The following is a 230,686-nucleotide window of genomic DNA, read 5'->3' on the forward strand; positions in this document are numbered from 1 at the left end:
CTTCGAGTTTGCCGAGCGGCTCGTGCTCCACGTTGTACGCGATGTAGCCAAGGTTGAAGCCGGGCTGGTTTGGCACCTTGACGTTGGGGTCGTCCTGCAGCGCCTTCAGGTCGGCGGGGCGAGGATTCAGTGTGACCTGGCATTCGCCAGCGCGGAGCTTCTGCGCGCGGACCGAGGCATCGGTGGTGATGGCGAAGATCAGGTTGTCGATCTTCACATCGTCCGGGATCCAGTACTCCTTGTTGCCCTTGAAGCGCACCTGCGCGTCTTTCTGGTAGCGGCTGAAGACGAACGGCCCAGTACCGATCGGCTTGCGGTTGATCTGCTCGGCGTTGCCGGCCTTGAGCAGTTGATCGGCATATTCAGCCGAGTGGATCGAGGCGAAGTGCATCGCCATGTTCTGGATAAAGGCCGCGTCCACCTTGTCGAGTGTGAAACGCACCGTCATGTCGTCGACTTTTTCGACTTTGGTGATGTTCTTGTCCATTCCCATGTCGGTGAAGTAGGGAAACTCACTGGGATAGGCTTTTCGGAACGGGTGGTTCTTGTCCAGCATGCGCTGGAAGGTAAAGACTACGTCGTCTGCGTTGAATTCGCGGCTGGGCTTGAAGTAGTCGGTGGTGTGAAATTTAACCCCGGGGCGCAGATGAAAGGTGTAGGTCCGGCCGTCGTCGCTGATGTCCCAGCTGGTCGCCAGGCCGGGCTTGGCGAGGGTGCCGCCGCGCTCGAATTGCGCGAGACGGTTGAATACGGTTTCAGCGGAGGCGTCAAAGTCGGTGCCGGTGGTGTACTGGCCCGGGTCGAAGCCGGCTGGGCTGCCTTCGGAGCAATACACCAGGTTGCTGGCAGCGAAGCTCATGGATGAGCCGAGGAGTAGTCCCGCGGCGAGCAACGCTCGGATGGAAAGATCGTTTCGCATGCAAACCTCATTCTTTTTTATGTTCATCGAGGGTTGGTCTTGTGGACCGAACAGTGGCTCACTGCACGCCGGTGTCGCCGTTGGGGTTCGCCCGCTCGGCGCAGAACACTGTTGGAGACCGAGTCCAGAAGACTACAGCCTAGCCTGTCTCGAAATTAAGTCATGCTGAAAACACGGTCAACCGAAATTAAGTACGGCTAAATATCGTCGACGTGGTTTCAGGCTCGAGCTCAAGCAATAGCGATGCCAGTTAACGAGTGGCCAGGTCGTCGAACAGGCCCATGGTGGTGACGGTGAGCACTTCGGCAACCTGATCGCCGATGTTGGCCAGGTGATGGGGTTTGCCCGCATCGAAGTGAATGGAGTCGCCGCAAGCCAGCGGATAGTCGCGACCGTCGACTGTGTAGACGATTCGCCCGGACAGTACATAGGCGAATTCGGCGCCTTCATGAGCGATTAGTTCGGACTGGTAACCCACCGGCATACTGACCTTGACGGCGTTGAGCAGATTGCCCGGAAAGTTCGTCGACAGCCGTTCGTAGGTCAACGGCTGGCCCTCGATGGTGTAGCGCACGCGCTCGCCCTGATGCGAGTCCGGTTGTGCCTGGCTGGGCTGGTCGAACAGTGAGTTGAGCGGAACGCCGAGTGACTTGGCGATGTTTGCCAACGACGATATCGAGATGCCCGTGAGGTTGCGCTCGGCCTGGGAGAGGAAGCTCGCCGTCAGCCCGGACTCCTGGGCAACCTGGTTCAGGGTCTTGTTCGCGGCTCGTCTGTGCCGGCGTAAACGCTCACCGATGCGATCGACTGTCATGGGGTCCCGCCTTGTGAAAGTGGCCAGTATACGGCCAGCCCGATGCGCTCGCGCCAGCCCTGGTTCCGGCAAAATAGCAGGCGCAATGAAAAAACCTTTGCTTGGAAATTTAAGCTGTACTTAAATTCTGCCGTCATTTACTCGAATGGGGAACAGGCATGACCATCGGTGTCGGCGGCAGTACGCAAGAGGAGGCGCTCGGGCGCTTGCGCCATATGCTCGAAGGCGTCGAGCCGATCGCTGCGGCCGAGTACCAGGCGCGTATCGACAAGGCGCAGGAACGCATGCGGCATCTCGGCCTGGATGCGATCTTTCTCAGCGCCGGGGCCAACCTCGAATATTTCACCGGGGTGCGATGGTCTCCGAGCGAGCGCATGGTTGGTGCGTTGCTGCCCGCTAACGGTGCGCTGCAGTACCTTGCACCCGCATTCGAACAAGGCACGATTCGCGATTTCATGGTCGTCGAGGGCGCGATCAACGGCTGGCAGGAGCACGAAAGTCCCTATCGGCTGTTGCTCGACTGCTTGCAGCGCATGGGGATCGTCCCGAACACCAGCCTGCGCCCACGGATAGGTCTCTGCCCGTCGTTGCCGTTCTTCATGTTCGATGGCCTGCGCCTGCTCGATCCCGGTTACGCGTTCACCGATGCAAGCGTGGTGACCGCCTATTGCCGGCAACGAAAATCAGCCGCCGAGCTGGCGTTGATGCAGCGGGCCAAGGACATGACGCTGGCCGTGCACGAGGCCGCCGCGAGCATTCTTCATGAGGGAATCAGCACCACCGAAGTGGTCCGCTTTATCGAGCATGCACACCGAGCGGTGGGCGCGTCGGGTTCGACCTTCTGCATCGTGCTGTTCGGCGAGGCGAGTGCCTTTCCCCACGGCGTGAAATATCCGCAGACGCTCAAGCGAGGCGATATGGTGCTGATCGACACCGGTTGTTACGTGCACAGCTACCAGTCGGATATCACGCGCAGTTACGTATTCGGCGAGCCGGACGAGCGTCAGCGGGCGCTCTGGGCATTCGAAAAAGACGCCCAGCTGGCAGCTTTCGCCGCAGCGCGACTCGGCGCTCGCTGTGAAGAGGTCGACGCGGCGGCTCGCCATAGCCTGGAAGCTTCCGGCCTGGGGCCTGGCTATCAACTGCCGGGGCTGCCCCACCGAACCGGCCACGGAATTGGCCTCGAGATCCACGAGAGTCCCTATCTGGTGCAGGGCGACCAGACACCTATCGAGGTGGGCATGTGCTTCAGTAATGAGCCGATGATCTGTGTACCCGGCGAGTTCGGTATTCGCCTGGAGGATCATTTCTACATGAGTGAAGAGGGGCCGCGCTGGTTCACCGAGCCGAGTCATAGCATCGACGATCCCTTCGGGCTGGACCGCTGACCAGCCGGGGCGCTGCGCTGAACTGCACCGGCAAACAAAACGTTGACTGTGCTTGTTCAAGGCTGATCGGGCCTGCCTAGAATCGAGGGTCCAGCCACCCACCCACCCGGACCTCATCTCATGTCTTCGCGCCGCTTCCCGCTGCTGCTCGTGGGCGCTTTCCTCGCGCTCTACCTGATCTGGGGCTCCACCTACTTCGTGATCAAACTGGGAGTCCAGGCCTGGCCGCCGATGCTGCTGGCCGGGCTGCGCTTCGTCATCGCCGGAACCCTGATGTTCGGCTGGCTGCGCTGGCGTGGAGTGCCGATGCCAACGGCGAAGGAGTGGCGTGCTTGTGCGATCGTAGGCTTCTTGCTGCTCAGCTGCGGTAACGGCGGGGTGACCATTGCCGAGCACCTTGGCGTGGCGTCGGCCGTGGCGGCGTTGGCCATCGCCACCGTGCCGCTGTTCGCGCTACTGTTCGGCTTGATCTGGAGCCAGCGCACCACCGGGCTGGAATGGGGTGGTATCGTGCTCGGCCTGGTGGGGATCGGCCTGCTCAATCTCGGCCACAACCTGCAGGCAAGCCCGCTTGGGGCCGTGCTGGTCTTGCTGGCGGCGGCAAGCTGGGCGTTCGGTTCGATGTGGAGCCGCCATCTCAGCCTGCCGAGCGGAGCCATGGCCAGCGCGGCGCAAATGCTCATCGGCGGAGCCGTCTTGCTGGCGGGCAGCCTTGCCAGCGGCGAGCGCCTTGAACAAGCACCCGATGCCGCAGGCTGGTTCGCCTTGGCTTATCTGACACTGCTCGGCTCCATCGTCGCCTTCAGCGCCTATCTCTACCTGCTCAAGCATGTGCGACCCGCCGCGGCTACCAGCTACGCCTATGTCAATCCGGTGGTAGCCGTGCTGCTGGGGGTGACGTTCGCCGGGGAACGGATCGGTACCGAAGAATGGTTGGCAATGACAGTCATCATATCTGCAGTGGTATTGATCGGCCTGCCGCAGTGGCGCAAACCGCCAGCTGCCGCCAGTGCTAAAGCCGTCTGAATGGCGAAGATCACCTCGACCCGCTAGGGTTGTATGATGAGTTGCGCGGGCCACGCGCAGCGGAGGCTCAGAACAACCGCCGTTGAGCGAGCGGTTCCTGATTCTGTCGGCTTCCGCTGGCCAGGCCTGCACATCCAATCCGTATCTTCTTATCGACAGGCGAACCGATGCCCGCTGCGAAAACCCCTGCCGCCAACGACACCGTCTTCATCCTTTCCCTGGTGATCTTCAATTTCATCTCGTTCATCTCCATCGGCATTCCACTGGCGTCTTTGCCGGGCTACATCCATGAAAACCTCGGGTTCAGCACCGCCATTGCAGGCATCGTCATTGGTGCGCAGTACCTGACGACCTTGCTATGCCGCCCACTTGCCGGTCGGCTGGCCGACGAGCGTGGCGCGAAGAAGACGGTGTTGATCGGTATGGCTTCAGGTCTGAGCAGCGGTTTGCTGCTGCTGATTTCGGCGTTGCTGTCGTCTTGGCCCACAGCGAGCCTGGCCGTGATGCTGGGGAGCCGCCTGATTCTGGGGTTTGCCCAGAGCCTAATCGGCATCTCGGCCATCACCTGGGGGATCAGCCGTCTGGGACCGGAAAGCACCGCACGGATGATCTCCTGGAACGGTGTCGCTGCTTATGGCGGGGTGGGTATCGGCGCGCCGCTGGGTGTGTATCTGGAACAATCGCTGGGCTTGTGGAGCCTGGGCGTGGTGACAATGCTGCTCGCGGCGAGCGGATTGGCACTGGCCTGGCGCCGGGGCGACGCGCCGCTCAACCCGGGCGAGCGCTTACCGTTCGGCAAGGTACTGTGGAAAGTCGCTCCGCCTGGCCTGAGCCTGTCGCTGGCCACCATTGGCTACGGCACGCTGACCGCCTTCATTGCGCTGTACTACAGCTCGCGCGGCTGGGAAGGCGCCGCCTGGTGCCTGACGGCCTTCGCCTTCGCTTTTATCGGAACCCGGTTGCTGTTCCCCAACCTGATCAACCGTGTCGGTGGCTATTCGGTTGCGGTGGTCTGCCTGGTGGTGGAGATTTTCGGGCTGACGATGCTCTGGCTTGCCGAGGCGCCGAGCGTGGCCCTGGCCGGTTCGGCGCTGACCGGATGCGGCCTGTCCTTGCTCTATCCGGCGCTGGGCGTGGGCGTGGTCTCTCGCGTCGGGGCCGTCAACCGCAGTTCAGGCCTCAGTGTCTTCGCCATGTTCTTCGACCTCGCGCTGGGCCTGTCTGGTGCAATCATGGGCGCGCTGGCCGTCTACATCGGCATGCAGAACATTTTTCTCGGCGCGGCGGCGATGGCCGTGGCTGGCCTTGCGATCGTCTGGGTGTTGCTCAAGCAGGAGCGCAAGGCCGAAGGATGACCCATGTGGTGGCGCTAGTTGAGTCCTGGGATCAAGCTGAGTGACGCCTGTCGCAGCGAACTCGTCAGCGTGAGGTAGAAAGGGGGAGGGTGTTACGGGAAACGGGCAGTTGCTGGGGAGGGGCGCCGTTGAGCCCGGCACCCGCTACCGCAACATTTGCGAAAGAGCGCCTGTAACGCAACGAATGTCCACGTGGGTCATCTTCCCGCCGCGCACATGCCGACATCCAGCGACGCACGTCGCGCCAGGGCCGCGGCGCTCGGCCGATAGCTGCCCTTGCCTCGCTGGAGTTGCTTCCAGAACTCCAGCGGCTGCTTGGTGCTGAGGTCCGATTGCTTCACCAGATTTTCCAGGGTCTTGCTGCTCATGTGGCCTCCAATAGCTCGGTCGAGTGGTTGGTGGTCTTGATAAAAGTCGCGTCCTTGCGCCAGCCGTCGCGGCTTTCCATGGAGCAGAGATTGCCTGGATGGAGTTACAGCTTGTTGACAGGTCGTTCAGGATTGGCCTGCTGGACGAACGGTCAGCCTTGGGCGTGACAGCCTGCCCTGGGTGAATCGACCCAGGCAAATTGACATGTAGCTGTAGGCCTCGTCATTACTCCAATTGCCGTCTCGTTGCTATCGAAATGCAATCAGTTAGCACGCCGCTAGATATATAAAGCGAATAACGGCTGCGCCTAATCTGGCATCAACCGTTCATCGTTCGGGGAGAATCGTTTCGAACTATTGCCCGCATGTCGCCCTCCGAGATAGTGAGGCGGTTGTAATGCAGTCGCCATTTTTAATTAGCATCACTCACGTAACTGGAGATATCTCATGTCGAATGATAAGAGCGGAAATCCGGGCAACTTTGCTAATGATCGCGAGAAGGCTTCCGAAGCTGGACAAAAGGGCGGCCACAACAGCGGCGGCAACTTTGCAAACGATCCGCAGCGCGCCTCTGAAGCTGGCCAGAAAGGCGGCCAGAACAGCGGCGGCAACTTCGCCAATGACCGTGAGAAGGCGTCAGAAGCCGGCCAGAAGGGTGGTCATAACAGCGGCGGCAACTTCGCTAACGATCGTGAAAAAGCGTCCGAAGCTGGCAAGAAAGGCGGCCAGAACAGCCACGGCGGCGGTCGCAATTCGTAATAGGTTATCGCCGCTGCGGTAACCGGTACGAATATAAGCGGGACCTGTATATCAGGTCCCGCTTTTTTTTTGTTCTTTTTTAGGAAGTTCATGAAAGTACATTGGAAGTTTTAAAGGCATCAGCCGTATTGATCGACGCACGGTCTTTATTGCTACATGCAGTCGTAGACAGTGAGCTCCGTTGGTGTTCGGACTCTTCAGGTAATTTCTTCTGACAGGCGGGAGGGGCGGCGCGACGGCCTGAAGTTGATCGTCGTAGAAGGCATTCTGGCTGCGCGTTGGAGAGATATGCGTTGACGGCTGAACTCATCGGAGCCGTTGCGGCCGAAATAGATAGATACAAAAACAGAAGTAGGACATGGCCCAGATTTTTCCTCGTTCGGCTGACATGTGGCTGCGCCTGGCCTTGCTCATCCTGTTTGGCGGGCTGGTCTTGCTGTTCGTGGCGCTCGCGGTGCTGGACCGCTCCGATTACAACACCGGCAAGGGCTGGGTGGTGCGCCAACCGGTGCCTTTCAGCCATGAACACCACGCGGGTGCGCTGAAGATCGATTGCCGCTACTGCCACGACAGCGTCGAAGTCAGCGCCGTGGCGGGGCTGCCACCGACTGACACCTGCATGAGTTGTCACTCGCAGATCTGGACGGGCGCCGAGATGCTTGCGCCAGTGCGCCAGAGCCTGGTCGAAGGTAAGCCGCTGCGCTGGAATCGCGTAGCCGAGCTGCCGGACTACGTCTATTTCCAGCACAACGTCCACGTCAACGCCGGGGTGGGTTGTGAGACCTGCCATGGCCAGGTCGACACCATGCCGCTGATGTATCGAGCGGAGACCTTCACCATGAGCTGGTGTCTGGATTGTCACCAGGACCCCGCGCCGCGGCTGCGGCCACGCGCTGCGGTGACCACCATGGGCTGGAAGACCGAGCACGACCGTCGTGCGGTGGGCGAGCGAATGATCGAGGAGCACCACGTCGACACCGAAAACCTGACCCACTGTTATATCTGTCACAGGTAACCCATGGATCGCACGCCGCTCGACTACGCCGCCATCCGCCAACGTCTCGAAGGTCAGCACGGGCCGCGCTACTGGCGCAGCCTCGAGGAGCTGGCCGACGAACCGGCGTTTGCCGCATTCGTCGAGGCGGAGTTCCCCAGCATCGCGCCGGAAATGGACCGTCGCCGCTTCCTCCAGTTGATGGGCGCCTCCATGGCAATGGCCGGTTTGGCCGGCTGTGGCCAGGAGCCGGAGGCAGGCGTGCCCTATGTCGTGCAACCGGAGAAGGTCATTCCCGGCGAGGCGCGCTGGTATGCCAGCGCGGTTCCGTTTGCCGGCTATGCGCAACCGGTGCTCGGGCGGACCCATGTCGGCCGCCCGACCAAGCTCGAAGGGAACCCTGACCATCCGCTCAGCCAGGGCGCTGCCACCGCTTTCACCCAGGCGGCCATCTTGCAGCTGTACGATCCGGACCGCTCCCAGGCGCCTCGCCATGAAGGGCATATCAGCACCTGGAACGCCTTTCAGCGTACGGCGGTGGAGCAGGCGACCCGCGCCGATGCTGCCCAGGGCGCCGGCCTGCATGTGCTGATGGGCGCCAATAGCTCGCCGACCTTGCAGCGCCAGTTCGCCGCCATGGTCGAGCGCTGGCCCAAGGCGAAGCTGTACCGCTTCGAGCCCTGGGAAGGCGATACCTATGCCGCCAGCGAACGAGCGCTGGGGCATCCGCTGGAAACCCACTATCGGTTCGAACAGGCCGAGTGGGTGGTGAGTTTCGAACATGACTGGCTCGGGCCAGGGCCACGCGAATTACCGCAGGCGATCGCCTGGAGCGAGCGCAAGCGAAGGGCCGCTCGCGGAGAAGGCGAAGCGCGCCTGGTCGTGGTGGAGTCCTTGTCCACGGTGACTGGTGCCAAGGCGGCCAACCGGCGGCGGGTCGAGGCATCGCAGCTACGCGCCTACGTACAGGCGTTGGTGGCCGCGCTTGGCGGTGACGCTGCGCCGAGCTTGCCAGGCGATGCGCGCCAATGGATCGATGAGTTGGCCGGGCAACTTCGGGCACGGCGCGGCCGCTGCCTGATCACCGCCGGTGAGTTCGCGCCGTTGGACGTTCAGGCCGCGGTGCATTGGCTCAATCAGCAGCTCGGCAACGTGGGCAAAACCGTTCGATACACCGAGCCGGTGACCTGGCTCGAAGCCGGAGGGCAGCGTCTTTCCGGCTTGCCGGAGCTGGTGGCCGCAATGCAGGACGGTGAGGTTGAAACCCTGCTGATGCTCGACTGCAATCCGGCGCACACGGCACCGGGTGGCCTGACTTTCACCGACGCCCTGAGCCGGGTACCGCTGCGCATTCATGCCGGCCTCTATTACGACGAAACGGCGGCTCAAAGCCATTGGCATCTGCCGTTGACCCACGCACTGGATGGCTGGTGCGACAGCCGCGCCGCCGATGGCAGTGTCTGCCTGACACAACCGTTAGTGCGGCCCTTCTACAGCAGCCGCACCCAGGCCGAGGTGCTGGCGCTGATGATGGGCGACCTGTCGCCAGACGCCCTGGCCCTGGTGCGGCAGACCTGGCAGACGCTGGACGACGATGCCTGGCGCAAGGCGCTGGAACTCGGGTACATCCGCGACAGTGCCTTTGCACCGGTCGAGGTCAGCGCAGGAGCGCCACGCTGGGACGCCTCGGATACCTCCGAAGCGGTCGGTCTGACCGTGCTGTTCCGGCCCGATCCGAGCATCTGGGACGGGCGCTTCGCCAATCTCGGCTGGCTTCAAGAGTTGCCCAAGCCGATCAGCAAGCTCACCTGGGACAATGTCATCGGTGTTTCACCGGCACTGGCCGAGCGGGAAGGGATCGCCAGCGGCGACCGCCTGCGTGTCACCCTCGAGCGTAACGTGGTCGAGGGGCCTGCCTGGATCATGCCGGGACAGGCCGATGACACGCTGAGCCTGTTCGGCGGCTACGGGCGGGACCGCGCCGGGCGGGTCGGCGATGGGCTTGGTTACGATGTATCGCCCCTGCGTACCGCCGAGCACCCCTGGATGCGGGAGGGCGCGCAGCTGACCCAGCTGGAACGGCATATCAAGTTGGCGTCGACCCAGCCGCATCACGTCCTGCAGGGCAAGGAACTGATCCGCAGCCACCTGCGCGAGGCAGCCTACGATGAAGTCGCGCCGAAGCCGGAACAGGTCACGCTGTATCCGCCGCCGAAGCAGGCCGACACCGCCTGGGGCATGGTCATCGATCTGGACCAGTGCATCGGCTGCAACGCCTGCGTAGTGGCCTGCCAGGCCGAGAACAACATACCGGTGGTGGGCAAGGAACAGGTCGAGATGGGGCGCAACATGCACTGGCTGCGCGTCGACCATTATTACGGCGGCGACCCACGCGAACCGACCTCGGCTTTCCAGCCGGTGCCCTGCATGCATTGCGACCAGGCGCCGTGCGAAGTGGGTTGCCCGGTCAACGCGACCGTGCACGGCCCGGATGGGCTGAACGAGCAGATCTATAACCGCTGCATCGGCACGCGCACCTGCTCGTCGTACTGCCCGTACAAGGTGCGTCGCTTCAACTGGTTCGATCTTACCGGTGACGATCCGCCCTCGATCCAGCATCAGCGCAACCCCAATGTCACGGTGCGCTCGCGCGGCGTCATGGAAAAGTGCACCTACTGCGTGCAGCGCATCAGCGAAGCGCGAATCGCCGCCCGTATCGAGAATCGGGAGATCCGCGATGGCGAGGTGAAAACAGCCTGTCAGCAGACCTGCCCGACCCAGGCGATCGTTTTCGGCAACCTTCAGGATCCGGACGCAGAGGTCAACCGCGAACGCCACACCAGGCGCCACTACGCGCTGCTCGAAGAACTCAACACCCGGCCCAAGACGACCTACCTGGGCCTGGTAGAGGAGCCGGCGATATTGCCGGGCGATCACGAGCGCCTGGAGTTGCGCTCGGCCAAGGGGGAACGTGATGTCTGAGACACCGCATTTCCTGCCGCAAGGGATGCCGCTTGGCGCGGTGTCGGAGCGGGTGCTCGATCTACCGACCGACTTCAACCGCTACCGGCGGGCCTGGTGGATGCTGTTCACCATCAGCTGCCTGCTGCTGGGTGTGTTCGTCGTCGCCGCTGCGGTGGCGTTGTGGAGAGGCGTCGGCGTGTGGGGCAACAACATCCCGGTGAACTGGGGCTTCGCCATCCTCAACTACATGTGGTGGCTGGGCATCGGCCACGCCGGCACGTTCATCTCGGCTTTGCTGCTGTTGCTCAACCGCCCGTGGCGCAACTCGCTCAACCGCCTTGCCGAGCTGATGACGCTGATGGCCGTCGTCTGCGCCGGGGTCTATCCGATCCTGCACCTGGGACGGCCCTGGCTGTTCTACTGGACCGCGCCATACCCCAACACCATGGAGCTCTGGCCACAGTTCAAGAGCCCGACGGCCTGGGACTTTTTCGCGGTGCTGGGTTACCTCGGCGTGTCGCTGCTGTTTCTCTATGTCGGTTCCATCCCTGATTTCGCTTCGGCGCGCGATCGCGCCACCAAGCGGCACTACCAATACTTCTACGGGCTGCTCGCGCTCGGCTGGCGCGGCGCGGCTTCGCACTGGAGCCACTGGCGCCGCACCTACCGATTCATCGCACTGCTGGCGGTGCCGTTGGTGTTCTCGGTGTCCAGTGGCTACTCGTTCCTGCTCGATCTGGCGCCGGAAACGGGCTGGCACTCGACCGTCTTTCCGCCGTATTTCGTCGCCGGTGCGGTGTTCTCCGGTTTCGCCATGGTAATCGTCATCGCGCTCGGGTTGCGGCGGTTCTTCGGTTGGCACGAGCTGATCACCAATAGCCACCTGGACAAGCTCGGCCTGCTATTGCTGGCGACCAGCTGGATGACCAGTTACGGCTATTTCGCCGAACCCTTCATCGCGTTCTACTCAGGCAAGGAACACGAAATCCTGGTGACCATGAACCGCATCGCCGGCCCCACCGCCTGGAGCTTCTGGACGGCGATCTTCTTCAATCTGGTGGTGACCCAGGCGCTGTGGTGGCCGGCGGTGCGGCGCAACGGCCGGGCCATGCTGGTCATCGCCCTCGGCGTACTGGTGGGCATGTGGTGCGAGCGCTACATGCTGATCATCCAACCGCCGACCCGCGATTACCTGGTTTCCAGTTGGCAAGCGTACAGCCCGTCGTTCTGGGACTGGGCACTGTTCGTCGGCACCTTCGGCCTGTTCATGGTGCCGTTCTCGCTGTTCATGCGCTTCCTGCCGATGATCTCCACCTTCGAGCTCAAGGAAGTGCTGCATCGCTACCGTGGAGGCGCCAGTGAGTAAGCGCCATTACGGCCTGCTGGCCGATTTCGCCCATCCCGATGCGATGCTTGACGCCGCGCGCGCCGCACGTGCGGCGGGCTATCGGCGGATCGAAGCCTACAGCCCGTTCCCCGTAGAAGGGATCGAGGAGGTGCTCGAACACCGCAGCAATCGTCCTTACTGGTTTGGCGTGGTGGGTGCGCTGGTGGGCGTCGCCATCGGGCTGGGCATGCAGATTTACGCCAACCTCAGCTACCCGCTGGAGATCGGCGGGCGGCCGCTGATCGCCTTGCAGAGTTTCAGCATCGTCACCTTTCTGCTGATGGTCAGCTTCGCGACGATCTTCGCCGTGTTCGGCCTGCTCTGGTTGTGCCGGCTTCCCTTGCTCTGGCACCCGCTGCATGACGCGAGCGCGTTCGATCGCACCACCGATGATCGCTTTCTGCTCTGCATACGCGCTGACGATCCGCTGTACGACGAGACCGGGACGGCGCTCTGGCTGGCCGAGCGCGCGGTGTCGGTGACCGAGGTGCCGGCATGATTCGCTGGTCATTGCTCTGTGCGCTGCTGCTGGGCCTGGTCGGTTGCGACGACATGGCCGAGCAGCCGCGTGCCGCTGCGCAGGAAGCCAGCACGTTCTTCCCGGACGGCAAGGTCAACCAGGTACCGCCCGCCGGCACCGTTGCCCGCGGAGACCTGGCCTGGGAAGCCGTACTGGCCGAGCGACCCGCGCTGACGGTGACGCTGATGCAGCATGGCCGGGAGCGCTTCGAGATTTACTGCACGCCTTGCCATGGCGTGGCGGGCGATGGCAACGGCACCGTGGTCAATCGCGGTTTTCCGCGGCCCCCGGATTTCGCCGAGCCCAGGCTCGTCGCGGCGCCCGATCGACATTTCATGGACGTCATCGCCCACGGCTACGGCCAGATGTACAGCTATGCCGCACGCGTGCTGCCCGCCGATCGGTGGGCCATCGTCGGCTATATCCGCGCGTTGCAGTTCAGCCGTCGCGCCGAGATTGGCGGCCTGCCTGAAATCGACCGCGACACTTTGGAGCGCCTGCCATGAACCTGCGCAGATGGGCATTCATCAGCGCCGGACTCGGCGTGCTCGGGTTGTTGGCGTGCCTGCTACTGGCCAGTCGCGAGGCGGTGGCGGCGAGCCTGGCCAGTCTGCTGGGCCTTGCCGGCATTCCGTTGGGCGGGTTGTGTCTGGGCTTGAGCGTGGCGCTGGTCAGCGGCAATGCGCGGGACCAGTTATGGCCATGGACGCTGTTCAGCTCGCGTGCCTTGCCAGCGCTGGCGCTGATTGCGCTCCCGGTGCTGGCGGGTGCTGGTGTGCTTTACCAATGGGTCGGTCCTGATGAGGGCGGTTTTCGCGGGTTCTGGCTCGCCTGGCCAAGCTTCGCCGTGCGCGGTGTGCTGTATCTGGCGGCATGGTGGGCGTTGTCGACCTGGGTGCTACCGCTCAGCATCAAGCGGCCCGCGGCGGCCGGTCTGGGCCTGATTGCGCTGGTAATGACCACGTCATTGGCGGCGGTGGACTGGGCGATGTCGCTCGACCCGCACTTCAAGTCCAGCCTGTTCGGCATGGTCTGGTTCGGCCGGTTGATGCTCAGCGGTATCGCCTTTTGTTGCCTGTTGGCACTGGCCCGTGGAAGCAATCGGCCAGGTGTGCTGCGCGGCATGCTGGCCGCCGCGGTGTTGGCCTGGCTCTACCTGCACTTCATGCAATACCTGGTGATCTGGTACGGCAACCTGCCCGAAGAAATCCGCTGGTATCAGCACCGCGCCGAGGGTGGCTGGCTGTGGCTGACCTGGCTGTTGGGTGCCGGTCAATCGCTGGTCTTCATCGCGTTGCTCTGGCCGTTCTCGCAGCGGCGCAGGGTGTTGATGGTGCTGGCGACGGCAACGCTGTTGCTGGGGCTCGCCGAAGGCGTCTGGATGAGCCTGCCGGGCCTGAGCGAGATGCATCCGGTACTGCTTGGGCTGTCACTGATCGCTGCCTGGCTGGCGGGCGGCGGGCTGCTGGCGCTGGCCTTGCTGGCGAAGAGAACACTGCCGAGGAGAACGCCATGAGTGTGCCGGTGGATCCGGTTTCGAAAGAAGACGGCTTCGAACATCACGACGCCAACGTCAAGGTGCTGTTGATCATCGGTTTCGGCATTTTCGCCGTCCTGCTGGTCGCCGGTATCGGCGTGGCCGGTTTGCTCTGGTGGTACGACCTGCAGCCTGGCGAGGCGGTCACCGCGCTTGAGCGGCAGGCGGCAAAACCGCCCGAGCCGCGTCTGGAAAGCGATCCGCGCGCGGGTGGCAACGACGTGTTGGCAGCGGGGCGCGAAGTGATCGAGCACTACGGCTGGGTCGACCGCGACGCCGGGCTGGCACGTATCCCGGTGGACCGCGGCATGCTGCTACTGGCCCAACGCGGCTGGCCTTCCCGTGCTGAGCCCGAGTCCGGTGAAACCATGCCGCCTCGCGAGCAGCAAGCCAGGGGGAGGGCGCAGCCGTGACGCATCGATCTCCATGCCAGGACGGGGCGACGGCTATATGTTGGCACCCATCCTACAAATCTGCGGTACGGCAGCAGCGGCGCGAGACGCAGCAATCCACGTGCGTCCCGTGCGGCCAAGTCGGCGAACAGCGGCCGACGAGCCAGCGGCCACAGGCCACAACTCGCTTTCGACGCGGCATTGCTAGCGTGTTTCTGGCGGTCCTTGTCCTGCTGTACGGCGGCCCGGTCATGGCCGATGCGCCGTTCGATCCGTTCGCGGCAGCCGGTATCGAACAGAAGCCCGGCGCACAGCTGCCGATGGGGCTGCACTTCAGCGACGTGAACGGCAACCGGGTCACCCTCGGCGAGCTGTTCGATGGGCGCCCGGTGATCCTCGCGCCGGTGTACTACCGCTGCCCGAACGTTTGCGGCGCGCAGCTTTCGAGCCTGTTCAATCTGTTGTCGGCGTTGTCCTTCGAGCTCGGCAAAGACTACGAGGTCATTGCGTTCAGCATCGACCCGCGCGAAACCCCGCAAGATGCCGAGGCCGAACGCGCCAAGCTGCGCAAGCGCTGGCCGCAGCTGGTGGACTCGCCGCACGTGCACTTTCTCAGCGAGGTCGCGCCGGCGACCCGTCCAGAACCGAACCCTTCACATCCCGCCGCTGGCACCGCATTGGCCGAGGCGATCGGTTTCAACTACAGCTGGGATCCGGAAATTGGCGAGTTCGCCCATGCCTCGGCGATCGCCACCCTCGGTCCGGACGGCAAACTGGTGCGCTGGCTGTACGGTCTCGGCTATCAGCCGGATGACATGCGCCTCGCCCTGACGGACGCCGGCGAGGGGAAGATAGGTTCGCTGGGCGACCAGCTGTTGCTGCTCTGTTACCACTACAACCCGCGCACCGGTGGCTACGACAACCTGGTCGTCGGCGCGCTGCAGGTCGGTGGCATCGGCACCACGTTGCTGCTGGGCGGGTTCATCGGCGTCACCCTCTGGCGCGAGCGCCACAAGCAGAAGGGTGACGCATGAACGAAACCTTCGTCCGCTTCTGGCCCGAAACCGCCTCGAGCTATGCCGGCAATGTCGACTGGCTGGTTTTCGCCTTCACCGGGATGATGATGTTCTTCGTGGTACCGGTGTTCGTCCTGCTGGTGCTGTTCTCGTTCCGCTATCGCAAGGGCACCCAGGTGCCGCGCGACCATCGTCCACGGGGCAGCATGAAGGTCGAGATGACCTGGATCGCCTTGCCCTTCGTCGGCGCCATGGTCATCTATCTGGTGTCGGCCAAGCTCTATTACGACGTACGCACGCCGCCGCCGGACGCCATGGAAATCCAGGTGGTCGGCAAACAGTGGATGTGGAAATTCCAGCACCCCGGCGGCCAGCGCGAGATCAATACGTTGCATGTGCCGGTCAACCAGCCGATCAAGCTCAACATGATTTCCCAGGATGTCATCCATAGCCTGTATTTTCCGGCCCTGCGAGTGAAGCAGGACCTGCTGCCCGGGCGTTATACCCAGCTCTGGTTCAAGGCCGCCAAGACCGGACGCTTCCAGGCTTACTGTGCCGAGTATTGCGGCACCGACCATTCGCGGATGCTGGCCGATCTGGTGATCCTGCCTGAGCAGGAGTACGCGGCCTGGCTGGAGCAGGCCGGTAGCTCTGAAAGCCTGGCCGACCAGGGCGGCGCGCTGTTCCGCCAGTTCGGCTGCAGCGGCTGCCATGGGGCGGCCAACGTCGCTCATGCGCCCAACCTGGCCGGCCTCTACGGTCGCCGAGTGGCCCTGCAGAACGGCGAGTCGGTGCTGGCCGACGATGGCTACATTCGTGACAGCATTCTGTTGCCGAACAAGCACGTGGTGGCCGGTTTCGAGCCGATCATGCCGAGCTTCGACAACGTGCTGGATGAGGAAGCGGTGCTGCGGCTGACCGCCTATATCAAGTCTTTAGGACACATCGGCGAAGGAGGGCAGGATGCATCTGACCAGCACTGAAACGACCCACCGTGAAACAGGCTTGCCTCGGCACAGGAGTCCCACCCGTTGAGCCAGAAGAACCCCGCCGCGAACCAGCGCCCAAGCTACCTGGCCGACGAGCACGGCCTGCGCACCTGGTTCATGACCACCGACCACAAGCGCATCGGGATCATGTACCTGATCGCCGTCACCGCGTTCTTCTTCCTCGGCGGGCTGGCGGCCAGTGCCATCCGCGTCGAGCTGATCACCCCGGAAGGCGACCTGCTGACCGCCGACGGCTACAACCGCGCCTTCACTCTGCACGGTGTGGTGATGGTGTGGTTTTTTCTGATTCCTTCGATCCCGGCGGTGTTCGGCAACTTCCTCATCCCGATCATGATCGGTGCCAGGGACATGGCCTTTCCGAAGCTGAACCTCTTCAGCTGGTACCTGCTGGTCGGCGGCGGCGCGTTCACAATCTTCGCCTTGCTGGCCGGCGGCGTGGACACCGGCTGGACCTTCTACACGCCGCTGTCGACCATGTTCAGCAACGGCCATGTGGTGGCGGTGATCCTCGGCGTGTTCATCACCGGGTTCTCCTCGATTCTCACCGGGCTGAACATCATCGTTACCATCCACACCCTGCGTGCGCCGGGGATGACCTGGTTCCGCATGCCGCTGTTCTGCTGGTCGCTGTACGCCACCTCGGTCATCCTGGTGCTGGCCACGCCCGTGCTGGCGATCACGCTGATACTGGTCGCCGCCGAGCACCTGTTCCATATCGGCGTGTTCGACCCGGCACTGGGCGGTGATCCGCTGCTGTTCCAGCACCTGTTCTGGTTCTACAGCCACCCGGCGGTGTACATCATGATCCTGCCGGCCATGGGCGTGATGAGCGAACTGGTCACCGCCGCCGCCCACAAACGCGTCTTCGGCTACAACTTCGTCGCCTATTCGAGCATGGCCATCGCGGTCATCGGCTTCATGGTCTGGGGCCACCACATGTTCGTCGCCGGGCAGTCGATGTACGCGAGTATGGTGTTTTCCCTGCTCAGCTTCCTGGTCGCGATCCCCTCGGCGATCAAGGTCTACAACTGGACCGCGACGCTCTACAAAAGCAACCTCACCATCAATGCGCCGTTCCTGTACGCGGTGACCTTCATCGGGCTGTTCGTGGTTGGCGGGGTGACGGGCCTGTTCCTGGCGCTGCTGGCGGCGGACGTGCATGTGCACGACACCTATTTCGTGGTCGCGCATTTCCACTACATCATGGTCGGCGCCGCGGTGGCGGGCTTCTTCGGCGCGTTGCATTTCTGGTGGCCGAAGATGACCGGGCGTATGTACTCGCAGCTGTGGGGCAAGATCGCGGCGGTGATGATCTTCCTCGGCTTCAACCTGACGTTCTTCCCGCAGTTCCTGCTCGGCTACCTGGGCATGCCACGGCGCTACCACAGTTACGGCGAGGATTTTCAGTTCCTCCACGTGCTGTCCTCGGCGGGTGCGGCGATCCTTGCGGTGGCCTATATCCTGCCGTTCTTCTACCTGCTCTGGTCGCTGCGCTACGGGCCGATCGCCGATGACGATCCGTGGGACGCCGCCGGGCTGGAATGGCGAACCTCGTCGCCGCCACCGAAGCACAACTTCATCGAAACACCGATCGTCGATTTCGAAGCCTACGAATATCCACCCGAGGCGACCCATGGACGTTCGTAAGGGATACCTCGCCGAGCAGTTCAGTACCGCCTCCCAGCAGCGCGAGGCGACCTATCTGGGCATGTGGCTGTTCCTGTCCACGGAAATCATGATGTTCGGGGCGTTGTTCCTGGTGATCGGCTACTACCGCCTGCATTACCCGCAGCCGGTCGCCGAGGCGGTGCATCACCTGCATTTCGTACTGGCCGGTTTCAACAGCGCCCTGCTGCTGACCGCCAGTCTGTGCATGAGCCTGGTGGTCAAGGCCTCGCGCCAGGAATATCACCGGCACGTGCAGCTCTGGTTGGTGCTGGCGGCTTTGCTGGGGCTGGGGTTTCTCGGCCTGAAGGGTTTCGAGTACGCCTGGGAGTACCGTGAAGGGCTGCTGCCGGGCTCGCCCAACGAATCGCCACTGACAAATCCGGGCTCGCGGCTCTACATGGTCATCTACCTGTTCTCCACGGCGCTGCACGCGTTGCACGTGTCGATCGCCGTGGTGCTGGCGCTCGGCATGGCGGCACGCATCCATTTCGGCCACATGAAATTGCCCGAGCGCGCCATCACCCTGGAGATGGTCGGCCTCTACTGGCATTTGGTCGATGTGATCTGGATTCTGCTCTATCCCGCCCTGTACCTGCTCGGGAGGCCTGCATGAGCTTGCGTAATCTGCTGCTGACTTACCTTGGCCTGATCCTGCTGCTGACCGCCAATGTGCTCCTGGCACTCTGGCTGCCGGCCTGGTCCGACTGGGCCTTGCTCGGGGCGGCGGGGCAGGCAGCACTGGTGCTGTTCGGCTTCATGCAGCTGGGCCAGCACTCGGCGCTGGTGCGCTTCTTCGCGCTGGGCGCCGGGTTCTGGCTGCTGCTGATGTTCACCCTGACGCTCATCGATATGCTGACCCGCAAGGCGGGCTTTTGACCACCCAGCGATTCAGAAGGGCGAGCCTCAGGTTCCCGCCTTGCTCAGCACGAAGGCCACCAGAAAGCCGAGACCGGTGATGATGCCGGTCAAATCGTGGGTGGTTTCGAAGGCTTCGGGAATCATCGTATCCACGAGCATGGCGAGAATGGCCCCCGCCGCGATGGCTGTGGTGAGTGCGATCGCTTCAGGCGGCACGCCCTGGAACAGACCGTACCCGGCCACGGCCGCCAGGCCGGAGGCCAGGGCGATGCCGCCCCAGACGCCGAAGATGTAGGCAGCGGGGCGCTTGGCTTTCTTCATCCCCGCAGCGCTGGACAGCCCCTCCGGGATATTCGACAGAAAGATCGCCGCGACGGTGACCAGGCTGACCCCGCCGCCGTGACAGCTGCCCATTGTGGGAGGCGCGCCCCGCGGCGAACGTGTCGGCTCGGAGCCAGAAAAGCTTCGCCCCGAGGTCGGGGCTCCCACAGAAATATGCAGTGCACGCGGCGCCATTGTGGGAGGCGCGCCCCGCGGCGAATGCTGAGGTCTGCCCGCTCAAAAGCACAAGCTTCGCCCCGAGGTCGGGGCTCCCACAGAAAATATGCAGTGCAGGGAGCGCCATTGTGGGATCCGCGATCCGCGGCGAATGGGGGAGGTCTGCCCCCTCAAAGCACAAGCTTCGCCCGGAGGTCGGGGCTCCCACGGAAATATGTAGTGCACGCGGCGCCATTGTGGGAGGCGCGACCCGCGGCGAAAGCGGAGGTCTGCCCGCTCAACAGCACAAGCTTCGCCCCGAGGTCGGGCCTCCCACAGAAAATACGCAGTGCGCGGTGCCATTGTGGGAGCCGCGACCCGCGGCAAACGTGCCGGCTCGGACCCAGAAAAAGCTTCGCCCCGGGGTCGGGGCTCCCACAGAAATATGCAGTGCACGCGGCGCCATTGTGGGAGGCGCGACCCGCGGCGAATGCTGAGGTCTGCCCGCTCAAAAGCACAAGCTTCGCCCCGAGGTCGGGCCTCCCACAGAAAATATGCAGTGCAGGGGGCGCCATTGTGGGATCCGCGCCCCGCGGCGAATGGGGAGGTCTGCCCGCTCAAAGCATAAGCCCCGCCCCAGGGTCGGGCCTCCCACAGAAAATATGCAGTGCACGCGGCACCATTGTGGGAGCCGCGACCCGCGGCGAATGCGGAGGTCAGCCCGCTCAAAAGCACAAGCTTCGCCCGAGGTCGGGGCTCCCACAGAAATATGCAGTGCACGCGGCGCCATTGTGGGAGCCGCGACCCGCGGCGAATGCTGAGGTCTGCCCGCTCAAAAGCACAAGCTTCGCGCCGAGGTCGGGCCTCCCACAGAAAATATGCAGTGCACGCGGCGCCATTGTGGGAGGCGCGCCCCGCGGCGAATGCTGAGGTCTGCCCGCTCAAAAGCACAAGCTTCGCCCCGGGGTCGGGGCTCCCACAGAAAATATGCAGTGCACGCGGCACCATTGTGGGAGCCGCGACCCGCGGCGAATGCGGAGGTCTGCCCGCTCAAAAGCACAAGCTTCGCCCGAGGTCGGGCCTCCCACAGAAAAATATGCAGTGCACGCGGTGCCATTGTGGGAGCCGCGACCCGCGGCGAATGCGGAGGTCTGCCCGCTCAAAAGCACAAGCTTCGCGCCGAGGTCGGGCCTCCCACAGAAAATATGCAGTGCACGCGGCGCCATTGTGGGAGGCGCGCCCCGCGGCGAATGCAGGTCTGCCCGCTCAACAGCACAAGCTTCGCCCCGGGGGCGGGGCTCCCACAGAAAATATGCAGTGCACGCGGCGGGCCGAACTAGCCGACGTAGACCGAGTCCCGGCGATTGAGCGAGTTCTGCCAAAGGAGCTGCCAAAATGCCCCGCTAGTTCCCCGCGCGCTTCATGCACGCCAGATACCGGTCATTGACCCGGTTGGCGAACCAGGCGGTGGTCAGGTTGCGGGTGATCTTCGGGCTTTCCAGGCGGATGCCGGGCAACACCGCGCGCGGCAGCGGCTTGCCCGCGCGCTTTTCCGCCAGGGCGAAGACGCGTTCATACAGGCTGGTCTTCTCGAAACCATGGGTGTCGCCGCGCTCCAACGCATTGCGAATGGCCGTCTCGCTCATGTCCAGCTTGCTCGCCAGCGAACGCACCGCGCGCTCGGTCTGCCCGGCTTTGCTGCTGCCATAGATGATCAGATCGCCATCGAGGACCAGCTTGGTACCGCTGGCACGGCTTACCGCGGCCTGGAAAGCTGCGTTTCGGCTGGCATACCAACCGGCATTGAAATCGGCGAAGCGGTACAGCGGCTGAGTGTAGCTGGCCGGGTAATCGAGCAGATGGGCGATGCCGAAGTACATGCCGCCGCGCCGGGTAAAGACTTCGTCGCGGATCGAGCCCTTGCGCTCATAGGGATAGTCCCACTTGTGGTCTTCGGCAAAGGCGATGCTGACCTGCATCGGGCCACCGGTCTTCACCGGATTGAGCGTGCCGAACAGCTGTTTGCCGAGCGGCATGATGCTGAGAAAGTCATCGAAGATCGCGCTCAGCTGTTCCTCGGTGCGCACGGCATTCAGGCGCTCGCTGTAGGTCTTGCCGTTGGGCGAGCGGACGTCCAGTGCCGCATTGACGACAAACTGCGGGACATGCAGCCGGGACGCTCTCCGGTAGATCTCTTCGCGCGCAATCTTCGCCAGGCCTGGCACGGCAGGGGTCGCCTGGAAGGTCGATTCCTGTGCGGTGATCGCCAGCACCGAGCAGATGTTCTCGTTGCTCGGCGGGATATCCAGCGCATCGAAGGCGGTGTAGATATCCGTTGCCCAACCTTGGCGATCCGGGATGTTGCTGGGGATCAGGCGGACAATTTTCGCCCTCACCTCATCCGGCCGTGGGGCGGGTGTTTCCGGCTGCCGAATGCCGCAGCCGGCCAGGCTCAGCAGCAGCACGCCAGAAAGCGCCGCAGCGAGCCGGCGGATGGAGATGGGCCTGGGGAAGTCGCCCGTCGAAGCATGGCGCTTGAAAAATTGGACAGTCATGCGGTCCCGGATGTGGATGAGTGATGAGGTTCGGACAGTAAAACAGACGAAGCGGTTCTGCGCGGGACAGCGTTGAGCGCGACGCAACGGCGGCCCGTGCATCGGCAGGCTGGGCCGGCTGGCCCAGCCTATTGCTTGTGGGTACGCGTGCTGCCGCGCCTCACTGCTCCGTCTTTTTGCCGCTGAAGGCGGTGATGGGCTTCTCCGGCTCTTTATCCAGCCCGCCGGCGAACGACTTGAGCCCTTCGATGATGGGCGTCAGCGCCGCCCAGAGCTCGTCGTCATGCAGCATCTTGTAGGCACCGGTCACACCCGGCGCCTCGTCGTGCTTGCCGTCGGGCTTGTAGCCGCCGATCGCATGGAATGCGTCCTGGAAGGCGAACACCACCTTGCAGAACTGCGCCGGCTCGATGCGCGATAGCGCCATGCCGAGGATCGACAGGTTCTGTACGGCGTTGAGCGAGCCTTCCTTGCTCATCCCATCGACCAGCACCTTGAGCACGCGGTCATGGGAGCCGGCCAGGTCGTTGGCAAAACGCAGCACGCCACGCTGGTGCAGCGTTTCGAGCAGGGTATCGAGTTCTTCGCGCGCGCTGGGGCCGATCAGCGTCGGCTTGACGTCGTAGTCGATTCGCTGGGCCATCAGAATCTCTCCGGATGCGGGGCTTGGGCGGGCGGGGCGACATAGTCGTCGCGGTACCACTTCACCTCGACGGGCACGCCTTCGGTGGGCGTGCGCTTGGCGTGGCGGAAACTGTTCGGTGGTAGCGGCGGTTCGCCTTTCTCGGGCAGCACCTCGAGCTTCACCGCGGTCTCCTTGTAGGCCGGCGTGTTCACGTCGGGGTCATGGTGTTCGCCAGTGAGCAGGTTCAAGCCCGGTTTGCCCTGGTGGATGGGCATGAACAGCGTCTTGCCGGCGACCCGGTCGGTCACCGTGGCACGCACCTCCACCGAGCCGCGCCGTGAGGTCACGCGCACCCAGGTGCCGTCCTCGATGCCGCGTTCGGCGGCCAGTTCCGGGCTGACCTCGACGAACCAGTTTGGCGCCTGTGACCAGATGCGCGGGCCGCGGCCGGTCTGGTTGGTGCTCTGGAACTGTTCGAGCATGCGCCCGTTGTCCAGCATGATGTCGTACTCGTTGTCGGCCGCTTCGGCTGGTGTCTTCCATTCCAGCGGAAACAGTACGGCCTTGCCGTCATCGGTATGAAAACGGTCGGTGTAGAGCAGCGGGGTGGTGCTGCCATCGCTCTGCATCGGCCAGAACAGTGACTGCCAGCCTTCCAACCGCTCGTAGCTGATGCCTTGGAACATGGTGGCGATGCCGGCGCACTCGTCCATGATCTGGCTCGGGTGCTCATAGCCCCAGTCGTGACCCATGCGTTTGGCGAGATCAGTCAGGATCTGCCAGTCCGGCCGGCTGTTGCCCAGCGGCGGCAGTACCTGGTAGAAGCGCTGGATGCGTCGTTCGGTGTTGGTGAAGGTGCCGTCCTTTTCCACAGAGGGGCAGGCCGGCAACACCACGTCGGCGAATTGCGCGGTGCGGCTGAGGAAGATGTCCTGCACCACCATGAAATCGAGGTTTTCGAAGCCGCTGTGCACGTTCTTGCTGTCGGCATCGGAGAACGCGGTTTCCTCGCCGATGATGTACATCGCCTTGACCGAGCCCTCGTCGGCGCCCTTGACCATGGTGAAGTTGTCGTTGCCTTTCTCCAGCGATAGCTTTTCTTTTGGCACGCCCCAGGCTTTGGCCCACTTGTCGCGGTTCTTTTCCTCGGTGACCTTCTCGTAGCCGGGGTACATGTTCTTCAGGCAGCCGAAGTCGCTGGCGCCCTGCACGTTGTTGTGGCCGCGCATCGGGTAGCCGCCGGTGCCGGGACGGCCGTAGTTGCCGGTGACCAGCAGCAGGTTCGACAGCGCCGTGCTGGTGTCCGAACCGTGGCTGTGCTGGGTGATGCCCATGGCCCAGAGCAAGCAGACCGATTTCGCCTGGCCGATCAGTTCGGCCGCCTCGATCAGCTTGTCCTTGGCGATGCCGGTGATCTGGGCGGCGAAATCCATGGTGAAGGGCTCGAGCGACTTTCTGTATTCCTCGACCTGATTGACTCTCGCGCCGAGAAACTCCAGGTCGGCGTAGCCATGGTCGAACATGTAGCGCGACAAGGCCGAGGCCCAGACCATGTCGGTGCTGGAATTGGGCCGCAGATGGATGTCGGCGCGTTCGGCCATCTCGTGCTTGCGCGGATCGAACACCACCCACTTCTGCCCGCGGTGCTTCTTCTGCGCCTTGAGCTTGGAGGCGATCACCGGGTGGTTCTCCGACAGGTTGCTGCCGACCACGACGATCAACTCGGCCTTTTCCATGTCGGCAATGGTGCCGGCATCGCCGCCATAGCCGACGGTGCGGAACAGGCCCTTGGTGGCCGGGTTCTGGCAGTAGCGCGAGGAGTTGTCGACGCTGTTGGTGCCGATGATCGCGCGGGCGATCTTCTGCGTAAGGTAGGCCTCCTCGTTGCTCGCCTTACTCGAGCCGATGAAGCCGATGGCGTCGGGCCCATGGCTGTCGCGGATCTGCATGAGCCGATGCGCGACCAGATTCAGCGCCTCGTCCCAGCTGGCCTCGCGGAACTGGCCGTTCTCGCGGATCAGCGGCGTGGTCAGGCGTTCCGGGTCGTTGACGAAGTCCCAGGCGAACTTGCCCTTGATGCAGGTGGAAATGCCATTGGCCGGCGCATCGACCACCGGCTGCACCTTGAGGATGTGCCGGTCGCGGGTCCACATCTCGAACGAGCAGCCCACGCCGCAGTAGGTGCATACGGTCTTGGTGCGCTTGATCTCCGGCTGGCGCCAGTGCATGTCCATTTTCGAAATGGCGGTGATCGGCCGCGCGCCGATGGTTTCCTCGAGTTTCTTGACCATGTCGATCATCGGTCGCTTGATGTCCTGCGGCAGCGACGTGAACGGGCCGGCGTCCGGCTGCATGGTCTTTTCCAGCAGCGCATTGCAGGGGCAGACGGTGACGCAATGCCCGCAGCTGACGCAGCTCGACTCGTCGATTGGCTTGCCGCCATCCCAGAGCACGCGCGGGTGCTCCATGTTGAAGTCGATCGACAGCGTCTCGTTGACTTCGACGTTCTGGCAGGCCTCGACGCAGCGGCCGCAGAGGATGCACTGGTCCGGATCGTAGGTATAGAAGGGGTTGGAGTGGTCCTTCTCGTAGGGCTTGCGCTTGAATTCGTAGCGCTGGATCGGCGGATTGATCTGCGCGTAGGTGTTATGCAGCGTGCAGTCGCCGGTGTTGTGCTCGCACAGCGTGCAGTACAGCTCGTGCTTGGCCACCAGCCGGTCCATCCCTTCCTCGCGCGCAGCCTTGGCCTCGGCGATTTGGCTGGTGATTTCGAGCCCGTCGCGAGCCTTCAGCGTACAGCCACGCACCAGTTCTCCATCGACCTGCACCCAGCAGACGTCGCAGGTCTGCGGCGAGCCCAGCGCGCGGTGGTAACAGACGTGGGGCAGGTCGATGTCGTGCTTGGCGAGGAAGTCGATCAGTGGGGTGTCGGCTTCCCCGACCAGGGGGGCACCGTCATAGTGAATCGTGCAATGGGTCATCAGGCCTCCGGCTTATTTTGTGCTGAGGCGCGGCAACGAGGCGTCGGGTCGCGCAGCAGATGCCCGAGCCTGCTCCGGTTCCCTAGCGGTGGATGGCTACTAGAGGTGACTGGTGGTCCATGTGATCGTTCAGGGACCGCGACGAGAGGCGCCTGGCGAAGAGAGGCGGGCATTTGCTCGAAGAGGGCGCCGTGCGGCGGCGAAGCCTTGCGCCTGGAAGCTTCGCGGTCGAGACCGCTCCCACGGTTGCTCGGTGCATTTTTTTTGCGTGGTGCATTTCGTAGGAGCGGTCTTGACCGCGAGCTCTTCGATATCTGTGCGTCTCAAGTCTCGCAGTGATAACCCGCACCGAATGATCCATCTGCCTGAAAGCTTCGCGGTCGAGACTGGACTTGCCCCTACAAAACCGGACACCAACTCCCCGTTAAATTGATGCTGCTGCCAAGCGCCTGAACTCCCTCGGCGAGCGGTATTTCAAAGCGCTGTGCGGATGCTGCTCGTTGTAATGCTCGAAGGCAATTGCCAGGTTGCGCAGCGCCGTTTCTCGATCCGGTTTGGGCATGTGCGCCACGTAGTCACGCTTGATCGTCTTCACGAAGCTCTCAGCCATGCCGTTGCTTTGCGGGCTGCGAACTGGGGTGGTCACCGGCTGCAAGCCGATCTGTCGAGCAAACAGGCGTGTCTGTTCGGCGGTGTACGCCGAGCCGTTGTCGCTTAGCCATTGCACCGGCGTGGCGGGCAGTTGATCACCAAAGCGCTTCTCCACGCTTTCCAGCATCAAATCGCGGATATCATCGCCGCTGTACCCGGTCGGGCTCGCGACCCAGCCGATGGCTTCGCGATCACAGCAATCCAGGGCGAAGGTCACGCTCAGTTTGGCGCCGTCCTCGCAACGGAACTCAAAGCCGTCCGAGCACCAACGCGTATCGCTGGCTTCCACCGCAATACGGCCTTCGTGCCGACGCGGCACACCGGGCTGTTTGATGCGGCGCTCAAGCAGCAAGTTGTGATCACGCATGACCCGGTAAACCCGCTTCACATTGATCGCCGGTAGCGACTGGGTTTCACGGGCGCGACGCAGCAATCCCCAGACGCGGCGGTAGCCGTAGCTGGGAAGTTCGCTGACCTGTTGCTGGATTTCAACTACCAGATCAGCATCGTTCACAGGCCTGCTCCGCCGTACTTTGGGGGATGCCGATTGCTTGATTCGAACCGTTAATTGCGAGCGCGCCACACCGAGACATTCGCTGACCAGCTTCACTGGTCGTCCCCCGGCAACAAGGGTGAGTGCGCAATCCATTTTCGCGACCGGGCGATCTCCACGGCCTCTTTGAGGATTTCTGCTTCCATCGTTTTCTTGCCCAGCATCCGTTGCAGTTCACGGATCTGCTTGAGCGCATCGCTCAGCTCGGAGGCAGGTACCACGGCTTCGCCAGCACTGACCGCCGACAAACTGCCGTCTTGGTAAAGCTTGCGCCACAGGAATAGTTGGTTGGCATTGATGCCGTTACGCCGAGCCACCAACGAAACGCTCTGCCCGGGCTCAAGGCTCTCTCGAACCATGGTCAGCTTTTGCTCAGGGCTCCAGCGGCGCCGCCGCTCCCGACCCAAAAGCTCCCCACTCTTATCGTTGCTATTAGTCATAAACATAACCGTTTGCCTATCCCTTATCGTAAGGGGGAAACGGTGTCCTGTCTTTCAGGGGGCTCGTTCAGAGACCGCTCCCACGGTTGCCCGGTGCATTTTGTAGGAGCGGTCTTGACCGCGAGCTCTTCGATATCTGTGTGTCTCAAGTCTCGCAGTGATAACCCGCACCGAATGATCTATTTGCCTGGAAGCCTTTCGCGGTCGAGACCGCTCCCGCGGTTGCCCGGTGCATCGTAGGAGAAGCCTTTTTCGGCTAACCTGAAGCCTCTTGCAGCAGCTAGTGGCAGCCCGTCATGCATCAGCCAGACACCACAGATCGGCACACCCTCGCGGGCTCGAGCTTCTGGCGGGACCACACGTTGCCGTTCATCGAGTCGCGCAGCGTCGCGGATGGCCGCCGCGTCTGCTATGCGCGGCACAGCCATGAGACCTTCTCCGTCGGCTTGATCGACAGTGGTGCCAGCACCTACATCAATGGCGATCAACAGTGCCGCATCGAGGCGGGCACGCTGGTCCTGATGAATCCCGGTGACGTACATGCCTGCAACCCGATCCGCGATCAGCCCTGGGCGTACCGCATGCTGTATGTCGACGCCGACTGGCTGAGCGATCTGCAGGATGAGCTGGGCATGGACGGCGCCGGGTTTCGCGGCTTCGCGCCGATTCTGACGCGTGATGCCAACCTGCAGGCCGGTTTCAGACGGTTGCATGCAGTGTTGACCGACGACCAAGCCGACCCTTTGCACAAGCACAGCACCGCAGTAGAGTTCTTCAGCGCCATGCATCAGCGCCTGGGGATGCAGACCACGGCCCCAGTGAGCGACCCGAAGCTGAAACGTGCCGCCGAGTTCATCGCCGACAACTATCAGCGTTCCCTGAAGCTGGAAGAGATCTGCTCGACGGCTGGTGTGTCGGTATCGGGCCTGATCCGATCGTTCAGGAGGCATTACGGGATGACGCCGCACGCCTATCTGACCAACCGTCGTGTCCAGTTCGCTCGCGAGCAATTGCGCCGTGGCGTGCCGATCGCCGAGGTGGCCCTGGCCGCCGGTTTCGCCGATCAGGCGCATCTGCAACGCGCCTTCAAACAACTGCTGGCGGCAACGCCCGGGCACTACCGCGGACAGCGTCGCGCCTAGCCGGGCGAGTGGGGCGGCTGGACTGATGCGGGCTCGCTAGAGCGCCAACCCTAGAACATCAACAGATAGGCCGCGCAGCCAACCAGCAGCGCCGCCATCACCCGGTTGAACAATCGCAGCCGCGCGGCATTGTTCAGGTAATGCCGCAGAAAGGTGCCGGCATAGGCCCAGCAGGCCAACGAGGCGTAGCAGATCACGAAGTAGATCGCCGCGAAGCGCCACACCGAAGGCGTATCACCGGCAGCCGCGAACAACCCCATGCCGGCCACCGAGGCCAGCCAGGCCTTCGGATTCAACCACTGCATCATGGCGCCGTAGAGCATCGTCGGCTGCAGCGTCGGTTTGTCGGTGCTCAGTCGACCGTCGTCGCGTGCTAGTCGGTAGGCCATGTAAATCAGGAACGCGACGCCGGCCAGCCGGATCGATTCGGTCAACCAGGGCCATCGTCCCAGCACCTCGCTCAGTCCCAGACCGATCAGCAACAGCAGCAGGGTAAAGCCGATGGTGGCGCCGCTGACATGGCGCATGGCGGCGCGCAGGCCGAACTGGGCGCCGCTGCTCAGGGCGACGATGTTGACCGGGCCGGGTGAGATGGACGAGGCCAGCGCAAAGGCGGCCATGGACAGGAACAGGCTCATCGAAACTCCTAGGTTCACGCAGGGATGACAGCGCGAAGATAGGAGGAGGCGTTGCGCAGGTATTGAATGAAATGCGCGTTGTAGCGGCTTACCAGCGCAGCAGGCGCGGCCCCAGCAAGGCACCGATCGCCGTAGGTACCAGCATGCCCAGCACGTACCAGACCGCCCAGAAGGCCACGCTCATCTCCGGGCAGTGCAGGCTGTAGGCCAGCGTCGCCATCGAGCCTGCCAACAGGCCGCTTGCCGCCCCGGCCAGGCGCAACCGGGTTGGCGCCAGTCCGCGCATGGCCCAGAACACGGTGAAGAACGCCGGTATCGAAAGCACGGCGATATTGATCGGGCAGCTTCGCCAGGTATTGCCGAGTACCAACGCCCAGCGGCTATCGGCCGACACGCTGGCCAGCAGCCCCGCTGCCGCCAACCACACGACGAGCACCGGCAGGCCGATCGCCGCCCAGCTGCCACCAGCGCGCATGCCGGGCCGAGAGAGGCGGGTGGTCATCATCAGAGCGCCGCCGAGCAGCGAAGCCGGCAGCGCCAATTTGCCCCAGAACAGCGGGGTGGCTGCAATCTCGGCCAGATCCGGTCGCAGACCAAAAAACGTCAGCAATACCAGCAAAGCGAGAAGCAGGCCGATCACCACGGCGAGGCTGAAGCGCTTGGCGACGACCTGGGGTTCGACCGGCGGCACGTTGCTGGCAAGCATGGAAATCAGGTCATCGGTCTTCATCGGGAACCTCTAATCAGGGCGGCGAGCGTCTTCAAACCGCGGTGCACGCCGACCTTGACGGCTGATACGGACAGGCCCGTCAGTGTGGCGGTCTCGCTCACCGATAGCCCCTGCAGCTTCACGTAAAGAATCGGCAGGCGCTGTTTGTCCGGCAATTGTTCGAGCAACTGGGTCAGATCGCGCTGTGCCTGCTCGGCCTGGTTGTCCTCATCGGCAAGCAGCATCGCGTCGTCGTCCAGCGGGTCGTTGAGCGCGTCATGTCGCGCATGGGCGCGGAAATAGTCCATCAGCTTGTAGCGTGCGATGGCCTGTACCCAGGCGGTCAGCGGCTGATCGGCGCGATAGGTGTGCCGCGCGTTATGCACCGCCAGCAAGGCTTCCTGCAGCAGGTCCTCGACGTCTGCCGAGTGCAGCCGACGCCTGAGATAGCTGCGCAGATGCGCACCGAGCAATGTCAGGAACTGCCGATAAGACGCCTCGTCACCCTCCAGTCCTCGCAACAGCAGTGCTTGCAGGCGGGTTTCGCGCGCCTTCAATGCCTCATGGTGGGTAGTTCGTTCCATCGGGCGCTCTGGTTACAAGGGGAGAGAATTTTTGCTACGGCAATTTCTCTGGGCTCGGTGAGCCATCAGGCTGGGGCGTCGCTACGGTAGGGCGGCCCGAAAGAAATCTCAAAAATATTTTTCACCGCCTGTAACCGTTGCCCCACACCTTGCGAACTATCGATTGAGTGGCCGGCAAATCCGCTGGCCGCATTGCGACCCCCACGGAGAATCACATGAACACTCTCGCTCTTACCGCTGCTGCCGTTGCGCTTGCTTCCCTTGCCGCCGGTGTAACGGCTGCCGAAAAAACCGAAGGCGCCATGGAGAAATGCTATGGCGTCGCACTCGCCGGGCAGAACGATTGCAAAGCGGGCGCCGGAACAAGCTGCGCTGGCACGTCGAAAATGGACTACCAGGGCAACGCGTGGAAGAACGTTCCGGCCGGCACCTGCACCTCGATCGAGACGCCCAAGGGCAAGGGCTCGCTGACTCCGATCGAATCCTGATTGCGTAGGCTGCCGATGAACATGTCAGCTCAGCTGGGTGCCGGCCTCAGTCTCAAGCCGGAGTACTACGAGGCGGCGCATGCATGTACCGCCTCCGGGCTCTGGTTCGAGGTGCATCCAGAGAACTACATGCTCAGCGGCGGCCCTCGTCTGGCCTGGCTGGAGGCGGTCGGCGAGCGGCACCCGTTGTCGCTGCACGGCGTGTCGCTGTCGCTGGCGGCGGACTGCCCGCCGGACGAGCTGCACCTGCAACGCCTCAAAACCCTGGCCGAACGGGTTCGGCCAACCTTAATTTCGGAACACCTTGCCTGGTCCGCCTGGCGAGGTCAGTACCATCCCGATCTGTTGCCGTTTCCTCGCACCGATGCCGCGCTCGCGCGGATCGTCGCTAACGTTCAGCGCACCCAGGAGCTGCTTGGACGACAGATCGCCGTCGAGAACCCCAGCCATTACCTGCGCATCGAGGGGCACGAGTGGGACGAGATCGACTTTCTCGGCGAGCTGGCCAAACGCAGTGGCTGCGGCCTGCTGCTGGACATCAACAACGTCTACGTCAGCGCACATAACCTTGGCTTCGATGCGCACGCCTATGTCGATCGATTTCCCGCTCAAGCGGTACTCGAGGTGCATCTGGCCGGGCACAGCGAGGACCCGCAAAGCGATTCAGCGTTGCTGATCGACTCCCACGACGCGCCGATCACCGCGGCTGTCTGGGCCTTGTACCAACGACTGATCGAACGCATCGGTGCACGGCCGACGCTTATCGAACGCGACGATCAGTTGCCAGCTTTCGCAGACTTGCTGGGCGAGCGTGATTGCGCGCAGCGCCTGCTCGATGGCCAGAGGAGGGCGGTATGAGCCTTTCGTTGGGACGATTTCAGGACGCCTTCGTCGATGCCCTGCAGGGTGTCGAGCCGGCAGCGTTAGACGAAGCGGATAGATTGATCGCGACGCTCACGGCTCAGCCGGGCTTCGCGGTGTATCGCAACACCGTGATGAAAGGCTGCGTGGATGCGCTGCGGGCCAACTTCCCGACGGTGGAGCGGCTGGTCGGCGCCGAGTGGTTCGCCGCCGCGGCCGCCATTCATGCCCGGCGTTCGCCTCCGGTACTGGCGCAGCTCATCGAGTACGGCGCCGACTTCGCGGACTTTCTGCAGACCTTCGAACCTGCACGGGAGTTGCCTTATCTCGCCGGCGTGGCGCACCTCGATCGACTCTGGATCGAAGCGTTCAGCGCGGCGGAGCAACCGCGGCTGACCTTGGCTGCATTCGCCGCGCAGGCGCCGGAAAAGCTCGCCGAGCTGCGCCTCAAGCCATGCGCTGCGGCACGCTGGCAGTGGTTCGCATTGCCCGTCTTCACCATCTGGCGTTGCAACCGGGAGCAGCTGGACGTGCCTCGCGATCTCGTTTGGCAAGGCGAAGGCGCGCTGCTGTGCCGCCGAGATGGCCGCGTCGTCTGGCAGCCGTTGAGTGCCGGCGGCTATGCGTTCCTCGATGCGTGCGCGGCGCAACGCAGGCTGGACGAAGCCTCGGCGCTGGCACTGCAAGCTCAACCCGATCTGGACTTCAACGACCTGCTGGCACGCCTGTTCGCGGCCGGTGTTTTTGCCGCTGAGCCCAGCGAACTGACGAACCATGGAGGCGATTGAAATGGACAGGCCACACAGCATCTCATCCACCGCTCAGCCGCGGTTGCTTCAACATTGGAATCGGACCGCCGGCTGGCTGCAGACGGTTATCAGCGACTCCAGCTTGTCGCTGGTCGCGCGCCTCGCGATTGCCGCCGTGTTCTTCTATTCCGGCCGGACCAAGGTCAGCGGCCTATTGACCATCAAACCGGGCACCTACGACCTGTTCGAGACCGAATACGCGTTGCCGCTACTTTCGCCCCACCTGGCGGCGCACCTGGCGACCTACGCCGAGCACCTGTTTCCCCTGCTGCTGGTGCTGGGCCTGCTGGCGCGGCTATCGGCGCTGGCGCTGTTGGGGATGACGCTGGTGATTCAGGTATTCGTCTATCCAGATGCCTGGCCGACTCACTTGACCTGGATCGGCCTGATGCTGGTCGTGATCGGCCGCGGCGCCGGCTGGTGGTCGCTGGACCGCCTGTTGGGGATTCGCTGAGCCGTGCGGGTGAACGGGCTCCGCCGCCCTGTAGGAGCAGGCTCTGCCTGCGACCCGAGGTTCAGCCGGTGCGTCGCGGCGGCCCTTTTCGCAGGTAGAACCTGCTCCTACATAAAAACCTCTGCCCTGTAGGAGCAGGCTCTGCCTGCGACCCGAGGTTCAGCCGGTGCGTCACGGTCCTGTTTGCAGGTAGAACCTGCTCCTACACAAAACCGCCACCCTGTAGGAGCAGGCTCTGCCTGCGACCCGTGGTTCAGCCGGTGCGTCGCGGCCCTGTTCGCAGGTAGAACCTGCTCCTACATAAACCGCCACCCTGTAGGAGCAGGCTCTGCCTGCGACCCGATGTTCAGCCGGTGCGTCGTGGCCCTTTTCGCAGGTAGAACCTGCTCCTACATAAACCTCTGCCCCTGTAGGAGCAGGCTCTGCCTGCGACCCGTGGTTCAGCCGGTGCGTCGCGGCCCTGTTCGCAGGTAGAGCCTGCTCCTACATAAAACCGTGTAGGAGCAGGCTCTGCCTGCGACCCGATGTTCAGCCGGTGCATCGCGACCCTGTTCGCAGGTAAAACCTGCTCCTACACAAAAACCGCCACCCTGTAGGAGCAGGCTCTGCCTGCGACCCGTGGTCAGCCGGTGCGTCGCGGCCCTTTTCGCAGGTAGAACCTGCTCCTACATAAAACTCGACGGGCCGGTTGCAGTCCAAGGCCTGTCCGCGCATTGGAGGCGTCGCGCCGTTGCCGCGCATTTCATCACCAGGAGACCCGATGGCCACTATTGACCTGCTCATCAGCGATTGCGATGGCGTGATCGTCGACAGCGAAATCATCAGCCACCGTGTGCTGTTCGAGGCACTGAGCCTCCATGTTCCGGCTGACCGGCTGGGCGAAGCCCTCGAAGGGACCTTCGGCCTGACGGTGCCGAGCATCATCGACCTCATCGAAAAGCGCTTCGACCTGAAGATGCCCTCGACATTCGACGAGGACCTGCGGCGGCATAGCGAGAAAGTGGTCGCCGAAGAAGTCCAGGCGATCCCTGGCGTACGTGACGCGCTGTATGCCATCGATCTGCCGCTGGCCGTTGCGTCCAACAGCCGCCTGCACAACGTCGAGGCTTCGCTGCGCCGCGCCGGGCTGACCGAGCGCGTGGCGGGGAACATCTTCTGTGCGGAAATGGTGGCCTCGCCCAAACCCGCTCCGGATGTCTATCTGCTGGCCGCCGAGCGCATGGGCGTGGCGCCCGGGCATTGTCTGGTGGTCGAGGACAGCCCGACCGGCGTACTGGCGGCGCGCACCGCCGGTATGCAGGTGATCGGTTTCACCGGCGCCAGCCATATTCCGGCCGGCCACGACCAGGCGCTGCATGAGCTGGGTGTATCGGCGGTCATCAGCAACATGCGCGACCTGCCGGCGACGGTTGCTCGTTTGCTGGGGCATTGAATGCCCCAGCGCAGTGATTAAAGGCAACGAAGGTCTTCGACCGTGCGCACGGCCTGAGCTTGATCTTGTCTGTACTGAAACCTGTGGAAGTGAGTAGCAGATGGTCCAGCGCTGGAAGTGGTTTCTCATCCGTATCAGCAAGCGGCCCTGGTTCAGGGCCAGCCTGTTCTCTGTCCTGGGTATAGCGACTGCGTTGGTGGCCCTGGCGGTGGCGCCTTACATCCCATACGACATGCCCACCAAGATCGGTTCGGATGCGGTCGACAACATCCTCAACGTGCTGGCTTCGAGCATGCTCGCGGTGACCACTTTCTCGTTGAGCATCATGGTTGCGGCCTACGGTTCAGCGACCAGCAACGTCACCCCGCGGGCCATCTCCCTGCTGGTGGAAGACCCCACCACGCAAAATACCCTGTCGACGTTCATCGGTTCGTTCATCTTCAGCCTGGTCGGCATTATCGCGTTGAGCACGGGGCTTTATGGCGCGCAAGGGCGGGTGGTGTTGTTCGCGGCCACGATCATCGTCGTCGTACTGGTGGTTTACGCTTTGTTGCGCTGGATCGATCAGTTGTCCGGGCTGGGCCGGGTCGCGGAAACCACCGCCCGGGTCGAACGCGCGGCGACGCAAGCGCTGTGCCAACGCATGGACCAACCCTACCTGGGCGGCAGCCCGCTCGAAGTGGATCCCCGGGGCCTGCCCGGCGCGCGGCCCTTGTACGCCGACAAGTTCGGCTTCGTGCAGCACATCGACATGCCTGCGCTGGGTGGCTTGACCGGGTCGGAACACTGTTCGGTCTACATCTGCGTGCTGCCAGGCGTATTCGTGGAACCCACTCAGCCAATCGCCTGGTCCATCGGCATCGAGGAGGAATGTGACGGCGCGCTGCGCAACGCCTTCGTCATCGGCGCGCAACGGACCTTCGAACGCGACCCGCGTTTCGGCATGACCGTAATGGCTGAAATCGCCTCTCGCGCCCTGTCGCCCGGCATCAACGACCAGGGCACCGCCATCGACGTCATCGGCCGCGGCGTTCGCGTGCTGTCGCACCTGTGCCGACGCGCCTCACCCGAAGCCCCAAAATACGAGCGCGTATTCGCTCCGGCACTGAGCGTGGCGGACATGCTGGATGATTTCTTCACCCCGATCGCCCGCGACGGCGCGGCGATCGTCGAAGTAGGGCTGTGCCTGCAACAGGCACTGGCATCGCTGGGACGGCTTGGCGACGCAGCTCTTATGGTCGCGGCCCATCGGCAGGCTGAACTGGCGCTTAAACGGGCTGAAACAGCGCTCACCTTGCCGGAAGATTGGCAGCGTGTACGAGATGCTGCGGTTGATGCTGGTGTGTCGGATAAGGGGCTAGCGGGGCGGTGAACAGGCACCGGTTGCCGACACGGGGTGAGAAGGCCTTGGCCCCAGTTCGATTAACACGTTTTGTCTACAGCGCGTGAATTCCCCTTTTTCGGCTGTCGTTGCCCAGCATTTTTCGACGGCCTGCTTAGATGTCGCCAACGTGGCTGTCCGGCGGGGCGACTACGAAGCTTCCCCGACCGGCTGCAATCGGCCAGAAGCAGCCCCTCATGCCATGCTGCTCCCTCTCGGTTGTGGCGTAGCAGATTTGCCCTTACAGTGATGGCAATAGGCCTTCAGGATAGGGAAATCATGCAGATCAAGTCCGTTGAGATAAAGAATTTCAGATTGCTCCGTGATGTAAGCCTTGGGCTGGAAGCCCATACAACCCTAATTGTCGGCCGTAACAATTGTGGTAAGACCTCTATCGCAGAGGTCTTTAGGCGGCTCCTCTCCGATAAAAGTCCTTCCTTCCGGCTGGAGGATTTCTCACTGGGCTGCCATGAGCAGTTCTGGACCGCATTTACCTCGCTGCATACTGGCTCATCTCGTTCAGACGTTGCTGCGCTACTCCCAGTCGTTAGTGTGACGCTGGACATCGCATATGACGTTGATGCACCAGATCTGGGGCCTCTGAGCGAATGCATTATAGATTTGGATCCGGCATGTACTTTCGCTCGGGTGGTGCTCACTTATGGGCCGAAAGCTACAGCAATTGATTCCCTCTTTGCTGACCTAGAACCTCTAGGCGGGGAGCCAGAAGGCCAGCGCGCTGAATTCTTTCGAGCGATAAAAAATCGACTTGGGGCGTCTTATGAGGCAGGTCTGGCGGCAATGGATCCCAATGACTCGAGCAATCGGAAGGCCCTCGATCTGAAGACGCTTACAACTTTGGTGAGAGGCGGATTCATCAACGCTCAACGTGGCCTTGATGATGACACTCATCGTGAGCGGGATGTCTTGGGAAAGGTGGTCGAGGTTCTATTTCAGTCAGCTTTGACCGATCCAGTTGATCCTGAAAAGCGCTCCACCGCGGAGCAGCTTCAGGAGGCAGTGGAAAACATTCAGAAGGAGCTGCATGAGGGCTTCAATACTGGGCTGACGTCACTGTTTCCCACCTTCGAGCTGTTCGGTTACCCAGGGCTGGATGACCCAGGGCTCACTACGGAGACAACCTTCGATGTTGAGCGACTGCTTAAGGACCACACTCAGGTCAGGTATCGCGGCGTGAACGGCTTGACGCTGCCAGAGAGTTACAACGGGTTGGGCGTCCGCAACCTGGTCTATATCCTCCTCCAACTGCTGAAGTTCTTCCGAGAGTTTCAAGCTGCACCAGCGGCGGCAAGCGTTCACCTAATATTCATTGAAGAGCCTGAGGCCCATCTGCATCCCCAGATGCAGGAGGTCTTTATCCGTCAGCTGCATTTGATAAAAAGCGCTTTCGAGCAGCAGCTAAATGACGGCCGGCCATGGCCAGTTCAGTTTGTAATTTCAACGCATTCACCGCACATGGCAAACGAAGCTCGCTTCGAAACCATGAGGTATTTTCTGTCTGTGACCGACGCCAACGGTACCAGAGAGTCCAAGGTCAAAGACCTACGTAATGGAATGGGCGGCGCCCCCGAACCTGATCGCGACTTCCTTTATCAGTACCTGACACTCACGCGCTGCGATCTCTTCTTTGCTGATAAGGCCATTTTGATTGAGGGCACGTCTGAAAGGCTTCTACTGCCTGCAATGATCGCCAAAGTCGATGCTGCTGCTCCCGGCGAACCTCAACTCGCCAGTCAATATCTGACAGTGATGGAGGTGGGAGGCGCGTATGCCCACCGCTTCTTCAACCTACTGACCTTCCTTGAACTACGCACACTGATAATCACCGATATCGATTCGGTGAAACCTAATGCGGACGGAAAGCGTAAGGCTTGCCCGGTGGCAGAGGGGGTGTTCACAAGCAATGGATGTATCAAGGAATGGTTCGATCCCGCCGTGACTCCTGTACAACTGCTGTCGAAGAAGCAGATAGAAAAAATCATCGGGATCAGGCGACTTGCTTATCAGATTCCCGAGGTTGATGGTGGGCCATCGGCAAGAAGCTTTGAGGATGCCTTCGTCCTAGCTAACTACGACCGCTTTGCTCTAGGGGAGGGTGATGCGGCAACCCTCGCTTATGAGTACGCGGCTGATCAAAAAAAGTCGACGTTCGCACTTTCTCATGCCATCGAGGTTACGGACTGGGTGGTGCCGCGATATATCTCAGAGGGACTTCGCTGGTTGGCAGCAGTCGAACCAGCGGCTGAAGTTTTGCCTGCCGCCGCTCTGGCAGAGGTGACCAAGGTGGTTGGACTTGAGCTCGCTACTGTCGGGGGCGAGAAAAATGCCTAATCGAGAGGAGAGTCCCGCCAACGAAGCTGGCCGTCGGGCATTGGAGCAGATGTATGCATGCCTAGATGGGGGGCAGAGCTTCCGGCTTGAAGCAGGGGCAGGTGCTGGAAAAACGTACTCTCTGGAAAGGGCACTTAGTCGGCTGATCGACAATCGGGGGGCTGATTTGATACGTCAGCGCCAGCAGGTCGCTTGTATCACTTATACGAACGTCGCGAAGGACGAGATTATCTCTCGCTTCCAGGCACACCCTGCGATTCGCGCAGAGACTGTGCATGGTTTCTGTTGGTCATTACTCAAGGATTTCCAAGCTAGCTTGAGAGGCTTTCTCGGCGAGCAGGAATACTGGCGCGAGCGCTTATATCCAATTGGGGGTATTGGTGGGCGACGGATTCACTACGAGATGGGGATTCCCCGTATTTCGGATGAAGAAGTCTCCATTCGGCACGAGGATGTGCTCACCCTAATGATTCAAGCCCTCGCTTTCCCTAAATTCAGGGCGATCTTTGTCTCTCGATATCCCGTCCTCCTAATCGACGAGTATCAGGACACTGATGAGCAGTTTTTTGGCGCCATCAGAGCTAGATTCTTGGATCAGGGCGAAGGGCCCATGCTTGGCCTGTTCGGTGATCACTGGCAGAAAATCTATGGTGATGGTTGCGGCCTTGTTGTGCACGACGGACTTCAACCCATCGAAAAAAATGCGAACTTCCGTTCAGCTGCTCGAATAGTCGGTGTTCTCAATAACATGCGACCAGCGCTGCCTCAGATGGTCAGTGATCCTGGGCTCATTGGTGAAGCTCGTGTCTTCCATACGAATCTTTGGCCAGGCATTCGGCGCACTGCGCAAGGGGGAGGGCATTGGACGGGCGATACCAGTGCCGACGCTGCGCGAGCCTACTTCGTTTACCTAAAAAGCCGCCTCCGCACAGAAGGATGGGATTTTTCGCCAGAGAAAACGAAGATCTTGATCTTGAATCACAATGGAATTGCTCGTGAGCAGGGCTATGCATCCATTCCTCCCATCTATGGGCAGTACAACGGTGCGTGGCTGAAGAAAGAAGATCCGCACATCAAATTTCTGACTGACCAGCTAGAGCCAGCATGTGCTGCATACGCCGGGCGTAAATTCGGCGAGATGTTTGTTTTTTTTGCTAGCGATAGACCAACAATACATCGTCACCAGGACAAAATTGCTTGGTCTCAGGCGATGGAGCACCTTAGTAATCTCCGGCTGACCGGTACCGTCGGTGACGTCATTGACTACTTGCGGACAATCCCCCTACTGCAGCTCCCTGAGGCGATTCTGCGAAATGAGCAGAAATTGAGCGAGGTTGGGGAGGAGCCTGTGGAGGATGAGCCACGGAGGGTTACCCAGCTTCGTAAGCTTCGTGCCGTACGATATACCGAGCTGATTGCGCTAGATCGCTTTATCGATGGACACACTCCGTTTGCTACCAAGCATGGGGTCAAAGGGGCGGAATTTGAGAACGTAATTGTTGTCTTGGGGCGCGGCTGGAATAAGTACAACTTTGTGGAGATGCTCGAGTGGATTGATACCGGTCCGCCAGCCGATCGGCTCGATAAGTTCGAGAGCAACCGAAACTTGTTCTACGTCGCTTGCTCTCGTCCCAAGGTCCGCCTCGCACTTCTTTTCACACAGCTACTGAGTCCTAGCGCATTGAGGAAGCTAACTGAGTGGTTTGGTGCCGAGGATGTTGTGTCGCTTCCTGCAGAGCCTGCCCCTCGGGTTATTCAGCGTTCCTTCTCAGAGCCTGATCGCCAAGCACTTAGCTGGGAGCAGATTTGGCAAGGCCCTGACCGAGGCCTCATAAAGTGCTGGGAAATTGGCCGTGCCCTCGCCCGTCAAGATTCTGATCTAGCCGAGCGATGCAGAAGCGGTGCCCTGCCTCCTCTGCACTGGAAAGGTGGGGTCTCCCGCGCCTTGAAGAAGAGAGAAAAGTTCGGTGCCCTTCAGTACCTGGCTCAATGGCAAGGCTTAAGAGGTGATGATCTCAGTGTCGATCTGGAGGCCGAGCTCACAATGAGCTGCTCAACCACAGGAATGCTCGTCACCTTCACCTCCGATCTGACCAAGCTGGCCGATCAGCAGAACAGTCCAGAAGAGGAGGATGCGAATGGTTGATCTGCACAGGGAATTTCAAAACAGTCGAATGTTCCATCAAGCCCGTATCGACAAGCGCTCGGTTGACGCACTGATCGGCCTTGCGGCCGGCATCGCTGCAGATGGGCAGATAAATCAGCAGGAGGCTGAATTTCTAGAGAGCTGGATCGCCACCAATCTCGCTCACCTGGAGGATCCGGTAATTAACCTCCTATACCGTCGTCTCTCCGACATGCTCGCTGATGGCGTGCTCGATGCAGAGGAGTCAGTTGAACTGCTCTCCACACTGCGTAGTTTTGCTGGTCTGAGTGCAGTTGGGCTCAGCGTCACCAATAACGCCTTTAATTCACCCACTGATCTGCCGCTCTGCAGGCCTGTGCCAGAATTGGAGTGGAATGGTCGGCTGTTCGTCTTCACCGGCGTTATGGCCTATGGTCCGCGCAAGGACTGCGAATCTCTGGTCATCGCCCGTGGCGGGCAGATTGGCTCCGGCGTAAGTAAGAAGATCCACTACTTGGTGATAGGTACTGTTGGTAATGACCAATGGTTGCACGGCACTTATGGAACCAAGATTAAAAAAGCCGTCGAACTTCGCGACGCCGGTGCACCGATCGCCATCGTGAGTGAGGAACATTGGCAAAAGGCAGTGTTCGGGTAGTAAGCGAAGACCCAGGGAAGCTGATAGATGGGCAGACGTAGACCGAAATCCTTTGCTCACTGGGCAATTGGAGCTGTATGCACGGTGATCACTGCGCTGACTTTTATCACCTGCGTATCCACAGAGCCGAGTACAGGCTAGAGCGCGATTTAGCCCGCATAGAGCAACATCTGCAGCGTAATCTCGTACCTCAACTACCAGTGGCTCACCAACCGTCCCCCGAAGAGGTCGCGGCCCGCCTAGAGGCTACTCATCGACAAGCCGAGGTAGATCGCAGACTTGCAGCAGTGCTTGCAAAAGCTGCAATTGAAGAGAGGCGGAGGGAAGATGCGTGGTCCAAATTCTTCACACCGACACAACGCTGTCAGACTCCAGCATCCCAGCGCATGGCGAAGGTCTGCGAGGCTAACGAGGCCAAACTCCGAGCTAAATTCGAAGCTGCCTGGGCTGCCGGTCAACGCATGTGAGCTGGATGCATTAACGAATCTGATGACCGCTTCTGGCCGATTCCCGCCAGTCATGATCGGCAGCTATGGGTTAACTCAGCCGGATTACAACAGTCATCTGTTGACCGGCTCCGCTCGCTCACGATCGAAACCTATCGACCCGGTAGCAACCAAAACCTTACTTTCCCTTTACGTCCGCTTCACACGAAGCTGACCGTTAGCGGCGTACAGTTATTTCCTGGCTGATGGAATAGCCGGCTCCATTGGGTGGATCCGCCGCGGCCGGGTTGTCGAGTTGACAGCTGTTGCAGCCGCGGTGGTCCGCTGCTTTTTTACCTAGACTTTGGCATCGTGCGAAAGCAGGTCGGTTTAACAATTCGTGGGGAGATGCGTCACCATGATCGTTCAAAAAAATTTCCTGGCTGTCGTGGCGGGCGTTGCGTTGCTGGCGCAGACGCTTGTCGCTCATGCCGAACTGCCGGACTTCACGCCGCTGGTCGAGAGTGCCTCGCCGGCGGTGGTCAATATCAGCACCAAGCAGACCACGCCCGTACGCGGCGGGCCGGTGCAGATGCCTGATCTGGAAGGCATACCCCCCATGTTCCGTGACTTCTTCGAGCGCGGTATGCCGCAACAGCCGGATCGTCAGCGCGAGGTGCAGTCCCTGGGCTCGGGCTTCATCATTTCCGAAGATGGCTACATCCTGACCAACAACCACGTGGTCGCTGATGCCGATGAGATCATGGTGCGGTTGCCTGATCGTAGCGAGCAGCAGGCCAAGCTGGTCGGCGCCGATCCGCGCAGTGACGTGGCGTTGCTGAAAATCGATGGAGACGATCTGCCCATCGTGAAGATCGGCAATTCCGAGAAGTTGAAAGCGGGGGAGTGGGTCGTGGCCATCGGTTCGCCGTTCGGCTTCGATCACACGGTTACCGCTGGGGTGGTCAGCGCGACTGGGCGTAGCCTGCCGAACGAGAGCTATGTGCCCTTCATTCAGACGGACGTAGCGATCAACCCGGGCAACTCGGGCGGCCCGCTGTTCAACCTGAACGGCGAGGTGGTCGGCATCAACTCGCAGATATTCACCCGTTCCGGTGGCTTCATGGGGCTGTCGTTCGCGATCCCGATCGATGTCGCCATGGACGTGGCCAAGCAACTGCGTGAAGACGGCAAGGTCAGCCGCGGTTGGCTCGGTGTGGTCATTCAGGAAGTGAACAAGGACCTGGCCGAGTCGTTCGGGCTCGAGCGTCCGGCCGGTGCGCTCGTGGCGCAGGTCATGGACAGCGGTCCGGCAGCCAAGGGCGGCCTGAAGGTCGGCGACGTGATCCTGAGCGTCAACGGCCAGGCAATCGACATGTCCGGCGATCTGCCGCATCTGATCGGGGCGATGAAGCCGGGTAGCAAGGCCAAGTTGGAGGTGGTTCGTGATGGCGACCGCAAGACGCTGACGCTGGAGATCGGTGCTCTGCCCGAAGAGGGCGATCTGCTGGCTTCCGCTGGCGGCCAGGGCGGCGCAACGAGCAGCGACAACCGCTTGGGCGTGTCCGTGACCGAACTGACCGATGCGCAGCGTCAGGCGCTCGAAATCAGCGGCGGGGTGGTCATCAGGGAAGTCAGCCAGGGGCCTGCGGCAATGATTGGCCTGCGTCCGGGCGATGTCATCACGCACCTCAACAATGAGGCGATCAACTCGGTCAAAACCTTCACCAAGGTGGTCAAGGCGCTGCCGAAGAACCGCTCCGTGTCGATGCGTGTTCTGCGTGACGGACGGGCGAGCTTCATTACCTTCAAACTACCGAAGTAAGGTAATCCGATTCGAACAAGGCCCGCCCAGTGCGGGCCTTCTTCGTTGCGCCCGCCGCGGCGAATCGCGGCGAACTCGCTCGGCGGACACGGGTTCCATATGCCGAACAGAGCGAGGAAATCCGCATGATTCGAGCAGGACTGCTGACGATACTGCTGCTTCCGGCCGCAGCCATAGCCGCGCCCTTGGGCCTGGAGCTGGAACGGGAGCTGAATGATCTGAACGTAGATGTGCAGGTCAATGATTTTCAGGATGAGGTCGCGGCCGGCATAGAGTCGGGGCGGGTACAGGTGCTTATCACCAACCATGAGCGGTTCAAGGTGGCCTGCCAGCTCCACCCGGGCGAGACGGAGGCCTCGCCAGGCCTGGACACAACGCCCGTGACGATCATTACGCCAGAAGGGCGCGGGTCGCTGACGATGAGTGGCGAATACGGCGATGACACACTCAATGCGTTGCTGACCTGCATACGCGACGAATAACCGCTGCGGTTCATGACGGCTCGCCAGTTGACTCCGGCGATGACGGCTTGCCGGCGGCCTGGACGCAGCGATGCGGCGCATGAGTGCGCTGGGTGGAGGCGGGGTTGTTGGCCAGCTTGGCAGCGGGCCTGCGTGGACGCGCGACCAACTCACCGCCGCAGTTTGGGCAGATGAAGTCGAGCTTGTTTTTTGCGCATGTCGTACAGAACGTGCATTCGAACGAACAGATCACCGCGTCGGGTGAGTGTGGCGGCAGGTCGATGTCGCAACATTCGCAACCCGGTCGTAGCTCGAGCATGTCGATTACCTTATTTTGCGTGTCAGGCCGAATCTCCAGGCACAGCCGTGGTCCAGTGGGTGCGATGAACCGGTTCGGGGCCAGAGGTAACGGTGGCGGGGCTTTCCGGTATAGGGATGGTCTTTACGAATCGCTTAAGCTAGCGCTTTCGATCCGGCCGTGCACCTTCTTTGTGGCGCCCGGAACACGGCCCGACCGGCATCGCGCCCCATGTGCCCGTGCCCGACAATTTTCATGCTTCCATCCAGGTGGGGCACTGGAGGTAACGCTATTTTGAGTCATGCAAGTGGGGCGAAACCGGCCCGCACGGTACAGCTGCGCAGCCGCCTGCTGACCATTGCGCTCGCTGGAATACTGCCATTGGCTTTGGTCGCGGGCCTTGGCCTGGTATCGATCATCAGCGACCAGAAGCACCTGGCCAAGCAACGCAGCCTGGAGGCAACGCGCCTGGCTGCGACGGCGATCGAGCTGGAGCTGGTGCGCTCCTTGAACGTGCTGCAAGCCCTGTCGCAGTCGTCGTTGCTCGAAGAGGGGGCTATCGACAGCTTCGCTGAAATGGTGCGGCGCGTGCTGCCCACCGTTCCGGGGTGGAGTTCATTCCTGATCATTGCGCCCACCGGCGAGGTACTCCACCGCGTTTCGCTGCAGCAGGCCGCGGTAGCCGGGGGGATTGCGGAGCCCGACAGTTTTGCCGAGCTGTTGCGAACGAAGGAGCCACAGGTTGGCAACATGGGGCAGGGGCCGCGCGGGTCCTGGGGAATTCCCTTGCGTGTGCCGGTTCGGGTGGGCGAAGAGGTCCGCTACGTGCTGACCGCTGTGCTGGATCCGCGCGCCATCTCGGACGTTATCGGCAATCGCCGCTTACCGGAGGGTTGGGTGACCACGGTACTGGATGCCAATGGCTTGCGTATCGCCAGGTCCCAGCGCCATCTCGAGACGTTGGGGCAACCCGCATCCCCAACGCTGGTGGAACTGCTAAAAAAGAACAAGGCTGAAGAAGGCACCGGCATGAGCACGACCATCGAAGGCGTGTCGGCCTTTACCGCATTCGTGCGGCTTTACCCATCGCGATGGGTGGTGGCGACCGGCGTCCCCACCGATGTGGTGCAGGCCGGTGCCGTCAGGGCCTTCACGCTTTATGGCGGCGGTCTGCTGCTCTCGCTGCTGTTTGCGGTCGCCGCGGCATTGTTCGCGACCCGTCGGATCAACGGGCCGATGCGCCAACTGCGTCGGGCGGCACAGGCGATTGGCCGTGGCCAGTCGGTGCATGAAGCGCCCGAGAGCGAAATCGAAGAACTCCGCGAGGTGGGTCGCGCGCTTGTGGCCGCCGCCCAGGCGCGACGGGAGAGTGAGGCCGAGCGCGACAGCATGCTGTCGCGTCTGGAGCTTGCTCAGCAGGACCTCACCGAGCAAGTCAGCGATCTGCAAGCGTTGCAGGCGCTCGGCAACCAGTTGCTTCAATTGCCGACGTTGGATGCGCAATTGCAGACCATCGTCGAGGTGCTGTGCGAGCTGCACGGTGCCGAGCATGGCCTGCTGACCCTAAGCGAGGGCGAGGACGCGCTGCGGATCCATGCATCGAAAGGCTTTTCGCCGGCGTCGCTGGAGCAAGTGGGCGCGCTGCCAATCGAGCAACGCGTGGATGTTGCCGCCGTCCGCCAGGGGCAACGGGTGACGGTGGCCGATATCGAAGCCACACCCTGTTTCGCCGGGTTGGTGCCGATTGCCCGTGCCGAGGGTTTTCGCTCGCTGCATGCGACCCCCGTCCGGCATAGCGACGGCGGTGTGCTCGGCGTTCTGACCGTGCATCTGCGAGAGTCCCGATTGCCCACCGATCGCGAGATACGCCTGGCCGACCTCGCGGCGGGCCTCGCTGCCGTCTTCATCGATCGGGCGCGGGCGCAGACCAAGGCCGGCATGTTTGAGCAGCGCCTACAGGTCGCGCTGGATTCCTCGACGGTGCCGTTCAGCATTGTTTCGGTCATTCACGATGCGTCGGGGCAAGTGACCGATTTTCGACTGTCGTTCATCAACGCGACCGGTGCGGCGGCGCTTCGCGGCACGGTTGCGGGGCTGACCGGGCGGCGCCTGACCGACGTGCTCGGGCCGGATGCGAACGCCCAGGCGCTGGAAACGCTCATAGCGGTCGCCACCCATCAGCAACCGCACGACATCGAGCTGCGCAGCACCGCGTTTGGCGGCGAGCGCTGGGTTCGCCTGGTCGCGACGCCGTTCGATCAGAGCATCGCCGTCTGGTTTGCCGACGTGACGGATGCAAAACACCAGGAACAGGCGATCCTGGAGGCCGACCGGCGCAAGGACGAATTTCTCGCGACCCTGGCACACGAGCTGCGCAACCCGCTCGCGCCGATCCGCCTGGCTGCCGGCCTGTTTGGCGCGCCTGGCGCAACCGAAGCGCAGAAGCTGCGCAGCCAGCAGATCATCGAGCGGCAGGTGCGGCACATGGCGCTGCTGTTGGACGATCTGTTCGATATCTCCCGGATCACGCTCGGAAAGCTGGTACTGCGCAAGGAGTCGCTGAATCTCGGCGCCGTAATCGAGGCGGCGGTCGAGACAGCGCGCGCCAAGATCGAATCCAAGCAGCACGAGCTGATCGTCGAGCTGCCGGCGCAGCCGGTGATACTGGAGGCCGATCCGCTGCGGCTCGAGCAGATCCTGGTCAACCTGCTCAACAATGCTGCCAAGTTCACCGAGCCGGGCGGGCGGATTCGCATCAGCGCCACGTTGGCGAACGATACGGCGGTGGTCTCGGTGAGCGACAACGGGCAGGGCATCGCGCGTCAACACCTCAAGCTCATCTTCGAACGTTTCGCTCAGGTGCCCACCACTCATGCGCAGGTAAATACCGGACTGGGCATCGGTCTTGCGCTGGCGAAAGGCTTGGCCAACCTGCACGGCGGCGATATCCGCGTCAGCAGCGCCGGCTTGGGCCAGGGCGCGGAATTCAGGCTGAGCCTGCCGGCGCTCCCGGCGCTGGCGTCCGCATGGCAACCCGCTGCGCCGCTGGAAGTAATGCGAGATACGCGGCGCGTGCTCATCGCCGATGACAACCGGGACATTGCCGAAATCATGGCCGAAGTGCTGCGCCTCGAAGGACATGAGGTCTTTCTGGCTTACGATGGCACCGAGGCGTTCGAGCGCTATCAGCAACTCAAGCCGCAGGTGGTGCTGCTGGACATCGGCATGCCGGGACTGCGCGGCGATGAGGTCGCGCGAAGGATCCGTGCCGAAGACGCGCAGGTGCGTCTGGTGGCGATCACCGGGTGGGGGCAGCCTAGCGACAAGGAGAACGCCATGGCGGCGGGCTTCGACATACACCTGACCAAGCCGGTGGACATCTCGCGTCTGGTGGACGTGGTAGGAGGTTGAGCGGAGATTCGCACGCCGGGCTATCTTCCGCCGAGCAACTGCGGTAAAACGTCGCAGTGTTTCGGTGTCGGGTGTCGCGCCTCTGCGATACGGGCGAGACCGAAGGATTTCGGCACTTGAGTGCCGACGCTGTAGCCGTCGGGCGCTTTGAGCGCTCGGCGCGTGATATCGGGAGAGACTGCCTCGGCTTCGCCGTACGCAGCGCCGAAGGAGCAACCGCCCCGGAAACTCTCAGGCAAAAGGACCGATATCGCTTGTGAACTCTGAAGAGTCGCCGGGTCGTCGTCCGGTGCACCGAAGGAGCAAGTGGGCCCCGCCCATGAAACTCTCAGGTCCAGAACAGAGGGGGCGCTCGATCCGCTTATTGCGGACGGGCTCTAACCTCCCGACGTTCTGGAGCTTCAAAGATGAAAACGATCGCTGTGATTGGTGGCGGTATCACCGGCATCACTACCGCCTATGCGTTGGCCAAGCGTGGATTCGCCGTCACCCTGTTCGAAAAGCACCGCTACGCGGCGATGGAAACCTCCTTCGCCAATGGTGGCCAGCTCTCCGCGTCGAACGCCGAGGTCTGGACGCATTGGTCCACCATCCTCAAGGGCATCAAGTGGATGCTCAAGAGCGACGCGCCGCTGCTGGTCAATCCCAAGCCCAGCTGGCACAAGCTGTCCTGGTTCGCCGAGTTCATCGGCTCGATTCCGCAATACCGCCAGAACACCATCGAAACCGCGCGCCTGGCCATCGCTGCACGCGAGCACCTGTTCGCCTGGGCCGAGGAAGAGGGCATCGACTTCGACCTGAAGAAGGCCGGCATCCTGCACATCTACCGCGACAAGGCCGGCTTCGACCACGCAGCCAAGGTATCCACACTACTGGCCCAGGGCGGCCTGCCGCGCCGTAGCGTGACATCGGAGGAAATGCGTGCCATCGAACCGACGCTTGCGGGGCAATATTACGGGGGCTATTACACCGAGTGCGATTCCACCGGCGACATCCACCTATTCACCAACGGCCTCGCGGCGGCGGCCATTCGCCTGGGTGTCGAGTGCCGGTACGGTCAGGATGTGAAGGGCGTGGCGACCGATGGCAGGCAGGCCAGCGTTATCCTCGGCACGCCGGGTGGCGACGAAACCCTGCAGTTCGACGGCATGGTGGTCTGCGCCGGTACGGCCAGCCGGGCGCTGGCAGCGCAGTTGGGCGATCGGGTGAACATCTACCCGGTCAAGGGCTATTCGATCACCGTCAACCTCAACGACGAGGCCAGCCGTGCCGCCGCGCCGACCGTCAGCCTGCTGGACGACGAAACCAAGCTGGTCACCAGCCGCCTCGGTGATAATCGCCTGCGGGTCGCCGGCACCGCCGAGTTCAATGGCTACAACCGCGACATTCGCGCTGATCGGATTCGCCCCTTGGTGGACTGGGTCGCCGAGTGCTTCCCCGGTGTCAGCACCCAGAGCGTCGTGCCCTGGGCAGGGTTGCGTCCGATGATGCCGAACATGATGCCCAAGGTCGGCCGCGGCAGTTCGGCGTGCGTGTTCTACAACACCGGTCACGGCCACCTCGGCTGGACCCTTAGCGCCATCACCGCCGACATGATCGGCGACGTGGTGAGCCAATCGATGGGCTCGGTCGTTGCTCCGATCTCTGCCAGCCGGCAGCCGGTCCACGCATAAAGGTGGCGACCTTGGTTGCGGCGCTCGCCGCAATCAGGGTCTGATCAGTCGTGATGGTTGTAGCGATGGCGTGTCATCGCTCCGGCCGATCAGCTCGTCTCGGCCGTGACCCTGGCTATGGCGCCCAGTAGCGCCGCCTGCGAAAAAGGCTTGGCCAGTAACGGCAACTGCTCGGCAGCAGTGCCCGCTGGAAACTCCGCATAACCGCTGACCAGCAGAACCGGCAGGCTCGGCTGCAGGTTGCGCACTTCCTGCGCCAGCTGCGCGCCAGTCATCTTCGGCATCGCATGGTCGGTGATGAGCAGATCGAATCGCGTCTCGCGGACCTGATCGAGGGCCTGCGCGGCCGAATGCACGGTGGTCACCTGATGGCCTTCGTCACGTAGCATCTCGGCGGTGTTGAACAACACCAGCACATCGTCGTCCACCGCAAGAATGTTCAGGCCGCACCCCTTGTCTGTGCTCTGCTCGGGTGCTGGCTCGGTGATCACCAACTGATGGATGTCTTCCTTCGCCGGCAGCCAGATCTGCGCCGTGGTGCCGACGCCCACTTCGCTGCGAAGCAGCAATTTCCCTCCCGATTGCTCAGCGAACCCATGCACGATGGACAGCCCGAGGCCGGTGCCCTTGCCCACACCCTTGGTGGTGTAGAAGGGCTCGGTGGCGCGCTGCAAGGTGGCTTCGCCCATGCCTTCGCCTTCGTCGGTTACCGCCAGGCACAGATAGAGCCCGCCAGCGAGCCCTTGCTCGATATCGATGCGTTCGCAGTGAGCGCTGATGAGGATGCGGCCCTGTTCGCCGATGGCGTCACGGGCGTTGAGGACCAGGTTGAGCAATGCGGTCTGCAATTGGTTGGGATCGGCCTCGATGCTGGGCAGATTCGCTTCGACCTGCGTCTCGATGATTACCGTGGGATCGAGCGAGCGCTCGAGCAGCTCGGTCATTTCCTCGATCAGTTGGCCGGGCTGGATTCGTTCAGCCTGCAATTCCTGCTTGCGCGCGAAGGCCAGCATGCGGCGGGTGAGTGACGCACCGCGCTCGGCGCCAATGCGGGCGTTGTCGATCAGCCGCAGCAGAGGCGAGTCGTCCGGCACCCGTTTGCGCAGCAATTCCAGGTTGCCCATCACGGCGGTCAGCAGGTTGTTGAAATCGTGGGCGATGCCACCGGTCAGGTTGCCCAGCGCCTCCATCTTCTGTGCCTGTTGCAGCGCTTGCTCGGCCTCGATCCGAGCCGTGCTGTCCACGGCTTCCGGGACGATCCCGACCACACGGCCGGCGGCATCGAGCACCGGCCGCATGGAGAAGTCGAACGAACGCGTGCCGATCGGCAGTCGCAGCTGCATGTGCATGTTCTCGCTGCCCCCGTCGATGGCGTTGGCGACGCAAGCCATCACGACCGGTGGCATTCCGGGCGTCGCGGTGAACCAGGGCGTATCCCAGAAGGGTAGGCCGACAACATCGTCGCGTTGGGCTGCGGCGGCGGTCAATGATGTCGGGTTGGCGTAGACCACCGTGCCATCGACGCTCAGCAACCACTGGTAGAGGTGAGAACTGGCGGCGACGGTGCGAATCTGCGCTTCGCTCTGCGCGAGCGCGGCGGTGCGCTCGGCGACCTGACGTTCCAGCTCCCTGCGAAATCGCTGTTCGGCACGGCGCACGGCGGCTTCCGAGCGTACCCGCTCGATGTGTGCCCAGGAGCGCTCCGTGACCTCGGCGAGCAGAACCAGCTCTTCGGTCTTCCAGACCCGCGGACTTTTGTCGTGAATGGCCATCAATGCGGTCAGCTTGCCTTCCTTGATCAAGGGCATGCAGCTGGTGGCCGCCAGACCGAGGTCGAGGAAAGTCGCCGCTTCGTGGTCCGGCAATTGTGCCGCGGTGTCGTGGAGGACCAGTGGCAGGCCGGCACGCAGTTTGCGCAGGGCCAGCTGACCGAAGTCGGCGAGGCGATAACGGCCGACGATGCCAGTGGCGCCGGGGGTCGTCCAGTTGCCGCGAATGGTGAAGCCGTCCTCGTCCGGGTCCATGTCGGCATAGGCGCAGACCGAGGCGCGCAGATGCTCGCCGAGCAGCTGGGTGGTGATCGCCAGGATGGTATCGGCGTCGGTGCTGGCGGCGATCGCCTTGCCCAGCACGTCGAGAAACTGCATGCGCCGCTCTGCCAGGGCCCGTTGGGTAACGTCGTGACCCTCCAGGAAGATGCCGCTGACGTTGCCGTCGCTGTCGATCACCGGCTGGAAGACGAAGTCGAGGATGAAGCGCTCCTCGGCTTCGCCCAGGCTGTGCTGGATGGCCATCTCCACCGAGCTACCGACATAGGCGACGCCGGTGTGGTAGACCTGATCCAGTAGTTCGACATAACCCTGCCGGGCGATCTCGGGAAGCGCTTCGCGCACAGTCAGGCCGATCAGCTTGCGGTTGCCGACCAGCTTGGCGTAGGCCGGGTTGACCATCTCGTAGCGATGTTCCGGGCCGTTCAGCATCGCCATGATGCCGGGCGCCTGTTCGAACAACTGCGTCAGTCGATTCTTCTCGGCCAGCAGGCGACGTTCGGCCCTGATGCGCTCGGTGGTCTCCACCACGAAGGCGATGACGCCGGCCGGGCGGCCGCTCTCGTCCAGTACCGGCGAGTAGTCGAGGTTCATCCAGACCTGCTCGGGGCGGCCGTTGCGGTGCAGGGTGAGCTCCTGGTCCTTGTATGCGAGCGTGCCGCCAGCCAGGCAGACCTTCATGACGTTGTCATTGAAGTCCGCCACTTCCGGCCAACCCTTGCGTACCTCCGATCCGAGCAGCTGGGGGTGCCGGCCGGCGGCGAACACCGAATAGGCATCGTTGTAGAGCATGATGCCCTTGCGGCCCCAGAGCAGCACCATGGGTACCGGCGACAACAGCAGCATGCCCGTCACGGTCTTCAGGCTCTGCGGCCAGCTGTCAGGTGGGCCGAGCTCGGTGTCGGACCAGCCACGAGTGCGGATGAGTTCGCCCAACTCGCCGCCGTCTATGGGAAATACATACGAGTTGATGGCTTCGTGCGCGACGCTTGCTTCAGCTGTCATCGAAAAATGTTCCAACCTGAGATGCGCTTTGCTGGCTACCCTGCCATCGGATGAGGTGCACAACGCGGCTGCCGTGCGGCCTCCACGCCAGAAACCGATGGCCTGATAGCGCTTTGATTGCAATGGTGAAGCAAAGTTGAACGACGGGCCCGGAAATATGCGCTACGTCACGTTCAGTCGTCGCGAGTCAGCACTTCCAGAAGTTCGATTTCGAACAGCAGATTGGAATTCGGCTTTATGTGTTCGCCGATCTGGCGCTCGCCATATGCGAGGTGGGAGGGGACGAAGAGCTTGCGTTTGCCGCCTACTCTCATGCCCATCAGGCCCTGGTCCCAGCCCTTGATCACCCGGCCGGTGCCGATCACGCACTGGAAGGGCTTGCCGCGCTCATGGGAGGAATCGAAGGTGGTGCCGTCCTCCAGTTGGCCACGGTAATGCGTGGTGATCAGTGCGCCCTTGACCACGGCCTTGCCGTCGCCGTGCACGATGTCCTCGATCTGCAGTTCGTCACTCATGGGCTTTTCTCTGGGGTTGTCTAGACCAGCACCTGACGGGTGCTGGCGATAAGTCTGTGCACCTGCTTCTCCACACTCGGGGCGGTGGGCGTATCGGGACCTCGGCCGCGCGGGCAGGGCAGGCTGGCCGTGGTGCCGAACAGCCGACAGATCAGCGGGCGCTCGTCATAGGCTTCGCAGCCGTTTGGCCCGAGGTGTACGCAATTCCACTCGGCCAACGCCTTGTCGTGCTCGATGGCGCTGCGCACGGGCAGCCTTGCCATTTCTTCCGAGGAGGCGGTCACCGGGCCACAGCAGTCATGGCAGCCGGGTTCGCAGGCGAAACCCGGGATCTGGCGGCGCAGCTGATCGATCTTGCGCTGGGTGCAGCTCATGAGGTCATGACGGAGGGGCGAGAGAGGTGGTGGGCGCGCATGGTACGCGACCACGGGTGTGACGTGTATCTCACCAACGCGTCGAGGCTAAACGCTCTCGACGATGTCGTCCCAGTCGTGATGCTTCTTGATGTAGGCCGCGACGAACTCGCAGACCGGCACGATGCGCTTGCCCTGCTGGCGGGTGTCGTCCAGCGCTCCACGCACCAGCAGGCTGCCCAAGCCTTGCCCCTCGAGGCTCTGGTCCACCTCGGTATGGGTGAAGACCCGGCGCGAGCCGTCCGATTGGTATTCGGTGAAGCCCAGCTCTTGCCCACCAACCTCCAGTACATAACGGTTGGCCGCTTCGTCGTGCCGCACGCGTGCGTTTTCGTTGTCGCTCATGCTTGTGCTCCTGTTGCCAAAAGGGTTTTTGCAGCCGTGCCGGGAGGGGCGTCGATTACAACGCGTCGACCAGCGCCCGGCCCAAGTCGCAGCCGCGTTGCAGCGCATCCTCGAAGCTGCGGTAGTGCTCGGCCTGGTCGACACTGACCGGAACGATGATTTCGCGATCCTTGACCACCTCGGCGCCCACGGCCCAGAGCGTCTCGCCGAAGGTTTCGTATTCGTAGCCGGTAATGTGCACGATCACGTCGTAGCCGCGATAGCCCAAGCGATGGCTGTGCGGAATCTGGTGGTCGCTGCCGCTCGGGATATGCCCGGGCGTCTCGAAATAGGGCTGTTCCGCGTCCGGTTTGACGGCCTTGGTCATTGCTGGGCCTCCTGTGCGTGGCTGATCGGATGGCTTGTCAGGATTGGGCCGGGCCGACAGCCCATCGTTCCCCTGGCCAGAAAAAAGCGCACCAGCCTCTGTAGGAACGGGCTCTGCCCGCGATCCCGGGGTTCGGTTTACGCCCCGGTATATCGCCCACAACGTTCGCAGGCAGAGCCTGCTCCTACGCGATGCCTGAGGCCCGAATTCGCAACGCTAACTTGTAGGAGCGGGCTCTGCCCGCGATCCCGGGGGTTCGGTTTGCCTCGGTATATGACCCCACCAACGGTCGCAGGCAGAGCCTGCTCCTACACGCGATGCCGGAGACCCGAATTCGCAACGCCAACCTGTAGGAGCGGGCTCTGCCCGCGATCCCGGGGTTCGGTTTACGCCTCGGTATATGGCTCAACCAACGGTCGCAGGCAGAGCCTGCTCCTACACGCGATGCCTGAGGCCCGAATTCGCAACGCTAACCTGTAGGAGCGGGCTCTGCCCGCGACCCACTTGCGGCGTGCGCTGGATCGCGACCTAGACCGAAGTAGTGGGTGACCGACCAGCAAGTCGCATGGCGCTGCCGGCGCGGCTGACTAGCATGGGTCCATAACTACAAAACCGAGAGGCCCTCATGGCTCGCCGCGCCTGTTTGCCGTCATCGTTGCGCACCTTCCTGGTGTGGCTGTGCCTGTTGGCTAGCCCATTGCTGGCTGCGCAGGAGCTGGACGAGCAAATCCTGCAGCTGTTTCCCAAGGCGACGCGCATCGAGCCGAAGCAGGACAATCCGCCGGTCTACAGCGCCTACCAACTCGACGATCTGCTCGGCTACGCCTTCGAGTCCACCGATTATTCCGATCTCCAGGGCTTTTCCGGCAAGCCGATCAGGCTGTTGATCGGCATGAATCCTCAGGGTGTGCTCACCGGCGTGCGGGTGCTGGAGCACCATGAGCCGGTGTTTCTGCATGGTCTGGGCGAGCAGGCGCTGTTCGATTTCGTCGACCAGTATCGGCAGCAATCGATCACCAAGCCCATCGTCGTCGGCGGCCGCGAAGGCACCGCCACCAGCAACGACTCGGTCACCCGCATCGATGGCGTGAGCAAGGCCACGGTATCGGTGGTGATCGTCAACGAAACCGTGCTGCTCTCGGCGCTGAGCGTGGCGCGGCAGCTGCTCGAGGGCTTTGCCGGCGGTCCGCTGGCCACCCCGAAGCCTGACCTCTACGAGCCGCTCGACTGGGACGCGCTGCTTCAGCGCGGCTACGTCCAGCACTGGACGGTGAGCCGCGAGGAGGTGGAAGCGGACATCGGTCATTCCCTCGACGGCTACCAGGCGCTGGATACCGACAGCGATGACCCCTTCAGCGAGCTGTATTTCGCCTACCTGAACGCACCGATCATCGGCCGCAATCTGCTCGGTGAGGCGGGGTTCGAGAGGCTGATGACCGAGCTGCAGCCCAACGAACAGGCGTTGCTGGTGCTGTCGTCCGGGCTGTACCCGCACGTGCCGGACGACTTCGTGCCCGCGACCGCCCCGAGCCGGCTGGTGCTGATGCAGAATGAGCATCCCATCGACCTGCAGGACATGAACTTCAACAACGGTGCGGTCATGGATCTGCTGGACGCGCCGGTCGAGCCAGCCGAAGCGCATATCTTCCGGATCAAGGCGCACAACGACTTCAACCCCGCCGAGCCGGCCGGGCTGCGGCTCAACGTCAAGCTGCAGCGCAACCATCTGGTGGAAACCAATACCCAGCTCACCCGCGAGTTCCAGCTCGATCCGGCGCTGTTCGACATTCAGGAAGCCCAGGTCGTGGCCGAGCCGGTGCCGATCTGGTTGCATATGTGGCAGGAGCGCTGGTGGCAGGTCGGCCTGGTCGGGCTGGCGCTGATGGTGCTGACGGGCGTGTTCATCTGGCAGCACCGGATAAGCCGGCACAGCCGCGGTTTCCAGCTGTTTCGCGCCGGTTATCTGCTGTTCACCCTGTTGTTCATCGGGCTCTACGCCCAGGGCCAGCTCTCGGTCGTGAACATCTTCACCTTGCTGCTGGCGCTGTGGAAAGACTTCGATATCCGCGTGTTCCTGATGGATCCGGTGATCTTCATGCTCTGGAGCTTCACCTTCGTCAGCCTGTTCCTCTGGGGGCGCGGGGTGTTCTGCGGCTGGCTGTGCCCGTTCGGCGCCTTGCAGGAAATGCTTGGCTGGGTCGCCAAGCGCCTGCGGATTCGCCAGTGGAAGATTTCCGACCGCACCCATTCGCGCCTGCAATGGCTCAAGTACCTGATCCTCGTCGGACTGGTGCCGGTGGCCTTCTATTCACTGACCCTGGCCGAGCGGCTCGCCGAGGTCGAACCCTTCAAGACCAGCATCACCTTGTTCTTCGTGCGCTCCTGGCCGTTCGTGCTCTATGCCGTGGTGCTGCTCGGGCTCGGGCTGTTCGTGCATAAGTTCTATTGCCGCTACGTCTGCCCGCTGGGCGCCGGGCTGGCGATCCTCGGCAAGTTCCATCTGTTCGCCTGGCTCAAGCGAATCGACCCCTGCGGCCAGCCCTGCCAACACTGCAAGAACCACTGCGAGATCGGTGCGATCAAGCGTGACGGGCGCATCGACTACGACGAATGCATCCAGTGCCTGGAGTGCATCGTCATCCTCAACAATGACGATCAGTGCGTGGCCACCATCAGTGCGCGCAAGCGGGCGGAAAAGGCCGGGCGGCATGCCCAGGGCGAGCTGATCGCCACCGACGCCATGGCGCCGCACGCGCTGCCTGCGCCTTGATGCCGCGCGGGGCGCAGGCGGTGGTCAGCTGACCGGCTGGTTCTGCAATGCTGCACAGCGGATCTGCGCCCATGGCTATTGTTCGCCCGCACCAGTTCGCTAGCATCGGACGCCTTTGGCGCATCGGCTGGCCCGGTCCGCCCGTACCCCTTGCTGTGAAGAGGCCCCCATGGCTGAACGTGAAATCGTCGTTGTCGGTGCGGTGCGCACCCCGATCGGCTCCTTTGGCGGCGCGCTGAAGGATGTCGACCTGATCACTCTTGCCACCACGGCCTGCCGCGGGGCGCTGGAGCGCTCCGGTACCCCGGCCGATGCGGTCGGCCATGTGGTAATGGGCAACGTGATCCCCACCGAGCCGCGCGATGGTTACCTGGCGCGCGTGGCCTCGGTGGACGCCGGCATTCCGCTGGAAACGCCGGCCTTCAACGTCAACCGCCTGTGCGGCTCCGGCCTGCAGGCGGTGATCTCGGCGGCGCAGTCGATCCTGCTCGGCGACACCGATGTGGCGATTGGCAGCGGTGCGGAGAGCATGAGCCGCGGGCCTTTCATCCTGCCGAACCTGCGCTGGGGCGCACGTCTCGGCGACAGCCAGGCGATCGATTACATGAACACGCTGCTGCACGATCCCTGGGGCAAGTTCCACATGGGCGTGACGGCAGAGAACGTCGCCGAGCGCTATGGCATCAGCCGCGAACAGCAGGACGTGCTGGCGCTGGAAAGCCAGCAGCGCGCCGCCCGTGCCATCGAGCAAGGACGTTTTCGCGAGCAGATCGTCCCGGTAGCCGTCGAGACGCGCAAGGGAACTGTCCACTTCGAGGCCGACGAGCACGTCCGCGCGGACCTGACCGCCGAGCGGCTCGCGGCATTGAAGCCGATCTTCAAGAAGGAGCACGGCACCGTGACCGCTGGCAATGCCTCGGGCCTCAACGACGGCGCCGCGGCGCTGGTGCTGGCTGAGGCGGGGCGGGCTCGCGCCTTGGGTTTACAGCCCATGGCACGCCTGGTCGGTTATGCCCACGCCGGCGTCGACCCGGCTTATATGGGCATTGGTCCGGTGCCCGCGGTACGCAAGCTGCTGGAGCGCACCGGCATCCACCTGGAGCAGATCGACGTGATCGAAGCCAACGAAGCCTTCGCCGCTCAGGCCTGCGCGGTGATGCAGGAGCTGGAGCTGGACCCGGTGCGGGTCAACCCCAACGGCTCCGGCATTTCCCTCGGGCATCCGGTGGGCGCGACTGGCGCGATCATCAGCGTCAAGGCCATTCATGAGCTGCAACGCATCGGCGGCCGCTATGCGCTGGTGACCATGTGCATCGGCGGCGGGCAGGGGATCGCGGCGCTGTTCGAGCGGTGCTGAGCGCAAGCGTTCGCGTTTGTCGGGCATGGCCATTTCGATTGAAGATTCCGCCGGGATAGCCGACAACCTTCGGCGAGGGTGATAACTACGCCAAGAGAACCGGCTTCCCACAGGACTATTCATGAACAACGCATCCGCCACCGACGCCTTATCGCTTCTGCTGTTCACGCTGCGCAGCGGCAAACAGATGGCGATCAACCTGTTGAAGGTCAGCGAGATCATTCCGACGCCGTCATTGACCCGGCTGCCCGAATCCCATCCCCATGTGCGCGGCGTCGCCACCTTGCGGGGGCAGCCGTTGTCGGTAATCGACCTGAGCCTGGCCATCGGCATGGCGCCGTTGCAGGACCCAAAAGGTGGCTGCTTGATCGTTACCGAGATCAGCCGCTCGAAGCAGGGGCTTCATGTGCAGGCGGTGGTCAAGATCGTGCACATCCAGTCGTCGAAGATCCTGCCGCCGCCCTACGGTGCACGTAGCAACTCCTTTATCACCGGCACGGCGGAAGTCGATGGCGAGCTGATCCAGATCCTCGACGTGGAAAAGGTCATCCATAACATCGCACCGGTGCCGGACGATGCCGACATTTCCGACCTCGATGATCAGGACGCCCAATTGCTCACCGAAACCCGCGCCCTGATCGTCGATGACAGCCAGGTGGCGATTCATATGTCTGTGTCGGCGCTGACCAAGATGGGCGTGACCTGCCATGCGGTGCGCAGTGCACGCGAAGCCTTCGAAACGCTCGATCGCCTCAAGGACAGCTACGAGGCGATCAACGTAGTGGTCTCGGACATCGAGATGCCGGAGATGGACGGCTACTCATTCACCCAGGCGCTCCGCAAGCACCCCGATTACGCCTCGATCTATGTGCTGTTGCACACCTCGCTGGACAGCACCATCAGCACCGACAAGGCCAAGGCCGCCGGCGCCAACGACATCCTCACCAAGTTCTCCCCGCCGGAAATGGCCAAATGCATGCTGCGCGCGGCGCGGGTCATCCATCTCGGCGAGGATGCCTCGGTCGCCTGAGCGAGCTGGCATCCGGGTAGCGCACCGGCTTTGTAGGAGCGGGCTCTGCCCGCGACTCGGGGGTTCGGTTTACGCCTCGGTGCATGACCTCCACCCCGTTCGCAGGCAGAGCCTGCTCCTACACACAATGCGTCGCAAGGCAGCCATGCGGACCTGTAGGAGCGGGCTCTGCCCGCGATCCATGGGTTCGGTTTACGCCTCGGTGCGTGATCGCCACCTCCGATCGCAGGCAGAGCCTGCTCCTACACGCGATGCTTCGCGAGGTGGCCATGCGGACCTGTAGGAGCGGGCTCTGCCCGCGACGCAGGGGTTCGGTTTACGCCTCGGTGCTTGATCGCCACCTCCGATCGCAGGCAGAGCCTGCTCCTACACGCGATGCGAAGGCCCGTGTTCGCAAGGCGGCCATGAGGGCCTGTAGGAGCGGGCTCTGCCCGCGATCCATGGGTTCGGTATACGCCTAGGTGCATGATCTCCGCTCCGATCGCAGGCAGAGCCTGCTCCTACACGCGATGCGAAGGCCCGAGTTCGCAAAGCGGCCATGCGGACCTGTAGGAGCGGGCTCTGCCCGCGACTCGGGGGTTCGGTTTGCGTCTCGGTGCGTGATCGCCACCTCCGATCGCAGGCAGAGCCTGCTCCTACACGCAATGTTGAAAATGCGGGTTAGTGCACCGGCCGTTGTAGGATCGCCAGCCGGTCAGTTGCCGTGTTTGCCGAAGCTCGCGTCGCGTGTGTTGACGTAGAGCGCATACAGCGAATGGCTGCTGGCCATGAACAGCCGGTTGCCCTTGCTGCCGCCGAAGCAGAGATTGGCGCAGCGCTCGGGCAGCCTGATCTTGCCGATCGCCTTGCCCTGCGGATTGAAGATCATCACGCCGTCCAGCTCCGCGGTGTTGGCTTCCTGCGCGCCAGAGCTGCCCCAGCCGCACCACAGATTGCCGTCCTCGTCGCACTTGATGCCATCCAGTGCGCCGAAGGCGGGCGCCTCGATATGCTTGCGGCGCTCGCCCAGTGTGCCGTTATCGTTGACTGGGTAGGCCCACACCAGCCGATTGGGCTCTGCGCGGCCTTCGACGACATACAGCGTCTTCTGGTCGGGCGAGAAGCACAGCCCGTTGGGGCCGGAGATCGAATCGATCACACGGGTCACAGCGCCGGTTTCGCCGTCGATGCGGTAGACGGCGTCCGGCAGCTCGGTTTGAATCTTGTGCCCTTCGTAGAAGTTGCTGGTCTGGAAGGGCGGGTCGGTGAACCAGATCGAGCCGTCCTGCCTGACCGCGAGATCGTTCGGCGAATTGAAACGCTTGCCCTCGAATGTGTCGGCCAACACCGTGATGCTGCCGTCCGGCTCGGTGCGCGTGACGCGACGGCCCTGGTCGTTGGTGGTCGAGCCTTCGCAGGCCAATAGCCGCCCTTGCAGATCGCGGCTCAGACCGTTGGAGTGGTTCGAGGGTTGGCGGTAGACGTCAAACGAGCCGGTGATCTCGTCCCAACGCATGATGCGATTTTCGGGAATGTCGCTGACCAGCAGGTAACGGCCATCGCCGACCCAGACCGGGCCCTCGGCCCAGCGCATGCCGCCGGCGAGCTTCTCGACGCTGGCGTTGAACAGCCGGTACTTGGTGAAGCTCTCGTCGAGGATTTCTACGAGTTCATCCGGGTAGCGCTGGGTCAGCGGTTCGGCAAAGGCGAGCCGGGGCAGGCCCAGGCTGCCCATCGAGGCGATTCCAGCCGATACCATCAGCGAGTTTTTCAGAAAGTCTCGGCGGGCATTGCGCGGATTGTTGCTGGCGCAATCGTCGTTCATTGCGGTCATGGCGTGCGTCCTACGTAAGTTTTATGGGCGAGCGAATCCGTTCCGCTGAGATAAGGCGGTCAGGGGGTGCGCAGGTGATCAGCGACTCGGTCGAGGCGGGCTGTGCGCGTGGCGCAACAGCGGCAGAACGCGCTCGGCAGTCGGGCGTGGCGAAGGGGGCATGCGACTATCCATTGTTATTGTTGGGTAATGTTGTCGTACAACTCGGCTTAGTATTGTCAGGGTATGGTGGCTTGTCAAAGCCGATTCTTGCTCAAACAAGAAAGCTTTTTAGCGCGGACTGACTTCTTGTTCGACATCGTATGAGTCACTTGCCTCGTTTTGTCGCGTCCTCCAAGGGCATTGCCACGTAGAATGGGCGCCTCGAAAGAATAAGGACGGCGGACGGTGAATCTGCAACAGGGCTTTGTCCTGACCCGACACTGGCGCGACACGGCGGCTGGCACCGAGGTGGAGTTCTGGCTGGCGACCGATGCCGGGCCGCGCCGGCTCCGCGTGCCGTACCAGCCTTCGGTTGCGTTTATCCCGACGGCGCAACAGCGCAAGGTCGAAATGTTGCTCAAGGGCGAGCGCGACGTCGAGTTGCGCCCATTGAGCCTGACCGACTTCCGCCATCGGCCGGTGGTTGGGCTGTATTGCAAGCAGCACCGCCAGTTGATGAATCTCGACAAGCGCCTACGCGGGGCGGGGCTCGACGTCTATGAAGGCGACATTCGCCCACCGGAGCGCTACCTGATGGAGCGTTTCATCACGGCGCCGGTCAGCTTTGCCGGCCAGCTGGATGGGCAAGGCGTGCTCGTCGAGGCGCAGATCAAGCCGGCGTCGGATTACCGGCCCCAGCTCCGGCTGGTCTCGCTGGACATCGAAACCACCATGCGCGGCGAGCTGTATTCCATTGCGCTGCAAGGCTGCGGCGAGCGTCAGGTCTATATGCTCGGCCCGGCCAACGGCGATGCCGGTGCGGTGGATTTCCGGCTGGACTATTGCGACAGCCGCAAGCAGCTGATCGAGCGCTTGAACGACTGGCTGGAGCGGCACGATCCGGATGCGATCATCGGTTGGAACCTGGTCCAGTTCGACCTTCGCGTGCTGCGAGAACAGGCCCAGCGCTATCAGGTGCCGCTGCGGCTGGGGCGCGGCGGCGAGGAGATGGCCTGGCGCGAACATGGCAGCCGCAGCAATCACTTCTTCGCCGCGGCGGCGGGTCGGCTGATCATCGACGGTATCGAGGCGTTGCGTTCGGCGACCTGGAGCTTTCCTTCGTTCAGCCTGGAAAACGTCGCGCAGACGCTACTCGGCGAGGGCAAGGCGATCGACACGCCGTATCAGCGCATGGACGAAATCAACCGTATGTTCGCCGAGGACAAGCCGGCCCTGGCGCGCTACAACCTCAAGGATTGCGAGCTGGTCACGCGGATCTTCGACAAGACCGAGCTGCTGACCTTCCTGCTCGAGCGCGCCACGGTCACCGGTCTGCCGGCCGATCGCATGGGTGGCTCGGTGGCCGCGTTCGAACATCTCTACATCCCGCTGATGCACCGCCAGGGCTTCGTCGCGCCCAATCTCGGCGAGCGGCCTCCGGAAGCCAGTCCCGGCGGCTTCGTGATGAACTCGCAGCCGGGCTTGTACGAATCGGTGCTGGTGCTGGATTACAAGAGCCTATATCCGTCGATCATCCGTACCTTTCTCATCGACCCGGTGGGGCTGGTCGAAGGCATGCGCAATCCTGACGATGGCGACTCGGTGCCGGGCTTTCGCGGCGCCCGTTTTTCACGCGATCGGCATTGCCTGCCGGCCATCGTCGAGCGTGTCTGGGAAGGGCGCGAGGCGGCCAAGCGCGAGGGCAACAAGCCGCTGTCCCAGGCGCTGAAGATCATCATGAACGCCTTCTACGGTGTGCTCGGCTCCAGCGGTTGCCGTTTTTTCGATCCGCGCCTGGCCTCGTCCATCACCCTGCGCGGCCACGAAATCATGCGCCGCACCCGCGAGCTGATCGAGTCCGAAGGCTATAGCGTGATCTACGGCGACACTGATTCGACCTTCGTCTGGCTCAAGCGCGCTCACAACGATGAAGACGCGGCGCGGATCGGCAAGCGTCTGGTTCAACTGATCAACCAGTGGTGGCGCGAACATCTGCAGCGCGAGTTCGGTCTGCAGAGTGCGCTGGAGTTGCAGTACGAGAGCCACTTCAAGCGCTTTCTGATGCCGACCATCCGCGGCGCGGAGGAGGGCAGCAAGAAGCGCTATGCCGGTCTGGTGACTCGCCCCGACGGCAGCGACGGGTTGGTGTTCAAGGGCCTGGAAACGGTGCGTACCGACTGGTCGCCACTGGCCCAGCAGTTCCAGCAGGAACTGTACCGGCGCATCTTCAACCGTGAGCCGTACCAGGACTATGTCCGTGACTACGTGCGCCGCACCCTGGCCGGTGAGCTGGACGAGTTGCTGATCCTGCGCAAGCGGTTGCGTCGACGCCTGGACGACTATGAACGCAACGTCCCGCCACACGTGCGCGCCGCCCGCATTGCCGACGAATACAACCTGCAGCAGGGCCGGCAGCGGCAGTACCAGAGTGGGGGCTGGATCAGCTATCTGATGACCGTGGGCGGCCCGGAACCTCTAGAAGTGCGGCGCGCCGCGATTGACTACGACCATTACGTGACGCGCCAGCTGCAGCCAATCGCCGACGCCATTCTGCCGTTCGTGGGCGACAGCTTCAGTGCGCTGATCGACGAGCAGCTCGGGTTGTTCTGACGGGCATTCGCGTTAGCGGACGCTAGCCATCGGAGCGGCGCGCCGTGTAGCGCTCGGCGAGGCGCTCGGCGGGCACGCCGCAGGCGAACTGCAGCGCCAACAGGCGATTGCGCAGGGAACGCCGCCACCAGCCGTCACGCTGCCAGCGCCGAGGATCGACGCGAACGCCATCGTTCAGGCGAACGAATCGGCCCCTTCGGCGCAGGCACTTCACCAGTTCGACTTCCTCGAACAGCGGCCAGGGGCTGTGCTGACCGCAGCGCTGGTAGGCTTCGGCCGTTACGAACAGTCCCTGGTCGCCGTAGGGCACACCGAAGCGGTTGCGCAGGGCGATCAGATTCTCGAGCAGGGTGCCCTGCCAGCCGGCGCTGCCGGCGAAACGGAAGCGGAAATAACCCCCTACCGCACCCGTGGCGACTGCGGCCTGCATCGAGGGCAGCGGGTTGCCATGTAGATGGGCGTCGGCGTGCAGGAACCAGAGCAGCGGATGCCGCGCATGGCTGGCGCCCAGGCGAAGCTGCATGCCGCGGCAGGGGGAGGTCGGCAGCCAGGTTACGCCGTGGCGTGCGCACAGCAAGCGGCACGGCTCGCTGCTGGCACCGTCCACGACGATGATTTCGCCATCCACCGTCGCACCCTTGAAAAGCGCGGCGAGAGCGTCCAGCAGCTGCGCCAGGGCCTGCTCATCATGCCAGCAGGGAATGATCACACTGATGGCTGGATGTTCAGGCATCGCTGCCGATTCCGAGTCGCTTGAGGGTCGCGTGCAATGCCTGGCGCGCCGGTCGCCTGTCGTCGTGCAGCACCGCGGCGAGGTGCGCCAGGTCTTCGGCGTGGTCGATGTCGAAGGATTCGCCGGCAATGGCGACGCTGTGTCCAGCCTGCCGGCATCGCTGCGCAAGGGCATCGCCGAGCCGCGGGCTGCTCCAGGGCAGCGGTTGCAGGTCCGGCCAGGGACGGTTGGATGCCATCAACACGACGCCACCGTCGCGGGCGGCGAACAGCACCGTGTCGAAACGCTGTAACAACTGAGCGACGTGCAGGTAGTCGGCCGGGCGCAGGGCTGGACAATCGCTGCCGATGAATATCAGGCTGTGCTGGCCGTCGCTGCGCAGGCCATGGTCCAGTGCGTTGATTCGCTCGCCGAGATTGCCGTCGCCTTGTGCCATGCACAGCGCCTCGCCAGCCAGTGATTGTGCCCAGCTCAGGTGCTGACGGTGGTCCGGTGCTAATACCTGCTGGCCGCGCCATTGCCGCAGGTCTTCCAGCGCGCAGGCGAGCAGCGCCTGTGCCACGGATAGCGCGGCCTCCTGTCCCAGGGTGGCTGCCAACCGCTGCTTGGCGTGGCCGAGGGCGGGTCGTTTGCAGAGCAGTACTAGGCAGGGCGGCGCTGTATCCATGACGGTCGGTTCTCCTGTCGCCGCTATGGCCGTGCAGCCTTGGCTATTCTTCGTTGAAGGTTGTTCGTTATCTGGCGATTCATGCTGACTGTAATCCTGAAATGTCCGGGGAGTCGAAACAAGACTTGGGAGCGCCATCACCATGCGTGACACCTTGCCTCTGCTCGATGCGCTGAGCTTTCCACCGATCCGCCGCGGCCGGCTGGAAGCCTTGCAGGTCAACCTGACCTACCGCTGCAATCAGCGTTGCCTGCATTGCCACGTCAACGCCGGGCCGACGCGCGAGGAGGCGATGACCGACGACAGCCTGAGCCTGCTGCATCGGGTAATCGATGCGCATCCGGTGCACACGCTCGACCTGACCGGTGGCGCGCCGGAGCTGCATCCGCGCTTTCGCGAAATCGTACGGCATGCCCGTCGCGAAGGGTTGCGCGTGATCGATCGTTGCAACCTGACCGTTCTGAGCGAGCCGGGGCAAGAAGACCTGGCCGAATTCCTGGCGGAGCAGGGTGTCGAGGTGACGGCGTCGCTGCCTTGCTATTCGCGCGATAACGTCGACCGGCAGCGCGGCGATGGCGTGTTCGACGCGAGCATCGCCGGGCTGCGTATGCTCAACGCGCTGGGGTATGGGGACGAGGCCGGCGGCTTGACCCTGAATCTGGTGTACAACCCGCAGGGCCCTGCATTGCCGCCGCCGCAGGCGCAACTGGAGGCGGACTACAAGGTGCATCTGGCCGAAGATTTCGGTATTCGCTTCAATCACCTGCTGACCATCACCAACCAGCCTATCGCCCGTTTCGGCAGTACCTTGGTGAGCAAGGGGCAGTTCAGTGATTACATGCGGCTGCTGCGCGACAGCTATCGGCCGGAGAATCTCGATGCGGTGATGTGCCGCAATCTGGTGAGCGTCGACTGGCAGGGCTATCTGTATGACTGCGACTTCAATCAGATGCTGGAACTGCCGATGACCCTTCCCGGGCTCATTAGCCGGGACCGCGCACACCTGCGCGATTTGCTCGAGCCCTCGAATCTGGACGGCAATCCCATCGTCACTCGCGATCACTGCTATGCATGTACCGCAGGGCAGGGATCGAGCTGCGGGGGCGCTTTGAAGGGTTGATTCCTCTAACCTCGCCGTTTGGAACCGACCGGAAGACCCTCAAGCGAGCATTCTGAAATGGCCTCGCAATATTCGCCGTTGCTGCGCGTTGGAATAACTGTTCAATGAACTGATTATTCGCATGCATGGTTATTCGTATGTGTAGGTAGTTGTTGAAATTATCCGTATGCGGAGTAATCTGTAGCCAGTGGCAATAATCAGGCGGAGTTGAAGATGAAACTCGAACAGGCGGTCAGCAAACCGGACATTGCTTCGCCCGAGGCAGGACGAGTAGCGCTGACGTTTTTCTTCAACCTCATGGGGTTGTGGAATTGCAGTGCCGAGCAGCAGCGGATACTGCTCGGCTCGGTGGGCAATACGACCTACTTCAAATACAAGAAACTTCCTGAAGTTCGCCTGCCGCGCGATACGCTGGAGCGCATTTCCTATTTGATGGGCATTCACAAGGCGCTGCGCATCATCTTCAGTAACCAGACGGAGCGGGCCTACGAATGGGTGCACAAGCCCAATGATGCCGCGCCGTTCAATGGCGCAAGCGCCCTCGACTACATGCTCGGTGGGCAAGTCGTCGATCTGGCCGATGTACGACGCTATCTCGACTGGGTACGGGGCTGATGCAGGAGGTCCTACCGGCCTGGCGGCGGGCTTACCGCATCGTCAACAGCTCGTTTCCGCCGCTGGCCGTGTTCGAGGACACGCTCAGCCCGGACGATCTGGAAATCGCCTTCGCGCTTGAAGCCATTACCAACGATCGCCTGCGAGAAGAGGCGGGCTCGCTACAGCGCGTCGCGCCCAGCGACCGCGTCAGCGGACCGGGTTCGACGGCAGTGATGGCCGCCTTCACCCATATTGGCAATTCCAGCCGCTTCAGCGACGGCAGCTACGGTGTCTATTACTGCGCCAGCTCGATAGACGCCGCCATCGCCGAAACCAAGTTCCATCAGGAACGTTTCCTGGCGGCGACCGGCGAAACCAACGTGGAAATCACTGTGCGTGCCTACGTCAACAAGGTCGTCAAACCCTTAATCGACGTACGCGACCTACCCGAGTTGCATCAGCCCGACCCGGCGGCCTATGGCAACAGCCAGGCATTCGCCCGAGAGCAGCGCGACGGCAAGACTTGGGGCTTGCTGTACAAAAGCGTTCGCCTGGATGGGCATGAATGCGCGGCGGCCTTTCGTCCGCGTGCCGTCTCGTTGCCGGTGCAGGGTCCGCATTTCCGCTATGTGTGGGATGCCCGTGCAGGGGCTATTACCCATGTCATGGAACTTACCGAGGTCAAGGTCTGAGGCCGAGCGCTGGATGATTCTTGAGCGTGGTCAAGTCCGTTGGCGGTCACACTGGTTAGCCTGAGCGCTCATTCTCCAGCGAAGACCGAGGCCTGCGATGGCCAAGAAATTTCCACTCAACCCGCCACATCCCGAGCGCATCTGCTGGGGGTGCGATCGTTATTGCCCAGCCGATTCGCTGGCCTGCGGCAACGGCGCCGGCAGAACCCAGCACCCGGCTGAAATGATGGGTGACGACTGGTATGAATTTGGCGACTGGGGAGACCTGATCGCGACCGACAAGGCAGGCAAGGCAGACAAGGTCAAAAGCTAGCGCCGCTGCGGCCTCAATCGGCAGAAGTGATCGCTGCCTGATCGAGCATCTGCCGCACCTTGCCGAGCAGATCGCCGATCTGGAAGGGCTTGACCACCATGTCCATTCCGGCCGCGAGAAAGCGATCACGACGCACGGCGTTTTCGGCGTAACCGGTCATGAACAGCACGGGTAATGCAGGGCGGTGGGTTCGCGCTGTGTCAGCCAGTTCCCGTCCGGAAAGCTGTGGCAGCCCCACGTCGGTCAATAGCAGGTCGATGCTGGCGTCGTCCTGCAGTACCGACAATGCCGTGGCGACATCGCCCGCCTCGCTGCATCGATAGCCGGCCTCGCTCAACATCTCGGCCACCAGCATGCGTACTGCCGGCATGTCTTCGACGATCAGGACATGCTCGCCGTTGCCTTGTGGCAGTTCATGGATCGACGCCGCGGCGGTGTGGTCAGCCATGGCTGCCGGCAGTACCAGCGATACTTCGCTGCCTTCGCCCAGGACGCTGCTCAGCCTGGCTTCGCCTCCGGATTGGCGGGCGAACCCGTAGATCGATGACAACCCGAGGCCGGTGCCTTGGCCAAGCGGCTTGGTCGTGAAGAAGGGGTCGAAGACTTTGCCAAGCACCTCCGGTGCGATACCGGTGCCGTCATCCTTGACCGTCAACACGACATAGTCGCCGTCAGCCAGATCCGCATCGCCCTCGGACCGCAACGGCGCGGTCCGGATTGTGATATTGCCGCCGCGGGGCAGGGCGTCGCGCGCATTGATGACCAGATTGAGAATTGCGCTTTCGAGCTGGTTGGCATCGACCTGTGCCACAGCGCCTTGCTCGGACAGCTCCAGATTCAGCGCTATATCCTCGCCAATGGTTCGCTGTAACAGCTCCTCGAGCGAGCGAATCTGGTCGTTGAGGTCGGCCGGGCGCGCATCCAACGGCTGCTGGCGGGCGAAGGCCAACAGCCGGTTGGTCATCGACGCGGCACTGCGGGCCGAGTTCAGCGCCGTATCGGCAAACCGCAGAACGGCATCGGTGCGGCCTTCGTGCATGCGTTTTTTCAGCAGCTCGATGCCGGTGATGATGCCGGTCAGCAGATTGTTGAAGTCGTGCGCGATGCCGCCGGTCAGCTTGCCCAGCGCGTCCATTTTCTGCGCCTGCATCAGCTGCCCTTCGGTGCGGACGCGCTCGGCGACTTCGCGGGCAAGCTCGTTGTTGGCGTTGTCGAGTTGCTGCCGTTGCGAGCGCTCGCGTTGGCGCTGCTCGGTGATGTCTTCGATGACGACCAGGCCGAGCTCGGACGCCCGATAGGGCGACACCTGCCACTTGGTTTCGCGACGCTTGCCTGTCACTTGCAAGATCAGGGTGTCTTGCCAGCGAGAACCGCTCGCCAGGCTCTCCCGCAACGCTTGCAGCTTTGCTTCCTGCCCGTCGGCAAGGCTCGCGGCCAGTGCCGTTGGCTCCGGCTCGACGGCCAGCAGCAGGGACAGCGCACGGTTGCTTTCGTGAATCCGCAGCTGTGGGTCGATGACCGCAATCGGCGCCGCGACCTGGGAGAAGATTTCACGAAACCGCGCCTCGCTTTCACGCAGCGCATGCTCGGTGTCGCGCACACGCAGCAGCGTGCGCAGGGTCGCCAGGAGCACGTCCGGATCCACGGGGTGAATGAGGTAAGCGTCGGCTCCCGCGTCCAGGCCGGTGATGATGTCGCCGGTCTGGATCGATGCTGCAGACACGTGAATGACCGGAAGCAGGCGCGTGCGGTCATCGGTCCGCAGTTGGCGCACGATGTCGAAGCCGCTCATGTCCGGCAGATTCACGTCGAGGATCAGCGCGTCGATGTCTCCGGTCGCGATCAAGCCCAGCCCTTCGGTGCCCGTTCCGGCTTCCAGCACGGCGTAACCGTGGCGTTCCAGCACCCGGCGAATCGCGTAGCGCGTGGCAGCGTTGTCATCGACGATCAGCAGCCGGGTCTTATGCTCCATCAGCGCGCTCCGTGGAAATTGCGACAGGAATGACGACGTAGAACGTCGATCCCACCCCCGGTTTGCTGTCGACGCCAACGCGGCCGCCCAGCAGTTCGGCGAAGCGCTTGCACAGGGACAATCCCAGACCGGTGCCACGCAGGCGCTTCTGCAACGGCGTGTCGATCTGCACGAAGTCCTCGAACAGGTTGCCGTGCATGTCTTGCGGAATGCCGATGCCGGTGTCCGTCACGGCGAAGCGAACCTCGCTGTCGCCCTCGGCGCAGGCGGAAATCCGCACCTCGCCGTTCTGGGTGAATTTCAGCGCATTGGAGATGAAGTTGCGCAAAATCTGTGCAAGCTTCTTGTCATCCGTATAGAGCCGCGGCATATCGTGCGGCTCCTCGAATATCAGGTCCACTGCGTTGGCATCGACGATCGGCCGAAACATCCCACGCAAGGCCGCGAACAGATCCAGCATGTCGAACCAGGCCGGCGAAATGGTGATGCGGCCGGCTTCGATCTTCGCCAGATCGAGCAAGTCGTCGACCATGTCGCTAAGCTCGCTCGCCGCGCCACTGATGAACAGGACCTGCTTATGCTGTTCGGGGCTGAGCGGGCCGTCCAGTTCATCGCTGAGCAAACGGGTAATGCTGCGGATTGAGCCCAGCGGTGTACGGAACTCGTGGCTCATGTAGGACAGGAAGCGGCTTTTCAGGTCCGAGGCCTGTCGCAGCTGTTCGGCCTGGGTGTCGAGTTCGGCATACAGCGCGAGGACGCCCTGGTTGGTTTCCTCGAGTTCGGCGCGCAGCAGATCGTTCTCGCTGCGCAGTTGTTCGATGAGGTCGTTCGTATTCGAGTCAGTCAACGATTGCCTCCAGCGCAATCACCATAACGGTCACGTCATCGCGACCACGGCAGAAGTCGCGGTGCAGCAGCGCAGCAATGATGGCCGGGTGACGATGCACCAGACCGGGGTAGTCGCGCAGATCCCAACGCGACTGGAGCCCATCGCTGTACATGACCAGAAGCTGCGCCGCATCGACCGGATAATCGAATGCGACGGCCTTGCGAAATTGAGAGCCGACGATGCCTGGGTGAGACGCCATGCCGCGACTCTTTTCAGCGTTCAGCAGGCAGGCCCCGATGTTGCCGATGCCGGCGAAACGCACCTTGTCGGCGTCATACAGGGCGATAGCCGCTGCGCCACCGCGTGAGCCGGTCATCGCCTGGTGCATGTCGAGCATGCTGACCGTCGGGTCGGCGAACGGGTCCATGGCGAAAGCGGCAGCGCCGGCCAGGCCGGCCTCTTCAGCGTCTTCGCCATGTCCGATGCCGTCGATGACCAGCGCACTGAGCCGTGTACCCTCGACAGCCAGGTGCCAGACGTCGCCACAGGCCGGATCGTTTTTCAGGGAGTGCTGGCTGACGCCGAACCGAAGTGGCAGGGCCGATACGTGGCGTGGGTAAAGCTGCGCCAGTACCACCGAGCCTCTGCTGTCGGAATGGATATCGAACAGCTGGGCTTGACGCGAGAGAGCACCGAGCCCGGTTCCCTGGGTGCCACCGGTGGAGAAACCATCGGCCAGGCACTCGTTGGGGTTGAAGCCGGGGCCACGGTCGATGGCGATCAGCTCGATTCCCTGTCCACTTTGTGCCGGTATCGCACGCAGGTGCAAAGCGCCATGGTGCGCGTGTTTCAGCAGGTTGGTGGCCAGCTCCGTGGCGACCAGGGCGACGCGTCCGGCATCGGTCTCATCGAATGCGAGCTCGACTGCCAGCGATTGCGCGACGCGCCGCGCATGGCCGATCTGGCTTTCGTCCTCGATCGGCAGGACGGTGGTCATCGAGCCCTGAATGTTCATGACCATTTGGTAATGCTGATGCGTGTGCCGACGCCGGGAGTACTGGCGAGCTCGAAGTCGTCCACCAGGCGCTTGGCGCCGGTCAGTCCAAGCCCGAGACCACCACCGGAGGTCCAGCCGTCGGTCAATGCCAGTTTGATGTCGGCGATGCCAGGACCTTCGTCGCGAAAGGTCAGCCGAATACCGCTGCGCGGACCTTCGTAGAGCACTTCCCAGTCCATATCGCCACCGCCGCCGTAGACGACGGTGTTACGGGCCAGCTCGCTGACGGCGGTGACCAGCTTGGTCTGGTCGATCAGGCGCATGCCGCAATCCTGCGCCAGCTTGCGGACCGCCTGGCGCGCGAGCACCACATCCTGCTCGATCCGTACCGGTGTGCTGCCGCTGCTGCGCACGGTCATTTTTCAGCCATCCTCTTGTGCAGCAGCTGCATTCCGCGTTCAACGTTAAGCGCCGTGCTGACGCCCTGCAGCGTCAGACCCAGCTCGACCAAGGTGATCGCCACCGCCGGCTGCATACCGACCACAACGGTCTCGGCGTCCATGATGCTGGACAAGCCCGAGATTGAACTGATCATGCGGCCGATGAAGGAATCGACCATGTCCAGCGCCGAGATGTCGATCAGCACCGCTTTGGCAGACGTGGCGCTGATGCGCTCGGCCAGGTCGTCCTGCAGCGTCATGGCCAGTTGGTCGTGCATATCGACCTGAATGGTGACGAGCAGGAACTCGCCCATTCGCAGTATTGGGATGCGCTCCATTACACCGCCTTGCTGACAGTCAGCCCGGAGCGCCGCAGTGCCAGCGCCAGTGCATCGGCCAGGGAAGCCTTGGTGACGATGCCCTGCAGGTCGAGACCCAGGTGCACAATGGTCTGGGCGATCTGTGGGCGTACACCGCTGATGATGCAGTCAGCGCCCATCAGGCGGATGGCCGTGACAGTCTTGAGCAGGTGCTGAGCCACCAGGGTGTCCACGGTCGGCACGCCGGTGATGTCGATGATGGCGATTTCCGAACCTGTGTCGACGATGCGCTGCAGCAGCGACTCCATCACCACCTGGGTGCGTTGCGAATCGAGGGTGCCGATCATCGGCAGGGCGAGGACGCCGTCCCACAGCTTGACCACCGGCGTGGACAGCTCGAGCAGCTCTTCCTGCTGACGCTTGATCACCGCCTCGCGGGATTTCTGGAACGTGCGCACCGTGTGCAGACCGAGCTGGTCGATCAGCTCCGACAGCGCCCAGAGCTGCTCGGCCAGCAGCGCCGGTTCATCGGCGTATTCGGTCTGCAGCAGGGGCATCAATGGGCGTTTGAACGAGAAGATGAAACCCGCGGTTTGCTGCGAATCGAACCCCAGCAGTACGCGGCTGTGCGACAGCTGTTCGAGGAACTGGCGCATGTCTTCCCAGTTGCCCGCCCGGAGATCGGTGGTTTCGGACTGACCGGCGCCCTCGATCAGCAACCGAATGAAGTCGGCCGTCTGCTGGCGAAACTCTTCGATCTTGACGTTGCGGTACATGCCGCTGGCTTCGAGTTCACGGGTCCAGCTATCGAGCAGCTCATGCTCTTTCTTGGCAATCACGTTGAATGTGCGTTGTTGCAACGAGACCATTGGCGCGGGTCCTTATGGGAGATGCAGCGTCGGGTTTGATCCGTATTGCCGATAGGCGTTCCTGTGGGGCAGAACGACTTTTGGCCGCTAGCGGCCAGGCGGCACGGATTCACTGGCAAGCTGTACAGAACGGAACGAGTCGAGGGCTAATCGATCGCGCTCGGCGGCGCGTGAAAGCCGGGGTGGATCGCATTGCCGGTGGCAAAGTGCTCGCATTTCGCCTCAAGTTGAAAGCCCGGTCAAGCTCCGGGCTCGTCTGAGCCGACCGTTTGGCAGATAACTCTGTGTATTGACTTCAGGGTTCGACAAACGAACCGACAACAGAATGGAGCAGCCACGGCCAGGCAGGGGCAGCCGCCAACCTGCATTTGATAAATGGCACTTCGCCTTTATCGATTCTTCGGTCAATATCAGCGCCCCTTACCCAGGAAGACAGACCGATGCTGGTCGGAAGCTATAACAACATTCTCGTTTTCTTCTCGTTTGTTGTTGCCATGTTGGCCTCTTACACGACGCTGGACATGGCCGGTCGGGTTGCGACTTCAACCGGTCGCGCGGCGAGGTGGTGGCTGCTCGGTGGTGCGTTTTCGATGGGCCTGGGGATCTGGTCGATGCACTTCATCGGCATGCTGGCCTTCAGCCTGGCAATCCCGCTGGGTTATGACCCTTCGATTACCGCCGGCTCGCTGGTCATCGCCATCGGTGCTTCTGCGCTGGCGTTATGGCTGGTCTGTCAACACGAGCTGCCATGGACTCGCCTGGTGCAAGGAGCGCTACTGATCGGAGCCGGCATCTCAGCGATGCACTACAGCGGGATGGCCGCGCTGCGCATTCAGCCCGGTATCGTTTATGACATCGCCTGGCTGACCGCATCGGTGGTGGTTGCCGTCATTGCGTCGGGCGCTGCGCTATGGCTGGCCTTCCGGCTGCGCTCCAATCTGCAGCATGTGCGGGCCTGGCGCAGCGCCGCCGCGCTGGTGATGGGTCTGGCCATCGTCGGCATGCACTACACCGGCATGGCCGCGGCGGGCTTCCCGGAGGGCAGCTTCTGCGGAGCGGCCAACGGCGTGAACACCAACTGGCTGGCCCTGCTGGTCATCGTGCTGACCCTCGCGGTGCTGGCGATCACCCTGATCGTCTCGGTGCTCGATGCGCGCCTGCAGGCGCGTACTTCGGTGCTGGCTTCCTCGCTGGAAAAGGCCAACTCCGAACTGATGCAGTTGGCGCTGCATGACAATCTGACCCGCCTGCCGAACCGCTTGCTGTTGGAAGATCGCCTGAGCCAGGCGCTGAAAGTGGCACAGCGCGAGCGCAGCTGCTTCGCTGTGATGTTCATGGACCTGGACGGGTTCAAGGCGGTGAACGACGCCTATGGTCACCACCTGGGCGACCAGTTGCTTATAGGCGTGACTGAGCGCCTGCGGGCCTGCGTGCGTGCCCAGGACACGCTGGCACGCCTCGGTGGAGACGAATTCGTATTACTGGCCGCCATCTCCAGTCCGGACGATGCCGCGACTCTCGCCGAGAAACTGGTGCAGTGCATCAGCGAGCCCTTCGTACTGTCGCGCTACACGTTGAGCGTCTCGCTGAGTATCGGCATCGCCGTGTACCCGGACGACGGCGATGCCGAACGAGACCTTCTGCTACACGCCGATGCCGCGATGTACCACACCAAAAGCGCGGGCCGGAACGGATACAGCTTCTTCGAAGCGTCGATGAATGCGAACGCGGTGGAGCACCTGCAATTGCTCCACGAGCTACGGCTCGCCGAGGCCAATGCCGAGCTGCGCCTGTACTACCAACCCAAATTCGAAGCGCCCGCCGGCCCGGTCCGCGGCTTCGAGGCGTTGCTGCGCTGGCAGCACCCACGGCGCGGCATGCTGTCGCCAGACGTGTTCCTGCCGATGGCGGAAAAGACCGGATTGATCGTCCCGATCGGCAAGTGGGTACTGAACGAGGCCTGCCGGCAGCTGCGTGAATGGCACGAGCGGGGGCTAAGCCACTGGACGGTCGCGGTGAACCTGTCGGCCGTGCAGTTCGAGCAGCCGGATCTGCTGGAGGTGGTCATCGAGGCTATCGAACGCCACAGCATCCCGCCGGAGATGCTGACAATAGAAGTGACCGAAACGGTGGCCATGCGCAACCCGGAAACCACCATCGAAACGCTGGAGAAACTGACGGCGATGGGCGTCAAGGCGTCCATCGATGACTTCGGCACCGGCTATTCGAGCCTGCTCTATCTCAAGCGACTGCCGGCCAGCGAACTGAAAATAGACCGGGCGTTCGTCAAGGAAATGAGCGTCGGCAATGAAGATTCCGTCATCGTCTCGGCGATTATCGCGCTGGCCAAGGCGTTGGGACTTCAGGTGGTTGCCGAAGGCGTGGAAACCGCCGAGCAGCAGCACTTCCTGACCGGCCTTGGCTGCGAGACGCTCCAGGGCTTTCTGCTGGATCGTCCGATGACGCCGACGCAGATCCTCGCACGAATCGACCAGGTACAACCGGGAGAGTCGACCTTCGCGACGCAGCGGTTACCCCAGCCCGAGCCGGCCTGATTCGAGCGAGGGCAGGCTTCAGAACCAGCGGTCGTTGCGTTTGCGGCCGCGCGTCATGGCTGGAATGATCAAGCCGGCCAGCAGCCCTGCGCCGGCGATGCTGCCGCCATACACCATGTAGCGCATCAGCACCTGATTGTTTTCATCGCCCAGCCGAGCCTCGGCATCGCGCAGTTCCGATTCAGTGGCGGTCAGCGCTTCGTCCAGCGCCTTGCGCCGTGCCTCCAGCTCATCGATGAGAGCCTTGCGTGAGTCGAGGGTTTCCTGCATGCCCTGGACGCGCGTTTTCCAACTGTCGTCGATGGTCTTCAACTGCTCACTGAGTTCGGCGACCTTCTGTTCCAGCTCGGGTACGCGCTCCGCTTGTCCGGGAACTTCCTGCAGGTCACTGGTGCGAATCCAGACGCGGTCGCCGTTTTCGCCGCGGACCTGGCTGTAGTCACCGCTGGTTTCGAGCAGCTCGACCTTCTGCCCGGAACTGAGGCTGCCGACGATGCGATAGCCATCGGTTGGGCCACTGCGTACGTAGGTGCTCAAGGTGTCGCTGACCCAGCGATCATTGGATTGCTGGGCCTGGGCTGGCGACATGACCGCCAGCAATGCGCCGAGCAGCCCGGCGCAAAGGGCGCGCTGGCTAGTCGACAGGGAAACAGGGGATGGATGTGAATCGGAACGACAGGATAAGAGCATGGTGGTCTTCGCGCTGACTGATGAAGGCCCGGTGGATGGGCCAAAAAACATAGATGAACCGGGCTGACGAAACCGCCAGAATGCCTGCTGCAAACGAAATAAAGGCAGGCATGCCGGATGTACTGATCGTGGTTGGGAGGATGCATTCCCCCGAGGCGTGACCGGGCGCCTCACGTAGTGCCGCAGCCAGGACTGACAATAAGAAACCTGCCAGGTTCACCAGAAATTCATCTTTTTATGCTGGGGCGGTCGCCGTTGGGGTCCGGCATGCCTGTCTGGATGCCAGCATGAAGCGTTAGCGCAGCCGGGTTTCGGTGCAGTTGTCGGTCGCTATAAAACCTCGATCCGTTGCGCCCTGATCAGCACTTGTTCCTGACGAAAGCGTCGTTCCAATGTGGCGCGATAGCTTTGCCACCAGCCACGATCGAGCTCGGCCGTCATCACTTCGTATATCAGCAGATCGTCGCGCACCGCGTGGCTGGAATCTTCTTGCCACAGGCCTTTGGCGGGCGCGCGGGTATGCGCGGTCAGGCCGCCGAACTGCTCGAGCAGTTCTTCCCGGACCTGGGCAAACAGTATGTTCGGCATTGGGTTGCTGGTCGTTGTCGTACAGCGGCAAGAGAAGATGGATCAGGTGCATATCGGTCTCCGAGCGCAGTGGGCGGTGCTTCTTGGACCTCCGACGCTGACGCCCAGCGTTGCGGTGCGGACGGACGGGTATCCGGGCGGCTAACCCCGGACGATTAACAGGTGGGTGTCGCCGCAGCCGGTCTACAGCGTTCGGCTGATGGGCGGAGACGAATTTGCCGGCGCCTACGGACTCCAACCCAGATAAGAACCTGCTGGAGGTAGTCGAAGATGGAAACGTCATATCCCTCGGTAAGTGCGCTGCAGAAGGCTCAGGACATCACGTCACGCTGGGCCGACGGCGAACTGGGTGCCGAAGAAGCGCAGCACGGGCTCAAGGCCGTGTTCGATGGGTGGCAACCGGGTGAGGCGAGTTCGGAAACCGAGCGGATTGCCGAGACCTCTCTGAGCGCGGCACGGATCGCCTTCCAGGACTGGCAGCAGCGCGGCGAGAATTGCGAAGAGCTGGTGACCCAGCTGCGCTGGATTCTTGACCCGTCGAAAGACGGCATCGCCGATCCCGCCCTCAACGTCTACGCGCCCCAGCGTCCCGAATGAGCAGCACCGGATTCAGCGCGTCAGCAATATGAGCACAGTGACCGCCAGCGCCAGTGACATACCTTTCCAGAACAGCACGGGGTTGCGCTCCATCAGTGGCGGCCGCGCCTTGTTGAGAAAGGCCTGGTTGGGCTGACGCAATTCGAACACGAATTCCGAGAGGTCTTCGTAGCGCTTGTACGGATCGGGATGCAGCGCCTTGCGCAGCACGTCGTCGATCCAGGCCGGAACCGGTACTTCTCGGTCATGTTCGCGAATCGGGCGGTAGCTGAGTCTGTTCTGTGCGGCGCGGGTGCGGCACTGCGCGACCTGCAGGCCATAAGGCAGTTTGCCGGTCAGCATCTGATAGGTGATGACCGCTAGCGAGAACATGTCGGAGCGTGGCGTGCCGCTTTCGCCAAGGAAATATTCCGGTGCTGTGTACTGAGCCGTGCCGAGCAACTCGCTGCGCTCGGTCGGCGAGGCGATTTCCATGATGCCGGCGACGCGCGTCGAGCCGAAATCGATGATTTTCACCGTGCCGGTCGCGTCGATCATGATGTTCTCGGGGCGTAGATCCTGATGCAGCATTTCCAGCCGGTGAAAGGCTCGCAAGCCCTTGGCGATCTGCTCGACGATGCCGCGAACCGTCTCCAGATCCGGTTGCGGATGGTCGGTCATCCACTGCGTCAGCGTCTGGCCGTCGATGAACTCGCTGACGCTGTAGAGAAAGTTGCGCTTGCGCGTCTGCCGGCACGGCTGGGCGACGTGTGCGCTATTGATACGCCGCGCGACCCATTCCTCGGTGAGGAAGCGCTCCAGATAAGCCACATCCTGTTGCAGATCCATCGATGGCGTCTTGATGATCACCGGCGTGTCGCTGTCATCGTCGGTCGCCAGGTAGACGTGGCTGCGGCTGCTGGCATGCACCTCCCGAACGATGGTGTAGCCATCGAACCGCGTACGTGCCTCCAGCGCGGGCGGGAAGGGCAACTCGGTGAGTTGCTGGTACAGCTCGTCGGCTTGCTGCAGGGGCAGGGCGTCGATGCGCAGGATCTGCACCGTGAGGTTGTCGTCGCTGCCCTGGTCCAGTGCTTGTTCGACGATGGCTCGGGCGGCAGCGTCCAGGTCGTCGGGGTGATGAGCGATGGCGCCGATCATCGACGCCGCGCTGATGTACTCGTAGACCCCGTCGGTAGCGAGGATGAAGGTGTCGCCGACGTCGACCGACTCGGCGCGGTAATCCAGGTCCAGCTGCGGATGAATGCCTAGCGCCCGGCTCAGGTAGCTCTTGTCCTCGCCCAGCCACAGCCGGTGATCCTGGGTCAGTTGTTCGAGCGCCGTGCCGTGGACCCGATAGATGCGCGAGTCGCCGGCGTGGAAGAGGTGCGCGGTAGTCGATTTGATCACCAGCGCGCTGAAGGTGCAGACGTAGCCGCGGTCCTTGTCGTAGCGATATTGGCTCTGCTGACTTTGCGCGTGCAGCCAGGAGTTGGTCGCCATCAAGACCCGCTGCGCGGAGGTCTTGACCGACCAGGCGTCCGAGGTGCAGTAGTAGTCGGCGAAGAATCCGCTGACTGCCGATTCGCTGGCGATATGGCTGACCGCGCTGCTGCTAATGCCATCGGACACGGCGAGGGCGACACCCTTGCTGCTCAGTTGGGGTTCATTGGGGATCGTGGCCCCGTGGAAATCCTGGTTGGTTTCCTTCACGCCTTTGTCGGTGTGTTGGCCCACCGAAACTTTTAATCGAGTGCTCATATGGGATTCGTGGGTTGTTAGGCGTGGATGGTTGGTGGCCGGGTGAATGGTCGGCGTTCGGCTGAACTCCGCAGCCCCTCACCCCAACCCTCTCCCCAGAGGGGAGAGGGGGCGGTCCGAGTTGTTTGACGGGGACGTGGCTGGGCTGCAGTTCTGGCGGACGCAACAGTTCGGCAGGCTCGGTGCTTGGCGTCCTCTGCCCAGCGCCAGCGCGGTCGGCGCTCGGCATTCGGCTGAAGTCCGCAGCCCCTCACCCCGGCCCTCTCCCCGGAGGGGCGAGGGGGCAGTCCGAGTTGTTTGAGAGTGAGTGGTTGGTCTGCAGGTCTGGCGGACGCAACAGTTCGGCAGGCTCGGTGCTTGGCGTCTTCTGCCCAGCGCCAGCGCGGTCGGCGCTCGGCATTCGGCTGAACTCCGCAGCCCCTCACCCCGGCCCTCTCCCCGGAGGGGCGAGGGGGCAGTCCGAGTTGTTTGGAGTGAGTGGTTGGTCTGCAGGTCTGGCGGACGCAACAGTTCGGCAGGCTCGGTGCTTGGCGTCTTCTGTCCAGCGCCAGCGCGGTCGGCGCTCGGCATTCGGCTGAACATCGTTGCCCCTCACCCCAGCCCTCTCCCCGGAGGGGCGAGGGGCGGTCCGAGTTGTTTGACGGGGATGTGGCTGGGCTGCAGGTCTGATGGAAGGAGAACTTCGCCTTGCTCAGTGCGTATGACTGCGCAGATCTGGCTCCCTCTCCCCTTTGGGGAGAGGGCTGGGGTGAGGGGGCGGTGGTCGGCACACCGCATGACGCTTCGACACCGCACGGCACCAAAGCGCACCTGACGGAAACAGGCTGACTCAACGCGTCAGAGCACGTTTCGGTGCAGTCCGAACATGCGTCGTGTAGAGCGTCAGACCGGTAAAGGCCAGACCACCCACCAGATTACCCAGCGCAGTGGGGATCTCATTCCAGATCATGTAATCCATGACCGAGAAGCCGCCGCCCATGATCATCGCCGAGGGGAACAGAAACATGTTCACCACCGAGTGCTCGAAGCCCATATAGAAGAACAGCATGATCGGCATCCACATGGCGATGACCTTGCCGCTGACCGAGGTGGAGATCATGGCGCCGACCACGCCCATCGACACCATCCAGTTGCACAGCATGCCCCGCACGAAAATGGTGAACCAGCCGGCCAGGCCATACTCGGCGTAGCCCAGGGTACGTGCTTCGCCGATGTGCGCGATCTTTTCACCGATGGCGCCCGGTGAGGTGGAGAAGCCGAAGGTAAAGACGAAGGCCATCATCACCGCAACGGCCAGGGCGCCGCCGAAGTTGCCAAGGAATACCAGCCCCCAGTTGCGTAGCACACCGTTCACTGTCACACCCGGGCGCCTGTCCAGCAGCGCCAGCGGAGTGAGGACGAACACGCCGGTGAGCAGGTCGAAGCCCATCAGGTAGAGCATCACGAAACCAACCGGGAAGAGCACGGCGCCCAGCAGCGGCGCGCCGGTCTGCACGGTGATGCTCACCGCGAAGACAGCGGCCAGGGCGAGGATCGCGCCGGCCATGAAAGCCCGAATCAAGGTGTCCCGGGTGGACATGTAGATCTTGGACTCACCGGCGTCGACCATTTTGGTGACGAATTCCGAAGGGATGATGTAGGACATGGCGGCATCTCTGTGGGCGTTGTGAAGCCCGGCCAAGGGAGGCGAGGGCTGGATTCGTTACTGGCCAGCTATTGGCCGGGCAGTGGTGCGGTAAACGGTTGAAAAGCTCGCGGTCAAGACCGCTCCCACAAGGCGCGATCGTGGATGCCATGTCGGAGCAGTCTTGATCGCGAAACTCAGTCGACGGCGACCTCCACGGCATCGCCTTTGAGCCGCACGGGCCAGACCTGCAGGCGCTGTTCCGGATACTCCAGGCAGGTGCCGTCCTGCAGACGGAAGTGCTGCTTGTAGAGCGGCGAGGCAATGACCAGGTCGCCCTTGAGCTGCCCGACGATGCCGCGGCCGATGACGTTGGCGCCGGATTTCGGGTCCTTGTTGGCAATGGCGAAGACCTGCTCGCCGGTTTCGGTCTCGGGGAGGTGGAAGAGGGCGACCTGTTCCCCGTCGAGCCAGGCGACCACGCCGGAGTTGGCCACCAGGTCGCGGCGGCTGCACAGGGCTCGCCAGCTGGCGGATTGAACGGAATCAATACGTACGGCGTTGGACTGGCTCATCAGAAAACCTCCTCGGTGACAGGGATCAGGTGAAGTTCGTGTGCGTGCACCGGACGGCGCTGGCCGCGTTCCTTGACGAAGTGGATGTCCGGGTCGCCGCGCTGGTCGTTGACGAAGGTGCGGAAGCGTTTGAGCTTTTCCGGATCCTTGATGGCGTTGGCCCACTCGCATTCGTAGCGATCGACCACCAGCTGCATCTGCGCTTCCAGCTCGGCGGCAAGATTCAGGCTGTCGTCGATGATGACTTCCTTGAGGTAATCGAGGCCGCCTTCGAGCGATTCGCGCCACACCGAGGTGCGCTGCAGCTTGTCCGCGGTGCGGATGTAGAACATCAGGAAGCGGTCGATGTAGCGCACCAGGGTCTCGTCATCGAGGTCGGTGGCGAACAGCTCGGCGTGCCGTGGGCGCATGCCGCCGTTACCCGCCACGTACAGGTTCCAGCCGTTTTCGGTGGCGATCACGCCGATGTCCTTGCTCTGCGCCTCGGCGCATTCGCGGGTGCAGCCGGAGACGCCGAACTTGATCTTGTGCGGTGAGCGAAGGCCCTTGTAGCGATCCTCCAGGCGCAGCGCCATGCCGACGCTGTCCTGCACGCCGTAGCGGCACCAGGTGCTGCCGACGCAGGATTTCACCGTGCGCAGCGACTTGCCGTAGGCGTGACCGGTCTCGAAGCCGGCCTCGATCAGTTCGCCCCAGATGTCAGGCAGTTCGTGCAGCTGGGCGCCGAAGAGGTCGATGCGCTGGCCGCCGGTGATCTTGGTGTAGAGGTCGTATTTCTTGGCGACGGCACCGAGCGCGATCAGCTTGTCCGGCGTGATTTCACCGCCGGCGATGCGCGGCACCACCGAGTAGGTGCCGTTCTTCTGCATGTTCGCCATGAAGGTGTCGTTGGTGTCCTGCAACGGAATCAGCCCCGGATCGGTGATCGGCTGGTTCCAGCAGGAGGCGAGGATCGAACCCACCGCGGGTTTGCAGATATCGCAGCCGGTGTGGCCGCGGCCGTGCTTGGCGAGCAGTTCCTGGAAGCTGATGATGCCTTCGACGCGAACGATGCCGTACAGCTCCTGTCGAGTGTGGGCGAAGTGCTCGCACAGGCTCTTGTCGACTTCGACGCCACGGGCGGTCAGCTCATGCTCGAACACTTGCTTGAGCAACGCGCTGCAACCGCCGCAGCCGGTGCCGGCCTTGGTCGCGGCCTTCAGCTCGCCAAGGTCGGTGATGCCCGCATCGACCTGGCAGCACACCGCGCCCTTGGTGACGTTGTGGCAGGAGCAGATCGTCGCGGTGTCGGGAAGGGCGTCCGCGCCCAGCGTCGGCGCGCCGTCGGACAGCGGCAGGATCAGGCTGGACGGATCGGCCGGCAGCTTGATGCCGTTCTGCGCGTATTGCAGCAGGGTGTCGTAGTAGCTATTGTCACCGATCAGCACCGCGCCGATGACCCGCTTGCCGTCTTCGGACAGCACCAGACGGCGGTAGCTGGCGTTGGCTTCGTCGATGAAACGATAGCTTTTGGCGCCAGGCGTGGCGGCATGGGCGTCGCCAATGGAGCCGACGTCGACGCCGAGCAACTTGAGCTTGGTCGACATGTCCGCGCCGCTGAATGGCTGGTGCGGCTCGCCAGTGAGCAGGGCGGCGAGGTTGCGTGCCATGGTGTAGCCGGGTGCGACCAGGCCGAAGACCATGCCGTTCCAGGACGCGCATTCGCCGATGGCGAAGATCGAAGGGTCGCTGGTGCGGTAGTCGCTGTCGATTACCACGCCGCCACGCGGCGCGATTTCCAGTTCGGCGCTGCGGCCCAGGGAATCTTGCGGACGGATACCGGCAGAGAACACGATCAGGTCGGTTTCCAGATACTCACTTCTACCATCAGCACCGTCCTGGAAGTTCATCCGGTAGGCGTATTCCTCGCCGATGACGATTTCCTGGGTAGCGCGGGACAGATGCACACCGACGCCCAGCGCCTCGATGCGGGCTTTCAGCGCGGCGCCGCCTTCCTCGTCCAGCTGCACCGGCATCAGGCGCGGTGCGAACTCGACCACATGGGCTTCGAGGCCGAGGGACTTGAGCGCGTTGGCCGCTTCCAGGCCGAGCAGGCCGCCACCGACGACCACGCCGCGCTTGGCATTGCTGGCCGCAGCACGGATGGCGTCGAGGTCGTCCAGCGTGCGGTAGACCAGGCGCGAGTTGCCTTCAGCGCCCGGAATCGGCGGTACGAAGGGGTAGGAGCCGGTCGCCAGAATCAATTTGTCGTAGGCCTGGCGACCCTCGGTGGTCACCACTTCCTTGCGCTCGCGGTCGATCTCCAGCACCTGTACGCCAAGGTGGATATGCACGCCGTGGCTGATGTAGCAATCGGCTTCGCACAGGGCGAGGGAGTCAGCATCGCGGCCGGCGAAGTATTCGGACAGGTGCACGCGGTCATAGGCGCGTTGGCGCTCTTCGCCATAGACATGGATCTGGTACTGGCCCAGCGCGCCGCGCTCGACCAGTTGTTCGACGCAGTGATGCCCGACCATGCCATTGCCGATGACGACCAGCGTTTCACTCTTGAGTGGGGTGACGATTGCGTTCATGCCGGTTCCTCCGTCGAAGCCGCGATGCGGCGCCGTCGTACAAAAACAAAAAGGCGCCTGGAGCTGTCGAGCAGCTCCAGGCGCCTTTGCCTGGTATTCGTAGGTTGTGGAGGTGACTGTCCGAGCGTCGTTGCCCGTTGCACCTGTCCCGCGCCGTTTGCGGCTGATGGTCTTCGCTGACCGCGGGTGCGCTGCCGAATCGCTCGGCAGGCGTTGCATGAGCCATAGCAGGTTGCGTGCCAGCGATGAGCAGCCAATGGATGCGGCGTGCCAAACGTCCGTATATGGCGGGAAGCAGTGATTACTGCGCCCCGCACGGTGTTCCGATTGCACGATCAGGCTGGTTTACAGCCCGGTGCCGTCGAACCAGAAAGGTGCGGTATCAGCTCGAGGTTCCCTTTTTTGGGGCGATCAGCTGACGTTGTCATCGGTAACCGACTAACGTAGCGGTACAGAGCCGAACCTTGCTTGGCGGGGTCGGTCAGTACAGCATTTCACGGCTCGGTAACTTCATCCGTGCCGCTGCCAGCCAATCTGACGAATCGCGGAGATCACTTGAACAAGGTCGTCGAACAACCTCTCTTGCTGGGCATGATGCGCCTGATGCAATACCCCGAACTTGCGCAGCCGCAGGCCTTGCTGAGCTTTCTGGAGCGCTGTGTCGAGCGCGGTCTGAGCGCTTTCGATCACGCCGACATTTATGGAGCCGGTGAATGCGAGGCGCATTTTGGTGCCGCGCTGAAGCTGCAACCGGCCTTGCGCCAGCAGATCCAGTTGATCGGCAAGGCCGACATCGTGCCGGCTGCGCAGGATCACTCTCGCTGGAGCATCAAGCACTACAACACTCAGGCGGCCTATCTCACCGAAGCGGTGGAAGGCTCGCTGAAACGCTTGGGCGTCGAGCGTCTGGACGGCTTCCTCCTGCACCGCCCCGATCCCTTGCTGCGCGTCGACGAGGTGGCGCGCGCGCTGGACGATCTGGTCGGTAGCGGCAAGGTCGGCTGGTTGGGTGTTTCCAACGCCGAGCTGCTGCACTGCCAGACGCTGGCTCGCGAATTGCCGCTGCGCTGCAATCAGATCGAGCTGTCCCTGCTGGCTCAGGACGCTGCCTGGGACGGACGCTTGCACGCCATGGAAAGCGAAGGGCTGCATGTGCTGGCCTGGTCACCGATGGGCGGTGGACGCTTCGGCCCTCAATTGCAACGGGCGCTCGAAGAGGTTGGCGCGGCGCTGGGCGCCACGGCAAACCAGGTCGCCCTGGCCTGGCTGCGCAAGCTACCCGGTAAACCGGTGCCCATCCTTGGCAGTTTGCGCTGGGAGCGGATCGAGGAGGCATTGAACGGTGCCGAGCTGACACTGGATACCCAAGCCTGGTTCTACCTGGCGCAGGCAGCGAGAGGTCACGAGGTGGCCTAAAACACGCCTTCATCGGGAGTGGCGTGCGGTTTCGGTTGGTGCTGTGTCGGTTTATCGACGTCTCGCTGGTTTTGGCCATATTCCTGACACAGTGACTTTCTATGGTTGTTCTCCGACGCCAGAGCGCTGCGCATGCCGCGCAGCGCCAGCTCCGACCGAGTGGAGAGACCCTACATGCGAACCCCGAAGCCGCTGGTCGTGGCGCTTGCCGCTGCGATCTCCGTCCCCGCCATGGCCGCCAGCAATACCTTGGTGGGCTGGGCAATGATGCCTGCCGACACCTTCTCCGATGGCCCGACTTCGGGTCAGATGACTAACGCCAATCCCTACGGCACCTTCGCGCCGCCGTACGAGGGCCGCCAGCCGGTACAGGGTTTCTCCGCCGTACTTCCAGGCGCGGATGAAAACAGCTTCATATTCATGACCGACAATGGCTTCGGCGGGCAAACGAACTCGGCGGACACCTTGTTGCGCCTCTACAGCGTACGGCCGGACTTCCGTACGGCCGAGGGCGGCAGTGGCAAGGTCAGCGCGAGTGACTACCTCAGCGGTGCACCCTTGGCGCGCTTCACCCATCCGTCACGCCTGACCCTCAACGACATCAACCAGAAGCTGGAACTGCCGATCCAGGCCGACTATCGCTTCTACTACAACGACGGCTCCAAGCCGCGCGTCGACAGCGCCATCGACTTTGGCCGCCTGCTAACCGGTGCCGACCTGGACGTCGAGTCGGTGCGTCGCGACAAGAATTGCGCGATGTGGTTTGGCGATGAGTTCGGTCCGTACCTGGTCAAGACCGATGCGTCCGGCACCGTTACACGCAGCGCCATCTCCCTGCCGGGTGTTTACGCGCCGCAGCACAAGGACGTGGTGGCGGGGCGCGCGACCGCCAATCTGGCTGGCTCGGGCGGCTTCGAAGGCATGGCCATCAACCCGCGTGGCGATCGTCTGTACGCGCTGCTGGAGAAGACCGTCACCGGCGATCCGGCCGGCAACCTGCGTATCAACGAGTTCGACATCGATCAGGAACGCTACACCGGTACGGCGTTTTTCTATCGCCTGCAAGCGCCCGATCACGCCATCGGGGACATGACCGCCGTCGACGAGACGCGCTTTCTGGTCATCGAACGCAACGGGGCGACGGCCACCAGCGGCACACCGTTCAAGAAGATCTACCTGATCGACACCCGCGGCGTTGCCAGCGGCGGCGCCGTGCACAAGACCGAAGTGGTCGACCTCATGCAACTGGCCGATCCCGACGACCTGAATGGCGACGGCCAGCGAGTGTTCACCTTTCCTTACGTGACCATCGAAAGCGTGTTGCCGCTGGATTCGCGCACCTTGCTGGTGGCCAACGACAACAATTTCCCTTATGGCGGCGGGCGGGGCCTCAATGCGGACGCCACCGAGTTTCTGAAGATCCGCCTGGCCAAGCCGATTCCGGGCGTCCGCCCGCCGCATCTGCAACAGGCCAGGGACGCGCGGCGCTGTGAAATGGCTGCAGGGCTGGGGCAGGGCTGAGCCTCGCTTGAAAGCGAGGTTGCGGATCAGCGAGGGCGCGCGCTCCTACAAGTGATATCGGCGGGTTGATGCTTGCCATAGGAGCGAGTCTGCTTTCGTGGGAGGCCCGCCCCCAGGCCGAAGCTTTTCAGCACCAAGCTGCGCCATTCGCCGCGGGGTCGCGGCTCCCACAATGGGGCGACGTGCACTGCTTTGTTTTTGTGGGAGGCCCGACCCCGGGCCGAAGCTTTTTCAGCACCGGGCTGCGCCGTTCGCCGCGGGGTCGCGGCTCCCACAATGGCTGTTGTGGGAGGCCCGCCCCCGGGCCGAAGCTTTTTTGCACCGAGCTGCACCGTTCGCCGCGGGGTCGCGGCTCCCACAATGGGGCGACGTGCACTGCTTTGTTTTCGCGAAAAACCAGGCGGCGGATGCACAAGGTGCCTGGCCGCCTGCATTTCGGTACCGGGCGGGCAGGCGTAGCTCACCAAACAAGCTGCGCCTGACCGCGCCGGATGAGATGGGATCAGGCCTCGCCCACCTGCACCACCAGCTTGCCGAAGTTCTTGCCTTCGAGCAGGCCGATAAACGCCTCGGGCGCGTTTTCCAGGCCCTGAACGACCTGCTCGCGATACTTGATCTTGCCCTCGGCATACCAGGCGCTCATGTCGCGCGTGAACTCGTCGTAGCGGTGACCGTAGTCGTTGAAAATGATGAAGCCTTGCATGCGCATGCGCTTTTTCAGAATGGTATCGAGCAACAATGGCAGGCGGTCCGGGCCGTCGGGCAGGTCGGTGCTGTTGTATTGCGCGACGACACCGCAGACCGGCACCCGTGCGCTGGTGTTGAGCAGTGGCAGCACGGCATCGAATACCTTGCCGCCAACATTCTCGTAATACACGTCAATGCCGTCCGGGCAGTGTTGGGCCAGCTGCTCCGGAAAATCGCCGGCCCGGTGATCGATACAGGCGTCGAAGCCGAGCGTCTCGACCGCATGCCGGCATTTTTCAGCGCCACCGGCGATACCGATCACGCGGCAACCTTTCAGCTTGCCGATCTGCCCAACCGTTGCACCGACGGGCCCGGTGGCTGCGGCGACGACCAGTGTTTCGCCCGCCTTGGGCTGACCGATATCGAGCAGGCCCATATAGGCGGTGAAGCCCGGCATACCCAGCACCCCAAGAGCGTGGGACGGATGCTTCATGTCAGGGGCGAGCTTGATCAACCCTTGGCCGTCGGACAGCGCGTAGTCCTGCCAGCCATTGCCACTGAGCACCCAGTCACCTTGCTGGTAATCAGGATGACGCGACTCGACGACACGGCAAACCGTACCCCCAACCATCACGTCACCTATCTCCATGGGCGGCGCGTAGGAGGGGCCAGCGCTCATGCGACCGCGCATATAAGGATCAAGCGAAAGGTAGACGGTGCGTAGCAACAGTTGGCCGTCGTCGGGGCTCGGTACCGGGCCGGTTTCGAGGCGGAAGTTCTCGCTGGTCGGTGCACCGTGCGATCGTGAGGCGAGACGGATGCTGCGGTTATTTCGTGGTTGCTGTGGCATGTGGACTCCCAATGGGCAAGCGGATCAGGAAGTGTAAGCAGTGCATGGCGACGGTCAGGCCCACAGGACCCGACTGGGCCCGGCTCTGGGGAGCTGCTACTCGATTTCTCCCGGCGTTGCCGAGCGGTGGGGCGGGTCGTCGGTGCGGGTCTCCTGCTCGGTATGGTGCATGTTCCGGTTCGGCACCGAATCGTTCTGCGGCAGGCCCTTCACCACGCGGCCGTCCTCGGTGACGATCTGGCCTTGCTGATTGCGGTGGGTTTCCAGCTTTTGCTGTGGAGCGGGATTGCCCATTGGGCTAGGCCGCGAGCCGGTATCTTCGAGCGGCGTACCAGCGGGCGCTTGGGCTAATGCGTGTTGGGCTGCAGCGGTCAATAGCGTAGCCGCCGCCAGCGACCTCAATAGAGATCTATTCATACGGTTCTCCTCACTTGCTTCGCCAGGTTGATGGGGCGCACCGAGTGGGTATAGGGCATGCCATGGAGGTCGGCCGGATTTGCTTGTGTCGTAGCGCAAGGTTGCACAGCTTTGATGCGTGCGACCCCACCCAATCAAAGTATGTGAACAGGGCTGGCAGGCTGAGTTCGCGCGCGTCAGACCGGGCGGCAGAGATGGCGCTCGCACCGGACGCACCGAAGAAGGCGCTTGGCCATATTTCGTTGGCATTTTCTGAACCCCGTTTGCCTTCCCGGGTCAGAGCTGAGCATCACGGCAGAGCCAGCTGACCCGACCTTCGTGCGATCTCAGCGCAGTCGGACCATGGATGGCTGCTGTGTCGAGTCCTACCGCCTTCTTGCCCAGATACCGAGCACTTCAATGGATCAGATATACGCCGTCGTACTGTCGTACAAACGCAAGGGCTTGCTGAGACGCTGCCTGGACGGAATCAATGCCCAGACCCGGCGTTGCGATGCCGTTATCGTGGTGGACAACGCCAGCAATGACGGTACCGAGGAGATGCTGCTCGAGTCCGGTATCGACAATCTCAAGGTTTATGTGCTGTCCCATAACACCGGCGCCTCCGGTGGTTTCAGTGCCGGATTTCGCATCGCTTACCAGCAGGGCGCCGATTTCGTCTGGATGATGGATGACGACGTCATACCTGAGCCGGACGCGCTGGAGAAGCTACTTCAGGCTGACGATCAACTGCGCGCGCGTCGGGAGCCGTTTTCCTATCTCATTTCGCGGGCCCACACCGAAGATGGCTTGCTGACCAACGTGCCGCGTGTCGACGAACGTCCCAACGCCATCGCCTACGAGAACTGGCCGGCACTGCTCGATATCGGCGTAATACCGGTGCGCCCGGCGACCTTCGTCTCGATCCTCGTGCCACGGGCGTCGTTACAGCGCCACGGCTTGCCTCTGGCTTCCATGTTCATGTGGGGCGACGACACGGAATTCACCTTGCGCATCAGCGAAGATGTGCCGGGTTATCTGGTCGCTGCGAGTAAGGTCCTGCACATGCGTCGGGTCAGCGGCACCATCGATATTCTTCGCGAGGTCGACCCGAACCGGGTCGCGCTGCACCGACATCTGGTACGCAACGAGCTGTTCGTCGCGCGCAGGTATTTCCGAAAGCGCCGCGTGCTGGGGCTGCTGGGGTCGCGGTTGTGGCAAGTGCTGCAGATGCTCAAGAGCCGCCAATTCACCAAGGCCCGCATCGTCACGAAAGGGCTGTTGGAAAGTTTCCGTTTTGCTCCCGAAACAGAAATGGCCGATGCGCCGGTGGAGGCACTAGGGGTAACCGTGCGTGAATTGATCCCAAAGTCGCCAAGTGTGACCTCAGGGATTGAGACGCCAACCGACGCCGCTGGTACGTCGCAGGTGGCGAGCGAGGCAGCGAAGCCGGATGATCAGCTGCTGGAGCTTCCACGCCAGCCGAGGCCGAACATGCGCATCCTGATCTGCGGTGCTGGCGGCCAGGTTGGCCACTGCCTGGTCAATCAAGCCGCCAGTTTCGGGCTCGAGCCCATTGGGCTCGCTCATCAGGACCTGGATATCACCTCGCCCGAGCAGATTAGCCAGGCGCTCGAGCGCTACCAGCCGGCATTGATCATCAATGCGGCGGCGTATACCAATCTCGACCATGCCGAGGCCGAGGTCGCGCATGCCGAGGCGGTGAACCGCGATGGCGCCGCCAACCTGGGGCGGGCCGCGGAACGCTTCGGTATCCCCTTGTTCCACTTGTCCAGCGAATATGTTTTCGCCGGCGACGGTACCGAGCCCTATCGTGAGACCGATCCGGCCTTGCCAATCAGCGTCTACGGGGAAACGCGGCGAGCGGGGGAGGTGGCCATCACTGAAGCGCTCGATCGCCACCTGATTCTGCGTACCAGCTGGATCTATGGCGAACACGGCAACAATTTCGTGAAAACCATGCTGAACCTGGACCGCAAAACCGACGAGATTTCCGTGGTCAGTGATCAGATCGGTTGCCCGACTCGCTCTCGCAGCGTCGCACGTGTCCTGATCGAACTCGCGATGCGCTATTGCCGCGATGGAGACCTGCAGTGGGGTATCTATCATTACAGCGGTGCAGAGCCCTGCTCATGGGCAGAGTTTGCCGTCGAGATCTTCAGCGAAGCCGAGCGGGCCGGCCTGATCGACAAGGCGCCACGGGTGCTCCCGGTCGCTAGCGGCAGCCTGCCGCGTGCGGCAGCGCGTCCTGCCTGGTCCGTGCTCGATTGCAGCCGTATCGAAAGCACCTTCGGCATTCGGCCCAAGTCCTGGCGCGATGAGCTGCGCCATGTGATCAAGCAGATGAGCGACATGCCGTCGCTGCCGTTCGGGCCTGCGCACAGCCGTGTGCCGTTCAGGACGTACCCGCAAAGCGGCGGCGAAGGTCCCAGCCTGGCCCAGTTCGCAGTGGTGCAGGGAGCCGGTCAGCTCTGACCACGATAAAACTTTATCAAAATGTAACAGTCTGATCCTCTCGTCAAAACCAATGGAATTCCGTAATGACCGGTGCAGCTGTTAAACGCGTGGGTGTTTCAGGTACGGGGATGATCTCCCACTGTTTCGTTCGGCTGATCATGCAGCATTACCAGGACCTGGACATCAGCCGTGTGCTGACCCGCAGGCGTGTGGACACCCTGCGTGATTTCCCGCTGCCGGATCGATTGACCAATTCGATCGACGAGCTCATCGCGCATTCGGACATCATCGTCGAGTGCACGGGCGACGTGTTCTTCGGAACCGAGGTCATCGAGCGGGCCTTCGAAGCCGGGGTGCCGGTTGTGACGGTCAATGCGGAGTTGCAAGTGACGACGGGCTCCTACCTGTCCGGCAAGGGCTTGCTGACCGAGGCGGAAGGTGATCAACCCGGCTCCCTCGCGGCGTTACGTGAAGATGCCTTGCAGATGGGCTTTCAGCCGCTGGTCTACGGCAATATGAAAGGCTATCTGAACCACAACCCGAGCCCCGAGGACATGGCCTATTGGGCCAAGCGGCAGGGCATCAGCATCGAACAGACCACATCCTTCACCGATGGCACCAAGGTGCAGATCGAGCAGGTAGTGGTGGGCAACGGTTTTGGCGCCACCATTTGCCGGCGCGGAATGGAAGGTTTGGCCTCGACCGATCTCAACCGTAGCGGCACGGTGCTTGGCCTGATCGCCGATGGCCTTGGCCAACCCCTGGTCGACTATGTGTTGCCCGATGGTTATTCGGCAGGCGGCGTGTTTCTGGTCTGTCGCCATGACAACGACCAGGCGCCCGCGATCGAATATTTCAAGCTCGGTCCCGGCCCTTATTACGTGCTGACTCGCCCGTTCCATCTGTGTTCGCTGGAAGTCGGCAAGACGGTGCGCCGCGTGCTGGCCGGTGGCGGTGTGCTGTTGAATAACTCGGTCGAGCCAACACTGGGTGTCGCGGCGATAGCCAAGCGCAAGATGAACGCCGGCGAGATGATCGTCCGGGGTATCGGTGGTTTCGATGTCCGTGGCGAAGCCGTTCGGCTAGTCGATGAGCTCGATCACGTGCCCATCGGTCTGTTGCGCCATACGGTACTCAGAAGGGCCGTGGAGCCTGGGCAGATGATCACCTTCGACGACGTAGAGCTCCAACCCAGCCGGGTGCTGGACATCATTTCCCAGCAGCGTCAGAAGACCGTGCAGCAACTCGAAACACGCCCGCAACCAGGCGGCGTTTTGCAACAGGTGCTGAGCTGAACAGGCTCGGCGACGAGGCTGAAATCTGGGCCGACGGCCACAGCTTCGTCGAGTTCCAGCGGACCGGTACGGGGTTGGTCCCGTACCACCACGAGTCGAGTTCGAGCTTGACCAAATCCACGCAGCCGATACCAGGACGCCCGCTGGAGCAGGCGTCCTGCGACGAGCCGCAAACGATGGTTTTCCTGGCGTAGCAACGGCACCGTTCAGACGGACTGCGACTGACTCGCTGCGGCTGCATCACCGATGACCGACAGGATGTTGCGCGCGATACGGACGACCGCGCCGCTGAAACCCGCCGCCTCCTTCTGAGCGTCCTGCTCGTTTTCGAACACGGCGAGAACGCCGCCATATGAATACACCACGCCCCAGCAGCCGGTGTCTTCGATGTCCATTTGCGTAGTATCCATGTGCTTTCTCCCTGAGTTTGCATCAATGCGACGGAAACACGGCGCATAGATAGCATGCCGTCAAAACATCGACAATTGCCGTTCGGCGGCCGCTGTATCCGCTGTACGGGGGCATGCCGTCCGCCGCGGTTCAGGAGAGAAACGAGCGTCTCGGGAAGCGACGAACTGCACGGCTCGCACGCCCGGACCGTTCGCAGGCGAGTTGCCGCCGTGAGGCGGCTCACAGGCTTCTTTAGACGGGGCGCCGCGCGTCCGGGTGTGTTTCGTGGCCCATCGGAGTGGTATCGGGAAGAGGGGTGTCAGGCTCGGAAAAGTCGGGACTGTGGACTTCCGAGTCCAAGGGCATATGACTGTACCGCTGCTTGTCTACCACGTCCTGCTGCCGCGGTTGCTGCTCGCTCTCTGTCAGGATCCGCTTGGCCTCGCAGCGTCCGCTGATGCCGCGTGCCAATGCCATGCCGCCCATTGCCAATTGCAGCAGACCGCTTATGCCGCCACGGCGCAGGCCTTTGCCCAGCAGCATCAGGCCGCCGGCTACTGACGCGGTGCGCTCCCAGCCATGCACGTTCTGCGGGGCGGTCTTGTCGAAAAGTCGGTTCATGGTCGTTTCCTCACGGTTCATTGCCAGCGTTGTAGCTTCGGCAGCCAACCGGCGGGTGCGTTCTGGGCGGAGGACGAGCGGCAATCGGAGCGACGGTGTCACGCCATGCTCTGATTAAGGCTTGACACTCACGCGTGGCTCACGCAGATTCCTCTAAACGTAATGCGATTACGCAAAAACAACAATCGCGCGTTCGAGCTCCGAGCGTGTAACGCATACAGCCATGACCATACCTAGCTATTCATTCAGCCATTACCACATCCCCGACGCCTGCCGGTCAGCCAGCGCGTGTTCGTCCGAAAGCCTGGATGGCCACGCTGCAGTGGTGGTCGGCCAGAGCTATCGTATGGATGTGACCCTCAGGGTGTACGGCTGAATGAAGATTCTCGGTTTTCGACTGACCCTTGGCGACCATCTGGGTCGCAGTGTTCGGGGCATTTCCTGTGCGCCGCCGGGCTGACGTGTCCTGACGTCATCCCTATCAATGCACAGCCAGTCAAAGGAGCCAATCATGGCCGACCTGTTTGAAAACCCCATGGGCCTCATGGGCTTCGAGTTCATCGAATTTGCCTCGCCCACCCCGAACGTCATTGAACCTGTACTGGAGAGCATGGGTTTTTCCCATGTTGCGAACCATCGCTCCAAGGACGTGGCGCTGTATCGCCAGGGCGAAATCAACGCCGTCGTCAACCGTGAGCCTAAGAGCCACGCGGCCTATTTCGCTGCCGAGCATGGCCCGTCGGTGTGCGGCATGGCCTTCCGTGTGAAGGATGCGCATCAGGCGTATGCCAAAGCGCTGGAATTGGGAGCGCAGGCTGTCGACATGCCCACCGGTCCGATGGAGCTGCGTTTGCCGGCCATCAAAGGCATCGGTGGCGCGCCGCTGTATCTGATCGACCGTTTCGGTGAGGGCAGCTCGATATACGATATCGACTTCGTCTTCCTGGACGGCGTCGATCGCCATCCGGTCGGCGCCGGCCTGAAGATCATCGATCACCTGACCCACAACGTGTATCGCGGGCGCATGGCCTACTGGGCCGACTTCTACGAGAAGCTGTTCAACTTCCGCGAGATCCGCTACTTCGACATCAAGGGCGAATACACCGGCCTGACCTCCAAGGCCATGACCGCACCGGACGGTATAATCCGCATCCCGCTGAACGAGGAGTCCAGCAAGGGGGCAGGGCAGATCGAAGAGTTCCTGATGCAGTTCAATGGCGAGGGCATCCAGCACGTCGCCTTCCTGACCGACAACCTGATCGAGACCTGGGACAAGCTCAAGGCCAGCGGCACGGTATTCATGACCGCACCGCCGGAAACCTACTACGAGATGCTCGAAGGCCGCCTGCCCAATCATGGCGAGCCCGTCGAGGACTTGAAGTCGCGTGGCATTCTGCTCGACGGCGCATCGGAGAATGGCGAGCAGCGCCTGCTGCTGCAGATCTTCTCGGGTACCTTGCTCGGTCCGGTGTTCTTCGAGTTCATCCAGCGCAAGGGCGACAGCGGCTTCGGCGAGGGCAACTTCAAGGCCTTGTTCGAATCCATCGAGCGCGACCAGATCAAGCGCGGGGTCTTGAGCACGGCTGACTGATAGCGCGGACGGCAGCCAGGTCACCCCCGGCTGCCGTCCTTCGTGTTCGATTGGCGCATGCGTCAGCGGCGTGCGCTGAAACCGGTGGAATCCGGTAGCACCTGGGCAGTCGGCTTTCAGGCGGTGCCGAGCCTTGCACCGTGTCGGCATGACGCCGTGCACCACGCAGACCGACAGCCGCTCCGATGCGAGTAGCTGGCTTGGCATTCCTTTATCGCAATCCCGTTGACCCTCTCGCTTGGGCTTGGCGCGCTCAGTTGCCGCGCACGCCCGCACCTTGCAAAAAAAACTGCTCGATGATGCCGGCCGAACTGGCGCTCGCCGCGCGGCCACGGCGTTCGGCATCGACGATGCCGTAAATCAGGGAAAGAAACAGCTCGGTAAGCACCGGTGCGCCCACCTCGATGCGAAAAAGACCGGCGCGTTGACCTCTTAAGAAGAAGGCATCCAATGCGCTGTCGTACGGAATCCATTTCGCCCCCTCGTTAGCCGGATCGAGCGAATCAGGGCGGTACTGGAACATCAGGAACATGAGCAGTTCTCGGTGTGCCAGGTGTTCCTGAATGAGTCGTTTCAGCGCCGTGAGCGGCTCTGCATTGTCGAGATCGGTACGCTGGATGACCTGGTTCAACACGGTCAGGCCATGCGCCATCAGCATTTCGACGAGATTGTCACGGGTGCCGCAAAGCCGGTGCAACGTCGCTTTGCTGATACCGGCCGCTTCCGCGAGCTCCTTCAGCGTCGCTCGCGGGCGGTCTACGAATGCGACGGCCAACGCCTTGAGCAGGCGATCGTCGGGAAGGGGCTGCGTCATCAGTTGTGACTCCCATCATTAAAGCTCACGGTATTGTCCAGATAAAGGCTCAAATGACAACTCAATAGCCGGTTGAAGTTAATTATTTCCAATATGAGACAAAGTTGACTCATAAGGTTCTTTGTCGGATCATCCGTGTCCGGTGCATCGCGGCCACAGGGGCCGGGAGCACGAACGATTCGCGGCTCAAGCTCGATGTGGCTCAGGCAGACGAGGTAGACATGAACCCACTAATCAACCGCTGGCTGTTGCTCGCTGCCGTTCTGCTGGCCTTCACCCCGCTCATGATCGATGTGACGATCCTGCACATCGCCATTCCAACGCTGACGCTTGATCTGCGCGCTTCGGGAACGGAGGTCTTGTGGATCGTCGACATCTATCCGCTGATCATGGCCGGGCTGCTGGTCCCCATGGGGTTTCTGACCGATCGAATCGGTACACAGCGAACCTTGCTGCTGGGCATGACAATCTTCTCGCTGGCCTCGATCGGGGCAGCCTTCTCTTCGACGGCGGCCGTGCTCATCGCCGCACGCGCAGCGCTTGCTCTGGGCTCGGCGATGATGATGCCGGCCATTCTTGCCGTGGTTCGTCGAACGTTCGACGATGAGCGCGAGAGGGGTATTGCGCTGGGCCTCTGGGGTACCGTCGCGGCGGCCGGAGCGGCTGTGGGGCCGCTGGTGGGCGGGCTGCTGCTGGAGCATTTCTGGTGGGGGTCGGTATTTCTGATCAACGTACCGATCATGCTGGCGGTCACGCCGTTGGTGTATGCACTGGTCCCGAATGAGGGCTCGGACTCCCATGCACCTTGGCCTATCGGGCAAGCGCTGGTGCTGATCGCCGGGCTGATGCTCTCGGTCTTCGCGACCAAGTCGCTGTTCAAACCGGATCAATCCGCTCTGATCGCCGGCGCGCTGCTGGGTGTCGGGATTGGCCTGTTGTCCATATTCGGCCGTTTTCAGCTTCGCTCGCCGCATCCGATGCTGGACCTTTCGCTGTTCAAGCGAGGCCAGGTACGGGCCGGGCTCGCCATGGCCCTGGTCGCGTCCGGTGCCCTGGCCGGGGTCGAGCTGACGATCGCCCAGGAAATGCAATTCGTGATCGGCAAAACGCCGCTCGAGGCTGGCTTGTTTCTCTTGCCGCTAATGGCAGCCGCTGCCGTGGGCGGACCTATAGCCGGCTGGATTGCGGGCCGCGTGGGGCTGCGCTGGCTGGCGACGGCATCGCTTGCTGCGTCCGCGGCGAGTCTAGGCGGTCTGGCGGTGAGCGACTTCCATGCGGCGGGCGCTGTTGTGATCTGTCTGCTTGCAACGCTCGGTCTGGCGCTCTCCGTAGGGCTTACGGCCTCGTCCATCGCAATCATGTCCGCCATTACCCCGGAAAAGGCCGGCTCGGCCGGTTCGCTGGAGGCGACGGCCTACGATCTGGGATCCGGACTCGGCATCACTGGATTCGGCGTGCTGCTCGCAACCGCGTATGCCAAGGCGCTGGCGACGCCTGAGAACCTCGCGCCGGCGATCGCCGCTCAGGCTCGGCTTTCCATCGGCGAAACCATGATAGTGGCCTCCGGTTTGCCGGGGCAGCAGAGCAACGCGTTGCTCGAGTCCGGGCGCGCGGCGTTCTCGCTCGCGCATACCGGGGTACTGAGCACGGCGGCGGCAATGCTGGCCGCGTTGGCGATAGTCCTCTGCGTTTCGTTGCGAGACCAACGCTCGGTCCGTTCCGATGATCCAGCCATCGAGGCGGACGGCTGATCGCGGTTTCGCCAGCATGACGTGCTTCGAATCGTTATCGCCCATGGCGCTAGCGACGACCAGTCATGCCTTGATCACTCCAAGGGCGCGCTGATCTTGGAACGTTGACAAGTTAGCAACAGGATACGTCTAATAATACGAATTACTATCATTTTTATAGTGCTTCGCCAGGTCAAGGGTGAATGTGTCCTGCCGTAGTCGCGACGGGGAGATACAGCTTTTGAGCCCATGTCTGGCCGAAGCCAAGGGAGCTGCAAAGTTGAATCAAAACCCATCCGTGAACCGCTGGCGCGTCCTTTCGCGCGTGCTGGCAGCGGGGCTCGGCGGTTATGCCGTGGCGTACGCCGTGACCGCCTTTCTCGCCGTCTATCTGCCTCTGGCACGTCCTGATCGGGTGGTGTTCTCCAGCCTGGGCAGCTTCGCCGTCTGGATTGCGGTTGCTGTGTATGTATTCGCGGCACGCAGCACCTTGCGTGTCTGGCTTTCGCTGATCGGCCTGACCGCGGTGCTGTGTCTCGCCGCCTTTCTTTCCGGCGAATTGAGGACACGGCCATGACGCTGCGCCAAAGCATGGCGGGGTTGCACACCTGGGGCGGGTTGCTGCCCAGTTGGTTGCTCTTCGTGATCATCTTCGCGGGCACCCTGGCCTGCTTCGACAAGGAGCTGACACGCTGGATGCGCCCAGCGTTGCACCAGGATGTTGCATCGCATATCAGTGCGGATGACGTGCGAGGCTGGGTGCAGCAGAACGTCCATGAAAAGCTTCATGCGTTCTGGATGCACGGCCCTACCGAACGGGAGCCCTACTGGCGGCTGGGCTGGGAAGTGGATGGAGCTGACACCTTCCATAACGTCAGTTTCGATCCCCGTAGCGCACGGGCTGTGCCGATGCCGGAAACGGTCGGCGGTGAGTTCTTCTTCAAGCTGCACTACAACCTGCACGCCGGTGACATCGGCATGTATATCGTCGGCCTGGCCGGAATGTTCATGCTGGTTGCGCTGGTGTCCGGCGTGATTATCCACCGGCGAATCTTCAAGGACTTCTTTACCCTCCGGCCCAAGGCCAACGGGCAACGTGCCTGGCTCGACGCGCACAACCTGTTCGGTGTCGTGGGCTTTCCGTTTCACCTGGTCCTGGCCTATACGGGCGTGGCCATCTTCGTCGCGTCCTACATGCCGGCCGCGGTTCAGGTGAGCTATTCCAACAACGTCATGCAGTACTTCAGTGAGGTGATGGGTAGCTTTGAGCGGGAGGAGGTGAACCTGCCGCCAGCGACTCCCGTGTCTCTCGATGGGCTGATTCTCGAATCACAACGCCAGTGGGGCACAAGCGATGTCGGTTGGATCAGCGTGCACCACCCGGATGACGCTTCGGCGGTCGTGGATATCCGACGCCGGGACGGCTCACGCATAGGCTCGCCACAGGACACGCTGACCTATGACGCCGCCAGCGGTGAGCTGCTCAATCGCCAGGACGCTTCCACGGGCTACCGTGCCTACCTCTGGCTGGCTGGGCTGCATATGGGGCAATTCGGCGGCACGCTGGTGCGCCTGTTGTATCTGCTGATGGGCCTGTGCGGTTGCGCCATGCTGGTTGGCGGGCTGCAAGTCTGGCTGGCCAAGCGCGAGCAGCGGAGCGAGCGGCGTCTGGTCTGGGTGCGCGCGCTGAACGCCGCGGTGTTCGCCGGCCTGCCGTTGGCCAGCCTGGCGCTTCTGTGGGGCAATCGACTGATCCCTGCGACCGTTCCGGAACGTGCGGTGGCCGAAGGCTGGGTGTTTGTCGTTGCCTGGCTGTTGATCGCGTTGTGGGCGGTACTGCGGCGCGAGCAAAGCCGGCGCCTGTTGCGCGGCCAGCTGTTGCTCGGTGCGGTGCTCGCGTTGGGATTGCCGCTGCTCAACGGGCTGACGTCCGACGGTCATCTGGCGGCCAGCGTGGCGCGAGGCGACTGGGCATTGGCCTCGGTAGATCTCTTTCTGACAGCCGTCGGTCTGGTCTGCGCCCTGTGTGCCTGGCGTCTGCGAGGCGCATGGGAAGGTCTCACCGTCAATCGTCGACTCCCCCAGACTCAAGAGATATGAGCATGTCGTTACTGGCTTTCGCCCTGAGCTATCTGGGCATGCTGCTGCTATGTCTGACTATGAATCGCCATCGTGCGGCGCTGCTGCGTGGCGACCTGCAATTGCCCACCACGCCAGTCATGCGCTTGCTGGCAATCGGCTGTTTCGGTTTCGCCGGGTGGTTGTGCATCGGTAGCCAGGGCGCCGAGATCGGCACGGTGGTCTGGTTATGCCTGACGATGCTGGCCGGTGTGCTGCTGGCGTTGCTGCAAGCCTGGCAGGCGCGCTGGGCGGTACCGTTGGCACCGCTGCTGACGCTCGGGGGCGCGTTGCTGACCGTCTTCTGAGGGTTTCGGTGTGCAGTGGCCGCGCTTGGCCGTTTGCACACCGGCTCGTCTGTCGTAGCGACAGATCCCGTTGTCCTGATGCGTTACCGAGGTGCGTTGTACCTGGCGAGTGCGCGGCGGGGAATGGGCGAAGCATGGTGCGATATGCGGTTCGCACCAATCAGGCTCGGACGGCTCTAACCTCCAGCGGTCTTTTAACGCTGCGGAGGTGAGTGATGAGTATCGATCCGCTCGATCGGCCACACGATCAGCAACCCGTACCGGGGCAGCAGCAGAACCCTGCGCATACTCCCGACTTCATTACCGATAACCCGGACGTTCAGCCCGAGCCCGGCAACACCGGTCGCTCGTCTGATCGAAACACCAATGTGCCCTCGTCCGAGACACCGGTACCGCCAGCCAGGCGAAGTGGCGAACAGGAGCAGTAGCGGGCCAGCAAAGGCTACCGTCGCTCCGCGACCTTGGCTGAAAGCCGTCCTAACGAGAGCGCCTGAGGCAGCGGCGTTGAGCAATTAGCCCTCCATCTCTCGTTGTCGAATGGGATGCGCTAGCCGCGCGCCTGTCCCATCCACCCGCGCGGCACGCTCTGATACTGGAAGCAGCTATTCTCGAGCAAAGCGGCCGCCAGTGATCAGGCCTTTTTCATCGACCAGTAGGTCGGTCTGAACAGGTCCCGCTCGCCGAGCAGCAGCACACCTGCCGCAAAAGCACAGAGCACCAGCGCGATATACAGACACAACTGGAGCAGCCCGTGCGGCGCAGGCAACCAATGCAGGGCAGTGGCAATAGCCGCTGCGGTGGCGATCCAGCGCGCCAGGACGCCCGGAGCAAGCCCGGTGGGTGACGCGCGGTAGACATACAGTCCCATGAACAACGCCTGGACCGTTGCCCCGCAGGAGAAGGCAAACGCCAAGCCTTCGGCGCCGTATGGCCCGTAGAGCAGCGCGTCGAGGCCGATGGTCAGCGCGGAGCTGATCAGCGTAATCACCAGAAACAAGCGTGACTGATGCTGAGCGAGGAGGGCGCGCCCCCAAAGCAGCGCCAGCCCCATTGCAGGAAGACCCAGGGCATATAGGATCACCAGCGAGGCCGTGGCGTCGGTTTGCGGTGCGCCGAATTGACCGCGCTCCAGCAGTACCGATACCACCGTTTGTGGAAACGAGCAGAGCACCACTGCCGCCGGGACCAGGAACAGCAGGGTCGCCAGCAGGCCTTTGCGGATCACGCTCGCATGCTCTGTGAGGTCGTTGTCGCTCCAGCTGGACACGAAGCGTGGGAACAGCACCGAAAGCACGGACAGCGCGTAGAGCGTGAGCGGAATGGTGACGATGCGAAACGCAAAGGACAGCATGGTGATGCTGCCTTCATCGAGGAAGGAGGCGAACATGCGTTCGGCAAGAATGCAGCCTTGCTGCGCCCCGGCGGCCAGCAGGACCGGCGCGAACGCGAGGCCGAAGCCGCCCGCGTGCCCCGTCGTCTCGACGGCCTTGGCGCCGCCGCGCAGATAGGCGATGCGCCGGTGCTGCACCAGAATCAATGCCAGTTGGGGCAGCAGCATGCCGATGAAGATCACCATGCCGGTGGGTTGGAACAACAGGATCCCGACTATCGCCCCGGCGTTTAGCAGCACGGTGCGCGTCATCGGCAGGATGAAGACCTCATCCATGTTGAGCAGCGCACCCTGGCAATACAGCACAGCCTGAACCGCGATAAGCGCTGCACCGACGCAGAACACGACCTGGCCGGAGGCGACCTGAGCGTCGGTCCAGCCGGGCGCCAGCAGGTTGAGAATCGAGTAGCTGCCGACGACGGCGATGGCGCTAACCGCCACCCCCATGAGCATCACTCGCCAGTAGAGCCAGCGGCTGACGGCCTCGAACAGGGCTTCGGATTGGCTGCGCAACTTTTGCAGGTACGGGATCATCGCATCGCGCAGGGCAAGGCCCAGGAAATTCTCGAAGAACATCGGCAGGATCAGGGCGACGAAAATAAGGTCCGCTTCCCAGCTCAGGCCGAAGGCCTTGGCGATGAACAGGTCGCGTAGGAAACCGAGGAGAAAGCTGGCGACAGTCAGCGCCAGGATAACCAGTGATGCGTTCATTCCTTGATCCTGTGCAGGCCATTATCGGGTGACCTGGTAACTAGCGGCATGTCGGCCAGATGCGATGGCTCGACGGGGCAGTTCCGGCGGCTCACGGTCGTCAGCGACCCGCGGAACGATACATAGACTGAAAGGCTCAAGCATGGTTCCTGAGCCCTTGATCGCGGGTTCCTCGACCCGTTTTGACCAGGACAATTCCGGATACGTAAAAATGCCGTAAATCCTCTTTGCGAGCGGAGCGTGACTGCTTATGGTTCACGCTCATTTTCAGGCGAACCCGTTCATGTCCGAGGCAAACACTTCTTCTGCCGGCTCCGTGTGGCGCTGGCTGATCATCGGCGGTGTGATCATCGCGATCGTGCTGTTGCTCTGGTGGCTGTGGCCAACCGCCGCCGAGAAGCCGCAGCAACAGCCTGGCGGGCGTCCGGCTTTCGGTGCGTTCGGTGGCCCGACGCCGGTGCGGGTCGCCGTGGTCGAGCAGGGTCGATTCGAGGTGTATGCCAAGGCGCTGGGTACCGTTACGCCGCTCAACACGGTAAACGTGCGCAGCCGCGTAGCTGGAGAGTTGGTCGTCGTACGCTTCGAGGAAGGCCAGCGTGTGCAAGCCGGCGACTTGCTCGCCGTGATCGACCCGCGCCCCTATGAAGTGGCGCTGCAGCAAGCAGAAGGTACGCTCAAGCAGAACCGCGCATTGCTGGAGAACGCGCAGGTCGATCTCAAGCGTTACCGGGGATTGTTTGCCGATGACAGCATTGCCAAGCAGACCCTCGACACGCAGCAGGCGCTGGTCAACCAGTATCAGGGGACGCTCGCCGCGAATCAGGCCGCGGTCAACGAAGCCAAGCTGAACCTGCAATTCACCCAGATTCGCGCGCCCATCGATGGCCGCGTCGGTCTGCGTCAGCTGGATCAGGGCAATCTGGTCGCGGCCAACGACACTACACCTCTGGTGGTCATTACCCAGACTCAGCCCATGGCAATCGCCTTTACCCTGCCGGAAAGCGACCTGCCGCCGGTCATCTCGCGTTTTCGTCGCGGCGACGAGCTGGCGGTGCAGGCCTGGGACCGTGGCGAGCGGGTGCTTTTCGGTGAAGGTGTGCTAGAAAGCGTCGACAACCTGATCGACACCACCACCGGTACGCTGAAAATGAAGGCCCGCTTCGACAACGAGGCAGAGCTGCTGATACCCAACCAGTTCGTCAACATTCGCCTGCGCGTCGAAACCCTGGACAACGCGATTCTGATTCCCTCGGCGGCACTGCAGTTCGGCTCGCGCGGCAACTATGCGTACGTCGTCGGCGAGGATTCGAAGGTCCAGCTGCGGGTGCTCGAAGTGGGCCCGAGCAATGGCGACAAGACGGTCATCACCAAAGGCCTGAGCGTCGGCGAACGGATCGTCATGGAAGGCACCGATCGCCTGCGTGACGGCAGCGAAGTCGAAGTGGTGGATCGCCAGACACTTGCCGAGGAAGCGGCAGCGAATCCGAAGGTCGATACCCAGAGCGCCAAGGAGCGTCCGGCGCGATGAACATGTCGCGGCTGTTCATTCTTCGGCCGGTGGCGACCACCCTGACGATGATCGCGATCCTGCTGGCTGGCCTGATCGCCTATCGCATGCTGCCGGTTTCGGCGTTGCCGCAGGTGGATTACGCGACCATCCGGGTCATGACGCTGTATCCGGGGGCCAGCCCTGAGGTGATGACCAGTGCCGTGACCGCGCCGCTGGAGCGCCAGTTCGGGCAGATGCCCGGGCTGACCCAGATGTCCTCGACCAGCTCCGGCGGCGCCTCGGTGATCACCCTGCGTTTCTCGCTCGAGGTCGAGCTGGACGTGGCCGAACAGGAAGTTCAGGCGGCCATCAACGCCGGCAGCAATCTGCTGCCGAACGACCTGCCGGCGCCGCCGGTGTACAACAAGGTCAACCCAGCGGACACGCCGGTGATGACGCTGGCGATCACTTCGGAAAGCCTGGCGCTGCCGCAACTCCACGATCTGGTCGATACGCGCATGGCGCAGAAACTGGCGCAGATCAGCGGCGTGGGCATGGTCAGCATCGCCGGTGGCCAGCGTCCCGCGGTACGCATTCGAGTCAACCCGGAGGCGCTCGCGTCCTACGGCTTGTCGCTCGCCGATGTGCGCACCTTGGTGACCAGCTCCAACGTCAACCAGCCCAAAGGCAATTTCGACGGCCCGACGCGCGTGTCGATGCTCGACGCCAACGATCAGCTGAAAACGCCGGAGGAATACGCCAATCTAATACTGGCTTATGAGGATGGGGCGACATTGCGCCTGAAGGATGTCGCCCACATCATCGATGGCGCCGAGAACGAGCGCCTCGCCGCCTGGGCCAATCAAAGCCAGGCCGTGCTACTGAACATCCAGCGTCAGCCGGGCGCCAACGTGATCGAGGTAGTCGAGCGCATCAAGGCGCTACTGCCCGAGGTCACCGCCAGCATGCCGACCGGTCTCGATGTGGTGGTGCTCACCGATCGCACGCAGACCATCCGCGCCGCCATCACCGACGTGCAGCACGAACTGCTGATGGCCACCTTTCTCGTCGTGATGGTCACTTTCGTATTTCTCAAGCGCCTGTCGGCGACGATCATCCCCTCCATTGCGGTGCCGTTGTCGCTTATCGGCACCTTCGCGGTGATGCATCTGGCCGGCTTTTCGCTGAACAACCTGACGCTGATGGCCTTGACCATTGCCACCGGTTTCGTGGTCGACGATGCCATCGTCATGCTGGAAAACATCGCCCGTCACGTGGAGGAGGGCGAGACGCCGCTGCAGGCGGCGCTCAAGGGCGCCAAGCAGATCGGCTTCACGCTGATCTCGCTGACGTTGTCGCTGATCGCCGTGCTGATTCCGCTACTGTTCATGCAGGACGTGGTGGGGCGTCTGTTCCGCGAGTTCGCGATTACCTTGGCCGTCGCCATCCTGATCTCGCTGGTGGTGTCGCTGACGCTGACGCCGATGATGTGCGCCAAGTTGCTCAAGCCCGCCACCACGGAAAAATCCCAGCCGGACTGGGTCGAGCGCCTCATTGGCGGTTATGCGCGCTGGCTGACCTGGGTGTTGGGACACCAGATGCTGACCCTGCTGGTCGCCGTGGTGACCCTGGGACTGACGGTGGTGCTGTACCTGGCCGTGCCGAAAGGTTTCTTCCCGGTGCAGGACACCGGGGTGATCCAGGGCATCAGTGAAGCGCCTCAGGCGATCTCGTTCCGGGCGATGAGCGAACGGCAGCAATCGCTGTCCCGTGTGATTCTCGCTGATCCGGCGGTGGCCAGTCTGTCGTCCTATATCGGTGTCGATGGCGACAACGTGACCCTCAACAGCGGCCGCTTGCTGATCAACCTCAAGCCCCACGCCGAGCGTGACGTCACCGCGACCCAGGTCATCGACCGGTTGCGGCCGGAACTGGCGAAATTGCCGGGTATCGAGCTGTACATGCAACCGGTGCAGGACCTGTCGATCGAGGATCGGGTCAGTCGCACGCAGTTCCAGTTCAGCCTCGAATCCCCGGATGGCGAGCTGCTACAGGAATGGACGCCACGACTGGTGGCGGCTCTGCGCGAGCGCCCTGAATTGACCGATGTTGCCAGCGACCTGCAAAGCGATGGCCTGCAGATTTATCTGGATATCGACCGCGATGCCGCGGCGCGATTGGGTATCGGGATCTCTGCCATCACCGATGCGCTCTATGACGCCTTTGGTCAGCGCCAGATCTCTACCATCTTCACCCAGGCCAGCCAGTACCGCGTGGTGCTGGAGGCGGAAGCGGGCAACCGTATCGGCCCGCAGGCGCTGGAACAGCTGTTCGTACAGAGCGAGGGCGGCACCCCGGTGCGGCTGTCGAGCCTGGCAACGCTGGAGCAACGCAGCGCGCCATTGCTGATCAATCACATCGGCCAGTTCCCGGCCGTGACGCTGTCGTTCAACCTGGCCGACGGTGTGTCGCTGGGTAAAGCGGTGGAAGTGATCGAAGGAGTCGAAGCCGAGATCGGCTTGCCGGCCGGCATCCAGAGCCGTTTCCAGGGCGCCGCCGAGGCATTTCGCGCGTCGCTGTCGAGCACCCTGCTGCTGATTCTGGCCGCTGTGGTGACCATGTACATCGTGCTCGGCGTGCTCTACGAGAGTTACATCCACCCGATCACCATTCTGTCGACGCTGCCTTCGGCGGCGGTCGGCGCCTTGCTCGCGCTATTGCTGACCGGTAACGATCTGGGGCTGATCGCCATCATCGGCATCATTCTGCTGATCGGCATCGTCAAGAAGAACGCGATCATGATGATCGACTTCGCCCTCGAGGCCGAGCGCCATCAGGGCATGAGCCCGCGTGATGCGATCTACCGGGCGGCATTGCTGCGCTTCCGTCCGATTCTGATGACGACCCTGGCCGCACTCTTCGGCGCGGTCCCGCTGATGCTGGCGACCGGCTCGGGTGCCGAGCTGCGCCAGCCGCTGGGGCTGGTGTTGGTCGGAGGGCTGCTGGTCAGCCAGTTACTGACGCTGTTCACCACGCCGGTGATCTATTTGTTCTTCGATCGGTTGGGCAACCGCTTCGCTCGTAAAGACGCGACCGGCCAGGAGACGAGCGCATGACCGCTTCGAAAAGGCGCTCGAGGCTGGAGGCTGAACGAACAGCCGGAGCCCGCCGTCGTGGATGTCATCGTCCTGCCCTCAGCCTTCAGCCTCCAGCGGCTTTCCAGCCATGAACCTCTCCGCACCTTTCATCGCGCGCCCGGTCGCGACCATGCTGCTGAGCCTGGCGATCCTGCTACTGGGTGGGGTCAGCTTTGGCTTGTTGCCGGTATCGCCGCTGCCGAACATGGATTTCCCGGTGATCACGGTGCAGGCCAGCCTGCCGGGGGCGAGTCCGGAAATCATGGCGTCCAGCGTGGCGACGCCGCTGGAGCGCTCGCTGGGCAGCATTGCCGGCGTCAGCCAGATGAGCAGTCGCAGCAGTCAGGGTTCGACACGGATCGTCATCCAGTTCGATCTCGAGCGCGATATCAACGGTGCCGCGAGGGACGTGCAGGCGGCGATCAATGCCTCGCGCAACCTGCTGCCAAGCGGTATGCGCAGCATGCCGACCTATCGCAAGATCAATCCGGCCCAGGCACCGATCATGGTCTTGTCGCTGACCTCCGAGGTGCTGAACAAGGGGCAGCTCTACGACATCGGGTCGACCATCCTGGCGCAGAAGCTTTCCCAGGTGCCGGGTGTCGGCGAGGTGCAGGTCGGCGGCAGTTCGCTGCCGGCGGTGCGCGTCGAGCTGCAGCCGCAGCAGCTGGAACAGTACGGCGTGTCCCTCGACGAAGTGCGTCAGACCATCGCCTCGGCCAACGTGCGTCGTCCCAAAGGCATGGTCGAAGACGATGACCGCCACTGGCAGGTACAGGCCAACGACCAGCTGCACGAAGCGGCCGACTATCTGCCGCTGATCATCCGCTATCAGGACGGTGCGGCATTGCGTCTGAGCGACGTGGCCAAGGTCCGCGATGGCGTCGAGGATCGTTACAACGATGGCTTCTTCAACAATGACCGTGCCGTACTGTTGGTGATCAATCGCCAGGCGGGCGCCAACATCATCGAAACCATCGAGGGCATACGCAACGAGCTGCCGGCGCTGCGGGCGATCGTGCCCGGCAGCGTCAACATGGCGGTGGCGATGGACCGCTCGCCGGTCATCCGCGCAACGCTGCACGAGGCCGAGCGGACCTTGCTGATCGCGGTGGGCCTGGTCATCGTGCTGGTGTTTCTGTTCCTCGGGCGGGTGCGCACCGCGCTGATACCGGCACTGGCGGTGCCGGTATCGCTGGTCGGCACCTTCGCCGTGATGTACCTGTTCGGCTTCTCGCTCAACGTACTGTCGCTGATGGCCCTGATCCTGGCCGCGGGCCTGGTGGTGGACGATGCCATCGTGGTGCTGGAAAACATCGCACGCCATATCGACGAAGGCGTCCCGCCGATGCGTGCGGCCTACATCGGCACGCGCGAAGTGGGCTTCACGCTGTTGTCAATGAACCTCTCGCTGGTGGTGGTATTCGTCTCGATCCTCTTCATGGGCGGGCTCGTCGAGCGGCTGTTCCGTGAGTTCTCAATCACCTTGGCAGCCGCCATCCTGGTCTCGCTGCTGGTCTCGCTGACGCTGACTCCCATGCTTTGCGCCCGCTGGCTCAAGCCCCACCAGCCCGAGCACGAGGGCCGCCTGCATCGTTGGAGCCACGACGCTCACCAATGGCTGTTGCGGCATTACAACCGCTCCCTTGGCTGGGCGTTACGTCATCACCGCATCACGCTTTTCACCTTGCTGGCGACCATCGGGCTCAACGTTTTCCTGTATATCCAGGTTCCGAAAACCTTCCTTCCGCAGCAGGATACCGGCCAGTTGATCGGCTTTATCCGCGGCGACGACGGGTTGTCGTTCCAGGTCATGCAGCCGAAGATGGAGACCTTCCGCAAGGCGGTGCTGGCTGACCCGGGTGTGGAGAGCGTGGCGGGTTTCATTGGCGGGCAGGGCGGCATCAACAACGCGTTCATGATCGTCCGGCTCAAGCCGTTGGATGAACGCAAGATTTCCGCGCAGAAGGTGATCGAACGGATTCGCAAGAACCAGCCAAAGGTGCCCGGCGGGCGCATGTTCCTCATGGCCGATCAGGATCTGCAGTTCGGTGGCGGGCGGCAGAGCAGTTCGGCCTATTCCTACAGCCTGCTGGCCAGCGACCTGGACGATCTGCGCACCTGGGTGCCGCAGGTCACTCGAGCGCTGAAGGCGTTGCCAGAGCTCACCAGCATCGATGCCAATGAAGGCGAGGGCGCGCAACAGATCAGCCTGAAGATCGATCGCGACGCAGCCAAGCGGCTCGGTATCGACATGAGCACGGTCACCACCTTGCTCAACAACGCCTTCAGCCAGCGGCAGATTTCCACCATCTACGAATCGCTCAACCAGTATCAGGTGGTGATGGAGATCGACCCACGTTACGCCCAGCATCCCGAGGTGCTGGAGCAGATTCAGGTGATTACCAACGATGGTCGGCGTGTGCCGCTGGCCGCCTTCGCCCGCTACGAACGCAGCCTGGAGGAGGACCGTGTCAGCCACGACGGGCAGTTCGCCGCCGAGAGTATCGATTTCGATCTGGCTCCCGGTGTCAGCCTCGATCAGGCGACACGGGCGATCGAACGAGCGGTTGCCGCCATCGGTATGCCGAGCGAAGTCCAGGGGCGCCTGGGTGGTACCGGAGACGTCTTCAAGTCCACCCAGGAAAGCCAGCCCTTGATGATCCTGGGGGCCTTGCTGCTGGTGTATATCGTGCTCGGCGTTCTCTACGAAAGTTACATCCACCCGCTGACGATCTTGTCCACGCTGCCTTCGGCCGGCGTGGGCGCGCTATTGGCAATCATCCTGATGCAAGAGGAGTTCAGCCTCATTTCGCTGCTTGGATTGTTCCTGCTGATCGGCGTGGTGAAAAAGAACGCGATTCTGATGATCGATCTGGCTTTGCAGTTCGAACGTAACGATGGCCTTTCCCCGGCCGAGTCGATCCGCCGGGCCTGCCTGCTGCGTTTCCGTCCGATACTGATGACCACCATGGCGGCCATTCTCGGCGCGCTGCCCCTGCTGTTGGGAGGCGCCGAGGGTGCCGAGATGCGTCAACCGCTCGGTCTGACCATCATCGGCGGTTTGCTGCTCAGCCAGATGCTCACGCTTTACACGACGCCCGTGGTCTACCTGTACCTGGACCGGGCGCGTCATCGTTTCAACCGTTGGCGCGGTGTGCGTACCGACGCTGCATTGGAAAATCCGTTATGAGTTCGCTGTGTTTGAAGTATTCCGTGCGCCCGCTGGCCCTGCTGGTAATGGCGTTTTCGCTAGGCGCCTGCACCCTCGGTCCCGACTATCAGCGCCCGGAACTGCCTGTCCCCAATGAATACAAGCAGGCCGAAGGTTGGAAGGCCGCGACACCGGCCGATGTGTTGCAGCGCGGCGACTGGTGGATGCTTTATGGCGATGCCGAGCTGAATGCGCTGGTCGCGCGGCTGAACGTCTCCAACCAGAATCTGGCCGCGGCCGAGGCGCAGTATCGACAGGCGCGTGCGTTGGTTCGCGGGGCGCGCTCGCAGCTGTTTCCCACGCTGGGGGGCAGCGCGGGTGCAACCCGTGCCGGCCAAGGCGGTTCGGCCAGTTCGACGACGCAGAGCGGCACCGGCATCAGCGGAGTCAGTGAAAGTTACAGCCTGGGGCTCGATGCCTCTTGGGAGCTGGATATATGGGGGCGGTTGCGGCGCAATCTGGAAGCCAACCGCGCCAACATGCAGGCGAGCGCGGCGGACCTGGCCGCGGTTCGCTTGAGCCTGCAGTCCGAGCTGGTGCAGACCTACCTGCAGCTGCGCGTTATGGATGAACAACAGCGGTTGCTCGATCAGACGGTCGCGGCGTATGCCCGCTCGCTGCGGTTGACCGACAACCAGTATCAGGCCGGGATCGTGCCGAAGTCGGACGTCAGCCAGGCACGGGCGCAACTGAAAAGCACCCAGGCGCAGGCCATCGACCTGCGCTGGCAGCGCGCGCAGATGGAGCATGCCATTGCCGTGCTGATCGGTGTGCCGCCCTCGGAACTGAACATCGCCGAGCGTAGCGATATTCCACGCTTGCCCGACGTGCCCCTGGCGTTACCGTCGCAGCTGCTGGAACGGCGCCCGGATATCGCCTCGGCCGAGCGTCAGGTGATGGCCGCCAACGCGCAGATTGGTGTGGCCGAAGCCGCCTGGTATCCGGATCTGACCTTGAGCGCCAGCGGTGGTTATCGAAACAGCAGTTTCAGCAACCTGATCAGTTTGCCCAATCGCTTCTGGTCGCTGGGCCCGCAACTGGCGGTGACGCTGCTGGATTTCGGTGGCCGCCGTGCCGACCTCGAAGCAGCTGAGGCCAGCTATGACCAGACCGTGGCCACCTATCGGCAGACGGTGCTCGACAGTTTCCGCGAAGTTGAGGACAACCTGGTGCAACTGCGTGTACTGGCTGAAAAAGCCGTTGTACAACGCGAAGCGCTGGAGGCGGCGCAGGAGTCGCTACGGCTGATCGAAAACCAGTATCGCGCCGGGACGGTCGACTTCCTCAGCGTGGTGACGGTGCAAACCACTGCGTTGAACAATGAGCGCACCAACCTGACGTTGCTGGGCGATCGGCTGACCGCCAGCGTCCAGCTGATCGCCGCACTGGGTGGAGGCTGGAACGTCCAGCAGCTGGATACCGAGCCGGCTCCGCAATAAGCGGGGCGAAAAAAAACCAGGCCGAGGCCTGGTTTTTTTTGCTGCGCTCGCTCAGTGACGCTGCTTGCGATTCACCGTCTGTGCCGCCTTGATGATGTCGGCACCGATGATCGGCTCGAACTCTTTCCACACCGGCCGCATGGCCTCCCGCCAGGCTTCGCGCTGCTCGGGCGTGAGCTCGATGATCTCCGAGGTACCCGCCTTGCGGATGCGCTCGCGATCGGCCTGGTTGGCTTCCTCGGCGGCGCGGTTCACCTCGTAGGTGACTTCCTCGATGATGCCCTCTAGCTCGGTGCGAATGCGGTGCGGGATCCCGAACCAGAAGCGCGTGTTGCTGACCAGCATGTAGTCGAGTACGCCGTGATTGGTTTCGGTGATATAGGGCTGAACGGTATGCATCTTCTTGCTGTAGATGTTCGACCAGGGGTTTTCGGCGCCCTGCACCGTACCGTTCTGCAGCGCCCCGAAGGCTTCGCCGAACGGGATCTTCTTGGTCGAGGCGCCCAACTGGGCGAATTGCGATTCCAGCACGCCGGAGGGTTGGATGCGGAAGGCCAGACCGGCCGCATCGCTTGGCATGCGCAACGGCTTGGTGGCTGACAGCTGCTTCATACCGTTGTGCCAATAGGCCAGCCCGGTGATATTTTCCTGCTCCATCGAACGCAGCAACTGGCGGCCCTTGGCCCGTTTCTGAAAGCGATTGACGGCCTCCAGGTCGTCGAACAGGAAGGGCAGATCGAAGACCTGTACCTGCTTGGTGTATTTCTCGAACTTGGCCAACGAAGGTGCGAGCAATTGCACTTCGTTGTTGTTCAGCGCGTCAAGCTCGTTGTTGTCGCCGAACAGGGTGGAGTTGGGATAGACCTCGACGGTTACCTGGCCAGGCAGACGCTCCTCCACCAGGCGCTTGAACAATAGGGCGCCCTTGCCCTTGGGCGTGTCTTCGGCGACGACGTGGGAGAACTTGATGACGATCGGCTCGGCCTCGACGGCAGTGGCCGTCAGCGCCAGCAGCAGACCGACAAAGGTGATGATCGGCTTGAACATTGAGAGGCTCTTTATTTTTGGTGGTTGGCATTGGCCCGTTATGGACCGCTTAGAGCTGCAACGGGACGTTATGCCAAATAAGCCGAACCACCTAAAGCCTTGTCTCGCAAATTTCATGATCGGGTGGAAAAGAACGGGCATACATCACATTTTGCCCCCTTGCGAGGCGTCACCGCGTGGCGCGGCGACGCCGTACTCCTCACGTTAGCGGCTGGCCAGCTGCCAACCGCCGCCAAGCGCCTTGTACACCGAAACGATGCCGCGGTAGAGATCGACCTCGGCCACGGCCTGGGCATCTTCAGCGGCGAGGCGTTCCCGCTCGGCATCCAGCAGCACCAGAAAATCCACGGTTCCTTCCCGGTAGCGAATTTGCGCCTGCTGTGCGGCGGCGCGACTGGCTTCGGACTGACGCAACAGTGAAAGCAGCCGTTCCTGGGCGCGGGCGTAATCGCTGAAGGCGTTCTCCGACTCTTCCAGCGCCAACAATACCTGTTGTTCGTAGCTGGCCAGCGCGCCATCGGCATCCGCTTCGGCACCGCGCAGTCGGGCCCGGACGCTGCCCATATCGAACGCCGCCCAGCTGATGCTCGGCGCTACGCCCCAAGCCTGTGCAGCGCTCGAACCGATCTGCGAGCCCCGGCCGGCGATGAAGCCGAGGAAGCCCGACAGGCTGACCCGAGGGAACAGGTCCGCCGTCGCCACCCCGACATTGGCGGTGGCGGCCGCCAGCTGCCGTTCGGCGGCACGAATGTCCGGGCGGCGACGCAGCAGTTCACCGGGATCACCAATCGGCAATGCCTTGGCTATCGCCGGCAACTCGCGAGGCGAAAGATCGACGCTGAGCTGATCCGGACGCTGGCCAAGGAGGGTAGCGATGCGATTGCGCGCACGGGTCTGTGTCGCCTGCAGCTGCGGCAGACTGGCTTCGGTGGAAGCCAGGCGGGCATCGGCACGCAACACGTCCAGCTCGCTGCCCATGCCGGCGTCGCGCAGCTGTACCGTCAGTTGGTGCGACTCGCGCTGATTGTCGAGGTTCTCCCGGGCGATACGTTCACGCAGCTGCGCGCCACGCAGTTGGCCGTAGGCATCCACCAGTTCGGCGATCAGGCTGACCTGCAGCTGATAGAGCTCGGCTTCAGCGGCCTCGCTCTGTGCCTCGCTGGACTCGATTCGGCGTTGAATACGACCGAACAGATCCAGCTCCCAAGCCATGTCCAGGCCCAGATCGTAGCGCTCGGTGCTGCTGCGCTCGTCGCTGAAGCCTGGCTGCTGCGCCTTGCCGTACTCGGCCGTGGCACCGGCAGTCACGGTCGGAAAACGGTCGTTGGCCGCGTCGTCGCGGATCGACCGTGCTGCACGCAGCCTGGCGAAGGCGATGCGCAACTCGCGGTTTTCCGACAAGGCCTCGCCGACCAGCGCATCGAGTGTCGAGTCGTCGAACTGGCGCCACCAGGCCGACTCGAAGCGCGAGCGGTCGAAGCCCTCGGCGGTGGCCCGCTCGATCTTCGCTGGCGCCGTTTCCGGCGCTCGGTAATCCGGGCCGACGGCGCAGGCGCTCAACGTGATGATCGCGGCAAGCAACAACGGAGCAGTAATGACAGCCTTCATGCATGGGCCTCCTTGAGCACAGCCTTTTTCTCCTCTCGCTTTTCGACGAACGCGCGAATCACCAGGTAGAACACCGGGGTCAGCAGCAGACCGAAGAAGGTCACGCCGAGCATCCCGCTGAACACCGCGACACCCATGGCATGGCGCATCTCGGCGCCTGCGCCGGAGGACAGCACCAGCGGCACTACGCCCATGATGAAGGCGAAGCTGGTCATCAGGATCGGCCGCAACCGCAACCGGCAGGCCTCCAGCACGGCGGCCAGGCGAGTCATGCCTTCCTCCTGTTTGTCCTTGGCGAACTCGACGATCAGGATCGCGTTCTTGCACGCCAGGCCGACCAGTACGATCAGGCCGATCTGGGTGAACACGTTGTTGTCGCCACCGGAGAGAATCACCCCGGTAATCGCCGAAAGCAGCGTCATCGGCACGATCAGGATCACCGCCAGCGGCAGGCTCCAGCTCTCGTACTGCGCGGCCAGCACCAGGAATGCCAGCAGCACGCAGAGCGGGAAGACGAACACGGCCGTGTTCCCGGCGAGGATCTGCTGATACGTCAGCTCGGTCCATTCGTAGCTCATGCCGTTGGGCAGCTCGGCCTTCAGCAGGCGCTCCATCGCGGCTTCCGCCTGGCCGGAGCTGTAGCCCGGTGCCGCGGCGCCGTTGATTTCAGCAGTCAGAAAGCCGTTGTAGTGCATCACCCGATCGGGACCGGCGCTGTCGCTGACCTTGACGAAGGTCGACAGCGGCACCATCTCGCCCCGGTTGTTGCGCACCTTCAGCTGGCCGATCTGCTCCGGTGAAAGGCGAAACTTCTGCTCGGCCTGCACGTTGACCTGATAGGTACGGCCGAAGCGGTTGAAGTCGTTGGCATACAGCGAGCCGAGGTAGACCTGCATGGTGTCGAAGATCTCATCGATCGCCACGCCATGGGTCTTGGCCTTCTCCCGGTCGATGTCAGCGTCCACCTGCGGCACGTTGACCTGGTAGCTGGTGAACAGCCCGGCGAGCTCCGGATAGTCGGCGCTCTTGGCGAGCACGTTCTGCACCTGTTTGTAGAGCTCCTCGTAGCCGAGGTTGCCACGGTCCTGCACCTGGACGCGGAAGCCACCGATGGTCCCCAACCCTTGCACGGGAGGCGGCGGGAAGATCGCGAGGTACGCTTCCTGGATGCCCGCGAACTGCCCGTTCAGGTTGCCCGCAATGGCCCCGGCCGACATGTTCGCGCCCTGGCGCTCGTCGAAGTCCTTCAGGGTGACAAAGACGATGCCGCTGTTCGGGCTGTTGGTGAAGCCATTGATCGACAGACCAGGGAAGGCCACGGTATTCGCCACGCCAGGATGCTTGCCGGCGATTTCCGACATCTTTTTGATCACGTCCTCGGTGCGGTCCAGGGTGGCGGCGTCGGGCAGTTGGGCAAAAGCCACCAGGTACTGCTTGTCCTGCGGCGGCACGAATCCGGTCGGGGTGTTGGCAAAGCCCATGTAACCGAGGGCGACCAGCCCGACGTAGACCACCAATGCAATGCCGCTGCCACGCAGGATGCGCCTTACTGCGCCGACGTAGCCGTGACTGGCACGCTCGAAAACCCGGTTGAACGGACCGAACAGCCAGCCGCCGAACAGCTTGTCCAGCAGACGCGAAAAGCCGTCCTTGGGTGCGTCATGGCTGCGCAGCAGGACCGCGGCCAATGCCGGCGACAGGGTCAGCGAGTTGAATGCCGAGATCACCGTGGAGATAGCAATGGTCAATGCGAACTGCTGGTAAAACTGGCCCGTGAGACCGGAGATGAACGCGGTGGGGATGAACACCGCGCAGAGCACGAGTGCCGTGGCGATGATCGGCCCGGTGACTTCCTTCATGGCCTGCTTGGTCGCTTCGACCGGTGTCTTGCCGAGACCGATGTTGCGCTCGACGTTTTCCACCACGACGATGGCATCGTCGACCACGATGCCGATCGCCAGCACCAGCCCGAACAGCGACAGCGCATTGAGCGAGAAGCCGAGCATGTGCATCACGGCGAAGGTGCCGATCAGCGACACCGGCACGGCCGCCAGCGGGATGATCGAGGCGCGCCAGGTCTGCAGGAACAGGATGACCACCAGCACCACCAGCACCAGGGCTTCGAGCAGGGTGTGCACCACCGCCTCGATGGAGCCGCGCACGAAGATGGTGGGGTCGTAGACGATTTCGTAGTCCACGCCTTCCGGGAAATCCTTCTTCAATTCAGCCATGCGTGCGCGCACCGCGTCGGAAATCGCGATGGCGTTGGAGCCCGGACGCTGGAATACCGGAATGGCCACTGCGGGCTGGTTGTTCAGCAGCGAGCGCAAGGCGTATTGGCTGGACCCCAGTTCGACGCGGGCGATGTCGCGCAAGCGAGTGATAGAGCCGTCTTCGCCGGCGCGAATGATGATGTTCTCGAACTCTTCCTCGGTAACCAAACGGCCCTGGGTATTGATCGAAAGTTGGAAGTCCGTCGCTCCGGGCGCGGGCGGCGCGCCCAACGAGCCGGCGGCGACCTGGCGGTTCTGCTCGCGGATGGCGTTGACCACGTCGGAAGCGGTGAGGTTGCGCGAGGCGACCTTGTTCGGGTCGAGCCAGACACGCAGCGAATAGTTGCCCATGCCGAACAGCTGCACATCACCGATACCGTCCAGCCGCGCCAGCTCATCCTTGACGTTGAGCGCCGCGTAGTTGGACAGATAGAGCATGTCGTAGCGCTCATCCGGCGAGGTCAGGTGCACGACCATGGTGAGGTCCGGCGAGGCCTTGTCCACCGTCACACCGAGGCGCTGCACCTCGGTGGGGAGGGTCGGCATGGTGCGGGTCACGCGGTTCTGCACCTGGACCTGGGCATTGTCCAGCTCCGTGCCGAGGGCGAAGGTGATGGTCAGGGTCAGCTTGCCGTCGGCGGTCGCCTGGGACGACATGTAAAGCATGCCTTCGACACCGGTGATGGCTTGCTCCAAGGGCGAGGCGACCGTCTCACCGATCACCTTGGGGTTGGCGCCGGGGAAGTTGGCACGCACCACCACGGTGGGCGGGACGACTTCGGGGTATTCGCTGATCGGCAGTTGAAACAGCGAGATGGCGCCGCCGATCAGGATGATCAGCGACAGCACCGCGGCAAAAATTGGCCGCTGAATGAAGAACTGGGAAAAATTCATGACGCACTCCGGGGGAGAGGACGCGCATGACGCGCCCTGACGGAATCGGTTGTTCTAGAGGTGCGCCGAGGCGCACGGACGTTGCGGGGCTGCGCAGGCGTCAGCTGCTCGGGCGGCGCGCCACGTTGTGCTCGACGACCTCGGTCTTGAATGCCGCCGTGATCGCACGGTTCTGTTCACGCAACGCGGCCAGGGTGTCGGCGTCGGCCATCGGCACGTTTTGCGGCGCGACTGTTGCGCCTGGGCGAACGCGCTGCAGGCCGTTGACGACAATGGTTTCACCTTGATCGAGGCCGTTACGCACGATGCGCAGGCCTTCGAGCTTGGGCCCCAGCTCGACGGAGCGGTAACTGACCTTGCCGTCATCGCCCAACACCAACACGAACTTCTTGCCGAGATCGGTTCCCACCGCGACGTCCTTGATCAGTACCGCCTCGTAGGTGGCGCTGCCGACCAGCTTCAGTCGCGCGTAGAGCCCCGGCGTGAAGCTGCCGTCACGGTTGTCGAATACGGCGCGGCCGCGAATGGTGCCGGTACGTGGATCGACCTGGTTGTCGATGAAGTCCATGTGCCCGAGGTGCGGATGACCGTCTTCGCTGGAAAGGCCGAGGTAGACGGGCGTCGCTTCACCACGTTCACCATCGCGGGCCAGCTCGCGGTACTTGAGATAGGTGCGCTCGTCCGCCTCGAAGTAGGCATAGACCTTGTCAGTGGACACCAGCGTGGTGAGCAGGGCTTCGCCTGCATTGACCAGGTTGCCGGCGGTGATCAGCGCGCGTCCGACGCGGCCATCGATGGGTGCGGTCACGCGGGTGAAGCTGAGGTCCAGCTTGGCCGCATCCAGCTGCGCCTGGATGGCCGCGACCGCGGACTTCGCTTCGCTGGCGGCGCTGATACGGGCGTCGGCGAGCTCGGCAGAAATGGCATTCTTGGCCCGTAGCCGTTCACCACGTTCGGCCTCCCGGGAGGTGCGGCGCTCGGCAGCGCGCGCTTGTTGCAGCTCGGCTTGCAAGCGCTTTACCTGCGCTTCGAATGGGCGGGGGTCGATCTGGAACAACAGATCGCCTTTCTTGACCAGTGCGCCTTCATGAAAGGCGACCTTGTCGATGTAGCCCGACACCCGGGGACGGACCTCCACCGACTCCGGAGCCTCCAAGCGCCCGGTGAGCTCGTCCCATTCGGTGACCTGCTGCTCGATGACTTCAGCGACGCTGACCTGAGGCGCGGGCATTGCCGCTTCGGTGGCTTCTGGCGCTTGCCCGCACGCGCCAACGAGGGCAGCGGCAACCGCGACCAGTGGGTAACGCAAGGCTTTGAGTGAACGTTCCATGCTTGACTCCGCAACTCGAGTTTTTATCGATGGCGGGAGTGTGAAGGGTGGTCCCGCGATGCAGAAATCGAACGAGCCGAAGGTGAATATCATTGCCGGTGATGGGCGCGCATAAAGCATCAGCGCAGGCGAGGGTAAAGCTTCGCGACCAGGGTCGCTCCCACAAAAAACTGGAAGTGCAGGATTACAGGTTGCGCTAACTCGTGGGAGCGGTCTCGACCGCGAAAAGACTCCGCTCACCGCCATCTACCAACGAGCACCGCGCAACATTCATTCGCGACCAAGGTCGCTCCCACGAAAAGCTGAAAGTGCAGGATTACAAGCTGCGGCTGGCCCGTGGGAGCGGTCTCGACCGCGAAAAGACTCCGCCCACCACCATCTACCAACGAGCACCGTGCAGCACTCATTCGCGACCAAGGTCGCTCCCACGAAAAGCTGAAAGTGCAGGATTAAGGCTGCGGCTAACTCGTGGGAGCGGTCTCGAACGCGAATGGACTTCGACTCCACCGACCAAAGTGCACCGTGCAGCACCCATTCGCGACCAAGGTCGCTCCTACAAAAAGCTGGAAGTGCACGATTACAGTTGCGGCTACCGTGGGAGCGGTCTTGACCGCGAATGGACTCCAGGGCGCCGACTCATGGCGCGTGAGATCCAGGAGCCGCGACTGTCAGAGACTATCCGGGTCGCCGACGAACATCTGGATACGCGAGCGCAGCCAGCGCTCTGCGGGGTCGTTGTCCTGCGCGCCGCGCCAGGCCATGGACAATTCGAAGTCCTGGCTGGTCTCGAATGGCAGCGGCTCGGCGCGCACGCCGCCATTGGCGGCGAGGGCGGATGCGGCGTAGTCCGGCAGGGTTGCGACCAGGTCGGTGCCGGCGAGCAGGCTGGCCAGCCCGTTGAACTGCGGTACCGCCAGCACCACCTTGCGCTTGCAGCCGTGTAGCGCCAGCTCTTCGTCGATATAGCCGTTCAGGTCGCCCGCGAAGGACACCATGGCATGCGGACGCGAGCAGTAATCTTCCATGGTCATGCGCCCGGGAATGCTGTCGGCACGCAGCAGCATCGGTTTCGGCCGGCGGAGCACCTTGCGCTTGGCGTTGGCGGGCAGTTCCTCGGTGTAACAGACGCCCACCGAGATTTCTCCGGAGGCGAGCAAGCCTGGCATCAATAGGTAGTTGGCACGGCGCACCACCAGTACCACACCGGGCGCTTCGGCCCGGATGCGCCGAAGCATTTGCGGTAACAGAGCGAATTCGACTTCGTCGGTCAAACCGATACGGAACACCAGTTCACTGGTGGCCGGATCGAAGCTCGAGGCACGGCTGACCGCGGTGGAGATCGAGTCCAGCGCGGGGGAGAGCAGGCTGGCGATCTCCTGGGCGCGGGCGGTCGGTTCCATGCTGCGGCCGGTGCGCACGAACAGCGGGTCGTCGAACAAGGTGCGCAGGCGTGCCAGTGCGGCACTGATCGCCGGCTGGCCGAGAAACAGCTTTTCGGCCGCCCGGGTCACGCTGCGCTCGTGCATCAGCGTTTCGAAGACGATAAGCAGGTTGAGATCCACACGGCGAAGGTCGTTGCGATTCATGCCTTTCACTTCAAGCGAGGGTCAGACGAAGGGCGCGGCTGACTTCAGGGTGCGGCTGCATTCTAGACAGATCGGCGCTACGGCGGCATGTACATTTCCGCTTTGCAATTACACAAACCTGCAGGTTGTGATGCGGCTTTACATACAGCACATCATCATTCCTACGCATGGCGACTATCGAGCGGAATGCGGGAATCTCGGCTGGAGTTGTGCCGAAGGTGCAGATAGAGTCACTAACACAGTAGTAATCGAGGGGTCGTTCAATGTCCCGTATCATTCGTTTCCACCAGTTCGGCCCTGCCGAAGTCCTGTGCTATGAGCAGCAGGAGGTGCCACGGCCAGGCCCCGGCGAAGTGCTGATCGGCGTTCGTGCTATCGGCATCAGCTGGAACGACGTGCTCTGGCGGCAAGACCTCGCACCGCGCCATGCGCGCCTCCCGTCCGGGCTGGGTAGCGAAATCGCCGGTGAAGTGCTGGCGGTGGGCGATGAGGTGGACGGTTTCGCCGTCGGCGACCAGGTGGCGAGCTTCCCGGCGCATGATCTCAACCAGTATCCGCTTTACGGCGAGCACGCGCTGCTGCCGCATACCTCGCTCGTTCGCTATCCCGACATGCTTGGCCCGATCGAGGCCTCCATTCACTACACGCCTGCGCTGGTGGCGTATTTTGCACTGGTCGAGCTGGCGCAGCTCGAACCTGGGCAGTATGTGTTGGTCACCCAGGCACGCCATTGCACCGGTCCGACCGCCGTGCAGGTAGCGAAGGCTCTGGGCGCGCGAGTGATTGCCACGTGCGAGACCGCCGAGGATCGCGACTTCCTGCGCGAACTGGGTGCCGAAACGGTGATCGTGACCGAAGAGGAGGACCTGGTCGGGCGGCTGCAGAAGATTACTGGCGGTGCCGGTGTCGAAGTGGTGCTGGACGCTTGCGGGGGCTCGCAGATGAAGCTCTTGGGCGATGTCATCGCGCCGCGCGGCAAGCTCATTCTCTACGGGCTCAACGGGGGCAACGAAACGGCGTTTCCAGCGTGCGCGGCCTTCAAGAAGAACTTCAAGTTCTTCCTTCACTGCCTGTGCGATTTCACCGGCCAGCCGGAATTGGGTATCAAGCAGGATCGCGAGGCGGTCGAGCGCGCGCTGTTGCACATCAACCAGCTCACGGTCGATCGGCTGATTACGCCTCAGGTCGACAAGGTGTTTGGCTTCGATGACGTGGTCGAAGCGCATCGTTACGTTGAAAGCGGCATACCGCGCGGGCGAGTCGCGCTTCGCGTCGACTGAACAGGGCCGGCCCTGCGCGGCCCGATCATCGCTTCACAGAAACTTTTCCCCCACGGCTCAAGTCCTCCGAAGACAGGTTATTCACCTTGACGGAGGATTTTGCATGGCCGACGAGAACCAGACCCTGCCACCGCAGCAGCAACCCGAGCCCGGCAAAGAGGGCTTGATGAATCCGCGTCCCGAGTTCCGTGGCGAGGACTACAAAGCTGCCGGGAAGCTACAAGGCAAAGTCGCGATCATCACCGGTGGCGACAGCGGCATCGGTCGCTCGGTCGCGGTGCTTTTCGCGCGTGAAGGTGCGGACGTGGCGATCCTCTACCTCGATCAGCACCAGGACGCCGACCAGACCCGTAAGGTCGTCGAGGAACAGGGCCGCATCTGCCTGACGTTCGCTGGCGACGTGGCCGACCGCGAGGTGTGCCGCAAGGTCGTCGACGAGACGCTGGCGAAGTTCGGCAAGCTCGACATCCTGGTCAACAACGCCGCGGAGCAGCATCCGCAGAAAGGCTTGGAAGACATCAGCGAAGAGCAGTGGGAGAAGACCTTCCGCACCAACATCTTCGGTATGTTCCAGATGACCAAAGCCGCCTTGCCGCACCTCAAAGAAGGCGCGTCCATCATCAACACCACCTCCGTGACGGCTTACAAGGGCAGTCCGCAGCTGTTGGATTATTCCGCTACCAAAGGCGCTATCACGGTGTTTACCCGCTCGCTGTCGATGAACCTGGCCGAGCGCGGCATCCGCGTGAACGGTGTGGCACCAGGTCCGATCTGGACCCCGCTGATTCCGTCCACTTTCGATGCCGACAAGGTCGCCGAATTCGGCGCTAACGTGCCGTTCAAACGCCCCGGCCAACCGGATGAAGTGGCGCCGGCCTATGTCTATCTCGCTAGCAGCGATGCGTCCTACGTCAGCGGCCAGGTGATCCACGTGAACGGCGGTACCGTGGTCAACGGCTGATCGCCAGCAAACAGGAGAAAGGGTATGCCTCGCACGATCTGGAAGGGCGCTGTCAGTTTCGGTCTGGTGCATATCCCGGTTGCACTGGTGCCAGCCACCACGCGGCAGGGAATCGACTTCGACTGGCTGGATAAACGCAGCATGGACCGGGTCGGCTACAAGCGCATCAACAAGACCACGGGCGAGGACATCGACAGCGAAAACATCGTCAAGGGTGTGGAGTACGAGAAAGGCAATTACGTCGTGATCAGCGACGACGAGATCAAGGCGGCCCACCCGAAAGCCACCCAGACGGTGGACATCGTCGCATTTGTCGATGCCAAGGACATTTCCTTCCTCTACATCGATACCCCGTACTACCTGACCCCGGATCGGCGCGGTGAAAAGGTCTACGCGCTCCTGCGCGAGACGCTGATCGAGACAGGCAAGGTCGGCATCGCCAATGTGGTGCTGCGTAACAAGCAGCATCTGGCGGTGGTCATGCCGCTGGGCAAGGCCCTGGTGATGAACACCCTGCGCTGGGCCGACGAGGTACGCGGTGTCGAGTATCTGGAAATGAAGGACGAGGCGCTCGATGCCGATCTCAATCCGCGCGAACTGGACATGGCCAAGCGCCTGGTCGAGGACATGAGCGAGGAATGGAACCCCGCGCAGTACAAGGACACCTTCCAGGACAAGATCATGGACCTGGTGGAAACCAAGGCCCGCGAAGGCAAGATCGAGGCGGTCGGCGGACCGGAAGAGGCGGTCGACCGTCGCAGTGCCGACGTCATCGACCTTACCGAGCTGCTCAAGCGCAGCCTGGCGGGCAAACCGGCGAAAAAGGCCGCGTCGGCCGAGGAAGACGACGACGAAGCCGAGCAGGCCAGCGAAGAACAGGCGCCACCTAAACGCGCCAGTGGCAAGAGCACTGCGAGCAAGAAGGCCCCGGCCAAGTCGACGAGCAGCAAAACCGCCTCCGGCAGCAAATCGACGACGAGCAAGAGCACCGCCAGCAAGTCCGGTAGCAAGAAAGCCAGCTGAATTGGCGAGGGCCTCGCATGACCGTGAAAACCGGCAAGAGCAACCGCCCCGACGTGGGCGGTATCGGCATCAGCAATCCTCAGCGGGTGATCGACGCGCAGAGCGGCGCAACCAAGTTACAACTGGCCCAGTACTATCTGGCTGTCGGTGACCGGTTGATCACACATCTGGCCAACCGGCCACTGTCGATCGTACGAGCCCCCGAGGGGGTGGAGGGAGAACGCTTCTTTCAGCGTCATTGCGGGCGGTTGAAAATGCCCCATATGCGCGTCCTGGACAAGGCGCTCGACCCGGAACACGCGCGTCTGATCCAGGCCGACAGTGTGACCGCCGTAGTGGAAGCGGTACAGATGGGGACCGTCGAGTTCCACACCTGGAATGCCCGCAGCGATCGCATCGACCGTCCGGACCGGCTCGTCTTCGACCTCGATCCAGACCCCGAACTGCCGTGGTCGAGCATGGTCGAGGCCACATCGATGACCCTCGACCTGCTCGAAGGGTTGGGTTTACGAGCCTTTCTCAAGACCAGTGGCGGCCGCGGCATGCATGTGGTGGTGCCGATCGACCGTCGCCAGGGCTGGGATTGCATCAACGAGTTCGCACGCGGCGTGACGACACGCCTGGCTGCCGAGGCGCCCGAAAAGATCGTGGCGAAGATGGGGCCGAAAAACCGAGTCGGCAAGATTTTCGTCGACTACCTGCGCAACCAGCGCGGCGCCAGCACCGTGGCGGCCTACTCGGCGCGCGCACGCCCTGGGCTCGCGGTTTCCGTCCCCATTACCCGCAACGAGCTGGCAAAACTCGAAGGTGCGGATCAGTGGAACATCCTCAACGTGCAAGAGCGACTGCAAGAGCAGACTGCTGATCCCTGGTCCGATTACGGGGCGACACGCCAGACGATCACGGCGCGCCTGCTCAAAGCGCTCGATGTCACCACCTCAAACGACAGGTGACCTTCCCATTGGCCAAACCCCAGCTAGCCTTGAACTAGCGCAGCGAACATGCGCCAGGCTCGTCGTCGGTCTGCAGGAACCATCGTAGAGCGGTTGCAGTCGACTTATTCGATGAGCAGAACATAACAAAGCAGACAGGAGATACCGATGACCGTGCGAGTATCCCGGCGACAGTTCCTGAAGTTCGGTGCGGCTGGTATAGGCGCATCGAGCATGGCCATGATGGGGTTTGCGCCTGATGAAGCCGTAGCGTCAGTACGTCATTTCAAACTGACTGGCGCCAAGATCGCTCGCAACATCTGCACCTACTGTTCGGTAGGGTGCGGCATGTTGCTCTATTCCCGCGGCGATGGCGCCGCCAACGTGATCGACGACATCTACCACGTCGAAGGCGACCCGGATCATCCGGTCAGCCGCGGCTCGCTCTGCCCGCGGGGCGCGGGTGTGCTGGACTTCATCAAGAGCCCGTCGCGGGTCAAGTACCCCGAGGTACGCGATCCCTACACCAATGAGTGGAAGCGCATCAGCTGGGACGAAGCCTTGACGCGTATTGCGCGGCATATGAAAGACGACCGCGACCGCAATTTCGAAACCCATGACGAACAGGGCAGGCTGGTCAATCGCTGGATGACCACCTCGATGGTCGCGGCTTCGGCCTGCACCAACGAGACGGCGTACCTGACGCAGAAGATCACCCGTGCCCTGGGCATCCTCAAGCTAGACAACCAGGCGCGCGTCTGACACGGACCAACGGTGGCAGGTCTTGCCCCTTCATTTGGTCGCGGTGCCATGACGAACCACTGGACGGACATCGGCAACGCCAATGTCATCTTGTCCATGGGCGGCAATTCCGCTGAGGCACACCCGGTCGGTTTCCGCTGGGTCATGAAAGCCAAGGAGCGTAGCAATGCGATCCTCATTTCCATCGACCCCCGATTCAACCGCACCACGGCGGTGGCCGATTATCACGCCTGGATTCGTACCGGCACGGATATCGTGTTCCTGGGTGGTTTCATCAACTACCTGATCGAGACCGATCGCTACGCCCACGAATATGTGCGCGAGTACACCGATGCCAGCCTGATCGTGAAGGAAGGGTTCGGCTTCGAGGATGGCCTGTTCACCGGCTACGACGAGGACAAGCACCACTACGACCGCAAGACGTGGAACTACGAGCTGGACGAAAACGGCTTCGCCCGGCGCGACCCGAGTCTCGAGCATCCAAGGTGCGTATTCCGCCTGCTGCACGAGCACTACAGTCGCTATACCGTCGATCAGGTCGAAACCGTCTGCGGCATGCCGAAGGACACGGTGCTGCAGCTCTGGGATCTCATGGCGCAGACGTCGGCCCCCGACAAGACCATGACGATCCTCTATGCCCTGGGCTGGACCCAGCACACCATCGGCTCGCAGATCATCCGCTGTGGCGCCATGGTGCAGCTCCTGCTGGGCAACATGGGTATGCCGGGCGGCGGCGTCAACGCGCTGCGGGGCCACTCCAATATCCAGGGCCTGACCGACATCGGTCTGCTGTCGAACCTGCTGCCGGGTTACATGAACCTGCCGTCGGTAGACCTGCAGTCCTATGACGCTTACATGAAGACCCGCATCAAACCGCCGATGCTGGAAGGTGAGGTGTCCTACTGGAAGTTCTACGAGCGGTTCTTCGTAAGCCTGATGAAGGACTGGTACGGCGACGTGGCTACGAAGGAAAACAACTGGTGCTATGACTGGTTGCCCAAGCTCTCCGAGCCCATCTACGACGTGCTCTACGCGGTCAACGATATGACCCTGGGCAAGATGACCGGGGCCTTCTGCCAGGGCTTCAACATACTGGCGTCCTTCCCGAACAAGGCGAAGGTGCTCGAAGGTCTGTCGAAGCTCAAGTTCCTGGTCATCATGGACCCGCTGACCGTGGAAACCGGCGAGTTCTGGAAGAACTTCGGCGAATACCACGACGTCGATCCGTCGCAGATCGGTACCGAGGTGTTCCGCCTGCCCACCACCTGCTTCGCCGAGGACTCCGGCTCCATCACCAACAGCTCGCGGTGGTTGCAGTGGCATGACAAGGCGGCACCCGGTCCGGGCGAGTCGATGACCGACACCGAAATCCTCGGCGAGGTGATGCTGCGGCTCAAGGCGATGTATCAGGAGGAGGGCGGTGCCTTCCCCGATCCAATCCTCAACCTCAGCTGGAACTACAAGGTTCCGAGCGCACCGGCCGCGTCCGAGCTGGCCATGGAGTACAACGGTCGCGCGCTGGCGGACCTGACCGACGATACCGGCAAGGTCATTCGCCGCAAGGGCGAACAGCTGAAGGATTTCAGCGAGCTGCGAGCCGATGGGACCACCGCCTGTGGCTGCTGGATCTACTCCGGCGCCTGGCCACAGGAAGGCAACATGATGGTCCGCCGCGACAACTCCGATCCTTACAACACCGGCAACACCCTGGGATGGGCCTGGGCCTGGCCGATGAACCGCCGGCTGCTGTACAACCGCGCCTCGGCTCGACCGGATGGCACGCCCTGGGCACCGAACAAGGCGTTCATCTGGTGGGACGGCGAACGCTGGACGGGCGCCGACGTGCCCGATTTCCCGCTGACCTCGCCGCCGTCCGCCGGCGTCCGGCCGTTCATCGTCACGCAAACCGGGACCGGTCACTTGTTCTCCAGCGAATGGCTGAACGAGGGGCCTTTCCCGGAACATTACGAACCGATGGAAAGCCCGATCGACCGCAACCCGATGAGCCCGAACAACCCTTTGGCGATGCATAACCCGGTCGCACGGGTATTCGAGCAGGACAAGGATTCGTTCGGGTCGAACAAGGAGTTCCCCTACGCGGCGACGACGTACCGGCTGACCGAGCACTTCCACTTCTGGACGACCCATGCACGGCTCAACTCGATCGCGCAGCCCGAGAAGTTCGTCGAGATCGGCGAAGTGCTCGCAGGCGAGCTGGGCATCGTGGCCGGCGAGCGGGTGCGGGTTCGCTCCAAGCGCGGCTTCATCACCGCCGTCGCGGTGGTGACCAAGCGACTGGTGCCGCTCGAGATCGACGGCCGCACCGTGCATCAGGTTGGCATACCGATTCACTGGGGCTTCAAGGGCGTCGCGAAAAAGGCGTACCTGACCAACACCCTGACGCCCTTCGTAGGTGACGGGAACACCCAGACACCGGAATTCAAGTCGTTTCTGGTGAACGTCGAAAAAATCGGAGGTGCCGTCTGATGCGAGGTGACCAGATCAATCTGCAGAACATAATCGCCCGCTCGGCCACCACCACGCCGTCGCCGCAGGTGCGGCACGGCGGTGTCGAAAAGGTCACCAAGCTGATCGACGTTTCGGTCTGTATCGGCTGCAAGGCATGCCAGGTCGCTTGCTCGGAGTGGAACGACCTGCGTGACGAGGTCGGTGAGTGCGACGGCACCTACAACAATCCGCAGGACCTGTCGGCCGAGTCCTTCGAGGTGATGCGTTTCAGCGAGTACGAGAACGAGCAGGGCAATCTCGAGTGGCTGATCCGCAAGGATAACTGCATGCACTGCGCCGAGCCGGGCTGCCTCAAGGCCTGCCCATCGCCCGGCGCGATCGTGCAGTACGCCAACGGCATCGTCGACTTCAACTCCGAGCACTGCATCGGCTGCGGCTATTGCGTGGCAGGCTGCCCCTTCGATATCCCGCGTATCTCCAAGAAGGACAACAAGGCCTACAAGTGCACGCTGTGTTCCGACCGGGTTTATCACGGCCTGGAGCCGGCATGCGTCAAGAGCTGCCCGACCTCGGCGATCATGTTCGGCACCAAGGAAGACATGCTCGACTACGGCGCCCATCGCGTCGAGCACCTCAAGGGCCGGGGCTACGATAATGCGGGCATATACGATCCGCCCGGTGTCGGCGGTACGCACGTGGTGTATGTACTGCAGCACGCGGACAAGCCGGAAATCTACAGCGGCCTGCCGAAGGATCCGCAGATCAGCCCCACCGTCGAGCTGTGGAAGGGCGTGACCAAGCCGATCATGTCCGTGGCGTTGGGCGTGTCGGTGCTGGCAGGCTTCTTCCACTATGTGATGAAGGGACCCAAGGAAGAACCCGAGGACGATCCGGATCCGGAACAGGCGGCAGCAGCGCGTGACATCGATCAGCGTGGGGAGGACCGGCTATGAGCCATTCCAACGTACGACACGGCATCCTTCGCTACGGCTGGTGGACGCGAGTCAATCACTGGCTAATCGCGGTCAGTTTCGTACTGCTCACGCTCAGCGGTCTGGCGCTGTTCTATCCGGCATTCTTCGCTCTGACCGGGCTGTTTGGCGGGCCGGAGCCTACGCGGATCGTTCACCCCTATATCGGTGTGTTCATGTCGGCGTTCTTCGTCATTCAGGCCGTGCGCTTCTTCGGTGACAATCTGATCCGTCGGCACGACGTGCAGTGGATGAAGCAGATCGGCGACGTCCTGAGCAACCGCGACGAGCGCTTGCCGCCGGTGGGCAAGAACAACGCCGGGCAGAAGCTGGTGTACTGGATCTTCCTCGCTACCGTACCGATCCTGCTGGTCACCGGGATCGTGCTGTGGCGGCCATGGATCGCCGACGACATGCCGGTCTGGGCTTTGCGCTTGGCGGTAACCATCCATGCCTACACGGCGTTCATCGCGATCATCACCCTGGTGATCCACATCTACTCGGCGATCTGGGTCAAGGGCTCGGTACGCGCGATGACGCAAGGTCGGGTCAGCCACGCCTGGGCGCGCCATCATCACGGCCTCTGGTACGAGGACGTGATGCGCAACCGCAAGACCGACGAGCAGAGCGCGTCGCCCACCAGCGAAGTACAGGATCGTCGCCGATGAAAGGAGCTGCAGTGGACCACAATTACGGAAGTGCCCCCTCCGGCATCATGGAGGCACCCTATGTGGTGCTTCCGGAAGCCAAACTGTTCAGCAAACGGGCCACTCGATTGCGAGAACTGGTGGCGCAGGTACCGCCGCTCGATGAGTTCCTCGCGTTCATGGGGCGCCTGGTACAAGCCCAGCACCAAGTACTGACCGAACGTGAACCCGCCTGGCGTCCACCGGCCGATGCGTTCGATCAGGCATTGAAGCATGGCATGCCGCCTTTGGGTTTCCAGGCGTTGCGACGCGATGTGCACTGGCAACAGGATCTGCTCGCGATACTCGATGCGGTGGAGCTGCACGTGGGCGAGCGTCAGCGACCGCTGCTCGCCACGCTGCGCGAAATGCCCACCGATCGCCTTGATGAGCTGGCCGACGATGTCTTCGAAATGCGGCCTGGGGACGAGGCGACCCGCGGCCTGTTGCCGTTGGTCGCGGCTGCCTTGCAGGTGACCTGGGTGCGTTTGGCCATGGGCTTACCCAGGGCCCCGGCCAGGCCCATGGGTGAGGCGCGGGCGCTTTGTCCCTGCTGTGGTGCCGCGCCGGTGGCAAGCGTCGTACACAACGAGCGGCATCGCAGTGGCGTGCGCTATCTGCACTGCTCGCTGTGCGCGACCGAGTGGCACCTGGAACGCGTTAAGTGCAGCGTCTGCGACAGCGGGGGCAAGTTGCTTTACCTGAGCCTCGACGATGATCAGGGCAAGCCGTTCCTGCCGGTCCACGCGGAGGCCTGCAACGAGTGCCATAGCTATCTGAAAATCATGCAGCGCGAGCTGCATGGCCGCGCGGACCCGGTGGCCGACGACCTTGCCAGTCTCGCATTGGACCTGCTTCTGGCCGAGCAGGACGAGTATGCGCGTAGTGGCTACAACCCTTTGCTGATCGCCGGCAGCTAGGTGGGCTCTGGCGCTTCGTCGGCGACGGCCTGGCCGCCAAACGGCGTACCGGGTTTGTAGTCGTCGAGGTCGTCGGGGCAGGGCACCTGTGGCAGATCACCCGGCTTGTCGTGCACGACGGGGTCCGGTTGTGGCACATCGGGGCGAGCATGCGGTGTCATGGCAGCCTCCATCTGGTGGATATCCATCATCAGGAATAGCTCATCGCAGCCCGGGCGCAAGCGCACCGGGAAGCCTGGCGCCAAGCCGGCGACGACGAGCATTTCAAAGCCCCAGGCGGGCCTTCTACCGACCAACAGCAGCACGCACAGGTCCGCTCTTCGGAAGGTCCGCCCCGGGGTGAATGGAGCCCACCGGGCTGCCTTGCCTACGGGCTAAAAGCTTCGCCCCGGGTCGGGGCTCCCACAGGGAAACCAGGCAGCATCTCGGTCAATCCCATAAATCTAGGATCTACGGTGCCCCTCCAGCCTTACAAGTCCAGTTTGGACCCACAGAGAAACCATACAAGGCGCGCCCCGCGGCAAAGCGGACCCCCGGCTGCCCAAAAGCACAAAGCCGCACCTCCTGCGTTCAGCGGCACGCAAAAACTAACCATTGTGGGAGTCGCGACTCGCGGCGAAACGGGGCTCGGGCCCGCTCTAAACGATAGCTTCGTCCGCAACATGCCTGAGCCAGCAGGCCAGGATCAGCAGACTGCGCGAGGCGGTCTGTTTCGCTGAACTTTTACGGCCTCCCTTGGTTCGGAAGAACAGAGCCCGTGAAAGCCTGCAGGTCAGGTTTTCACACGGTCAATCCAGCCCGGACGGTGTCGACTTGCGCAGTGGTTGGATTGCCGTACCGCAACGACTCAGGCCCCAGGAGCCCGTTCGATGAACGATGCACAACCCCACGCCATTATTCACCCCCGACTGGAACAGGCACTGAAGATGCCGCGCATCGCCATCGAGGCGACCGAGCCGGTGCTTGACGGTGGTCGGTTCGCTGCCAAGGCGATCATCGGCCACCCCGTCAACGTGACCAGCAAGATCTTCGCCGACGGTCACGATCAGCTTGCCGCTGCGATCTGCTGGCGTACCAAGGACGAGACCGGCTGGCGCCGTGCGCGGCTCAAGTTGCTCGGCAACGACAGCTGGGAAGGGCACTTCACCCCGACCCAGGTCGCGAGCCACGAGTTCATGATCGAAGCCTGGTGGGACGTCTACGAGACCTATCGTTACGAACTGTCGAAGAAGCACACCGCGGGCGTACCGGTCCAGCTGGAGCTGGAGGAGGGCCGTCAGCTGCTCGAACGTGCCAGCGGCCGGGCGCAGGGTGAAACCAAGGCGATCATCGAGGATTTGCTGCATCGCTTCAGCGCCGCGCATCTCGATGACGAGCGCGTGTCGGTGATGCTCGCCGACGAAACCGCCGCGGCGATGGCCGACGCCGACCCACGCGAACATTGCAGTCAGAGCCCGGTTTTTCCGCTCGAAGTGGAGCGGCCGCTGGCCCAGTTCGCCAGCTGGTATGAGCTGTTTCCACGCTCGGAGACTGATGATCCGAACCGCCACGGCACCTTCCGAGACGTGCACAAGCGCCTCCCGTCGATTCGCGACATGGGCTTCGATGTTCTCTATTTCACGCCTATTCACCCCATCGGTCGGCAGCACCGCAAAGGCCGCAATAACACGCTGCAGGCCGGCCCCAATGACCCGGGTAGCCCATATGCCATCGGCAGCGAAGAAGGCGGCCACGAAGCCGTACATCCCCAGCTGGGCACCTTGGAAGACTTCCGTGAGCTGGTCGCTGCCGCGCGCGAGCATGGCCTGGAGATCGCACTCGATTTCGCCATCCAGTGCTCTCAAGACCATCCCTGGCTGAAGGAGCATCCGGGCTGGTTCTCCTGGCGGCCCGACGGAACCATTCGCTACGCCGAAAACCCGCCGAAGAAGTATCAGGACATCGTCAACGTCGACTTTTACGCGGAAGACGCCATGCCGGACCTGTGGATCGCCTTGCGCGACGTGGTGTGGCACTGGGTGCAGCAGGGCGTAAAGATCTTCCGGGTCGACAATCCGCATACCAAGCCGCTGCCGTTCTGGGAATGGATGATCGCCGATATCCGCGAGCGAGACCCGGACGTGATGTTCCTCTCCGAAGCCTTCACCCGCCCGGCGATGATGGCGCGGCTGGGTAAGGTCGGCTTCAACCAGAGCTACACCTACTTCACCTGGCGCAACAACAAGGCGGAGCTGAGCGAGTACTTCACCGAACTCAACGAGCCACCGCTGCGCGATTGCTATCGGCCGAATTTCTTCGTCAATACGCCGGACATCAACCCGTTCTTCCTGCACGACTCCGGGCGTCCCGGGTTCCTCGTCCGTGCCGCGCTGGCGACCATGGGCTCGGGGCTGTGGGGCATGTACTCAGGCTTCGAACTGTGCGAGTCCGCGGCGATCCCCGGCAAAGAGGAATACCTCGATTCGGAGAAGTACGAGATTCGCCCGCGCGATTATCACGCCCCGGGGAACATCGTCGCCGAAATCGCCCAGCTCAACCGTATTCGTCGGCAGAACCCCGCTCTGCAAACCCACCTCGGCTTCCAGGCGTACACCGCCTACAACGACAACATCTTCTATTTCGGCAAGCGCACGCCGGATCGCAAGAATTTCATTCTGGTCGCCATCAGCCTCGATCCGCATAACGCCCAGGAGGCGCATTTCGAGTTGCCGCTCTGGGAGCTCGGGTTGCCGGACCATGCCGAAACCCGGGGCGAAGACCTCATGAACGGGCATCGCTGGACCTGGTACGGCAAGACCCAGTGGATGCGTATCGAGCCGTGGCACCTGCCGTTTGGTATCTGGCGCCTCACCGCGGACGCACCCGATCCAGACTTAAAGTGATTTCTATAAACGGCGTGAATATGTTGTTAAGTCAATAGGTTACGCAATTAACTTGATCCGGTCTGTAGGTTACTCCACGCACATTTTCAGTCTCCACCCGCTCCCCAAGGGAGCGGTGTCGGAGGTCATGAAAGGAACGAGAACATGGCCAAAGCGCGCAAACCAGCCGCCTTTATCAAAGACCCGCTCTGGTACAAGGATGCGGTGATCTACCAGGTCCACCTCAAATCGTTCTTTGACTCGAACAACGATGGCGTCGGCGACTTCCAGGGCTTGATCGAAAAGATCGACTACATCGCCGATCTGGGAGTGAACACCATCTGGCTGCTGCCGTTCTACCCCTCGCCGCGGCGCGATGACGGCTACGACATTGCCGAATACAGGGGCGTGCACGAGGACTACGGCAGCCTGGCCGATGCCCGGCGCTTCATCGCTGCGGCACACAAGCGGGGCTTGCGGGTGATCACCGAATTGGTCATCAACCACACCTCGGACCAGCACCCCTGGTTCCAGCGCGCGCGCAAGGCGAAGAAGGGTTCGGCAGCACGCAACTTCTACGTCTGGTCGGACACCGACGACAAGTATCCAGGGACTCGGATCATCTTTCTCGACACCGAGAAATCCAATTGGACCTGGGATCCGGTGGCCAAGCAGTACTTCTGGCACCGTTTCTACTCGCACCAGCCGGACCTGAACTTCGACAACCCGCAGGTGATGAAGGCCGTGCTCAGCGTGATGCGCTATTGGCTGGACATGGGAATCGACGGCCTGCGCCTGGATGCGATTCCTTACCTGGTCGAGCGCGACGGCACCAACAACGAAAACCTGCCCGAGACCCACGCGGTCCTGAAGCAGATTCGTGCCGAAATCGACGCCAATTACCCCGATCGCATGCTGCTGGCCGAGGCCAATCAGTGGCCAGAGGACACCCAGTTGTATTTCGGCGGGGAAGACGGCGGGCCCGGCGATGAGTGCCATATGGCGTTCCACTTCCCACTGATGCCGCGCATGTACATGGCCTTGGCGCAGGAAGACCGCTTCCCGATCACCGATATTCTGCGCCAGACCCCGGACATCCCTGAGAACTGCCAGTGGGCGATCTTCCTGCGTAATCACGACGAGCTGACGCTCGAAATGGTGACCGACAAGGAGCGCGATTACCTGTGGAATTACTACGCCAGTGACAAGCGAGCCCGAATCAACCTGGGCATTCGCCGACGTCTGGCGCCGCTGCTAGAGCGCGACCGGCGGCGGATCGAGCTGCTCAACAGCCTGTTGCTGTCGATGCCCGGCACGCCGGTGATCTATTACGGCGACGAGATCGGCATGGGCGACAACATCTTCCTCGGTGACCGGGACGGGGTGCGCACGCCGATGCAATGGTCGCTGGATCGCAACGGCGGCTTCTCCCGCGCCGACCCGCCCAGTCTCGTGCTGCCGCCCATCATGGATCCGCTGTATGGCTATCAGGCGATCAACGTCGAGGCACAGCAGCGCGATCCGCATTCGCTGCTCAACTGGACGCGGCGGCTGCTGTCGATCCGCAAGCAGTTCAAGGCCTTCGGACGCGGCAGCCTGAAGATGCTCGCCCCGAGCAACCGCCGCATCCTGGCCTATCTGCGCGAATACACCACGCCGAACGGCGAGACCGAAGTGATCTTCTGCGTCGCCAACGTCTCGCGTTCGGCCCAAGCGGCGGAACTGGAGCTGTCGCACTACGCCGGGATGGTACCGGTGGAGATGGTCGGCGGCAGTGCCTTCCCGCCCATTGGTCAATTGCCCTATCTGCTGACGCTGCCTCCTTACGGCTTCTACTGGTTCCAGCTGGCAACCAGTCATCAGATGCCCAGCTGGCACCAGGAACCGGTGGAAACGATGCCCGATTTTCAAACGCTGGTGCTCAAACGGTTGGATACGCTCACCGCTGCCAACAAACGAATTCTCGAAACCGAATCGCTGCCGGCTTATCTGCCGAAACGGCGTTGGTTCGCCAGCAAGGATGCCGCCGTCGAATCGATCAAGATCTGCTACAGCGTGCCGTTCGGCGATCCGCAGCGGCCGGTGCTGCTGAGCGAGATTGCCGTGCAGACCGCCGGCCGTACCGACCTGTATCAGCTGCCGCTGGGCTTCCTCGACGAGGGCGATTTCGATACCGCCTTGCCGCAACAGTTGGCCATGGCGCGCGTGCGCCGCGGACCACAAGTGGGCCTGCTGACCGACGCCTTCGCGCTCAAACAGTTCGTACTGGGCGTGATCCAGGGGCTGCGCGAAGAACAGGTGCTGCCATGCGGCGAGGGCGAAATACGCTTCGAACCCATGGCGCGACTGGCCGAGATCGAACTGCCCGACGATGCCGAGGTGCGCTACCTGACGGCGGAACAGTCCAACAGCTCGGCGATCATCGACAGCAGCATGATGATCAAGGTGCTGCGCCGTATCTCCTCCGGCGTGCACCCGGAGCTGGAAATGGGGCGCTTCCTGACCGAGCAGGGCTTCAACCATATTTCCGCCATGCTCGGCCAGGTGGCACGGGTCAACAAGCAGGGCGAGCAGCACGCGCTGATGGTGGTGCAGCGCTTCCTCGACAACCAGGGCGATGCCTGGGAGTGGACGCTCAATACGCTGGACCGCGCCGTGCGCGACCAGATCGCGGGCGGCGTATCGCTGCATGAAAACCAGTTCAGCGCGCTCGAAGAGCTAGAGGCGTTCAATCGCCTGCTCGGCCAGCGCCTGGGCGAGATGCACATGACATTAGCGGCCTCGACCGAGGACGCGGCCTTCGCCAGCGAGCCGACCCGTCCGGCTGACACTCGGGAGTGGACCGAGCTGGTCGGCGCCCAGTTAGCGCGAGCGCTGGATATCCTGCAAAACCGGCGTGGTGAATTGGAACGCAAGACCGCAACGCTGGTCGATCAGCTGCTGGGACAGCGTGAACAACTCATGGCGGAGGTCAAACGGTTGGCTGAACGAACGGTCGGCGGGCTGCGCACGCGGGTGCACGGCGATCTGCACCTGGGGCAGGTGCTGGTGGTGCAGGGCGATGCGTATTTCATCGATTTCGAAGGGGAGCCCGCACGCTCGCTGGAGGAACGCAGAGCCAAGCTCAGCCCGTTCAAGGATGTCGCCGGTCTGCTGCGCTCGTTCGAGTACGCGGCGGCCATGGTCATGCGTAACGCACAGATCAGCGACAGTTCAGAGGCAGCCGATCTGGCGCGACGCGCGATTTCCGATGCCTACCAGCAGAGCGCGCGTAGCGTCTTCCTCGAGGCCTATCGGGAGGCTACCGCGCAAATCCCACATGCCTGGAAGGATGCCAACGGGGCGGACGCCGCGCTGGCCCTGTTCAGCCTGGAAAAGACCGCGTATGAAGTGGCCTATGAGGCAGAGAACCGCCCGGCCTGGTTGCCCGTCCCCTTGCAGGGATTGGCGGCTTTGGCACAACAGATTTCCGATGGAGGTTCCCAATGAATGATCGACCGGTCGTGACCATGCCCGGAGAAACCCTACTGCCCAGCGATGCTGATGTAGACGCGCTGGTGCGTGCCGAACACGGTGACCCCTTTTCGATTCTCGGTCCGCACCCGGACGGGGACGGCCTGGTGGTACGGGCCTACCTGCCCAACGCGCTCGGCGTCGAGGTGCTGGAACGCTCCGGTGGTCGTGTGCTGGCGGCGATGGAGCAGGGGCAGGTGCCCGGCTTCTTTTTCACACGGTTGACCAACCCTCAACCCTATCTGCTAAGGATTCGCTGGGCCGGTGGCGAGCAAGTGACCGAAGACCCATTCAGCTTCGGGCCACAGCTCGGCGAAATGGATCTGTATCTGTTCGCCGAGGGCAACCATCGCGAGCTCGGCCGCGTGTTCGGCGCGCAGCCGATGGAAGTCGACGGTGTACAGGGCGTGCGTTTTGCCGTTTGGGCGCCTAACGCCCGGCGCGTTTCGGTGGTCGGCAGCTTCAACGATTGGGACGGGCGTCGGCACCCGATGCGCCTGCGTTTCCCGGCGGGTGTCTGGGAGATATTCATCCCTCGGCTACAACCGGGCGATCGCTACAAGTTCGAAATCCTCGGACCGCACGGCATCCTGCCGCTCAAGGCCGACCCCGTGGCCCTGGCGACCGAGCTGCCGCCGGGCACCGCGTCGGTGATCTCGCATCCGCTGGAATACCAGTGGAAGGACGACGCCTGGCTGCAACAGCGCGTGGCGCGGCAATCACTGCAGGCGCCGATGACCATCTACGAGCTGCACGCCGGTTCCTGGCGCCGGGACGGAGGCGATCATGGGCGCCTGTATGACTGGCACGAACTGGCCGAGCGGCTGATCCCCTACGTCGTCGATCTCGGTTTCACCCATATCGAACTGATGCCGATCATGGAGCATCCCTTCGGCGGCTCCTGGGGCTACCAGCTGCTTTCGCAGTTCGCGCCCAGTGCCCGCTATGGCAGTGCCCATGATTTCGCCGCTTTCGTCGACGCCTGTCACAACGCCGGAATCGGGGTCATCCTCGATTGGGTGCCCGCGCATTTCCCGACCGATGCCCATGGTCTGGGCGAGTTCGACGGTACCGCGCTGTACGAGTACGCGCACCCCTTCGAAGGCTTCCATCAGGATTGGGATACCTACATCTACAATCTCGGACGCACCGAGGTCCACGGCTTCATGCTCGCCTCGGCGCTGCACTGGCTGCGCGAATTCCACGTCGATGCGTTGCGCGTCGATGCGGTCGCCTCGATGCTCTATCGCGATTATTCGCGCAAGGAAGGCGAGTGGATCCCGAATCGTCACGGCGGTCGCGAGAACCTCGAAGCGATCGACTTCCTGCGTCATCTGAACGACGTGGTGGCCACCGAAACGCCGGGTGCATTGGTCATCGCCGAAGAATCCACCGCGTTTCCCGGCGTCAGCAAGCCAACAGCCGAAGGCGGCCTGGGCTTCGCGTACAAGTGGAACATGGGCTGGATGCACGACACGCTCAAGTACATCCAGGAAGACCCCATCAATCGGCAGTACCACCACGACAAGCTCACCTTTGGCATGGTCTACGCCTATTCCGAGCACTTCGTGCTGCCGATCTCCCATGATGAAGTGGTGCACGGCAAAGGCTCGCTGATCGACAAGATGCCGGGAGACCGCTGGCAGAAATTCGCCAACTTGCGCGCTTATCTGTCGTTCATGTGGACGCACCCCGGCAAGAAGCTGCTCTTCATGGGCTGCGAGTTCGGCCAATGGCGTGAATGGAGCCACGACCGGGAACTGGACTGGTATCTGCTCGACGAGGCGGACCATCGTGGCGCGCAGAACCTGGTTCGTGACCTGAACCGGCTGTACAGCCAGGAACCGGCCCTGCATGAGCTCGACAGCGATCCGGAAGGTTTCCAGTGGCTGATCGGCGACGATCGCGCCAACAGCGTCTTTGCCTGGTTACGCCGTAGCTCCACCGGTCATCCGCTGCTGGTGGTGGGTAACTTTACGCCAGTCGTCCGTGAGGGCTACCGCGTCGGCGTTCCGGAGAACGGTCGCTGGCTGGAAATCTTCAACAGCGACGCCGAGTGCTATGCGGGGTCCAACGTGGGCAACGGTGGCGGGATCCTCGCCGAAGCGCTGCCATCCCATGGCCAGGACGTTTCGCTTTCCCTGACGTTGCCGCCGTTGGGCGTCGTTATCCTGCGGCCGCAAGGCTAGGTCGTTCCGGCATCCGGGCGCCGCGGTGGCCGGATGCCGGACGGCGTGGGAAGGCCGGCGAGCCAGGTTGTGCATAACCGGCCCGCTGGTCTCACCCGTCGGAAACAGGAGGCGCAGCATGGCGGGACACAACCATGAACACGGTCATAGCCACGGTAACGGCCCGGGACACAGCCATGGCAGCGGCAAGACCTTGCTGGTCGCGCTGGTCTTCACCACCGCGTTTGCCGCGGTCGAGGTGTTCGGCGGGCTGATTGCCGACTCGCTGGCCTTGCTCTCGGATGCCGGGCACATGTTGACCGATTCGCTGTCGCTGGGCGTCGGTGCCTTCGCCGCCTGGCTGGCCCGCAAACCGGCATCGCGCCGGCACTCCTTCGGGCTGAAGCGGGCCGAAATGCTCGGTGCATTGTTCAATGTGCTGTTCATGTTCGGCGTGATCGCCTTCATCACCTACGAGGCCATCCGGCGCATCGGCGATACCCCAGCGGTGGCGGGCGGCACGGTGCTGGCCATCGGTGCGCTGGGGCTGCTGGTCAACCTGGTGGTTGCCTGGGTGCTGATGCGGGGCGAGCAGTCGGTCAACGTGCGCAGCGCGCTGCTGCACGTGATGGGCGACCTGCTGGGCTCGGTCGCCGCGCTGGCAGCCGGTGCGATCATTTATTTCGGCGGCCCGCCGGTGGTCGACCCGATTCTCTCGCTGCTGGTCAGCCTGCTGATCCTGGTCAGCGCCGTTCGGCTGTTGCGCGAGGTCACCCACGTGCTGATGGAAGGCGTGCCGAAGGGAATCGACGCGCAGGAAGTGGGCGATACGCTGGTACGGATCGACGGGGTGCTGGCCATCCATGACATGCACATCTGGAGCCTGTCATCGAATAGCCTGGCGCTGGCGGCGCATGTCGACGTGGATACGATGGAGCGCTGGGCGTCGGTCTTGCCGCAGCTTCAGCACGTCCTTCACGAGCGCTTCGACATCACCCACAGCACCCTGCAGCCGGAGGACGCATCGATCCGCCGCGCATGCAGCGCCGATCCCGACTGTGGCGCGGGTGATTCGGTCTGGCAGCCTGATGGCAAGAAAGCGGGAGCGGCGTGATGCGGGGAGGTCTCGCGAAGCATCGACACCGTAGCCAGGTGACCGGACGGGCCGTCTCAGTGCTTATATGACGAGGCGCTAACGGCTGGCATAGTCAGGCCGTGGTGCCTGCAATTAGCGGTCGCCGTTGCGAAGGGTCGCAGGTAGAACCTGCTCCTACAGAGCATCGACACTGTAGCCAGGCGGCCATTCGGCCCTCATCTGACGAGGCTTCAACCACTGGCATTGTCAGGCCGTGTTGTCTGCGATCGGCGGGCGCCGTTGCGAGGGGTCGCAGGTAGAACCTGCTCGTACGGAAGCCAGGGGCGCCGTCTTTGGTCGTCGTCTAGCGGCTGACAGCTTTCCGGGCTCCGGACGGCTCTTCTTCCGCTGATTTTTTTTCGCCGGGTTTGGCCTCGTTTCCGGCGCGCAGCTTCTTCGCTCGGGCTTCGAGCACGACGTAGAGGATGGCGGCCAGGCACAGCGGTATCAGGAAGTACACGACGCGGTAGCCGATCAGGCCGGCTACGATCGCGCCGTTGCCGAGCTCGTCACCCAGGGCGGCCACGAACACCGCCTCGATCACGCCGAGGCCTGCCGGGATGTGGGCAATCACGCCGGCGATGCTGCTGATCATCAAGGTCCCCAGCACCTCGGGGTAGGACACCTTCTGCATCAGCATGAAATGGACCACCAGCGCCATCAGGGCCCAGTTGCTCGCGCCCAACACCATTTGCAGCGCGGCCAGGCGTAACGAGGGTAGATGGATCTCGTGCTTGCGGATGGTCCAGTGGCGACGCTTGGAAAAGCCGCATGCCCACAGGTAGACCACCGCGACCAGCAGCAACACGGCGCCGAGCACACGCAACGCCGTTTCGCCGACTTCCCAACTGGCCGGCGGCGTAATCCAACCCATGGAAAAGATCAGGCCTGCCAGCCAGATATAACCGAGCCAGTTGGTCAGGACGCTCAAGGTGAACACCCGGGTAATCTGCGAGGCACGCAGTCCAAGGCGCGAATACAGGCGATAGCGCAGGGCGATGCCGCCCACCCAGGCGCTCAGGTTGAGGTTGAAGGCATAGCAGACGAAGGTCACCGGAACGATCTGGCGAACCGGCAGGCTGTGCTGTGCGTAGCGCTTGCCGAGCACATCGAAGCAGCAATACACGGCGTAACTGGCAAGGGTGGCGCCACCGGCCAGCCACAGGATCTTGGCGTCGTAGTCGCTCAGCGTCCGGTAGACCTCGTGCCAGTCGACATTACGCGCCAGCCCCACCAGCAAGCCGACGACCAGCACGAAGAAGACGTAGGTCAGGATCCGCTTGATCAGCGGCCAGCGACGGCGCCAGCCGCCAGGCGAGGAGGTCTGCGTCTCGCTCATCGATGATCTCGTTGCAGGGGAGCCGACTCGGACTCGAGCGGCTCCGGATCGATCAGTTGCAGCTTAGGACGGTGCGCTGGGAACAGGCCGACGAGCTGAGGGAAATGCCGCAGAAAGTGAAAGATGACGAAGGCCAGCGGTGCTCGCCACCAGTAGCCGCGCACGATTCGCTCCAGTGGAATCCGGCGACAATCTTCCTGCAGCAACCGATCGAGCTTCTCATGCAGTTGCCGATTGAAGTTGTGGTCGCGAATGATCAGGTTCGCCTCCAGGTTCAGCGACAGGCTGAGCGGATCGAGATTGCTCGAGCCCACCGTGGACCATTCGTAGTCGGCCAGGGCCACCTTGCCGTGCAGCGGCCGGCGGCAATATTCGTGCACCTCGACGCCGTCGCTCATCAGGTAGTTGTAGAGCATCCGCGCGCCGAACTTGGCGATCGGCATGTCCGGCTGCCCCTGCAGGATCAGCCGCACCCGTACGCCGCGCCGGGCCGCGTTGCGAATCTCGCGCAGCACGCGGTAGCCCGGGAAGAAATAGGCATTGGCTATCAACAACCGGGAGCGGGCATCTCGAATCGCCTGCAGATAGTGCTGCTCGATATCGTTGCGATGATCCTGGTTGTCACGGATCACGAACAAAGCACGCGCCTCGCCCCGGTTGACGCCAACGTAGCCGTTGCTCGGGTGCGCTGCCCGCCGATGCCACCAGCGCCGGTTCACACGTCCCGACGCGACGACGCCGAGGGCGAACCGATGGATGTCGTGCACCACAGGCCCCTCGACCCTCAGCGCGTAATCCTGCTTGGCCTCCGGACCGAAATCGCCCAGGTGGTCGGCAGAGAAGTTGATGCCACCGATGAACGCGACCTGTCCGTCGACGACGACAATCTTGCGGTGCATGCGGCGAAACACGTTGACGCGCTTGCCCAGCAGCCGCTTGCCGGGATCGAACATATGAATGCGCACACCGGCCCGCGCCATGGTGGAGGCGAACTCGCCGTTCAGGTCAGCGGAGCCATAGCCGTCGACGGTAACGTCGACGCTGACGCCGCGTGCAGCGGCGTCGACCAGCACCTGTTGCAGCTCCTGGCCTACCTTGTCTTTGAAGAAGATGAAGGTTTCGAGCAGGACTTCCTTTTCAGCAGCCGCAATGGCTTCGAACACGGCAGGGAAGAACTCCTCGCCGTTTTCCAGCAACTGAAGACGATTCCCGTCTCTCCAGTGAAAATTCATAGGTGTATCTCCACCGCCAAGGGCAGATGATCGGACAAGTGCGTCCAGGGTTTGTTACCCAAGATTTGCGCCTTGTGGCTCGTCGCGTTGCGCACGTAGATGCGGTCCAGGCGCAGCATCGGCCAGCGTGCGGGAAAGGTCTTGGCGACCTTGCCCTGGGACACGGCGAAGACTTCATGCATGCCGGCGCAGCGATCCAGCACCTGAGCGCCTTTCAATCGCCAGTCGTTGAAGTCTCCGGCGACCACTACCGGCGCGTCCTGGGGTAGCGAATCGAGCAACTGGCACAGCAGGGCGAGTTGTTGCTGTCGATGCGACTCGCGCAGGCCAAGGTGCACGCAGATCGCGTGGAACTCCGAGTGGCCTGGTACCTGGAGCACGCTGTGCAACAGGCCGCGGCGTTCGGGGCCGGCGATGGAGATATCGAGATTCTCGTAGCGAGTAATGGGGAACTTGGATAACAGCGCATTGCCGTGATCGCCGTCGGGGTATACGGCGTTGCGGCCGTAGGCGAAGTCGGTCCAGATGCTGTCGGCGAGAAACTCGTACTGGGACATTTTCGGCCAGTCGTGAAAGCGCAGGGCATGCTTCTCGTGGGTGCCCAGCACCTCCTGCAAGAACACCACGTCGGCCGATACCGCTCTGACCGCCTCACGCAGTTCCGGCAGGATGAAGCGGCGGTTCAGCGCGGTGAAGCCCTTGTGGGTATTGACGGTCAACAGGCGGATCGCATCGACCGCCGAGGACATATGGGCGTCCAGGTCCCGGCTGTCCAGGGGATGATTCTTGTCCAGATTCAAGCCAGTGCTCCTTCCAGTTGGCCCGGAGTGGTCTCCAGGTTTTCCTCCAGTCCGAGACGGCGCAGCAACTGCCGCGCGTCATAAGGGGCTCGGACTTTCACGTCGTTATCGAAATAGCAGTACACCTCGCGTGACTTGCGCGAGGCAGGTCTGGTGTCAGAGATGAGCTGGGCGTCGTCGGGTTGGCCGCCCTCGCTCCACAGCCGGATGCGCTGGCACCAGTTGTCCAGCGCCTGCTCGGTATAGCCGCTGGTATAGAGCTCCTCGGCACCATGCAGGCGGATGTAAACGAAATCGCTGGTCAGATCCTCGCGATAGGGCCACTTGCCGGCCGTATCCGCGACCACCAGCGCAACGTCGTACTTGCGCAGCAATGCGATGAACGCCGGGTCGACGAAGCTCTGGTTGCGGATCTCGACGGCGTGCCGCAGGCGGCGTTTGCGGTCGATCTGCAGATAGCTGCGGCCCTCCATTCGCGCCTCGCAGCCCTTGGCCATTTCCAGCGCCGTCTCGGTGTCGTGCGGCAGCAGCCCGAGAAAAGTCTCGAACTGCTCGGCATCGAACTTGAACGACGGCGGGAACTGCCAAAGTATCGGCCCCAGCTTGTCCTTGAGTGCCAACACGCCGGAGGCGAGAAAATTGGCGATGGGCTTCTCCACCTCGCGCAGGCGCAGGATATGGGTGATATAGCGAGGCGCCTTGACGCTGAAGACGAAGCCGGCGGGCGTTTCGGCGTACCAGGCCGAATACAGCTCGGGCCGCTGCAGCGAGTAGAACGAGCCGTTGATCTCGATGCTGCTTACCGCGCGCGAGGCGAACTTCAGCTCGTTTTTCTGGGTGAGCCCCTTGGGATAGAAGTCGCCTCGCCAGGGTGCGTAGCGCCAGCCCGATATGCCGATATGGATGGCCGCCATCAACGTCTCCTAGAACCTGCCGGGGTTTTGCATGCTGGTCGGGTCGCTGGCCGGAAAGGTGTCGGCGATGGCCTTGTCGACGATGCTTTCCTCCGAGCCATCGCCGGCCGAACCGCTGCGTTGTGGCTGCAGCTCCACCTTGATCCAGCCGCGCTCGCGCCGGTCGAATGCCTCGAACGCGGCGATGGCATCGGTCATCGGTTTCACCTGGGTAAGGATCTTCGCCGGATCGATACGCCGGGCCTGGATCATCTCGATCAGCTGGGGGATGTATTTGCGGTGATGGCAATTGCCCATGTTCATGGTGATGTTCTTGTTCATCGCCATGCCAATGGGGAAGGTGGTGGCATCTGGCGGATATACACCGATGATGGACAGCGTGCCGGCCTTTGCCAGGCCCTGGACCGCCCATTCCAGCGCTTGCGAAGGCCCATCGCCCGGCTGCCATTGGGCGCCCTGGCCTGATTGCGCGCCATCGGCGGGCTTGCCGCCGCAGCAGCCGTGTTCGGCATCGATACCGACCGCGTCGATGGCCCGGTCGACACCGATGCCCGCGGTAAGCCGCTTGAGCGTTTCCACCGGGTCTTCACGGTTGAAATCGATGATTTCCGCACCCTGCTGTTGCGCCATGCGCAGGCGGTCTTCGTACTGGTCGATGGCGAACACTCGCCCGGCTCCGAGCAGCTTGGCGCTGGCGATGGCGAACTGGCCGACCGGGCCACAGCCGAACACGGCCACGGTATCGCCCGAGCGGATCTCGGCCATTTCCGCGCCGAAATAGCCGGTCGGGAAGATGTCCGAAAGCAGAATCGCCTGATCGTCGCTGACGTCGGCCGGCAGCTTGACCAGGCCGATGTTGGCGAAGGGGATGCGTGCCTTCTCGGCCTGCAGGCCATGGAACGGACCGGTCTGCGACGGTCCGCCGTAGAACGACGTGCCGGCTTCCTTGCCGTTCGGGTTGGCGACGTCGCACTGGGCGAAATAGCCGGAACGGCAATAGGCGCAGTTACCGCAGGCGATGGTCGAGGGGATCACGACACGATCGCCGATCTGCAGGTTGCGCACGTCGTCGCCCAGCTCCTCGACGATACCAACCGCTTCGTGACCGAGAATGGTGCCGGGCTTCATTCCACTGACGGTGCCGCGGACGAAATGCAGATCGGTACCGCAGATGGCCGAGGCGGTGATACGAACGATGGCATCGGTAGGAGCTTCGATGCGTGGCTCGGCGACGTCCTCGAGGCGGATATCGCCGACACCGTGATAAACGACAGCTTTCATGGCTACTCCGTAACGCCCACTCCAACAGCAAGTTCGAGTGGTATGTAGGGTTGCTGACATCCTGCGAATGGGCCGGATCATCGAGAGCCGGTCGGCGTTCCTTCGGAATGGGGCCCTGACTTTCAGCGGGCCATTCAGCAGCACGCTGCGTCGACAGGTGCACCTTCATTGGGACTGATGGCGGCTTTCGCGGTTCATCTTTTTTCAGTGCGACGGCCACGCAAGCGCGCTGCGACGGCGTTCTGGAGGGCGGAACGGGAGAGGATGTCAGCGGGGCGGGGTAGCCCAGGGCAGTTCGGCGGAGAAGGCTTCGACCAGATAGTCGATCATGGCGCGTACCTTGGCGGGTGGGCGGCGGTCGGCTGGATAGACCACATGGATGCCGCCGAGCCCCAGCGCCGGCTGATCCAGCTCGACCGTCACCAGCTCGCCACGCTGCAGGGCTGCGGCGACGATGAACTGCGGTTGGTAGATCAGACCCTGATCACCTACCGCGGCGGCCACCAGCGCGGCGCCGTTGTTGGCGATCAGGTTGCCTTGAATCGGCACCCGAAACTCACCGGCCGGGCCGAACGCCCATTCACGGCCGCCGAGCAACGTCGACAGGCTGTAGCCCAGGCAGTTGTGCCGCGCCAGATCGCTGACCCGCCTTGGCACGCCATGTTGCGCCAGGTAACCAGGCGAGGCGCATACCAATAGCGGGCAGTCGGCCAGCCGTCTGGCCTGCAGTGGACTGTCGGTGAGGCGGCCTATTCGCACCGCCATGTCCCAGCTCCCGTCGATCAGATCCACCTGACTGTCGGTCAGCCCCAGCTCCACCCTGACCGCGGGGTGGCGGCGGCTGAATTCGGGCATCAACGGCGCGATGAAGCGGGTACCGAATGACAGCGGCACGTTCATGCGCAGCAGACCGGCCGCGTCGACCCGCTGCGAGGCGACGCTGGCTTCGGCCTCGTCGATCTCCGGCAGGATACGCAGACAGGCTTCCAGATAACTGTTGCCGGCAGCGGTCAGGCTCAGGCGGCGAGTGCTGCGATGAAACAATTTGACGCCGAGACGGGCTTCCAGCGCGTCGACGTGTTTGGTCGCCATCGCGGGCGACAGGCCGAGCTGGCGGGCTGCGGCCGAGAGGCTGCCGGCACTGGCCGCTCGGGTGAAGACGCGCATACCGGTGATTCTATCGAGCATCTCGGCTCCTACTCTCGGTTGGAACTGTTGAGGTGTTTTGGCCTGTTAAAGCCCAACCGAGTGTAATTCATACTGTCAGCTCGATTGAGAGGACATAACGCCATGCATCGCCACGCCGACGTTGCCCCGACTGCCGGGCCGCAGCCAACCCTGTTTCTACCGCACGGTGCCGGTCCATGTTTCTTCATGGAGTGGAACCCGGTCGATGCCTGGAACAAGCTCGCAGCCTTCCTCAAAAGTGTCGCGGCAACACTGCCGCAACGCCCACGTGCAATCGTGCTGGTGTCCGGTCACTGGCTGGCACGGCAGGTACGGGTCACCGCTGCTGCCAATCCCGAGCTGATCTACGACTATCACGGTTTCCCTGCACATACCTACCAGCTGCGCTATCCGGCTCCCGGTGACCCAGCCTTGGCGGCGCGTCTGGTCGCACTGCTCGGCGAGGCGGGATTTCCCGCCGAGGAAGACCACCAGCGCGGCCTTGATCATGGTGCTTTCATTCCGCTGAAGCTGGTGTTTCCCGAGGCCGACGTGCCGGTGGTGCAGCTGTCACTGCGCAGCGATCTGGATGCCAGTGCCCATCTGCGGATCGGTCGCGCGCTCGCGCCGCTGAGGGACGAGGGCGTGCTGATCATCGGCAGCGGCATGAGCTTTCACAACATGCGCGGCTATGGCGACCCGCGCTTTGCCCCGATTTCCGATGACTTCGACCAGTGGCTCAACGCCGCGGTTGCCGCGCCTGCGGATCAGCGTGAGCGGCTCTTGCAGCATTGGGAAGAGGCGCCCTCGGCGCGGCTATGCCATCCGCCTCGCGCCGAGGAGCACCTGTTGCCGCTGATGGTGGCCGCCGGTGCCGCGCTGGACAGCCCGGGGCGCAACGTCTTTTCCGACAGGATCATGCAGACGACACTGTCGGCCTATCGATTCGGTTGAGTCACCCTTTTTCAAACGGAGAACCCACATGTTCAGTTCCAGCGTACGCATCCAGACATCCAACCCCAGCCGCCTGATTCGCCGGTTGTGCAAGCACTGGGGCCACAAGTTCGAGGTGAATTTCGATGACCAGCAAGGCCGCATCGCGCTCGGCGAAACCATCTGCCTGCTCGAAGCCGGCGAGGGGGCACTGAAGGCCGAGTTGCAGACGGCCGACGAGGCTCAGCTGAGCCGGATGGAAGGCGTCGTGGCCGACCACCTGCAGCGGATGGCGACGGACGAGACCTTCACCTTCGTCTGGCAGCGCTGAGCGCCTCGATGGCTACTGATCGTTGCTGGCGAAATTAGGTAGCTCGTCTACCGGACGGGAAAAGCGGAAAGGAATCGAAACCATCGAGTCGCCGTAGGCTTTTTGCACCACGAAATGCAGGTGGGGACCGGTACTGCGGCCGGTGTTTCCAGACTGACCGAGCAGCGTACCGACCTTGACTTGCTGTCCCGGTCTGACCTGAACAGAGCCGCGTTTGAGGTGCAGGTAGGCACTGTGCGTGCCGTCCTGGTGAGCGATTCTCACGTAGTTGCCCGCAGGATCCGGCAGACGGCCGCCCTGACCGTTGCGCACTTCCAGCACCGTGCCCGCCCGCGCCGCAACGATGGGCGTGCCCACCGGCATCGCCACGTCCACCGCGTAGCGCCCCTTGGGCGAGTTGTGGCTGAAATCACCGCCGGCGCCCTGGGAGATACGGAACGGGCCGCCTTGCCACGGCAGTTCGTAGGCGTGTCCTCCTACGCTGCCTTTGCGGCCCGGCTCTGGTGAATAGATCAGCGAGTAACTGAACGACTGCTGGTACATCAGCGGATAGCTCGCCTGACGCTTTTGCAAGGTGGCGATGCGCATGCGGGTGCGCGCCGGTACGGTCTTGCGGATGACGCCCTTGCCGACGCCGGTGACATTGACCATGCGGGTCAGGCGCAGCACCGCCTCGATCGGCACGTCCGTATCGTTTTGCACGACCATCGCCTTGCCGGACCCGACGCGGGTGGCCAGCAGGCGAACAGTGCCGGGCTTGCCGGAGGGAAGCGTCGCGTTGGTGATGCTGCCGCCCGCCAGCAGCGGTAGCGAAGCGGTGGAGCAGGTGAGCAGTAGTGCCAAGGAAACAATCAGCCGAGTCGAAGCCATAGGGGTGTGATCCGTCACGGATGGGACAACCTGCCGGCGGCTGCAGGAACAAATCCGTAGGTTTCATGAACGCCGCGCTGGGGTTGGGACTCAAGGTGTTGCGCAGGGTTCAGTGCCGCACGTCGATATCGCGCGAACGATTGAGCCTTCCCCAGAACAGCGCAGTTATTGGGGCGCAGAGACGCCAAGGCCCCGAAAACGGGGCCTTGGGATCAGTCATGGAATTACTCGAGGTTATTCCTCTTCCTTGATCAACTCGAACAACAGCAACGACCGGCCGGTCAGTGCGTACTCGTCGCTAAAGTCGAAACGCTCGGCCCGCGCGTTGGGATTGTTGGTGTCGATCAACCGGTTCCAGTAGATGCCTTGCGGAACCTCGGGAAGGGTGAAGTTCACCACGTCGTGGTGCGAGTTGACGATGATCAGCAGCGTCGCATCCGAACCCGCGCGGCGAATACCGGTGGGCTGGGCGCGGCCATCTAGGAGCATGCCCATGCACCGGTTGTTGCCATCCTGCCAATGCTCGACGGTCATTTCTTCCGCGTGCGGTGCCAGCCAGGTGACATCCTTGACGCCCAGCTCCTCGTTGTAGGCGCCGACCAGGAAGCGCCCACGGCGCAGCATCGGATAGCGCTGACGCAAGCGAATCAGTTTGCGTACGAAGGCCTGCAAGGCACGGCTTTCTTCGGGAATGTCCCAGTTGACCCAGCCGATTTCGCTGTCCTGGCAGTAGGCGTTGTTGTTGCCGTGTTGCGTCCGTGCGAACTCGTCGCCGGCCACGATCATGGGCGTGCCCTGGGAGAACAGCAGGGTGGCGAAGAAGTTGCGCATCTGCCTGAAGCGCAGCTCGGCGATTTCCGGGTCATCGGTTGGCCCTTCGACGCCGTGGTTCCAGGAGATGTTGTTGTCGCTGCCGTCGCGGTTGTCTTCGTCGTTGTCTTCGTTGTGCTTCTCGTTATAGGAAACCAGGTCCTTGAGCGTGAAGCCGTCGTGGGCAGTGACGAAGTTGACCGAACTGAACGGGCGTCGTCCACGCTGGTTGAACAGGTCGCCGGATCCGGTCAGGCGGCTGGCGAAGTCGGCCAGCTGGCCTTCGTCGCCTCGCCAGAAGGCGCGTACGGTGTCACGGAACTGGTCGTTCCACTCCGCCCAGCCGGGCGGGAAGCCGCCGACCTGATAGCCGCCCGGGCCGCAATCCCAGGGTTCGGCAATCAGTTTGGTCTTGGCCAATACCGGGTCCTGGCGACAGGCCACGAGGAAGCCGTGGCGCTCGTCATAGCCGTCGTGCTCACGTCCGAGGATGGTGGCCAGGTCGAAGCGGAAACCATCGACGTGCATTTCCTCGGCCCAGTAGCGCAGCGAGTCGGTCACCATCTGCACCACGCACGGGTGGCTCATGTCCAGCGTGTTGCCGGTACCCGAATCGTTGATGTAGTAGCGCTTGTCGTCGGGCATCAGCCGGTAGTAGGACGCGTTGTCGATACCGCGCATCGAAAGCGTCGGGCCTAGCTCGTTGCCTTCGGCCGTGTGGTTGTAGACCACATCAAGGATGACCTCGAGATCGGCGTTGTGCAGGTGCGCGACCATTTCCTTGAATTCGCTGATCTTGCCGCTGGCCAGGTATTTGGGGTGCGGCGCGAAGAAGGCGATGCTGTTGTAGCCCCAGTAGTTGCTCATGCCCTTCTCGAGCAGGTGCTGGTCCTGTACAAAGGCGTGAATCGGCAGGAACTCGACCGAGGAAACGCCGAGCTTGCGAACGTAGTCGATCACCTCGGGGGTCTTGAAACCGCCGAAGGTGCCGCGCATATCTTCGGCCACCGAGGGGTGCCGCATGGTGAACCCACGCACGTGGGTCTCGTAGATGATGGTGCGGTCCCAAGGCACCTGCACGGGCCGGTCATGGCCCCAGGTGAAGGCCGGATCGATGATCTTGCACTTGGGCACGAACGGCGCGCTATCGCGTTCATCGAAGCTCAGATCGCCATCGGGGTGGCCGATGGTGTAGCCGAACAATGCCTCGGACCACTTCAATTCGCCGACCAGTTGCTTGGCATAGGGGTCGATCAGCAGCTTGTTGGGATTGAACCGGTGGCCGGCCTCGGGCTCGTACGGTCCGTGCACCCGATAGCCATAAATCTGTCCCGGGTGAGCATCGGGCAGGTAGCCATGCCAGATCTCGTCGGTGTATTCGGGAAGTTCGATCCGCTCGAGCTCGGTCTCGCCGTCGGTATCGAACAGGCACAGCTCGACCTTGGTGGCATTGGCGGAGAAGATCGCAAAATTGACGCCTAGCCCGTCCCAGGTAGCGCCAAGAGGGAAGGGGAGGCCTTCACGGATACGCGACGCCGTCGCTATCTGAGGCGCCGCAGGCTTTTGTTTACTCATGAAATCTCCGATGGCAGCTCGTGATCGTTGCTGTGCAGGACTAGGCAACGCCGTACCCACCCGGCACACCAAGCGAGCCGGGTGGGGTGGCGCTGTCGTTCAGGTTTCTTTCTTGGCGCGTGGCGTGCGGGTTTTCTTCACGCCTGCCGGCGTACCTTCAGCCGCTTCGGTGTCAGCCTTCGGCTTGGGCTGCGCCGAGCCTTTGGCCGCCGCCGCGGCGGGTTTGGCGGGTTTTACGTCGGAGCGAGCCTTGGCCTCTTTCGCCGGTTTCGCAGCCTTGGCCGGCTTCGCGGCGGGGGTTGCGTCGGTCGGCTTGGTTGCAGTCTTGCGCGCGCGGCTGGCTGGTTTTTCGGCCGCGGGTGTTCCACTCTCAGCTTCGGCAAGCTTGCGCGCCATTTCCCAGTGGCGTTCGTCCTGACCGTGAGGGCGGCCTTCCGATACCCAGATGTCATACGCGAGTTCACGGATCCGCTGCTCGTCTTTCTTCATCGTTCTGATTCTCCTGTTGAACTGATCGATACCTGTAAAACCGCCACGGGCAGTTGTTGTAAAACCTCGGTCACACGCAAACCCGCTTGTTTGGGTGTGACTGTCGTTCCGTCAAAAAGTCGCTCCATTGCATGACCGTTCAGCGCCTCGGGTACGCGCACCAGGGTGTCGCCCCAACGTTGCGCTGGAATCTGCGGTATCTGGCTATCGGCCAGCAGCGGGCTGGACAGTCGGGCCGCCACGACGACCAGCCAGTCGCCGTCCAGCTCACGGGCGAAGGCGATGATTCGCTCGGCGTGCTCGCCCTCGACTTTCAACGGCAGGTAGCGCCCCTCCGTGAACAGGCGCGGCCGTGCGCGGCGCAACAGCAGGGTCCGTGCGATCAGCCATTGCTTGATGCGGCCGTCTTTCCAGTTGGCCACCAGCTCACCAGGCTGCGCCTGCGGGTCGAAGGTCGCTTGACGTCGATCGAAGTCCACAGGGCGTCGGTTGTCCGGGTCGACCAGGCTGAAATCCCAGTAATCGGCACCTTGATACAGATCCGGCACGCCAGGCGTGGTCATGCGCAGCAAGGTTTGCGTCAGACTGTTCACCGCGCCGGCGGGCGCCAGTTCGGCTGCCGCCTCGGCGATATCGCTGCGCAGCGTGCGGCATTCCTCACCGAGTAGCAGGGCGCGCAGGTACTGCTGGCAGGCGCCTTCATATTCGCTGTTGGGGTCGGTCCAGGTGCTACGCAGCTTGGCTTCGCGTACGGCCTTTTCCTGCCATTTGATGATTCGCTCGCAGTACGTCTCGCAGGCGGCGCGGTCGTCCAGATCGAGGTCCAGCGGCCAGCTACCGAGCAGAATCTGATACAGCAGCATTTCGTCGCCGGCGGACGGAGCAGGCCCGTCGGCCAGTTGCTGGCGTTGGCCGTAGGCGAGCTGGCGCCAATGGCGCACCTTGGCGGCAAACCACTCGGCGCGCTCGCTGATTGCAGTCATGCGGGCACGGGTGTCTTCGCCGCGCTTGTGGTCGTGCGTCGCGGTGGTCAGCAGGTTGCGGGGAAAGTGTTCGGCACGCATCGAGCATTCGGCATGAAACGCCTCCACCGGCGCGCTGAACGTCTGCGGATCGAACCCGACGTCGTTGCGCGAGAGCAAGACCCCCGAGCGGTAGCAGGCGGTGTCTTCCACGGCCTTGGCGGCCGCGGGGGAGGTGAGCTGCTGAAAGCGGGTGCAGGCATAGCGGCGCATACGCCGTGCCGGACCCGGCGGCAGCTCGCGCAAGCTCTGGCCGCCTAGCCAGCGGTCGAGCAGGTCCAGCAGAGGCCAGTCCGCCTCGCCGAGCGTGGTGCGCGCGCCGGCCAGCGCTTGCTGGAAGAACGGCTCGTCGGCCTCACGGCGCCCCCGCGGGCCTATATAGGTGCGGTAGACGGGGAAGTGCACGATCAGCTCCAACAGCGCACGACGAATGGCGCCAAGGGTGATGTCGCGGGTCATCACGTCATGGCGGGCCACCTGCAGCAGCGCCTGTGCGACGGTTTCGAAATCGCCCGCCAAGGGCCCGGTCAGCACCAGTTGTCGGGCTTGGCGGACTTCCTCCATGAAATCTGCCGGGCGCTCTGCCGTTTCGCTCCATAGTGAACACAGCACCGCCTTGCCGGCCGGATCGTGCAGCAGCAAGGACACCTGATTCATGAATTCGTAGCCGGTGGTGCCGTCGACACCCCAATCGTCGTGCAGGCGTTCACCCTCGGCCAGAATCTTCTCCACGTAGATGGGCACGTGATCCTGGGCGGCTTCGGCTGGCCGCGCGGCATTCAATCGATCGACCCGGCGCCTCAGCTGGCGGCAGTATCCGCGCGGATTGGCCAACCCATCGACATGGTCGATGCGCAATCCGTCGACCAGGCCTTCCCCGAGCAGCTCGAAGATTTTTGCGTGGGTTTCCTCGAAGACCACCGGACGCTCGACGCGCAAGCCGCCCAGCTCGTTGATGTCGAAGAAGCGTCGCCAGTTGATGTCGTCGCCAGCAGTGCGCCAGCTGGCGAGACGGTAGTTCTGGCGTTCGAGCAGGCCGTGCAGGCGTTTGAAACCTTCCTCGGTGGTCGAGTCGTAGTGTTTGAGTGCTTCCTCCAGCATCTGCCGAATGCTGCTGTCCTCCAGTAGACGGGCCAGGTCTGCACGCAATGCACGTGCGGTCTGATAGGGCGCCGGCTCGGTTTTCAGTGCATCGAAATGCTGCGCCAGGGTTCGCAATTCAGGCTGGTCGGTCAGTCGCAGGATTTCGCCGTAGGTGGGCGGCGAAACAGGGAAGCGGTGCTCGTAGTGTTCGGCGTAGAAAGCACCGTTCTCGATGTCCAGACGCAGGGGAATCTTGCCCTCCTGCAAGGCCTCGCCGTAGTCGCTGCCGAGGAAGGGCACCAGCAGTTGGCCTTCGAGCAATGGGTCGGGCGAATTCCACTGGATGTCGAAAAACTGCGCGTACGGACTGCGGCGGCCCCATTCGAGCACGTCCAGCCACCAGGGGTTGCCCGAGCCGCCAACGGCCATGTGGTTGGAGACGATGTCAAGGATCAGGCCCATGCCCTTGGCTCGCAGCGCCTCGACCAGGCGACGCAGCGCCGCTTCGCCACCCAGTTCGGGATTGATGCGTGTCGGGTCGATGACATCGTAGCCGTGCATCGATCCGGGGCGCGCCGTCAGCAGGGGGGAGGCATAGAGGTGGCTGATGCCCAGTTCGGCGAAGTAATCGACCAGCGCCGTGGCGTCGTCGAGGGTGAAATCACGATGAAACTGCAATCGCAGCGTGGCGCTAAGGTCTCTCATCGAGCATTGCTTCCAGTGGTCTGCCGACGGGCTCGGGCAAGGGTCTCAAGGCGGCGCGTGCAGGCCGGGGAGTCGAGCAGCGTGGCGCTGTCGCCGGGATAGCGGCGCCGCCAGTTGGGGTGGGTGTCGGTGGTGCCGGGCATGTTCGGCTGTTCGAGCAGACAGAGCGCGTCCTCGACCGGAAACAGCGCAAGCGGCGCCGGGGTGTGCCCGATGAACGCGCCACAGGCTTCGGCCAGCACGTCGGGATCGGTCAGGTCGCCCTGAACCTCCGCCGCGTATTCGCGCAGCAGGCGAAGCAGGCCGGCGCGCTCGCGTTCGCGCTCCTCCAGTTGCGCCGGGCGCTCGTGTTCCTGATGCTGGCCGACGCGGATCCGCCAATCGATGTCGTGACCCTGCCACCACCCGCTGATGGTCGGCAGATCATGGGTGGTGGAGGTCGCCAGGGCGCTGCGCGGCCATTCCATGGGTGTCTTGAAGTTGCCGTGGTGGTCACGTTCGAAGAACAGCACGCGCATGCCCAGCAGGCCGCGATCGGCCAGTTTTTCGCGAAGGCCGTCGGGCACGGTGCCGAGGTCTTCGCCGAGAATCACCGCGTTGCGGCGCCAGGCTTCGAGCGACAGCAACCGCAACAAATCGTCGAAGGGGTAATTCAGGTAGGCGCCTTCCATGGGCCCGGCGCCTGCCGGCATCACCCACAGGCGCATCAGCCCCATGACGTGGTCGATCCGCATGCCACCGGCGTGGGCCAGATTGGCGCGCACCATTTCAATGAAGGCACGGTAACCGTTGGCCCTCAGGCCCCAGGGCGAGAAGGCCGAGATGCCCCAGCTTTGCCCCTGGCGATTGATGATGTCCGGCGGGGCGCCGACACTCAGGGCTGCCAGCACCTCGTCCTGACGGCTCCAGGCCTGGCTGCCGCCACCGTCGGCGCCGACGGCCAGATCGCTGATCAGGCCGATCTTCATGCCAGCGCTGCGCGCGGCGGTTTGCGCACGTTCCAGCCCCCGCGCAATCAGCCACTGGCAGAACGCGTAGTAGCTCACTTCGTCGGCATGCGTCCGGGCGAATTCATCGACCGCCGGATTCTGCGGCGAGCGGTACTGCTCCGGCCAGTCGCGCCAGTGCTGTGGATGGCCTTCGGGGCTGCGTAATGCAGCATGCAGCGCCTCGAAGCGGCAATGGTTTTCCAGCGCCTCGCCACCGGCCTGACGAAAGCTGTCGAAGTCGGCCTGCAGCGCGTTGCCGCCTTTGGTGAAGTCGTCGTAGAGCGCGCGCAGCAAGCATTGCCGTGTGCGGGAAACCGCGTCCCAGTCGATCAGCTCGAGCTGCTCCAGGCGCTCGAGCTCCTCGGTCAGACCGCAGGACTCGATGGCGATGCGCAGCGGTGTGTCGCCGAGTATCGCCTCCGGCGCGCTGTGCAGGATGTTGAAAAACAGCCGGCTGGAGGGCGAGTAGGGGCTGTAGTGGCCGCTGTTGCCAGTGAACATCGCATGGATGGGGCTGATGCCGAGGGCATCGGCACCGTGGGCGGCGGCGTTGCGCGCCAGCGCCTCGAGGGCCAGGGTATCGCCCAGCCCGCCATCGCCAGGGCGGCGCAGCCCATACAGTTGCACCGTCAGGCCCCAGGCATTGGGAGCGACATCTTCGACACGCGGGCAGGCGTGCGGAGCGACCGCCAGGGTCACCCGCCGCCCGGCGAGTTCCAGTTGGTGATAGCCGGGCGTGGCGATCGCGGGCAGGCGTGTCTGCTCATCCAGTCGTCCGTCTTGGCGGCTCCCGTCTTCCAGCACCAACTCGTAGCCGGTGCCGGGTTCGGCGTAGCGGCTGAGGTCGAGGGCTACACCCTGGTCCAGCGTCAGCAAGGGCGGTAGGTGGGACGCGCCGTTGATGGCATCGAGTTTTTCCAGGCTGGTCTCGATGTCGGCTTCGCTGTCGGCGGGGAGGCCCAGCCCACAGAGCACTGCGCGCAATACCTCAGGGCTCACCCGTTGGTCGCGCCCATCGGCATCCACCCAGTCGATGGACAGACCCGCCGCCTTGGCCAGACGGTTCAGTCGTTCATCGCTCATTGGCAACCTCCAGATACATCTTCGCGGTGCGTGCCGGTAGCATGCCCATGCCGGTTTCGGCGTCAGTGCCGCGGCTGGCATGCAGCAGGCGTGCGCCTGCGCTTGGCGGAGCGACTTCAAGGTCGACGTCGCCGAGGTTCAGCTCCAGGCGAAGTTCGCTGCCGTCGCCCAGTTGCCAGCGCGCGAGCACGGCCGCCTCGGCCAACGCCTGCGCACCCAGAAAACGAGCGCCTTCCAGGCGAGGCACGATCTCCCGATGGCGGATCCCGAGCAGCCGCTGATACAGGGCGAGCCACTCGGCATGTCCGGGCTGCTCGCGCTTGCCGAAGTCCGGCATGGACGCCTCGAAGGTCTCCACGGCATTCGGATCAGGGATACGTTCGCGAGTCTGCTCATCGGCGAACTCGGAAAATTCGGCGAACTCGCCGCGGCGGCCTTCGCGCACGGCATCGGCCAGCTCGCCGTGATGGCTGGTGAAGAACAGGAAGGGCTCACGAGCGCCCCATTCTTCGCCCATGAACAGCAACGGAATCATCGGCGAGAGCAACAGGACGGCGGTCGCCGCCTTGAGCGCATCGGCATCGGTGAGGTTGATCAGTCGGTCACCGAAGGCACGATTGCCGGTCTGGTCGTGGTTCTGCAGAAACAGCACGAACGATGTCGGCGACAAATGTCCGCTGGGCTCGCCGCGCGATTCGCCCCGACGATTCTGGTGACCCTGATAAATGAAGCCTTCACCGAGGAAACGGACCAACTTGGTCGTCGCGTCCTGGTGATAGTCGGCGTAGTAGCCCTGGCTCTCGTCGGTTAGCAGCGCGTGCAGGACGTTATGTCCATCGTCGTTCCACTGAGCGGTGAAACCTTGTGTGAGCAGACTCGCCCGGTTGTCCTCGTTTTCCAGCACAAGGTGCACATGGCGCCCAGGCTCGGCCTCGGCACGCACCCGCTCAGCCAGCTCGGTCAGAAAGGTCCGGTCCGGAATGGCGTGAACGGCGTCCATGCGCAGGCCGTCGAAGCGATAGTCCATCAGCCACATCAGCGCGTTGTCGATGAAGAAGTCGCGGACTTCCCGGCGACGGAAATCGATGGCGTCGCCCCACGGCGTCTGCTGATCGTGACGGAAGAAGTGCTTGGCGTAGCGGTGCAGGTAATTGCCGTCCGGGCCGAAGTGGTTGTAGACCACGTCGATAAAGACCATCAGGCCCAGGCCATGAGCGGTGTCGATCAGATGCTTGAGCTGCTCCGGCGTGCCGTATGAGGCCTCCGGTGCGTACAGCAGCACACCGTCGTACCCCCAGTTGCGCTCACCGGGAAACTCGGCGAGCGGCATCAGCTCGATGGCGGTGACGCCCAGATCGGCCAATGCCTTGAGGCGCTGCTCGATCTGCGCATAGCCACCGTAGGCGCCTACATGAAGTTCATAGAGCACCGTCTCGGCCCATGGCCGCCCTTGCCAGTCGCGGTTGCGCCATTGATAGGCATCGGGATCGACCACGATACTCGGATCGTGCACGTCGGCGGACTGGGCGCGAGACGCCGGGTCAGGCACCGTCAGTTCGTCATCGATGAGAAAGCTGTAGCGCGTACCGGCCCCGGCCTCGGTCTCAAGGCTGTACCAACCGTCTTCGTCTTGCCGCATGGGCAGCGTATCGCCACCCACTATTACCAGACTGACGCTGCGCGCGTCGGGTGCCCATAGCCTGAACCGGGTGTGCGAATCGTCGAGTAGTACCGGTCCGTGTCGCCCATTGCGGGCTGGCCTGCTTTGCATTGATCGACCTCGTTAAGTAATGGCATGTGCCTCGCGCCGCCCGCCCAGCATTCGCTGGTAGAGCCGGTCATAGGGTTCGATCGCGTGGCGCCAGAAAAATCCACTGCTCATGGCCCGACAGCGCATGGCATTGAGCAAGTGCGGCCGCTGGTGAACCTCGAGCGCCCGCTCTACCGCGCCGCGATAGCTGGCAAGCGACGCTTCGTCGAAGAGGAATCCGGTGACCCCGTCATCGATGCTGTCGGCCAGCCCGCCGGTGCGGTGGGCAATGGGCAGCGAGGCGAAACGCTGCGCATACATTTGGCTGAGCCCGCACGGCTCATAGCGCGACGGCATGAGCAGGAAGTCGCTGCCGGCGAACAAACGCCTGGCGTCGGTTTCGTTGAACCCGACGTGGGCACCGACCCGACCGGGGAAACGCTCGGCCAGACGCCGTACCTGGTCTTCGATATGCGGGTCGCCACGTCCGAGGATGGCCAGCTGGCCGCCGCGCTCGACGATGGTTTCGGCCACCGAGATGGTCAGGTCGATACCTTTCTGATGCACCAGACGCGATACCACCGAGAACAGCGGACCAGCGCCATCGTCCAGCCCGAACAGCTCGCGAACGTGCGCGGCGTTGGCGGCCTTGCCAGACCAGTCTTCGGGGCCGAACGGGCTTACCAGATGCGAGCAGCTTCTCGGCTCCCAGCTTTCATCGATCCCGTTTAGCAGACCGCTGAGCAGGCCTTGGCGGGCCTTCATGCTGAGGAATCCCTCCATGCCGCAGCCGAATTCTGGCGTGGTGATCTCGTGTGCATAGGTGGCGCTGACCGTGGTCACGTGCTTGGCGTAGGCGATGCCGGCCTTGAGCAGGGAAAGTGCCCCGTAAAATTCCATGCGCTCCGGACCGCAGGCTTCCTGCGGTATGGCCAGCGAGCGGCGCAGGCTCATGTCGATGTTGCCCTGGTACGCCAGGTTGTGAATCGTGAACACGCTGGGTGTGGCCAGGCCGCGCCAGTACATGTAGGCCGGCGTCAGTCCGGTGGGCCAGTCGTGGGCGTGAACCAGATCGGGCGTCCAGCGGATGCAGGCCGTGCCGGCGGCGATATCCGCTGCGGTCATGCACAGGCGTGCGAAACGCACCGGGTTATCCGGCCAGTCACGGCCTTGCTCGTCGCCATAGGGCAGACCGTCGCGCTCGTAGAGCTCCGGGCAGATCACCACGTAGATGATCAGCCCGTCGGGCATGTCGAGGCGGCCGATCTGGCAGGAAGGCAGATCGCTGTGCGAAATGACGCTGCCGACGATACGGATCGGCTCGCCGCATTGCATGACCTGCGTATAGCCGGGAATCAGCACGCGCACGTCATGCCGCGCCGCCAAGGCGCGAGGCAGGGCGGCGGACACGTCGGCAAGCCCGCCGGTCTTGACCAGATCGGTCAGTTCCGAGGTGACGAAGAGAATTTTCTTCTTGTCATCTTGCGTGCTGCGAAGCTCCAGCACTGGCCGCTCCGAGGGGGCGTCCGCAGGGCGAGCAGGTTTGGTTGTGATGATGGGGGCAGGCCGGACGTTCACCGCAGCAATACTCATAAGTACATCCCTCCAAGTGATCGGCCTTCGAGAGGGGCCATCACGAGCACATTCGTTCCAGACAGCCCTTGGGAAGAGCTGCTAACCATGAGCACGGCAAAGTGGTTTTTCTAGTTGGTGGAGCCGCTTATCCCGCGGCTTTGGGCTGGATTGGCCCTACCTTGAAAAAGACCGGGCCGCCGTGAATTAGTTCTCAATTTATGACGGACGCTATCAGGGGAACTTTGGTATTGGCGGCCGGTTCCGAAAATTGAGCTGAACCAGGTGTTTTTCCCGTCATTCCTCGGAGCCAAAACCATGCAAGACCTCGCTGAAATTGTGCAGTTTTTAAGCGACAAAAAGATGAAGCTGACCACTGCTGAATCCTGCACCTGTGGCCTGATGGCCTCGTTGATGGGCGACATCCCCGGCTGCGGCCAGGTGCTCGACAGCGGGTTCGTCATTTACTCGCCGAAAGCGAAGAATCGTCTGCTGCACGTCAGTTTCGAGACCATCGAGCGTTTTGGCCTGACCAGTGAAGAGGTCGCTACCGAGATGGCCATCGGGGCACTGAATGCCAGCGTTGCCGATATCGCGATCGCCAACACCGGGGTCGCCGACGACAGCGAGGAAGATGCCGGCGGAACCCAGTGCTACGCATTTGCCCTGATGCAAGGTGAGCGCCAGGTGAGCATCAGCGAGACGGTACAGTTCGAAGGTGACCGGGTAGCGATCCGCAAGCAGGCTGCGCGCTACGGGCTAGAGCAGTTGCCGAGCAAATACGAGCAGTTGCTACGCAAGCTGCGCGAGCACGGCTGAGTCGGGTTGGTGTATCACCGCGCACCGAGAGGGGACAGGTCGAGCGTCGATGCCCCGAATTGCGGCGTCGACGAGGCCGCCTGTCGCGTCAAACCGGCGGTTGGCGTTCAGGCTCCACATAGCCCGGTACGGAGCGGTCGACGGTGGGCTTCTGCCCAACGCTCAGGTCGGCGCGCAACTGCGGCAGACAATGCGGGTACTGCCGCTGGATGAAGCCGATCAGGCTTTCACGCAGGTGGCAGCGCAGGTCCCAGTTGCGCGAGGAGTCCTGCGAACTGACCAGGACGCGAAGTTGGAGGGATTTTTCGCTGGCGTCGGTGACCTGCAGCACGATGACCCGGCCATCCCAGAGCTCCGGCAAATCCTGGCAGAGCCGCCGCAACTCTTCGCGTAGCGGCTCCAGTGGCAGGGAATAGTCGACCCAGAAGAACACCGAACCGATGATGCTGGAGTTGCGCCGCGTCCAGTTCTGGAAGGGCTTTTCGATGAAGTACTGCAGCGGCACCACCAGGCGGCGGTCATCCCAGATCCGCACGACGACATAGGTGCCGGTGATTTCTTCGATCCGGCCCCATTCGTTTTCGACGATTACCACATCGTCCAGGCGAATCGGCTGGGTGACAGCGATCTGTATGCCCGCGATCAGGTTGGCCAGCACCGGGCGTGCAGCGAAGCCGACAGCCAAGCCCGCCAGCCCCGCAGACGCCAGCAGGCTGGCGCCGAACTGGCGAGCGGCGGGGAAGGTCATCAGCATGCCGGCGGCGCCGACGAGCAAGATGAAAAAGCTCAAGGTCCGCAGCAGCACCCGTGACTGCGTCTGGATCTGTCGTGCCCGCAGGTTGTCGGTGACATCCACCGGGTTCTTCAACCGCACGGCGTGCTCGACTCCGCGCATCAGCCGCAGCGCCACCCAGGTGATGCAGCCTATGATCAGCAGCGTTGTCGTGCGCCGGGCCGCATCGATGAACAGCAGCTCGTCGCTGGCGGCGGCCAGCACCGTTTGCAGGCCAAGCAGCGGAAGCAGGACCCGAACGGGTTTTTCCAATTGCTCGGAAACAGCCTTGGTTAACAGAAAACCGCGCCCCAGACGCAGCATGACGGCGGTCAAGACGCGGCTGAACACGCTCAACAGCACCACGACGAAGGCCGCAGCGAGCAGTGTGCGCAGGGCGGGTTCGGTGATATAGCGCTCCCACTGCAGGGGGAATTCGAGGATATCGATAAGCCAGCTCCGCTCGGATGGTCGGATTAAATGACTGGCGGTACCGGCGTAAGTTCAGGGGCTGCATGCAGTCAGTCGGATGCGTTGAACTCCCTGGTTCGGTCCGTTTCACACCTATATAGAGCGGGAACACCCGATCGGTATCCGACCACTGGGAGACATGTCATGCAAAGTGCACAAACCGGAAATGATGTCCGCGTCGAGCGTTTGATCGAATGGCTACGCGATGCGCATGCCATGGAAGCGCAAGCGGAGAGCATGCTCAACAAACAGGCCAGCCGCATCCAGCACTACCCGGAGCTGAAGGCCCGGATCGAGCAGCACATTACCGAGACGCAGAACCAGGCCAAGCTGATCGAGGGTTGCCTGCAGCGGTACGACAAATCCTATTCGGGGTTCAAGGACCTAGGCGGCAAGATGATGGCGATGGGGCAGGCCATGGGCGGCATGATGGTCAACGACGAGATCGTCAAGGGCGCCCAGATGGGCTATGTCTTCGAAAATCTGGAAATCGCCTCCTACGAGATTCTCATCGCCGCGGCCAAGGCCATTGGCGATACCGAAACGGCGGATGTCTGTACCCGCATCCTGGCCGAAGAAGTCGCCATGGCCGAATGGATGCGCAGCCACCTGGCAGAGCTCACACAGGCTTATCTGACCCGGGCGCAAACGCCGCATACCGAGGCCAAGCGCTGATCGCGAGCGGGCAGGCGTCGAACGGCGGCCGAGCACGGCCTACCGTTCGGCGACTTTCTCGGGCAGCGAGGCGGTCATCAATCCGCCGCGGGTCGCGTAGAGCTCGAATCGCAGTTCCTGAGCGAGACGCACCAGATTGGCCGCGTCTCGGCATTGGTCGTCTGTGATGCCCAGGACCGTGAGTTCTTCGCCACCAAGGTGTTCTTCGTAGAGGCGAACGGTAACCCGACTGTCCTCCTGCGCGTGGCAGTCGCAGCGATAGGGATGAAGGTAGTTGCGAAGGATATTTTCGATCGTCAACAGAGGTAGACGTGAAGCCATACTCCTTCCTCCCATCGTTTGCCTGGGTCCGCAAACTCGCTCGCAGTCGGTTGCCACCCAACGGCGGGGGCACTTCTCAACGCTAGCAGGCCGTGCCCGGTTGTAAACACCAGATGATGTCCGTTTGGCGGATGAAAACGGTGAAAAGCGTGCCCTGCGACACTTTCACACACTCGGCGAGGGCGCCGGTAACGATGAGGCATCTGTATGAAATCGATCACGACGATGATATTTGCGAGCCTTTTGGCGTCATCCGCGCTCGCGCAATCGCCTGCCGGTACACCGGAAGACGAACGAGGTTCGCGACCGAGCCCGATGGGTAATCCCACACCGCAGCAAACCCTCGAGACGCACAAGGACAGCCAGGGCCGCACGGTAACCGAGGACGGCAAACCGGTCGCCCCGGCGCCACGCACCGAAGCCGAGCCGGATCGCGACGAGGAAGACCCTTCGATACAACCGGGTCGTCATTCCAGCCACGGCGGACCAACCGACTCCGCATCGGACCCTGGCGAGCTGGAGTAAGCAACGACTGACCACACCTCGCACAGGGACTTCCAACAGGATCTTCCCCGGGTAACGGAGCCCGCACCATGGCCCTCGACGAGTACAACCGCAAACGTGATTTCGCCGCCACGCCCGAGCCCGGTGGCGAGGCGAAACCCACCGGCAAACGTGGCCAGCGGCATGCGTTGCAATACTGCATCCAGAAGCACGATGCGACGCGGCTGCACTATGACTTCCGTCTCGAACTGGACGGCACGCTGAAGAGTTGGGCCGTGCCCAAGGGGCCTTCGCTGGACCCCAAGTCGCGTCGTCTGGCCGTGCATGTCGAAGACCATCCGCTGGACTATGCCACCTTCGAAGGGACCATACCGGCGGGGCATTACGGCGCGGGTGATGTGATCGTCTGGGACCGCGGTATCTGGATTCCGCAGGGCGACCCGGAGGAGGGCTATCGCAAGGGCAAACTCAAGTTCGCGCTGGAAGGGGAAAAGCTCAGCGGCACCTGGAACCTGGTCCGTACACGCATGGAGGGTGGCAAGGAGCAGTGGTTTCTGATCAAGTCGAACGATGAGAGCGCACGGCCGGAGAGCGAGTACGATATCGTCCGCGAGCAGCCCGACAGCGTACTCAGCGATCGAACGCTGATCCCGCGCAAACGTGGCAAAGCGAAGCTTGAGGTCGACGCCAAACCGGTCAAGACGCCGTCGGCGCGCCGAACCCGGAAAAAAGCCGACCAGGTGACGTTGTCGGGAGCCAAAGCCGCCGCGCTGCCGGAGAGCATCAAGCCGCAGTTGGCCACCCTGGTCGAGTCGGTACCGGATGGCGATTGGCGCTACGAGGTGAAATTCGACGGTTATCGAATCATGGCGCGAATCGATTCGGGGAAGGTACAGCTGTTCACCCGCAACGGCCACGACTGGACCGCCAAGATGCCGCAACAGGCCGAGGCGCTTGCGGCGCTGGGGCTCGAGTCGGCCTGGCTCGACGGCGAGGTGGTGGTTCCCAACGAGGACGGAACGCCCGATTTCCAGGCGCTGCAGAACGCCTTCGAAGTCGGCCGCAGCGGCACCATCGTCTACTACCTGTTCGATCTTCCCTACCTGAACGGCATGGACTTGCGCGAAGTTGCTCTGGAGGAGCGCCGAGCGGCCCTGAGTCAGGTGCTGGAGCATAACGACAACGACCTGCTGCGCTTCTCCGCCGATTTCACCGAACAGCCAGAGAGCGTGTTGGAGAGCGCCTGTCAGATGAAACTCGAAGGTCTTATCGGCAAGCGCGCCGGCAGCACCTATGTGTCCAAGCGCAGCAGCAGCTGGGTGAAGATCAAGTGCAAGAATCGCCAGGAGTTCATCATCGTCGGTTACACCGACCCCAAGGGCGCACGCAGCGGTTTCGGTGCTTTGCTGCTGGGGTTGCATGACGAGGCGGGCGCATTGCATTACGCCGGTAAGGTGGGCACCGGCTTCAACCAGGTCACGCTCAAGAGCCTGCATGCCAAGCTCAAGGCCCTGGAGGTCGACAAGAGTCCATTGGCCAAGGCGCCGCCTGCCGCGGATGTGCGGGGCGCGCACTGGCTCAAGCCGGAACTGATGTGCGAGGTGGCCTTCGCCGAGATGACGCGCCAGGGCGTGATTCGCCACTCGGTCTTCCACGGCCTGCGCTCGGACAAGCCCGCCCAGGCGATCACCCACGAGCGCCCGGCGAAGTCGGCCACCACAGGCTCCGGCAAGGCCGCTGGCAGCACCGCGAACAGCGCTGGCAAGATCAAGATCTCCAACCCGGAGCGGATTATCGACAAGACCATCGGCGCCACCAAGATGGAACTGGCGCGCTTCTACGCCGAGGTGGCGCCGTGGGCATTGCCGCATCTGCGCCATCGACCGCTGGCCCTGGTGCGGGCGCCGGAAGGCATCGATGGCGAGCTGTTCTTCCAGAAGCACACGGAAAAGCTCAGCATCCCCTATATCACCCAGCTGGACACCGCATTGTTTCCCGACCATGCGGCATTGATGACCATCGATACCCCCGAGGCGCTGGTCAGCGCTGCGCAGATGGGTACCATCGAGCTGCACACCTGGAACGCGGTGGCGCCAGTGCTCGATCACCCGGATCGTTTCGTGCTGGACCTGGACCCCGATCCGGCGTTGCCATGGAAGCGCATGGTCGAAGCGACCCAGCTGACCCAGACGCTACTCGATGAGATCGGGCTGCAATCGTTCCTCAAGACCAGCGGCGGCAAGGGACTGCACATTCTGGTGCCGCTCGAGCCGGTCCACGACTGGGCGGAAGTCAAAGCGTTCAGTCAGGCCATCGCGCAGTACATGGCCAAGCTCATGCCGCAGCACTTCTCGGCGGTCAGCGGACCGAAGAACAGGGTGGGGCGGATCTTCATCGATTACCTGCGCAACAGTCAGGGCGCCAGTACCGTTGCCGCCTATTCGGTGCGGGCCCGTGAGGGGCTGGGTGTGTCGGTGCCGATCCACCGCGATGAGCTCGCCGACCTCAAGGGCGCGAACCTGTGGACCATCCGCAACCTGATGCCGCGGCTGGAAGAGCAGGGCGACGATGACCCTTGGGCGGGCATCGATGCGACGGGGCAACGAATTACGGCGGACATGCGCGAGCGGTTGCGGATGAAGTGACCGGCTGGCAGCCGGATCAGTAATCGCTGCAATCGGCGCCCTGGCGCAGGTAGCTCATCACGTGAGTTTCGCCTTTCGAATCGAGGTAGGTCATTTTGGCTTCGACTACGGAGCAGCCACCGTTGGGCACCTCTATCGAGACCACCTTGGCGATATCCAGGTCGTCGCCATAGTGATAGGGCGTCGGCTGCGGGGCGGCGGCCGCCAGCTGAGCGAACAGGGACAAGCCGGCAATCCAGACTAGATGTTTCATAGGTCACCTCTTTGCGCTGAGCCTCGCCAGATGGCGCAGGCCCGGAATTAAAACGGCTGCCCAACGAGGGCAGGCAGCCAGAAAGCGACAGCCATCGAACGACCCAAAGGAGCAACTATCGATCGATGCGGCGCGGGACCGGAGTCAACCGCCGCTCTGTCACTGCGCAAAGGATAAGGAGCGCCGAAGCCGGGAAAAATGGCGCTTTGAGAGAGACAGTGTTACCACACAGGTAACAATCATCAGACCCAGTATTCGGGGTTCTGCAGGACCTGGTGATAACCGAAAAACGCCTGCGGCAACTCACGCTTGAGAAACTCGACCCAGGTCCTGACCTTGGCGTCCAGGAAGCGGCGGGAAGGGTAGAGGGCGTAAATCGTCTTTTCCTGGAGCCGAAACTGCGGCAGCAGACGCACCAGCGAGCCGCGCTGCAAGGCCGGCACCGCCACGTAGTCGGGCAACAGGCAGACGCCCATACCGGCTTCGGCCGCGGCGCTCATGGCTTCGGCGACGTTCACCTTGAAGGTTTCGCCCGGGAGGATGGTCTGTTCGACGTCATCGCTGTGGAACGTCCAGCTATCGGCGAAGACCGGATCGGCTAGGCGCAGGCAGCGGTGCCGCTCCAGATCGGCTGGTACTTGAGGCGCTCCGTGCTGCTTGAGGTAGATAGGTGATGCGCAGACCACATGGAACACGGTGCCCAGCGGCTGCGCGATCAGGTCCGAGTCCGGCAGCTCGCGCGACAGGGTGATGACGACGTCGAGGTTGTCTTCCAGCAAATCCGGTTTGCGCTGAGAGAGCATCAAGTCGAGATTCACCTCCGGATGGCTCTCGTTGTAGCGGCCGGCGAGCGATGCCAGCAGCTGGATGCCCAGGCCGATGGTCGAATGGACCCGCAAGCGCCCCCTCGGCACCTTGTGCGCGCCGCCTGCTTCCACGCGGGCCTGTTCGACCTGTTCGAGAATCACCCGGCAGTGCTCGAGGTAGCGTTCGCCCGCTTCGGTGAGCGCCAGGCGCCGCGTGGTGCGGTGCAGCAGACGCGCCTGGAGATGGTTTTCAAGCTCCGAAACCAGCCGCGACACCTGTGCCGTCGAGGTGTCGGCCTGCTGCGCGGCAGCGGTAAAGCTGCCGGCATCGACGACCCGGACAAAGGTCTGCATCGCATTTAGCATATCCATCATCACCACCTGAACGCCTGCGCGTCGTTGTCGCCGTCAAGACGGCTGTTGGAGTCCCGTGGGCCACGCCGGTTCGGCAAAGCACCGCTGCAGAAGACGCTGGCAATCGGTCAATCACCCCTGTGCACACCTGTTTGACGGATTCTTCACACATCGCTGACGGTTTGCTCACGGCTCGCTCTCTACCCTGCCGCCATCTCATACAGCAGGGCGACCACCGTGGATCACAACCAACCGGATACCCGCAGGCCTCGTGGCTGGGATCTTCTTGCAAGCCGTAACCGCCTGATTCTGGCCACCGCCTTTTGGTTGCTGGCCGCCAGCAACTGGCCGTTCTGGCGCGCCGTCTGGCAGGGTGTCGGCGGTCTACGGGAGGGCAACGGCCTGTTCCTGCTGACACTCCCACTGTTCGTACTGTCCTGGTTGTTCCTGTTGCTCAGCCTGCTGGCCTGGGGCCGCCTGACCAAGCCGGTGCTCGCGTTGGCGCTGCTGGTGTCTGCCGCAGCCAGCTACTTCATGAACAGTTACGGCATTGTCATCGACCAAAGCATGCTGGCCAATCTGGTGCAGACCGACACTGCCGAGGCCACCGAGCTGCTGAGCTGGAAACTCGCCGCGTGGCTGCTGGGCTTCGGTGTGCTGCCGGTGCTCCTGATCAGCCGCGTACCTCTGGTCCCGGGCAGCTGGAAAGGCGAACTGGGTCGAAAGGCCCTGGGCATGGTCGTGGCCACGGCATGTCTGGGCGGCGTCGCGTTCAGCCAGTACCAGCCCTACGCCTCGTTGTTACGCAACCATCATGAACTGCGCCTGATGTTGGTGCCCTCCAACGTGGTGGCCGCGGTCCAGAGCTATGCCAAGCGCCAGCTCGCGACGCCGACGCAGCTGACGCCGGTCGGTACGGATGCGCATCGCCTGGTACCGGTGTCGGCATCCCGTCGGCCCAGGCTGACGATCCTGGTGGTCGGCGAAACCGCACGTGCGGCGAACTTCTCGCTCGACGGCTATGCGCGCGACACCAACCCCGAGCTGTCCAAGCGCGGTGTGCTGAGCTTCTCCCAGGCCAGTTCGTGCGGCACTGCGACCGCGGTTTCGGTGCCATGCATGTTCCTCGACGTCGGCCAGCACGGCTACAAGGATGGCCTGGCGAAGAGCCGCGAGGGCCTGCTCGACGTGCTCCAGCGGGCAGGCGTCGCCGTGCTCTGGCGCGACAACAATTCGGGTTGCAAGGGCGTCTGCGACCGGGTTCCACATGAAGACGTGGACCACCTGCACGTGGCTGAGCTTTGCCGCAGCGACGAGTGCTACGACGAGATACTGCTTCACGATCTGCAGGCCTATCTGGACAAGCAACAGGATGACACCGTCGTGGTGCTGCACATGAAGGGCAGCCATGGCCCTGCCTATTTCAAACGCTACCCGCCAGCATTCGAGCGCTTCACCCCGGTGTGCGACAGCAACCAGCTGGATCGCTGCGATCGGCAGAGTATCGTCAATGCCTACGACAACAGCCTGACCTATACCGACCATGTACTGGCGCAGACCATCGATCTGCTCGCACACAACCAGCAGCGCTTCGACAGTGCCATGCTGTACATGTCCGACCACGGCGAATCGCTCGGCGAGAACGGCATCTACCTGCATGGCTTGCCCTATGCGATGGCCCCGGCCGAGCAGACCCACATCCCCATGCTGCTCTGGCTGTCGGATGGCCTTGCACGCAGCGCCGCCATCGACACGGACTGCCTGCAGCAGGAGCGCGAACACGCCTTTTCCCATGACAACCTGTTCCACTCGGTGCTCGGCCTGATGAATGTGCAGACCAATGCGTACCAAGCCGGCAAGGACCTGTTCAGGCTCTGCCAGCCTGCTGGTGGTGGCGGTAAGCTGCTGGCCGCGCAGCCGGTCGATAGCGCTCCGGTCAATTGAGCATCGCTGTGGGGAACTGGTGGTAACGGCCTCATGCCCGATCACCGATCGGGCATGAGGCCGCCTTTGCAGCCTTGCCTCGGGCCTTGACCTGTCAATGCCGAACACGCTAGCGGCCGGCAGCTGGGACAGGTTGTTGGCTCTGCCAGCCGCCACCCAGCGCAAGAAACAGGTCGACCTGATCCTGCGACAACTGCGCTTCTGAGGCGGCCAGCGCGGCCTCGGCGGTAGCCAGGGTGCGCTCGGTGTCGAGGCTGTCGAGATAAGCCAACCGGCCTTCCTGATACAGCCGGCGGGTATGGTCCGCAGCGTGGCTGGCGGCGTCTCGGGCGTCACGCAGGGCGTGGTTGCGGCGCAGGTCGTCGGCGTAGCGCGACAACAGCGTCTGGGTTTCGCGTAGCGCAGAGAGCACCACACCGTCGAAGCGGGCGAGGGCGGCATCGGCACCGGCTTCCGTGGCGCGCACCCTGGCGTGGTCGACCTGCGTCGGGATGTGCCAGGAGATGGACGGCCCGAACGTCCAGCGGCGGGTGATGGGATCGGTGATGTGTTCGAGCATGCCGGTGTAACCGGCCGACGCGCCGAGATCGATTTGCGGATACATCATCGCGGTGGCGACGCCAATGTCGGCGGTAGCCGCGGCGAGCGCGCGCTCCGCTGCGCGGATATCTGGACGGCGTCTGAGCAGCGCCGCGCCGTCGCCAACCGGAATCGGCTGATTCAGCTGCGGTGCCTGAGTGCAGGCGGCGACCGCTTCTGGCAGATCACCGGGCGCGCGACCGAGCAGGGCGGCGATCTGGTACAGCGCGGCGGATTTTTTCGATTCGAACGGCGGCAATTCGGCGCGCAGCGCTTCGACCTGGGCCCGTGCGCGGGCGACGTCCACCTCATTGCCGCGCCCGCCGTCGAGCAGACGCTTGGCCACGTCCAACTGCCGTCGTTGAATGTCCAGCGACTGCTCGGCGATGGTCAGCTCCGCGCTCGCGTGGCAGGCCGCGACATAGTTGCGCACGACCTGGGCCACCACGGTGATACGAGCGGAGTCCAGTGCCGCTGCGCTCGCATCGGCACTGGCGCCAGCCGACTCGGCGACGCGCTTGAGCTTGCCGAACAGGTCGAGCTGATAGCCGACCGAAAGCCCTGCGTCGGCGAGATTCATCACCGGGATCTTTTCCTGCAGCGCCAGTGATTCGCTGGACAGCTGGCCGCGGGCGAGCGAGCCGGCCGCTCCCAGCTCGACTTCCTGGGCGTGATGAGCCATCTGGAAGCCTTCATAGGCGCGCCGGAGGTTGTGATAGGCGAGGCGAACGTCGGTGTTGCCAGCCAGCGCCTCGCTCACCAGACGGTTGAGCATGGGGTCTTCGTACAGCGTCCACCAATCATCCGGCAGCTCGGCTTGCTCGACCTGTGCATTGCCAGCGAGATCGAACGGCGCCTGGGCCTCGGAGCGCTGACTCAGCGCATCGTCAGGCACCTGATAGTCGGGACCGACGGCGGTACAGGCGTTGAGGGTGCCGGCCAGGGTCAGCACGGCGATCAGGTTTCTACAGTGCACAGCGCCGCTCATAGGGCCGCCGGGCCCGTCGAGTCGGCTGATGGCCATGGCTGCACCGATAGTGTCGCGGTGCGGCCGATGACCAGTCGGATGTCGGTTTTCTGATCGTCGTCCAGCACCACGCGCACCGGAATCCGCTGCGCCAGGCGCACCCAGTTGAAGCTAGGGTTGATGTTCGGCAACAGCGAATTGCCGCGCGCACGGTCGCGGTCTTCGATGCCGGCGGCGATGCTCTGGACGTGTCCGTGCAGGCGCTGCGATTCCCCCATGATCTGGATGTCCACCGGTTGGCCGATCTCGATGGCGTGCAGTTTGGTTTCTTCGAAGTAGCCTTCGACGCGCAGCGAGCGGGTGTCGACGATCGACAGCACCGGCGTCCCGGTTCTGACGTAATCACCCACCCGCATGGTCTGGTCGCTGAGGTAGCCGTCTACCGGGCTGAGCACCGTGGTGCGCTTGAGGTCGAGGCGGGCCACGCCGAGCGCGGCTTCGGCGGTCTTCAGCGCGGCTTCGGCACGCTTGACCTGGGTATCGCCGATTTCCACGGTTTCCGCGGCGATCAGATCCTTCAACACTCGGTTGCGCTTGGCTTCCCGACGCGCCTGCTCGAGCAGGGCTCGGCGTTCCAGAACCGTGGCCTCGGCTTCCTCGACGGCCAGCTCGAAACGTGCCTGATCGATCACGAACAGGACCTGGCCGCGGCTGACCTTCTGGTTGTCGCGTACGCGCAGTTCGGTGACCAGCCCGGACACATCGGGCGCAACCTGGATGATGTCGGCATGCACATGGCCGTCGCGGGTCCACGGCGACTCCATGTAGTACTCCCAGAGGCGCAGGCCAACGATGCAGGCGATGGCGACGGCCAGCAAAGTCAGCAACACCGAGCCGGCGGCGGGTATCCAGTTCTTCATGGTTCGACTCATTTGTTCGGCTCCTGGCTAGCGTCCCGCTGTCAGCGTGAACAGGGCACCCAGCACCATGACGTAAAGGGCGAGGTTGAACAGCGGAGGGTGCCAAACCCAGCGATACAGGCCCAAACGGGCCAGAACACTGCCGAGCAGGCTTTTGAGCAGGTAGGCGATGAGCATCATCACCAGCAGCACCGGGACATAGACGCCATAGATATTCAGTTGGCCGGTCATGCGGAGGCTCCCAAGGGCGCGTACCCAGCAGCGGCTGGGCGAGGTGGGACAGCGACGATATCGAACAGCGCCAGGCGCAGGCCATGCAGCGCCTGGCAGGCCTCGTCCGTGGCCTGCCCTGGTTGCAGTGACAGGCGTTGCAGGCTGTGGTCCAGCAGTCGATGCAGACTCTCGGGCGCGGGCTCCGGATGACGCTCCCTTGCGCAGCGCTTGAAGTAGTCGTGCGCAGCCAGAAGGACCGGTTGCAGCTGCCGCTCGATGGTCGTTGGCAGCCGCGCTTGCTTGAGTTCCAGCAGGCGAAAGCAGATCCGCAATTCCCGGGTGGCGTCCTGCAATGCCAGCCCCTCGTCATCCAGCTGACCAAGGCGCGGCAACAGCTGCGCGGTGCGATCGATGACCTCGGAGGCGACCTCGTCGTAATGTTGTCCAGGCCTGGCCAGGGCCAGTCGCGACAGGCTGAGCCAGCCGCTGCGGGCTAGCCGTCGCGCCGCCCACTGCGTGCCGAATGGCCGGGTCAGGCGGGCCCAGACCAGGGCCAGCACGACGCCGAGAGCGGACGACAAGGCAGCATCGGCAAACAGCGGGAAATCAGCGCTGTACCGGTCCTGAATGGTGAGCGTGGAAATGGTCTGCACCGCCAGGAGAATCGTCGTGCCGGCATATTGCGGGCGCCCCGAGAAGGTGCCCAGCAGCAACAAAGGCACGGCCAGAAGGATGGCCAGGCTGCCGAAATCCTGCACATTGGGCATCAGCGCGAACAGGTAAATGGCCGCCGCTACGATGGATGCCAGCGTGGTCAGCAGAAATGACTTGATGAACGGTGCCGGGTTGTCCTGGCTGGCGAAAAAACAGCTGGCGACCGTGGCGATGAACACGCCGGTATAGCCGTGCTGCCAGCCAGACAGGTGCCACAGCAGGCTGACCAGCATCACCAGCGTGCCGGTTGAGAAGGCCGTGAACGCCAGTAATGAATAATCGTAATGACGCGGAGCGCCAATCAGCTGCCGCACCCGGTAGCGCAGCACGGGCGGCTGCTCGGGGTGCCCTTCGGCGAAGCACCGATGCAGACTCAAGGCATCCTGCCAGAGATCGATCAGCCCACGCAGCTGCCTAAATGCACTGGCGAACGCCAGCCGCTGCGCCGGGTAGCTGTCGGCCAGCCAGGTTTGCAACTGCCAGCTGCGCTCTGCCAGTTGCTCGGCATCGACGTGCACATCATCACCCTGTATCCAACGGTCGACGCGCTGCAGATGCGCTTCGAATTCCGGCAGTGGCTCGGGTAGATCCTGGCGCAGCTGGTCCAAGGCATTGCCCAGGGACATCAACTGCGGGGCGAGCATCGCGATGCGGGCGCGAAAATCCCGCGCATGCCTGGCTGGGAGACGGCTGCTACTGTCGTACTCAAGGTGCAGGATCATGCCGTCGAGGGCCATCACATCGATCATCAGCCGGTGCAGCCCGCGCTGATCGAAGGCGGCGTGAGCCGTTGCGGTAAGGATCTGACGCGCCCCTTGGCGAGCGTCCTCGAGCAGCATCCCCATGCGAGCACTCAGCACCGGGGCAATACGGGCAGGAAACAGCACGGCATTGACCAGGCCGGCGCAGACGATGCCCAGCAGAATCTCCTCGGAACGGGCCAGCGCGACATCGAAGATATCTTGCGGATGGCTGACCGTGGCCAGGCTTATCAGCGGCACGGTATAGGCCGCCAGCATGAAGACGTAGCTGCGCGGCGATCGGTCGAGCAGCGAGAGATAGAGCAGGGCGGTGATCCATAGCGCGATCACCAGGCTCAACATCACCGGTTGCTGGGAAAACAGCGGCAACATCGCCACCGATGCCGCGGCGCCGAGCAGCGTGCCTAGCGCCCGGTAGATCGCCTTCGAGCGTGTCGCCCCGGAAAGGGGATGCGAGACGATATAGACCGAGGCCATCGCCCAGTAGGGGTTATCCAGCGGTATGGCAAGGGCGATGTAAAGCGCAAGCAGGGCAGCAATCAGCGCCTTGGCTGAGAACAGCCATTCGCGCCAAGTCGGCATAGTCATATGGATTCGTTTTTTCGAGGCCGAGGCGGCGAAGGAAGGCAGAGCGCCAAGGCAAATCACACAAGTGGTTACATTTAACGGCAACCGGGTGTGACAAATCGAACAACCAATAGGACAATTCGCACTTTCGTTTGCCGCTGCGATCGCCTGGCCAAGGGCGATCCGGCAGTCCAAACCGTGCGAGGCGCGATGAAACGAATCCCTAACTACGGGCTCTATGGCGAAACGGCCCAGCCGGCCTGGCGAGACATGCTGCACTGCGAATGGATCAACGAGCGCAGTGCCCAGTACAAGTGGGAAATCAAACCCCATCAGCACGATGCATTGCTGCAGTTGATGTATATCCGCAGTGGCGGTGGCGAGGTTTCGCTGGAAAATCAACGCCTGCCGTTCGCCGGCCCGAGCATTCTGGTGCTGCCGAATCGCACCGTGCATGCCTTCAGTTTTCAGCGCGACACTGACGGTCCCGTCTTTACCGCGGCACAGCGTCCCCTGGAATCGATGGCGCGGATCGTCGCGCCCGGGCTGCTGGGCTTTCTGCAGCGCCCCAGCGTCGTGCCGCTGCCTTGGCAGGCCGACGGCAGCGAACCGATCTGGCCGCTGATCCAGCTGATCGAGGAGGAGGCGCGGAGCAAGGCCCGCGGCAATATCGCTGCCGGCCATGCGTTGTTGCTGACGTTACTGATCCACGCCGCGCGCTTGGACGCTTCGATCAACACGGCCCCACGACCCGGCAAAAGCCGACGAGCCGCCGTACTGAGGCAGTTCCGCGAACTGGTGAACCAGCATTTTCGCAATCACTGGACGCTTGGGCGTTATAGCGAGGCCCTGGGTATGACCACAGCCACGCTCGGTCGTGTTTGCCGGGAGGAGGCGGGCGTCGCGCCCAGCGCTATCATCAGCGAGCGAATCGTGCGCGAGGCGCAGCGCCAGCTGGCCTACACGAGCCTGCATATCCAGCAGATCGCCCATGAATTGGGCTTCGCCGATACCGCCTACTTCAGCCGATTCTTCCGCAAACAGGCCGGGCTCAAGCCCAGCGAATTCCGGGCATCGTTCAAACGGTGAGCAAAATGGCTAGCGTCGTTTCCCGATGACTGTTGCGTGACCGGTAACAGTGCTTCATGCGGAGCTGTCTGTTTCCGCCCATGCCTCAACTCTAAGCTTTGCCTCAGGTTTCAAATCACCTTATGAGGTAAATCATATGAACCGCATCATCGCCGCCGCAGCGCTTGCTGCCTCTACCATCGTGCTTTCGCCCATGTCCTTCGCCGAGGAGTCATCCGCCTTCGCGGCTCACTTCGCTGCGCTGCAAGACTCGGCCGCGGGCGACGCGTCCGAGCAAATCGCGACCAGCCAGCATGCAACCGAATCGCAGGCTGACAAGGACAGCTGACTCAACGCTTGTTGATGGTTGTGCGCTGGGTATTGGCGGCCACGAAGAACACCGGTACGGCATGTGTCGTACCGCGGTCAGGTAGTTTCCGAGCGCTGTATCTTTCCGGTTGGCGCTGAGGCAGCCGCAAGCTCAGCGTAGCCCCGGCTATCTATTGCTCGGTAACTTTGTGGTCCCGCAGCATGCTCGGCATTTATCTAAAGCCACGTTCTCTGGCCAGGCTTTGCTTACGTTTAAACTGGCAGAAAGCGAGAGCCGGCGGTTCAGGGCGCCAGGCGTGTGCGAGCCGTGCGATCTCAATGTGGCGTTGGTTTTTCATTAGGCGCTTCGCACGATGGGAAACCGGCGATCGCTTTGATCGAGAATCTGGCAGGCTTTACTGTTTAAGTTCCGTCGAGAAGTGGCTTCTCAAACAAACCGGTAACTTCGCATAATCTATATTATGTTAAATAGCTTATATGGCTGTTAGCTCCAGATACCTGCCGTAGCCTCTCTCATATTCGTCAGCATCCGATATCCAGTGCCGCGCCGTCCTTGTTGACGAGCGCGGCCTCTTCTTCCCGGTTATGGGTTTTGCAGTACGACGCTGCGAATGTCGTCCGCCAGTTGGCGTACGCGTTCCTCGCTGGTGTCCCAGGAACACATGAACCGTGCGCCACCGACCCCGATAAACGTGTAGAACATCCAACCGCGACTCCTGAGTGCCTCCAGCGCCAACGGTGGCATGTTGATGAACACACCGTTGGCCTCGACTGGAAACATCAGCTCCACGCCCGACACGTCGCTGATCAGGCTGGCAAGCAATTGCGCGCAACCGTTCGCATGTTCGGCATATTTCATCCAGGCGTGGTTTTCCAGCAGCCCGACCCAAGGCGCAGACAAGAAACGCATCTTCGATGCAAGCTGACCGGCCTGCTTGCAACGGTATTCGAAATCTTCGGCCAGTGCCCGGTTGAAAAACAGGATGGCCTCACCGACCGCCATGCCGTTCTTCGTGCCCCCGAAACAGAGCACGTCCACGCCCGACTTCCAGCTCAGTTCGGCCGGTGAAAGCCCGAGAAACGCACAGGCGTTGGCGAAACGCGCGCCATCCATGTGCAGATGCAGCCCCAGTTCCTTGCAGGTATCGCTGATGGCTCGGAGTTCGTCCGGCCGGTATACGGTGCCGATCTCAGTGGCCTGGGTAATGCTGACGACGCGTGGTTTGGGGTAATGGATGTCCTTGCGTTTGAGGGCAACTTCTCGAATAGCTGCAGGCGTTAGCTTGCCTTGCTCGGTGCGGGCAACGAGCAACTTGGAACCGTTGGAAAAGAACTCCGGTGCGCCGCATTCGTCGGTCTCGATATGGGCGATATCACCGCATATCACGCTGTGATAGCTCTGACATAGCGAAGATAGCGCCAGGGAGTTGGCAGCGGTGCCATTGAACGCAAAGAAGACTTCGCAATCGGTCTCGAACAGCTGGCGGAAATGGTCGGCTGCCCGTGCAGTCCATTGATCGTCTCCGTAGGCGCGGTCGTGTCCCTGGTTCGCGCGGGCCATGGCTTCCCAGGCTTCAGGACAGATGCCCGAATAGTTATCGCTGGCGAATTGCTGATTGGCGTTGGTCATTTGTACCTCTTTTCAAGTGGCTATCTCAGCTACTGATCGGCAAGAAAATTACGGTGTAGAGGCCTAGTGCGCCAAGAACGAAAACCGAGGCGCCCAGCCAGAAAATAGAAATTGCATCGGCCCGGATGCGCCCGCTTTTCACCCCGCTCGCGCTACGGGCGTAACGACGCTGCTGCGTGGTCCAGATACCCAACGCCGTCGCCAGCGATAGCGCGACCAACATGCCGACGAAGGTCCCGTGATAAGGCATCCAGCGCAGAAACAGCGCGCTCACGGTGATCATCGTCAGCAGCGTTCGGCCCCAGGCCAGCGAAGTGCGTTCGGGCTGCAGGCCTGGATCCTCATGCAGCGGCGGTCGCGGCGTGCCGGGTTCCAGGCGGCGACGAAAGGAAATATGCATCGTTAGCCGCGAAGCGCGATGAAACTGATCAGCACCAAGGTCACCAGTGTGCCGCCGATGGACAGAATCGGGATCAGCAATGGAAACGGCAACGGTCCGCTGTGCCGCATGGCACGCTCGATGGTGAGCCAGCGAACGCACGCCGTCGAGCTGATGAACATGGCCAACAGCAACAACGAGACCGATAGCACCTTGCGCACCTCCAGTGTGAAGATGCCGCCGGCAAAGGCTTCGACCGCCACTCCGCCGGCCAGCAGCGCCAACGAGGTGCGGATCCAGGCGAGGAAGGTTCTTTCGTTGGCCAGCGTAAACCGCGGGTCGGGCTCCTTTCCTCCGGACAACAACCGGTGACTCCAGCGACTTCGCTCCATGGGTGATTCGTCTCCGAACAATTGAGGGCCAGGGGCCCTGCCCATTCAAACAGAAACGCGTGCGCACTGCAGGTTCCGTTGCAATCATCCGCTCGTGGGAATGACCGTTCTGGCTACGAGGCGCCCTTGCGCCATGCTAATGTTCGCCATCGAAACCGTCCTGGAGAGATTTCATGCTGCTTCGTCTGGTCACCGCTTTTGCGCTCGCCACGGCCACTCTGGCTGCCTCGGCAGATGAACATTCCCACGCTAATCACGTGATGGCTGGAGCACCTGCCGTGTATCAGGTCTGGTCGCGTGCCATGCCGCCGACTGCCCCGACGGGTGCGGTGTATTTCACGCTGAGCAACCCCGGTGACACGGCAGATCGGCTGATAGGAGTGAAAACCGCCCGGGCCGAAAAAGCCGAGCTGCACGCACATGTGCATGAGGGTGACGTGATGCGCATGCAGCGTATCGACTCGATCGAGGTGCCGGCCGGCGGTGAGGTGCAGTTCCAGCCAGGTGGCAATCACGTCATGCTGTTCAAATTGAGCAAGCCGCTGGTAGCGGGCGAGCAATTTCCGCTCACGCTGATTTTCGAGCATGCCGGCGAGGTGAACGTAGACGTTTCCATACAGGACCAGGCGCCCGCGGCGGACGATAGCGCTCACCAGCACCACTGAGTGGTCAAGAGTGCTCCTACCATGCGCCGGGACCGTGAGAGCGGTCCCGACCGCGAAGGCTTCCCCAGGCAGATAGAGCATTCAGTGCGGGTCACTACAGGGAAGGCTTGCGAGGTACACAGACACCGAAGAGCTCGCGGTCAAGACCGCTCCTACAACGCACCAGGGCAAGCGTGGGGGCGGTCTCGACCGCGAAGGCTTCCCCAGGCAGATAGAGCGTTCAGTGCGGGTGATTACAGGGAAGGCTTGAGAGGCACGTAGACGCCGAAGAGCTCGCGGTCAAGACCGCTCCTACAACGCACCGGCAATCGTGGGAGCGGTCTCGACCGCGAATGGCTTCCCCAGCAGATGGAACATTCGGTGCGGGTTATCACTGGAAGACTTTAGAGCTAAGCAGACACGCCCGAAGAGTTCGCGGTCAAGACCGCTCCTACATGTCTATGCACACCCGTGGGAGCGGTCTTGACCGCGAGTCGGTAGCGGCTAACCGACCTGCTCGCTCCCCTCTTCTACCGCAGCCCACCTGGCGACCGCTACCGTTCCGTCGCCAGACCGGCAGGCTCGCGCCACGCCACCGTCAGATGCCGGTGGGTGTGCGCATGGTCACGAACTCCTCGGCCGCGGTGGGATGGATGCCGACGGTATCGTCGAAGATCCGCTTCGTGGCGCCCGCCTTCAAGGCCACGGCCATGCCCTGCATGATCTCACCGGCATCCGGCCCGGCCATGTGGCAACCGAGCACCTTGTCCGTTTCGGCATCGACCACCAGCTTCATTAGGCTGCGTTCAAGTCCACCGGTCATGGTCAGCTTCATCGGCCGGAACCGGCTCTCGAACAAGACCACTTTGTGGCCCTGCTTGCGCGCTTCTTCCTCGGTCAAACCGACGGTCGCCATGTTGGGCAGGCTGAAGACCGCAGTGGCGATGGTGTTGTAGTCGACCGGCCGATATTCCTCGGGTTTGAACAGCCGGCGGGCAACGGCCATGCCTTCGGCCAGCGCGACGGGCGTCAGCTGGATACGACCGATCACATCGCCGATCGCCAGAATGGATGGTGTCGAGGTCCGGTACTGATCATCCACGGCGATGAAGCCCCGATCGTCCAGCTTCACATCGAGATTCTCCAGCCCCAACCCGTCGAGCATCGGCCGGCGGCCGGTGGCGTAAAGGATGCAGTCGGCCTCCAGCGTGCGGCCGTCCTTCAGAACGGCGAGCAGGCTGCCGTCCGGCTGCTTGTCGATACGGGCGATGTCGGTGTTGAACTGCAGGTCGATGTCCTTCTTGATCAGCTCGTCTTTCAAGTGATCGCGCAGCGAGCCATCGAATCCCCGCAGAAAGAGCTCGCCGCGGTACAGCAACTTGGTATCGGCGCCACAACCCCGGAAGATCGAGGCGAACTCGACGGCGATATAGCCACCGCCGACCACCAGGACGCGGCGAGGCAGCTCGTCAAGATAGAAGGCTTCGTTCGAGGTGATCGCATGTTCGCGCCCCGGGATTTCCGGAACGAAAGGCCAGCCTCCGGTGGCGATCAGGATGTGCTCGGCGGTGTACTGCCGCCCTTCGACCTCAACGGTATGAGGGTCGACCAGCCGCGCATGCGCCTGCATCAAGGTGACGCCGCTGTCGATCAGGAGATTCCTGTAGATGCCGTTGAGGCGCTCAATCTCGCGATCCTTGTTGGCGATCAACGTCTTCCAGTCGAAGGTCGCGCCATCGATGGTCCAGCCATAGCCTTGGGCTTGGTCGAGGTCTTCGGCATAGTGAGCGCCGTAGACCAGCAGTTTTTTCGGCACACAGCCAACGTTCACACAGGTGCCGCCCAGATAACGGCTTTCGGCAACCGCGACGCGGGCACCATAGCCCGCTGCAAACCGGGCGGCACGGACGCCGCCGGAACCAGCGCCGATGACGAATAGATCGAAGTCGTAAGCCATGAACGGTTGTCTCCCTTGTAGAACGCACAGCATAACCCAGGCTTTGCACACGATTCATTCGGAGGACTGACGCATGCGCCCTACCCTTACCCACCTCGCTTTGCACGTCCCGGACCTGGATGCCTGCATCGCTTTCTATGCGCAGTTCTGTGGCATGCACGTTTTCCACGAGCGTGCGGGAAAAGGCTCGCGCATCGTCTGGATGGCCGAACCCGGCAAGGAACGTGAGTTCATCTTCGTGATCATGCCCGGCGGGCAGGACCGTGCCTTGGCCGAGAATGACTACAGCCATTTTGGCTTCGCTCTCGCCAGCCGCGGCGAAGTCGACGCGATCGCCGATCGTGCGCGCAAAGCCGGTTGCCTGATATGGGAACCACGCGACGAGCCCTACCCGGTCGGCTATTACTGCGGCGTACGCGACCCCGCGGGCAACTATGTCGAGTTCAGCTATGGCCAGCCGCTCGGTCCGGGCGCGGAAGAAATGCCGGCCCCCTGAATGCACAAAACCACCCGAAGGTGGTTTTGTGCAGAACCGGTGGCCGATTAGAAGGCTTTACCGGTCAGGTAGAAATTCTCGTAGCAGAAGTTGGTGGCGGCGATGTAACCCTCGGCGCTACCGCAGTCGAAACGCTGCCCCTTGAATTTGTAAGCCAGTACGCAACCGTCCTGGGCCTGACGCATCAGGGCGTCGGTGATCTGGATCTCGCCGCCTTTGCCTGGTTCGGTCTGCTCGATCAGGTCGAAGATGTCCGGCGTCAGGATGTAGCGGCCGATGATCGCCAGGTTCGACGGTGCATCTTCCGGCTTGGGCTTCTCGACCATGTGGCTGACACGGAAAATATCGTCCCGGATCATCTCGCCGGCGATCACACCGTATTTGCTGGTCTCTTCCGGCGGTACTTCCTGAATCGCGACGATCGAGCAGCGGAACTGGTTGTACAGCTTGACCATCTGCGCCAGGACCGGGTCGCCATTAAGGTTGATGCACAGGTCGTCCGCCAGCACCACGGCGAAGGGCTCGTCGCCGATCAGCGGACGGCCGCTGAGAATCGCATGGCCCAAGCCTTTCATTTCAACCTGGCGGGTATAGGAGAAGCTGCATTCGTCGATCAGCTTGCGAATACCGACCAGGTACTTCTCCTTGTCGGTGTTACGGATCTGGTGCTCGAGTTCGTAACTGATGTCGAAGTGGTCTTCCAGGGAGCGCTTGCCGCGGCCGGTTACGATAGAAATCTGATTCAACCCTGCCGATAGCGCCTCCTCGACCCCGTATTGGATCAGGGGCTTGTTCACCACCGGCAGCATTTCCTTCGGCATGGCCTTGGTGGCAGGGAGGAAACGCGTGCCATATCCGGCCGCAGGAAAAAGGCATTTCTTGATCATGTGAGTCCTTGAAGAGGAAGGTTCCAGTTGATGCACTGCGCCTGGATCGGTCAGCAGTCGTACCTGCATGTTCCGCCGACAGCGGCTGACTAGAGGCTACGACCATCGAAACGATGCGGGGTTCGACGGCTATCGATGCGAATTTCGCTCGCTTCGCCGCCCGACCGAAGGCCATTGACATGGCCTGTGCATAGCGTGCGGCGGCGCACGGAAATTGCCAAGTGGCTGCACGCAAAAATGAAGTCGATTCCGGCCGAATCAGCGCCGCCCTCGAAGGCTTTGCGTGCGGCCTGGTGTCGCAATGCGCCGCGCTGATGATCGATCACATGACGAACGTGCGGTCGAGACGAGTGCGCTTTACTGATCCAGATCAGGAAAACGGCGAAAAATTTTCGTTTCGTCGCGTGCCATACCGCTCTGTCGAGCGAGACCGACTAGGATGTCGGCGGCCGTGTTGATGGCAATGCGCCTGCACGTCGCCAGACAGCAAAAAAACCTTGTAAAGACAAGGGACATACGGCCGATAAGCGAAGCAAAAGAAGCCGCTGGCAACCAGCGCCCCGCGACCGTTCACAGGACTTGGGGTCGGCTTCGTTTCGTTGGCAGCAGTAGCTAAGGATCCTCATGAACAACACCTTTCCAGCTCGGCAAATGTCCGTCCAGTCGAAGATCAACCTGGCTCTGCTGGTGGTGTTCGCCTTGGTCCTCGCCGCCTCCCTCCTCCATTCGGCGGGTTCCGAGAAAGACCTCGTTCTCCAGGTCGTCGAGCAGCAGACCAAGGACGCTGCCGACTCCTATTTCGACAGTATCAACACCATGATGCTCACCGGGACAATGGCCCAGCGTGAGGTGCTGCGCGACAAGCTGCTGGCGCGCCCTGGCGTGATCGACGCTCGCATCGTGCGCGGCGAGCCGGTCAGCAAGGTCTTCGGCCCCGGCTTCGCCCATGAGGCACCTGCCGATGAGCACGACAGGGCCGCACTGGCGGGCAAGTCGACGATGGAGGTGAGTGAAGGCAAGAACGGCCGCGTCCTTACCGTCATCAACCCGATCCTTGCGCATCAGGATTACCGCGGCACCAACTGCCTGTCGTGCCACCAGGTTCCCGAAAACACGGTAATGGGCGCGGTGCGGATCAGTTATGACCTGTCTGTGCTCGATGGTGAAGTCAACCGTAACGTGATGACCTCGGCCGGCATTCAGCTGGCACTGTTGCTGATAGGGCTGGTGGTCATGGGCTACATCATTCGCCGGGTGATCATCAACCGCATCAACGACATGCGGCACACCATGGAAGCGATGACCAGGGACGAGGATCTGAGCCGCATCGTCGCTGTCCATGCCGAGGACGAGGTCGGCGCCATGGGCCATTCGTTCAACCACATGATCGGTAAATTCCGTCACAGTCTCGAAGCGGTGGCGAAGGTTACGCATCAGCTAGGCGAAGTGTCGGATCGGGTTTCCAGCGTAGCGGAAAAGACCCATTCAGCGGTGTTGGCCCAGCGTAGCGAAACGGACATGGTCGCCTCTGCCATGAACGAGATGAGCGCGACCGTGCAGGAAGTGGCGCAGCACGCCAGCCAGACCGCAGCCGCCTCCACCGGCGCTGATGCACAGTCGAAGGCAGGCGTCACCCTGGCAACCGAGGCCCTGGACGGCATCGACGGGCTGATCCGTGAGATCGAGCAGGCTGCACAGGTGATCAAGCAGGTCGAAACCGATGCGACCTCCATCGGCATGGTCCTCGGTGTGATCAATGGCATCGCCGAACAGACGAACCTGCTGGCGCTCAACGCGGCCATCGAAGCGGCCCGCGCCGGCGAGCAAGGCCGCGGCTTTGCGGTCGTCGCCGATGAAGTTCGGACGCTCGCCTCGCGTACGCAGAAGTCCACTGGCGATATCCAGGCCACCATCGAACAGCTGCAGACCGGCGTGCGCAACGCAGTGAAGGTGATGCAGGATGCCCAGGAGCGCGCCAATGCCGGCTCCACCTGCGTCGCCAAAGCGGCGCAGAGCCTCAATGGAATTGCTGGCGAAGTCGGCACGATCAACGACATGAACATGCAGATCGCCACGGCGGCCGAAGAGCAAAGCGCGGTCGCCGAGGAGATCAACCGCAACATCACCACTATCAGCACCATCGCCGACACCACCGCAGCCGATGCACAGCAAACCTCGCAGATCAGCGACGAGCTCGTGCATCTGGCCGCCGAACTGAATCGCCTGGTCGGACAGTTCCGCCTCTGAGTCATCCGAGGCCGGGCATTGCGCTGCCCGGCTCTCTACCGGCCCCGAACTTGATCTGGGACAGCCGACTCCGTCGCCGGAATCAGGGATAATCGCGCCACGATGTCGCAGGCCGCCGACGGCAATCCGTCCAGCCAACCAGCCAAACAACCCAGGTGAACCCTACATGGACCATACGCCGAGCTTTAACCGCGCCCTGGTCGAGAAGTACGACCGTCCCGGTCCTCGATACACCTCTTATCCGACTGCGCCGCAGTTCCACCAGGCCTTTGCCATGGATGACTACCGCAGCGCCGCGCAAGCCACCAACGAGGCCGCCGCGCCCAAGCCGCTGTCGGTGTACATCCACATCCCGTTCTGCAAGAGCCTCTGCTACTACTGCGCGTGCAACAAGATCATCACCCACAAGACCGACCGCGCCGCCGAATACCTCGACTACCTCAAGCGTGAGATCAAGATGCAGGCCGCACTGTTCGATCGCTCGCGCAAGCTGACGCAGCTGCACTTGGGCGGCGGCACGCCCACCTACCTCACCAGCGAGCAGCTCGCCGACCTGATGGCCGCGCTTCACGAAGCCTTCAACATGGACGACAGCGACAACCACGAATTCTCGCTGGAGGTCGACCCGCGCACCGTCACGCCCGAGCAGATCCATCAGCTGCGAGCCCTGGGCTTCAACCGCCTCAGTTTCGGCGTGCAGGACTTCGACGAGCAGGTACAGATCGCGGTCAACCGCATCCAGACCGAAGAACAGACACGGGACCTGGTCCAGGCCGCGCGTGAAGCTCACTTCAAGTCGATCAGCGTCGACCTGATCTACGGCCTCCCCTTGCAGACGGTGGAGAGTTTCAACGTCACGCTGGACAAGATCATCGACATCCGCCCCGACCGCATCGCTGCCTACAGCTACGCGCACCTGCCGGATCTGGTTCGGGCGCAGAAGCTGATCCGCCCAGAAGACATGCCGCCGCCGGAGCGCAAGCTGGAGCTGCTGGAACTGACCATCCGGCGCCTGACCGACGCCGGCTACGTCTATATCGGCATGGACCACTTCTCCCTGCCGGACGACGAGCTGGCCCTGGCACGCGCCAACGGCACGCTGCAGCGCAACTTCCAGGGCTACTCCACGCACGCCGACTGTGACCTGATCGGCCTTGGCATTTCGTCCATCGGCAAGGTCGGCGACAGCTACAGCCAGAACGTGAAGGAGCTGTCGCAGTACTACGCGCGCCTGAACGAGGGCCTGCTGCCGGTGCATCGCGGCTACAAGCTCAGCGAGGACGACCGCCTGCGTCGTGACGTGATCATTTCGCTGATGTGTCATGGACGGGTCGATTTCAGCGAGATCGAGCAGCGATACGGCATCGACTTCCGCGACTATTTCGCCGATTCGCTGGCCAAGCTGGACGAACATGTCGCCGATGGACTGGTCGAGATAACCGACGACGCCGTCGTACTGTTGCCTCAAGGGCACTTGATGATGCGTAACGTCGCCATGGCTTTCGATGCCTACCTCGGCGGCGAACAGCGCGGCCGCTTCTCCCGCACCGTGTGACGAGCTGTCTGGGCTACGCCGCCTCATACAAAGGCGGCGTACACCAGGCAGACGCCCCGCGCGTCAGATGCCAAAGCTTCGTGCCGAGGTCGGCCCTCCCACAGAATGCAGCGGTTGCGCCCCAGATTTTTATTGGCGCGCCCCGCAGCGAACGCAGGCGAAGGCGCGCCAGACGCAAAAGCTTCCCAGCGCTAACAAGTGCACTTCGCCGCGTTTATGCGCCCCGCCGCTATCTAACCATCTAAGCGCAGCGGACCGCCTGAACACCGCCAGCCTTGGGCCGTCATCGCATTTTTCATGGCTGCGACAGTTCAAAGCCGTTGATCGTACCGGCGTTGCCAAACCTGGCTATAACTGTATAAATACCCAGCCTTGGGGCGGCGTGCCCCTGTACAACCGAACCGGACGTTCGATGCGCCAGGCCCTGGAAAATCCCTTCTACTACCTCGAGAACTTTCGGCAGGTGCTGGCCTGGGTCGCTGAGCGTCACGGTGACCTCCTGGATGATCGAGAGCGTGCCTTTCTGGACCGCTTCAACCAGGTCCCACAAGCCTCGCAGGCGCTGCTGGTTCGCATGGTGATGCGCAAGGGCACGCTGTTCCGGGCCAGCAAGTTGCGCTATGTGGAAATCGGTTGCCCGGTACAGGCCTCGGCATCCCTGGTCGAGCACGGCTGGATCGAGGCCAACCCGATACTGGAGCTCGCCCAGTTGTTCGATCTGCTGAAGAAGGACGAACTGCTTCGTGCCCTCGGCCACACCGCGCACAACGGCCAGCGCAAGCGTGATCTGTTGCAGGCCTTGCAGGCCGAGCATCCCCAAGCCAAGCCCTTTTCGGACTGGTGTGAAACCCTGGATGATCTGGCGTTCGGGCTCACCATCAGCGATCTCTGCGACCGGCTACGGCTGATGTTCTTCGGCAACATTCACCAGGATTGGTCCGAGTTCGTTCTCGCCGATCTCGGCATCTTCCGCTACGAGCAGGTCGCCTTCTCGCCGGCGTCACGGGCCTTCCATACGCGCGCTGACGTGGATGCCTACCTGCACCTGCATCGCTGCCGGGAGCGTTTCGAAGTGGGCGAGCCCGTCGATGCCGTGCTGCGCGACGTGCCCACGACACCGTACGCCAACGACTGGCTGGAGCATCGCCGCGGCAAGCTGCTGTTGAGCCTTGGCCGGCAATGCGAGCGTGAGGGCGACCTGTCCCTGGCCCTGCGGCTGCACGCCGGCAATCGCTATCCTGGCGCACGCGAGCGGGCCATCCGCGTGCTGGAGCGTTGCGATCAGCCAGAGGCGGCGCTGGGGCTGGCGCTGAAAGCCGATGCGCAGCCTGAAAGCGAGCATGAAGCCCAGCAACTGCAACGTATCCTGCCGCGCCTGAGACGGGCACTTGGCGGACCCGCAGCGCGGCGCGCCAGCCCTATCCAGCCCGAGCGAATGGACCTCACGCTGCCCCGGCCCAATGGCATGAGCGTCGAGCACGCGGTGCGCGAGCACCTGAGTGGCGACGATGCACCGGTCTATTACGTGGAAAATACGCTGATCAATTCGCTGCTCGGCCTGCTGTGCTGGGATGCGATCTTCGCACCGCTGCCGGGCGCGTTTTTCCATCCGTTTCACGCGGCGCCGGCGGACCTGGCTCGTCCTGACTTCCATGCCCGTCGCGCCGGGCTTTTCGATGAATGCCTGGCCAAGCTGGGCACCGATGAATACCACGACTGCATCCGCCGTGTGTTTCGCAACAAGTTCGGCATTCAATCGCAGTTCGTCAGCTGGGGGTTGCTGAACGAGCAACTGCTCGAAGACGCGTTGTCTTGCGTTCCCGCCGAGCATCTGCGCCTGTGTTTCCAGCGCATCCTGAGGGACGTACCGAACCACCGCAGCGGATTGCCCGACCTGATTCAATTCTGGCCGGGCGAGCGGCGCTACCGGCTGATCGAGGTGAAGGGCCCCGGCGATCGTCTGCAGGATAACCAGAAGCGCTGGATAGACTTCGCCCTGCAACACGACATTCCCATCGCCGTCTGCTACGTGCAATGGACCGAGGGCGCGCCTTGAGCTATCGGGTCGCAGTTCGCGCCCTGTGCGAGTTCACCGCCAAAGAGGGCGATCTGGATCTTCGCTTCACGCCCTCCCCCACGGCACTGGAAGGCATGGCCGGACATGCCACCGTGACAGGCCGCCGAGCGGAAAGCTATGAGCGTGAAGTGACGCTGGAAGGTGCCTATCTGGATCTGCTGGTCCGCGGCCGTGCAGATGGATACGACCCCGCGCAGAACCGGCTGGAAGAGATCAAGACACACCGCGGCGACCTTGCACGGCAGCCCGCCAATCACCGTCAATTGCACTGGGCCCAGGCGAAAATCTACGGCGCTCTGCTGTGTGCATCACGCGGGCTGGAGTCGCTGAATGTCGCCTTGGTGTACTTCGATGTGGGCAGTCAGAAGGAAACGGTGCTGGCCGAAGCGTTCAGCGCTGTCGAATTGCAGGCGTTCTTCGAAGCCCAATGTCAGCGTTTCATCGCCTGGGCCGAGCAGGAACTGGCGCATCGGCAGGCACGCGATCAGGCACTCACGACGCTGAAGTTCCCCTACGGTGAATTTCGACGGGGCCAGCGGCAACTGGCTGAAGCCGTGTACAAGGCCGCTTGCACCGGTACGCATCTCATGGCGCAGGCTCCGACAGGCATCGGCAAGACACTCGCCACGCTGTTTCCGCAACTGAAAGCCTTCCCCGGCCAGCAGATGGACAAGCTGTTCTTTCTCGCGGCGAAAACCTCCGGGCGGCAACTGGCGTTGGATGCGCTGGCCGGTCTGACAATGCCCGCAATGCCGCTGCGGGTGCTGGAGCTGACCGCGCGGGACAAGGCTTGCGAGCATCCGGACAAGGCCTGTCACGGCGAGTCCTGCCCGCTCGCCCGTGGCTTCTACGACCGCCTGCCGGCTGCACGTGCAGAAGCGATCACCCGCCCGCTACTCGATCGGGCAGCGCTACGCGAAGTAGCGCTGGCGCACGAGGTCTGCCCTTATTACCTCGGCCAGGAACTTGCCCGCTGGGTCGATGTGGTCGTCGGTGACTACAATTATTACTTCGACCTGAGCGCCCTGCTCTACAGTCTGACGCTGGCCAATCAGTGGCGAGTGAGCGTGCTGGTAGACGAAGCGCACAACCTGCTGGAACGCGGGCGGAGCATGTACACTGCCGAGCTTGATCTAAGGAGTTTCAAAGGCTTACGGAAGATAGCTCCAAACAACATAAAAAAGCACATCGAGCGCATTTTGCGTTGCTGGAGTGAACTGCACAGCGCACAGACCGCCACCTATCAGGTTCAACCGGAGCTGCCCCACAAGCTGATCGGTGCGTTGCAGCAAGCCATCAGCGCCATCACCGATCACCTGGCGGAGCAGCCAGCAGGCGTCGACCCGGCACTGCTGAATTCGTATTTCGACGCGATGCACTTCTGCCGTCTGGCGGAACTGTTCGGATCACATTCGCTGTTCGATTGCACGCTGCTACCGCAGCGCGCATCCCTTGGGCGAAGCTCAGTGGTCTGCATCCGCAACGTACTGCCGGCCCCCTTTCTCGGTCCCCGTATGCTCGAAGCACGATCCTGCGTGCTTTTCTCTGCCACGCTCAGCCCGAGGCAGTTCTACGCCGACACCCTGGGCCTGCCACGCAATCAGGTCTGGATCGACGTCGAATCACCCTTCCGGGCCGAGCAACTGGAGGTTCGCCTGGCGCGACATATCTCCACTCGCTATCAGGACCGCATGGCCTCGCTGCAGACGATCGTCGATCTGCTCGCGCAGCAGTATCAGCAGCGCCCCGGTAATTACCTCGCGTTCTTCAGTAGTTTCGAGTATTTGCAGCAAGTGACCACCCTGCTAGCGAGCAAGTACCCTGCACTGCCCTTCTGGGAACAGACGCGCGGGATGCACGAAGCGGCTCGTAGCGACTTCCTTGCGCGCTTCACTGACGAGAGCCGAGGCATCGGGTTTGCCGTGTTGGGCGGCGCCTTTTCAGAGGGGATCGATCTACCCGGCGATCGGTTGATTGGCGCCTTCATCGCGACGCTGGGTCTGCCGCAGGTCAACTCGGTCAACGAGCAGATGAAAGCCCGGATGGATCAGCTGTTTGGCACCGGCTACGACTACACCTACCTCTATCCCGGCTTGCAGAAGGTGGTGCAGGCCGCAGGCCGGGTGATCCGTACCACCGACGACCGGGGCATCGTCCATCTGCTGGACGATCGCTTCGCGCGGCCACAGGTCCGATCTCTGCTGCCCAGCTGGTGGGGCGATGCGCTCTGACCGATAGTCGTCACACCTCTTCGCACGGTGTCTCGTTGTCCGGTTGCCAAGCCCGCTCAGCCCTGGTTCCCCAAGACGTCACTGTGCGGAAGACTTAGACATTAGTCTGACGGCTAACAGTTCTTTACAAATTGCGTTGACAAGCGTTGCCCGCTAGCCATAATCCCGAATGTCGTATGACGACTGATAACAGATTTCGAGTCGCGACACGCGACCGCCTGCCAGCGGCCGCGCTAACCCCACTGTCGTTTTCGGCCACCGGCCGCGCGGAGTGGGATTACCTAAAAAAGGGAGCACAACAACAATGACCCCACGCAACCCCCTATCTGCCGCTGTATTCGCGGGCACGCTGTCGTTGGCGCTTGGCATTCCTGCCGTCGCTTACGCCGCAGATGGCTTCGTTGAAGGCACCAAAATCAGCCTCAACGCCCGTAACTTCTACATCAACCGTAACTTCGTCGATCCCGACTACAACAATGGCCAGGGCAAGGGCGAGGAATGGACACAGAGCTTCATTCTCAATATCCAGTCCGGTTACACCCCCGGTCCGATTGGCTTTGGTGTCGACGTGCTGGCCGGTCTGGCAGTCAAGCTCGACGGCGGTGGCGGCACCTACGGCACCGGTCTGCTGCCAGTCCGCGGCAGTGGTGACGACCGTTATCCGGCCGATGACTATGGCCGTGTAGCGCTTGCCGCCAAAGCGAAGTTCTCCGAAACCGAGTTGCGCGTCGGTGAGTGGATGGTGGTGTTGCCGATTCTCCGTTCGGACGACGGCCGCTCGCTACCGCAGACCTTCCAGGGCGGAATGATCACGTCCAAGGAGATCAGCAACCTGGCCTTGTACGGTGGCCAGATGCGCCAGAACAGCACCCGTGATGACGCTAGCCTGGAAGACATGGTGTATGGCGGCGCCCGTTCGGATCGCTTCAATTTCGTGGGTGGTGAGTATTCCTTCACCGACAAGACCAAGGTCGGCCTGTGGCATGCCCGTCTGGAAGACATTTATCAGCAGAACTACTTCCAACTGCTGCACACCCAGCCGCTGAGCGACAACCTCGCTCTGACCGCCAACCTCGGTTACTTCACCGGTAAAGAAGAAGGCAGCGCCCTGGCAGGCGATTTGGACAACAAGACCTTTTCCGGCCTGTTCGGGCTGCAGATGGGATCCAACACCTTCTATGTTGGCCTGCAGAAGGTCAGCGGCGACAACGGCTGGATGCGTGTAAACGGCACCAGTGGCGGCACCTTGGGGAACGATAGTTTCAACTCGAGCTACGACAACCCGAACGAGCGCTCCTGGCAGCTTCGCCATGACTTCAACTTCGCCGGCGTCGGCGTACCGGGACTTACGTTGATGAACCGCTACATCAGCGGCGACAACATCGAAGCAGGTGGCGTCGACGACGGCAAGGAGTGGGGTCGCGAATCCGAACTGGCATATACCGTTCAAAGCGGCGTACTGAAAAGTCTGAATATCAAATGGCGTAACTCGAGCATCCGTCGTGACTACAGCGCCACGGAGTTCGACGAGAACCGCCTGATCTTCAACTACCCGATCTCCATTTTGTAGCGTCATCCACCACGCTGGACGCAACACTCCTCGCTCCTGTTGCGGAAACTTTCGCCCGTCCTTGTGACGGGCTTTTTTTTGGCGAATGGGGTTGAATGATCCCTTATCCAGCCGCGATCGATGCGCTTATATGCCGAAATGATTTCAGCGTTATGGCGCTCGTGGCGACCTGGAGCGCTTGGGCTTTCGCTTGAGGGTGACGGCGGGGCTACGGGCTAGTACGAACCGTCCGTTGGATCCGGATCTGGCAACTGACCTGCATCGCCTCACCCGGCAACAACACCTGCATTCCGTTAGCGACCGGATCGTCCATGCCGAGGGCGTTATTGGCGTGGGACACCGGTTCCACCGCGAAGAAGCCCAGTTCGGCAGGCGGCGTGAACACCACCAGATGATCCAGCGCCTCGCTGGTGTTCATGGTCAGCTCGACGCCCTGCCCTGGCCAGCGGATCAGCACTGGAGCGGTCCGGCCGACGAAACAGTTATCCAACGCTGGCTCCTGCAGCGGCCTGGCTATCGCGAAATCCCATTGCGCTGGAATCTGCGACAGATGTGACGGCAGGCCTTGCGAGTCGTTTTGCCAAACGGAGCGCGCCGCGAATTGCACCTGGCAATCGTCATGGCGCATGAAGTATGGGTGCCAACCGAGGCCGGCGGGCATCGAGCGGGTGTCGGTATTGCGCAGAGTCAGATGTAGCGCAACGCCTTCGCCATTGAGCTGGATGCGATGCGCCAGCTCGAAGGCGAACGGCCAGTCGAGCACCGCATCGCCCTCCGGTTGATGCGTGACAACGAGGCTCAGGCTGTCCGAGCCCCGTTCGGCCACGGTCCAGGCCCTTTTCCAGGCGACGCCATGAATCGGTAGCGGATGGTCGGGTGACAATCGGCGCAGCGGGTAGCGCTCGCCTTCGTGTCCGAAGGCGCCGTCGCCGACTCGATTGGAAAACGGCGCCAACACGAAGCAACCGGCACGGCGGACGCTGTCGGAACCGTCCCATGGGCGCAGCACGTCGATACCCTCGATGCTCAGGCGCGTGATCGCCCCGCCCAGCGCCGGACAAACTGATAGCCGCAGTGAACCATGCTGCAGTTCGATCTCGCTCAGATTCGGTTGGCGATCAGACATGGCAGCTGCTTCCTCTGGCGAGTCATCATTGCTCGCTTATGTGAGTGTAAGCGGCGCCCCACACCCACGCGCTTGTGGCTCGCGATGTGGTAGCGCCATGGGGGATGTCGCTCAAAAATGCCGAACTCGGGCTTCTGGCCAGCGCTCGTTGTGGCGACGATTGTCGCCTTCAGTCCACAGCGTGCCGGTGGGCACGCTCAGACCGCTGTCAGTACCTCTCCACGTTCGAGGAACGCGCGCAGATTGGCTAACAGCAATTCTTCCATCGCCAGCCGGGTTTCTTCCGTGCCGCTGGCGATATGCGGTAGCAGAACGACGTTCGGCAGTTCGAGCAAGGCGCGCGGCACGTTTGGCTCCTGGGCGTAGACATCGAGGCCGGCACCGCCGAGGCAGCCGTCGAGCAGCGCGTCGACCAGTGCCGGCTCGTCCACCACCGATCCGCGGGAGACGTTGATCAGTACGCCTTTCGAGCCAAGTGCGTCGAGCACTTCCCGGTTGACCAGGTTGCGGGTGCTCTCCCCGCCAGGACAGGTCAGAACCAGGAAATCGCTCCACTGCGCCAGTTCGACCAGACTGGATTCGTAGCCGTATGCGCTGCCCTGGACCGGCCGGCGATTGTGGTAACGCACCGCCATGTCGAAGCCTCTGGAGCGCTTGGCCACCGCTTCACCGATGCGGCCAAGACCGACGATGCCGAGTCGTTTGCCGTAGACCTTGCTCGACAGCGGCATGCCGCCAGAGGGCCACTCGCCATTGCGAACGAAGCGGTCGGCACGCGAAATCTGCCGAGCGCAGTCGATGACCAATCCGAAAGCAAGGTCCGCGACGCAGTCGTTGAGCACATCTGGCGTATTGCTCACCGGGATGCCTCGGGCCCGCGCCGCTGCAACGGCAATGGAGTCATAACCGACACCGGAACTGATGATCGCTCTGAGGTTGGGCAGCCGCTCGATCAGTTCCGCTGTGCAGCCGAAACGCGCAGAGGTCACCACGATCTCGATGCGCTGCGCATGTTGGTCGAGCAGGATCTCGGCGTCCTGCTCCCAGATGCGCAGTACCTCATGCTCCGCAGCCAGACCACGGTTGAAGCGTTCGGTAAGGGGGCCGAGCTGGAGAATACAGGTCACGGGATTTCCTCGATTGGATGAGCGAATCGGTTAGAGCACCTTGTCGGGATTCATCAATCCCTTGGGATCGAATGTTTCTTTCAGGACGTGCATCAGCTCGAGTTCCAACGGATTCTTGTAGTGCTTGGCCGCAGCACGCTTGGCCTGGCCAAGCCCATGCTCGGCGCTGATGCTGCCGTGCAGGTCCATGGTGACGTCATAGATCACGCGCATGATCGCCTCCTGTTGCGCCTTGAAGGCGGCATCTTCGGACCCGATCGGTTTGCTGACGTTGTAGTGCAGGTTGCCGTCGCCGACATGGCCGTAAGCGACGATGCGCACGCCGGGAAACTGCTCAAGCAGCCGCTGATTGACGGCTTCGATGAATGCCGGAATCGAGCTCACCGGCACACTGATGTCGTGCTTGAGGCTTGGGCCCTCATGGTTTTGCGCCTCGGAAATACCTTCGCGCATGGCCCACAACGCTGCCACCTGGGCTTCACTCTGGGCCAGCACGGCATCGATCGCCAGTTCCCGCTCCAGCGCCTCGGCGATGCCCACTTCCAACACCTGGTTGAGCGGCGCATCCGGCTGGGTATCGCTGAGTTCGATCAATACGTACCAAGGGTGTGGCTCGGCGAACGGATCGCTGCACCCCGCGACATGGCTCAGCACGAACTCGACACTTTGCCGCGACATCAGCTCGAAGCCGGTCAGGCGGTCGCCACAGAGCCCGCGAATGATGCCGATCAGCTCAACCGCGGCCTGGGCGCTGGGCAAGGCCACCCAGGCGGTCGTCGTGCTGCGCACCGCCGGGTAGAGTTTGAGCACCGCCGCGGTGATGATCCCGAGCGTCCCTTCCGAGCCAATGAAAAGCTGTTTGAGGTCGTAGCCGGTATTGTCCTTGCGCAACCCGCGCAGGCCGTTCCAGATTTGCCCGTCCGGCAGCACCACTTCCAGGCCAAGAGTGAGGTCGCGCATGTTGCCGTAGCGCAACACCGCGGTGCCGCCCGCATTGGTGGCGAGGTTGCCTCCCACGGTGCAGCTGCCCTCGGCACCCAGCGACAGCGGAAACAGGCGTCCGGCGCCTGCCGCGGCATTCTGCAGCGCCTGCAGAACGACACCTGCTTCTACGGTGATGGTTTCGTTAGCTGTGTCGATTTCGCGGATGCGGTTCATGCGGGTCAGCGAAAGCACCACCTGAGTACCGCTGTCGTCGGGGATCGAACCGCCGCACAGGCCCGTATTGCCGCCCTGCGGCACCACGGCGATGCGCTGCTCGTGGCACAGGTGCACCACGGCAGCCACTTCTCCGGTTGTCGCCGGCCGCACGACCAGCGCTGCCTTGCCACGGTAAGCGTTGCGCCAGTCGCTGAGGTAGCTGGCCATCCGCTCTGGGTCGCAGACGATTCCGGCAGGCCCGACTATGGCTTCGAGAGCATGCCGCAAGGTGTGGGCGTTCATGGCAACTCCGTCTGGAAAAAACTGGCGGGTGTTCTTGGCATGCCGTTCAACGAGTTCACCTTCCTTCACGCCGCAAACCGAACCCAAGGTCGCGGGCAAAGCCCACTCCTACAGGCATCCATCGGCGCTTTTTTAGGAGCTGGCTCTGCCTGCGGCCGGAGCCGGGGTCGCGGGCAGAGCCCACTCCTACAAGCATCCATCGGTGCTTTTGTAGGAGCTGGCTCTGCCTGCGACCGGAGCCAGGATCGCGGGCAAAGCCCACTCCTACAGGCATCCATCGGTGCTTTTGTAGGAGCAGGCTCTGCCTGCGACCAGCGACGAACAGCGCAACCGACATGTCCCGTATCAGGTGATCGGCGCCGGGTTGAACAGCACGATGTCATTGTGCAAACGGTGCCGCTCGGCCCAGGTCTTTTTACGACCGCTGGCGACATCCAGGTAATAGTGGAACAGCTCCCAGCCCAGCTCCTCGAGGGTCGCGCGGCCGGTAGCGATGCGCCCGGCGTCGATGTCGATCAGATCCGGCCAGCGCTCCGCCAACTCGGTACGGGTCGCCACCTTGACCACTGGCGCCATGGCCAGGCCGTATGGCGTGCCGCGCCCGGTGGTGAACACGTGCAGGTTCATCCCGGCTGCCAGCTGCAGCGTGCCGCAAACGAAGTCGCTGGCCGGCGTCGCACAGAAAATCAGCCCCTTTCGATCGACCCGCTCGCCCGGCCCGACCACGCCATTGATGGCGCCGCTGCCGGATTTGACGATCGAACCCAACGACTTCTCGACGATATTGGATAGCCCACCCTTCTTGTTACCAGGTGTGGTGTTGGCGCTGCGGTCGGCGGCGCCGCGCTCCAGGTACTGATCGTACCAGTCCATCTCGGCGATCAGCGCGTCGGCGACTTCAGTCGACTCGGCGCGAGCGGTGAGCATATACACCGCGTCACGCACTTCGGTGTTCTCGGAGAACATCACAGTGGCGCCGGCGCGAACCAGCAAGTCCGAGGCGTAGCCCAATGCCGGGTTGGCGGTGATGCCCGAGAAGGCATCGCTGCCACCGCACTGCATGCCGAGCACCAATTCGGACGCTGGTACCGTCTCGCGGCGGCGCTGGTCGAGCTTCTTCAGCCGCGTTTCGGCCAGGGCCATGATCTGCTCGATCATCTCGCCAAAGCCCGTGTTCGATTCCTGCAGGCGATAGAGCCAGGGGTCGCGCAGATCCACCGAAGGATCGCCCTCGTGCATCACCTGCTCGGCCTGGAGCTTCTCGCAGCCGAGACTTATGACCAACGCCTCGCCACCGAGATTGGGATTGCGCGCCAGGTTGCGCACGGTACGGATCGGGATGTAGGCGTCGCGCGCATTGATCGCCACGCCGCAGCCGTAGCTATGGGTCAGCGCCACCACGTCATCGACGTTGGGGTACTTGGGCAGCAGCTCGTCGCGGATGCGTTTGACCGCATGCTCCAGCACGCCGGTCACGCACTGCACGGTGGTGCTGATGCCGAGGATATTGCGCGTGCCCACCGTGCCGTCGGCATTGCGATAGCCCTCGAAGGTGAAGCCCTCCAGCGGCGCGAGCTTGTCCGGTACGGCGTTGGCACGCGGCAGGCTATCGAGCGGCGGCGCGCTGGGCATCTTCAGCTGGGTTTCCTTGACCCATGAACCGCGACGCAGCGGCTCGAGTGCGTAGCCGATGATCTGGCCATAGCGGCGCACGGGCTCGCCTTCCGGGATCTCCACCAGCGCCACCTTATGGCTCTGGGGCACGCTTTCGACCGTGACCAGGCCATCCTCGAACCGGGCACCGGTCGGCACACCACCATCGTTGACCACCACAGCCACGTTGTCCGCCTCGTTCAGGCGGATGTAACGCGGCGAATCTTGATGCTGAATCAATTCCACGGTGTCGTTCATATCGGTCTCCGGTCTGGCCGGTTTGTCGTTGTCTGGTTTGGATTAACGGTCGCTTCTCGAGCTATCACGGTCATGACCGGTTCCGCAGCCTGTGTTCGGTTCGAAAGCTTCGCGGTCAAGACCGCTCCCACGGCTGTGTGGCGCATTGTAGGAGCAGTCTTGACCGCGAGCTTTTCGGTGTACGGATGTTGTCATGTGCCTCGGTGACCTCGCTCGAATGACCTACTTGCCCCGAAGCCCTTCGCGGTCGAGACCGCTCCCACGGTTGTGTGGCGCATTGTAGGAGCGGTCTTGACCGCGAGCTTTTCGGTGTACAAGTGTTGTCATGCTGCCTCGGTGGAATCCCGTTCGAATGACGTACTTGCCTCGAAGCCCTTCGCGGTCGAGACCGCTCCCACGGTGTGTGGTGCATGTAGGAGCGGTCTTGACCGCGAGCTGTTTACACCATCAACGCACCATGCACGGCTGCTTGTTGTTGAAGGTCCACTCGGGGATCAGGTACTGCATGGCGATGGCGTCGTCGCGCGCGCCCAGGCCTTTTTCCAGGTACAGCTCGTGGGCTTTCTGCAAGGCATCTTCGTCCAGTTCGATCCCCAGACCCGCCTTCGCCGGAACAGCCACTTTACCGCCAACGATCTGCAGCGGCTCGCGGGTCAGGTATTGGCCGTCCTGCCAGATCCAGTGGGTGTCGATCGCAGTGATCTTGCCCGGTGCAGCAGCCGCCACATGGGTGAACATCGCCAGTGAAATGTCGAAGTGGTTGTTCGAGTGCGAGCCCCAGGTCAGCCCCCAGTCGTTGCACATCTGCGCCACCCGCACCGAACCGCTCATGGTCCAGAAGTGCGGGTCGGCCAGCGGGATGTCGACCGAATTCAGCTGGATGGTATGGCCCATCTGCCGCCAGTCAGTCGCGATCATGTTGGTCGCGGTCGGCAGGCCGGTGGCACGGCGGAACTCGGCCATCACTTCGCGACCCGAGTAGCCGTTCTCGGCACCGCAAGGGTCTTCGGCATACGCCAGCACGCCGTGCAGGTCCTTGCACAGATCGATGGCTTCAGCCAGCGACCAGGCGCCGTTGGGGTCCAGGGTGATGCGCGCATCGGGAAAACGCTCGGCCAGTGCTCGAATCGCCTTGACCTCTTCGCGGCCCGGCAGCACGCCGCCCTTGAGTTTGAAATCCTTGAAACCGTAGCGCTCGTAGGCCGCCTCGGCCTGGCGCACGACCGTCTCGGGCGTCAGCGCTTCTTCGTTGCGCACGCGGAACCAGTTATCGCTGGCGTTCGATTCGTCGCGATAGCCGAGGTCAGTCTTGTTGCGATCGGCGATGAAGAACAGATAACCGAGCATCTCGACTTCGTCGCGCTGCTGTCCGTCACCGAGCAATGCGGCAACCGGCACGCCTAGGTGCTGGCCGAGCAGATCGAGTAATGCCGACTCGATGGCAGTGATGGCGTGAATGGCGATACGCAGATCGAACGTCTGCAAGCCGCGGCCACCGACGTCGCGGTCGGCGAATGCCTTGCGCGCCTGGTTCAGCAGACCGTTGAAATTACCGACCGATTGGCCGATCAGAATGGCGCGAGCATCGTCCAGCGTCTTGCGGATCGCCTCGCCGCCGGGGACTTCGCCGACACCGGTGTTACCGGCGCTGTCCTTGAGAATGAGGATGTTGCGGGTGAAGTACGGACCATGGGCGCCGCTCAGGTTGAGCAGCATGCTGTCTTGACCTGCGACCGGGACCACCCGAAGTTCGGTGATGACCGGAGCACCTTGATTCACAGAATTGTTCATATGCTTCTCTCTTTTGTTCTTATGGTCCGCGCTGCGGGTACAACGATCTATCTGCCATGGGCGCGACCCTGCCCGAGACGCGCGGCGACTCGGACAGGCTGCGCCGCGTGGAGCGGCACGGTTGATCAGCCGATATAGGTGGTCTTCACCGTGGTGTAGAACTCCTGCGCATAACGGCCTTGCTCGCGCGGGCCATAGGACGAACCTTTGCGACCGCCGAACGGCACGTGGTAGTCCACACCCGCGGTCGGCAGGTTGACCATCACCATCCCCGCCTGGGAATGACGCTTGAAGTGATTGGCATACTTCAGCGAGGTGGTGCAGATACCCGCCGACAGGCCGAACTCGGTGTCGTTGGCCATGGCCAGCGCTGCGTCGTAGTCCTTGACCTTCACCACGTTGGCCACAGGGCCAAAGATCTCTTCACGGCTGATGCGCATGTCCGCGGTGCTGTCGACGAACAAGGTCGGCGCCAGGTAGTAACCCTCGGTACCGCAGGTCACGCGCTCGCCACCGCAAGCCAGGCGTGCGCCCTCTTGCTTGCCGATCTCGATGTATTTCAGATCCTGGTCCAGCTGGGCCTGAGACACTACCGGGCCGACATCCACGCCCTGCTCCAGTGCCGAACCGACCTTGATCTTCTTGATGCGCTCGATCATGGCTTCGACGAAACGGTCGTAGATACCTTCGGTGACGATGATGCGACTGGAGGCGGTGCAACGTTGGCCGGTCGAATAGAACGCGCTTTGCGTGGCCAGCTCGACGGCGGTATTGAGATCGGCATCGTCCAGAATGATTTGCGGATTCTTGCCGCCCATCTCCAGCTGGACCTTGGCCTGACGACCGACGCAGGTCGCCGCGATGCCGCGACCGACGCCCACCGAACCGGTGAAGCTGACGCCATCGACGCGCTTGTCGTTGACGATGGCTTCGCCGACTTCGCGGCCCTTGCCCATCACCAGGTTGAACACGCCGTCCGGGAAGCCGGCACGCGAGATGATTTCAGCGATGGCCCAGGCGCAACCGGGCACCAGATCGGCCGGTTTGATGACCACGCAGTTGCCGTACGCCAGCGCCGGCGCGATCTTCCACGCGGGAATGGCGATCGGGAAGTTCCATGGAGTGATCAGACCGATCACGCCCAAAGGCTCGCGGGTTACTTCGACGCTGACGCCCGGACGGACCGACTGCAGCGTTTCGCCGGCCTGACGCAGGCATTCGCCGGCGAAGTACTTGAAGATATTGCCGGCACGGGAGACTTCACCGATGGCTTCCGGCAGGGTCTTGCCCTCTTCACGGGCCAGCAGGTTACCCAGCTCTTCGCGACGCGCGAGGATTTCCAGACCTACTTTTTCCAGGGCATCGGCACGGGCCTGGATGCCGCCAGTCGACCAGGTCGGGAAGGCCTTGCGGGCTGCAGCGATGGCGGCTTCGACCTGCGAAGCATCCGCCTGGGCGTATTCGCCGATGACGTCCGACAGGTCGGACGGGTTGATGTTGGCCTGGTAGTGCTTGCCAGCTACCCATTGGCCATCGATGTAGTTGTCATAACGCTTTGCGTCTGCCACGTAACGCTCTCCTTCGTGAGGTCCGCCGCAGTGCCCATGTATGAGGGCACTCGTAGCGACGGTTGGGGCGAGTGATAGGTCTAGCGTGCCGTTACTGTGCGCCCTGCTTCTCGATCAGCGCGGCGAGTGCTTCGTACTCGTCCGGGCGCAGGTCGGTCAGCGGTGCGCGAACGGGGCCGGCATCGTAACCGGCAATCTTCGCGCCGGCCTTGACGATGCTGACCGCATAGCCCTTGCAACGGTTGCGGATATCGAGGTACGGCAGGAAGAAATCGTCGATCAGCTTGCCGACGGTTTCGTCATCGTTACGCGAGATGGCGGAGTAGAAATCCATGGCCAGCTTGGGTACGAAGTTGAAGACGGCCGAGGAGTAGACCGGTACGCCGAGCGCCTTGTAGGCGGCGGCATACACTTCTGCAGTGGGCAGGCCGCCGAGATAGGTCAGGCGCTCGCCCAGACGGCGACGGATGGAGACCATCAGCTCGATGTCGCCGAGGCCATCCTTGTAGCCGATCAGGTTCGGGCAGCGCTCGGCCAGTTGCTCGAGCAGCGGCGCGGTCAGGCGGCATACGTTGCGGTTGTAAACCACGACGCCGATGTTGACCGACTTGCACACTTCCTCGACGTGCCGTGCGACACCTTCCTGGCTCGCTTCGGTCAGGTAATGCGGCAGCAGCAGCAGGCCTTTGGCACCGAGGCGCTCGGCTTCCTGGGCGTAGGCGATGGCCTGACGAGTCGGGCCGCCGACACCGGCGAGAATCGGCACCTGGCCAGCGCAAGTGTCAACGGCGGTCTTGATGATGTCCGGATATTCCTGCGGGGTCAGCGAGAAGAACTCGCCGGTACCGCCAGCCGCGAACAAGGCAGTCGCGCCATAAGGTGCCAGCCACTCCAGACGCTTGATGTAGCCAGCACGGCTGAAGTCGCCCTGCTGGTCGAAATCGGTGACGGGAAAGGAGAGCAGACCAGAAGAGAGGATGGCCTTCAGTTCTTGTGGGTTCATTGTTTGAGCATCCTGTGAAGCTATCGGTATTGAGGAAGGGGCCGCAGCCTTGAGATACGTTATCGTACAACCTCGGAAGTTGCTACTGCTTTTGTATGGATATTTGCCGGCCCCATTCAAGGCCGAGACCGCTCCCACGCATGCCTGATCTGTGGGAGCGGTCTTGACCGCGAATAGACACGGCCGACCAGCTGGCGCACTTTTCGCTACACTCGCCGGAAATAAGGCCTACCCACACAGATCCTCGGTGGACCATTGGGGACTCTTCCCCGCGCGAGTCTCATGATGATGCGGAACTCGGCCTGTACCCGAAAGAGGGGAAAAAGCCAGTGGCTCCCCGAAGAAGGCGAAACCTCAGCTCGACCGAGCAGTCACACAGAACGATTTTAATGTTGCCGTCGTTTGACAACCACCATCGGCGCTGATAAAAATCAAGCCAAGTCATACGACAACGTATGACAAAACAAACAGAGCTTAAAAAGCCATGCCTCATTCCGCGCCATTCTTCTCTGCAGCGCCCAGGCCTGTTGCCCACATCTCCACCGCCTTGCCTCCGCTGGCAAGTCTTTCCGCTACCCCTTACAGCCTGGCAAGCACGCCGACCGCCAATCTTCCACATTTAGATAGCTGTATGCGAGGGCTTGGCTGATAGCGCCACCCGCCCTTCCCACTCATTGCGCTCACAAGAACAATCAGGAGCCCGCGACTCGATGTCAGATCTCAAGGCCAACACCCCTATCGTGACCCGGATGCAGGTCATTCCCGTGGCGGGCTATGACAGCATGCTGCTGAACCTCTGCGGTGCGCACGCGCCCTATTTCACCCGCAACCTGGTGCTGCTCGAAGACAGCGCCGGGCGCAAGGGGATCGGCGAAGTCCCCGGCGGCGAAGGCATCCGTCAAGCGCTGGAGCGCACCAAGGGGCTCGTCGTCGGACAGCAGATCGGCCGCTACAATCGCGTGCTCAACACCCTGCGCCAGGCTATTGCAGGCGGCTCGGCGAAAGGGCCGCAGGCCACCCAGCACGAGGTGACCTCCGAGGCGGAAGCCGCGGTACTCAAACAGCCGCACGAGATCAACCTGCGGCTGGATAACGTCATTACTGCGGTCGAAGCCGCCCTCCTCGACCTGCTCGGCCAGCATCTGGACGTGCCTGTCGCAGAATTGCTCGGTAGTGGCCAGCAACGCGACAGCGTGCCGATGCTGGCGTATCTCTTCTATATAGGCGATCGCACCCGCACCGACCTGCCCTATCTCGCCGGCACCGGCTCGGCCGACGACTGGTACCACCTTCGCCATCAGGAAGCGGTCACCCCGGCCGCCATCGTCCGGCTTGCCGAGGCTGCCACGGCGCGCTACGGCTTCAAGGACTTCAAGCTCAAGGGCGGCGTGATGCGTGGCAGCGAAGAGATGCAAGCCATCGCCGGCATCAAGGCGCGCTTCCCGGATTCACGCGTCACGCTGGACCCCAACGGCGCCTGGTCATTGGCGCAAGCCATCGAGCTGTGCAAAGGCCAGGGCCATATCCTGTCCTACGCCGAAGATCCGTGCGGTCCGGAAAACGGCTACTCGGGACGCGAGATCATGGCCGAGTTCAAGCGCGCCACCGGCATCCCTACCGCCACCAACATGGTCGCCACCGACTGGCGGCAGATGGGTCATTCCCTGCGTCTGGAAGCTGTCGACATTCCCCTGGCCGACCCGCATTTCTGGACGATGCAAGGCTCGGTGCGGCTGGCGCAGATGTGCGAGCAGTTCGGCCTGACGTGGGGCTCGCATTCCAACAACCACTTCGACGTCTCGCTGGCCATGTTCACCCATGCCGCGGCCGCAGCGTCGGGCAACATCACTGCCATCGACACCCACTGGATCTGGCAAGAAGGCCAGGAGCGCCTGACCCGCGAACCGCTGCAGATCGTCGGCGGCGCGGTCCAGGTGCCAGACAAGCCGGGGCTCGGTATTGAACCGGACATGGATCGAATCGCTGCGGCGCACGAGCTCTACAACAAGGTCGCCACCGGTGCCCGAGACGACGCCATGGCCATGCAGTACCTGGTGCCTGGCTGGAAATACGATCCCAAGCAGCCAAGCCTGGGACGTCAATAACCAGAAAAGATACAAACGAAGCGCCGCAACCCAACCACGGAGAGACCCAACAATGAAAAAAGCTATCAGCGCCTCCCTCGTTTCCGCCCTGCTGGCAACCGCGGTCAGCGGTGCCTATGCCGCCGAAACCGAATGGCCGACTCGCCCTGTCCAGGTCGTGGTCATTGCCAACGCCGGCGGCGATACCGACTTCAATGCCCGCACCATGGCCAAGCACTTCACCAAGATCACCGGCGAAGCGATGGTTATCACCAACGTCGCCGGCGGCGGTGGCACCCTGGCCGCCGAGCAGGTCAAGCAAGCCGACCCGGACGGCAACACCATCCTCTTCACCCACACCGGCCAGTTGATCGTCAACGAAGTCGCCGGCCTGACCGAAGACAGCCTCGATGCGTTCGACATCTGCTGCATCGCCGGCGTCGACAAGGGCACCGTATTCGTCGCGTCGAAGAGTTCGGGCCTGAAATCGCTGGAAGACCTGATCTCCAAATCCAAGGCCGAGCCGAGCAGCGTCACCTACGGCACCGAGATGGGCAGCTACTCTCACCTGCAGGGCCTGATGTTCGAGGGCCTGACCGACACCAAGCTGAAGATGGTCGACGCCGGCACGGTATCGGAGAAGGTTGTCGCCCTGCTGGGCAACCGTATCGACCTGGCCGCAATCAGCTACGGCTCGGTACAGGACTACGTGCAGAGCGGTGAGATGGTCGCCCTGGGCCAGCCCAACGACGAGCGCAACCCGCTACTGGGCGACGTGCCGACCTTCAAGGAACAAGGTGTCGACTTCGTTATGGAGAAGCCTTACGTCGTTGCGTTCCCGGACGGCACCGATCCGGCCATCATCGAGAAGATGGCCGGCATCGTGAAGCAGATCACCGAGATGCCAGAATATGAAGAGGAGCTGCGCAAGACCTTCAAGCAGCCGGTCAGCTACTTCGGTACCGATGCGTCCATCGACCGCCTGAAGAACACCCGTGAAGACTTCATGCAGTACAAGGATCAGCTGCGTCAGGGTAAATAAGTCACCGCAACACGATGCCGGACGTAGTCACTGCGTCCGGCAGCCTTTCCTCTGAATCGAGAGCTGTCCCATGGATACCTACAAGAGAAAGGAGTTACTGGTCGGGGCCCTGATGCTGGGCGCCGGCCTGTTCTACCTGTTCCTGACCATCAATCTTCCGCGCAAAGGTTTCATCGACGCGTCCACTGTTCCTTATGTCCTGTCCGTCGGGCTCTGCCTGTTGGGCGTGTTGCAACTGGTGACCGCAACCCGGGCGACGCACCCTCCGGTCGATCCCGATGCGGATGCCGACCCCTCTGCCGGAACGCCACCTGACTACCCCACGGTGTTCAAGACACTCGGGTTGATCGCCGTTTATGTCGCCCTGCTGCAAAAGGTCGGCTTCCCGATCATGACGGTGCTTTATCTCTATGCGCAGTTCATCGTGATCACACCGCGCGAACAGAAGATCAACCACATCGCCTATATCGTCATCGCAGTCGTGACGTCCGCGTTGATCTTTTTCACCTTCCGGCAGGGCTTCGATCTGATGCTCCCGACCGGCTTTCTGAAATTCTAGGAGACGGCCATGTTCGAGCTTCTGCAGGCCGGTTTCGGCGCGGTTTTCTCCCCGTATATCTTCATCCTGATCACCCTTGGCGTCGCCGTCGGCATCGTCTTCGGTGCCGTCCCCGGGCTGTCGGCTACCATGGCCATTGCCTTGTGTTTGCCGCTGACCTACACCATGGGGCCCGCCGCAGGCTTGTCGCTGTTGGTCGCACTGTTCATCGGCGCGACGTCCGGCGGCCTGATTTCGGCCATTCTGCTCAAGATCCCCGGCACGCCCGCCTCCATCGCCACGACGTTCGACGGCGGGCCGATGATGGAGAAAGGCGAAGGCCTGAAGGCACTGGGCGTCGGTGTCGTGTTTTCCTTCATTGGCACTGTGTTCAGCATTGTCGCGCTGATGTCCATCGCGCCTTCGCTGGCCAAGGTGGCCTTGCGCTTCGGGCCGCATGAATACTTCTCCATCGCGATCTTCTCGCTGACGCTGATCGCCACGCTGTCCACTGGTTCGCTGCTCAAGGGCATCTATGCCGGCACCCTGGGCTTCGCGTTTTCCACCGTGGGTATCGCACCCGTTGATGCCATCCGCCGCTTCACGTTCGACTCGCCTAACCTCAACGGCGGTTTCGCGATGTTGACGGTGATGATCGGCATGTTTGCCGTGGCCGAAGTGATGAAGATCGCCGAAACCGGTCGCTCGATGCACAAGAGCAAGATCGCCACGGTCAGCATGAAGGGCGTGAAGGGCTTCGGCTTTTCCATGAAGGAGTTCTTCGGGCAGATTCCCAATGCGTTTCGCTCCTCGCTGATCGGCATCGGAATCGGCATTTTGCCGGGCATCGGCGCCGGCACCTCGAACATCGTCTCCTACATCATCGCCAAGAAACGCTCCAAGCATCCCGAGCAATTCGGCAAAGGCGCGGTCGAGGGCGTGGTCGCCAGCGAGACGGCGAACAACGCCGGCATCGGTAGCGCCATGATCCCGCTGATGACGCTCGGCATTCCGGGCGACACCGTGACCGCCATCCTGCTCGGTGGCTTCATGATCCACGGCATCCAGCCCGGCCCACTGCTGTTTATCAGCCAGGGCCCGCTGGTGTACACCATCTTCGCGGCGCTGATCCTCGCGTCGGTGATGATGCTGGTGCTGGAGTTCTACGGCCTGCGCATCTTCATCAAGCTGCTGGCAGTGCCCAAGCACATCCTGCTGCCGATCATCCTGGTGCTGTGCGTGGTGGGTGCGTTCGGTCTGAGCAGTCGGGTGTTCGACGTCTGGACCATTCTCTTGTTCGGCCTGATTGGCTATGGCTTCGTCAAAGGCGGCATGCCTGCAGCGCCGTTCATCATCGGTTTCATTCTCGGGCCGATGGCCGAAACCAACCTGCGGCGCGGCCTGATGCTGTCCGACGGCCACTTCATGGGCTTTCTCACGAACCCGATCTCGGCGTGCTTCTTGGCGCTGGCCCTGCTGTCGGTGCTCTGGCATCTGTTCAGCGCACTGCGCGGGCGCAAAAGCTCGGTGGAAAAGCTGCAGCGCGCCTGACCCGACGGCATCCGCGCGAGCGGATGCCGATGTAAAAAACCGCGCCATGCACGGCCTGCAAGGCGCGGTTTTGCGTTCAGCCACGCTTGCCAAGCTCGATCGTTGCCAGCGTCCAGCCGGCTACCCGCTCGTGCAGACTCAGGCCCAGGCCTGGCCGGTCTGGCACGAGCATGTGGCCGTCGCGTATTTCCAACCGCTCGTTGAACGCCGGTTCCAGCCATTCGAAATGCTCGACCCAGGTCGAGTGCTCGTAGGCAGCCGCCAGATGCAGATGGATTTCCATGACGAAGTGCGGCGCCATGATCATGTCGCGCTGTTCGGCGGCCCGGGCGACCTTGAGAAACGGCGTGATGCCACCCATGCGCGGCGCGTCGTGCATAATCACATCGACCGCGTCGGTATCGACGTAGCCCAAGGCTTCGGCGGCACTGGTCAGCATTTCGCCGGTGCCGATGGCGGTATCCAGTTGCGCGGCCAGCGCGGCGTGCCCAGCAACGTCGTGCGCATCGAGCGGCTCCTCGATCCATTCCAGCTGGTACTGCTCCAACATACGCCCCATGCGTAACGCGGTGATGCGATCCCATTGCTGGTTGACATCGACCATCAGCGGCACCTCATTGCCCAGATGCTTGCGCATGACCTCGACCCGCTGCAGGTCCAAGCGTCTGTCGGGCTGCCCGACTTTCATCTTCACGCCACCAATGCCGCGCTCGCGAGACTGCGTCGCCTTGTCGATGACTTCTTCGATCGAGGCCTGCAGATAGCCACCCGAGGTGTTGTAGCAGCGCACCGAATGGCGCTGCGCACCCAGCAGCTTGGACAGCGGCAATGCTGCGCGCCGGGCCTTGAGGTCCCACAAGGCGGTGTCGAACGCGGCAATGGCCTGAGCCGCGACGCCGCCCCGCCCTACCGAAGCACTGGCCCAGGCCAGCTTGCTCCAGAGCCGGGCGATGTCGTTGGGGTCTTCACCGATTAGCAGGGGTGCGAGTTCCTGGGCGTGGGCATACTGCGCCGGCCCACCGGTGCGCAAGCTGTAGCTGAAGCCCAGGCCAGCGTGCCCCTGTGCGGTTTCGATTTCGGCAAACAACAGACTGACCGCGGCCAATGCGGCCTGCCGACCGGTTGCCACTTTGGCATCGCTGACCGCCTGCGCCAGCGGCAGCTCCACCGAACGCAGGCGGATCCAGGTGATGCGATCGGGACTATAGGGTTTCATGTCCGCCTTCATGGTCGGGGTAGTTATGGAAGGCATGATGGACGTTGCGATTGATGCAGGGCTAATCTAATCAGCCACTTGATTGATACCGGAACTGGATCAATGTTCGACCTGGCGCAACTGCGATGCTTCACCGCTCTGGCTACGGAGTTGAATTTTCGTCGCGCCGCCGAGCGCCTGCACATGACCCAGCCACCGCTGAGCCGGCAGATCCAGTTGCTGGAACATCAACTGGGCGTCGTCTTGTTCACTCGCAGCACCCGCACGGTGGCCTTGACCGCCGCGGGTCGTGCCTTCTTCGTCGAAGCTCAGGCGCTGCTCGATCAGGCCCATCGGGCAGCACGGACTGCTCGCCTGATCGCGCTGGGCGAAAGTGGGACCGTGAGCATCGGTTTCGTTGCCAGCGCGGTGTACGACTTCCTGCCGCGGGTGGTGGCCCAGGCCAGGCGCGACCGTCCCGGTGTGCAGATCGCGCTCCAGGAAATGAGCACGTTCGAGCAGCTTCAGGCCCTGCTTACACGGCGCATCGACCTGGCCATCGTCCGTGCTCCCCTGAATCAGCCGGGCCTGGTCAGCGAGCGCCTCGTGTGCGAGCCCTTCGTGTTGGCCGTACACGACGAGCATCCATTGGCGCGGCTTGAACCGCTCGAGCTGACGGCATTGCACGGCCAGCCGTTCATCATGTATTCGCACGCCGCTTGGCAGCCGTTCAACGAACTGCTCACCGGCATGTTTCGCTCCAGCGGCGTGCAACCGGACTATGTGCAGTCGCTCGGCACCACCTTGACCATCCTTTCACTGGTCAACGTCGGCATGGGCCTGGCACTGGTGCCGCGCAGCGCCACTGCGGTGAGCTTCGAACGGGTGCGTTGGCGGACGCTCGAGCTGCCATCAGGCGTATACAGCGAACTGCATCTGGTCTGGCGCGACGACAACGACAACCCGGCCGTCGCCGCGCTTCGTGAAGCGGTGCGCCAGGCGGTCAGCGAAACCACTCAGGGACGCTGACCCACCTCGGCCTGCTGCACCGTCCAACCGGCCACCTGCTCGCTCAAACTCAGGCCCAGACCGGGCCGGTTCGGCACCAGCATTCGCCCATCGCGTATCTCCAGCCGCTCCTCGAACAAGGGTTCCAACCATTCGAAATGCTCGACCCATGGCTCACGGGTATGAGTCGCCGCCAGGTGCACGTGCAGCTCCATGGCGAAGTGTGGCGCCAGTGTCATGCCGGCCTGCTCGGCCAGGGCCTGTATCCGCAGATAGGGCGTGATGCCGCCAACGCGTGGAGCGTCCGGCATCAGGAAGTCGGCAGCACGCTGACGAATGAACTCCCAGTGTTCGGCCGGGCTGGTGAGCATCTCGCCCGTCGCGATTGGCGTATCGAACAGACGCGCCAATTCGGCGTGTCCCTCGGCGTCGTAGCAGTCCAGTGGCTCCTCGATCCATATCAGGTCGAAGGGCTCCAGGCGCCGGCACATGCGGCGAGCGGTCGGCCGATCCCATTGCTGGTTGGCATCGACCATCAGCGGGAACGCCTCGCCCAGGTGCTGGCGCACCGTGCCGACCCGGTGCAGGTCCAACGCCCAGTCCGGCTGTCCGACCTTGAGCTTTATCCCGCCGATGCCCTTCTCTCGCGACACATCGGTGTTCTTCATCAATTGGTCCAGCGGCGTGTGCAGAAAGCCGCCAGAGGTGTTGTAACAGCGCACCGAGTCGCGTTGGGCGCCGAGCAGACGCGCCAGCGACAACCCCGCACGACGTGCCTTGAGGTCCCACAGCGCCACGTCGAAGGCGCCGATCGCCTGGGTCGCCAGGCCGCTGCGGCCCACCGAAGCGCCCGCCCAGCACAACTTGTCCCACAGCTTGGCAATATCGCTGGGGTTCTCGCCTATCAGATTGGGCGCCACCTCCAGGGCATGGGCAAACTGTCCCGCGCCGCCGGCGCGCTTGGAGTAGCTGAAACCCAGCCCGTGGTGACCATCACGGGTTTCGATTTCGGCGATCAGGATCGCGATCTCGGTCATCGGCTTCTGTCGGCCGGTGAGTACCTTCGCATCGCTGATCGGGTTGGCCAGCGGCAGGGTCACCGAGCGCAGGCGCAGCCAGGCGATACGGTCATCGTCGGCACAGATGATTGCGGGCTTGTCGTTCATGGAATCTCCTGGTGATGGGCCGGCGACCTGCTCTGCGCCATAGGTGACGGCATCGTCACATGGAGCCACGAGGCCGTCGAAAAATGGGCAGCCCGATTCGCATCGGTGACCAGCTCCGAGCGACCCAGCGCACCCGATACAGTGATCGGCGATACGCCCGCGACTTTAGCCACGTCGATCAGGGTTGGAGCGCCGGTCAACTGGCGGTCGGATTGTCTTTTGTTCATGACGGTACGCCGCCCTCTCGTCGTGCAGGCCCCAACGCTGGAACCACGCATGTGCAGATTTGGGATGCATCCTTTCGCGGAATGTCATCATACAACCATGCGCGCTTCACTCGTCCTACTCGTCCATTTCCGAGGCCGGAGCCGTACTCGACTTTAGTGGTATGTGTTTAGGCGGCTGCGACGGCTAGCGTGACGTACTGAAAACGCTCACTACGCCCGTGAAACTCAGTAAATACGCCAGCTGCAGAGGGAACGCTCAAGACTTCGCCCAGCACGGAACGCCGTCTGGACATTGCCAAGCAGATCGTAGTTTGCGGTTGACAAACTTCAAGGTCGGCGGAAATAATCAACCCAAGTCATCCGACAACCGATGACATCAAAAACAATAAGCTATGGGCAGATCACAATGACAAGCACGAAGACCGTTCCCACACCCATCAATCGCCTCCTGCTGACAGGCGCGGCAGGAGGATTGGGCAAGGTGTTACGCGAAACGCTTCGCCCCTACGCCAACATCATTCGCCTCTCCGACATCGCCCCCATCGAGCCGCCAGCCGGTCCCCACGAAGAAGTGGTCCAGTGCAACCTGGCCGACAAAGCCGCCGTGCAGGCATTGTGCGAAGGCGTCGATGCTATAGCGCATTTCGGTGGCGTCTCGGTCGAGCGCCCCTTCGAAGAGATTCTCGAAGCCAACATCAAGGGCGTCTTTCACATCTACGAAGCGGCCCGCCGTCATGGCATCAAGCGTGTGATCTTCGCCAGCTCCAACCACGTGATCGGATTCTACAAGCAGACCGAGAAGATCGACGCCAGCGTAGCCCGTCGCCCTGACAGCTATTACGGGCTGTCCAAGTCCTATGGCGAAGACATGGCCAGCTTCTACTTCGATCGCTACGGCATCGAAACCGTCAGCATCCGCATCGGCTCCTCCTTCCCCGAGCCGCTCAACCGCCGGATGATGGCCACCTACCTCAGCTACCGCGACCTGACCCACCTGATCGAACGCTCGCTGTACGCCGCCAATGTGGGGCACACGGTGGTCTATGGCGTCTCGGCCAACCGCGATGTCTGGTGGGACAACCACATGGCAGCCAACCTTGGCTTCGTCCCCCAAGACAGCTCCGAAGTGTTTCGCGAAAAAATCGAACAGCAGCCGCCCTACGAGCCCAACGATCCCGCCTTGATCTACCAGGGTGGCGCGTTCTGCGAGGCCGGGCCGTTCGAAGACTGAACCACACGCCACGCTGCGAAAAACAACAAGAGAATCGCCATGGCACACCAAGCAGAACTGATCGTCGACGTCCGGAACGCGACCGGAGAAAGCCCGGTATGGGTCGCCTCCGAGCAGGCGCTCTACTGGGTCGACATCCCTAATCGCCAATTGCTGCGCTGGAAAGCCGCGGACGCGTCGGTCACCCGCTGGACGGGCGAGCAGATGATCGCCTGCATCGCACGCCGCCAGGGCGATGCGAATCGCTGGATCGCCGGCATGGAAGATGGCCTCTTCGACATAACGCCGCAGGATGACGGCACCTTTGCCGCGACCCGCCTCACCGACGTATCGCATGCGCATGCCGGCATGCGCTTCAATGATGGTCGCTGCGACCGTCAGGGCCGCTTTTGGGCTGGCACCATGGTCATGGACATGGCTGCCGGCATTCCGGCAGGCGCGTTGTACCGGTTCGACGGTTCAGCCGGAGACGAATCGCTCGGTGCGCAATTGAATGACTTTGTCGTGCCTAACGGGCTGGGCTTCAGCCCGGACGGCCGGACGATGTATCTCTCCGACTCCCACCCCAACGTGCAATGCATCTGGGCCTTCGATTACGACATCGACAGCGGCACCCCGAGCAATCGCCGGGTTTTCGTCGACATGAAGCAGCACCCCGGCCGCCCGGATGGCGCGGCGGTAGACGTCGACGGCTGCTACTGGATCTGCGGCAACGACGCCGGGCTGATCCATCGCTTCACGCCGGACGGCCGCCTTGACCGTTCATTGCCGGTCCCTGTGAAGAAACCCGCGATGTGCGCCTTTGGCGGCGCCGGCCTCGACACGCTGTTCGTCACCTCCATTCGTCCAGGCGGCGATCTCTCCGATCAGCCGTTGGCGGGCGGCGTCTTCGCCCTGCAACCCGGCGTCTCCGGACTGGAGGAAACCCCATTTCGTCAATGATCCACCCACACAAGGACCGGCTCGCAATGCCCGGCCTTGAAGTTCCAACGCTGCTCACAAACAACAACAAGATGGAGATTCACATGAACTTCAAACGCAAGTTGCTCATCGCTACACTTCCCCTAGCCTTCTGCTTGTCCAGCACTGCCCACGCAGCCATGACGCTGAAGATCGCCGAAATCCATCCCGCCGGTTACCCGACCGTGGTCGCTCAGGAGCACATGGGCGAGAACATCGAAAAGGCCACCGACGGCGAGCTCAAGTTCCGCATGTTCTCCGGCGGTGTTCTGGGGTCGGAAAAGGAAGTCGTCGAGCAGGTGCAGATCGGTGCCGTGCAGATGACCCGCGTCAGCCTCGGCACGCTCGGCCCGGTGGTTCCGGACGTAAACGTGTTCAACATGCCCTTCGTCTTCCGCGACCACGAACACATGCGCAAGGTCATCGATGGCGAGATCGGCCAGGAGATCCTCGACAAGATCACCAACTCCGAATTCAACATGGTGGGTCTGGCGTGGATGGACGGCGGCGTGCGCAACCTCTACACCAAGAAGCCGGTACGCAGCCTCGAAGACCTTAAGGGCATGAAGATCCGCGTGATCGGTAACCCGATGTTCATCGAGACCTTCAATGCACTGGGTGCCAGCGGCATCGCCATGGACACCGGCGAGATTTTCAGCGCGCTACAGACCGGCGTGGTCGATGGCGCGGAGAACAACCCTCCGACCATGCTCGAGCACAACCACTTCCGTAGCGCCAAGTACTACACCCTGACCGGCCACCTGATTCTTCCGGAGCCGATCGTGATCTCCAAGGCTACCTGGAACAAGCTCACGCCCGAGCAACAGGAAATCGTCAAGAAGTACGCCAAGGAGGCGCAGCTCGAAGAGCGCAAGCTGTGGGATGAAAAAACCGCCAGCAGCGAAGCCAAGCTCAAGGAAGCAGGCGTCGAGTTCATCGAGGTGGACAAGAAGCCCTTCTTCGACGCCACCGCTCCGATTCGCGAGAAGTACGGCGCGCCCTACGCCGACCTGATCAAGCGTATCGAAGCGGTCCAGTGATTCGTTCTCTTTGAAAACCTCGCGGCGGCCGGCCTGCACCGCCGCCGCGCTTGTGGTGAGCCTGATGAAAAACACGCTGCTGCGCGTCAACGACGCGATCTACAAGACCTGCGTATGGGTCGCGGGCATGGCCATCGTGGTCATGTCCATGATCATCCCCTGGGGGATCTTCGCGCGCTACGTGCTGGGTTCCGGGGCCGGCTGGCCCGAACCTGTAGCCATTCTGCTGATGGTGATCTTCACCTTTCTCGGCGCTGCCGCCAGTTATCGGGCCGGCGCGCACATGGCGGTGAGCATGTTCACTGATCGCCTCCCGCAGTTTCTGCACCGCCACGTCGAACTACTGGTACAGATCCTGATGGGCATCATCTGTCTGTTCATGACCATCTGGGGCATCAAGTTGTGCGTTGCCACCTGGAACCAGTTCATGAGCACCCTGCCGACCTTGCGCGTCGGTATTACCTACTCGCCGATCCCGATCGGCGGCGCGATCACCCTGCTGTTCGTGCTCGAACGCCTGTTTTTCGGCGACCAGAGCAAGCGCCGGGCAGTCGACTATGAATACGTCGAAAGCAGCAAGGAGGCCGTGTAATGGACGCACTGATTCTGCTCGGCAGCTTTGCCATCCTCTTTCTGCTGCGTATGCCGGTGGCCTACGCGCTGGGCTTGTCCGCGCTGATTGGCGCCTGGTGGATCGACATTCCGTTCGATGCGGTGATGATTCAGGTCGCCGGCGGCGTCAACAAGTTCTCTCTGCTGGCCATCCCCTTCTTCGTCCTGGCGGGCGCGATCATGGCCGAAGGCGGCATGTCCCGTCGGCTGGTGGCGTTCGCGGGGGTTCTGGTCGGATTCGTTCGCGGTGGGCTGTCGCTGGTCAACATCATGGCTTCGACCTTCTTCGGCGCCATTTCGGGCTCGTCGCTCGCCGACACCGCCTCGGTGGGCTCGGTACTGATCCCGGAGATGGAAAAGAAGGGTTACCCGCGCGAGTTTTCCACGGCCGTAACGGTCAGCGGCTCGGTGCAGGCCCTGCTCACCCCGCCGAGCCACAACTCGGTGCTCTACTCGCTGGCCGCAGGCGGAACGGTATCGATCTCCTCGCTGTTCATCGCCGGCATCGGCCCGGGCCTGCTGCTGAGCGCGGTGATGATGACCATGTGCCTGCTGTTCGCACGGGCGCGCAACTACCCCAAGGGTGAGATCATTCCGCTGCGCCAGGCGTTGAAGATCTGCGCCGAAGCGCTCTGGGGCCTGATGACCATGGTCATCATCCTCGGCGGCATCCTTTCCGGCGTCTTCACCGCGACCGAATCCGCGTCGATCGCCGTGGTCTGGGCATTCTTCGTGACCATGTTCATCTACCGTGACTACAAATGGCACGAGCTGCCGAAACTGCTGCACCGCACGGTGCGTACCTTGTCGGTAGTGATGATCCTGATCGCCTTCGCCGCGAGCTTCGGCTACATCATGACGCTGATGCAGATTCCATCGAAAATCACCACGCTGTTCCTGACCCTGTCGGACAACCGCTACGTGATCCTGATGTGCATCAACCTGATGCTGCTGGTACTGGGCACGCTGATGGACATGGCACCGCTGATTCTGATCCTCACCCCGATCCTGATGCCGGTCATCACGGGTATCGGCGTCGATCCGGTGCACTTCGGCATGATCATGCTGGTCAACCTCGGTATCGGGCTGATCACTCCTCCGGTCGGTGCGGTACTCTTCGTCGGTGCGGCGATTGGCAAAGTGACCATCGAAAATACGGTGAAGGCGCTGTTTCCCTTCTACGTCGCGCTGTTCATGGTACTTCTCGCAGTCACCTACATTCCCGCGATCTCCCTCTGGTTGCCGAGCGTGGTGCTCTGACAGTCCTCAGCGCCCGAACGAGGACGCCGCCCAACCGGGCGGCGTTTTGCTTTGTAAGGTTATGAACAATTCGCCATCCATCGACATGAAACCGCTTGCGCCAACGCAAGCGCACAGCCGAACGGAATGGATTCTGCCAGGACAGGACTGACCCCATGCAAGCTGCTACACCCTTTCCACGTCATATCGCCGTACTGATTCTGGCCACACTGGCCTGTTCGTTCGCCGGCAACCACATTGCTGCCCGGATCGCTTTCGACCATGACACCGGCCTGCTGCTGGCAATGCTCTGCCGCGCTGGCGTCACCCTGTTGGTATTGGCCGGATTGGTTCTATGGCGGCGCGAATCGCTGCGCCTGAGCGGCGCTACCTGGCGCTGGCAGCTTCTGCTCGGCCTGCTGATCTCCATTCAGAGCTTCTGCATCTACTCGGCCGTGGCGCGCATCCCCGTCGCGCTGGCCCTGTTGGTGGTGAATCTTTCGCCCATCATGCTGGCGCTGTTGACATGGCTGCTAGGCGGTCCGCGTCCGAGCCGCCAGGCGCTTGCGATCATGGGCATGATCCTGTTCGGCCTGGTGTTGGTACTCGACGTCCCGGCGCGCCTGATCAGCAGCGAGGCGCCGGACGGACAATGGATCGCCGGCATCTTGTTCAGCCTGACTGCCGCCGCGGTATTCGCGGTCGCGCTGTGGGTCACCGAGCACAAGCTATCGAAGATGGCCGGTTCGGTGCGCAGCATGCTGACGCTGATCGTCGTGTTCGGTGCGTCCGCACTGCTCGGCGCCAGCGACCTGATACCGGGCGGTCTGAGCCTGCCCAGCGCGAGCGCCGGCTGGATCGCTCTGGGGTGTCTGGTGTTGCTCTATGGAGCGGCGTTCTCGACGCTGTTCATCTGCATGCCGCGCCTGAACATCGCGCGCAATGCGCCTGTGATGAACATGGAACCGGTCGCTGGCATGCTTCTGGGCTGGCTAATACTCGGCCAGTTGCTCGGGCCCGGGCAGGTGCTGGGCGGCCTGATCGTGGTTGGCGGGATCGTTCTGTTGGCCTACCGCAAGCAATGAAAACGGGAAAGCGAGCAACCTGCCGTCAAGCCCGCTGAGATAGCGGGCTCAACGCGTTACCAGCCTTGTTTCGGCCAACGGGGCTGCTACGAATAGCAGCCATTGTTTGGATCGGCACAGCGGCTCTTTCGATGTTCAGGGGCGCTGGATCCAGGTCAACCCCCTCCTCCTGCCTTCGCCACGATGTGGCGTCTGGGGCAGTGCAAATGTTTAGTCGATCTTGTCGGTCTCGGCCTCTTCGTGCGCCTGGCGCAACCGCTCGCGGCTGTTGGTCAGATGCAGGCGCATCGCGGCGCGGGCGGATTCTGCGTCCTGGCGAGCGATCGCGTCATAGATCTGTTCGTGCTCACGGCCGAGACGCTGCTGGTAATGCGGCTGATCATCGTGCGCGAGGCGTGCGGAATTGAGCCGACTGCGCGGAATGATCGCCGTGCCCAGGTGGTTCATGATGTCAGTGAAATAGCGATTGCCAGTCGCCTCGGCAATCTGCAGGTGAAACTGGAAGTCCGACACGGCCGCTTCGCTCGAGAGCGCAGCGCTCTGTTGCAGAGAGTCCAGAAAGGCACGCATCGCCGCCAACTGCTCGGGTGTCCGACGTATCGCCGCCAACCCGGCCGATTCGACCTCGAGGCTGATGCGCAACTCGAGGATCGCCAACACGTCACGCAAGGTGCCGATCGTCGCCGGGTCGATACGAAGCCCGGTGGTGCTGGGCGTATCGAGCACGAACGTACCGATGCCATGGCGTGTTTCCACCAGGCCCGACGCCTGCAAGCGGGAGATGGCTTCACGCACGACCGTCCTGCTCACACCTTGCGCCTGCATGATGGCCGACTCGGTTGGCAGCTTGTCGCCACGCTTGATGACGCCATCGCGTATTTGCTGGGACAGCTCCGCCACCAGCTCCTGGGCAAGGCTGCGGTGCTTTCGGCGTGCGCGTGGCTGAGCGATCTGGTTTTCCATGGACACATCGATCTCTTTGTGAAGCGAAGTAGTCCGTATCATAGCCCAGTAGTTGTACGATAACTATCGGACCTCCGCACATAAGGGCCAGACCTTGCGTCCGAAACCCGCACGTAGCAAGGATGGCTCCTATACTCACGGAGCCACCCTCCAGGAGACCGACATCATGCGCCGCCTCGTGCTTACCCTCGCCGCCGCCCTCATCAGCACTCCCCTCTGGGCAATGCACTGCCCGATGGACATGGCGAAGATCGACGAACAGTTGAAAACGAATCCGCCGAGCGACCCGGCCATCCTCACGCGGGTGCAAGCGTTACGCGCCGAAGGCGAAAAGCTCCATAACGCCGGCGATCATGAGCAGTCGCTCAAGGTGCTGGGAGAAGCCGAGGAGTTGCTCGGAATGAAAGGGGAATAAATCTTTCCCTACCGAGCGGTTGCCGAGTCGACAACCGCTCGGCCCGCCCCTCGGTCACTCCGCCACGCAGCGAATACGCAACTCCTTGCGGTCGAAATCCTCTTCGCTGCTCAACGTCTCGTACCCCATCGGGCACGCCTGTTGTGCCTGCGTTTCGCAACCGGGTTGGCCGGCTACCTTCGTACAGGCGAAGACATATTCATCGGTGCCGTCGGCAGGTGGAACTCGCTCGATAAGGCTACAGCTGGCCAGAAGAGCCAGGCCAGCGATCACACCGTAATGCTTGGTCAGTTTAATCATCGTCGGTCCGAACATGATGCAGATGAACGAAACGCCCTGGCTGAGCGTCACGCCGGCCTGGGGCATGGCTGGACGCAGAAGGCGTATCGCTCGCTGTTTGCGAGGTTCTTGAGTGCTGATGCGACTCTCCGTGCGGGCCCGAATGCCAGGAAAACGCACGCTTATGGGTACAATCGGCGCGGCAGGGAGATATCGCAAGCGTATGGCGCGCGAGGGCTAGCGCGGGTCAGGCGCATCATCCATTTCGGCGTTGTCGACATCGATGTCAGGCGTTTCGCCCTCGATGGGAACGCCGTTCTTACGATCCCGCGGACGCTGCATCTCGTTTCCGGGCAACTCATCGACGCCCGGCTGATCGTCCGGATTCACATCGATGCGTCCTGGGCTTAGGGGCGGTGCGGAGCCAGGAATCACCACCCCGTCGTCATCGCTTTCGGTACGAGTGCCTGTAGGGGGGCCGCTCTGCGGTTGCCGGTCGTCTCGCTCGATGCTCATCACTCACCTCTGCGTTATCTGTACAGATAAGAGGATCGAGCAGCGTGTGCGTTCAGGCGGACAGCTTGCCATTGGTCACCGCGGAGGAAAGCTAGCCCCCTTGACGCTCGTAACGAGCTAACCGGCCATAAGCGTCCCCTCGAGTCGCCTGAGCATTCCGCTTAAATGCCGCCAGTAGCTGGGCTGCTTCGACGTCTCGGTGCCGTGCGTTACGGGTTTTTAATCAGCGGTCTTTTCCGCAGTGCTATCGGCTGCGGGGATACGCTGTTTCGGCTTTGATTGAGTGCGTCGTGCTTGTCCGCGCTGCCGCTTAGCCTGCTGCCTGGCATGTAGCGCTTGGGCGGCCGTCACCGAGCCAACCGCCTGGCCGCTCAAGTCCAGACGCGGAGCATTCTCCACCATGCTTGCCCAGTAGCGGCTTCCTTTGCACCAGGTCGCGATGCCCAGCTTAAGCTGTTCGCTGGATATTCCGAGCAGCTCCAGGTGTTGCTCGGCATCTTTGAGGATGCCCTCCTTAAGCGGGACCTTGGGGGCTGGGTTGACGGGGAAGGCCAATGGAAAGTGCTTCTGCAATCGCCATATTGCCTCCACCGCTGGATCCTGCTCACGAGGCTTCGTTTGCAAGGCTGGTTCCCGCTTGCGCTGCTTAGTACTTTCCGTCCTTACCTGCTGTTTTTCGGCCCGCAGGCGGTCGCGTAGCTCAGCTAGTTGCTCAAAACCCATCGTTCAGCTCACCGCTTCATGGTTATTCGTGGCGCAAGACTATCCCATGCAGCCTTTCGGAGCAGCCTCGCCAGAGGAAAACGCGATCAAGCAACCGTTCACGGCACATCGCTCGCCAATAACCACCGGCTCGATTACCACCAAGATGGCGACACCGTCTTGGCTTCACCAGTCACCGGTGCAACTATCTGCGGTTCTGATGAGCACACCGACCGGATCGGCATCCTGCCTCCGAGCCTGTACCGAAATGCTGTCTGCCGAACTCAGTTTCACATGGTGGCCCGAATGGGCAGCATCACCCACGCCGCGAAGACGCTTCGCATGCTCGGTCGGCTCACTCCGCCTTCCTGGGCGTTTGAGCGCGGCCGGCCCGATTAGGTTAGGCCTCGCAGGCCGAAATAAAAAAGCCGCCCTTGCAAACGCAAGGACGGCTCCTGGATTGGTGCCCGAGGCCGGAATCGAACCGGCACGACCGCGAAGTCGAGGGATTTTCTTACCACTTCGACTTTCGCCGCCAACGCACATGCGCTGTTCGTGGTCTGGAGCACGCCTTCACCATAGCCCTGCGGCCGTAGGTGCCCGCCGTCTGCTCTCTACACCTTCCCAACCATATAGGCCGGGCTTGGCTCGGCGTTGGCTCGGATACAAGAGCATCCAGGGCTTTCGCCGAATTTGACGGGCTTCACCTCTGAGGTTTCCCCTAGAGGGCTCAAATTGTTTAAGTCCCTTGTGTCTACCGATTTCACCACTCGGGCGTAGTGCGCAAAAAACTCCAACGCTACCAGCTGGCGCCTACCTAGCCGCTAGCTCGCCAAGGCTAACCATTAAATTACGTCTTGGCTACTTGCAACCCCTTGTCACTGCTGGATTTTCAGCTTTGCTCGATTGCGGCGCAGGACTATAACCAGCCACCCGTCGAGGTGCAACCCGAACGACTCGAAGATGTAAGAGGTTTCGCGCGGCGCGCAGGAAGGCAATCAAAGACCCTTCAAACGCAGTGCGCAGCAGCTGGCTCGGACATCAATGCCGGCGACGCATGCCGACGATCAACCAGAACACCAGACCGAGAACGGGAAACAATGCGATGCCAATGGCCCAGAGCGCCTTGGCTCCTACCGTTCGATCGCTTTTGAAGACGTTGATGATGGCAAGTAGGTCCAGGGCAATCACCATAACGGCCACGGCGATTGCGAAATAACTCATCGCGTCAGACATGCAGCTCTCCTCACTCGGCTCATAAGATATGAGGCCTGAGCACACGGCTGCAGTTCCGTTGGTGTAGGTGCCTCGAAAGAGATGTCGTTGCCAGAGACGGCCGCATCAGAGCGCTGGCAGAGCACCGCCAGGCCAAATCGAGCACATAAAAAAACCGCAAGCTTGCGCTTGCGGTTTCTTTACTAATGGAGGCCGATGTCGGAATCGAACCGGCGTACACGGATTTGCAATCCGCTGCATAACCACTCTGCCAACCGGCCTCAAAACGATAACGCCGCATACTGCGGCGTCATCGTCAACAAACTGGAGCGGGAAACGAGACTCGAACTCGCGACCCCGACCTTGGCAAGGTCGTGCTCTACCAACTGAGCTATTCCCGCATCGTCTTGGTGACGGGCGCCATTTTATAGTTTCAGCAGCGCCCGTCAAGCCCTTGATTAAAAAAGTTTTTTATTTCTTTTCGGATGGACTGAGGTGAGGCCAGGCAGCCATCAGGTAATGGACCATCGACCATAGCGTCAACGCCGCGGCGATGATCAGCAATGCATAGCCAAGCCCCACCCATACCGTCGCCAAGGGCGGGTTGGCCAGCAAAATAATCAACGCCACCATCTGCGCAGCCGTTTTCCACTTGCCCAGGTTGGACACCGCCACGTGAGCACGCGCGCCCAGTTCCGCCATCCACTCGCGCAGAGCCGACACCACGATCTCGCGACCGATGATGATGGCAGCCGGCAGCGTCAGCCAGAGATTGGAGTGTTCCTCGACCAGCAGTACCAGCGCCACCGCCACCATCAATTTGTCGGCGACCGGATCCAGGAAGGCGCCGAACGGCGTGCTCTGCTGAAGCCTGCGAGCCAGGTAGCCGTCCAGCCAATCGGTGGCCGCCGCGATGGCGAACACCGCGCTAGCGGCCAGGTAGCTCCACTGAAAGGGGAGATAGAACAACAGGATGATGATCGGTATCAGCAGTACGCGTAGCACGGTGAGAATGTTTGGAATGTTCATCGATACCACTGATCCGCGAATTTAGGAGGTGATTCTACTCACTGTGCAAAGCGGCATAAATCGATTCGGCCAGCTTTTTGCTGATGCCTGGCGCCTTGGCGATCTCATCGAGACTGGCGCGACAGAGTTCCTGAAGACCACCGAAGTGTTTGAGCAGTTCGCGACGGCGTTTCGGTCCTATGCCCGGTACGCCTTCCAGTGTCGAGGTCATCCGCGCCTTGCCGCGGCGCGCCCGGTGACCGGTGATGGCAAAACGGTGAGCCTCGTCGCGCACCTGCTGGATCAGGTGCAGCGCCGGAGAGTCCCCCGGCAGCGTGAATTCATGGGCCGCGTCATTGAGATAGAGCGTTTCCAGACCGGGCTTGCGGGTCACGCCCTTGGCCACGCCGAGCAGGATCAACTCCGGCACGGCGAGTTCCTGGAGAACCTCACGGGCCATGTTGAGCTGCCCCTTGCCGCCGTCCACCAACAGGATGTCCGGCAGCTTGCCCTCCCCTTCGGCGGCCTTCTTGAAACGACGAGACAGCGCCTGATGCATCGCGGCATAGTCGTCGCCCGCCGTCACGCCTTCGATGTTGTAGCGACGATAATCGGACTTCAGCGGCCCTTCCGGACCGAAGACGACGCAGGAGGCAACCGTTGCCTCGCCACTGGAGTGGCTGATGTCGAAGCACTCGAGCCGGGTCGGCAGCTCATCCAGATCCAGCGCCTCGGCAAGCGACTGGAAACGTGCGGCGAGGTGCTGACGGTTCGCCAGGCGTGCGCCCAAAGCCTGCTCGGCGTTGGTCAGGGCCAGTTGCTGCCAGCGTGCGCGCGTGCCCCGGACGCGATGGCTGATGGTCAGTTCGACCTCGCGCAGCTCGGCAACCGCGCTGATCAGCGTTTCGAAGTCCTCGTGAACGGTATTGACGATCAGCTCAGACGGCAGATCGCGCTCCATCGAACTGAGGTAGTACTGTTCCAGGAACGCCTGCAGCACATCACTTACGCTCTCCTCGATGGCGACCTGCGGGAAGAAGTTCTTGGAACCGAGCACTCGCCCGGCACGCACGCTTATCAGGTGCACACAAGCACCGCCTGGGCTGACCACGGCGGCGACGATGTCGACGTTGCCGCTACCACCCTCCATGCTTTGCTGGTCCTGCACCCGGCGCAAGATGCCGATCTGGTCGCGAATCTCGGCGGCGCGCTCGAAATCGAGCGCCATGGCGGCCTTCTCCATGTTGCGCGACAGCTCTTCGGCCAAGGCGTTGCTACGACCTTCGAGAAACATCACCGAGTGCCGGACGTCCTCGGCGTATTCCTCGGGATCGACCAAGTTCACGCATGGCGCCTTGCAGCGCTTGATTTGGTATTGCAGGCAGGGCCGGGTGCGATTGCGGTAGTAGCTGTCTTCGCACTGGCGCACGAAGAACGCCTTCTGCAACAGGCTCAGGCTCTCGCGAATGGCCCCTGCGCTCGGATACGGACCGAAATAGCGCCCCGGCTCTTTTTTTGCGCCTCGGTGAATGCTGAGCCGCGGAAAGTCGCCGCTCGAGAGAAACACGTAGGGATAGGACTTATCGTCACGCAGCAGGATGTTATAGGGCGGGCGCCACTGCTTGATCAGCGTCTGTTCGAGCAACAGTGCTTCGGTTTCGTTGGCCGTGATGGTGGTTTCGACCTGCGCGATCTTCGCCACCAGCGCTGCGGTTTTCGGCGCTTGTCCGGTCTTGCGAAAGTAACTCGCCAACCGCTTCTTGAGGTTTTTCGCCTTTCCTACATAAAGCAGCTTGGCTTCGGCGTCGAACATCCGGTAAACGCCAGGACGCCCGCTGCAGGAAGCCAGGAAGGCGGAAGAATCGAAACCGCTCATCAATTGATGGTATCGACCATGCCGTGGCGAACCGCTAGCAAAGCCAGTTCGACGTCGCTGGTGATCGCAAGCTTTTCGTAGATGCGGTAGCGATAGGTATTGACGGTTTTCGGCGACAGACAAAGCTTGTCGGAGATGGCCTGAACCTTCTGACAATTGGCGATCATCAGCGCGATCTGGATTTCCCGTTCTGACAGCAGGTCGAAGGGGGACCCGTTAACCTTGGGCTGGAACGATTTCAACGCGAGCTGCTGGGCGATCTGCGGGCTGATGTAGCGCTGTCCGGCGAACACCATGCGAATCGCCTGGACCATCTCGTCGAGCGCCGCGCCCTTCGTCAGATAACCAGCCGCACCCGCCTGCAACAGGCGAGTCGGGAAAGGATCTTCCTCGCAGACGGTGACCGCAATGACCTTGATGTCCGGGTGGCTGCGTAGGAGCTTGCGGGTGGCTTCGAGACCACCGATACCCGGCATCTTGACATCCATCAGTACGACGTCCGGCTTGAGCTCGCGCGACTTCTTGATCGCGGCCTCGCCGGATTCCGCCTGACCGATAACCTGTAGGCCATCGATATCGGCGAGCATTCGGGAAATGCCTGTGCGTACCAGATCGTGGTCATCGACCACTAGCACCCTAATCAAGCAGACACCTCTTTATTGCAAATTCAAAGCTGGCTGGCTGCTCGCTTCATCAGCGGCGAACTCTAACAAAAACTGACCGGCTTACCCAGACCATACATCGCTACGTGGCCAGATGACAGCATGCGGCACTTGTTGGCGACGTCGGCGGGGTAAACGCAAGCATACAAGCCTGACCTAACGATCAACTAGCATCGACGGGGCGACAGCGCATTGTCGACGCAGCTTCGTAGCCGGCGCACACAACCAAGCGGCGTCCGACGTCGATGCAGCCGCTGTGGCGCTTGAACGGCCGTTGGCGCGCCTAAGACCACTTCGCTGGTACGTTGGCTGGCTATCCGGACCGGTTGCCAAGCGAGCGATCAAACATTTACATACGCCAATTCATATATTGACGCGACGAGCATACCTACGCACCAAGGCCACGCCACATGGTGAAGGTCGTTTTCGTGGGCGCGTCTTTACCGGACATGTGAATATCCATATATTCGTCTAGCCGCATATATGACGAACCTATCTCATGGTCGAACACCTGACGCCCAATACCCTCTTCAAATGCCTGGCGGACGAGACCCGCGCACGGCTAACCCTGCTCGTGGCCCACGAAGGCGAGCTGTGCGTCTGCGAACTGACCTGCGCGCTGGACGAAACCCAGCCAAAGGTGTCACGGCATCTGGCACAGCTTCGGACTTGCGGGCTCCTGGCGGGCCGACGCCAGGGCCAGTGGGTTTACTACCGTCTCCACCCGCACTTGCCCGACTGGGTTCACCAGGTACTCGACACCATTCTTGGCGCTAACAAGCATTGGCTGGCGGACTGCAGCGGGCGGTTGGACGCCATGCGCAACCGGCCGTCAGCCTGCGGTTGAACGAAACGAGGAACCGCCATGACCACCCGTGATACGCATCAGGCCGAGCTGCCGAACGTCGACAGCGAGCTGTTCGCGCTGCCCGACCTGGAACGGCTCGAAACCACCCGTGCTCTCTCCCACCCTCCGCGAATACTGCTGCTCCATGGCTCGAACCGTGAGCGTTCGTTCAGCCGGCTGCTGGTCGAGGAAGCCTCTCGCCTGCTGCGACAGCTCGGCGCCGATACGCATATCTTTGATCCATCTGGGCTGCCATTGCCGGACGACGCACCCGACTCGCACCCTAAGGTCAGGGAGCTGCGCGAGCTGATGGCCTGGTCGGAGGGGCAAGTCTGGTGTTCGCCCGAGCGGCACGGCTCGATGAGCGCGGTGTTCAAGGCGCAGATCGACTGGGTTCCCCTGGCGCTTGGTGCCGTTCGCCCCACGCAAGGCAAGACGTTGGCGGTCATGCAAGTTTGCGGCGGCTCGCAGTCGTTCAACGTGGTCAACCAGCTTCGTGTGCTGGGGCGTTGGATGCGCATGTTCACGATCCCCAACCAGTCCTCGGTGCCCAAGGCCTTTCTCGAGTTCGACGAGGCGGGCCGCATGAAGCCGTCCTCCTTCTACGACCGCTTGGTCGATGTGATGGAAGAGCTGATGAAATTCACCCTGCTGCTGCGTGGCCGACAGGACTATCTGGTCGACCGCTACTCGGAACGCAAGGAAACGGCCGAGGCGCTGTCCCGCCGCGTTAACCAGCGCTCGATCTAGCCGCCTGCAGACCCAGCGAGAATCCAATGCTTAAAACGTTAGCCCTGTTTGCCGTCACCGCCGTGGCCGAGATCGCCGGCTGCTACCTGCCCTATCTCTGGCTCAAGCAGGGCAAGAGCATCTGGCTGCTGGTGCCTGCCGCACTGTCGCTGGCCCTGTTCGCCTGGCTGCTGACCCTGCACCCAACCGCCGCGGGCCGTGTGTATGCCGCTTACGGCGGTGTCTATGTCGGCGTGGCGATGCTCTGGTTGTGGCTCGTCGACGGCATTCGACCAACCCACTGGGACCTGCTCGGCTGCGCAGTGGCCTTGCTCGGCATGGCGATCATCATGTTCGGCCCGCGAGCCACCTGAATTACATTGCAGGAGTGACATTTCATGACGATCAAAGTAGGCATCAACGGTTTTGGCCGCATCGGACGCCTGGCGCTTCGTGCCGCGTGGGGCTGGCCGGAGCTGGAATTCGTTCACATCAACGACCCGGCCGGCGATGCGGCGACCCATGCCCACCTGCTGAACTTCGACTCGGTCCATGGACGCTGGACGCACGAAGCGGATAGCGAGGGTGATCATCTGGTAATCGAGGGTAAGCGAATCCAGGTCACCGCCAACAAGGCAATTGCCGAAACGGACTGGTCGGACTGCGATCTGGTGATCGAAGCCAGCGGCAAGATGAAGACGGAGGCGGCGCTGCAAGCGTATCTGCAGCAAGGCGTGAAACGCGTCGTCGTCAGCGCGCCGGTCAAGGAACCCGGCGTGCTCAACGTCGTCATGGGCGTCAACGATCAGTTGTTCGAGCCGACGCAACATCGCATCGTCACGGCGGCATCCTGCACCACCAACTGCCTGGCGCCAGTGGTCAAGGTGATCCAAGAGCATCTGGGCATCCGCCATGGCGCGATCACCACCATCCACGATCTGACCAATACCCAGAGCATTCTCGATCAGGCCCATAAGGACCTGCGACGTGCCCGCGCCTCTGGCATGAGCCTGATTCCAACCACTACCGGTTCGGCGACAGCCATCGCTGAAATCTTTCCCGAGCTGCGCGGCAAACTCAACGGCCATGCCGTGCGGGTGCCGCTCGCCAACGCCTCACTGACCGACTGCGTCTTCGAGGTCGAGCGCCCGACCAGTGTCGACGAGGTCAACCGGTTGCTGCGGGCCGCCGCGAGCGAGGGCCCGCTCAAGGGCATTCTCGGCTACGAGGAGCGGCCGCTGGTTTCGATCGACTACCGCACCGACCCCCGCTCCTCGATCATCGATGCGCTGTCGACCATGGTCGTCGACGGGACCCAGGTGAAGCTCTACGCCTGGTACGACAACGAATGGGGTTATGCCAATCGCACCGCGGAACTGGCGCGCAAAGTCGGCCTGGCCGGCTGACGCTGGTTGCAGCCCCATCGAGCAAGGATCTCCCATGCATGCCCTCTCCCACCTTGCACCCGAGGTGCGCCAGTATCTGCTGGTAACAGGCAATTACTGGGCGTTCACCCTGACCGATGGTGCGCTGCGCATGCTGGTCGTGCTGCACTTTCATGCGCTGGGCTATACACCGCTGCAAATCGCCGCCTTGTTTTTGTTCTACGAAATCTTCGGCGTGGTCACCAACCTGCTGGGCGGCTACCTGGGCGCGCGGCTGGGGCTCAACCGCACCATGAATGTCGGTCTGGCCATGCAGGTGGTGGCGCTGCTGATGCTGGCGGTGCCGGGCACATGGCTGACGATCCCCTGGGTGATGGGCGCGCAGGCGCTGTCCGGCATCGCCAAGGATCTGAACAAGATGAGCGCCAAGAGCTCCGTCAAGCTGTTGGTACCGGAGGCTCAGCAAGGCACCTTGTATCGCTGGATAGCGGTGCTCACAGGATCGAAAAACGCGCTCAAAGGCGTTGGTTTCTTCCTCGGCGGGGCCTTGCTCGCCGGCATCGGCTTTCGCGGCTCGCTGCTGGCCATGGCGGCGGCGTTGGCGCTGATCTGGATCGCCAGCCTGTTGCTGCTCAAGAAGGACTTGGGCAAGGCCAAGGCGAAGCCGAAATTCCGCGAACTGCTCTCCAAAAGCCGCGCTATCAATGTCCTGTCCGCCGCTCGGCTTTTCCTGTTCGGTGCGCGAGACGTCTGGTTCGTGGTGGCGCTGCCGGTCTACCTGTCCGCGGTATTTGGCTGGGATTTCTGGCAGGTCGGCGGATTCCTCGCGCTCTGGGTAATCGGCTACGGGCTCGTTCAGTCCCTGGCACCCGCGATTACCGGGAAGAAGCGCGGGCAGGTTCCCGATGGGCGTGCTGCCTTTGCCTGGTCACTGCTGCTTGCGGGTTTGCCGGCGGGCATCGCATCGGGCTTGGATAGCGGGCTCTCGCCTCAAGTCGTGCTGCTCGGCGGCCTGCTGGTATTCGGCGCGTTGTTCGCGGTGAACTCATCGCTGCACAGCTATCTCATCGTCTCCTACGCCACGGCCGACGGCGTGTCGCTGGACGTTGGCTTTTACTACATGTCCAACGCCCTGGGCCGGCTGCTCGGTACGCTGCTGTCCGGTTGGGTCTACCAGCGTTACGGCCTGGAAACCTGCCTCTGGATATCCAGCGCCTTCGTGCTGTTCGCCGCCTTCATCTCGATGAGGCTGCCGCACCATTCGCGGGAAGACGCGCGGGCTGGTTGATGGCTGTGATCAGTGACCAGGGCGATTGCCCGGTCGGTCAGGCAACAAAATCAGCCGCGAGCCAAGCAATGCCGCGGTAGATAGTCGGAGCAGAAGGCTCAGATCGTGCTTTTCCCATTGCTGGGCTGCGGGTTGTTGCCAAGAAGATGGCTGAGGACCGAGCGCATCTTCCCGGCCTTGACCGGCTTGTTCAGCACCGGTACGTCGAGCCCCTGCAGTTGGCGGCGACACTGGTCGCTACGATCGGCGGTGATCATGACGACCGGGATCGCTCGCCCGAAGTGCGCACGTATCGCGGTCGCGACCTCCCACCCCGTCACGCCCTGGTCGAGGTGGTAATCGGCAAGAATTACCTCGGGCGGCGAACCTTCCAGCACGGCCATCGCAGCGTCCTGATCGACGGCCGTCAATACGTCGCAGCCCCACTGACCGAGCAACGCCGCCATGCTGTGCAGAATGCTCTCTTCATTGTCCACGACCAGCAACCGTCGGCCGGGTAGCGGATCGCCTGGTCCGGCCATGACAGCCGGCGCCTCGGCTGCGCGCTGCGTCGGGTTCTCGGCGAGCGGCACGTCGATGCTGAAGACCGAACCTCGGCCGATCTGCGAACGTACCTGGACGCTGTAGCCGAGCATCGAGGCGATGCGGTCGACGATGGCCAGGCCGAGCCCGACCCCGGCCCGCTCGGCGGCCCGTTGCACGCCCAGCTGGTTGAACTCGAGGAAGATCGACTGCATCTGGTCCGCCGCGATTCCCTGGCCCGTGTCCCAGACCTCGATCCGCAGGTTCTCGCCGCGGCGGCGCGCCCCCAGCAGCACCCTGCCCCGGGCGGTATACCGGCAGGCATTGCTGAGGAAGTTGCGCAGGATGCGCGTCAGCAGGCGGAAATCGCTGCGCAATGCATAGGCTGGGATGTAGAAATCGAAACCGAGCCCCTGCGCTTCGGCCACTGACTGGAATTCGGACACCAGGGGCAGCAGCACATCATCGAGCCGATAGACTTCGATGTCGGGTTTGATCGCCTGTTGGTCGAGTTTAGAAATATCCAGCAGATCGGTCAGCAGGTCTTCGGCGCCTTCCAGCGCCTGGTGTGCGCGCTCGACGAGGGTCTGCTCGGAGGTCGGCAGTCCCCGCTCGCGCAAGGTCGAGATCAGCAGGCGTGCCGCATTGAGCGGCTGCAACAGGTCATGGCTGGCAGCGGCCAGGTACTTGTCCTTGCTGTGGTTGGCCGCCTCTGCCGCATCGCGCGCCTTGCGCAATTCCAACGTGCGGTCGGCGACCCGCTGTTCGAGCTGTTCATTGAGCTGCAACAGGCGCAGTTGCGCCAGTTTGCGCTCGGTGATATCGGCGACGAAGCCTTCGACCAACCCCTCTTCCTCGGGTTTGAGGAGCAGGTTCATCATCACGTCGAGGGTGCTGCCGTCCTTTCGCCGCAGCCGGGTTTCATAGCCGAACAACCCGCGCTGAGTGCTCAGCACGTGGCGGATCTGCTTGAGCTCGCCCTCACCACCCAGAAACAGATGATGGGACAGGTCGGTCAGCATCCACAGCGCTTCTTCTGGACTCTCGTAGCCGAGCATGCGCGCCAGGGCGGGATTGGCCGCCCGGATGCCCTCTTGCAAGCTGGCCTGGAAAATACCGTGCACCGCATGCTCGAACAGCCACTTGTAGCGGTTGCGTTCGGACTCCAGTTCTTCGAGCCGCGCCACCAACTCGGGATAGTGGCTCTTGCGTGCCGAATGGCTACCCAGGCCGAGCAGCCCGGCGAGCGCCTCGTCCTGTTCAGAGTGCTTCGGCATAGACCACTTCGACGTCCCGCTGAGTGGATGAACGCGGATTGGTCAGGATGCAGGGATCTTGCATCGCATGCTGCGACAGGAACGGGATGTCGGAGAGATCGACTCCGTGCAGACCCAGGGTCTCGTGGAAACCGATAGCCTGCTTGAGCGCGGCAAGATGCTGTACCAGGCGCTCACGGATCTGCCGATGGCTCAAGCCGCGGCTGTCTATCCCTAGGGTTTCGGCGACGACCTTGAAACGGTCCGGCGCCGCGTCGTAGTTGAAGGCCACTACGTGCTCGACCAGCACGGCATTGCACAGGCCATGGGGAAGATCCAGGTAACCGCCGAGGCTGTGAGACATCGCGTGGACCGCACCGAGAATGGCGTTGGAAAACGCCAGGCCAGCCTGCATGCTGCCGAGCATGATCTTCTCGCGCAGCTGGATGTCAGTTGGATTGGCGATCATCTGCACCAGGTG

Annotated in this window: 188 protein-coding genes, 2 tRNA genes, 1 pseudogene and 2 riboswitches (2 of these 193 running past the window's edge); of the genes and pseudogenes, 99 read left to right on the top strand and 92 right to left on the bottom strand. The window is 62.5% G+C overall.

Annotation, left to right across the window (positions count from 1 at the left end):
- Both KCX70_RS10550 and KCX70_RS10555 read right to left on the bottom strand, forming a co-directional pair.
- Positions 1-919 carry the 5' portion of an ABC transporter substrate-binding protein gene (locus KCX70_RS10550; RefSeq protein ID WP_212620130.1) on the bottom strand. The gene continues 683 nt to the left of window position 1, outside the view, so only the first 919 of its 1,602 coding nucleotides appear in the window; its start codon is at positions 917-919; its stop codon lies beyond the left edge, outside the window.
- A gap of 250 nt (positions 920-1,169) precedes the next feature.
- Positions 1,170-1,733, bottom strand: a complete 564-nt coding sequence (locus KCX70_RS10555) for a cupin domain-containing protein (protein WP_102850724.1) — start codon at positions 1,731-1,733, stop codon at positions 1,170-1,172.
- 158 nt (positions 1,734-1,891) lie between these two features.
- On the opposite strand from KCX70_RS10555, the gene KCX70_RS10560 reads away from it, so the two are divergent.
- The 3 genes from KCX70_RS10560 to KCX70_RS10570 all read left to right on the top strand — a co-directional run bounded on the left by KCX70_RS10560 (position 1,892) and on the right by KCX70_RS10570 (position 5,502).
- A complete protein-coding gene (locus KCX70_RS10560; RefSeq protein ID WP_212620131.1) occupies positions 1,892-3,121 on the top strand; it encodes a M24 family metallopeptidase in 1,230 nt (409 codons plus the stop codon).
- 120 nt (positions 3,122-3,241) lie between these two features.
- Positions 3,242-4,147, top strand: a complete 906-nt coding sequence (yedA, locus tag KCX70_RS10565) for a drug/metabolite exporter YedA (RefSeq protein WP_212620132.1) — start codon at positions 3,242-3,244, stop codon at positions 4,145-4,147.
- Positions 4,148-4,314: 167 nt separating this feature from the next.
- Positions 4,315-5,502, top strand: coding sequence for an MFS transporter (locus tag KCX70_RS10570; protein WP_212620133.1), 1,188 nt, complete (start codon positions 4,315-4,317; stop codon positions 5,500-5,502).
- Positions 5,503-5,699: 197 nt separating this feature from the next.
- Here the strand turns inward: KCX70_RS10570 and KCX70_RS10575 are convergent, their stop codons facing one another.
- Positions 5,700-5,870 (bottom strand): hypothetical protein, encoded by a 171-nt coding sequence (locus KCX70_RS10575; RefSeq protein WP_212620134.1) that lies wholly within the window; start codon positions 5,868-5,870, stop codon positions 5,700-5,702.
- A 447-nt stretch (positions 5,871-6,317) separates the two neighbouring features.
- Between KCX70_RS10575 and KCX70_RS10580 the strand changes: the two genes are divergently transcribed.
- From KCX70_RS10580 to KCX70_RS10640, 13 genes are all read left to right on the top strand, one after another.
- Entirely contained in the window at positions 6,318-6,629 is a 312-nt protein-coding gene (locus KCX70_RS10580) for a general stress protein (RefSeq protein ID WP_212620135.1), read from the top strand.
- A 358-nt stretch (positions 6,630-6,987) separates the two neighbouring features.
- Positions 6,988-7,644 (top strand): cytochrome c3 family protein, encoded by a 657-nt coding sequence (locus KCX70_RS10585; protein ID WP_212620136.1) that lies wholly within the window; start codon positions 6,988-6,990, stop codon positions 7,642-7,644.
- Positions 7,645-7,647: 3 nt separating this feature from the next.
- A complete protein-coding gene (locus tag KCX70_RS10590) occupies positions 7,648-10,605 on the top strand; it encodes a TAT-variant-translocated molybdopterin oxidoreductase (RefSeq protein WP_212620137.1) in 2,958 nt (985 codons plus the stop codon).
- Positions 10,598-11,953 (top strand): NrfD/PsrC family molybdoenzyme membrane anchor subunit, encoded by a 1,356-nt coding sequence (nrfD, locus tag KCX70_RS10595; protein ID WP_212620138.1) that lies wholly within the window; start codon positions 10,598-10,600, stop codon positions 11,951-11,953. Before KCX70_RS10590 ends, nrfD begins: the two co-directional genes overlap by 8 nt.
- Positions 11,946-12,473, top strand: a complete 528-nt coding sequence (locus tag KCX70_RS10600; protein WP_212620139.1) for a DUF3341 domain-containing protein — start codon at positions 11,946-11,948, stop codon at positions 12,471-12,473. Before nrfD ends, KCX70_RS10600 begins: the two co-directional genes overlap by 8 nt.
- Entirely contained in the window at positions 12,470-13,000 is a 531-nt protein-coding gene (locus KCX70_RS10605; RefSeq protein WP_249121724.1) for a c-type cytochrome, read from the top strand. The genes KCX70_RS10600 and KCX70_RS10605 overlap by 4 nt, the downstream gene beginning before the upstream one ends.
- Positions 12,997-14,010 carry a hypothetical protein gene (locus tag KCX70_RS10610; RefSeq protein WP_212620140.1) on the top strand — a complete coding sequence of 338 codons (1,014 nt, stop codon included), beginning with the start codon at positions 12,997-12,999 and terminating at the stop codon, positions 14,008-14,010. Before KCX70_RS10605 ends, KCX70_RS10610 begins: the two co-directional genes overlap by 4 nt.
- Positions 14,007-14,444 carry a hypothetical protein gene (locus tag KCX70_RS10615; RefSeq protein ID WP_212620141.1) on the top strand — a complete coding sequence of 146 codons (438 nt, stop codon included), beginning with the start codon at positions 14,007-14,009 and terminating at the stop codon, positions 14,442-14,444. Before KCX70_RS10610 ends, KCX70_RS10615 begins: the two co-directional genes overlap by 4 nt.
- Before the next feature lie 188 nt (positions 14,445-14,632).
- Positions 14,633-15,457 carry an SCO family protein gene (locus KCX70_RS10620; protein WP_249121725.1) on the top strand — a complete coding sequence of 275 codons (825 nt, stop codon included), beginning with the start codon at positions 14,633-14,635 and terminating at the stop codon, positions 15,455-15,457.
- Positions 15,454-16,422: a cytochrome c oxidase subunit II gene (gene coxB / locus KCX70_RS10625; RefSeq protein WP_212620142.1), complete on the top strand. Its 969-nt coding sequence runs from the start codon at positions 15,454-15,456 to the stop codon at positions 16,420-16,422. Before KCX70_RS10620 ends, coxB begins: the two co-directional genes overlap by 4 nt.
- 48 nt (positions 16,423-16,470) lie before the next feature.
- Positions 16,471-18,096, top strand: coding sequence for a cytochrome c oxidase subunit I (locus KCX70_RS10630; RefSeq protein ID WP_212620143.1), 1,626 nt, complete (start codon positions 16,471-16,473; stop codon positions 18,094-18,096).
- Complete coding sequence (locus KCX70_RS10635) at positions 18,083-18,730, top strand: cytochrome c oxidase subunit 3 (protein WP_212620144.1); 648 nt, start codon at positions 18,083-18,085, stop codon at positions 18,728-18,730. Before KCX70_RS10630 ends, KCX70_RS10635 begins: the two co-directional genes overlap by 14 nt.
- A complete protein-coding gene (locus tag KCX70_RS10640; protein ID WP_212620145.1) occupies positions 18,727-18,993 on the top strand; it encodes a hypothetical protein in 267 nt (88 codons plus the stop codon). Before KCX70_RS10635 ends, KCX70_RS10640 begins: the two co-directional genes overlap by 4 nt.
- Positions 18,994-19,020: 27 nt before the next feature.
- Here KCX70_RS10640 and KCX70_RS10645 read toward each other — a convergent pair whose 3' ends face one another.
- The 5 genes from KCX70_RS10645 to KCX70_RS10665 all read right to left on the bottom strand — a co-directional run bounded on the left by KCX70_RS10645 (position 19,021) and on the right by KCX70_RS10665 (position 27,257).
- Entirely contained in the window at positions 19,021-19,389 is a 369-nt protein-coding gene (locus KCX70_RS10645) for a ZIP family metal transporter (protein WP_212620146.1), read from the bottom strand.
- Positions 19,390-20,855: 1,466 nt separating this feature from the next.
- Positions 20,856-22,007: a DUF1615 domain-containing protein gene (locus KCX70_RS10650; protein ID WP_212620147.1), complete on the bottom strand. Its 1,152-nt coding sequence runs from the start codon at positions 22,005-22,007 to the stop codon at positions 20,856-20,858.
- A 160-nt stretch (positions 22,008-22,167) separates the two neighbouring features.
- Positions 22,168-22,650 (bottom strand): DUF1641 domain-containing protein, encoded by a 483-nt coding sequence (locus tag KCX70_RS10655; protein WP_212620148.1) that lies wholly within the window; start codon positions 22,648-22,650, stop codon positions 22,168-22,170.
- Positions 22,650-25,613: a formate dehydrogenase subunit alpha gene (fdhF, locus tag KCX70_RS10660; protein ID WP_212620149.1), complete on the bottom strand. Its 2,964-nt coding sequence runs from the start codon at positions 25,611-25,613 to the stop codon at positions 22,650-22,652. Before fdhF ends, KCX70_RS10655 begins: the two co-directional genes overlap by 1 nt.
- Positions 25,614-26,037: 424 nt before the next feature.
- A protein-coding gene (locus KCX70_RS10665) for an IS3 family transposase (RefSeq protein WP_392602239.1) occupies positions 26,038-27,257 on the bottom strand; the annotation gives its coding sequence in 2 pieces (ribosomal slippage) (positions 26,038-26,912 and positions 26,912-27,257; 1,221 coding nt in all).
- Positions 27,258-27,553: 296 nt separating this feature from the next.
- On the opposite strand from KCX70_RS10665, the gene KCX70_RS10670 reads away from it, so the two are divergent.
- The gene (locus tag KCX70_RS10670) at positions 27,554-28,399 is read left to right on the top strand and encodes an AraC family transcriptional regulator (RefSeq protein ID WP_212620150.1); all 846 of its coding nucleotides are present in this window, start codon (positions 27,554-27,556) and stop codon (positions 28,397-28,399) included.
- 50 nt (positions 28,400-28,449) lie between these two features.
- On the opposite strand, the gene KCX70_RS10675 is transcribed toward KCX70_RS10670, so the two are convergent.
- From KCX70_RS10675 to KCX70_RS10685, 3 genes are all read right to left on the bottom strand, one after another.
- Positions 28,450-29,037, bottom strand: coding sequence for a LysE family translocator (locus KCX70_RS10675; protein ID WP_212620151.1), 588 nt, complete (start codon positions 29,035-29,037; stop codon positions 28,450-28,452).
- 88 nt (positions 29,038-29,125) lie between these two features.
- Positions 29,126-29,767, bottom strand: coding sequence for a DUF1109 domain-containing protein (locus KCX70_RS10680; protein WP_212620152.1), 642 nt, complete (start codon positions 29,765-29,767; stop codon positions 29,126-29,128).
- Entirely contained in the window at positions 29,764-30,330 is a 567-nt protein-coding gene (locus tag KCX70_RS10685; RefSeq protein WP_212620153.1) for a sigma-70 family RNA polymerase sigma factor, read from the bottom strand. Before KCX70_RS10685 ends, KCX70_RS10680 begins: the two co-directional genes overlap by 4 nt.
- A gap of 215 nt (positions 30,331-30,545) precedes the next feature.
- Here KCX70_RS10685 and KCX70_RS10690 point away from each other — a divergent pair, with 215 nt between their 5' ends.
- The 11 genes from KCX70_RS10690 to KCX70_RS10745 all read left to right on the top strand — a co-directional run bounded on the left by KCX70_RS10690 (position 30,546) and on the right by KCX70_RS10745 (position 43,622).
- On the top strand, positions 30,546-30,818 hold the full coding sequence (locus tag KCX70_RS10690; protein ID WP_021209752.1) for a DUF2282 domain-containing protein: 273 nt from the start codon (positions 30,546-30,548) through the stop codon (positions 30,816-30,818).
- A gap of 15 nt (positions 30,819-30,833) precedes the next feature.
- Entirely contained in the window at positions 30,834-31,676 is an 843-nt protein-coding gene (locus KCX70_RS10695; protein ID WP_212620154.1) for a DUF692 domain-containing protein, read from the top strand.
- Positions 31,673-32,467, top strand: coding sequence for a DNA-binding domain-containing protein (locus tag KCX70_RS10700; RefSeq protein ID WP_102845976.1), 795 nt, complete (start codon positions 31,673-31,675; stop codon positions 32,465-32,467). Before KCX70_RS10695 ends, KCX70_RS10700 begins: the two co-directional genes overlap by 4 nt.
- A 1-nt stretch (position 32,468) precedes the next feature.
- The gene (locus KCX70_RS10705; RefSeq protein WP_212620155.1) at positions 32,469-32,942 is read left to right on the top strand and encodes a DoxX family protein; all 474 of its coding nucleotides are present in this window, start codon (positions 32,469-32,471) and stop codon (positions 32,940-32,942) included.
- A 760-nt stretch (positions 32,943-33,702) separates the two neighbouring features.
- Positions 33,703-34,374, top strand: coding sequence for an HAD family hydrolase (locus tag KCX70_RS10710; protein ID WP_212620156.1), 672 nt, complete (start codon positions 33,703-33,705; stop codon positions 34,372-34,374).
- A gap of 100 nt (positions 34,375-34,474) precedes the next feature.
- Positions 34,475-35,746, top strand: a complete 1,272-nt coding sequence (locus KCX70_RS10715; RefSeq protein WP_212620157.1) for a DUF2254 domain-containing protein — start codon at positions 34,475-34,477, stop codon at positions 35,744-35,746.
- A gap of 288 nt (positions 35,747-36,034) precedes the next feature.
- Positions 36,035-38,107, top strand: coding sequence for an ATP-dependent nuclease (locus KCX70_RS10720; RefSeq protein WP_212620158.1), 2,073 nt, complete (start codon positions 36,035-36,037; stop codon positions 38,105-38,107).
- Positions 38,070-40,253 (top strand): UvrD-helicase domain-containing protein, encoded by a 2,184-nt coding sequence (locus KCX70_RS23465; protein ID WP_336512531.1) that lies wholly within the window; start codon positions 38,070-38,072, stop codon positions 40,251-40,253. The genes KCX70_RS10720 and KCX70_RS23465 overlap by 38 nt, the downstream gene beginning before the upstream one ends.
- Complete coding sequence (locus KCX70_RS10735; RefSeq protein ID WP_212620159.1) at positions 40,246-40,890, top strand: BRCT domain-containing protein; 645 nt, start codon at positions 40,246-40,248, stop codon at positions 40,888-40,890. The genes KCX70_RS23465 and KCX70_RS10735 overlap by 8 nt, the downstream gene beginning before the upstream one ends.
- Before the next feature lie 843 nt (positions 40,891-41,733).
- On the top strand, positions 41,734-43,140 hold the full coding sequence (locus tag KCX70_RS10740; protein WP_212620160.1) for a DegQ family serine endoprotease: 1,407 nt from the start codon (positions 41,734-41,736) through the stop codon (positions 43,138-43,140).
- 125 nt (positions 43,141-43,265) lie between these two features.
- A complete protein-coding gene (locus tag KCX70_RS10745) occupies positions 43,266-43,622 on the top strand; it encodes a hypothetical protein (RefSeq protein WP_212620161.1) in 357 nt (118 codons plus the stop codon).
- 10 nt (positions 43,623-43,632) lie between these two features.
- On the opposite strand, the gene KCX70_RS10750 is transcribed toward KCX70_RS10745, so the two are convergent.
- A complete protein-coding gene (locus KCX70_RS10750; RefSeq protein ID WP_212620162.1) occupies positions 43,633-43,920 on the bottom strand; it encodes a DUF1272 domain-containing protein in 288 nt (95 codons plus the stop codon).
- Between the two features lie 273 nt (positions 43,921-44,193).
- Here KCX70_RS10750 and KCX70_RS10755 point away from each other — a divergent pair, with 273 nt between their 5' ends.
- Complete coding sequence (locus KCX70_RS10755) at positions 44,194-47,310, top strand: ATP-binding protein (RefSeq protein WP_212620163.1); 3,117 nt, start codon at positions 44,194-44,196, stop codon at positions 47,308-47,310.
- 159 nt (positions 47,311-47,469) lie between these two features.
- Positions 47,470-47,567, top strand: a riboswitch (glycine riboswitch).
- A 4-nt stretch (positions 47,568-47,571) separates the two neighbouring features.
- Positions 47,572-47,655, top strand: a riboswitch (glycine riboswitch).
- Between the two features lie 62 nt (positions 47,656-47,717).
- Positions 47,718-48,983 (top strand): D-amino acid dehydrogenase, encoded by a 1,266-nt coding sequence (locus KCX70_RS10760; RefSeq protein WP_212620164.1) that lies wholly within the window; start codon positions 47,718-47,720, stop codon positions 48,981-48,983.
- Positions 48,984-49,072: 89 nt separating this feature from the next.
- Here the strand turns inward: KCX70_RS10760 and KCX70_RS10765 are convergent, their stop codons facing one another.
- The 5 genes from KCX70_RS10765 to KCX70_RS10785 form a co-directional block, all read right to left on the bottom strand.
- Positions 49,073-52,036, bottom strand: coding sequence for a PAS domain-containing protein (locus tag KCX70_RS10765; RefSeq protein WP_212620165.1), 2,964 nt, complete (start codon positions 52,034-52,036; stop codon positions 49,073-49,075).
- 173 nt (positions 52,037-52,209) lie between these two features.
- Positions 52,210-52,551: an FKBP-type peptidyl-prolyl cis-trans isomerase gene (locus KCX70_RS10770; RefSeq protein WP_212620166.1), complete on the bottom strand. Its 342-nt coding sequence runs from the start codon at positions 52,549-52,551 to the stop codon at positions 52,210-52,212.
- Positions 52,552-52,571: 20 nt separating this feature from the next.
- A complete protein-coding gene (locus KCX70_RS10775) occupies positions 52,572-52,925 on the bottom strand; it encodes a YkgJ family cysteine cluster protein (protein ID WP_021208110.1) in 354 nt (117 codons plus the stop codon).
- A gap of 87 nt (positions 52,926-53,012) precedes the next feature.
- Entirely contained in the window at positions 53,013-53,309 is a 297-nt protein-coding gene (locus tag KCX70_RS10780) for a GNAT family N-acetyltransferase (RefSeq protein ID WP_212620167.1), read from the bottom strand.
- Between the two features lie 55 nt (positions 53,310-53,364).
- Positions 53,365-53,676: a hypothetical protein gene (locus tag KCX70_RS10785; protein WP_212620168.1), complete on the bottom strand. Its 312-nt coding sequence runs from the start codon at positions 53,674-53,676 to the stop codon at positions 53,365-53,367.
- A gap of 625 nt (positions 53,677-54,301) precedes the next feature.
- Between KCX70_RS10785 and KCX70_RS10790 the strand changes: the two genes are divergently transcribed.
- From KCX70_RS10790 to KCX70_RS10800, 3 genes are all read left to right on the top strand, one after another.
- Positions 54,302-56,446 carry a NosR/NirI family protein gene (locus KCX70_RS10790; RefSeq protein ID WP_212620169.1) on the top strand — a complete coding sequence of 715 codons (2,145 nt, stop codon included), beginning with the start codon at positions 54,302-54,304 and terminating at the stop codon, positions 56,444-56,446.
- Positions 56,447-56,615: 169 nt separating this feature from the next.
- Positions 56,616-57,803: an acetyl-CoA C-acyltransferase family protein gene (locus KCX70_RS10795; RefSeq protein WP_212620170.1), complete on the top strand. Its 1,188-nt coding sequence runs from the start codon at positions 56,616-56,618 to the stop codon at positions 57,801-57,803.
- A gap of 121 nt (positions 57,804-57,924) precedes the next feature.
- Complete coding sequence (locus KCX70_RS10800) at positions 57,925-58,833, top strand: chemotaxis protein CheV (RefSeq protein ID WP_102845964.1); 909 nt, start codon at positions 57,925-57,927, stop codon at positions 58,831-58,833.
- Positions 58,834-59,527: 694 nt separating this feature from the next.
- Here the strand turns inward: KCX70_RS10800 and KCX70_RS10805 are convergent.
- Positions 59,528-60,646 carry an SMP-30/gluconolactonase/LRE family protein gene (locus KCX70_RS10805; protein ID WP_392604077.1) on the bottom strand — a complete coding sequence of 373 codons (1,119 nt, stop codon included), beginning with the start codon at positions 60,644-60,646 and terminating at the stop codon, positions 59,528-59,530.
- A gap of 387 nt (positions 60,647-61,033) precedes the next feature.
- On the opposite strand from KCX70_RS10805, the gene KCX70_RS10810 reads away from it, so the two are divergent.
- The gene (locus tag KCX70_RS10810) at positions 61,034-63,397 is read left to right on the top strand and encodes a DNA polymerase II (protein WP_212620171.1); all 2,364 of its coding nucleotides are present in this window, start codon (positions 61,034-61,036) and stop codon (positions 63,395-63,397) included.
- A gap of 22 nt (positions 63,398-63,419) precedes the next feature.
- Here KCX70_RS10810 and KCX70_RS10815 read toward each other — a convergent pair whose 3' ends face one another.
- Together KCX70_RS10815 and KCX70_RS10820 are read right to left on the bottom strand one after the other, a co-directional pair.
- Complete coding sequence (locus KCX70_RS10815) at positions 63,420-64,130, bottom strand: TIGR04283 family arsenosugar biosynthesis glycosyltransferase (protein WP_212620172.1); 711 nt, start codon at positions 64,128-64,130, stop codon at positions 63,420-63,422.
- Positions 64,123-64,797 (bottom strand): TIGR04282 family arsenosugar biosynthesis glycosyltransferase, encoded by a 675-nt coding sequence (locus KCX70_RS10820; protein WP_212620173.1) that lies wholly within the window; start codon positions 64,795-64,797, stop codon positions 64,123-64,125. The genes KCX70_RS10815 and KCX70_RS10820 overlap by 8 nt, the downstream gene beginning before the upstream one ends.
- Before the next feature lie 142 nt (positions 64,798-64,939).
- Here KCX70_RS10820 and arsS point away from each other — a divergent pair, with 142 nt between their 5' ends.
- The 4 genes from arsS (at position 64,940) to KCX70_RS10840 (ending at position 67,519) form a co-directional block, all read left to right on the top strand.
- Positions 64,940-65,917, top strand: a complete 978-nt coding sequence (arsS, locus tag KCX70_RS10825; RefSeq protein ID WP_212620174.1) for an arsenosugar biosynthesis radical SAM (seleno)protein ArsS — start codon at positions 64,940-64,942, stop codon at positions 65,915-65,917.
- A 213-nt stretch (positions 65,918-66,130) separates the two neighbouring features.
- Entirely contained in the window at positions 66,131-66,532 is a 402-nt protein-coding gene (locus tag KCX70_RS10830; protein WP_102851475.1) for an MbcA/ParS/Xre antitoxin family protein, read from the top strand.
- A complete protein-coding gene (locus KCX70_RS10835; RefSeq protein WP_212620175.1) occupies positions 66,532-67,206 on the top strand; it encodes an RES family NAD+ phosphorylase in 675 nt (224 codons plus the stop codon). The genes KCX70_RS10830 and KCX70_RS10835 overlap by 1 nt, the downstream gene beginning before the upstream one ends.
- A 97-nt stretch (positions 67,207-67,303) precedes the next feature.
- Positions 67,304-67,519: a DUF3079 domain-containing protein gene (locus tag KCX70_RS10840; RefSeq protein WP_021208123.1), complete on the top strand. Its 216-nt coding sequence runs from the start codon at positions 67,304-67,306 to the stop codon at positions 67,517-67,519.
- Between the two features lie 13 nt (positions 67,520-67,532).
- Here KCX70_RS10840 and KCX70_RS10845 read toward each other — a convergent pair whose 3' ends face one another.
- The 6 genes from KCX70_RS10845 to KCX70_RS10870 are packed head-to-tail and all read right to left on the bottom strand — an operon-like array spanning position 67,533 to position 72,946.
- A complete protein-coding gene (locus KCX70_RS10845) occupies positions 67,533-69,491 on the bottom strand; it encodes a response regulator (RefSeq protein WP_212620176.1) in 1,959 nt (652 codons plus the stop codon).
- On the bottom strand, positions 69,481-70,338 hold the full coding sequence (locus KCX70_RS10850) for a sensor histidine kinase (protein ID WP_102845956.1): 858 nt from the start codon (positions 70,336-70,338) through the stop codon (positions 69,481-69,483). Before KCX70_RS10850 ends, KCX70_RS10845 begins: the two co-directional genes overlap by 11 nt.
- A complete protein-coding gene (locus tag KCX70_RS10855; RefSeq protein WP_212620320.1) occupies positions 70,331-71,335 on the bottom strand; it encodes an ATP-binding protein in 1,005 nt (334 codons plus the stop codon). Before KCX70_RS10855 ends, KCX70_RS10850 begins: the two co-directional genes overlap by 8 nt.
- On the bottom strand, positions 71,332-71,736 hold the full coding sequence (locus KCX70_RS10860) for an anti-sigma regulatory factor (protein ID WP_212620177.1): 405 nt from the start codon (positions 71,734-71,736) through the stop codon (positions 71,332-71,334). The genes KCX70_RS10855 and KCX70_RS10860 overlap by 4 nt, the downstream gene beginning before the upstream one ends.
- Positions 71,733-72,095: an STAS domain-containing protein gene (locus KCX70_RS10865; RefSeq protein ID WP_031311002.1), complete on the bottom strand. Its 363-nt coding sequence runs from the start codon at positions 72,093-72,095 to the stop codon at positions 71,733-71,735. Before KCX70_RS10865 ends, KCX70_RS10860 begins: the two co-directional genes overlap by 4 nt.
- The gene (locus KCX70_RS10870; RefSeq protein WP_212620178.1) at positions 72,095-72,946 is read right to left on the bottom strand and encodes an STAS domain-containing protein; all 852 of its coding nucleotides are present in this window, start codon (positions 72,944-72,946) and stop codon (positions 72,095-72,097) included. The genes KCX70_RS10865 and KCX70_RS10870 overlap by 1 nt, the downstream gene beginning before the upstream one ends.
- 440 nt (positions 72,947-73,386) lie before the next feature.
- On the opposite strand from KCX70_RS10870, the gene KCX70_RS10875 reads away from it, so the two are divergent.
- The gene (locus KCX70_RS10875; protein WP_212620179.1) at positions 73,387-75,501 is read left to right on the top strand and encodes a putative bifunctional diguanylate cyclase/phosphodiesterase; all 2,115 of its coding nucleotides are present in this window, start codon (positions 73,387-73,389) and stop codon (positions 75,499-75,501) included.
- A gap of 18 nt (positions 75,502-75,519) precedes the next feature.
- Here KCX70_RS10875 and KCX70_RS10880 read toward each other — a convergent pair whose 3' ends face one another.
- Positions 75,520-76,191 carry a TIGR04211 family SH3 domain-containing protein gene (locus KCX70_RS10880; protein ID WP_212620180.1) on the bottom strand — a complete coding sequence of 224 codons (672 nt, stop codon included), beginning with the start codon at positions 76,189-76,191 and terminating at the stop codon, positions 75,520-75,522.
- A gap of 330 nt (positions 76,192-76,521) precedes the next feature.
- On the bottom strand, positions 76,522-76,779 hold the full coding sequence (locus KCX70_RS10885; protein WP_336512532.1) for a hypothetical protein: 258 nt from the start codon (positions 76,777-76,779) through the stop codon (positions 76,522-76,524).
- Positions 76,780-77,049: 270 nt separating this feature from the next.
- On the opposite strand from KCX70_RS10885, the gene KCX70_RS10890 reads away from it, so the two are divergent.
- Positions 77,050-77,376, top strand: a complete 327-nt coding sequence (locus tag KCX70_RS10890) for a hypothetical protein (protein WP_021208133.1) — start codon at positions 77,050-77,052, stop codon at positions 77,374-77,376.
- A gap of 12 nt (positions 77,377-77,388) precedes the next feature.
- On the opposite strand, the gene KCX70_RS10895 is transcribed toward KCX70_RS10890, so the two are convergent.
- The 4 genes from KCX70_RS10895 to nirB form a co-directional block, all read right to left on the bottom strand.
- Entirely contained in the window at positions 77,389-79,116 is a 1,728-nt protein-coding gene (locus tag KCX70_RS10895) for a bifunctional protein-serine/threonine kinase/phosphatase (RefSeq protein WP_212620181.1), read from the bottom strand.
- Positions 79,117-79,945: 829 nt separating this feature from the next.
- Complete coding sequence (locus KCX70_RS10900) at positions 79,946-80,761, bottom strand: formate/nitrite transporter family protein (protein WP_212620182.1); 816 nt, start codon at positions 80,759-80,761, stop codon at positions 79,946-79,948.
- Positions 80,762-80,937: 176 nt separating this feature from the next.
- Positions 80,938-81,315: a nitrite reductase small subunit NirD gene (gene nirD, locus KCX70_RS10905; protein WP_102850675.1), complete on the bottom strand. Its 378-nt coding sequence runs from the start codon at positions 81,313-81,315 to the stop codon at positions 80,938-80,940.
- Positions 81,315-83,888: a nitrite reductase large subunit NirB gene (gene nirB / locus KCX70_RS10910; protein ID WP_212620183.1), complete on the bottom strand. Its 2,574-nt coding sequence runs from the start codon at positions 83,886-83,888 to the stop codon at positions 81,315-81,317. The genes nirD and nirB overlap by 1 nt, the downstream gene beginning before the upstream one ends.
- A gap of 591 nt (positions 83,889-84,479) precedes the next feature.
- On the opposite strand from nirB, the gene KCX70_RS10915 reads away from it, so the two are divergent.
- The gene (locus tag KCX70_RS10915) at positions 84,480-85,304 is read left to right on the top strand and encodes an aldo/keto reductase (protein ID WP_102851473.1); all 825 of its coding nucleotides are present in this window, start codon (positions 84,480-84,482) and stop codon (positions 85,302-85,304) included.
- Positions 85,305-85,478: 174 nt separating this feature from the next.
- The gene (locus KCX70_RS10920; protein WP_102850673.1) at positions 85,479-86,825 is read left to right on the top strand and encodes an esterase-like activity of phytase family protein; all 1,347 of its coding nucleotides are present in this window, start codon (positions 85,479-85,481) and stop codon (positions 86,823-86,825) included.
- Positions 86,826-87,327: 502 nt separating this feature from the next.
- Here the strand turns inward: KCX70_RS10920 and KCX70_RS10925 are convergent.
- Together KCX70_RS10925 and KCX70_RS10930 are read right to left on the bottom strand one after the other, a co-directional pair.
- On the bottom strand, positions 87,328-88,362 hold the full coding sequence (locus KCX70_RS10925) for an NADP-dependent oxidoreductase (protein ID WP_212620184.1): 1,035 nt from the start codon (positions 88,360-88,362) through the stop codon (positions 87,328-87,330).
- 96 nt (positions 88,363-88,458) lie between these two features.
- On the bottom strand, positions 88,459-88,779 hold the full coding sequence (locus KCX70_RS10930) for a hypothetical protein (protein WP_243391759.1): 321 nt from the start codon (positions 88,777-88,779) through the stop codon (positions 88,459-88,461).
- A gap of 399 nt (positions 88,780-89,178) precedes the next feature.
- Between KCX70_RS10930 and rfbD the strand changes: the two genes are divergently transcribed.
- Together rfbD and KCX70_RS10940 are read left to right on the top strand one after the other, a co-directional pair.
- On the top strand, positions 89,179-91,254 hold the full coding sequence (gene rfbD / locus KCX70_RS10935; RefSeq protein WP_212620185.1) for a dTDP-4-dehydrorhamnose reductase: 2,076 nt from the start codon (positions 89,179-89,181) through the stop codon (positions 91,252-91,254).
- 110 nt (positions 91,255-91,364) lie between these two features.
- Positions 91,365-92,531, top strand: coding sequence for an NAD(P)-dependent oxidoreductase (locus tag KCX70_RS10940; RefSeq protein WP_212620321.1), 1,167 nt, complete (start codon positions 91,365-91,367; stop codon positions 92,529-92,531).
- A gap of 206 nt (positions 92,532-92,737) precedes the next feature.
- Here KCX70_RS10940 and KCX70_RS10945 read toward each other — a convergent pair whose 3' ends face one another.
- Positions 92,738-92,941: a hypothetical protein gene (locus KCX70_RS10945; RefSeq protein ID WP_129590568.1), complete on the bottom strand. Its 204-nt coding sequence runs from the start codon at positions 92,939-92,941 to the stop codon at positions 92,738-92,740.
- Between the two features lie 232 nt (positions 92,942-93,173).
- Entirely contained in the window at positions 93,174-93,542 is a 369-nt protein-coding gene (locus KCX70_RS10950) for a YgaP-like transmembrane domain (RefSeq protein ID WP_212620186.1), read from the bottom strand.
- Between the two features lie 511 nt (positions 93,543-94,053).
- Between KCX70_RS10950 and hppD the strand changes: the two genes are divergently transcribed.
- Positions 94,054-95,133: a 4-hydroxyphenylpyruvate dioxygenase gene (hppD, locus tag KCX70_RS10955; RefSeq protein WP_212620187.1), complete on the top strand. Its 1,080-nt coding sequence runs from the start codon at positions 94,054-94,056 to the stop codon at positions 95,131-95,133.
- 253 nt (positions 95,134-95,386) lie between these two features.
- Here hppD and KCX70_RS10960 read toward each other — a convergent pair whose 3' ends face one another.
- Positions 95,387-95,947, bottom strand: coding sequence for a TetR/AcrR family transcriptional regulator (locus KCX70_RS10960; protein WP_102845936.1), 561 nt, complete (start codon positions 95,945-95,947; stop codon positions 95,387-95,389).
- A 221-nt stretch (positions 95,948-96,168) separates the two neighbouring features.
- On the opposite strand from KCX70_RS10960, the gene KCX70_RS10965 reads away from it, so the two are divergent.
- From KCX70_RS10965 to KCX70_RS10985, 5 genes are all read left to right on the top strand, one after another.
- Positions 96,169-97,698, top strand: coding sequence for an MFS transporter (locus KCX70_RS10965; RefSeq protein WP_212620188.1), 1,530 nt, complete (start codon positions 96,169-96,171; stop codon positions 97,696-97,698).
- Positions 97,699-97,957: 259 nt separating this feature from the next.
- Positions 97,958-98,254 (top strand): DUF3649 domain-containing protein, encoded by a 297-nt coding sequence (locus KCX70_RS10970; protein ID WP_212620189.1) that lies wholly within the window; start codon positions 97,958-97,960, stop codon positions 98,252-98,254.
- Entirely contained in the window at positions 98,251-99,777 is a 1,527-nt protein-coding gene (locus KCX70_RS10975) for a PepSY-associated TM helix domain-containing protein (protein WP_212620190.1), read from the top strand. The genes KCX70_RS10970 and KCX70_RS10975 overlap by 4 nt, the downstream gene beginning before the upstream one ends.
- A gap of 2 nt (positions 99,778-99,779) precedes the next feature.
- Positions 99,780-100,103, top strand: a complete 324-nt coding sequence (locus KCX70_RS10980) for a DUF3325 domain-containing protein (protein WP_212620191.1) — start codon at positions 99,780-99,782, stop codon at positions 100,101-100,103.
- A gap of 215 nt (positions 100,104-100,318) precedes the next feature.
- Positions 100,319-100,531, top strand: a complete 213-nt coding sequence (locus tag KCX70_RS10985) for a hypothetical protein (RefSeq protein WP_212620192.1) — start codon at positions 100,319-100,321, stop codon at positions 100,529-100,531.
- A gap of 203 nt (positions 100,532-100,734) precedes the next feature.
- Here the strand turns inward: KCX70_RS10985 and KCX70_RS10990 are convergent, their stop codons facing one another.
- Positions 100,735-102,204 carry a lipid II flippase MurJ gene (locus tag KCX70_RS10990; RefSeq protein WP_212620193.1) on the bottom strand — a complete coding sequence of 490 codons (1,470 nt, stop codon included), beginning with the start codon at positions 102,202-102,204 and terminating at the stop codon, positions 100,735-100,737.
- Between the two features lie 283 nt (positions 102,205-102,487).
- Here KCX70_RS10990 and KCX70_RS10995 point away from each other — a divergent pair, with 283 nt between their 5' ends.
- The 4 genes from KCX70_RS10995 to KCX70_RS11010 all read left to right on the top strand — a co-directional run bounded on the left by KCX70_RS10995 (position 102,488) and on the right by KCX70_RS11010 (position 111,483).
- Positions 102,488-103,732, top strand: coding sequence for an MdtA/MuxA family multidrug efflux RND transporter periplasmic adaptor subunit (locus KCX70_RS10995; protein ID WP_212620194.1), 1,245 nt, complete (start codon positions 102,488-102,490; stop codon positions 103,730-103,732).
- Entirely contained in the window at positions 103,729-106,809 is a 3,081-nt protein-coding gene (locus tag KCX70_RS11000) for an MdtB/MuxB family multidrug efflux RND transporter permease subunit (protein ID WP_212620195.1), read from the top strand. Before KCX70_RS10995 ends, KCX70_RS11000 begins: the two co-directional genes overlap by 4 nt.
- Positions 106,810-106,918: 109 nt before the next feature.
- Entirely contained in the window at positions 106,919-110,023 is a 3,105-nt protein-coding gene (locus KCX70_RS11005) for an efflux RND transporter permease subunit (RefSeq protein ID WP_212620196.1), read from the top strand.
- The gene (locus tag KCX70_RS11010; RefSeq protein WP_272876420.1) at positions 110,020-111,483 is read left to right on the top strand and encodes an efflux transporter outer membrane subunit; all 1,464 of its coding nucleotides are present in this window, start codon (positions 110,020-110,022) and stop codon (positions 111,481-111,483) included. Before KCX70_RS11005 ends, KCX70_RS11010 begins: the two co-directional genes overlap by 4 nt.
- A 51-nt stretch (positions 111,484-111,534) precedes the next feature.
- Here KCX70_RS11010 and KCX70_RS11015 read toward each other — a convergent pair whose 3' ends face one another.
- From KCX70_RS11015 to KCX70_RS11035, 5 genes are all read right to left on the bottom strand, one after another.
- Positions 111,535-112,530, bottom strand: coding sequence for a TRAP transporter substrate-binding protein (locus KCX70_RS11015; protein WP_212620197.1), 996 nt, complete (start codon positions 112,528-112,530; stop codon positions 111,535-111,537).
- A gap of 204 nt (positions 112,531-112,734) precedes the next feature.
- Positions 112,735-114,138, bottom strand: a complete 1,404-nt coding sequence (locus KCX70_RS11020) for an efflux transporter outer membrane subunit (RefSeq protein WP_212620198.1) — start codon at positions 114,136-114,138, stop codon at positions 112,735-112,737.
- Positions 114,135-117,305 carry an efflux RND transporter permease subunit gene (locus KCX70_RS11025; RefSeq protein WP_212620199.1) on the bottom strand — a complete coding sequence of 1,057 codons (3,171 nt, stop codon included), beginning with the start codon at positions 117,303-117,305 and terminating at the stop codon, positions 114,135-114,137. The genes KCX70_RS11020 and KCX70_RS11025 overlap by 4 nt, the downstream gene beginning before the upstream one ends.
- 100 nt (positions 117,306-117,405) lie before the next feature.
- Positions 117,406-118,635 carry a multidrug efflux RND transporter periplasmic adaptor subunit MexE gene (mexE, locus tag KCX70_RS11030; protein ID WP_102850655.1) on the bottom strand — a complete coding sequence of 410 codons (1,230 nt, stop codon included), beginning with the start codon at positions 118,633-118,635 and terminating at the stop codon, positions 117,406-117,408.
- Between the two features lie 668 nt (positions 118,636-119,303).
- Entirely contained in the window at positions 119,304-120,221 is a 918-nt protein-coding gene (locus KCX70_RS11035) for a LysR family transcriptional regulator (protein WP_021208170.1), read from the bottom strand.
- Positions 120,222-120,484: 263 nt separating this feature from the next.
- On the opposite strand from KCX70_RS11035, the gene KCX70_RS11040 reads away from it, so the two are divergent.
- The 8 genes from KCX70_RS11040 to fdhE all read left to right on the top strand — a co-directional run bounded on the left by KCX70_RS11040 (position 120,485) and on the right by fdhE (position 130,225).
- On the top strand, positions 120,485-121,501 hold the full coding sequence (locus KCX70_RS11040; RefSeq protein WP_102850654.1) for a zinc-dependent alcohol dehydrogenase family protein: 1,017 nt from the start codon (positions 120,485-120,487) through the stop codon (positions 121,499-121,501).
- Between the two features lie 103 nt (positions 121,502-121,604).
- Positions 121,605-122,462 carry an SDR family oxidoreductase gene (locus KCX70_RS11045; protein ID WP_212620200.1) on the top strand — a complete coding sequence of 286 codons (858 nt, stop codon included), beginning with the start codon at positions 121,605-121,607 and terminating at the stop codon, positions 122,460-122,462.
- A 24-nt stretch (positions 122,463-122,486) separates the two neighbouring features.
- Positions 122,487-123,485 carry a Ku protein gene (locus tag KCX70_RS11050; protein WP_212620201.1) on the top strand — a complete coding sequence of 333 codons (999 nt, stop codon included), beginning with the start codon at positions 122,487-122,489 and terminating at the stop codon, positions 123,483-123,485.
- Positions 123,486-123,502: 17 nt separating this feature from the next.
- Positions 123,503-124,438, top strand: a complete 936-nt coding sequence (ligD, locus tag KCX70_RS11055; RefSeq protein WP_021208174.1) for a non-homologous end-joining DNA ligase — start codon at positions 123,503-123,505, stop codon at positions 124,436-124,438.
- Between the two features lie 147 nt (positions 124,439-124,585).
- Complete coding sequence (gene fdnG / locus KCX70_RS11060) at positions 124,586-127,666, top strand: formate dehydrogenase-N subunit alpha (protein WP_249121726.1); 3,081 nt, start codon at positions 124,586-124,588, stop codon at positions 127,664-127,666.
- The gene (fdxH, locus tag KCX70_RS11065; RefSeq protein WP_102845921.1) at positions 127,666-128,601 is read left to right on the top strand and encodes a formate dehydrogenase subunit beta; all 936 of its coding nucleotides are present in this window, start codon (positions 127,666-127,668) and stop codon (positions 128,599-128,601) included. The genes fdnG and fdxH overlap by 1 nt, the downstream gene beginning before the upstream one ends.
- Entirely contained in the window at positions 128,598-129,287 is a 690-nt protein-coding gene (locus tag KCX70_RS11070) for a formate dehydrogenase subunit gamma (protein ID WP_021208178.1), read from the top strand. Before fdxH ends, KCX70_RS11070 begins: the two co-directional genes overlap by 4 nt.
- Positions 129,284-130,225, top strand: coding sequence for a formate dehydrogenase accessory protein FdhE (gene fdhE, locus KCX70_RS11075; RefSeq protein ID WP_249121727.1), 942 nt, complete (start codon positions 129,284-129,286; stop codon positions 130,223-130,225). The genes KCX70_RS11070 and fdhE overlap by 4 nt, the downstream gene beginning before the upstream one ends.
- On the opposite strand, the gene KCX70_RS11080 is transcribed toward fdhE, so the two are convergent.
- Positions 130,222-130,488, bottom strand: a complete 267-nt coding sequence (locus KCX70_RS11080; protein ID WP_212620416.1) for a hypothetical protein — start codon at positions 130,486-130,488, stop codon at positions 130,222-130,224. The two genes, fdhE and KCX70_RS11080, sit on opposite strands and share 4 nt — an antisense overlap.
- A gap of 606 nt (positions 130,489-131,094) precedes the next feature.
- On the opposite strand from KCX70_RS11080, the gene KCX70_RS11085 reads away from it, so the two are divergent.
- The 4 genes from KCX70_RS11085 to KCX70_RS11100 all read left to right on the top strand — a co-directional run bounded on the left by KCX70_RS11085 (position 131,095) and on the right by KCX70_RS11100 (position 139,881).
- Positions 131,095-133,107, top strand: coding sequence for an alpha-1,4-glucan--maltose-1-phosphate maltosyltransferase (locus KCX70_RS11085; RefSeq protein WP_212620202.1), 2,013 nt, complete (start codon positions 131,095-131,097; stop codon positions 133,105-133,107).
- A gap of 144 nt (positions 133,108-133,251) precedes the next feature.
- A complete protein-coding gene (gene treS / locus KCX70_RS11090) occupies positions 133,252-136,575 on the top strand; it encodes a maltose alpha-D-glucosyltransferase (protein WP_212620203.1) in 3,324 nt (1,107 codons plus the stop codon).
- The gene (gene glgB / locus KCX70_RS11095) at positions 136,572-138,788 is read left to right on the top strand and encodes a 1,4-alpha-glucan branching protein GlgB (protein WP_212620204.1); all 2,217 of its coding nucleotides are present in this window, start codon (positions 136,572-136,574) and stop codon (positions 138,786-138,788) included. Before treS ends, glgB begins: the two co-directional genes overlap by 4 nt.
- 118 nt (positions 138,789-138,906) lie before the next feature.
- Positions 138,907-139,881 (top strand): cation diffusion facilitator family transporter, encoded by a 975-nt coding sequence (locus KCX70_RS11100; RefSeq protein WP_212620205.1) that lies wholly within the window; start codon positions 138,907-138,909, stop codon positions 139,879-139,881.
- 325 nt (positions 139,882-140,206) lie between these two features.
- Here KCX70_RS11100 and KCX70_RS11105 read toward each other — a convergent pair whose 3' ends face one another.
- From KCX70_RS11105 to KCX70_RS11130, 6 genes are all read right to left on the bottom strand, one after another.
- On the bottom strand, positions 140,207-141,241 hold the full coding sequence (locus tag KCX70_RS11105) for a lysylphosphatidylglycerol synthase domain-containing protein (protein WP_212620206.1): 1,035 nt from the start codon (positions 141,239-141,241) through the stop codon (positions 140,207-140,209).
- A complete protein-coding gene (gene clsB, locus KCX70_RS11110) occupies positions 141,238-142,473 on the bottom strand; it encodes a cardiolipin synthase ClsB (RefSeq protein ID WP_212620207.1) in 1,236 nt (411 codons plus the stop codon). Before clsB ends, KCX70_RS11105 begins: the two co-directional genes overlap by 4 nt.
- Complete coding sequence (locus KCX70_RS11115; RefSeq protein WP_212620208.1) at positions 142,470-143,273, bottom strand: endonuclease/exonuclease/phosphatase family protein; 804 nt, start codon at positions 143,271-143,273, stop codon at positions 142,470-142,472. Before KCX70_RS11115 ends, clsB begins: the two co-directional genes overlap by 4 nt.
- The gene (locus KCX70_RS11120) at positions 143,270-144,187 is read right to left on the bottom strand and encodes a DUF72 domain-containing protein (protein WP_212620209.1); all 918 of its coding nucleotides are present in this window, start codon (positions 144,185-144,187) and stop codon (positions 143,270-143,272) included. The genes KCX70_RS11115 and KCX70_RS11120 overlap by 4 nt, the downstream gene beginning before the upstream one ends.
- A 9-nt stretch (positions 144,188-144,196) precedes the next feature.
- On the bottom strand, positions 144,197-145,468 hold the full coding sequence (locus KCX70_RS11125; RefSeq protein WP_212620210.1) for a zinc-dependent alcohol dehydrogenase: 1,272 nt from the start codon (positions 145,466-145,468) through the stop codon (positions 144,197-144,199).
- A 267-nt stretch (positions 145,469-145,735) separates the two neighbouring features.
- A complete protein-coding gene (locus KCX70_RS11130; protein ID WP_212620211.1) occupies positions 145,736-146,656 on the bottom strand; it encodes a LysR family transcriptional regulator in 921 nt (306 codons plus the stop codon).
- Between the two features lie 102 nt (positions 146,657-146,758).
- On the opposite strand from KCX70_RS11130, the gene KCX70_RS11135 reads away from it, so the two are divergent.
- A complete protein-coding gene (locus KCX70_RS11135) occupies positions 146,759-147,589 on the top strand; it encodes a DODA-type extradiol aromatic ring-opening family dioxygenase (protein WP_212620212.1) in 831 nt (276 codons plus the stop codon).
- Between the two features lie 28 nt (positions 147,590-147,617).
- The gene (locus KCX70_RS11140; RefSeq protein ID WP_212620213.1) at positions 147,618-147,899 is read left to right on the top strand and encodes a DUF2218 domain-containing protein; all 282 of its coding nucleotides are present in this window, start codon (positions 147,618-147,620) and stop codon (positions 147,897-147,899) included.
- Positions 147,900-147,911: 12 nt separating this feature from the next.
- On the opposite strand, the gene KCX70_RS11145 is transcribed toward KCX70_RS11140, so the two are convergent.
- The 7 genes from KCX70_RS11145 to glgA form a co-directional block, all read right to left on the bottom strand.
- Positions 147,912-148,769, bottom strand: coding sequence for a M23 family metallopeptidase (locus tag KCX70_RS11145; RefSeq protein WP_212620214.1), 858 nt, complete (start codon positions 148,767-148,769; stop codon positions 147,912-147,914).
- Between the two features lie 234 nt (positions 148,770-149,003).
- Positions 149,004-151,154: a glycogen debranching protein GlgX gene (gene glgX, locus KCX70_RS11150; protein ID WP_212620215.1), complete on the bottom strand. Its 2,151-nt coding sequence runs from the start codon at positions 151,152-151,154 to the stop codon at positions 149,004-149,006.
- A 99-nt stretch (positions 151,155-151,253) separates the two neighbouring features.
- Positions 151,254-151,643 (bottom strand): DUF2934 domain-containing protein, encoded by a 390-nt coding sequence (locus KCX70_RS11155; RefSeq protein ID WP_212620216.1) that lies wholly within the window; start codon positions 151,641-151,643, stop codon positions 151,254-151,256.
- Positions 151,640-154,453, bottom strand: a complete 2,814-nt coding sequence (locus tag KCX70_RS11160) for a malto-oligosyltrehalose synthase (protein ID WP_212620217.1) — start codon at positions 154,451-154,453, stop codon at positions 151,640-151,642. The genes KCX70_RS11155 and KCX70_RS11160 overlap by 4 nt, the downstream gene beginning before the upstream one ends.
- Entirely contained in the window at positions 154,450-156,525 is a 2,076-nt protein-coding gene (gene malQ / locus KCX70_RS11165; protein WP_212620218.1) for a 4-alpha-glucanotransferase, read from the bottom strand. Before malQ ends, KCX70_RS11160 begins: the two co-directional genes overlap by 4 nt.
- On the bottom strand, positions 156,515-158,296 hold the full coding sequence (gene treZ / locus KCX70_RS11170) for a malto-oligosyltrehalose trehalohydrolase (RefSeq protein WP_212620219.1): 1,782 nt from the start codon (positions 158,294-158,296) through the stop codon (positions 156,515-156,517). The genes malQ and treZ overlap by 11 nt, the downstream gene beginning before the upstream one ends.
- Positions 158,297-158,308: 12 nt before the next feature.
- Positions 158,309-159,868 (bottom strand): glycogen synthase GlgA, encoded by a 1,560-nt coding sequence (glgA, locus tag KCX70_RS11175; RefSeq protein WP_212620220.1) that lies wholly within the window; start codon positions 159,866-159,868, stop codon positions 158,309-158,311.
- Positions 159,869-160,165: 297 nt separating this feature from the next.
- On the opposite strand from glgA, the gene KCX70_RS11180 reads away from it, so the two are divergent.
- Positions 160,166-160,666 carry a CinA family protein gene (locus KCX70_RS11180; RefSeq protein ID WP_212620221.1) on the top strand — a complete coding sequence of 167 codons (501 nt, stop codon included), beginning with the start codon at positions 160,166-160,168 and terminating at the stop codon, positions 160,664-160,666.
- A gap of 88 nt (positions 160,667-160,754) precedes the next feature.
- On the opposite strand, the gene KCX70_RS11185 is transcribed toward KCX70_RS11180, so the two are convergent.
- Positions 160,755-161,867: a mechanosensitive ion channel family protein gene (locus KCX70_RS11185; RefSeq protein ID WP_212620325.1), complete on the bottom strand. Its 1,113-nt coding sequence runs from the start codon at positions 161,865-161,867 to the stop codon at positions 160,755-160,757.
- 186 nt (positions 161,868-162,053) lie between these two features.
- Between KCX70_RS11185 and KCX70_RS11190 the strand changes: the two genes are divergently transcribed.
- Entirely contained in the window at positions 162,054-162,584 is a 531-nt protein-coding gene (locus tag KCX70_RS11190) for a ferritin-like domain-containing protein (RefSeq protein WP_021208202.1), read from the top strand.
- Positions 162,585-162,623: 39 nt separating this feature from the next.
- Here KCX70_RS11190 and KCX70_RS11195 read toward each other — a convergent pair whose 3' ends face one another.
- A complete protein-coding gene (locus tag KCX70_RS11195) occupies positions 162,624-162,905 on the bottom strand; it encodes a DUF1652 domain-containing protein (protein WP_021208203.1) in 282 nt (93 codons plus the stop codon).
- Between the two features lie 315 nt (positions 162,906-163,220).
- Here KCX70_RS11195 and KCX70_RS11200 point away from each other — a divergent pair, with 315 nt between their 5' ends.
- Both KCX70_RS11200 and ligD (KCX70_RS11205) read left to right on the top strand, forming a co-directional pair.
- Positions 163,221-163,430: a hypothetical protein gene (locus KCX70_RS11200; protein ID WP_241785564.1), complete on the top strand. Its 210-nt coding sequence runs from the start codon at positions 163,221-163,223 to the stop codon at positions 163,428-163,430.
- Between the two features lie 68 nt (positions 163,431-163,498).
- Positions 163,499-166,054 (top strand): DNA ligase D, encoded by a 2,556-nt coding sequence (ligD, locus tag KCX70_RS11205; protein WP_212620223.1) that lies wholly within the window; start codon positions 163,499-163,501, stop codon positions 166,052-166,054.
- Positions 166,055-166,070: 16 nt separating this feature from the next.
- Here the strand turns inward: ligD (KCX70_RS11205) and KCX70_RS11210 are convergent, their stop codons facing one another.
- Entirely contained in the window at positions 166,071-166,307 is a 237-nt protein-coding gene (locus KCX70_RS11210; RefSeq protein ID WP_102845895.1) for a DUF2790 domain-containing protein, read from the bottom strand.
- Positions 166,308-166,549: 242 nt separating this feature from the next.
- Positions 166,550-167,485, bottom strand: a complete 936-nt coding sequence (locus KCX70_RS11215) for a LysR family transcriptional regulator (RefSeq protein ID WP_212620224.1) — start codon at positions 167,483-167,485, stop codon at positions 166,550-166,552.
- Positions 167,486-167,704: 219 nt separating this feature from the next.
- Between KCX70_RS11215 and KCX70_RS11220 the strand changes: the two genes are divergently transcribed.
- Positions 167,705-169,411, top strand: coding sequence for a phosphoethanolamine transferase (locus tag KCX70_RS11220; protein WP_249121728.1), 1,707 nt, complete (start codon positions 167,705-167,707; stop codon positions 169,409-169,411).
- A gap of 109 nt (positions 169,412-169,520) precedes the next feature.
- On the opposite strand, the gene KCX70_RS11225 is transcribed toward KCX70_RS11220, so the two are convergent.
- From KCX70_RS11225 to KCX70_RS11240, 4 genes are read right to left on the bottom strand one after another with little or no spacing between them, the layout of a single operon-like run.
- The gene (locus tag KCX70_RS11225) at positions 169,521-170,966 is read right to left on the bottom strand and encodes an efflux transporter outer membrane subunit (RefSeq protein WP_249121729.1); all 1,446 of its coding nucleotides are present in this window, start codon (positions 170,964-170,966) and stop codon (positions 169,521-169,523) included.
- Positions 170,967-170,974: 8 nt separating this feature from the next.
- Positions 170,975-171,877, bottom strand: coding sequence for an efflux RND transporter periplasmic adaptor subunit (locus KCX70_RS11230; RefSeq protein ID WP_021208209.1), 903 nt, complete (start codon positions 171,875-171,877; stop codon positions 170,975-170,977).
- A 27-nt stretch (positions 171,878-171,904) separates the two neighbouring features.
- A complete protein-coding gene (locus KCX70_RS11235) occupies positions 171,905-172,108 on the bottom strand; it encodes a DUF1656 domain-containing protein (protein ID WP_021208210.1) in 204 nt (67 codons plus the stop codon).
- Complete coding sequence (locus tag KCX70_RS11240; protein ID WP_212620225.1) at positions 172,105-174,153, bottom strand: FUSC family protein; 2,049 nt, start codon at positions 174,151-174,153, stop codon at positions 172,105-172,107. The genes KCX70_RS11235 and KCX70_RS11240 overlap by 4 nt, the downstream gene beginning before the upstream one ends.
- 189 nt (positions 174,154-174,342) lie before the next feature.
- Between KCX70_RS11240 and KCX70_RS11245 the strand changes: the two genes are divergently transcribed.
- Positions 174,343-175,221, top strand: coding sequence for a helix-turn-helix domain-containing protein (locus tag KCX70_RS11245; RefSeq protein ID WP_212620226.1), 879 nt, complete (start codon positions 174,343-174,345; stop codon positions 175,219-175,221).
- 136 nt (positions 175,222-175,357) lie between these two features.
- Positions 175,358-175,549, top strand: coding sequence for a hypothetical protein (locus KCX70_RS11250; RefSeq protein ID WP_212620227.1), 192 nt, complete (start codon positions 175,358-175,360; stop codon positions 175,547-175,549).
- A gap of 564 nt (positions 175,550-176,113) precedes the next feature.
- Here KCX70_RS11250 and KCX70_RS11255 read toward each other — a convergent pair.
- The 3 genes from KCX70_RS11255 to KCX70_RS11265 are packed head-to-tail and all read right to left on the bottom strand — an operon-like array spanning position 176,114 to position 177,931.
- Positions 176,114-177,160, bottom strand: a complete 1,047-nt coding sequence (locus KCX70_RS11255) for a threonine aldolase family protein (RefSeq protein ID WP_212620228.1) — start codon at positions 177,158-177,160, stop codon at positions 176,114-176,116.
- 25 nt (positions 177,161-177,185) lie between these two features.
- Positions 177,186-177,560: a DUF202 domain-containing protein gene (locus tag KCX70_RS11260; protein ID WP_021208215.1), complete on the bottom strand. Its 375-nt coding sequence runs from the start codon at positions 177,558-177,560 to the stop codon at positions 177,186-177,188.
- Positions 177,561-177,562: 2 nt separating this feature from the next.
- A complete protein-coding gene (locus KCX70_RS11265; protein WP_080656842.1) occupies positions 177,563-177,931 on the bottom strand; it encodes a YidH family protein in 369 nt (122 codons plus the stop codon).
- Positions 177,932-178,104: 173 nt separating this feature from the next.
- On the opposite strand from KCX70_RS11265, the gene KCX70_RS11270 reads away from it, so the two are divergent.
- Entirely contained in the window at positions 178,105-178,596 is a 492-nt protein-coding gene (locus tag KCX70_RS11270) for a copper chaperone PCu(A)C (protein ID WP_212620229.1), read from the top strand.
- Positions 178,597-179,173: 577 nt separating this feature from the next.
- Here the strand turns inward: KCX70_RS11270 and gorA are convergent.
- Entirely contained in the window at positions 179,174-180,532 is a 1,359-nt protein-coding gene (gene gorA, locus KCX70_RS11275) for a glutathione-disulfide reductase (RefSeq protein WP_021208218.1), read from the bottom strand.
- A 73-nt stretch (positions 180,533-180,605) separates the two neighbouring features.
- On the opposite strand from gorA, the gene KCX70_RS11280 reads away from it, so the two are divergent.
- Complete coding sequence (locus KCX70_RS11280; protein WP_212620230.1) at positions 180,606-181,028, top strand: VOC family protein; 423 nt, start codon at positions 180,606-180,608, stop codon at positions 181,026-181,028.
- Positions 181,029-181,075: 47 nt separating this feature from the next.
- Here KCX70_RS11280 and galU read toward each other — a convergent pair whose 3' ends face one another.
- Complete coding sequence (gene galU, locus KCX70_RS11285; protein ID WP_021208220.1) at positions 181,076-181,915, bottom strand: UTP--glucose-1-phosphate uridylyltransferase GalU; 840 nt, start codon at positions 181,913-181,915, stop codon at positions 181,076-181,078.
- A gap of 624 nt (positions 181,916-182,539) precedes the next feature.
- On the opposite strand from galU, the gene KCX70_RS11290 reads away from it, so the two are divergent.
- The 5 genes from KCX70_RS11290 (at position 182,540) to KCX70_RS11310 (ending at position 191,595) form a co-directional block, all read left to right on the top strand.
- Positions 182,540-184,162 (top strand): methyl-accepting chemotaxis protein, encoded by a 1,623-nt coding sequence (locus KCX70_RS11290; protein WP_212620231.1) that lies wholly within the window; start codon positions 182,540-182,542, stop codon positions 184,160-184,162.
- Positions 184,163-184,328: 166 nt separating this feature from the next.
- Positions 184,329-185,717 (top strand): oxygen-independent coproporphyrinogen III oxidase, encoded by a 1,389-nt coding sequence (hemN, locus tag KCX70_RS11295; protein WP_102850612.1) that lies wholly within the window; start codon positions 184,329-184,331, stop codon positions 185,715-185,717.
- 412 nt (positions 185,718-186,129) lie between these two features.
- A complete protein-coding gene (locus tag KCX70_RS11300) occupies positions 186,130-187,773 on the top strand; it encodes a VRR-NUC domain-containing protein (protein ID WP_212620232.1) in 1,644 nt (547 codons plus the stop codon).
- Positions 187,770-190,025, top strand: coding sequence for an ATP-dependent DNA helicase (locus KCX70_RS11305; RefSeq protein ID WP_212620233.1), 2,256 nt, complete (start codon positions 187,770-187,772; stop codon positions 190,023-190,025). Before KCX70_RS11300 ends, KCX70_RS11305 begins: the two co-directional genes overlap by 4 nt.
- A gap of 304 nt (positions 190,026-190,329) precedes the next feature.
- A complete protein-coding gene (locus KCX70_RS11310; RefSeq protein ID WP_212620234.1) occupies positions 190,330-191,595 on the top strand; it encodes an OprD family porin in 1,266 nt (421 codons plus the stop codon).
- Positions 191,596-191,803: 208 nt separating this feature from the next.
- Here KCX70_RS11310 and KCX70_RS11315 read toward each other — a convergent pair whose 3' ends face one another.
- From KCX70_RS11315 to kdgD, 7 genes are all read right to left on the bottom strand, one after another.
- Positions 191,804-192,721: an aldose 1-epimerase gene (locus tag KCX70_RS11315; protein WP_212620235.1), complete on the bottom strand. Its 918-nt coding sequence runs from the start codon at positions 192,719-192,721 to the stop codon at positions 191,804-191,806.
- Between the two features lie 197 nt (positions 192,722-192,918).
- The gene (locus tag KCX70_RS11320) at positions 192,919-193,848 is read right to left on the bottom strand and encodes a 2-hydroxyacid dehydrogenase (RefSeq protein ID WP_212620236.1); all 930 of its coding nucleotides are present in this window, start codon (positions 193,846-193,848) and stop codon (positions 192,919-192,921) included.
- A 30-nt stretch (positions 193,849-193,878) separates the two neighbouring features.
- Entirely contained in the window at positions 193,879-195,291 is a 1,413-nt protein-coding gene (locus KCX70_RS11325) for an FAD-binding oxidoreductase (protein ID WP_212620237.1), read from the bottom strand.
- A 345-nt stretch (positions 195,292-195,636) separates the two neighbouring features.
- Positions 195,637-197,190, bottom strand: a complete 1,554-nt coding sequence (garD, locus tag KCX70_RS11330; protein ID WP_212620328.1) for a galactarate dehydratase — start codon at positions 197,188-197,190, stop codon at positions 195,637-195,639.
- Positions 197,191-197,649: 459 nt separating this feature from the next.
- Positions 197,650-198,993, bottom strand: a complete 1,344-nt coding sequence (gene gudD / locus KCX70_RS11335) for a glucarate dehydratase (RefSeq protein ID WP_212620238.1) — start codon at positions 198,991-198,993, stop codon at positions 197,650-197,652.
- Positions 198,994-199,118: 125 nt separating this feature from the next.
- Positions 199,119-200,561: an aldehyde dehydrogenase family protein gene (locus KCX70_RS11340; RefSeq protein ID WP_212620239.1), complete on the bottom strand. Its 1,443-nt coding sequence runs from the start codon at positions 200,559-200,561 to the stop codon at positions 199,119-199,121.
- Positions 200,562-200,652: 91 nt separating this feature from the next.
- Positions 200,653-201,564, bottom strand: coding sequence for a 5-dehydro-4-deoxyglucarate dehydratase (gene kdgD, locus KCX70_RS11345; protein ID WP_212620240.1), 912 nt, complete (start codon positions 201,562-201,564; stop codon positions 200,653-200,655).
- 710 nt (positions 201,565-202,274) lie between these two features.
- On the opposite strand from kdgD, the gene KCX70_RS11350 reads away from it, so the two are divergent.
- The 4 genes from KCX70_RS11350 to KCX70_RS11365 all read left to right on the top strand — a co-directional run bounded on the left by KCX70_RS11350 (position 202,275) and on the right by KCX70_RS11365 (position 206,779).
- Positions 202,275-203,669, top strand: coding sequence for an enolase C-terminal domain-like protein (locus KCX70_RS11350; protein WP_212620241.1), 1,395 nt, complete (start codon positions 202,275-202,277; stop codon positions 203,667-203,669).
- Between the two features lie 52 nt (positions 203,670-203,721).
- Positions 203,722-204,690, top strand: coding sequence for a tripartite tricarboxylate transporter substrate binding protein (locus KCX70_RS11355; protein WP_212620242.1), 969 nt, complete (start codon positions 203,722-203,724; stop codon positions 204,688-204,690).
- 70 nt (positions 204,691-204,760) lie between these two features.
- Positions 204,761-205,249 (top strand): tripartite tricarboxylate transporter TctB family protein, encoded by a 489-nt coding sequence (locus tag KCX70_RS11360; RefSeq protein ID WP_102850600.1) that lies wholly within the window; start codon positions 204,761-204,763, stop codon positions 205,247-205,249.
- A 9-nt stretch (positions 205,250-205,258) separates the two neighbouring features.
- Positions 205,259-206,779, top strand: a complete 1,521-nt coding sequence (locus KCX70_RS11365) for a tripartite tricarboxylate transporter permease (protein WP_212620243.1) — start codon at positions 205,259-205,261, stop codon at positions 206,777-206,779.
- Between the two features lie 76 nt (positions 206,780-206,855).
- Here KCX70_RS11365 and KCX70_RS11370 read toward each other — a convergent pair whose 3' ends face one another.
- Positions 206,856-207,995: an L-talarate/galactarate dehydratase gene (locus tag KCX70_RS11370; RefSeq protein ID WP_249121730.1), complete on the bottom strand. Its 1,140-nt coding sequence runs from the start codon at positions 207,993-207,995 to the stop codon at positions 206,856-206,858.
- A 102-nt stretch (positions 207,996-208,097) separates the two neighbouring features.
- Here KCX70_RS11370 and KCX70_RS11375 point away from each other — a divergent pair, with 102 nt between their 5' ends.
- A complete protein-coding gene (locus tag KCX70_RS11375) occupies positions 208,098-209,003 on the top strand; it encodes a LysR family transcriptional regulator (protein WP_212620244.1) in 906 nt (301 codons plus the stop codon).
- Here the strand turns inward: KCX70_RS11375 and KCX70_RS11380 are convergent.
- Both KCX70_RS11380 and KCX70_RS11385 read right to left on the bottom strand, forming a co-directional pair.
- Complete coding sequence (locus KCX70_RS11380; RefSeq protein ID WP_212620245.1) at positions 208,991-210,148, bottom strand: L-talarate/galactarate dehydratase; 1,158 nt, start codon at positions 210,146-210,148, stop codon at positions 208,991-208,993. The two genes, KCX70_RS11375 and KCX70_RS11380, sit on opposite strands and share 13 nt — an antisense overlap.
- A gap of 92 nt (positions 210,149-210,240) precedes the next feature.
- Positions 210,241-210,375 (bottom strand): annotated as a pseudogene (locus KCX70_RS11385) (GntR family transcriptional regulator); the annotation flags it as partial.
- A 406-nt stretch (positions 210,376-210,781) separates the two neighbouring features.
- On the opposite strand from KCX70_RS11385, the gene KCX70_RS11390 reads away from it, so the two are divergent.
- The 6 genes from KCX70_RS11390 (at position 210,782) to KCX70_RS11415 (ending at position 216,542) form a co-directional block, all read left to right on the top strand.
- Positions 210,782-211,606, top strand: a complete 825-nt coding sequence (locus KCX70_RS11390) for an NAD-dependent epimerase/dehydratase family protein (RefSeq protein ID WP_212620246.1) — start codon at positions 210,782-210,784, stop codon at positions 211,604-211,606.
- Between the two features lie 39 nt (positions 211,607-211,645).
- Entirely contained in the window at positions 211,646-212,548 is a 903-nt protein-coding gene (locus tag KCX70_RS11395) for an SMP-30/gluconolactonase/LRE family protein (RefSeq protein ID WP_212620247.1), read from the top strand.
- A gap of 83 nt (positions 212,549-212,631) precedes the next feature.
- Positions 212,632-213,606 carry a TRAP transporter substrate-binding protein gene (locus tag KCX70_RS11400; RefSeq protein WP_212620248.1) on the top strand — a complete coding sequence of 325 codons (975 nt, stop codon included), beginning with the start codon at positions 212,632-212,634 and terminating at the stop codon, positions 213,604-213,606.
- 64 nt (positions 213,607-213,670) lie between these two features.
- Positions 213,671-214,198, top strand: coding sequence for a TRAP transporter small permease (locus KCX70_RS11405; RefSeq protein ID WP_212620249.1), 528 nt, complete (start codon positions 213,671-213,673; stop codon positions 214,196-214,198).
- Entirely contained in the window at positions 214,198-215,478 is a 1,281-nt protein-coding gene (locus KCX70_RS11410) for a TRAP transporter large permease (protein ID WP_212620250.1), read from the top strand. Before KCX70_RS11405 ends, KCX70_RS11410 begins: the two co-directional genes overlap by 1 nt.
- A 155-nt stretch (positions 215,479-215,633) precedes the next feature.
- Positions 215,634-216,542: an EamA family transporter gene (locus KCX70_RS11415; RefSeq protein WP_212620251.1), complete on the top strand. Its 909-nt coding sequence runs from the start codon at positions 215,634-215,636 to the stop codon at positions 216,540-216,542.
- A gap of 210 nt (positions 216,543-216,752) precedes the next feature.
- Here the strand turns inward: KCX70_RS11415 and KCX70_RS11420 are convergent, their stop codons facing one another.
- Entirely contained in the window at positions 216,753-217,505 is a 753-nt protein-coding gene (locus tag KCX70_RS11420; RefSeq protein ID WP_212620330.1) for a FadR/GntR family transcriptional regulator, read from the bottom strand.
- Positions 217,506-217,671: 166 nt separating this feature from the next.
- On the opposite strand from KCX70_RS11420, the gene KCX70_RS11425 reads away from it, so the two are divergent.
- On the top strand, positions 217,672-217,920 hold the full coding sequence (locus KCX70_RS11425; RefSeq protein WP_021208232.1) for a hypothetical protein: 249 nt from the start codon (positions 217,672-217,674) through the stop codon (positions 217,918-217,920).
- A gap of 54 nt (positions 217,921-217,974) precedes the next feature.
- On the opposite strand, the gene KCX70_RS11430 is transcribed toward KCX70_RS11425, so the two are convergent.
- The 9 genes from KCX70_RS11430 to gacA all read right to left on the bottom strand — a co-directional run bounded on the left by KCX70_RS11430 (position 217,975) and on the right by gacA (position 224,160).
- Positions 217,975-218,220 carry a hypothetical protein gene (locus tag KCX70_RS11430; RefSeq protein ID WP_212620252.1) on the bottom strand — a complete coding sequence of 82 codons (246 nt, stop codon included), beginning with the start codon at positions 218,218-218,220 and terminating at the stop codon, positions 217,975-217,977.
- A gap of 216 nt (positions 218,221-218,436) precedes the next feature.
- Positions 218,437-218,715: a hypothetical protein gene (locus tag KCX70_RS11435; protein ID WP_243391755.1), complete on the bottom strand. Its 279-nt coding sequence runs from the start codon at positions 218,713-218,715 to the stop codon at positions 218,437-218,439.
- 219 nt (positions 218,716-218,934) lie between these two features.
- Entirely contained in the window at positions 218,935-219,438 is a 504-nt protein-coding gene (locus tag KCX70_RS11440; protein ID WP_212620253.1) for a ProQ/FinO family protein, read from the bottom strand.
- 1,020 nt (positions 219,439-220,458) lie between these two features.
- Positions 220,459-220,653, bottom strand: coding sequence for a PLD nuclease N-terminal domain-containing protein (locus KCX70_RS11445; protein ID WP_021208247.1), 195 nt, complete (start codon positions 220,651-220,653; stop codon positions 220,459-220,461).
- A 186-nt stretch (positions 220,654-220,839) separates the two neighbouring features.
- A tRNA-Cys gene (locus KCX70_RS11450) sits at positions 220,840-220,913 on the bottom strand.
- A gap of 44 nt (positions 220,914-220,957) precedes the next feature.
- Positions 220,958-221,033: transfer RNA gene (locus tag KCX70_RS11455), tRNA-Gly, on the bottom strand.
- A gap of 70 nt (positions 221,034-221,103) precedes the next feature.
- Positions 221,104-221,661 carry a CDP-diacylglycerol--glycerol-3-phosphate 3-phosphatidyltransferase gene (gene pgsA, locus KCX70_RS11460; RefSeq protein WP_021206792.1) on the bottom strand — a complete coding sequence of 186 codons (558 nt, stop codon included), beginning with the start codon at positions 221,659-221,661 and terminating at the stop codon, positions 221,104-221,106.
- A 34-nt stretch (positions 221,662-221,695) separates the two neighbouring features.
- The gene (gene uvrC / locus KCX70_RS11465) at positions 221,696-223,516 is read right to left on the bottom strand and encodes an excinuclease ABC subunit UvrC (RefSeq protein ID WP_392602133.1); all 1,821 of its coding nucleotides are present in this window, start codon (positions 223,514-223,516) and stop codon (positions 221,696-221,698) included.
- On the bottom strand, positions 223,516-224,160 hold the full coding sequence (gacA, locus tag KCX70_RS11470; protein ID WP_021206794.1) for a response regulator transcription factor GacA: 645 nt from the start codon (positions 224,158-224,160) through the stop codon (positions 223,516-223,518). Before gacA ends, uvrC begins: the two co-directional genes overlap by 1 nt.
- 517 nt (positions 224,161-224,677) lie before the next feature.
- Between gacA and KCX70_RS11475 the strand changes: the two genes are divergently transcribed.
- Genes KCX70_RS11475 through arsJ form a run of 5 tightly spaced genes read left to right on the top strand, consistent with a single transcriptional unit; the run spans position 224,678 to position 228,427 of the window.
- Positions 224,678-225,025, top strand: coding sequence for a metalloregulator ArsR/SmtB family transcription factor (locus KCX70_RS11475; protein WP_212617608.1), 348 nt, complete (start codon positions 224,678-224,680; stop codon positions 225,023-225,025).
- 18 nt (positions 225,026-225,043) lie between these two features.
- Entirely contained in the window at positions 225,044-225,775 is a 732-nt protein-coding gene (gene arsH, locus KCX70_RS11480) for an arsenical resistance protein ArsH (protein WP_212617609.1), read from the top strand.
- A gap of 26 nt (positions 225,776-225,801) precedes the next feature.
- Positions 225,802-226,128, top strand: a complete 327-nt coding sequence (locus tag KCX70_RS11485; protein WP_212617610.1) for a YnfA family protein — start codon at positions 225,802-225,804, stop codon at positions 226,126-226,128.
- A 24-nt stretch (positions 226,129-226,152) separates the two neighbouring features.
- On the top strand, positions 226,153-227,160 hold the full coding sequence (locus tag KCX70_RS11490; RefSeq protein WP_212617611.1) for an ArsJ-associated glyceraldehyde-3-phosphate dehydrogenase: 1,008 nt from the start codon (positions 226,153-226,155) through the stop codon (positions 227,158-227,160).
- Positions 227,161-227,194: 34 nt separating this feature from the next.
- On the top strand, positions 227,195-228,427 hold the full coding sequence (arsJ, locus tag KCX70_RS11495) for an organoarsenical effux MFS transporter ArsJ (RefSeq protein WP_212617612.1): 1,233 nt from the start codon (positions 227,195-227,197) through the stop codon (positions 228,425-228,427).
- 98 nt (positions 228,428-228,525) lie between these two features.
- Here arsJ and KCX70_RS11500 read toward each other — a convergent pair whose 3' ends face one another.
- Together KCX70_RS11500 and ercA are read right to left on the bottom strand one after the other, a co-directional pair.
- Positions 228,526-230,226, bottom strand: a complete 1,701-nt coding sequence (locus KCX70_RS11500) for a PAS domain-containing hybrid sensor histidine kinase/response regulator (RefSeq protein ID WP_212617613.1) — start codon at positions 230,224-230,226, stop codon at positions 228,526-228,528.
- A protein-coding gene (ercA, locus tag KCX70_RS11505; RefSeq protein ID WP_021206801.1) for an alcohol dehydrogenase-like regulatory protein ErcA crosses the window boundary here: on the bottom strand, positions 230,210-230,686 show its end. Its footprint extends 687 nt past the window's final position; the window shows 477 of its 1,164 coding nt (coding positions 688-1,164); its start codon lies off the right edge, out of view; the stop codon is at positions 230,210-230,212. Before ercA ends, KCX70_RS11500 begins: the two co-directional genes overlap by 17 nt.

The organism is Stutzerimonas stutzeri (genome assembly GCF_018138085.1).
GTDB classification, from domain to species: Bacteria; Pseudomonadota; Gammaproteobacteria; order Pseudomonadales; family Pseudomonadaceae; genus Stutzerimonas; species Stutzerimonas stutzeri_AI.

Bases quoted from the DNA above. Each gene is read 5' to 3' on its own strand.
- KCX70_RS10555 (WP_102850724.1), bottom strand. From the start codon at position 1,733: ATGACAGTCGATCGCATCGGTGAGCGTTTACGCCGGCACAGACGAGCC.
- KCX70_RS10560 (WP_212620131.1), top strand. From the start codon at position 1,892: ATGACCATCGGTGTCGGCGGCAGTACGCAAGAGGAGGCGCTCGGGCGC.
- yedA (WP_212620132.1), top strand. From the start codon at position 3,242: ATGTCTTCGCGCCGCTTCCCGCTGCTGCTCGTGGGCGCTTTCCTCGCG.
- KCX70_RS10570 (WP_212620133.1), top strand. From the start codon at position 4,315: ATGCCCGCTGCGAAAACCCCTGCCGCCAACGACACCGTCTTCATCCTT.
- KCX70_RS10575 (WP_212620134.1), bottom strand. From the start codon at position 5,870: ATGAGCAGCAAGACCCTGGAAAATCTGGTGAAGCAATCGGACCTCAGC.
- KCX70_RS10580 (WP_212620135.1), top strand. From the start codon at position 6,318: ATGTCGAATGATAAGAGCGGAAATCCGGGCAACTTTGCTAATGATCGC.
- KCX70_RS10585 (WP_212620136.1), top strand. From the start codon at position 6,988: ATGGCCCAGATTTTTCCTCGTTCGGCTGACATGTGGCTGCGCCTGGCC.
- KCX70_RS10590 (WP_212620137.1), top strand. From the start codon at position 7,648: ATGGATCGCACGCCGCTCGACTACGCCGCCATCCGCCAACGTCTCGAA.
- nrfD (WP_212620138.1), top strand. From the start codon at position 10,598: ATGTCTGAGACACCGCATTTCCTGCCGCAAGGGATGCCGCTTGGCGCG.
- KCX70_RS10605 (WP_249121724.1), top strand. From the start codon at position 12,470: ATGATTCGCTGGTCATTGCTCTGTGCGCTGCTGCTGGGCCTGGTCGGT.
- KCX70_RS10610 (WP_212620140.1), top strand. From the start codon at position 12,997: ATGAACCTGCGCAGATGGGCATTCATCAGCGCCGGACTCGGCGTGCTC.
- KCX70_RS10615 (WP_212620141.1), top strand. From the start codon at position 14,007: ATGAGTGTGCCGGTGGATCCGGTTTCGAAAGAAGACGGCTTCGAACAT.
- coxB (WP_212620142.1), top strand. From the start codon at position 15,454: ATGAACGAAACCTTCGTCCGCTTCTGGCCCGAAACCGCCTCGAGCTAT.
- KCX70_RS10635 (WP_212620144.1), top strand. From the start codon at position 18,083: ATGGACGTTCGTAAGGGATACCTCGCCGAGCAGTTCAGTACCGCCTCC.
- KCX70_RS10640 (WP_212620145.1), top strand. From the start codon at position 18,727: ATGAGCTTGCGTAATCTGCTGCTGACTTACCTTGGCCTGATCCTGCTG.
- KCX70_RS10645 (WP_212620146.1), bottom strand. From the start codon at position 19,389: ATGGGCAGCTGTCACGGCGGCGGGGTCAGCCTGGTCACCGTCGCGGCG.
- KCX70_RS10650 (WP_212620147.1), bottom strand. From the start codon at position 22,007: ATGACTGTCCAATTTTTCAAGCGCCATGCTTCGACGGGCGACTTCCCC.
- KCX70_RS10655 (WP_212620148.1), bottom strand. From the start codon at position 22,650: ATGGCCCAGCGAATCGACTACGACGTCAAGCCGACGCTGATCGGCCCC.
- fdhF (WP_212620149.1), bottom strand. From the start codon at position 25,613: ATGACCCATTGCACGATTCACTATGACGGTGCCCCCCTGGTCGGGGAA.
- KCX70_RS10670 (WP_212620150.1), top strand. From the start codon at position 27,554: ATGCATCAGCCAGACACCACAGATCGGCACACCCTCGCGGGCTCGAGC.
- KCX70_RS10675 (WP_212620151.1), bottom strand. From the start codon at position 29,037: ATGAGCCTGTTCCTGTCCATGGCCGCCTTTGCGCTGGCCTCGTCCATC.
- KCX70_RS10680 (WP_212620152.1), bottom strand. From the start codon at position 29,767: ATGAAGACCGATGACCTGATTTCCATGCTTGCCAGCAACGTGCCGCCG.
- KCX70_RS10685 (WP_212620153.1), bottom strand. From the start codon at position 30,330: ATGGAACGAACTACCCACCATGAGGCATTGAAGGCGCGCGAAACCCGC.
- KCX70_RS10690 (WP_021209752.1), top strand. From the start codon at position 30,546: ATGAACACTCTCGCTCTTACCGCTGCTGCCGTTGCGCTTGCTTCCCTT.
- KCX70_RS10695 (WP_212620154.1), top strand. From the start codon at position 30,834: ATGAACATGTCAGCTCAGCTGGGTGCCGGCCTCAGTCTCAAGCCGGAG.
- KCX70_RS10700 (WP_102845976.1), top strand. From the start codon at position 31,673: ATGAGCCTTTCGTTGGGACGATTTCAGGACGCCTTCGTCGATGCCCTG.
- KCX70_RS10705 (WP_212620155.1), top strand. From the start codon at position 32,469: ATGGACAGGCCACACAGCATCTCATCCACCGCTCAGCCGCGGTTGCTT.
- KCX70_RS10710 (WP_212620156.1), top strand. From the start codon at position 33,703: ATGGCCACTATTGACCTGCTCATCAGCGATTGCGATGGCGTGATCGTC.
- KCX70_RS10715 (WP_212620157.1), top strand. From the start codon at position 34,475: ATGGTCCAGCGCTGGAAGTGGTTTCTCATCCGTATCAGCAAGCGGCCC.
- KCX70_RS10720 (WP_212620158.1), top strand. From the start codon at position 36,035: ATGCAGATCAAGTCCGTTGAGATAAAGAATTTCAGATTGCTCCGTGAT.
- KCX70_RS10735 (WP_212620159.1), top strand. From the start codon at position 40,246: ATGGTTGATCTGCACAGGGAATTTCAAAACAGTCGAATGTTCCATCAA.
- KCX70_RS10740 (WP_212620160.1), top strand. From the start codon at position 41,734: ATGATCGTTCAAAAAAATTTCCTGGCTGTCGTGGCGGGCGTTGCGTTG.
- KCX70_RS10745 (WP_212620161.1), top strand. From the start codon at position 43,266: ATGATTCGAGCAGGACTGCTGACGATACTGCTGCTTCCGGCCGCAGCC.
- KCX70_RS10750 (WP_212620162.1), bottom strand. From the start codon at position 43,920: ATGCTCGAGCTACGACCGGGTTGCGAATGTTGCGACATCGACCTGCCG.
- KCX70_RS10760 (WP_212620164.1), top strand. From the start codon at position 47,718: ATGAAAACGATCGCTGTGATTGGTGGCGGTATCACCGGCATCACTACC.
- KCX70_RS10765 (WP_212620165.1), bottom strand. From the start codon at position 52,036: ATGACAGCTGAAGCAAGCGTCGCGCACGAAGCCATCAACTCGTATGTA.
- KCX70_RS10770 (WP_212620166.1), bottom strand. From the start codon at position 52,551: ATGAGTGACGAACTGCAGATCGAGGACATCGTGCACGGCGACGGCAAG.
- KCX70_RS10775 (WP_021208110.1), bottom strand. From the start codon at position 52,925: ATGAGCTGCACCCAGCGCAAGATCGATCAGCTGCGCCGCCAGATCCCG.
- KCX70_RS10780 (WP_212620167.1), bottom strand. From the start codon at position 53,309: ATGAGCGACAACGAAAACGCACGCGTGCGGCACGACGAAGCGGCCAAC.
- KCX70_RS10785 (WP_212620168.1), bottom strand. From the start codon at position 53,676: ATGACCAAGGCCGTCAAACCGGACGCGGAACAGCCCTATTTCGAGACG.
- KCX70_RS10790 (WP_212620169.1), top strand. From the start codon at position 54,302: ATGGCTCGCCGCGCCTGTTTGCCGTCATCGTTGCGCACCTTCCTGGTG.
- KCX70_RS10795 (WP_212620170.1), top strand. From the start codon at position 56,616: ATGGCTGAACGTGAAATCGTCGTTGTCGGTGCGGTGCGCACCCCGATC.
- KCX70_RS10800 (WP_102845964.1), top strand. From the start codon at position 57,925: ATGAACAACGCATCCGCCACCGACGCCTTATCGCTTCTGCTGTTCACG.
- KCX70_RS10805 (WP_392604077.1), bottom strand. From the start codon at position 60,646: ATGACCGCAATGAACGACGATTGCGCCAGCAACAATCCGCGCAATGCC.
- KCX70_RS10815 (WP_212620172.1), bottom strand. From the start codon at position 64,130: ATGCCTGAACATCCAGCCATCAGTGTGATCATTCCCTGCTGGCATGAT.
- KCX70_RS10820 (WP_212620173.1), bottom strand. From the start codon at position 64,797: ATGGATACAGCGCCGCCCTGCCTAGTACTGCTCTGCAAACGACCCGCC.
- arsS (WP_212620174.1), top strand. From the start codon at position 64,940: ATGCGTGACACCTTGCCTCTGCTCGATGCGCTGAGCTTTCCACCGATC.
- KCX70_RS10830 (WP_102851475.1), top strand. From the start codon at position 66,131: ATGAAACTCGAACAGGCGGTCAGCAAACCGGACATTGCTTCGCCCGAG.
- KCX70_RS10835 (WP_212620175.1), top strand. From the start codon at position 66,532: ATGCAGGAGGTCCTACCGGCCTGGCGGCGGGCTTACCGCATCGTCAAC.
- KCX70_RS10840 (WP_021208123.1), top strand. From the start codon at position 67,304: ATGGCCAAGAAATTTCCACTCAACCCGCCACATCCCGAGCGCATCTGC.
- KCX70_RS10845 (WP_212620176.1), bottom strand. From the start codon at position 69,491: ATGGAGCATAAGACCCGGCTGCTGATCGTCGATGACAACGCTGCCACG.
- KCX70_RS10855 (WP_212620320.1), bottom strand. From the start codon at position 71,335: ATGAACATTCAGGGCTCGATGACCACCGTCCTGCCGATCGAGGACGAA.
- KCX70_RS10860 (WP_212620177.1), bottom strand. From the start codon at position 71,736: ATGACCGTGCGCAGCAGCGGCAGCACACCGGTACGGATCGAGCAGGAT.
- KCX70_RS10865 (WP_031311002.1), bottom strand. From the start codon at position 72,095: ATGGAGCGCATCCCAATACTGCGAATGGGCGAGTTCCTGCTCGTCACC.
- KCX70_RS10870 (WP_212620178.1), bottom strand. From the start codon at position 72,946: ATGGTCTCGTTGCAACAACGCACATTCAACGTGATTGCCAAGAAAGAG.
- KCX70_RS10875 (WP_212620179.1), top strand. From the start codon at position 73,387: ATGCTGGTCGGAAGCTATAACAACATTCTCGTTTTCTTCTCGTTTGTT.
- KCX70_RS10880 (WP_212620180.1), bottom strand. From the start codon at position 76,191: ATGCTCTTATCCTGTCGTTCCGATTCACATCCATCCCCTGTTTCCCTG.
- KCX70_RS10885 (WP_336512532.1), bottom strand. From the start codon at position 76,779: ATGCCGAACATACTGTTTGCCCAGGTCCGGGAAGAACTGCTCGAGCAG.
- KCX70_RS10890 (WP_021208133.1), top strand. From the start codon at position 77,050: ATGGAAACGTCATATCCCTCGGTAAGTGCGCTGCAGAAGGCTCAGGAC.
- KCX70_RS10895 (WP_212620181.1), bottom strand. From the start codon at position 79,116: ATGAGCACTCGATTAAAAGTTTCGGTGGGCCAACACACCGACAAAGGC.
- KCX70_RS10900 (WP_212620182.1), bottom strand. From the start codon at position 80,761: ATGTCCTACATCATCCCTTCGGAATTCGTCACCAAAATGGTCGACGCC.
- nirD (WP_102850675.1), bottom strand. From the start codon at position 81,315: ATGAGCCAGTCCAACGCCGTACGTATTGATTCCGTTCAATCCGCCAGC.
- nirB (WP_212620183.1), bottom strand. From the start codon at position 83,888: ATGAACGCAATCGTCACCCCACTCAAGAGTGAAACGCTGGTCGTCATC.
- KCX70_RS10915 (WP_102851473.1), top strand. From the start codon at position 84,480: ATGATGCGCCTGATGCAATACCCCGAACTTGCGCAGCCGCAGGCCTTG.
- KCX70_RS10920 (WP_102850673.1), top strand. From the start codon at position 85,479: ATGCGAACCCCGAAGCCGCTGGTCGTGGCGCTTGCCGCTGCGATCTCC.
- KCX70_RS10925 (WP_212620184.1), bottom strand. From the start codon at position 88,362: ATGCCACAGCAACCACGAAATAACCGCAGCATCCGTCTCGCCTCACGA.
- KCX70_RS10930 (WP_243391759.1), bottom strand. From the start codon at position 88,779: ATGAATAGATCTCTATTGAGGTCGCTGGCGGCGGCTACGCTATTGACC.
- rfbD (WP_212620185.1), top strand. From the start codon at position 89,179: ATGGATCAGATATACGCCGTCGTACTGTCGTACAAACGCAAGGGCTTG.
- KCX70_RS10940 (WP_212620321.1), top strand. From the start codon at position 91,365: ATGATCTCCCACTGTTTCGTTCGGCTGATCATGCAGCATTACCAGGAC.
- KCX70_RS10945 (WP_129590568.1), bottom strand. From the start codon at position 92,941: ATGGATACTACGCAAATGGACATCGAAGACACCGGCTGCTGGGGCGTG.
- KCX70_RS10950 (WP_212620186.1), bottom strand. From the start codon at position 93,542: ATGAACCGACTTTTCGACAAGACCGCCCCGCAGAACGTGCATGGCTGG.
- hppD (WP_212620187.1), top strand. From the start codon at position 94,054: ATGGCCGACCTGTTTGAAAACCCCATGGGCCTCATGGGCTTCGAGTTC.
- KCX70_RS10960 (WP_102845936.1), bottom strand. From the start codon at position 95,947: ATGACGCAGCCCCTTCCCGACGATCGCCTGCTCAAGGCGTTGGCCGTC.
- KCX70_RS10965 (WP_212620188.1), top strand. From the start codon at position 96,169: ATGAACCCACTAATCAACCGCTGGCTGTTGCTCGCTGCCGTTCTGCTG.
- KCX70_RS10975 (WP_212620190.1), top strand. From the start codon at position 98,251: ATGACGCTGCGCCAAAGCATGGCGGGGTTGCACACCTGGGGCGGGTTG.
- KCX70_RS10980 (WP_212620191.1), top strand. From the start codon at position 99,780: ATGTCGTTACTGGCTTTCGCCCTGAGCTATCTGGGCATGCTGCTGCTA.
- KCX70_RS10985 (WP_212620192.1), top strand. From the start codon at position 100,319: ATGAGTATCGATCCGCTCGATCGGCCACACGATCAGCAACCCGTACCG.
- KCX70_RS10990 (WP_212620193.1), bottom strand. From the start codon at position 102,204: ATGAACGCATCACTGGTTATCCTGGCGCTGACTGTCGCCAGCTTTCTC.
- KCX70_RS10995 (WP_212620194.1), top strand. From the start codon at position 102,488: ATGTCCGAGGCAAACACTTCTTCTGCCGGCTCCGTGTGGCGCTGGCTG.
- KCX70_RS11000 (WP_212620195.1), top strand. From the start codon at position 103,729: ATGAACATGTCGCGGCTGTTCATTCTTCGGCCGGTGGCGACCACCCTG.
- KCX70_RS11005 (WP_212620196.1), top strand. From the start codon at position 106,919: ATGAACCTCTCCGCACCTTTCATCGCGCGCCCGGTCGCGACCATGCTG.
- KCX70_RS11010 (WP_272876420.1), top strand. From the start codon at position 110,020: ATGAGTTCGCTGTGTTTGAAGTATTCCGTGCGCCCGCTGGCCCTGCTG.
- KCX70_RS11015 (WP_212620197.1), bottom strand. From the start codon at position 112,530: ATGTTCAAGCCGATCATCACCTTTGTCGGTCTGCTGCTGGCGCTGACG.
- KCX70_RS11020 (WP_212620198.1), bottom strand. From the start codon at position 114,138: ATGAAGGCTGTCATTACTGCTCCGTTGTTGCTTGCCGCGATCATCACG.
- KCX70_RS11025 (WP_212620199.1), bottom strand. From the start codon at position 117,305: ATGAATTTTTCCCAGTTCTTCATTCAGCGGCCAATTTTTGCCGCGGTG.
- mexE (WP_102850655.1), bottom strand. From the start codon at position 118,635: ATGGAACGTTCACTCAAAGCCTTGCGTTACCCACTGGTCGCGGTTGCC.
- KCX70_RS11035 (WP_021208170.1), bottom strand. From the start codon at position 120,221: ATGAATCGCAACGACCTTCGCCGTGTGGATCTCAACCTGCTTATCGTC.
- KCX70_RS11040 (WP_102850654.1), top strand. From the start codon at position 120,485: ATGTCCCGTATCATTCGTTTCCACCAGTTCGGCCCTGCCGAAGTCCTG.
- KCX70_RS11045 (WP_212620200.1), top strand. From the start codon at position 121,605: ATGGCCGACGAGAACCAGACCCTGCCACCGCAGCAGCAACCCGAGCCC.
- KCX70_RS11050 (WP_212620201.1), top strand. From the start codon at position 122,487: ATGCCTCGCACGATCTGGAAGGGCGCTGTCAGTTTCGGTCTGGTGCAT.
- ligD (WP_021208174.1), top strand. From the start codon at position 123,503: ATGACCGTGAAAACCGGCAAGAGCAACCGCCCCGACGTGGGCGGTATC.
- fdxH (WP_102845921.1), top strand. From the start codon at position 127,666: ATGCGAGGTGACCAGATCAATCTGCAGAACATAATCGCCCGCTCGGCC.
- KCX70_RS11070 (WP_021208178.1), top strand. From the start codon at position 128,598: ATGAGCCATTCCAACGTACGACACGGCATCCTTCGCTACGGCTGGTGG.
- fdhE (WP_249121727.1), top strand. From the start codon at position 129,284: ATGAAAGGAGCTGCAGTGGACCACAATTACGGAAGTGCCCCCTCCGGC.
- KCX70_RS11080 (WP_212620416.1), bottom strand. From the start codon at position 130,488: ATGCTCGTCGTCGCCGGCTTGGCGCCAGGCTTCCCGGTGCGCTTGCGC.
- KCX70_RS11085 (WP_212620202.1), top strand. From the start codon at position 131,095: ATGAACGATGCACAACCCCACGCCATTATTCACCCCCGACTGGAACAG.
- treS (WP_212620203.1), top strand. From the start codon at position 133,252: ATGGCCAAAGCGCGCAAACCAGCCGCCTTTATCAAAGACCCGCTCTGG.
- glgB (WP_212620204.1), top strand. From the start codon at position 136,572: ATGAATGATCGACCGGTCGTGACCATGCCCGGAGAAACCCTACTGCCC.
- KCX70_RS11100 (WP_212620205.1), top strand. From the start codon at position 138,907: ATGGCGGGACACAACCATGAACACGGTCATAGCCACGGTAACGGCCCG.
- KCX70_RS11105 (WP_212620206.1), bottom strand. From the start codon at position 141,241: ATGAGCGAGACGCAGACCTCCTCGCCTGGCGGCTGGCGCCGTCGCTGG.
- clsB (WP_212620207.1), bottom strand. From the start codon at position 142,473: ATGAATTTTCACTGGAGAGACGGGAATCGTCTTCAGTTGCTGGAAAAC.
- KCX70_RS11120 (WP_212620209.1), bottom strand. From the start codon at position 144,187: ATGGCGGCCATCCATATCGGCATATCGGGCTGGCGCTACGCACCCTGG.
- KCX70_RS11125 (WP_212620210.1), bottom strand. From the start codon at position 145,468: ATGAAAGCTGTCGTTTATCACGGTGTCGGCGATATCCGCCTCGAGGAC.
- KCX70_RS11130 (WP_212620211.1), bottom strand. From the start codon at position 146,656: ATGCTCGATAGAATCACCGGTATGCGCGTCTTCACCCGAGCGGCCAGT.
- KCX70_RS11135 (WP_212620212.1), top strand. From the start codon at position 146,759: ATGCATCGCCACGCCGACGTTGCCCCGACTGCCGGGCCGCAGCCAACC.
- KCX70_RS11140 (WP_212620213.1), top strand. From the start codon at position 147,618: ATGTTCAGTTCCAGCGTACGCATCCAGACATCCAACCCCAGCCGCCTG.
- KCX70_RS11145 (WP_212620214.1), bottom strand. From the start codon at position 148,769: ATGGCTTCGACTCGGCTGATTGTTTCCTTGGCACTACTGCTCACCTGC.
- glgX (WP_212620215.1), bottom strand. From the start codon at position 151,154: ATGAGTAAACAAAAGCCTGCGGCGCCTCAGATAGCGACGGCGTCGCGT.
- KCX70_RS11155 (WP_212620216.1), bottom strand. From the start codon at position 151,643: ATGAAGAAAGACGAGCAGCGGATCCGTGAACTCGCGTATGACATCTGG.
- KCX70_RS11160 (WP_212620217.1), bottom strand. From the start codon at position 154,453: ATGAGAGACCTTAGCGCCACGCTGCGATTGCAGTTTCATCGTGATTTC.
- malQ (WP_212620218.1), bottom strand. From the start codon at position 156,525: ATGAGCGATGAACGACTGAACCGTCTGGCCAAGGCGGCGGGTCTGTCC.
- treZ (WP_212620219.1), bottom strand. From the start codon at position 158,296: ATGCAAAGCAGGCCAGCCCGCAATGGGCGACACGGACCGGTACTACTC.
- glgA (WP_212620220.1), bottom strand. From the start codon at position 159,868: ATGAGTATTGCTGCGGTGAACGTCCGGCCTGCCCCCATCATCACAACC.
- KCX70_RS11180 (WP_212620221.1), top strand. From the start codon at position 160,166: ATGCAAGACCTCGCTGAAATTGTGCAGTTTTTAAGCGACAAAAAGATG.
- KCX70_RS11190 (WP_021208202.1), top strand. From the start codon at position 162,054: ATGCAAAGTGCACAAACCGGAAATGATGTCCGCGTCGAGCGTTTGATC.
- KCX70_RS11195 (WP_021208203.1), bottom strand. From the start codon at position 162,905: ATGGCTTCACGTCTACCTCTGTTGACGATCGAAAATATCCTTCGCAAC.
- KCX70_RS11200 (WP_241785564.1), top strand. From the start codon at position 163,221: ATGGGTAATCCCACACCGCAGCAAACCCTCGAGACGCACAAGGACAGC.
- ligD (WP_212620223.1), top strand. From the start codon at position 163,499: ATGGCCCTCGACGAGTACAACCGCAAACGTGATTTCGCCGCCACGCCC.
- KCX70_RS11210 (WP_102845895.1), bottom strand. From the start codon at position 166,307: ATGAAACATCTAGTCTGGATTGCCGGCTTGTCCCTGTTCGCTCAGCTG.
- KCX70_RS11215 (WP_212620224.1), bottom strand. From the start codon at position 167,485: ATGGATATGCTAAATGCGATGCAGACCTTTGTCCGGGTCGTCGATGCC.
- KCX70_RS11230 (WP_021208209.1), bottom strand. From the start codon at position 171,877: ATGAAGAACTGGATACCCGCCGCCGGCTCGGTGTTGCTGACTTTGCTG.
- KCX70_RS11235 (WP_021208210.1), bottom strand. From the start codon at position 172,108: ATGACCGGCCAACTGAATATCTATGGCGTCTATGTCCCGGTGCTGCTG.
- KCX70_RS11240 (WP_212620225.1), bottom strand. From the start codon at position 174,153: ATGACTATGCCGACTTGGCGCGAATGGCTGTTCTCAGCCAAGGCGCTG.
- KCX70_RS11245 (WP_212620226.1), top strand. From the start codon at position 174,343: ATGAAACGAATCCCTAACTACGGGCTCTATGGCGAAACGGCCCAGCCG.
- KCX70_RS11250 (WP_212620227.1), top strand. From the start codon at position 175,358: ATGAACCGCATCATCGCCGCCGCAGCGCTTGCTGCCTCTACCATCGTG.
- KCX70_RS11255 (WP_212620228.1), bottom strand. From the start codon at position 177,160: ATGACCAACGCCAATCAGCAATTCGCCAGCGATAACTATTCGGGCATC.
- KCX70_RS11260 (WP_021208215.1), bottom strand. From the start codon at position 177,560: ATGCATATTTCCTTTCGTCGCCGCCTGGAACCCGGCACGCCGCGACCG.
- KCX70_RS11265 (WP_080656842.1), bottom strand. From the start codon at position 177,931: ATGGAGCGAAGTCGCTGGAGTCACCGGTTGTTGTCCGGAGGAAAGGAG.
- KCX70_RS11270 (WP_212620229.1), top strand. From the start codon at position 178,105: ATGCTGCTTCGTCTGGTCACCGCTTTTGCGCTCGCCACGGCCACTCTG.
- gorA (WP_021208218.1), bottom strand. From the start codon at position 180,532: ATGGCTTACGACTTCGATCTATTCGTCATCGGCGCTGGTTCCGGCGGC.
- KCX70_RS11280 (WP_212620230.1), top strand. From the start codon at position 180,606: ATGCGCCCTACCCTTACCCACCTCGCTTTGCACGTCCCGGACCTGGAT.
- galU (WP_021208220.1), bottom strand. From the start codon at position 181,915: ATGATCAAGAAATGCCTTTTTCCTGCGGCCGGATATGGCACGCGTTTC.
- KCX70_RS11290 (WP_212620231.1), top strand. From the start codon at position 182,540: ATGAACAACACCTTTCCAGCTCGGCAAATGTCCGTCCAGTCGAAGATC.
- hemN (WP_102850612.1), top strand. From the start codon at position 184,329: ATGGACCATACGCCGAGCTTTAACCGCGCCCTGGTCGAGAAGTACGAC.
- KCX70_RS11300 (WP_212620232.1), top strand. From the start codon at position 186,130: ATGCGCCAGGCCCTGGAAAATCCCTTCTACTACCTCGAGAACTTTCGG.
- KCX70_RS11310 (WP_212620234.1), top strand. From the start codon at position 190,330: ATGACCCCACGCAACCCCCTATCTGCCGCTGTATTCGCGGGCACGCTG.
- KCX70_RS11315 (WP_212620235.1), bottom strand. From the start codon at position 192,721: ATGTCTGATCGCCAACCGAATCTGAGCGAGATCGAACTGCAGCATGGT.
- KCX70_RS11325 (WP_212620237.1), bottom strand. From the start codon at position 195,291: ATGAACGCCCACACCTTGCGGCATGCTCTCGAAGCCATAGTCGGGCCT.
- gudD (WP_212620238.1), bottom strand. From the start codon at position 198,993: ATGAACAATTCTGTGAATCAAGGTGCTCCGGTCATCACCGAACTTCGG.
- kdgD (WP_212620240.1), bottom strand. From the start codon at position 201,564: ATGAACCCACAAGAACTGAAGGCCATCCTCTCTTCTGGTCTGCTCTCC.
- KCX70_RS11350 (WP_212620241.1), top strand. From the start codon at position 202,275: ATGTCAGATCTCAAGGCCAACACCCCTATCGTGACCCGGATGCAGGTC.
- KCX70_RS11355 (WP_212620242.1), top strand. From the start codon at position 203,722: ATGAAAAAAGCTATCAGCGCCTCCCTCGTTTCCGCCCTGCTGGCAACC.
- KCX70_RS11360 (WP_102850600.1), top strand. From the start codon at position 204,761: ATGGATACCTACAAGAGAAAGGAGTTACTGGTCGGGGCCCTGATGCTG.
- KCX70_RS11365 (WP_212620243.1), top strand. From the start codon at position 205,259: ATGTTCGAGCTTCTGCAGGCCGGTTTCGGCGCGGTTTTCTCCCCGTAT.
- KCX70_RS11370 (WP_249121730.1), bottom strand. From the start codon at position 207,995: ATGAAACCCTATAGTCCCGATCGCATCACCTGGATCCGCCTGCGTTCG.
- KCX70_RS11375 (WP_212620244.1), top strand. From the start codon at position 208,098: ATGTTCGACCTGGCGCAACTGCGATGCTTCACCGCTCTGGCTACGGAG.
- KCX70_RS11380 (WP_212620245.1), bottom strand. From the start codon at position 210,148: ATGAACGACAAGCCCGCAATCATCTGTGCCGACGATGACCGTATCGCC.
- KCX70_RS11390 (WP_212620246.1), top strand. From the start codon at position 210,782: ATGACAAGCACGAAGACCGTTCCCACACCCATCAATCGCCTCCTGCTG.
- KCX70_RS11395 (WP_212620247.1), top strand. From the start codon at position 211,646: ATGGCACACCAAGCAGAACTGATCGTCGACGTCCGGAACGCGACCGGA.
- KCX70_RS11400 (WP_212620248.1), top strand. From the start codon at position 212,632: ATGAACTTCAAACGCAAGTTGCTCATCGCTACACTTCCCCTAGCCTTC.
- KCX70_RS11405 (WP_212620249.1), top strand. From the start codon at position 213,671: ATGAAAAACACGCTGCTGCGCGTCAACGACGCGATCTACAAGACCTGC.
- KCX70_RS11410 (WP_212620250.1), top strand. From the start codon at position 214,198: ATGGACGCACTGATTCTGCTCGGCAGCTTTGCCATCCTCTTTCTGCTG.
- KCX70_RS11415 (WP_212620251.1), top strand. From the start codon at position 215,634: ATGCAAGCTGCTACACCCTTTCCACGTCATATCGCCGTACTGATTCTG.
- KCX70_RS11420 (WP_212620330.1), bottom strand. From the start codon at position 217,505: ATGGAAAACCAGATCGCTCAGCCACGCGCACGCCGAAAGCACCGCAGC.
- KCX70_RS11425 (WP_021208232.1), top strand. From the start codon at position 217,672: ATGCGCCGCCTCGTGCTTACCCTCGCCGCCGCCCTCATCAGCACTCCC.
- KCX70_RS11430 (WP_212620252.1), bottom strand. From the start codon at position 218,220: ATGATTAAACTGACCAAGCATTACGGTGTGATCGCTGGCCTGGCTCTT.
- KCX70_RS11435 (WP_243391755.1), bottom strand. From the start codon at position 218,715: ATGAGCATCGAGCGAGACGACCGGCAACCGCAGAGCGGCCCCCCTACA.
- KCX70_RS11440 (WP_212620253.1), bottom strand. From the start codon at position 219,438: ATGGGTTTTGAGCAACTAGCTGAGCTACGCGACCGCCTGCGGGCCGAA.
- KCX70_RS11445 (WP_021208247.1), bottom strand. From the start codon at position 220,653: ATGTCTGACGCGATGAGTTATTTCGCAATCGCCGTGGCCGTTATGGTG.
- pgsA (WP_021206792.1), bottom strand. From the start codon at position 221,661: ATGAACATTCCAAACATTCTCACCGTGCTACGCGTACTGCTGATACCG.
- uvrC (WP_392602133.1), bottom strand. From the start codon at position 223,516: ATGAGCGGTTTCGATTCTTCCGCCTTCCTGGCTTCCTGCAGCGGGCGT.
- KCX70_RS11475 (WP_212617608.1), top strand. From the start codon at position 224,678: ATGGTCGAACACCTGACGCCCAATACCCTCTTCAAATGCCTGGCGGAC.
- arsH (WP_212617609.1), top strand. From the start codon at position 225,044: ATGACCACCCGTGATACGCATCAGGCCGAGCTGCCGAACGTCGACAGC.
- KCX70_RS11485 (WP_212617610.1), top strand. From the start codon at position 225,802: ATGCTTAAAACGTTAGCCCTGTTTGCCGTCACCGCCGTGGCCGAGATC.
- KCX70_RS11490 (WP_212617611.1), top strand. From the start codon at position 226,153: ATGACGATCAAAGTAGGCATCAACGGTTTTGGCCGCATCGGACGCCTG.
- arsJ (WP_212617612.1), top strand. From the start codon at position 227,195: ATGCATGCCCTCTCCCACCTTGCACCCGAGGTGCGCCAGTATCTGCTG.
- KCX70_RS11500 (WP_212617613.1), bottom strand. From the start codon at position 230,226: ATGCCGAAGCACTCTGAACAGGACGAGGCGCTCGCCGGGCTGCTCGGC.